This window comes from Bradyrhizobium sp. 956_D2_N1_4 (genome assembly GCF_052076025.1).
In the GTDB taxonomy this organism is placed as follows: domain Bacteria; phylum Pseudomonadota; class Alphaproteobacteria; order Rhizobiales; family Xanthobacteraceae; genus Bradyrhizobium; species Bradyrhizobium barranii.
Genome location: NZ_CP197237.1, coordinates 635,687 through 861,439, shown reverse-complemented (window position 1 = coordinate 861,439; position 225,753 = coordinate 635,687). Strand labels below are relative to the sequence as shown.

General features: G+C 64.9%; 216 protein-coding genes, 2 tRNA genes, 1 pseudogene and 1 riboswitch (2 of these 220 only partly in view). Of the genes and pseudogenes, 100 read left to right on the top strand and 119 right to left on the bottom strand.

What is annotated here, in order from left to right; translation table 11 throughout:
- The 6 genes from AB7535_RS04120 to AB7535_RS04095 all read right to left on the bottom strand — a co-directional run.
- Positions 1-102: the start of a hypothetical protein gene (locus tag AB7535_RS04120; RefSeq protein WP_135215059.1), read on the bottom strand. It extends 183 nt beyond the left edge of the window; the window shows 102 of its 285 coding nt (coding positions 1-102); the start codon lies at positions 100-102; its stop codon lies off the left edge, out of view.
- A gap of 198 nt (positions 103-300) precedes the next feature.
- Positions 301-2,802: a two-component system VirA-like sensor kinase gene (locus AB7535_RS04115; protein WP_085404533.1), complete on the bottom strand. Its 2,502-nt coding sequence runs from the start codon at positions 2,800-2,802 to the stop codon at positions 301-303.
- Positions 2,799-3,707 (bottom strand): cytochrome-c peroxidase, encoded by a 909-nt coding sequence (locus AB7535_RS04110; RefSeq protein WP_234678505.1) that lies wholly within the window; start codon positions 3,705-3,707, stop codon positions 2,799-2,801. The genes AB7535_RS04115 and AB7535_RS04110 overlap by 4 nt, the downstream gene beginning before the upstream one ends.
- Positions 3,708-3,893: 186 nt before the next feature.
- On the bottom strand, positions 3,894-4,529 hold the full coding sequence (locus tag AB7535_RS04105; protein WP_085404534.1) for a DUF1127 domain-containing protein: 636 nt from the start codon (positions 4,527-4,529) through the stop codon (positions 3,894-3,896).
- A gap of 107 nt (positions 4,530-4,636) precedes the next feature.
- Entirely contained in the window at positions 4,637-5,362 is a 726-nt protein-coding gene (locus AB7535_RS04100) for a response regulator (protein WP_085404535.1), read from the bottom strand.
- A 365-nt stretch (positions 5,363-5,727) separates the two neighbouring features.
- Complete coding sequence (locus AB7535_RS04095) at positions 5,728-6,678, bottom strand: c-type cytochrome (RefSeq protein WP_085404536.1); 951 nt, start codon at positions 6,676-6,678, stop codon at positions 5,728-5,730.
- A 391-nt stretch (positions 6,679-7,069) separates the two neighbouring features.
- Here AB7535_RS04095 and AB7535_RS04090 point away from each other — a divergent pair, with 391 nt between their 5' ends.
- The 3 genes from AB7535_RS04090 (at position 7,070) to AB7535_RS04080 (ending at position 11,009) form a co-directional block, all read left to right on the top strand.
- On the top strand, positions 7,070-8,416 hold the full coding sequence (locus AB7535_RS04090) for a glycosyltransferase (RefSeq protein ID WP_085404537.1): 1,347 nt from the start codon (positions 7,070-7,072) through the stop codon (positions 8,414-8,416).
- An 84-nt stretch (positions 8,417-8,500) separates the two neighbouring features.
- Entirely contained in the window at positions 8,501-9,751 is a 1,251-nt protein-coding gene (locus tag AB7535_RS04085) for a multidrug effflux MFS transporter (protein ID WP_085404538.1), read from the top strand.
- A gap of 235 nt (positions 9,752-9,986) precedes the next feature.
- Positions 9,987-11,009 (top strand): alpha/beta hydrolase, encoded by a 1,023-nt coding sequence (locus AB7535_RS04080; protein ID WP_085404539.1) that lies wholly within the window; start codon positions 9,987-9,989, stop codon positions 11,007-11,009.
- Positions 11,010-11,056: 47 nt separating this feature from the next.
- Here AB7535_RS04080 and AB7535_RS04075 read toward each other — a convergent pair whose 3' ends face one another.
- Positions 11,057-11,524 carry a hypothetical protein gene (locus AB7535_RS04075; RefSeq protein ID WP_085404540.1) on the bottom strand — a complete coding sequence of 156 codons (468 nt, stop codon included), beginning with the start codon at positions 11,522-11,524 and terminating at the stop codon, positions 11,057-11,059.
- A 256-nt stretch (positions 11,525-11,780) separates the two neighbouring features.
- Between AB7535_RS04075 and AB7535_RS04070 the strand changes: the two genes are divergently transcribed.
- Positions 11,781-12,737 (top strand): hypothetical protein, encoded by a 957-nt coding sequence (locus AB7535_RS04070; RefSeq protein ID WP_085404541.1) that lies wholly within the window; start codon positions 11,781-11,783, stop codon positions 12,735-12,737.
- A gap of 382 nt (positions 12,738-13,119) precedes the next feature.
- The gene (locus tag AB7535_RS04065) at positions 13,120-13,518 is read left to right on the top strand and encodes a hypothetical protein (RefSeq protein ID WP_144030843.1); all 399 of its coding nucleotides are present in this window, start codon (positions 13,120-13,122) and stop codon (positions 13,516-13,518) included.
- A gap of 63 nt (positions 13,519-13,581) precedes the next feature.
- Here the strand turns inward: AB7535_RS04065 and AB7535_RS04060 are convergent, their stop codons facing one another.
- From AB7535_RS04060 to AB7535_RS04035, 6 genes are all read right to left on the bottom strand, one after another.
- Positions 13,582-14,256 carry a Crp/Fnr family transcriptional regulator gene (locus tag AB7535_RS04060; RefSeq protein ID WP_063984903.1) on the bottom strand — a complete coding sequence of 225 codons (675 nt, stop codon included), beginning with the start codon at positions 14,254-14,256 and terminating at the stop codon, positions 13,582-13,584.
- Positions 14,257-14,577: 321 nt separating this feature from the next.
- Positions 14,578-14,961, bottom strand: coding sequence for a hypothetical protein (locus tag AB7535_RS04055; RefSeq protein ID WP_135215055.1), 384 nt, complete (start codon positions 14,959-14,961; stop codon positions 14,578-14,580).
- Positions 14,962-15,544: 583 nt separating this feature from the next.
- On the bottom strand, positions 15,545-17,194 hold the full coding sequence (groL, locus tag AB7535_RS04050; protein WP_071917644.1) for a chaperonin GroEL: 1,650 nt from the start codon (positions 17,192-17,194) through the stop codon (positions 15,545-15,547).
- Positions 17,195-17,335: 141 nt separating this feature from the next.
- A complete protein-coding gene (locus AB7535_RS04045; RefSeq protein WP_063984905.1) occupies positions 17,336-17,653 on the bottom strand; it encodes a co-chaperone GroES in 318 nt (105 codons plus the stop codon).
- 102 nt (positions 17,654-17,755) lie between these two features.
- A complete protein-coding gene (locus AB7535_RS04040; RefSeq protein ID WP_063984906.1) occupies positions 17,756-18,019 on the bottom strand; it encodes a DUF1488 domain-containing protein in 264 nt (87 codons plus the stop codon).
- Between the two features lie 515 nt (positions 18,020-18,534).
- A tRNA-Gln gene (locus AB7535_RS04035) sits at positions 18,535-18,609 on the bottom strand.
- Between the two features lie 269 nt (positions 18,610-18,878).
- Here AB7535_RS04035 and AB7535_RS04030 point away from each other — a divergent pair.
- The gene (locus tag AB7535_RS04030; protein WP_085401271.1) at positions 18,879-20,657 is read left to right on the top strand and encodes an acyl-CoA dehydrogenase; all 1,779 of its coding nucleotides are present in this window, start codon (positions 18,879-18,881) and stop codon (positions 20,655-20,657) included.
- Positions 20,658-20,663: 6 nt separating this feature from the next.
- Here AB7535_RS04030 and AB7535_RS04025 read toward each other — a convergent pair whose 3' ends face one another.
- Entirely contained in the window at positions 20,664-21,899 is a 1,236-nt protein-coding gene (locus AB7535_RS04025; protein ID WP_085401272.1) for an MFS transporter, read from the bottom strand.
- 302 nt (positions 21,900-22,201) lie between these two features.
- On the opposite strand from AB7535_RS04025, the gene AB7535_RS04020 reads away from it, so the two are divergent.
- The 8 genes from AB7535_RS04020 (at position 22,202) to AB7535_RS03985 (ending at position 31,295) form a co-directional block, all read left to right on the top strand.
- A complete protein-coding gene (locus AB7535_RS04020) occupies positions 22,202-22,957 on the top strand; it encodes an enoyl-CoA hydratase-related protein (RefSeq protein ID WP_028148179.1) in 756 nt (251 codons plus the stop codon).
- Between the two features lie 178 nt (positions 22,958-23,135).
- Positions 23,136-24,791 carry a bifunctional metallophosphatase/5'-nucleotidase gene (locus AB7535_RS04015; RefSeq protein ID WP_085401273.1) on the top strand — a complete coding sequence of 552 codons (1,656 nt, stop codon included), beginning with the start codon at positions 23,136-23,138 and terminating at the stop codon, positions 24,789-24,791.
- 135 nt (positions 24,792-24,926) lie between these two features.
- Positions 24,927-25,856, top strand: coding sequence for a histone deacetylase family protein (locus AB7535_RS04010; protein ID WP_085401274.1), 930 nt, complete (start codon positions 24,927-24,929; stop codon positions 25,854-25,856).
- A gap of 68 nt (positions 25,857-25,924) precedes the next feature.
- Positions 25,925-26,176, top strand: a complete 252-nt coding sequence (locus tag AB7535_RS04005) for an exodeoxyribonuclease VII small subunit (protein WP_008132970.1) — start codon at positions 25,925-25,927, stop codon at positions 26,174-26,176.
- Between the two features lie 589 nt (positions 26,177-26,765).
- Complete coding sequence (dxs, locus tag AB7535_RS04000) at positions 26,766-28,694, top strand: 1-deoxy-D-xylulose-5-phosphate synthase (protein ID WP_028148183.1); 1,929 nt, start codon at positions 26,766-26,768, stop codon at positions 28,692-28,694.
- A gap of 37 nt (positions 28,695-28,731) precedes the next feature.
- A complete protein-coding gene (locus AB7535_RS03995; RefSeq protein WP_085401275.1) occupies positions 28,732-29,286 on the top strand; it encodes a nucleoside 2-deoxyribosyltransferase in 555 nt (184 codons plus the stop codon).
- Between the two features lie 34 nt (positions 29,287-29,320).
- A complete protein-coding gene (locus AB7535_RS03990) occupies positions 29,321-30,055 on the top strand; it encodes a TlyA family RNA methyltransferase (RefSeq protein ID WP_085401276.1) in 735 nt (244 codons plus the stop codon).
- Positions 30,048-31,295, top strand: a complete 1,248-nt coding sequence (locus tag AB7535_RS03985) for a class I SAM-dependent RNA methyltransferase (RefSeq protein ID WP_085401277.1) — start codon at positions 30,048-30,050, stop codon at positions 31,293-31,295. The genes AB7535_RS03990 and AB7535_RS03985 overlap by 8 nt, the downstream gene beginning before the upstream one ends.
- A gap of 40 nt (positions 31,296-31,335) precedes the next feature.
- Here AB7535_RS03985 and AB7535_RS03980 read toward each other — a convergent pair whose 3' ends face one another.
- From AB7535_RS03980 to AB7535_RS03960, 5 genes are read right to left on the bottom strand one after another with little or no spacing between them, the layout of a single operon-like run.
- A complete protein-coding gene (locus tag AB7535_RS03980; RefSeq protein ID WP_166353707.1) occupies positions 31,336-32,187 on the bottom strand; it encodes an ABC transporter permease in 852 nt (283 codons plus the stop codon).
- Between the two features lie 2 nt (positions 32,188-32,189).
- Positions 32,190-33,038 (bottom strand): ABC transporter ATP-binding protein, encoded by an 849-nt coding sequence (locus AB7535_RS03975; protein WP_085401279.1) that lies wholly within the window; start codon positions 33,036-33,038, stop codon positions 32,190-32,192.
- Positions 33,035-34,081 (bottom strand): ABC transporter substrate-binding protein, encoded by a 1,047-nt coding sequence (locus AB7535_RS03970; RefSeq protein ID WP_085401280.1) that lies wholly within the window; start codon positions 34,079-34,081, stop codon positions 33,035-33,037. The genes AB7535_RS03975 and AB7535_RS03970 overlap by 4 nt, the downstream gene beginning before the upstream one ends.
- Before the next feature lie 39 nt (positions 34,082-34,120).
- Complete coding sequence (locus AB7535_RS03965; protein ID WP_085401281.1) at positions 34,121-35,341, bottom strand: CaiB/BaiF CoA transferase family protein; 1,221 nt, start codon at positions 35,339-35,341, stop codon at positions 34,121-34,123.
- Positions 35,338-36,402 (bottom strand): hydroxymethylglutaryl-CoA lyase, encoded by a 1,065-nt coding sequence (locus tag AB7535_RS03960; RefSeq protein WP_135216535.1) that lies wholly within the window; start codon positions 36,400-36,402, stop codon positions 35,338-35,340. The genes AB7535_RS03965 and AB7535_RS03960 overlap by 4 nt, the downstream gene beginning before the upstream one ends.
- A gap of 40 nt (positions 36,403-36,442) precedes the next feature.
- Between AB7535_RS03960 and AB7535_RS03955 the strand changes: the two genes are divergently transcribed.
- Positions 36,443-37,273 (top strand): GntR family transcriptional regulator, encoded by an 831-nt coding sequence (locus tag AB7535_RS03955; protein WP_071917648.1) that lies wholly within the window; start codon positions 36,443-36,445, stop codon positions 37,271-37,273.
- Between the two features lie 48 nt (positions 37,274-37,321).
- Here the strand turns inward: AB7535_RS03955 and AB7535_RS03950 are convergent, their stop codons facing one another.
- Complete coding sequence (locus tag AB7535_RS03950; RefSeq protein WP_085401282.1) at positions 37,322-37,924, bottom strand: hypothetical protein; 603 nt, start codon at positions 37,922-37,924, stop codon at positions 37,322-37,324.
- A 255-nt stretch (positions 37,925-38,179) separates the two neighbouring features.
- On the opposite strand from AB7535_RS03950, the gene AB7535_RS03945 reads away from it, so the two are divergent.
- Positions 38,180-39,238 carry a class I SAM-dependent methyltransferase gene (locus AB7535_RS03945; protein ID WP_085401328.1) on the top strand — a complete coding sequence of 353 codons (1,059 nt, stop codon included), beginning with the start codon at positions 38,180-38,182 and terminating at the stop codon, positions 39,236-39,238.
- A 30-nt stretch (positions 39,239-39,268) separates the two neighbouring features.
- Here the strand turns inward: AB7535_RS03945 and AB7535_RS03940 are convergent, their stop codons facing one another.
- Positions 39,269-39,652: a bleomycin resistance protein gene (locus AB7535_RS03940; protein WP_085401283.1), complete on the bottom strand. Its 384-nt coding sequence runs from the start codon at positions 39,650-39,652 to the stop codon at positions 39,269-39,271.
- 208 nt (positions 39,653-39,860) lie between these two features.
- On the opposite strand from AB7535_RS03940, the gene AB7535_RS03935 reads away from it, so the two are divergent.
- Positions 39,861-40,634: an enoyl-CoA hydratase/isomerase family protein gene (locus AB7535_RS03935; protein WP_085401329.1), complete on the top strand. Its 774-nt coding sequence runs from the start codon at positions 39,861-39,863 to the stop codon at positions 40,632-40,634.
- Positions 40,635-40,666: 32 nt separating this feature from the next.
- Here the strand turns inward: AB7535_RS03935 and AB7535_RS03930 are convergent, their stop codons facing one another.
- On the bottom strand, positions 40,667-41,299 hold the full coding sequence (locus AB7535_RS03930) for a hypothetical protein (protein WP_071916058.1): 633 nt from the start codon (positions 41,297-41,299) through the stop codon (positions 40,667-40,669).
- A 180-nt stretch (positions 41,300-41,479) separates the two neighbouring features.
- Complete coding sequence (locus AB7535_RS03925) at positions 41,480-42,343, bottom strand: DUF1194 domain-containing protein (RefSeq protein WP_063984919.1); 864 nt, start codon at positions 42,341-42,343, stop codon at positions 41,480-41,482.
- Positions 42,344-42,606: 263 nt separating this feature from the next.
- A riboswitch (Fluoride riboswitch) is annotated at positions 42,607-42,684 on the top strand.
- A gap of 53 nt (positions 42,685-42,737) precedes the next feature.
- Here AB7535_RS03925 and AB7535_RS03920 point away from each other — a divergent pair.
- The 5 genes from AB7535_RS03920 to clpS are packed head-to-tail and all read left to right on the top strand — an operon-like array spanning position 42,738 to position 45,520.
- Positions 42,738-43,985, top strand: a complete 1,248-nt coding sequence (locus tag AB7535_RS03920) for an MFS transporter (protein WP_244623381.1) — start codon at positions 42,738-42,740, stop codon at positions 43,983-43,985.
- A complete protein-coding gene (crcB, locus tag AB7535_RS03915; RefSeq protein WP_085401285.1) occupies positions 43,960-44,394 on the top strand; it encodes a fluoride efflux transporter CrcB in 435 nt (144 codons plus the stop codon). Before AB7535_RS03920 ends, crcB (AB7535_RS03915) begins: the two co-directional genes overlap by 26 nt.
- A 6-nt stretch (positions 44,395-44,400) precedes the next feature.
- Entirely contained in the window at positions 44,401-44,829 is a 429-nt protein-coding gene (gene crcB / locus AB7535_RS03910; protein WP_085401286.1) for a fluoride efflux transporter CrcB, read from the top strand.
- Between the two features lie 2 nt (positions 44,830-44,831).
- Positions 44,832-45,173 carry a DUF190 domain-containing protein gene (locus AB7535_RS03905; RefSeq protein WP_085401287.1) on the top strand — a complete coding sequence of 114 codons (342 nt, stop codon included), beginning with the start codon at positions 44,832-44,834 and terminating at the stop codon, positions 45,171-45,173.
- Between the two features lie 41 nt (positions 45,174-45,214).
- Positions 45,215-45,520: an ATP-dependent Clp protease adapter ClpS gene (clpS, locus tag AB7535_RS03900; RefSeq protein WP_014497217.1), complete on the top strand. Its 306-nt coding sequence runs from the start codon at positions 45,215-45,217 to the stop codon at positions 45,518-45,520.
- A 54-nt stretch (positions 45,521-45,574) separates the two neighbouring features.
- Here clpS and AB7535_RS03895 read toward each other — a convergent pair whose 3' ends face one another.
- From AB7535_RS03895 to fabI, 5 genes are all read right to left on the bottom strand, one after another.
- Positions 45,575-45,973 carry a hypothetical protein gene (locus AB7535_RS03895; RefSeq protein ID WP_085401288.1) on the bottom strand — a complete coding sequence of 133 codons (399 nt, stop codon included), beginning with the start codon at positions 45,971-45,973 and terminating at the stop codon, positions 45,575-45,577.
- 40 nt (positions 45,974-46,013) lie between these two features.
- The gene (locus AB7535_RS03890; protein WP_085401289.1) at positions 46,014-47,204 is read right to left on the bottom strand and encodes an adenylate/guanylate cyclase domain-containing protein; all 1,191 of its coding nucleotides are present in this window, start codon (positions 47,202-47,204) and stop codon (positions 46,014-46,016) included.
- A gap of 70 nt (positions 47,205-47,274) precedes the next feature.
- Positions 47,275-48,363, bottom strand: coding sequence for a chorismate synthase (gene aroC, locus AB7535_RS03885; protein ID WP_071916063.1), 1,089 nt, complete (start codon positions 48,361-48,363; stop codon positions 47,275-47,277).
- An 89-nt stretch (positions 48,364-48,452) separates the two neighbouring features.
- Positions 48,453-49,052 (bottom strand): histidine phosphatase family protein, encoded by a 600-nt coding sequence (locus AB7535_RS03880; protein ID WP_028148204.1) that lies wholly within the window; start codon positions 49,050-49,052, stop codon positions 48,453-48,455.
- A 14-nt stretch (positions 49,053-49,066) separates the two neighbouring features.
- Positions 49,067-49,894, bottom strand: coding sequence for an enoyl-ACP reductase FabI (fabI, locus tag AB7535_RS03875; RefSeq protein WP_085401290.1), 828 nt, complete (start codon positions 49,892-49,894; stop codon positions 49,067-49,069).
- Between the two features lie 171 nt (positions 49,895-50,065).
- On the opposite strand from fabI, the gene AB7535_RS03870 reads away from it, so the two are divergent.
- A complete protein-coding gene (locus AB7535_RS03870) occupies positions 50,066-50,554 on the top strand; it encodes a sigma-70 family RNA polymerase sigma factor (protein WP_014497222.1) in 489 nt (162 codons plus the stop codon).
- Between the two features lie 106 nt (positions 50,555-50,660).
- Positions 50,661-51,431 carry an anti-sigma factor family protein gene (locus AB7535_RS03865; RefSeq protein ID WP_085401291.1) on the top strand — a complete coding sequence of 257 codons (771 nt, stop codon included), beginning with the start codon at positions 50,661-50,663 and terminating at the stop codon, positions 51,429-51,431.
- Between the two features lie 443 nt (positions 51,432-51,874).
- On the opposite strand, the gene AB7535_RS03860 is transcribed toward AB7535_RS03865, so the two are convergent.
- Complete coding sequence (locus AB7535_RS03860; protein WP_085401292.1) at positions 51,875-52,837, bottom strand: DnaJ C-terminal domain-containing protein; 963 nt, start codon at positions 52,835-52,837, stop codon at positions 51,875-51,877.
- Positions 52,838-52,947: 110 nt separating this feature from the next.
- On the bottom strand, positions 52,948-53,355 hold the full coding sequence (locus tag AB7535_RS03855) for an RT0821/Lpp0805 family surface protein (RefSeq protein ID WP_028158074.1): 408 nt from the start codon (positions 53,353-53,355) through the stop codon (positions 52,948-52,950).
- Between the two features lie 113 nt (positions 53,356-53,468).
- Between AB7535_RS03855 and pdxH the strand changes: the two genes are divergently transcribed.
- Genes pdxH through AB7535_RS03840 form a run of 3 tightly spaced genes read left to right on the top strand, consistent with a single transcriptional unit; the run spans position 53,469 to position 55,676 of the window.
- Positions 53,469-54,110 (top strand): pyridoxamine 5'-phosphate oxidase, encoded by a 642-nt coding sequence (gene pdxH / locus AB7535_RS03850; RefSeq protein WP_085401293.1) that lies wholly within the window; start codon positions 53,469-53,471, stop codon positions 54,108-54,110.
- A 25-nt stretch (positions 54,111-54,135) separates the two neighbouring features.
- The gene (locus AB7535_RS03845) at positions 54,136-54,888 is read left to right on the top strand and encodes an SDR family NAD(P)-dependent oxidoreductase (RefSeq protein ID WP_063984930.1); all 753 of its coding nucleotides are present in this window, start codon (positions 54,136-54,138) and stop codon (positions 54,886-54,888) included.
- A 17-nt stretch (positions 54,889-54,905) separates the two neighbouring features.
- Positions 54,906-55,676, top strand: a complete 771-nt coding sequence (locus tag AB7535_RS03840) for a class I SAM-dependent methyltransferase (RefSeq protein WP_085401294.1) — start codon at positions 54,906-54,908, stop codon at positions 55,674-55,676.
- Between the two features lie 490 nt (positions 55,677-56,166).
- Here the strand turns inward: AB7535_RS03840 and AB7535_RS03835 are convergent, their stop codons facing one another.
- Positions 56,167-57,144 carry a magnesium transporter CorA family protein gene (locus AB7535_RS03835; RefSeq protein ID WP_085401296.1) on the bottom strand — a complete coding sequence of 326 codons (978 nt, stop codon included), beginning with the start codon at positions 57,142-57,144 and terminating at the stop codon, positions 56,167-56,169.
- 337 nt (positions 57,145-57,481) lie between these two features.
- Here AB7535_RS03835 and AB7535_RS03830 point away from each other — a divergent pair, with 337 nt between their 5' ends.
- Positions 57,482-58,168, top strand: a complete 687-nt coding sequence (locus AB7535_RS03830) for a L,D-transpeptidase (protein WP_063984933.1) — start codon at positions 57,482-57,484, stop codon at positions 58,166-58,168.
- A gap of 36 nt (positions 58,169-58,204) precedes the next feature.
- Here AB7535_RS03830 and AB7535_RS03825 read toward each other — a convergent pair whose 3' ends face one another.
- Positions 58,205-59,302 carry an extensin family protein gene (locus tag AB7535_RS03825; RefSeq protein WP_085401297.1) on the bottom strand — a complete coding sequence of 366 codons (1,098 nt, stop codon included), beginning with the start codon at positions 59,300-59,302 and terminating at the stop codon, positions 58,205-58,207.
- Between the two features lie 64 nt (positions 59,303-59,366).
- Here AB7535_RS03825 and AB7535_RS03820 point away from each other — a divergent pair, with 64 nt between their 5' ends.
- The gene (locus AB7535_RS03820; RefSeq protein WP_063984935.1) at positions 59,367-60,995 is read left to right on the top strand and encodes a fatty-acid--CoA ligase; all 1,629 of its coding nucleotides are present in this window, start codon (positions 59,367-59,369) and stop codon (positions 60,993-60,995) included.
- 291 nt (positions 60,996-61,286) lie between these two features.
- Positions 61,287-62,141, top strand: a complete 855-nt coding sequence (locus AB7535_RS03815) for a DUF1499 domain-containing protein (RefSeq protein WP_028148216.1) — start codon at positions 61,287-61,289, stop codon at positions 62,139-62,141.
- A 53-nt stretch (positions 62,142-62,194) separates the two neighbouring features.
- Here AB7535_RS03815 and AB7535_RS03810 read toward each other — a convergent pair whose 3' ends face one another.
- From AB7535_RS03810 to AB7535_RS03795, 4 genes are all read right to left on the bottom strand, one after another.
- Positions 62,195-63,118 (bottom strand): MBL fold metallo-hydrolase, encoded by a 924-nt coding sequence (locus AB7535_RS03810; protein ID WP_354113190.1) that lies wholly within the window; start codon positions 63,116-63,118, stop codon positions 62,195-62,197.
- Between the two features lie 171 nt (positions 63,119-63,289).
- Complete coding sequence (locus AB7535_RS03805; RefSeq protein ID WP_028148218.1) at positions 63,290-64,504, bottom strand: acyl-CoA dehydrogenase; 1,215 nt, start codon at positions 64,502-64,504, stop codon at positions 63,290-63,292.
- A 138-nt stretch (positions 64,505-64,642) separates the two neighbouring features.
- On the bottom strand, positions 64,643-65,719 hold the full coding sequence (gene ribB / locus AB7535_RS03800) for a 3,4-dihydroxy-2-butanone-4-phosphate synthase (protein ID WP_028148219.1): 1,077 nt from the start codon (positions 65,717-65,719) through the stop codon (positions 64,643-64,645).
- 190 nt (positions 65,720-65,909) lie between these two features.
- Positions 65,910-67,640 carry a cation:proton antiporter gene (locus AB7535_RS03795; protein ID WP_085401300.1) on the bottom strand — a complete coding sequence of 577 codons (1,731 nt, stop codon included), beginning with the start codon at positions 67,638-67,640 and terminating at the stop codon, positions 65,910-65,912.
- Between the two features lie 67 nt (positions 67,641-67,707).
- Between AB7535_RS03795 and AB7535_RS03790 the strand changes: the two genes are divergently transcribed.
- Together AB7535_RS03790 and AB7535_RS03785 are read left to right on the top strand one after the other, a co-directional pair.
- The gene (locus AB7535_RS03790; protein WP_085401301.1) at positions 67,708-68,235 is read left to right on the top strand and encodes a DUF3124 domain-containing protein; all 528 of its coding nucleotides are present in this window, start codon (positions 67,708-67,710) and stop codon (positions 68,233-68,235) included.
- Between the two features lie 88 nt (positions 68,236-68,323).
- Positions 68,324-69,556, top strand: coding sequence for an aminotransferase-like domain-containing protein (locus AB7535_RS03785; protein ID WP_028158083.1), 1,233 nt, complete (start codon positions 68,324-68,326; stop codon positions 69,554-69,556).
- Between the two features lie 8 nt (positions 69,557-69,564).
- On the opposite strand, the gene AB7535_RS03780 is transcribed toward AB7535_RS03785, so the two are convergent.
- Complete coding sequence (locus AB7535_RS03780) at positions 69,565-69,837, bottom strand: helix-turn-helix domain-containing protein (protein ID WP_135216540.1); 273 nt, start codon at positions 69,835-69,837, stop codon at positions 69,565-69,567.
- Between the two features lie 156 nt (positions 69,838-69,993).
- On the opposite strand from AB7535_RS03780, the gene AB7535_RS03775 reads away from it, so the two are divergent.
- On the top strand, positions 69,994-70,446 hold the full coding sequence (locus tag AB7535_RS03775; protein WP_085401302.1) for a hypothetical protein: 453 nt from the start codon (positions 69,994-69,996) through the stop codon (positions 70,444-70,446).
- 153 nt (positions 70,447-70,599) lie between these two features.
- Positions 70,600-70,821, top strand: coding sequence for a hypothetical protein (locus AB7535_RS03770; RefSeq protein WP_071917652.1), 222 nt, complete (start codon positions 70,600-70,602; stop codon positions 70,819-70,821).
- Positions 70,822-71,052: 231 nt separating this feature from the next.
- Here AB7535_RS03770 and AB7535_RS03765 read toward each other — a convergent pair whose 3' ends face one another.
- The 5 genes from AB7535_RS03765 to AB7535_RS03745 all read right to left on the bottom strand — a co-directional run bounded on the left by AB7535_RS03765 (position 71,053) and on the right by AB7535_RS03745 (position 76,199).
- Positions 71,053-71,871 carry an aldo/keto reductase gene (locus AB7535_RS03765; RefSeq protein ID WP_085401303.1) on the bottom strand — a complete coding sequence of 273 codons (819 nt, stop codon included), beginning with the start codon at positions 71,869-71,871 and terminating at the stop codon, positions 71,053-71,055.
- 304 nt (positions 71,872-72,175) lie between these two features.
- Complete coding sequence (locus AB7535_RS03760; protein WP_085401304.1) at positions 72,176-73,750, bottom strand: alkaline phosphatase D family protein; 1,575 nt, start codon at positions 73,748-73,750, stop codon at positions 72,176-72,178.
- 118 nt (positions 73,751-73,868) lie between these two features.
- A complete protein-coding gene (locus AB7535_RS03755) occupies positions 73,869-74,288 on the bottom strand; it encodes a hypothetical protein (protein WP_085401305.1) in 420 nt (139 codons plus the stop codon).
- Positions 74,289-74,397: 109 nt separating this feature from the next.
- On the bottom strand, positions 74,398-75,399 hold the full coding sequence (locus AB7535_RS03750; protein WP_085401306.1) for an NAD(P)H-dependent flavin oxidoreductase: 1,002 nt from the start codon (positions 75,397-75,399) through the stop codon (positions 74,398-74,400).
- A gap of 62 nt (positions 75,400-75,461) precedes the next feature.
- Positions 75,462-76,199 (bottom strand): SDR family oxidoreductase, encoded by a 738-nt coding sequence (locus AB7535_RS03745; protein ID WP_085401331.1) that lies wholly within the window; start codon positions 76,197-76,199, stop codon positions 75,462-75,464.
- Positions 76,200-76,364: 165 nt separating this feature from the next.
- On the opposite strand from AB7535_RS03745, the gene AB7535_RS03740 reads away from it, so the two are divergent.
- Positions 76,365-76,829 carry a winged helix-turn-helix transcriptional regulator gene (locus AB7535_RS03740; RefSeq protein WP_085401307.1) on the top strand — a complete coding sequence of 155 codons (465 nt, stop codon included), beginning with the start codon at positions 76,365-76,367 and terminating at the stop codon, positions 76,827-76,829.
- A 96-nt stretch (positions 76,830-76,925) separates the two neighbouring features.
- Here AB7535_RS03740 and AB7535_RS03735 read toward each other — a convergent pair whose 3' ends face one another.
- Both AB7535_RS03735 and AB7535_RS03730 read right to left on the bottom strand, forming a co-directional pair.
- Positions 76,926-77,300 carry a PRC-barrel domain-containing protein gene (locus AB7535_RS03735; RefSeq protein WP_085401308.1) on the bottom strand — a complete coding sequence of 125 codons (375 nt, stop codon included), beginning with the start codon at positions 77,298-77,300 and terminating at the stop codon, positions 76,926-76,928.
- Between the two features lie 283 nt (positions 77,301-77,583).
- Positions 77,584-77,742, bottom strand: a complete 159-nt coding sequence (locus AB7535_RS03730) for a hypothetical protein (protein WP_166350489.1) — start codon at positions 77,740-77,742, stop codon at positions 77,584-77,586.
- A 177-nt stretch (positions 77,743-77,919) separates the two neighbouring features.
- On the opposite strand from AB7535_RS03730, the gene AB7535_RS03725 reads away from it, so the two are divergent.
- On the top strand, positions 77,920-78,180 hold the full coding sequence (locus AB7535_RS03725; protein ID WP_028148230.1) for a hypothetical protein: 261 nt from the start codon (positions 77,920-77,922) through the stop codon (positions 78,178-78,180).
- Positions 78,181-78,317: 137 nt separating this feature from the next.
- Here the strand turns inward: AB7535_RS03725 and AB7535_RS03720 are convergent, their stop codons facing one another.
- The 3 genes from AB7535_RS03720 to AB7535_RS03710 form a co-directional block, all read right to left on the bottom strand.
- Positions 78,318-78,524 carry a hypothetical protein gene (locus AB7535_RS03720; RefSeq protein ID WP_028148231.1) on the bottom strand — a complete coding sequence of 69 codons (207 nt, stop codon included), beginning with the start codon at positions 78,522-78,524 and terminating at the stop codon, positions 78,318-78,320.
- Between the two features lie 81 nt (positions 78,525-78,605).
- Positions 78,606-78,737 carry a hypothetical protein gene (locus AB7535_RS03715; RefSeq protein ID WP_256376429.1) on the bottom strand — a complete coding sequence of 44 codons (132 nt, stop codon included), beginning with the start codon at positions 78,735-78,737 and terminating at the stop codon, positions 78,606-78,608.
- Between the two features lie 117 nt (positions 78,738-78,854).
- Complete coding sequence (locus AB7535_RS03710) at positions 78,855-79,049, bottom strand: hypothetical protein (protein ID WP_085401310.1); 195 nt, start codon at positions 79,047-79,049, stop codon at positions 78,855-78,857.
- A 95-nt stretch (positions 79,050-79,144) separates the two neighbouring features.
- Here AB7535_RS03710 and AB7535_RS03705 point away from each other — a divergent pair, with 95 nt between their 5' ends.
- The 3 genes from AB7535_RS03705 (at position 79,145) to AB7535_RS03695 (ending at position 87,823) form a co-directional block, all read left to right on the top strand.
- Positions 79,145-79,657 carry a DUF4142 domain-containing protein gene (locus AB7535_RS03705; protein WP_085401311.1) on the top strand — a complete coding sequence of 171 codons (513 nt, stop codon included), beginning with the start codon at positions 79,145-79,147 and terminating at the stop codon, positions 79,655-79,657.
- A gap of 367 nt (positions 79,658-80,024) precedes the next feature.
- Positions 80,025-86,318, top strand: coding sequence for a HAMP domain-containing protein (locus AB7535_RS03700; protein ID WP_085401312.1), 6,294 nt, complete (start codon positions 80,025-80,027; stop codon positions 86,316-86,318).
- 14 nt (positions 86,319-86,332) lie between these two features.
- On the top strand, positions 86,333-87,823 hold the full coding sequence (locus AB7535_RS03695) for an HWE histidine kinase domain-containing protein (protein WP_085401332.1): 1,491 nt from the start codon (positions 86,333-86,335) through the stop codon (positions 87,821-87,823).
- An 88-nt stretch (positions 87,824-87,911) separates the two neighbouring features.
- Here AB7535_RS03695 and AB7535_RS03690 read toward each other — a convergent pair whose 3' ends face one another.
- Positions 87,912-88,217, bottom strand: a complete 306-nt coding sequence (locus AB7535_RS03690; protein WP_245344073.1) for a hypothetical protein — start codon at positions 88,215-88,217, stop codon at positions 87,912-87,914.
- 56 nt (positions 88,218-88,273) lie between these two features.
- On the opposite strand from AB7535_RS03690, the gene AB7535_RS03685 reads away from it, so the two are divergent.
- Both AB7535_RS03685 and AB7535_RS03680 read left to right on the top strand, forming a co-directional pair.
- Entirely contained in the window at positions 88,274-88,531 is a 258-nt protein-coding gene (locus tag AB7535_RS03685; RefSeq protein WP_085401313.1) for a hypothetical protein, read from the top strand.
- A 96-nt stretch (positions 88,532-88,627) separates the two neighbouring features.
- Complete coding sequence (locus tag AB7535_RS03680) at positions 88,628-88,873, top strand: hypothetical protein (protein ID WP_063984953.1); 246 nt, start codon at positions 88,628-88,630, stop codon at positions 88,871-88,873.
- Positions 88,874-88,971: 98 nt separating this feature from the next.
- On the opposite strand, the gene AB7535_RS03675 is transcribed toward AB7535_RS03680, so the two are convergent.
- Both AB7535_RS03675 and AB7535_RS03670 read right to left on the bottom strand, forming a co-directional pair.
- Entirely contained in the window at positions 88,972-89,157 is a 186-nt protein-coding gene (locus AB7535_RS03675; RefSeq protein WP_085401314.1) for a hypothetical protein, read from the bottom strand.
- An 18-nt stretch (positions 89,158-89,175) separates the two neighbouring features.
- Positions 89,176-89,397 (bottom strand): hypothetical protein, encoded by a 222-nt coding sequence (locus AB7535_RS03670; protein WP_038958668.1) that lies wholly within the window; start codon positions 89,395-89,397, stop codon positions 89,176-89,178.
- 115 nt (positions 89,398-89,512) lie between these two features.
- On the opposite strand from AB7535_RS03670, the gene AB7535_RS03665 reads away from it, so the two are divergent.
- The gene (locus AB7535_RS03665) at positions 89,513-89,707 is read left to right on the top strand and encodes a DUF3072 domain-containing protein (protein ID WP_028148240.1); all 195 of its coding nucleotides are present in this window, start codon (positions 89,513-89,515) and stop codon (positions 89,705-89,707) included.
- Between the two features lie 71 nt (positions 89,708-89,778).
- Positions 89,779-90,078: a DUF6496 domain-containing protein gene (locus AB7535_RS03660; protein ID WP_085401315.1), complete on the top strand. Its 300-nt coding sequence runs from the start codon at positions 89,779-89,781 to the stop codon at positions 90,076-90,078.
- A gap of 12 nt (positions 90,079-90,090) precedes the next feature.
- Here AB7535_RS03660 and AB7535_RS03655 read toward each other — a convergent pair whose 3' ends face one another.
- Positions 90,091-90,453 (bottom strand): hypothetical protein, encoded by a 363-nt coding sequence (locus AB7535_RS03655; protein ID WP_028148242.1) that lies wholly within the window; start codon positions 90,451-90,453, stop codon positions 90,091-90,093.
- A 271-nt stretch (positions 90,454-90,724) separates the two neighbouring features.
- Positions 90,725-92,260, bottom strand: coding sequence for a Do family serine endopeptidase (locus tag AB7535_RS03650; RefSeq protein WP_439037226.1), 1,536 nt, complete (start codon positions 92,258-92,260; stop codon positions 90,725-90,727).
- A gap of 194 nt (positions 92,261-92,454) precedes the next feature.
- Here AB7535_RS03650 and AB7535_RS03645 point away from each other — a divergent pair, with 194 nt between their 5' ends.
- Positions 92,455-93,291, top strand: a complete 837-nt coding sequence (locus AB7535_RS03645; RefSeq protein WP_439037225.1) for a universal stress protein — start codon at positions 92,455-92,457, stop codon at positions 93,289-93,291.
- Between the two features lie 31 nt (positions 93,292-93,322).
- Here AB7535_RS03645 and AB7535_RS03640 read toward each other — a convergent pair whose 3' ends face one another.
- From AB7535_RS03640 to AB7535_RS03600, 9 genes are all read right to left on the bottom strand, one after another.
- Positions 93,323-93,535 (bottom strand): hypothetical protein, encoded by a 213-nt coding sequence (locus AB7535_RS03640; RefSeq protein ID WP_028148245.1) that lies wholly within the window; start codon positions 93,533-93,535, stop codon positions 93,323-93,325.
- 392 nt (positions 93,536-93,927) lie between these two features.
- Positions 93,928-94,665, bottom strand: coding sequence for a ribulose-phosphate 3-epimerase (gene rpe / locus AB7535_RS03635; protein ID WP_085401317.1), 738 nt, complete (start codon positions 94,663-94,665; stop codon positions 93,928-93,930).
- Complete coding sequence (gene cbbX / locus AB7535_RS03630) at positions 94,662-95,597, bottom strand: CbbX protein (RefSeq protein WP_085401318.1); 936 nt, start codon at positions 95,595-95,597, stop codon at positions 94,662-94,664. Before cbbX ends, rpe begins: the two co-directional genes overlap by 4 nt.
- 98 nt (positions 95,598-95,695) lie before the next feature.
- Entirely contained in the window at positions 95,696-96,103 is a 408-nt protein-coding gene (locus AB7535_RS03625; RefSeq protein WP_085401319.1) for a ribulose bisphosphate carboxylase small subunit, read from the bottom strand.
- Positions 96,104-96,114: 11 nt separating this feature from the next.
- The gene (locus AB7535_RS03620) at positions 96,115-97,575 is read right to left on the bottom strand and encodes a form I ribulose bisphosphate carboxylase large subunit (protein WP_085401320.1); all 1,461 of its coding nucleotides are present in this window, start codon (positions 97,573-97,575) and stop codon (positions 96,115-96,117) included.
- Positions 97,576-97,606: 31 nt separating this feature from the next.
- Complete coding sequence (fba, locus tag AB7535_RS03615; RefSeq protein ID WP_063984963.1) at positions 97,607-98,692, bottom strand: class II fructose-bisphosphate aldolase; 1,086 nt, start codon at positions 98,690-98,692, stop codon at positions 97,607-97,609.
- Between the two features lie 14 nt (positions 98,693-98,706).
- On the bottom strand, positions 98,707-100,728 hold the full coding sequence (gene tkt / locus AB7535_RS03610) for a transketolase (protein WP_354113192.1): 2,022 nt from the start codon (positions 100,726-100,728) through the stop codon (positions 98,707-98,709).
- A gap of 16 nt (positions 100,729-100,744) precedes the next feature.
- Positions 100,745-101,620, bottom strand: coding sequence for a phosphoribulokinase (locus AB7535_RS03605; RefSeq protein WP_063984965.1), 876 nt, complete (start codon positions 101,618-101,620; stop codon positions 100,745-100,747).
- 12 nt (positions 101,621-101,632) lie between these two features.
- Positions 101,633-102,670 (bottom strand): class 1 fructose-bisphosphatase, encoded by a 1,038-nt coding sequence (locus tag AB7535_RS03600; protein ID WP_085401322.1) that lies wholly within the window; start codon positions 102,668-102,670, stop codon positions 101,633-101,635.
- Positions 102,671-102,789: 119 nt separating this feature from the next.
- On the opposite strand from AB7535_RS03600, the gene AB7535_RS03595 reads away from it, so the two are divergent.
- Positions 102,790-103,767, top strand: a complete 978-nt coding sequence (locus AB7535_RS03595) for a LysR family transcriptional regulator (protein ID WP_028148254.1) — start codon at positions 102,790-102,792, stop codon at positions 103,765-103,767.
- A 386-nt stretch (positions 103,768-104,153) separates the two neighbouring features.
- Positions 104,154-106,544 carry a TonB-dependent receptor gene (locus tag AB7535_RS03590; RefSeq protein WP_085401323.1) on the top strand — a complete coding sequence of 797 codons (2,391 nt, stop codon included), beginning with the start codon at positions 104,154-104,156 and terminating at the stop codon, positions 106,542-106,544.
- An 83-nt stretch (positions 106,545-106,627) separates the two neighbouring features.
- On the opposite strand, the gene AB7535_RS03585 is transcribed toward AB7535_RS03590, so the two are convergent.
- The 6 genes and pseudogenes from AB7535_RS03585 to AB7535_RS03560 all read right to left on the bottom strand — a co-directional run bounded on the left by AB7535_RS03585 (position 106,628) and on the right by AB7535_RS03560 (position 111,837).
- Positions 106,628-106,828 carry a hypothetical protein gene (locus AB7535_RS03585; RefSeq protein ID WP_244623442.1) on the bottom strand — a complete coding sequence of 67 codons (201 nt, stop codon included), beginning with the start codon at positions 106,826-106,828 and terminating at the stop codon, positions 106,628-106,630.
- Positions 106,829-106,967: 139 nt separating this feature from the next.
- Positions 106,968-107,387 carry a DUF4118 domain-containing protein gene (locus AB7535_RS03580; RefSeq protein ID WP_085401324.1) on the bottom strand — a complete coding sequence of 140 codons (420 nt, stop codon included), beginning with the start codon at positions 107,385-107,387 and terminating at the stop codon, positions 106,968-106,970.
- A gap of 140 nt (positions 107,388-107,527) precedes the next feature.
- Positions 107,528-108,721 carry an MFS transporter gene (locus tag AB7535_RS03575; RefSeq protein ID WP_085401325.1) on the bottom strand — a complete coding sequence of 398 codons (1,194 nt, stop codon included), beginning with the start codon at positions 108,719-108,721 and terminating at the stop codon, positions 107,528-107,530.
- A gap of 51 nt (positions 108,722-108,772) precedes the next feature.
- Positions 108,773-109,393 (bottom strand): TetR/AcrR family transcriptional regulator, encoded by a 621-nt coding sequence (locus tag AB7535_RS03570; protein WP_439037224.1) that lies wholly within the window; start codon positions 109,391-109,393, stop codon positions 108,773-108,775.
- A gap of 1,102 nt (positions 109,394-110,495) precedes the next feature.
- Positions 110,496-110,700 (bottom strand): annotated as a pseudogene (locus tag AB7535_RS03565) (SOS response-associated peptidase); the annotation flags it as partial.
- A 975-nt stretch (positions 110,701-111,675) separates the two neighbouring features.
- A complete protein-coding gene (locus AB7535_RS03560; RefSeq protein ID WP_161495712.1) occupies positions 111,676-111,837 on the bottom strand; it encodes a hypothetical protein in 162 nt (53 codons plus the stop codon).
- 984 nt (positions 111,838-112,821) lie between these two features.
- On the opposite strand from AB7535_RS03560, the gene AB7535_RS03555 reads away from it, so the two are divergent.
- Together AB7535_RS03555 and AB7535_RS03550 are read left to right on the top strand one after the other, a co-directional pair.
- Positions 112,822-113,256: a YybH family protein gene (locus tag AB7535_RS03555; RefSeq protein WP_085398213.1), complete on the top strand. Its 435-nt coding sequence runs from the start codon at positions 112,822-112,824 to the stop codon at positions 113,254-113,256.
- A gap of 464 nt (positions 113,257-113,720) precedes the next feature.
- A complete protein-coding gene (locus tag AB7535_RS03550; RefSeq protein ID WP_409363863.1) occupies positions 113,721-113,900 on the top strand; it encodes a hypothetical protein in 180 nt (59 codons plus the stop codon).
- A gap of 300 nt (positions 113,901-114,200) precedes the next feature.
- Here the strand turns inward: AB7535_RS03550 and AB7535_RS03545 are convergent, their stop codons facing one another.
- On the bottom strand, positions 114,201-114,416 hold the full coding sequence (locus AB7535_RS03545) for a hypothetical protein (RefSeq protein WP_038945415.1): 216 nt from the start codon (positions 114,414-114,416) through the stop codon (positions 114,201-114,203).
- Between the two features lie 122 nt (positions 114,417-114,538).
- Between AB7535_RS03545 and AB7535_RS03540 the strand changes: the two genes are divergently transcribed.
- Complete coding sequence (locus AB7535_RS03540; protein ID WP_028154397.1) at positions 114,539-114,865, top strand: hypothetical protein; 327 nt, start codon at positions 114,539-114,541, stop codon at positions 114,863-114,865.
- Between the two features lie 185 nt (positions 114,866-115,050).
- On the opposite strand, the gene AB7535_RS03535 is transcribed toward AB7535_RS03540, so the two are convergent.
- A tRNA-Pro gene (locus AB7535_RS03535) sits at positions 115,051-115,127 on the bottom strand.
- A gap of 68 nt (positions 115,128-115,195) precedes the next feature.
- Here AB7535_RS03535 and AB7535_RS03530 point away from each other — a divergent pair.
- The 6 genes from AB7535_RS03530 (at position 115,196) to AB7535_RS03505 (ending at position 121,163) form a co-directional block, all read left to right on the top strand.
- Entirely contained in the window at positions 115,196-116,185 is a 990-nt protein-coding gene (locus tag AB7535_RS03530) for an L-threonylcarbamoyladenylate synthase (RefSeq protein ID WP_161495726.1), read from the top strand.
- A 78-nt stretch (positions 116,186-116,263) separates the two neighbouring features.
- Positions 116,264-117,691 (top strand): FAD-binding oxidoreductase, encoded by a 1,428-nt coding sequence (locus tag AB7535_RS03525; protein ID WP_085398459.1) that lies wholly within the window; start codon positions 116,264-116,266, stop codon positions 117,689-117,691.
- The gene (locus AB7535_RS03520; RefSeq protein ID WP_085398460.1) at positions 117,688-118,128 is read left to right on the top strand and encodes a GNAT family acetyltransferase; all 441 of its coding nucleotides are present in this window, start codon (positions 117,688-117,690) and stop codon (positions 118,126-118,128) included. The genes AB7535_RS03525 and AB7535_RS03520 overlap by 4 nt, the downstream gene beginning before the upstream one ends.
- Positions 118,129-118,141: 13 nt before the next feature.
- Positions 118,142-118,723, top strand: a complete 582-nt coding sequence (locus AB7535_RS03515; protein ID WP_085398461.1) for an NUDIX domain-containing protein — start codon at positions 118,142-118,144, stop codon at positions 118,721-118,723.
- A 280-nt stretch (positions 118,724-119,003) separates the two neighbouring features.
- On the top strand, positions 119,004-119,933 hold the full coding sequence (locus tag AB7535_RS03510) for a glycine reductase (protein WP_439037223.1): 930 nt from the start codon (positions 119,004-119,006) through the stop codon (positions 119,931-119,933).
- Positions 119,934-119,969: 36 nt separating this feature from the next.
- On the top strand, positions 119,970-121,163 hold the full coding sequence (locus AB7535_RS03505; RefSeq protein ID WP_085402581.1) for a CaiB/BaiF CoA transferase family protein: 1,194 nt from the start codon (positions 119,970-119,972) through the stop codon (positions 121,161-121,163).
- A gap of 108 nt (positions 121,164-121,271) precedes the next feature.
- Here the strand turns inward: AB7535_RS03505 and AB7535_RS03500 are convergent, their stop codons facing one another.
- On the bottom strand, positions 121,272-122,042 hold the full coding sequence (locus tag AB7535_RS03500) for an SOS response-associated peptidase (RefSeq protein ID WP_135215924.1): 771 nt from the start codon (positions 122,040-122,042) through the stop codon (positions 121,272-121,274).
- A 63-nt stretch (positions 122,043-122,105) separates the two neighbouring features.
- On the opposite strand from AB7535_RS03500, the gene AB7535_RS03495 reads away from it, so the two are divergent.
- From AB7535_RS03495 to AB7535_RS03480, 4 genes are all read left to right on the top strand, one after another.
- Positions 122,106-122,606 carry a hypothetical protein gene (locus AB7535_RS03495; protein ID WP_028152167.1) on the top strand — a complete coding sequence of 167 codons (501 nt, stop codon included), beginning with the start codon at positions 122,106-122,108 and terminating at the stop codon, positions 122,604-122,606.
- A gap of 30 nt (positions 122,607-122,636) precedes the next feature.
- Positions 122,637-123,071: an NUDIX hydrolase gene (locus AB7535_RS03490; RefSeq protein WP_085402579.1), complete on the top strand. Its 435-nt coding sequence runs from the start codon at positions 122,637-122,639 to the stop codon at positions 123,069-123,071.
- 47 nt (positions 123,072-123,118) lie between these two features.
- Complete coding sequence (locus tag AB7535_RS03485; RefSeq protein WP_011085347.1) at positions 123,119-123,496, top strand: TIGR02301 family protein; 378 nt, start codon at positions 123,119-123,121, stop codon at positions 123,494-123,496.
- Between the two features lie 294 nt (positions 123,497-123,790).
- The gene (locus AB7535_RS03480; RefSeq protein WP_014497305.1) at positions 123,791-124,057 is read left to right on the top strand and encodes a hypothetical protein; all 267 of its coding nucleotides are present in this window, start codon (positions 123,791-123,793) and stop codon (positions 124,055-124,057) included.
- Positions 124,058-124,253: 196 nt separating this feature from the next.
- Here AB7535_RS03480 and AB7535_RS03475 read toward each other — a convergent pair whose 3' ends face one another.
- The 5 genes from AB7535_RS03475 to AB7535_RS03455 form a co-directional block, all read right to left on the bottom strand.
- Complete coding sequence (locus tag AB7535_RS03475) at positions 124,254-124,574, bottom strand: cupredoxin domain-containing protein (protein ID WP_085402578.1); 321 nt, start codon at positions 124,572-124,574, stop codon at positions 124,254-124,256.
- A 10-nt stretch (positions 124,575-124,584) separates the two neighbouring features.
- Positions 124,585-125,118, bottom strand: coding sequence for a DUF4142 domain-containing protein (locus AB7535_RS03470; protein ID WP_085402577.1), 534 nt, complete (start codon positions 125,116-125,118; stop codon positions 124,585-124,587).
- 88 nt (positions 125,119-125,206) lie between these two features.
- The gene (locus tag AB7535_RS03465; RefSeq protein WP_085402576.1) at positions 125,207-125,896 is read right to left on the bottom strand and encodes an RNA polymerase sigma factor; all 690 of its coding nucleotides are present in this window, start codon (positions 125,894-125,896) and stop codon (positions 125,207-125,209) included.
- Between the two features lie 127 nt (positions 125,897-126,023).
- A complete protein-coding gene (locus AB7535_RS03460) occupies positions 126,024-126,887 on the bottom strand; it encodes a sulfurtransferase (protein WP_439037222.1) in 864 nt (287 codons plus the stop codon).
- Between the two features lie 143 nt (positions 126,888-127,030).
- Complete coding sequence (locus AB7535_RS03455; protein WP_085402574.1) at positions 127,031-128,365, bottom strand: dihydroorotase; 1,335 nt, start codon at positions 128,363-128,365, stop codon at positions 127,031-127,033.
- 101 nt (positions 128,366-128,466) lie between these two features.
- On the opposite strand from AB7535_RS03455, the gene ygfZ reads away from it, so the two are divergent.
- From ygfZ to AB7535_RS03425, 6 genes are all read left to right on the top strand, one after another.
- Positions 128,467-129,342 (top strand): CAF17-like 4Fe-4S cluster assembly/insertion protein YgfZ, encoded by an 876-nt coding sequence (ygfZ, locus tag AB7535_RS03450; protein WP_085402573.1) that lies wholly within the window; start codon positions 128,467-128,469, stop codon positions 129,340-129,342.
- Positions 129,339-129,965 (top strand): DNA-3-methyladenine glycosylase I, encoded by a 627-nt coding sequence (locus tag AB7535_RS03445; protein ID WP_063985089.1) that lies wholly within the window; start codon positions 129,339-129,341, stop codon positions 129,963-129,965. The genes ygfZ and AB7535_RS03445 overlap by 4 nt, the downstream gene beginning before the upstream one ends.
- A complete protein-coding gene (locus AB7535_RS03440; protein WP_085402572.1) occupies positions 129,962-130,576 on the top strand; it encodes a YfbR-like 5'-deoxynucleotidase in 615 nt (204 codons plus the stop codon). The genes AB7535_RS03445 and AB7535_RS03440 overlap by 4 nt, the downstream gene beginning before the upstream one ends.
- 144 nt (positions 130,577-130,720) lie before the next feature.
- Positions 130,721-131,227: a tyrosine phosphatase family protein gene (locus tag AB7535_RS03435; RefSeq protein WP_028152156.1), complete on the top strand. Its 507-nt coding sequence runs from the start codon at positions 130,721-130,723 to the stop codon at positions 131,225-131,227.
- 19 nt (positions 131,228-131,246) lie between these two features.
- Positions 131,247-132,215 carry an NUDIX hydrolase gene (locus AB7535_RS03430; protein ID WP_085402571.1) on the top strand — a complete coding sequence of 323 codons (969 nt, stop codon included), beginning with the start codon at positions 131,247-131,249 and terminating at the stop codon, positions 132,213-132,215.
- 51 nt (positions 132,216-132,266) lie between these two features.
- Positions 132,267-135,008 carry a DUF2339 domain-containing protein gene (locus AB7535_RS03425; RefSeq protein WP_085402570.1) on the top strand — a complete coding sequence of 914 codons (2,742 nt, stop codon included), beginning with the start codon at positions 132,267-132,269 and terminating at the stop codon, positions 135,006-135,008.
- Positions 135,009-135,011: 3 nt separating this feature from the next.
- Here the strand turns inward: AB7535_RS03425 and AB7535_RS03420 are convergent, their stop codons facing one another.
- The 8 genes from AB7535_RS03420 to AB7535_RS03385 all read right to left on the bottom strand — a co-directional run bounded on the left by AB7535_RS03420 (position 135,012) and on the right by AB7535_RS03385 (position 146,396).
- On the bottom strand, positions 135,012-136,700 hold the full coding sequence (locus AB7535_RS03420; RefSeq protein WP_085402569.1) for a methyl-accepting chemotaxis protein: 1,689 nt from the start codon (positions 136,698-136,700) through the stop codon (positions 135,012-135,014).
- Positions 136,701-136,984: 284 nt separating this feature from the next.
- A complete protein-coding gene (locus AB7535_RS03415) occupies positions 136,985-138,955 on the bottom strand; it encodes a methyl-accepting chemotaxis protein (RefSeq protein ID WP_085402568.1) in 1,971 nt (656 codons plus the stop codon).
- A gap of 205 nt (positions 138,956-139,160) precedes the next feature.
- Entirely contained in the window at positions 139,161-140,867 is a 1,707-nt protein-coding gene (locus AB7535_RS03410; RefSeq protein WP_439037221.1) for a methyl-accepting chemotaxis protein, read from the bottom strand.
- 180 nt (positions 140,868-141,047) lie between these two features.
- Complete coding sequence (locus tag AB7535_RS03405) at positions 141,048-142,790, bottom strand: methyl-accepting chemotaxis protein (protein ID WP_085402595.1); 1,743 nt, start codon at positions 142,788-142,790, stop codon at positions 141,048-141,050.
- A gap of 224 nt (positions 142,791-143,014) precedes the next feature.
- Positions 143,015-143,248, bottom strand: a complete 234-nt coding sequence (locus tag AB7535_RS03400) for a DUF6894 family protein (RefSeq protein WP_028152150.1) — start codon at positions 143,246-143,248, stop codon at positions 143,015-143,017.
- Positions 143,249-143,402: 154 nt separating this feature from the next.
- Positions 143,403-144,002: a hypothetical protein gene (locus tag AB7535_RS03395; RefSeq protein WP_085402565.1), complete on the bottom strand. Its 600-nt coding sequence runs from the start codon at positions 144,000-144,002 to the stop codon at positions 143,403-143,405.
- 112 nt (positions 144,003-144,114) lie between these two features.
- On the bottom strand, positions 144,115-145,101 hold the full coding sequence (gene acuI / locus AB7535_RS03390; protein WP_085402564.1) for an acrylyl-CoA reductase (NADPH): 987 nt from the start codon (positions 145,099-145,101) through the stop codon (positions 144,115-144,117).
- 41 nt (positions 145,102-145,142) lie between these two features.
- The gene (locus AB7535_RS03385; RefSeq protein ID WP_135215921.1) at positions 145,143-146,396 is read right to left on the bottom strand and encodes an MFS transporter; all 1,254 of its coding nucleotides are present in this window, start codon (positions 146,394-146,396) and stop codon (positions 145,143-145,145) included.
- Positions 146,397-146,733: 337 nt separating this feature from the next.
- On the opposite strand from AB7535_RS03385, the gene nadA reads away from it, so the two are divergent.
- The 3 genes from nadA to nadC are packed head-to-tail and all read left to right on the top strand — an operon-like array spanning position 146,734 to position 150,347.
- On the top strand, positions 146,734-147,840 hold the full coding sequence (gene nadA / locus AB7535_RS03380; RefSeq protein WP_085402562.1) for a quinolinate synthase NadA: 1,107 nt from the start codon (positions 146,734-146,736) through the stop codon (positions 147,838-147,840).
- 9 nt (positions 147,841-147,849) lie between these two features.
- Complete coding sequence (locus AB7535_RS03375) at positions 147,850-149,457, top strand: L-aspartate oxidase (protein WP_135215920.1); 1,608 nt, start codon at positions 147,850-147,852, stop codon at positions 149,455-149,457.
- A gap of 11 nt (positions 149,458-149,468) precedes the next feature.
- A complete protein-coding gene (nadC, locus tag AB7535_RS03370; protein ID WP_085402560.1) occupies positions 149,469-150,347 on the top strand; it encodes a carboxylating nicotinate-nucleotide diphosphorylase in 879 nt (292 codons plus the stop codon).
- A 108-nt stretch (positions 150,348-150,455) separates the two neighbouring features.
- On the opposite strand, the gene AB7535_RS03365 is transcribed toward nadC, so the two are convergent.
- The 3 genes from AB7535_RS03365 to AB7535_RS03355 all read right to left on the bottom strand — a co-directional run bounded on the left by AB7535_RS03365 (position 150,456) and on the right by AB7535_RS03355 (position 155,631).
- A complete protein-coding gene (locus tag AB7535_RS03365) occupies positions 150,456-151,910 on the bottom strand; it encodes a cell wall hydrolase (protein ID WP_085402559.1) in 1,455 nt (484 codons plus the stop codon).
- Positions 151,911-152,415: 505 nt separating this feature from the next.
- A complete protein-coding gene (gene ppdK, locus AB7535_RS03360; RefSeq protein WP_085402557.1) occupies positions 152,416-155,379 on the bottom strand; it encodes a pyruvate, phosphate dikinase in 2,964 nt (987 codons plus the stop codon).
- A 96-nt stretch (positions 155,380-155,475) separates the two neighbouring features.
- Positions 155,476-155,631, bottom strand: coding sequence for a DUF3096 domain-containing protein (locus tag AB7535_RS03355; protein WP_014497329.1), 156 nt, complete (start codon positions 155,629-155,631; stop codon positions 155,476-155,478).
- 223 nt (positions 155,632-155,854) lie between these two features.
- On the opposite strand from AB7535_RS03355, the gene AB7535_RS03350 reads away from it, so the two are divergent.
- Complete coding sequence (locus tag AB7535_RS03350; protein WP_038944551.1) at positions 155,855-156,208, top strand: DUF1236 domain-containing protein; 354 nt, start codon at positions 155,855-155,857, stop codon at positions 156,206-156,208.
- A gap of 299 nt (positions 156,209-156,507) precedes the next feature.
- Here AB7535_RS03350 and glyS read toward each other — a convergent pair whose 3' ends face one another.
- The 6 genes from glyS to AB7535_RS03320 all read right to left on the bottom strand — a co-directional run bounded on the left by glyS (position 156,508) and on the right by AB7535_RS03320 (position 162,198).
- Entirely contained in the window at positions 156,508-158,607 is a 2,100-nt protein-coding gene (glyS, locus tag AB7535_RS03345; RefSeq protein ID WP_085402556.1) for a glycine--tRNA ligase subunit beta, read from the bottom strand.
- Entirely contained in the window at positions 158,607-159,554 is a 948-nt protein-coding gene (locus tag AB7535_RS03340; RefSeq protein WP_028153882.1) for a glycine--tRNA ligase subunit alpha, read from the bottom strand. Before AB7535_RS03340 ends, glyS begins: the two co-directional genes overlap by 1 nt.
- A gap of 237 nt (positions 159,555-159,791) precedes the next feature.
- A complete protein-coding gene (locus AB7535_RS03335; RefSeq protein WP_071916131.1) occupies positions 159,792-159,983 on the bottom strand; it encodes a hypothetical protein in 192 nt (63 codons plus the stop codon).
- Between the two features lie 104 nt (positions 159,984-160,087).
- Positions 160,088-160,996 carry a S49 family peptidase gene (locus tag AB7535_RS03330; protein WP_085402555.1) on the bottom strand — a complete coding sequence of 303 codons (909 nt, stop codon included), beginning with the start codon at positions 160,994-160,996 and terminating at the stop codon, positions 160,088-160,090.
- Between the two features lie 151 nt (positions 160,997-161,147).
- Complete coding sequence (locus AB7535_RS03325) at positions 161,148-161,978, bottom strand: tRNA1(Val) (adenine(37)-N6)-methyltransferase (protein ID WP_135215919.1); 831 nt, start codon at positions 161,976-161,978, stop codon at positions 161,148-161,150.
- Complete coding sequence (locus AB7535_RS03320) at positions 161,971-162,198, bottom strand: putative signal transducing protein (RefSeq protein WP_014497336.1); 228 nt, start codon at positions 162,196-162,198, stop codon at positions 161,971-161,973. The genes AB7535_RS03325 and AB7535_RS03320 overlap by 8 nt, the downstream gene beginning before the upstream one ends.
- A 133-nt stretch (positions 162,199-162,331) precedes the next feature.
- Here AB7535_RS03320 and AB7535_RS03315 point away from each other — a divergent pair, with 133 nt between their 5' ends.
- The 4 genes from AB7535_RS03315 (at position 162,332) to AB7535_RS03300 (ending at position 166,240) form a co-directional block, all read left to right on the top strand.
- Complete coding sequence (locus AB7535_RS03315; RefSeq protein ID WP_085402593.1) at positions 162,332-163,339, top strand: polyprenyl synthetase family protein; 1,008 nt, start codon at positions 162,332-162,334, stop codon at positions 163,337-163,339.
- A gap of 444 nt (positions 163,340-163,783) precedes the next feature.
- Entirely contained in the window at positions 163,784-164,299 is a 516-nt protein-coding gene (locus AB7535_RS03310) for a winged helix-turn-helix transcriptional regulator (RefSeq protein ID WP_085402554.1), read from the top strand.
- A gap of 1 nt (position 164,300) precedes the next feature.
- On the top strand, positions 164,301-165,563 hold the full coding sequence (fabF, locus tag AB7535_RS03305; protein WP_135215918.1) for a beta-ketoacyl-ACP synthase II: 1,263 nt from the start codon (positions 164,301-164,303) through the stop codon (positions 165,561-165,563).
- 44 nt (positions 165,564-165,607) lie between these two features.
- Positions 165,608-166,240: a LysE family translocator gene (locus AB7535_RS03300; RefSeq protein ID WP_135215917.1), complete on the top strand. Its 633-nt coding sequence runs from the start codon at positions 165,608-165,610 to the stop codon at positions 166,238-166,240.
- A gap of 64 nt (positions 166,241-166,304) precedes the next feature.
- On the opposite strand, the gene AB7535_RS03295 is transcribed toward AB7535_RS03300, so the two are convergent.
- Positions 166,305-166,568, bottom strand: a complete 264-nt coding sequence (locus AB7535_RS03295; RefSeq protein WP_085402592.1) for a hypothetical protein — start codon at positions 166,566-166,568, stop codon at positions 166,305-166,307.
- Positions 166,569-167,051: 483 nt separating this feature from the next.
- On the opposite strand from AB7535_RS03295, the gene AB7535_RS03290 reads away from it, so the two are divergent.
- Positions 167,052-167,924, top strand: a complete 873-nt coding sequence (locus AB7535_RS03290) for an alpha/beta fold hydrolase (RefSeq protein WP_085402550.1) — start codon at positions 167,052-167,054, stop codon at positions 167,922-167,924.
- 127 nt (positions 167,925-168,051) lie between these two features.
- Here AB7535_RS03290 and AB7535_RS03285 read toward each other — a convergent pair whose 3' ends face one another.
- The 3 genes from AB7535_RS03285 to AB7535_RS03275 form a co-directional block, all read right to left on the bottom strand.
- Positions 168,052-168,936, bottom strand: a complete 885-nt coding sequence (locus AB7535_RS03285; RefSeq protein ID WP_085402549.1) for a 4-(cytidine 5'-diphospho)-2-C-methyl-D-erythritol kinase — start codon at positions 168,934-168,936, stop codon at positions 168,052-168,054.
- Between the two features lie 25 nt (positions 168,937-168,961).
- The gene (locus tag AB7535_RS03280; RefSeq protein WP_094184200.1) at positions 168,962-170,755 is read right to left on the bottom strand and encodes a tetratricopeptide repeat protein; all 1,794 of its coding nucleotides are present in this window, start codon (positions 170,753-170,755) and stop codon (positions 168,962-168,964) included.
- Positions 170,756-171,084: 329 nt separating this feature from the next.
- On the bottom strand, positions 171,085-172,746 hold the full coding sequence (locus AB7535_RS03275; protein ID WP_085402548.1) for an electron transfer flavoprotein-ubiquinone oxidoreductase: 1,662 nt from the start codon (positions 172,744-172,746) through the stop codon (positions 171,085-171,087).
- A 139-nt stretch (positions 172,747-172,885) separates the two neighbouring features.
- Here AB7535_RS03275 and AB7535_RS03270 point away from each other — a divergent pair, with 139 nt between their 5' ends.
- Complete coding sequence (locus tag AB7535_RS03270; protein WP_071916142.1) at positions 172,886-173,692, top strand: uracil-DNA glycosylase; 807 nt, start codon at positions 172,886-172,888, stop codon at positions 173,690-173,692.
- A 122-nt stretch (positions 173,693-173,814) separates the two neighbouring features.
- Here AB7535_RS03270 and AB7535_RS03265 read toward each other — a convergent pair whose 3' ends face one another.
- The 4 genes from AB7535_RS03265 to AB7535_RS03250 form a co-directional block, all read right to left on the bottom strand.
- Complete coding sequence (locus AB7535_RS03265) at positions 173,815-175,323, bottom strand: glycosyltransferase family 39 protein (RefSeq protein ID WP_085402547.1); 1,509 nt, start codon at positions 175,321-175,323, stop codon at positions 173,815-173,817.
- A 99-nt stretch (positions 175,324-175,422) separates the two neighbouring features.
- Positions 175,423-176,274, bottom strand: a complete 852-nt coding sequence (locus tag AB7535_RS03260) for a ribonuclease HII (protein WP_085402590.1) — start codon at positions 176,272-176,274, stop codon at positions 175,423-175,425.
- A 76-nt stretch (positions 176,275-176,350) separates the two neighbouring features.
- Positions 176,351-176,806 (bottom strand): VOC family protein, encoded by a 456-nt coding sequence (locus AB7535_RS03255; protein ID WP_085402546.1) that lies wholly within the window; start codon positions 176,804-176,806, stop codon positions 176,351-176,353.
- Between the two features lie 23 nt (positions 176,807-176,829).
- Positions 176,830-177,993, bottom strand: coding sequence for a PA0069 family radical SAM protein (locus AB7535_RS03250; protein ID WP_085402545.1), 1,164 nt, complete (start codon positions 177,991-177,993; stop codon positions 176,830-176,832).
- A 210-nt stretch (positions 177,994-178,203) separates the two neighbouring features.
- Between AB7535_RS03250 and AB7535_RS03245 the strand changes: the two genes are divergently transcribed.
- Together AB7535_RS03245 and AB7535_RS03240 are read left to right on the top strand one after the other, a co-directional pair.
- Positions 178,204-180,591: a phosphoketolase family protein gene (locus AB7535_RS03245; protein WP_167768195.1), complete on the top strand. Its 2,388-nt coding sequence runs from the start codon at positions 178,204-178,206 to the stop codon at positions 180,589-180,591.
- A 4-nt stretch (positions 180,592-180,595) separates the two neighbouring features.
- On the top strand, positions 180,596-181,777 hold the full coding sequence (locus AB7535_RS03240; RefSeq protein ID WP_135215914.1) for an acetate/propionate family kinase: 1,182 nt from the start codon (positions 180,596-180,598) through the stop codon (positions 181,775-181,777).
- 194 nt (positions 181,778-181,971) lie between these two features.
- Here the strand turns inward: AB7535_RS03240 and AB7535_RS03235 are convergent, their stop codons facing one another.
- Complete coding sequence (locus AB7535_RS03235) at positions 181,972-182,355, bottom strand: hypothetical protein (RefSeq protein WP_071916148.1); 384 nt, start codon at positions 182,353-182,355, stop codon at positions 181,972-181,974.
- 176 nt (positions 182,356-182,531) lie between these two features.
- Positions 182,532-183,371 (bottom strand): RMD1 family protein, encoded by an 840-nt coding sequence (locus AB7535_RS03230; RefSeq protein WP_085402542.1) that lies wholly within the window; start codon positions 183,369-183,371, stop codon positions 182,532-182,534.
- 335 nt (positions 183,372-183,706) lie between these two features.
- On the opposite strand from AB7535_RS03230, the gene AB7535_RS03225 reads away from it, so the two are divergent.
- The 3 genes from AB7535_RS03225 to AB7535_RS03215 all read left to right on the top strand — a co-directional run bounded on the left by AB7535_RS03225 (position 183,707) and on the right by AB7535_RS03215 (position 185,454).
- Complete coding sequence (locus tag AB7535_RS03225) at positions 183,707-184,282, top strand: glycosyl transferase (protein ID WP_085402541.1); 576 nt, start codon at positions 183,707-183,709, stop codon at positions 184,280-184,282.
- Between the two features lie 66 nt (positions 184,283-184,348).
- Positions 184,349-185,326 carry a bifunctional helix-turn-helix transcriptional regulator/GNAT family N-acetyltransferase gene (locus tag AB7535_RS03220; protein ID WP_085402540.1) on the top strand — a complete coding sequence of 326 codons (978 nt, stop codon included), beginning with the start codon at positions 184,349-184,351 and terminating at the stop codon, positions 185,324-185,326.
- Positions 185,326-185,454: a hypothetical protein gene (locus AB7535_RS03215; protein WP_275552127.1), complete on the top strand. Its 129-nt coding sequence runs from the start codon at positions 185,326-185,328 to the stop codon at positions 185,452-185,454. The genes AB7535_RS03220 and AB7535_RS03215 overlap by 1 nt, the downstream gene beginning before the upstream one ends.
- A 238-nt stretch (positions 185,455-185,692) precedes the next feature.
- On the opposite strand, the gene moaB is transcribed toward AB7535_RS03215, so the two are convergent.
- Entirely contained in the window at positions 185,693-186,256 is a 564-nt protein-coding gene (gene moaB, locus AB7535_RS03210; protein ID WP_085402539.1) for a molybdenum cofactor biosynthesis protein B, read from the bottom strand.
- A 156-nt stretch (positions 186,257-186,412) separates the two neighbouring features.
- Positions 186,413-187,348 carry a KPN_02809 family neutral zinc metallopeptidase gene (gene ypfJ, locus AB7535_RS03205; protein ID WP_063985124.1) on the bottom strand — a complete coding sequence of 312 codons (936 nt, stop codon included), beginning with the start codon at positions 187,346-187,348 and terminating at the stop codon, positions 186,413-186,415.
- 401 nt (positions 187,349-187,749) lie between these two features.
- On the opposite strand from ypfJ, the gene AB7535_RS03200 reads away from it, so the two are divergent.
- Positions 187,750-188,880, top strand: coding sequence for a site-specific DNA-methyltransferase (locus AB7535_RS03200; RefSeq protein ID WP_071916153.1), 1,131 nt, complete (start codon positions 187,750-187,752; stop codon positions 188,878-188,880).
- A gap of 179 nt (positions 188,881-189,059) precedes the next feature.
- The gene (locus AB7535_RS03195) at positions 189,060-189,386 is read left to right on the top strand and encodes a hypothetical protein (protein WP_028158214.1); all 327 of its coding nucleotides are present in this window, start codon (positions 189,060-189,062) and stop codon (positions 189,384-189,386) included.
- Between the two features lie 16 nt (positions 189,387-189,402).
- Here the strand turns inward: AB7535_RS03195 and AB7535_RS03190 are convergent, their stop codons facing one another.
- Entirely contained in the window at positions 189,403-190,293 is an 891-nt protein-coding gene (locus tag AB7535_RS03190) for an SDR family NAD(P)-dependent oxidoreductase (protein ID WP_085402538.1), read from the bottom strand.
- Between the two features lie 103 nt (positions 190,294-190,396).
- Here AB7535_RS03190 and AB7535_RS03185 point away from each other — a divergent pair, with 103 nt between their 5' ends.
- Together AB7535_RS03185 and AB7535_RS03180 are read left to right on the top strand one after the other, a co-directional pair.
- Positions 190,397-191,272, top strand: coding sequence for a LysR family transcriptional regulator (locus tag AB7535_RS03185; RefSeq protein WP_085402537.1), 876 nt, complete (start codon positions 190,397-190,399; stop codon positions 191,270-191,272).
- A gap of 161 nt (positions 191,273-191,433) precedes the next feature.
- The gene (locus tag AB7535_RS03180) at positions 191,434-192,120 is read left to right on the top strand and encodes a glutathione S-transferase family protein (protein ID WP_085402536.1); all 687 of its coding nucleotides are present in this window, start codon (positions 191,434-191,436) and stop codon (positions 192,118-192,120) included.
- Positions 192,121-192,178: 58 nt separating this feature from the next.
- Here the strand turns inward: AB7535_RS03180 and AB7535_RS03175 are convergent, their stop codons facing one another.
- The 6 genes from AB7535_RS03175 to AB7535_RS03150 form a co-directional block, all read right to left on the bottom strand.
- Positions 192,179-194,188 (bottom strand): methyl-accepting chemotaxis protein, encoded by a 2,010-nt coding sequence (locus AB7535_RS03175; protein WP_071916158.1) that lies wholly within the window; start codon positions 194,186-194,188, stop codon positions 192,179-192,181.
- A 297-nt stretch (positions 194,189-194,485) separates the two neighbouring features.
- Complete coding sequence (locus tag AB7535_RS03170) at positions 194,486-196,495, bottom strand: HAMP domain-containing methyl-accepting chemotaxis protein (RefSeq protein WP_085402535.1); 2,010 nt, start codon at positions 196,493-196,495, stop codon at positions 194,486-194,488.
- 270 nt (positions 196,496-196,765) lie between these two features.
- Complete coding sequence (locus tag AB7535_RS03165) at positions 196,766-199,312, bottom strand: HWE histidine kinase domain-containing protein (RefSeq protein WP_135216715.1); 2,547 nt, start codon at positions 199,310-199,312, stop codon at positions 196,766-196,768.
- Entirely contained in the window at positions 199,309-199,893 is a 585-nt protein-coding gene (locus tag AB7535_RS03160) for a biliverdin-producing heme oxygenase (RefSeq protein ID WP_085402533.1), read from the bottom strand. Before AB7535_RS03160 ends, AB7535_RS03165 begins: the two co-directional genes overlap by 4 nt.
- Before the next feature lie 131 nt (positions 199,894-200,024).
- Positions 200,025-200,192 carry a DUF1127 domain-containing protein gene (locus tag AB7535_RS03155; protein WP_085402532.1) on the bottom strand — a complete coding sequence of 56 codons (168 nt, stop codon included), beginning with the start codon at positions 200,190-200,192 and terminating at the stop codon, positions 200,025-200,027.
- A 53-nt stretch (positions 200,193-200,245) separates the two neighbouring features.
- On the bottom strand, positions 200,246-200,689 hold the full coding sequence (locus tag AB7535_RS03150; protein WP_085402589.1) for a nuclear transport factor 2 family protein: 444 nt from the start codon (positions 200,687-200,689) through the stop codon (positions 200,246-200,248).
- A 91-nt stretch (positions 200,690-200,780) separates the two neighbouring features.
- On the opposite strand from AB7535_RS03150, the gene AB7535_RS03145 reads away from it, so the two are divergent.
- Complete coding sequence (locus AB7535_RS03145) at positions 200,781-201,704, top strand: LysR family transcriptional regulator (protein WP_085402531.1); 924 nt, start codon at positions 200,781-200,783, stop codon at positions 201,702-201,704.
- A 125-nt stretch (positions 201,705-201,829) separates the two neighbouring features.
- On the opposite strand, the gene AB7535_RS03140 is transcribed toward AB7535_RS03145, so the two are convergent.
- Positions 201,830-202,450, bottom strand: a complete 621-nt coding sequence (locus tag AB7535_RS03140) for a glutathione S-transferase family protein (protein WP_085402530.1) — start codon at positions 202,448-202,450, stop codon at positions 201,830-201,832.
- A 141-nt stretch (positions 202,451-202,591) separates the two neighbouring features.
- Between AB7535_RS03140 and AB7535_RS03135 the strand changes: the two genes are divergently transcribed.
- Positions 202,592-203,872 carry a flavin-dependent oxidoreductase gene (locus AB7535_RS03135; RefSeq protein ID WP_085402529.1) on the top strand — a complete coding sequence of 427 codons (1,281 nt, stop codon included), beginning with the start codon at positions 202,592-202,594 and terminating at the stop codon, positions 203,870-203,872.
- Between the two features lie 261 nt (positions 203,873-204,133).
- On the opposite strand, the gene AB7535_RS03130 is transcribed toward AB7535_RS03135, so the two are convergent.
- Complete coding sequence (locus tag AB7535_RS03130) at positions 204,134-204,556, bottom strand: PaaI family thioesterase (RefSeq protein WP_085402528.1); 423 nt, start codon at positions 204,554-204,556, stop codon at positions 204,134-204,136.
- Positions 204,557-204,608: 52 nt separating this feature from the next.
- Positions 204,609-205,748 carry an A/G-specific adenine glycosylase gene (mutY, locus tag AB7535_RS03125; protein WP_085402588.1) on the bottom strand — a complete coding sequence of 380 codons (1,140 nt, stop codon included), beginning with the start codon at positions 205,746-205,748 and terminating at the stop codon, positions 204,609-204,611.
- 128 nt (positions 205,749-205,876) lie between these two features.
- Here mutY and AB7535_RS03120 point away from each other — a divergent pair, with 128 nt between their 5' ends.
- From AB7535_RS03120 to AB7535_RS03080, 9 genes are all read left to right on the top strand, one after another.
- Positions 205,877-206,368: a DUF721 domain-containing protein gene (locus AB7535_RS03120; protein WP_028150718.1), complete on the top strand. Its 492-nt coding sequence runs from the start codon at positions 205,877-205,879 to the stop codon at positions 206,366-206,368.
- A 140-nt stretch (positions 206,369-206,508) separates the two neighbouring features.
- Positions 206,509-207,165 (top strand): DsbA family protein, encoded by a 657-nt coding sequence (locus AB7535_RS03115; protein WP_085402527.1) that lies wholly within the window; start codon positions 206,509-206,511, stop codon positions 207,163-207,165.
- 218 nt (positions 207,166-207,383) lie between these two features.
- A complete protein-coding gene (smc, locus tag AB7535_RS03110) occupies positions 207,384-210,848 on the top strand; it encodes a chromosome segregation protein SMC (protein ID WP_085402526.1) in 3,465 nt (1,154 codons plus the stop codon).
- A gap of 134 nt (positions 210,849-210,982) precedes the next feature.
- Positions 210,983-211,960 (top strand): small ribosomal subunit Rsm22 family protein, encoded by a 978-nt coding sequence (locus AB7535_RS03105; RefSeq protein ID WP_085402525.1) that lies wholly within the window; start codon positions 210,983-210,985, stop codon positions 211,958-211,960.
- Between the two features lie 136 nt (positions 211,961-212,096).
- Positions 212,097-212,657, top strand: coding sequence for a LemA family protein (locus tag AB7535_RS03100; protein ID WP_014497379.1), 561 nt, complete (start codon positions 212,097-212,099; stop codon positions 212,655-212,657).
- 32 nt (positions 212,658-212,689) lie between these two features.
- Positions 212,690-213,892, top strand: coding sequence for a M48 family metalloprotease (locus AB7535_RS03095; protein ID WP_085402524.1), 1,203 nt, complete (start codon positions 212,690-212,692; stop codon positions 213,890-213,892).
- A gap of 194 nt (positions 213,893-214,086) precedes the next feature.
- A complete protein-coding gene (locus AB7535_RS03090; protein ID WP_085402523.1) occupies positions 214,087-214,839 on the top strand; it encodes a hypothetical protein in 753 nt (250 codons plus the stop codon).
- 60 nt (positions 214,840-214,899) lie between these two features.
- Positions 214,900-215,568: a hypothetical protein gene (locus tag AB7535_RS03085; RefSeq protein ID WP_085402522.1), complete on the top strand. Its 669-nt coding sequence runs from the start codon at positions 214,900-214,902 to the stop codon at positions 215,566-215,568.
- 92 nt (positions 215,569-215,660) lie between these two features.
- Positions 215,661-215,993 (top strand): GIY-YIG nuclease family protein, encoded by a 333-nt coding sequence (locus tag AB7535_RS03080; RefSeq protein ID WP_085402521.1) that lies wholly within the window; start codon positions 215,661-215,663, stop codon positions 215,991-215,993.
- A gap of 24 nt (positions 215,994-216,017) precedes the next feature.
- On the opposite strand, the gene AB7535_RS03075 is transcribed toward AB7535_RS03080, so the two are convergent.
- The 5 genes from AB7535_RS03075 to petA form a co-directional block, all read right to left on the bottom strand.
- Positions 216,018-216,557 carry an adenine phosphoribosyltransferase gene (locus AB7535_RS03075; RefSeq protein ID WP_038943444.1) on the bottom strand — a complete coding sequence of 180 codons (540 nt, stop codon included), beginning with the start codon at positions 216,555-216,557 and terminating at the stop codon, positions 216,018-216,020.
- A gap of 9 nt (positions 216,558-216,566) precedes the next feature.
- Positions 216,567-218,732, bottom strand: coding sequence for an anthranilate synthase component I (locus AB7535_RS03070; protein WP_085402520.1), 2,166 nt, complete (start codon positions 218,730-218,732; stop codon positions 216,567-216,569).
- Positions 218,733-218,964: 232 nt separating this feature from the next.
- Positions 218,965-219,639, bottom strand: a complete 675-nt coding sequence (locus AB7535_RS03065) for a dienelactone hydrolase family protein (protein ID WP_085402587.1) — start codon at positions 219,637-219,639, stop codon at positions 218,965-218,967.
- Positions 219,640-219,784: 145 nt separating this feature from the next.
- Entirely contained in the window at positions 219,785-221,848 is a 2,064-nt protein-coding gene (gene fbcH, locus AB7535_RS03060) for a cytochrome b/c1 (protein ID WP_071916174.1), read from the bottom strand.
- A 62-nt stretch (positions 221,849-221,910) separates the two neighbouring features.
- Positions 221,911-222,441 (bottom strand): ubiquinol-cytochrome c reductase iron-sulfur subunit, encoded by a 531-nt coding sequence (gene petA / locus AB7535_RS03055; RefSeq protein ID WP_063985148.1) that lies wholly within the window; start codon positions 222,439-222,441, stop codon positions 221,911-221,913.
- A 278-nt stretch (positions 222,442-222,719) separates the two neighbouring features.
- Here petA and AB7535_RS03050 point away from each other — a divergent pair, with 278 nt between their 5' ends.
- The 5 genes from AB7535_RS03050 to AB7535_RS03030 form a co-directional block, all read left to right on the top strand.
- Complete coding sequence (locus AB7535_RS03050; RefSeq protein WP_439037220.1) at positions 222,720-223,172, top strand: tRNA (cytidine(34)-2'-O)-methyltransferase; 453 nt, start codon at positions 222,720-222,722, stop codon at positions 223,170-223,172.
- Positions 223,173-223,196: 24 nt separating this feature from the next.
- Positions 223,197-223,832 (top strand): 7-carboxy-7-deazaguanine synthase, encoded by a 636-nt coding sequence (gene queE, locus AB7535_RS03045; RefSeq protein WP_085402518.1) that lies wholly within the window; start codon positions 223,197-223,199, stop codon positions 223,830-223,832.
- Between the two features lie 17 nt (positions 223,833-223,849).
- The gene (locus AB7535_RS03040; protein ID WP_028153666.1) at positions 223,850-224,215 is read left to right on the top strand and encodes a 6-pyruvoyl trahydropterin synthase family protein; all 366 of its coding nucleotides are present in this window, start codon (positions 223,850-223,852) and stop codon (positions 224,213-224,215) included.
- Between the two features lie 115 nt (positions 224,216-224,330).
- Positions 224,331-225,218 (top strand): oxygen-dependent coproporphyrinogen oxidase, encoded by an 888-nt coding sequence (gene hemF, locus AB7535_RS03035; protein ID WP_085402517.1) that lies wholly within the window; start codon positions 224,331-224,333, stop codon positions 225,216-225,218.
- Positions 225,209-225,753: the 5' portion of an HAD family hydrolase gene (locus AB7535_RS03030; protein ID WP_094184197.1), read on the top strand. It continues 205 nt past the right edge of the window; 545 of the gene's 750 nt are visible here — the first part of the coding sequence; its start codon is at positions 225,209-225,211; the stop codon falls past the right edge of the window. Before hemF ends, AB7535_RS03030 begins: the two co-directional genes overlap by 10 nt.

Genomic DNA, 225,753 nt, shown 5'->3' with positions numbered 1-225,753 from the left:
CATGGTCACAGGCGCGCTTGCGCCTCCGGCAGCCCTGAGGCTGGAAACCGATCCGAACAGAAACGTAGCTGCGACGACGGTCACGCCAAGTCTGATTGACATCATCATTCTCCTATCGCGGTGACGTTGCGACGATGCGCATGCGATGGATAGGAGGTCCCGGCTACTCGACCATTTCGCCCGCGGCGACATCGCGTTACCATTGCAACCGCGATCGCCGATTGTCGTGCGCCAGCTCTGGATTCCTGTTTTGACGCGCTTTCTTCGCGCGCGCCGGTATCCGCTTCGCTCGAAAACGCTCTACCGCGCCGCGGCGGACCGCCTCACGCGTCGTCGTGCGGCCGACGAGGCGACGCTCCGCGCCAGGACGCCGGCGAGCTCCGCCGATATCAGCGGGTGATGAACGAGCTCGGTGATCCCTGACGTCTCCAGCGACGGCACCGCCAGCTCGCGCGTCGATGGGCTCGCCAGAATCATCGGCAAGGCCGGCGCTGCCGCGTGCAATGCCGCAGCCAGCTCGATCGAGGAGCCTCCGGGCATGTGACACACCAGCGCCGCATCGAAGCGCGTTTGCGCGGTGCGGCAGGCAGTGATCGCCTCCGCCAGCCTGGTGAACCCGACCGGCTCATAACCCAGCGCCGCGAGGATTTCCTCATGGCGCAACAGGCGACGGCGATCGGTGTCGAGCACCAGCACCGTCTCGCCCGCGCCACGGAACGCAAGATCGGGGCTGTGCTGAACCGGCACCGCCTCGTCGGGATCGCCGGATGGCAGCCAGACGTCGAAGCGCGTGCCCGCATCCGGCTCGCTCTGCACGGCGACGGCGCCGCCATATTGCTCCGCGATCTCGCGAACGGTTGCGAGCCCGATGCCGTTGCCGTCCGGACGCGTCGTGAAGAAGGGCTCGAATATCCGTTCCAGCGTCGCCTCGTCCATTCCCGGCCCCGGATCGGTGACCGAAATCACGGTGAAGCGGCCGGGGCCGACCTCACTGCGTCCGATCGACAATGGCTGTTGAAGATCGCGCACCTTGATGCCGAGTTCGATGCAACCCGGCTCCGTCATCGCCTGTGCCGCATTGTTGCAAAGATTCAGGATCACCTGCTGCAACTGGGCGGGCTCGCCCATCACGGTGGCCTCTTCGGCCGACTCATTCACCTCGAACTGGACGTGCGAAGGCAACGAAGCCGCCAGCAGCGATCTGGTTTCGTCGATCAGGGTCCTGACACAGACACGCTCCCGCCTGCCCTCGCCGCGGCGGCCGAAGCCGAGAATCTGTTCGACCAGTTCGCGCGCCCGCTCGCCGGCACGGCGAATCTCCGCAAGGCTGCCGGCCGGCCGGCCTCCCGACCGGATTCGCGCTTCGGCGATCTCGGCATAGCCGAGGATCGCGCCGACGATATTGTTGAAGTTATGGGCGATACCGCTGGCAAAGGTGCCGAGGGTTTCCATGCGGCGTGCCTGTTGCAGGCTCGCCTGCAAGCGCTCCTTCTCGCCTTCGAGCCGGACCCGGCGGATCGCGTTGCCGATGGCGTCGAACGCCATGCGAAACAACGAGACTTCGGACCAGTATGCGAGCGCCCCGGCCGGCACGGTATCGAAGCCGAGGATTTCATCGCGATGTCCCCTGACCGCCGTCACGCACAGCCAGCCGCCGACGCCAGCGTCCTCGAGCAGGTTCATCGTGTCGTCGGGATGGGCGGCCTTGACCTTGGGAATATAAACGATACCGCCTTCGCCACTGTCGAAGCGTGGCGCGAGGCTCAGCGCGCGATCCGGCCAACCCGGCTCGAATGCGATCCCGTCGCGGGACCACCGATAGGTGCTTGTCGTCGTCCCGGTCGCGCCGACGAAATAGGCGCGATCCGCACCGATGCATCCGGCGAGCTGTTGCAGCGCGGTCTCGACGTCAGCGGTGATCCTCTCGCGGCTCGAATCGATGAACCGCATCGAGATGCCGGCCATGACGTGCTCGAACGCCGCTCGGCGGCGCAGCGTGACCGCGCGCCGGTGCAATAGCAATCCGAAATAGACCACGCCGCAGAGCAGCAGCAGCGACGTCATGAACTGCAACAGGCGTACCCGGCGCGCCGACGCCCGCGAGGCGAGCTGACGCCTGGTGATCAATGCCAATACGGCATCCTGCTCGCGGTTGTTCGATTCGGCGACGAGCGTCTTCACGATCGTGTCGATGTCGGGCAGAAGGTCATGCAGCATCTCCCCGTGCATCAGCAACGCGCGGACCGAATCCATGTCCTGCGGCGGCGTTTGCACGAGCGCCAGCTCTTCCAATCGACCCTGGACCTGACGCGCCACGACGTCCGACGTATCGAGCGTCAGGCGCAGCATCGCCGCCGCCAATGCGGAGGCGGCGGTGACCAGCGCCCGCTGATCCGACTCGGCCAACTTGTCGCTGAACAGACCGAAATAGGCAAAGGAGTTCTGGAGCAGCGCGTTGCGGCTCTTGAACCGTTCGACCAGATCCTCCTGCCGGAGGGCGCGTGCCGACAGCACATCGATGGCCCTGGTCTCTTCGGCATTGAGACCCGGCGTTTCGCGCAGCCGCGTCAGGGCGTCGTCATAGGCATCGGTCATCTGCACCAGCTTGTCATAGTTGCGCGACAGGCCGACGCGCGCGGTCAGCACTTCCCTGGTCATCGCGCGTTCGAACCGGGTGAAGTCGCCAAGCGCCTGGAGCTGACGGTCGTAACGCACCGAATTGAAGTTCAGCCCGTTCAACAACAGCCAGGTCAGCAGGGCGAGCACGCAGGTTACGCCGATCACGGCGGGGGCAAATTTCATGGGGAGCCTCCGACAGTCGCGCCGCGATAGGTGCCGGTCAGACTGTTCAGAAAGGCGACGAGCGCCTTGACCTGCTTCTCCGTCAACGTGGCGTTCAATTGGGCAAAGGCCATCTTGCGAACCGCGTCATCGAGCGTCGGCGCGCTGCCGTCATGGAAATACGGCGGCGTGGTCGCGACGTTGCGCAGGCTCGGCACGCGCAGAATTTTCGGCTCGGGCGATGCGAGCGGGTGGAATATGCCGTGGCGCTGGAACAGATTGCCGCCGACATTGACGCCCTGATGGCAGGACGCGCAGCCCAGCGATTTGAACAATTGGTAGCCGCCCAGCTCGTCCTCCGACAGCGCCGCGGCGTCACCCGCCAGCCAGCGATCGAACTTGCCGCCCGGCGTGACCAGCGTGCGCTGGAAGTTCGCGAGCGCGTCGACGACATCGCCGCGCTCCGGGCGGTGGCCGTAAGCCGCGAAGAAGCTCTCGCGCATGTCGGGATCGGCATTGAGCTTCTCTGCGATCTCGACCGAGCTGCTCGCCATGGTGCGCGGGCTTTCCAGCGACGCCCTGGTATCGGCTTCGATGTTGCGTAATTTTCCTTCCCAGCCGAAGCGAAAGCTGAGCGCCGCATTGAAGACGGTGAGCGTGTTGAGCGCGATCGCCGCCCCGTCGGGGCCGACATCGTGCTGCCTCGGGCTCGCGCCGTTCGTCGCGATATCGTGACACGATGCGCAACTGCGTGAATTGTCGTGCGACAGCCTGCGATCGGAGAACAGTCGTTCGCCGAGCTTGACCTTCAGCGGATTGATTGCCGGCGGTGCCGGAATGGGCGTGATGGGCTCATCCTTGCGGACCGACACGAAGGCAGACGGCGACTGCGACGGTGCCGGAGAGACCTTCAGAGAGCACGGCACCAGTGCGCAAATCACGATCGCGCAACGTCGAAGGCCGGCACCTCGTCCGGCCCCGAGAAATCTGGCGAACTGCTGCACGCCCAGCAATGTGGGGGTGAAGCGAGAATTGTCGCGGCTGCTCAAGGAATTTTGATCGAAGCTGGATGATTTCGCGAAGGTGGCCGCCACATGCTCCGGGCGATGGTGTCAGCAATCACGGCAGTACCTCACCACCCGCTCGATGTCCGACCTGCCGGAAATCCCGAGGTCCCGCAAGGTCCGGTCATCGAACTCCATCAACGCAGCGACGGCCTTCCTGATCTCACGTTCCCGACGCCAGTGCGCAGGCAGGTCCATCAGAGTCCCGAGGGTCGCGCCGAGCGACCCCAGCCGATTCCAGCTCCGCTCCAGTCGCGCATCGCGTGGCTCGGCGCGATCGAGCCTGACGATATTCCCATTATTGTCATTCCCATTGTTGTCGGCTCCATCGTTGCCGCGCTTCTCCGCGGGCTCGCGACCCGCCGAGGGCGACCGGCAATCTCTCGTGGCCTCCAGCATCGCCTGAACCGGCGCGGCTGCTGTCGGATGCAAGGCCGCCCCGTAAAGGGCAAAGCCTTCCATCAAGGAGGCGAAGACCGCCCACCAGAATGTGGTGACGGGCTGATCCTGCCCGGCAGGCGGCACGTCCGGTGGCGAAGCGATGTCCGGCGCGCGATGCCTCGCGGCAATCGCACCGAGACGGACCATGCCACGACCGTCAGATCGTGCGACCCAGTTCGCCCTGTCGAGTTCCATGTGACCCGGCAAGGCAACGCGGCTCACACTGTGAGAATACTTCTCCATCGTAAATCTCCCACACGCTGTTGGTGGGAGGCAATCTGACGGCCCGCTGTTACGCCAAGGTCACCGCCATCGGCAAATTGGCTACAATTGCAATCCGCCAATTGCTTCTAGAACGGATCGACCGGCACCGCGAAGACATAGCCGACGCCGCGCTCGGTCTGAATGACGCGCGGCGCGCTCGGATCGGTCTCCAGCTTGCGCCGCAGCCGCAGCACCTGGACGTCGATGCTGCGATCGAAAATATCCTCATGGATGCGGGTCGCCTGCAGCAGATGCTCGCGGGTCAGGGCACGCTGCGGCGCCTCGAGAAAGGCCAGCAGCAGCGCATATTCTCCCTTGCTCAACGGCACCGGCGCTTCGTCGGGATCGGTCAGCTTTCGGCTGCGGCGTTCGAGCTTCCAGCCGCTGAAGCGATAGCCCCCGCGCTCGGGATCGCGGGCGCGCGCGGCCCGTCCCATCTCCTGCCGCCGCAACACCGCGCGGACGCGCGCCAGCAGCTCACGCAACGAGAACGGCTTGATGATGTAGTCGTCGGCGCCAAGCTCGAGCCCGACGATGCGATCGATCTCGTCGGGGCGATGGCCCGTCGTGATGATGACCGGCACGTCGGAATGCGACCGGATTTCCCTCAACAGGTCCAAACCGTCATCCTGACCAAGCCGAAGGTCGAGGATGATCAGGCTCGGCTGGCTGCCATCGAGATAGTGGTTCAATTCCGATCTGTTGGAGGCCGCCCTTGTCGGGATATTGTGCTCCTCGAGATATTTGATCACCATTTGCCTTAACGTCGGATCGTCATCGACGACGACGATGTGGCCAATATCTGCAAGCATTCCATACTCTCAAAATTCGCCGTCCGCCGAGTGAGCTGTACTTAAAAATTGCGAACGTCAACGTCCGGCTGTGGTGAAATGATATTGATGTCGTCCGAATTGGAATCGCTCAAAATAGAACGGGATATCCGCGGTCATCGGCACACACTGAACCTATCTATGATGCCGTGATGACGCCGCAACAGGGTAATTCTGCGGCTAATTCCACCGGATGTCGCATACGTGAATAATTGTGATCCCAACGCTTACTACTTTGGGGCGATAGGAAGCCTGCGGCCTGCGCTGTCGTTCAGCGACTGCGATGTGCTGCGCAGGCTGTTGCCCGGCCCCGCAGGGCGCGGGCGTTTGCGGGCTTCACGGACTCATCAGGAGCCCGGCAGAGCCAACAGGTACTGGTAGATCGCGGCGAGATCGTCGTCATCCATCCGCCCGATCGGCCGCCACGGCATCTGCTCGCCGAGCCGATGCCCGTTCGGATCAACGCCTGTGCGCATGGTGTCGACGAATTGCGCAAGGCTCCAGTTCTTGACGATACCGAGGTCCGGTCCGAGCGGCGGCAATTGTCCCGGCACGCCGCCGCCGAGATCCCTGCCGTGGCATTCGCGGCAATCCTGATAGGACAGCAGGTACTTGCCATAGAGCGCCGTCGGCGCCTTCGGCGGCGCGGTGATCACGCCGGTGAAGACGGGCTTCGCATCCGGCAACAGTCCGGCGCCCAGCATCACGATGCCCAGCAGGCTGAAGCGATCCGGCGGATCCGGGGTCTGCGCACCGCTCGCGGGCAGGCTGCGGATGTAGGCGATCACGGCCTTGGTGTCGTCGTCACTGAGCCGGCCGGCATTGGTGAAGGACATGATCGCCAGCCAGCGCCCCCTCGCGTCGATCCCGTTGCGAATGGCTCGAAAGATCTCGGCATCGGACCAATTCTTCAAGACGCCGGCGGGCGTGAGATTGGCCGGCACGAACGCGCCGATGGGAATCGGGAGATCCTTGGCCACATCGCCGCCGCCGGTCAGCGTCCCGGTCTGCGAGTGACATGCGGCACAAAAGCCGTCGGCCACGGCCATGCCTCGGGCAATCTGGTCCGGTGTCGCCTCGATCTTCACATCCGGGACCGGTGCAGAACGGGCGTGTTGCCGGACGATACCGACCGCGGTCAAAGCGGCGACGCCGAACACTGAGACGGCCAGCACGGCCGTCAGCACCATGCCGCTCCACTTCGCCAGAGCAGATTTCGTCCGGGCGGCGCGAACGCCCAGCCAGGCCAGAAACGCGATGAACGCAACCATCGCAATCAGGGCGACAATATTTTCCATGCCAGTCCTCAATGAATTGGGTGCGACCGATGCCGCGCGACATCCGGATCGTCAAAAATGAATTTCGGCCGACGCCAACGCGCCAATATCTGCGAAGGTGTGCCATGCGGAGGTCTGCCGGATTAACAGCGCGGTGTTTCCGTGCCGTTTCATCGCCCGCCGCTCGCGTTACAATTGTAATCCTGTGCCAGCATTATCGCTGCTGGCAGGATGTCACCGGTTTCGCACCGAACTTTTTTTGCCCGGCCTTGGCAGCGCCACGATGCGTTGCCGCCGTAACCATTTTCGCTGCCGCCGGAAGTCTTGGCGTAACGGCGATCGCTTCAATTGCCTCTTACTCGACCGGACGCTCTGGGGCGACCGTGCATCGATCATCAAGAGGTCAACTCACATGAAGATTCTTATCGCTTCGACACCTGCGACGGGTCATCTCAATCCGATGCTGGCGATCACGCAAATCCTGCGTGGAGATGGTCACGAGATCGCTTTCCTGACGGGCACCGCCTTTCGTGCCCGCGTCGAAGCCAGCGGCGTGAAGTTCTTTCCCCTTCCCGAGGACGCGGACTTCGATCCGAACGACGTCTTCTCGCGATTCCCCGAACTCAAGACCATTCCGCCGGGACTGGAGTGGTTCCGTGTTGCTTGCGAGCGCATCTTCGTCGACGCCATTCCGGCCCAGCACCAGGGGCTGCTGCAAATCCTGCGGCAATTCCCCGCCGACATCATTGTCGCCGACGACATGCTGTTCGGTGTGCTGCCGATGCTGCTCGGACCGCGCTCGCAGCGGCCTCCCATCGCGCTCTGCGGGACCTCGTTTCTGCATTGGGCGCGCGAGGACGGCGGGCCCAATTTCCTCGGTCTGCCGCCGGCAAAGACCGACGAGGAGCGCGATCGCTACGCGGCCATGGCGCGGGAATTTGATGCGGCAGTCGATCAGCCGGTGTCGATGCGCCTGAACCGGGCGTTGAAGTCTCTCGGGGTCGGGCCGATCGCGATGCCGATGTTCCATTCCGTGGTCGCTCTCGGGGATGCCTATCTGCAACTGTCGGTGCCAAGCTTCGAATTTCCTCGCGAGATTCCGCCCTCAGTGCATTTCGTCGGCACCCCGCCGATCATCGCCAACCAGGTTCCGCCGCCGTCCTGGGCCGAAGAGCTCGGCGGATCGCGCAAGATCGTTCTGGTGACGCAGGGAACGGTGGCCAATCACAATTTCAATCTGCTGGTTGCCCCGACGCTGGCGGCCCTCGCGGACGAGGAAGACATCCTGGTGATCGTGACGGCAGGCGGCCGCCCGATTGACGCCATCCCCGGCAAGATCCCGTCGAACGCGCGCATCGCCAGCTATCTGCCGTTCGAATGGCTGCTGCCGAACGTCGACGTGCTCGTCACCAACGGCGGCTATGGCAGCGTCAACCAGGCCATGAGCTTCGGCATCCCGCTGGTCACCGCGGGGCTGACCGAAGACAAGGCCGACGTCAACGCGCGGGTCGCATGGTCCGGGGTCGGCATCAACCTCGCGACCAACGAGCCAACACCGAAGGCATTGCGCGACGCGGTGCGGACGGTGCTCGATCAATCCCGCTTCCAGTCGCGTGCCTCGCAGATCGCCGACGAATTCGCCGGGATCGACACGCGGGCCGAAATCCTCCGGGTCATCGGCGAGCTCGTGGCCGACGAGAGCTCGCACACCGGCGCGATGGCGGCAAGCCGGGGGCGGCGCGCCGAACGGCGCGCGTAATCGCCGAACGCGACGATGGAGGGCGGGCGACCGCACCTCCATCACCTCATGCACATCGAACAAGCCGGAACCGGATAACCGTCCATGCAAATCGACCCCGCATCCTTCGCCTTCACGTTGCTGCTCGGTTTTCTGGCGGCCGTGCCCTATTCCGGCATCGACATCAATCTGCCGGCGCTGGCAGCGACCGGCGCGACGCTCGACGCGAGCGCGTCGGATGTCGGGCTGACCATGAGCGCCTTCATGCTCAGCCTCGCCACCGCGCCGCTGATCTACGGACCAATCTCCGACCGCCTGGGCCGCAAGCCGATTCTGGCATTCGGCCTCGTACTGTTCGTCGCCGCAAGCCTTGCCTGCGCGAAAGCGTCCTCGCTGCCGGTTCTATTGCTGGGCCGCTTCGTCCAGGGCATCGGCGCCGCCGCCACCGCAACGACCTTTGCCATCATTCGCGATCTCTTCGACGGCAACGCCGCGCGAGGCAAGATCGCCAACGTCATGGTCACGGTCAATGTCGCGACCGTGATCGCACCGACGGCCGGAGCCGCCCTGCTGGCGATCGCCGGCTGGCGATCAATCTATGCCGTCCAGGCGGGGATCGGTCTCATGCTGCTGGTCGTGGTGATGTTTCGCTTCGCGGAGACTGCGACGACCGACCGCGCCGGCCGCCTGGGGCTTTCGGCCGTCATCGACAGCTACCGCCAGGTGCTGACGCATCCGGTGTCGTTGCCTTTCATCCTGGTCGGCGCCGCGGGCGGCGCGACCGTGTTTGCCTACGTCACCGGCGCCTCGCTGTTCTTCGTCGGCGCCATCGGACTGCGCCCGGAGCAATATGGCCTGATCTTCAGCGCATGCTCGGGGGCCGTCATGGTCGGCGCCTTTCTCGACGGCCAGCTCGGCCGGCGCGGCGTAGAGTCCGCCCGCATGCTCGCAACCGGGCTGACGCTGTCGGCCGCCGCCAGCACCGCCCTGCTCGCGATGACGTTGGCCGGGTGGATGCCCACGTCACTCGTGGTTGCGCTGCTGATGGCGGTCGCACTCGGCTTCGGGTTCAGCGTGCCGAACGTGATGAGCGCGACGATGCAGCGTCTCCCGGAGATCGCGGGCGCCGTCAGCGCTGCCGCCGGAAGCATTCAGCTGACCGCCGGCGCAATATCGAGCGGATTGGTCGCACTTCGCTTCGACGGGCGGACCGCGTTGTCGATGACGGCGGTGATGGCGGCAACGTCGCTGCTCGCTCTGGTTCTCTATCTGCTGGTCGCGCGCCCCGCCGAACGCCGCCTACCGTCGCAGACGATCGATCCCGGCGTGGCGGTCCGCAGCCCCACGAAGTCCTGAGTTGGCCGAATCCAGCTGGCAGCCCGGCGCATCCGTCGGGTTGCCAGCTGACTAGGCCTGTGAGGGATCGAACCTCCGCATGGCGGAACCAAAACCTGTTTGATTATTCGACGATTTCAATCCGCATTTGGAACAAGCGGCGTGGCGCGCCCCGCCCTTATTCTCGCCGCCATCATCATTCAGGAACGCGCGCAGGGGGCGGGCTCCTCCAGGGGGCAGTTCCCAAAGGTTCTGCGTGATCATCCGACGTCTAGTGCAACACGAAGTGACTGCGTCCCGCCGTGCGCTCCTTGGCGGGCTTGCGTCCTCAGCCTGCGTCGTCGCGTTGGGCGGATGCGCCAGCCTGGGTGCTACCGGCGCACGGTACGACGCTTCGTCGCTCTCGGTCGACCCTACGTTGCTCGTCGTAACCACGCGCAAGCCAGTGAACGGCGGCCGGTCGAAGCCGTGGTTTGGGCCGGAGCGGGCTTCTACGATGACCGTCGCACGAGCGAAGCTTGTGGCGCCTGGTGACAGCCGTTTTTCTCTGGCTGCAGCCGGACTTGACGATTGGCGTCTTGATGGGATCGAGCCGGTATCGGGCGATGTCGGCAGTCTTGTCGCGCAGGCCGGCGGCGGACCAGACGTCCTGATCTACGTGCACGGCTTCAAGCAGACGTTCGAGACAGCGGCGCTCGATGCCGCGCATCTCTCCGATGGCATCAGGTTCCGCGGCCAGACGATGGTATTCTCCTGGCCCTCGAAGGCTGGACTGTTCGACTACGCCTATGACCGCGACAGCGCAATGTGGTCCCGCGATGGCTTCGAACGCGTGCTGCAATCCGTCGTGACGAGTTCAAGCGCCGGCCGCGTCCACATCGTCGCGCACAGCATGGGAACCATGCTGACGCTCGAAAGCCTGCGCCAGCTCTATGCGCGATCCGGTGACGCCGTTGCGGGCAGGATCGGGGCCGTGGTGTTCGCCGCGCCGGACATCGACATGGACGTGTTCTCGTCGTCGATCAACCGCATCGGTCCGCTTTCGCGCAAGATCACCGTCATCGCCGCAACGAACGACCGCGCGCTGGCGTTGTCGGGGCAACTCGCTGGTGGGATGACACGGGTCGGCGCTGCCGAGAAGACCGCCATCGAAGGGCTCGGGGTGCGCGTGGTCGATGCGTCCGAGGCAGGCTGGGGCGTTATCAACCACGACCTGTTCCTGTCGAATGCAGAGGTGCGCCAGGTGATACGCCGCTCGATTGATACCGTGGCCGCGTGAACCCGGCGTGGCGGAAACGATATCGCTGATAGAGAGGTATCTTAGGGCTAGCTCTGACATCCCGTTGACAGGTTCAATGCCTTGAACAGGCCATCGAAGACACCTGACCGGCAGGGCTTGACCTCCGCGACTGGCTTGGCGCGCTTGGCATTCGCAAATGCCTTGGACGTTTCCTGCACGGGCCGAGGTCTGGGCAGCATGACCGCGAATTTTCTCCCGCTTGCGGTGCGCTGGTGTGGCGCGATGATCTTCAAAGGCTCTGGCGCAACATTCGCCGTTTGATCCGGCGGAGGCATCGGTTCGCTCAAGGAGACCAGCTGCGGAGGCGCTTCAAATTGCATGTGCATGTGCGGGGTCCCGAGCCGGTCTGCCGTCGTCAGCGTATCGGCTGAGACGCGTAACCCGACGGTCGCCTGAACAGGCGGCGCGTTCACGGGCTTGGTCATGCGGGGCGCCGTCTCAAGCTCCATCACCGCGAGTGTACTGAAGCCAACGAGGATGAGAGCCGCCTTCATCTGATTTCACGCTTCCCGAACGAGACGCCTCGTTCAAAGCCGGAGACCAATTGCAGACATCCAATAAGGCGGCTTGGCGGCAGAACTAAACCAGCCGGCGCGGCGACCGGACAAGATCAGAGACAGGGTTAACGCGGGTCATGCGAACTGGTCCCTTATGCGGAGTGCTCGGTGTCGCCTAACGACCGGCACCTGAGGCCCCCCTCGAGCGCGCAATGTGCTAGTCTGAGCCGGCACTCAGCCCGGACGGTGCACCGTGACCGATGGTCGTCACCCGGCATGGACCGAGGAAAGCCGCTTTCGCGGTGCGCTCGACGATGTGATTATCATCCCACTTGTTGTTGTCGCGCTCGTCACGAACAAGATCCTGCGTTTCGTTCTTTCGATCTTGATGCGGATGCTCGACTACGCCTTCCCCTTTGCGATGCAGATTGTCTGGCTGCCGCTCTTCGCGGCCAGACTTGTCGGCGATGTCATCTTGACCGTCATCGATGGCGCGGTGCGCTTCCTTCCCCTGTCCGCCGCGAAGCGTCGACAGTGGGGTAGATCGATTCGGCGCAACTGGTTGTGGTTCCGGCGGAAGATCAGCTATCGGGCGTTCGAACACGCTGTGCATGATGCCTTTGAAGGCGGCATGGCATGGGTGTTCAGAACATGCCGGCATCTCACGCCGAACGCCGCATTGCTCGTGATCCTGTGCGCGGTCCTTTGGCTGCCGATCTCTTTCGGTGCGGCAACGGCGATGCACGCGGTATTGTTTGCCAAGGTCACATCCTGGCCAGCCTGGATGCAACTCCTGCATCCGCTCGCAACGGTCATCGCGAAGAGCAAGCTTCTGGTGCTACCGGTCTATCCGGCAGCCTGGCCGCAGGCCAGAAAGCATCCACTCGTTCAGCTCGTCTTCAAGGGCTACGACATCATCAAGCGCGTGCATGTGATCAGAAAATTCGGCCTTCGCTATCGGCAGGCAGAGATCGCCGGGACCGCGGCGGTTGAGAGGCTCGAGCGCATCGCCGGTCTCACATCGGCGGTGCGATGGTTGCGCGAGGCGCATGTCGCAGAGCATTTGGGCGTCGAGAAGCCCACTCAGGAATTGCGTTCGTTCTTCGCGCGATGGTCCATCAAGTTCTCGGCCGAATATTACGAAGCGAAGGAACGGCAAGCATCAGGCGGCCCATCATCAAACAGCAGCAAGCCGCGAACGCCGAGTTGATCATCAATCGCCAACGGCCCCACCGTGCCGCCGTCGCTGCCCGATCTCTCTTCAACGGGCAGCGGACTGCGCCATTTCCAAATGAAGCAAGGACAGCTTGTCTTACCATCCGGCAGCGAATCCCACTGGTCGATAGATCAGAAGCTTGGGTGCGAACCAGCGCCGGGACGCGATTACGGTGTTTCTGTCTGTCAGCATCATTGCCGCGCCTGAGGGATTGGTCGGACGCTGCCGGGCGCGTGCTCCTCGCCGCCAATTGCTGCCGACTCCATCGCTCGCAACTACGATGTCGTCGAAGATGGCAGTGAATTGTTTCTGACTACAATCCGCTACAGCGGCTCTTTTGCCGCGCGGCACGATTGGACGCACGGCAAAGCGATCCGTGCGCTCCTTTGGCAATCTTATTTATGCCGAGGGCTCGCTATTCATCGCTTCGATCCCCACATTCAAGTCCACCTTGGTCAACCGTCGAGATTGGCCGGAGTGCGCGGAGACTTCCAACGAAAGGGCTCTGCATATGTCCAAATCTCAGCAGCATCGCGCAAGAGCGACCGCGTCCGGCGAGCTCGTTAAGGATTCGGCCAGCGCTGAGGGAAGCTGTAAATTCAACACCTGGCGGGCCGGCTTCGTCTTTTTGACGGATCACAGGCGCAACAATGAAATCGGTCGCAACAAGCTGCCTTTGAAAAAGGACACGCCTGGCGATGCGAGATCGAGCGCAACCGCTCTGTCACGATGGGAGAACGAGGGAGGCTCGGTCCGCGACGAACTGCCGCCCTGATCCGCTATTCGAGTGGGCTAATGTCCCGCGTTTGGCCCGGCGCTCGGTTTGGCCGCGCGGCGGTCAGTTCTTCCGGTCTATCTCGGGTTTGTCGCGCAGAACCGCGTTCAGAAGCGAGCTATGGACCTCGATCTTTCCATTGTAGCTGATGAAGCCAAGCTTCCGGAACTTGTTCATGAAGAAGCTGACCCGTGACCGGGTCGTACCGATCATTTCGGCCAGCGTTTCCTGGCTGATATTGACGCCAATGGGCTGCGAGCTGGCTTCCTTGCCGAAGTTCGCCAGCAGAAGCAGCAGGCGCGCCAAGCGTTTCTCGCTCGAATTGAAGAGTTGGTCGATCAGGTCTTCTTCAATCCGGCTATTGCGCGCGAGCAAATACGCCATGAACAATTGAGAGAACTTCGGCTTGCCTTCGAGCGCCGTAGTCATCGCCGTCTTCGATATTCTCGTGATGACACAGGACTCCATTGCCGTAGTCGTGGCAAGACGCAATGGATGACCATTGAGGCAGCCCTCGCCAAAGAATTGTCCGGGCTCCAAAATCCCAACGACGGCTTCCTTGCCTTGGTCCGAAACGACCGTGAGCTTGATCTTTCCCTCTTGAATGTAGAATACCGCGTCCGCGGCATCTCCCTGCACGAACACGCTCCGACCTTTGCCAACTTTCGAGATCGATTTCCCGGCCCCGACCTTGGCAAGGAATGCTCTGGGATCAAAGTCCTTCGCCGCTTTCACCAAGGCAGGACTCTCGTTCGCTGGACCATTAACACGCAATCATACTACCACAATTGAAAGGATGTTCACCCGTTGGAAGGCCGCGTGGCGTGCGGCAAATCGGGAACTGAAATGACGAGGGGAAGCGCTCGGCTCGACCTGGGCTTCAGGGATTTCGTCCCATCGAGTTCTCCGTTCAAAGTAGATACGACGAATTTGATGCTTGACCATCTGGCGACGACTGCCTGGTCTGCTTTGCAGGAGCCCCCTTCCACTGCGCAAGATGCAGACGTGTCGAGGGGCCGGCGCGTCTATGCGCAGATTTCCGCCGCGCGACTTGCCTGACTATCCGCGCAGCTCCACAGCTTTCTTGCTACCAAGCGATTCGGCACAAGCTTTCGCAACGGCTGAATTTGGCTCAGTGCTTCCCGGCATCGTGGCCCAACCGCCTTTTTCGACGAACTTGCTCTGATCCCACGCATAGGTCGTCTTCTTCATTGCGACCAGGTTTTCCGAGGCATCAGCGGCTTGTTGAAACTTCTCAACGCAGATGGGTGTGAGAGCTGCGACGACAGCCGTCGCAGCACTATTCCTCGCGAGCGTCTCGGCGGCCCCACCCGTCACCCAGCCGCCCCAGCTGAAACCCACGATTGCCAGAGCAATTGCTCCGGCCGCGGCTCCCCACAGTGCCGGCCGCACGGCAGCTTTCGTCTCGCTGGAGATTTCCATGATTTTCGCCTTGATTTGGAGGTATGTTGAGCTTCACCGGTTAAGGAGGCTAGACACGTCGAGGGATCGGCGTCTGTACCAAATTGCTCACTACACTCGCGTAGGGATACCTTCGGGATGGCTTGATGCGCCGGCTCGCTGCAGTCTGATGCCAGCGCGCCACGGCGAGTATCTGCACCCTTGATGCTCCTGGAAATGCAGGGCCTTTGTGAGATTCTCCGCCTTTCGCAGTTGAGCGCGGGCGGTACCAATAATCGGTTCAGGTGTTCCTTTTCGAACAGACGGCGACGCCTCTCCCCGCTTTATTCCTGCATTGCCTGACTTGAATATATTACCGATCAGCCCGGCCCTCGCGGCCGGGCTTTTCGCTTGGGAAGGCCGTTCGCAGTCGAGGGCGATAGAACAGCAGTCTCACCTCGGCGTCTCGGCAAACGAGGAGAAGCTTCCCTGGAAGGGTTTGCCGGACTGCGGAGTGCGCATGCGGTTCTCAACTGACCCTTTCCTGTGAGCAGATCGTCGCTTCTGCCTCCTGGAAATCGGCCATCCCTTCCCTTGTCTGCCGTTCGGCCATGAGCGGTTTGACCTAGAAATCCATACCGCCCATGCCTCCCATGCCGCCGCCACCCGCAGGCGCGCCGCCGCCGGCGTTCCTCTTCGGCACCTCGGCCACCATGGCTTCGGTGGTGATCAGGAGAGCCGCAACCGAGGCCGCGTTCTGGATCGCCACGCGAACCACCTTGGTCGGGTCGATGATGCCCTTGGCGACCAAGTTGCCATACTCACCGGTCTGCGAGTCGAAGCCGTAGGCGTACTGTTCCTTTTCCAGGATCTTGCCGACGATCACCGAGCCGTCTTCACCGGCGTTGATCGCGATCTGGCGAGCCGGCGCGGACAGCGCCTTGCGCACGATCTCGACGCCGGTCTTCTGGTCGTCGTTCTTGGTGCGCAGCCCCTTGAGATGCTCGGAGGCACGGAGCAGGGCGACGCCGCCGCCCGGGACGATGCCTTCCTCGACCGCCGCGCGGGTCGCATGCATCGCGTCATCAACGCGATCCTTGCGCTCCTTCACCTCGACCTCGGTCGCGCCGCCGACGCGGATCACCGCGACGCCGCCTGCGAGCTTGGCGAGACGCTCCTGGAGTTTCTCACGGTCGTAGTCCGAGGTGGTCTCCTCGATCTGCGCCTTGATCTGGGCCACGCGCGCCTCGATGTCGGCCTTCTTGCCGGCGCCGTTGACGATCGTGGTGTTCTCCTTGTCGATCATCACCTTCTTGGCGCGACCGAGCATGTTGAGCGTGACGTTCTCGAGCTTGATGCCGAGATCTTCCGAGATCGCCTGGCCGCCGGCCAGGATCGCGATGTCCTGCAGCATGGCCTTGCGGCGATCGCCGAAGCCCGGAGCCTTGACGGCCGCGACCTTCAGGCCGCCGCGCAGACGGTTGACGACCAGGGTCGCAAGCGCCTCGCCTTCCACGTCTTCGGCGATGATAACGAGCGGCTTGCCGCTCTGCACGACTGCTTCCAGGAGCGGCAGCAGTTCGTTCAGGCTGGAGAGCTTTTTCTCGTAGATCAGGATATAGGCGTCGTCCATTTCAACGCGCATCTTGTCGGCGTTGGTGACGAAGTAGGGCGAGATGTAGCCGCGGTCGAACTGCATGCCTTCGACGACTTCGAGCTCGGTCTCGAGCGATTTGGCTTCTTCAACCGTAATGACGCCCTCGTTGCCGACCTTCTTCATGGCGTCGGAGAGGAACTTGCCAATCTCCGCATCGCCGTTGGCCGAGATGGTGCCGACCTGGGCGATCTCCTCGTTCGAGGTGACCTTCTTGGAGTTCTTGACGAGGTCGGCGACGACGGCGTCCACTGCCAAGTCGATGCCGCGCTTGAGGTCCATCGGGTTCATGCCGGCGGCAACCGCCTTGGCGCCTTCCTTCACGATCGCAGCCGCGAGCACGGTGGCGGTGGTGGTGCCATCGCCGGCCGCGTCAGCTGACTTGGAGGCGACTTCGCGCACCATCTGTGCGCCCATGTTCTCGAACTTCTCTTCGAGCTCGATCTCCTTGGCGACGGTGACGCCATCCTTGGTGATGCGGGGAGCGCCGAACGACTTGTCGAGCACGACGTTGCGGCCCTTCGGACCGAGCGTGACCTTCACCGCGTTATTGAGAATTTCGACGCCGCGCAACATGCGGTCGCGGGCATCGACGCCGAATTTGACTTCTTTGGCTGACATGGCGATCTCCGTTTTCAACTGGTCAGATCCCAAAGGCCGCGCAACTGGCGAGCTCTTGAGGGATGAGATTTGAATTGCGGGCCTCATCCTTCGAGAACCCGGCTACGCCGAATCCTCAGGGTAAGGAAAACCGGCTGGCGCTTACGCGGCCTTCTTCTTGGCGGCCGGCAGATCAGTGAGGACGCCCATGATGTCGCTTTCCTTCACGATCAGCAGGTCGACGCCGTCGATCTTGACTTCAGTGCCGGACCACTTGCCGAACAGCACGCGGTCGCCGACCTTCAGGTCGATCGGGATCAGCTTGCCGGCTTCGTCGCGGCCACCGGGGCCGACGGCGATGACTTCGCCCTGGGAGGGCTTCTCCTTGGCGGTGTCCGGAATGATGATGCCACCGGCTGTCTTGTCGTCGGCCTCTATGCGCTTGACCACGACGCGGTCATGGAGCGGACGGAATTTCATGCGATCCTCCCTGGCTTTTGTGATTATTCTGGATTGGCAGTCGTAATGAAGCACGTGCCGTAAACGAAGTCTTCCGCGTCCATCAAGACGTGAGGCTTCGTCTCAAAAATTGGCGGCGACCAGATCGTAAGAGCCCCTGCTGCCGCGGACGTACACCCTGGCAGCGGCGGCACATATCACATCACGATTGGAATCGAATGCGCTCAGGAAATCCGATTCATTGTTGGAGTGAGCGCCCGGTTCAAGTCGCCTCAGCGCGTCTTCCTCTATGAAGAACGATGCCTCTAACGCGCTATCGTATCCCCAAAAACGCACGGCGTGCCGCGTTCGGTCATATGAACGACTGAAATTCGGAAACTCGATCATGGTTGGGTCCGATCAAGTTTGCGCAACGGGAATAGGTTCTGAGAGCGATCCGGCTGCGCTAAACCATAAATGGCTACTCTGGAATCGGATTACAACTGCCCACGAAAATTAAGTGCGACCAGCCTCGTGATCTTCTTCGGGCTGTTGATCGTCGCTGCAATAAATTTTCAGTGGTAGTCCTCTCGGCTCACCCGCGCTATCGGCTCAAGCCAACAGCTAGTTGGCTCCGCTGAAATGACTCACGAGCTCAGCCCGGCGGCAGTTGATACGATCCTTTCACAAGGTACGACCGTCACTCGTACTGCGCTCAGTCCTACAGGTGGTCAGCTTATCTTCAGCGACCCGCGCGATCGTTGTGCGGAATTCGCGAACACCGTCCGGGTAACTGATCTCGAGTTTCTGGAAGATGTTCTGAGTGAATGGTGGCGAACAAAAACAGCAACGTCTCCAGCGGACAGCGCCATCCGCTCTCCAAATGGGGCAACGATGACGTCGATTTGGTAAGCAATATCAATTGGCTGGGGCGGGAGGGATCGAACCTCCGAATGGCGGAATCAAAATCCGCTGCCTTACCGCTTGGCTACGCCCCAACAGGCGACCAGGGAATGGGCGGAAGAACCGGCTACCGCAGATTCCCGCTGGTCGCAGCCGGTCTATAGGGAGCGGCGCGGCATTTCAACCGCCTGGAAGGGCAAAATACCTGAGGTCCAGGACCGGGGCCGGCGCTGGCCGTGCCACCCTTTATTATTAGCCCGGCGGCGGCGCCGTTCCGGGCCGGCGCAGTCCCGGCGTTCGGGCAGTTGAGACCTCCCCCGTTTCATGGGAATACGGCGCCAATACCTGTCCACGGGAGTGAGCCATGACCTACCGCGCGCCGATCTCAGACATGCTGCTGTCGCTCAACCATGGCGCCGGCCTCAAGGCTGCCGTGGAGGCCGGCCATTACGGCGATTTCGACGGCGACATCGTGAGCGCCGTGCTGGAGGAAGCCGGCAAGTTCGCAACCGACGTGCTGGCGCCGCTCAACCAGGTCGGCGACGAGCACGGCATCAAGCTCAGCGATGGCAAGGTCACGACTGCGCCGGGCTGGCCGGACGCCTACAAGCGCTGGACCGAGGGCGGCTGGAACGCGGTCTCCGGCCCCGAGGATTTCGGCGGCCAGGGCCTGCCGATCGCGATCAACGCCGCCTGTACCGAGATCTGGAGCGCCTCCAACGTCGCCTTCGGCCTCTGCCCGCTGCTCACGGCGTCAGCAATGGAGGCGCTGGATGCGCATGGCAGCGACGAGCTGAAAAAGATCTATCTGGAAAAGCTCGTCTCCGGCGAATGGACCGGCACGATGCAGCTGACCGAGTCGCAGGCCGGCTCCGACGTCGGCGCGCTGCGTACCCGCGCCGAGCGGCAGGCCGACGGCACCTATCGCATTAAGGGGACGAAGATATTCATCACCTATGGCGAGCACGACATGACCGACAATATCGTGCATTTCGTGCTGGCGCGCCTGCCCGATGCGCCCGCCGGCACCAAGGGGATCTCGCTGTTCCTTGTGCCGAAGTTCATGGTCAATGCCGACGGCTCGCTCGGCGCGCGCAATGACATCTATGCGTCGGGCGTCGAGCACAAGCTCGGCATGCATGCTTCCCCGACCTGTACCATGACCATGGGCGATCATGGCGGCGCGATCGGCTTCCTCGTCGGCGAAGAGAACCAGGGCATGCGCTGCATGTTCACGATGATGAACCAGGCCCGCCTCGGCGTCGGGCTGGAGGGCGTCGGCGTCGCCGATCGCGCCTACCAGCAGGCGCTGGCCTATGCGCAGGAGCGCAAGCAGGGCCGCGCCATCGGCAAGACGGGTGACGGTTCGGACGCGATCTTCGTGCATCCCGACGTCAAGCGCATGCTGATGCGGATGCGGGCGCAGACCGCGGCCGCACGCACCATCTGCTATGCGACCGCGGTCGCGATCGACGTCTCCACGCGCGCCAGGGATCCGAAGGTCCGCGCGGACGCCGCCGCACGCGCGGCGCTGCTGACGCCGATGGCCAAGGGCTATTCCACCGATATCGGCAACGAGGTCGCCTATCTCGGCGTGCAGGTGCACGGCGGCATGGGCTTCATTGAGGAGACCGGCGCCGCGCAGCACTACCGCGATGCGCGCATCACCGCGATCTACGAGGGCACCAACGGCATCCAGGCGATCGATCTCGTCACCCGCAAGCTCGCGGCCAATGGCGGCGCTGCGGTGTGGGCGCTGCTCGACGAGCTCTCGGCAACCGTGAAGCAGGTCGAAGCCTCCAACGATCCCGCTTTCGGCACCACAGGTATCAAGCTGCGCGAGGCGCTGGAGGCGCTGACGCGCACCAGCAAGTGGCTGCTGGAGCGCGTGACCTCCGCGCCGAACGAGGCGCTCGCCGGCGCGACGCCGTACCTCCAGCAGTTCGGCTCGACGCTCGGCGGTTGCATGCTGGCCTCCGAGGCGCTCGCCGCCAAGTCCGACGGCAACACCGACGCCGCGCGCTACGTCTCGCTCGCGCGCTTCTTCGCCGAGAACATCACGGTGCAGGCCGGCGCGCTGGAGCGCACGGTGACGGAGAGCGCGGAGTCGGTCGCGGCGGCGGATGCGGTGTTGTTGGGGTAAGGGTGGCTACGACGCCGCAAGCTTCGCGCGTCGGCCCGGCCGCCACAGCACGATTCCAGCCGCCACGAGATCGAGCATCACACAGATCGCAAACGCGCTCGTGTAGTTGCCGGTGAAACTCCGCACGAGGCCGATGATGCCGGGGCCGAAGGCGCTGACGACGCCGCTGATCGACGTGCCCAATCCCATTGCGGCGGCAAAGGCGGCAGCACCGATCTCGCGCTGGATGATCAAGGGTGGGAACGTGATCATGTTGCCGATCGAGAAGCCGTAGACGGCGCAGCAGACGAGCAGCACGGTCGGGTTCGTGCTTTGGAGAAGCACGAACAGCGCCACCGCCTGGCTCGTCATCGACGCCGCACAGGCGAGCCGCGGATCGAGCCGGTCGACGAACAGGCCGAGCGACAGGCGGCCGACCACCGCCATCGCCGCCATGATGGTGACCGCAAGGCCTGCGGCATAACGCCCGATCAGCGGCTCGAGGAACGTCACCTGGTGGATGATGAATCCCATCTGTGCCAGCAGCGCGATCGCGATCGGCAGCACCATGGTCCAGAACGCCGCGTTGGCGAGCAGCGTCTTGCGGGAATGGGCCGGCGCGGCCATGCCAGCGGACGAGCGGCCGCCCGATGCCGGCGATATCTGCGTCGGCCAGCCGATGAAGATGACGACCACCGGCAGCACCAGCACCACCATCGCCATCGTGGCGGCAAGCATGGCGGACTGGAAGCCGATGCTGCCGGTCAGCGACAACAACAGCGGAACGAGGACGATGCCGCCGCAGGTCGCGCCGTTGAAGGCGAGGCTGAGCGCGAGCCCGCGGCGCCGTTCGAACCAGGCGTTCAGCACGGTGGCGATCACCACGGTGCCCATGCCGGTCCAGCCGACCGACATCAGCGCATAGGCGAGATAAAGCTGCCAGGGCGTCTGCATCAGCGCCAGCAGCACGGTCGAAGCGCCGAGCGCCGACAGGCCGCTCAGGATCAGCGCGCGCAGCCCGATGCGGGCGAGCAGATCGTCGGTGAAGATGACGAGCACGGAGGTGAGGAGAAACGAGAAGGTGCTCGCCGCGGAGACCAGCGTGCCCGGCCAGCCATGGGCGCGCTGGAGCTCGGCGAGATAGACGCCCTGGCCATAGAGGCCGAAGCCGAACATGAAGAAGGCCATCAGGAAACAGGCCAGCACGACGCGCCAGCCGCGATAACGCAGCGAGGATTCGTCAACGCCCGTTGCGGCAATCATCAAACGAACAATCGGCCAAAGGAACCGGCATTGGGCAATCGTGCCCTACAACCCCCGGTTTTTCAAATGAAACATTGTAGCCATTTGTTGCAATGCGCAACTGCATGTGCGAAGCAATACAACCGGCATGATCCGGTGCGGTGCGGTTCCCGATCAGAAAAACGACAGCGCGCCATGCGGCGAACTCACGGGGACGTTCTCGAAAAGGTCGAGCGGGCGGATTGGCACGCCTGCAAGATGATGTAGGCTGAGGCTTGCGAGACTCGCCAAGGCAAGCGTCGCGGCGACCGCAGGGGGCTCTCATGCCGAATGGCAACATCGTCGTCACCGAAGAGCGCGGAACACGCGTCATCACCCTGCGCCGCCCGAGCAAGAAGAACGCGATCACGCAGGACATGTATCGCGAGATGAGCCGCGCGATCGACACCGCGCAGAACAATCCCGACATCCGCTGCATGATCATCACCGGCGGCTCCGGCGTATTCACCGCCGGCGACGACATCGACGACTTCATGCAGGCCGAACCGAATTCCGAGACGCTGTCGGACGGCGCAAAATTTCTCTATTCGCTCGCCCTCAACGTCAAGCCGATCATCGCGGCCGTCGATGGCGCCTCGATCGGCATGGGCACCGTGATGCTGTTTCATTGCGACTATGTGCTCGCCTCGAACGCCGCGACCTTCTCCGCGCCCTATATCCATCTCGGGCTCGTTCCGGTCGGCGCGGCCAGCCTCCTGATGCCGAACACGATGGGCTACCAGCGCGCCTTCGCGATGCTGGTGATGGGGCGGACTTTCACCGCCGCGGAGGCGCACGCGGCAGGCTTCGTCAACACCGTGGTCTCGCCGGGACATACCGAGGTCGAGGCGCGCAAGGTGGCGCGCGATATCTGCCGGCTGCCGGCCGAGGCGGTCGCGGCCTCGCGCAAGCTGCTGCGCGCCGCGCCCGAGGAGCTCACCCGCCGCATCGACCAGGAGGCCCATCTGTTCGGCGAGCGGTTGAAGTCGGACGAGGCGATTGCCGCGTTCAAGGCGTTTGCAAACCGGAAGAAGAGGTAGGGGGCGGCCGGCGCCCAGCCAATGGTCGTCATTCCGGGGCGCGACGAAGTCGCGAGCCCGGAATCCATCGTGCGGCAGAGTTGGTGGATGAATGGATTTCGGGCTCGCGCTACGCGCGCCCCGGAATGACAGCGAGAACGTTCGTGAAATCTTCGCGGGGAACGACTAAACTTGTTCCATGCGATACGCCTTCCTATTCCTCCTTGCCGCCCTCGCCATCGCCCTCCCCGCCTCGGCCCAAACCGCGGCGCCGGTCGAGCTGCGCATTCTCGCCATCAACGATTTCCACGGCAATCTGCGTCCGCCGCCGGGCGGCATCCGGATCAATGATCCCGAAGACAAAAGCAAGAAGGTCATGGTCGTGGCCGGCGGCGCGGAGTACATGGCGACGCTGGTCAAGCAGCTGCGCGAGGGGCATACAAACACGATCTTCGTTGCCGCCGGCGACCTGATCGGCGCGAGCCCGTTCCTGTCGGCAATGTTTCACGACGAGCCCTCGGTCGAGGCGCTCTCGATGATGGGGCTTGCGATCACCTCGGTCGGCAATCACGAGTTCGACGAGGGCAAGACCGAGCTCTTGCGGATGCAGAACGGCGGCTGTCATCCGGTCGACGGCTGCCAGGGGCCGCATCCCTTCACGGGCGCCAAGTTCCATTATCTCGCGGCTTCCACCATCGAGACCGCGACCGGCAAGAGCGTACTGCCGCCCTACGAGATCAGGGAGTTCGAGGGCATCCCCGTCGCCTTCATCGGACTGACCTTGAAGGAGACCGCGGGCATCGTCTCGCCCTCAGGCATTGCCGGGCTCGAATTCCGCGACGAGGCCGAGACGGTGAACGCGCTGGTGCCGCAGCTGAAGGCGCGCGGCGTCGAGGCAATCGTGGTGCTGATCCACCAGGGCGGTGAGCCCTCAGGCGACTACAATGAATGCCCCGCCATTACGGGGCCGATCGTCGACATCGTCAAGAAATTCGACCGCGCCGTCGACGTCGTCGTCAGCGGCCACACCCACCGCGCCTATGTCTGCGACATCGACGGGCGGCTCGTCACCAGCGGCGACAAATACGGCACGCTGGTCACCGCGATAGACCTCAAGCTCGATCCTGTAACCCGCGACATCGTCAGCGCCAAAGCCGAGAACGTCATCGTCGCCAATGCCTCGCTGGCGAAGGATCCCGAACAGACCGCGTTGATCGAAGCCTATGACAAGCTGTCGGCACCGATTGCGAATCGCCCGGCCGGATCGGTGACGCAGACGCTGTCGCGCGTGCCGAACGAGGCCGGCGAGAGCGCGCTCGGCGACGTCATCGCGGACGCGCAGCTCGCCGCGACGAAGGACGCCAAGGATGGCAGCGCTGTCATCGCGCTCACCAATCCCGGCGGCATCCGCACCGACATTGTTCCGAAGGAGAACGGCGCTGTGTCGTTCGGCGAACTGTTCGCGAGCCAGCCGTTCCGCAATCGCCTCGTTACGATGACGCTCACGGGCAGCCAGCTCAAGGACATGCTGGAGCAGCAATGGCTCGATCCGAAGCGCCCGCGGATTCTCCAGGTCTCGAACGGGTTCAGCTACACTTGGGATGCGACGAAACCGTTCGGCGAGCGAATCAGCCTTGAGAAGATGACGCTCAACGGCAAGCCGATCGAGCCTGGAAGCGGCTACCGCGTCACCGTCAACGATTACCTCGCCGTCGGCGGCGACGGTTTTACGGCCGCCAAACAAGGCACAGCACAGCAATATGGCGGCTACGACGCGGACGCGCTGTTCGCCTTCTTCAGGGCACACGGACCGATCGGTCCGCTGCCGCCCACCCGCATCCTGCGCGTGAATTGATCCGGATCAAACGGACTTGTCCGGAACCACCCTTTGCCATTCCCGCCCAAGCGCTTAGATTGCTTTTTGCATTTGCGTTTTGGCTCGGGATGCGCCAAGCGACGTCAAGAGCCCGTTCCCTGTGAGGCCGACCTGATGAGCACGCTTCTCCTCTCCCACAAGGCCTGCCTCGACCACGTCACGCCCCCGGGACATCCTGAAAGGCCCGACCGCCTGCGGGCGGTGGAGGAAGCGCTGTCGCAGGAGCGCTTCCAGTTCCTGGCGCGCGACCTGGCACCGGAAGGCGATCTCGATCTCGTGACGCTCTGCCACAACGAGCACTACGTCACCGAGCTGCGCCACATCGCGCCGACCAGCGGTCAGGTCTATATCGACGGCGACACCTCGATGTCACCAGGCACGTGGGAAGCGGTGATGCGCGGCGTCGGCGGCGCGGTGGCTGCGACCGAAGCGGTGATGAATGGCGAGCATCGCAACGCCTTCGTCGCGGTGCGCCCGCCCGGACATCACGCCGAGATCGGCAAGCCGATGGGCTTCTGCTTCTTCGACAATGCCGCGATCGCGGCGCGTCATGCGCAGCGCAAATACGGCATCCAGCGCGCCGCCATCGTCGATTTCGACGTGCATCACGGCAACGGCACGCAGGACATCTTCTGGTCCGATCAGACCGTGATGTACTGCTCGACGCATCAGATGCCGCTGTTTCCGGGTACCGGCGCGAAGGGCGAGCGCGGCGACCACGACACCATCGTCAATGCGCCGCTCGCTTCCGAAGACGGCGGACCAGAATTCCGCGCCGCGTTCGAGCAACTGATCCTGCCGCGCCTCGAAAAATTCAGCCCCGAGCTTCTCGTCATCTCCGCGGGCTTCGATGCGCATTACCGCGATCCGCTGGCCTCGCTGAATTTGCGCGCGGAGGACTACACGTGGGTCACGCGCAAGCTGATGGACCTTGCCGACAAGTCCGCAGGGGGCCGCATTGTTTCGGTGCTCGAGGGCGGCTATGACCTGCAAGGATTGAAAGAATCTGTTACGGCGCATGTCGGCGCCCTGATGGGCGCTTGACGCACCCGCCACATTACGCCCGCAAAACTGCGCTTTTTCTCACGTGAAGCGGGCAATCGGAAACGGATATGGCCGAAAATACCCAAGTCGACGTCTCCAGGCTCACCTTCGAACGCGCCATCGAGGAGCTCGAAACCATCGTGAAGCGGCTCGAGGACGGCAAGGTGCCGCTCGAGGAATCCGTGACGATCTACGAGCGCGGCGAGGCGCTGAAGCGCCGCTGCGAGGAATTGCTGCGCCAAGCCGAGGCACGCGTCGACAAGATCACCACCGATGCCAGCGGCCAGGCCACCGGCACCGCACCGCTCGACGTGCAGTAAGGTCCCCGTTTCAAGCCGCCCGCCTCAAGCATCGGCCATCTGCAGTTTTTCATGATCGCACGCCGCTGTTTGGGCTTACAGCCCTCGGCGGCCAGGCACTGACATCGAAGAGTTCCCCCGGCCAGGGCCTCTCGGGCTCGCGAATCTGGCCAAAACGGCCTTCCTCTCGCCCAAAATGCAGGCGAGGAACCGGGCAAGACTGGAACCCATCCGCCGGCGCCAAGATTAACCAAGCTGGCCCGCGGGTTGCAGGTGCATACCCCTAAACGACCCTGCGGGTTGGCTTTGGCCCAAGCTTTGGTGTAAAGCTGCGCGGAGTGTGGCTTTTTGCAAGCCTTGCGTGGGCACAAATTACCGACGACAAGCGCTTCAAACTGCTAATGAAATTGGCTGGGACGGACGAAGCCGATCTAAGTGACAGGGATCACAGGGACTGAACCGGAGCGCACCTAGGCTCACCTAAGCTTGAAGACGGGGCCCTGCCCCATGCAGGTGGCTCCGACGGTTTAAGGACTCGCGCTGCGCCGATATTGTGCAAACCCATCGCGCACCGGAACGATCTTCCGGCGCTGACAAATTGGAAATCGCCGTGAACGCATACAGTAAAACGCCGCTTCTCGACACCATCCATACGCCGGATGACCTGCGCAAGCTCAAGATCGAGCAGGTTCGCCAGGTCGCCGACGAGCTGCGGCAAGAGACCATCGATGCCGTCTCGGTGACCGGCGGTCACTTCGGCGCCGGCCTCGGCGTGGTCGAGCTCACCACCGCGATCCATTATGTCTTCGACACGCCGCGCGACCGGCTGATCTGGGACGTCGGCCATCAGGCCTATCCGCACAAGATCCTCACCGGCCGGCGCGACCGCATCCGCACGCTGCGCACCGGCGGCGGCCTGTCCGGCTTCACCAAGCGCAGCGAGAGCGATTACGATCCGTTCGGCGCGGCGCATTCCTCGACCTCGATTTCCGCCGGCCTCGGCATGGCGGTCGCGCGCGACCTTTCCGGCGGCAAGAACAACGTTATCGCCGTCATCGGTGACGGCGCGATGTCAGCCGGCATGGCCTATGAAGCCATGAACAACGCCGGCGCCATGAACTCGCGCCTGATCGTGATCCTCAACGACAACGACATGTCGATCGCGCCGCCGGTCGGCGCCATGAGCGCCTATCTGTCGCGCCTCTACTCCGGCAAGACCTATCGCACGCTGCGCGATGCGGCCAAGCAGATCAACAAGCGCCTGCCCAAGATCATCGCCAACCGCGCCAACCGCGTCGAGGAATATTCGCGCGGCTTCATGATGGACGGCGGCACGCTGTTCGAGGAGCTCGGCTTCTATTACGTCGGCCCGATCGACGGTCATAACCTCGACCATCTGCTGCCCGTGCTGAAGAACGTGCGCGACATGGAGACCGGCCCGATCTTGGTCCACGTCGTGACCCAGAAGGGCAAGGGCTACGGCCCGGCGGAAGCTTCCGCCGACAAGTATCACGCGGTCGTCAAGTTCGACGTCGCGACCGGCACCCAGGCCAAGGCCAAGCCGAATGCGCCGGCCTACCAGAACGTGTTCGGCCAGAGCCTCGTCAAGGAAGCGCAGAAGGACGACAAGATCGTCGCCATCACCGCGGCGATGCCGTCGGGCACCGGCGTCGACATCTTCAACAAGGCCTTCCCCGACCGCACCTTCGACGTCGGCATCGCCGAGCAGCACGCGGTGACGTTCGCCGCCGGTCTTGCGAGCGAGGGCTACAAGCCGTTCTGCGCGATCTACTCGACCTTCCTGCAGCGCGGCTACGACCAGATCGTGCATGACGTCGCGATCCAGAACCTGCCCGTCCGCTTCGCCATCGACCGCGCCGGCCTCGTCGGCGCCGACGGCGCGACGCATGCTGGCTCGTTCGACAACGCCTATCTCGGCTGCCTGCCGAACATGGTGATCATGGCCGCAGCCGACGAAGCCGAGCTCGTGCACATGGTGGCGACCCAGGTCGCGATCGACGACCGTCCGAGCTCGCTGCGCTATCCGCGCGGCGAAGGCCGCGGCATCGAGATGCCCGAAGTCGGCGTTCCGCTCGAGGTCGGCAAGGGCCGCATGATTCGCCAAGGCAGCAAGATCGCCTTGCTCTCCTTCGGTACGCGCCTCGCCGAATGCGAGAAGGCGGCCGACGAACTCGCCGCCCACGGCCTCTCCACCTCGATCGCCGATGCGCGCTTCATGAAGCCGCTCGACACCGAGCTGGTTCTCAAGCTCGCCCGCGACCACGAGATCCTGATCACGATCGAGGAAGGCTCGGTCGGCGGCTTCGGCTCGCATGTCGCGCAGTACCTGACCGATCAGGGCGCGCTCGACGGCGGCATGGTCAAGTTCCGCTCGATGGTGCTGCCCGACGTGTTCCAGGACCACGACACGCCGGCCGCGATGTACGGCCGTGCCGGTCTCGACGCCAAGGGCATCGTCGCCAAGGTGTTCGAGGCGCTGGGCAAGGACGTCAAGACCGAGACGGTCAAGCTCGCCTGACGGCGAGCTTCGACCTTCGCGAACCAGCGCGACCTTCATGAAAATCTATCTGGCAGGGCCCGACGTGTTCCTGCCGGATGCGGTTGAGATCGGCCGGCAAAAGGCTGCGATCTGCGCGGCGCACGGGCTCACCGGCCTCTATCCCCTCGACAACGCCATCGATCTCACCTCGCCCGACGCCTCGCGGCAGATCTTTTGCGGCAACGAGGCGATGATGGACGAAGCCGATGCCATCATCGCCAACCTCACCCCGTTCCGCGGTGCCGGCGCCGACCCCGGCACCGTCTATGAGCTCGGCTACATGGCCGGCCGCCGCAAGTTTTGCCTGGCCTATTCCAACGACGGCGCCGTCTATGCCGACCGCGTCGGCCGCTTCATGGACGTGACCTCCGAGGACGGACGGCTGGTCGATGCACAGGGGCTGACGGTCGAGGATTTTGGCCTCGTCGACAACCTCATGATGATCCATGCGCTGGAGCTGCACGGCTGCCCGCTGGTGACGCCGGCGCAGATGCCGATCGACGTCTGGCACGATCTGGCCGCGTTCGAGGCTTGCGTCCGGATGGCGGCCGCGCGATTGATCGCTACATAGACGCTTCGACGCTTCAGTCGCCTCCGGAGATCCGATGTCCCCTGCCCGCAAGCGTGCGGATGTTCTGCTGGTCGAGCGCGGCCTGTTCGAGAGCCGGGCGCGGGCGCGCGCGGCGATCGAGGCCGGGCTCGTCACCGCCGACGACAAGCAGGTCGCCAAACCCTCGGAGACGATCGCCGAGGACGCGGTGATCGTGGCCGAGCCTGCGCATCCTTATGTGTCGCGCGGCGGCGTCAAGCTGGCCGGCGCGCTGGAGCGCTACCCCATCGAGATCGAGGACCATGTCTGCCTCGATGTCGGCGCCTCCACCGGCGGTTTCACCGAGGTGCTGCTGGCGAACGGCGCCAGCCTGGTGTTCGCCATCGATGTCGGCACCAGCCAGCTGCATCCCTCGCTGCGCGACCATCCCAAAATCGTGTCGATGGAGGAGACCGACATCCGCAGCTATGACGGCAAACGGCTGCCGGCGCGGCCCGACGTCGTCGTCATCGACGTCAGCTTCATCTCGCTCAAGACGGTGCTGCCCGTGGCGCTGTCACTGGCAGCCGCGCCGATGAGCCTACTGGCACTGATCAAGCCGCAATTCGAGGCTGACAGGAAGCACAACAAGAAGGGCATCATCCGCGACGCCGCCGTGCATCAGGAGATCTGCGACGACATCGCGGTCTTTGCCGCTTCGCTCGGTTGCACCGACATCGAGGTGTTCCCCTCCCAGATCACCGGCGGTGACGGCAATATCGAATTCTTCCTGGGCGCGCGCCGTGGTTGAGCGCGTGAGGATCGATCACGTCGGCCATCGCGGCGACGGCGTCTCGCTCGCAGCGGGCGATGCCGTCTATGTGCCCTACACGCTTGGCGGCGAGACCGTCGAGGTCGACCACGTCGCCGGCAGCCATCCCGACCGCCGCAAGCTGCTCGCGGTCGATGTCGCCAGCCCCGATCGCATCGAGCCGTTCTGTCCGCATTTCGGCGTCTGCGGCGGCTGCGCCATCCAGCACTGGGCGGCTGAGCCCTATCACGCGTGGAAGCGCGGCATCGTGGTCGAGACGCTGGCGCAGGCCGGCATCGATTGCGAGGTGGCGCCGCTGGTCGATGCCCATGGCGCGGGGCGCCGGCGCGTCACGCTGCACGGCCGGTTCGGCACGCATGACGTCCTCAAGGTCGGCTTCTCGGCGGCGAGCTCGCACGACGTCATCCCGATCCATCGCTGCCCGATCCTCGATCCCGGGCTCGAGGGTGCGCTCGATGCCGCCTGGGCGCTTGCCGAATCCCTGATGTCCAGAATGGCGGCGACGAAGCCGCTGGACATCCAGGTCACCGCGACCGCCAACGGCCTCGATGTCGACGTGCGCGGCTCCGGCCCGCTGCCGACGGCGCTGGTCACGGCGCTCTCGCGCGTTGCGGAGCTGCATCGGCTGGCGCGGCTGACGCGGCACGGCGAACTGGTGCTGCAACGCTTGCCGCCGACGGTACGGATGGGCCGCGCCGAGGTGACGCTGCCGCCGGGCTCGTTCCTGCAGGCAACGGTCGCGGGCGAGGAGACGCTGGCGTCGCTCGTCGCCGAGCGTGTCGGCAAGGCCAAGGAGGTTCTCGACCTCTTCTGCGGCGTCGGCCCGTTTGCCTTGAGGCTCGCCGAGAAGGCGCGCGTCACCGCCTATGACAACGACGCCGGCGCCGTCGCCGCGCTCGTGAAGGCTGCGCGCACACCAGGGCTGAAACCGATCAAGGCCGAACCGCGCGACCTGTTCCGCCGCCCGCTGGTGCCGCCGGAGCTGCGCGACTTCGACGCCGTGGTGTTCGACCCGCCGCGCCAGGGCGCGCAGGCGCAGGCGCTGAAACTCGCTGCGAGCAAGGTACCCGTCGTGATCGCGGTGTCGTGCAACGCCGCAACCTTCACTCGCGACGCCCGGCTCCTCATCGACGGCGGCTACAGGATCGAGACCGTTGTCCCGGTCGATCAGTTCCGCCACACGCCGCATGTGGAATTGGTGGCGCGGTTCACGCGCTGACGCGCTACCTGCCGCTCACCGTCCGAACCCTTCCAGACTGCTATGCCGACGGTTCGAATTGCGGCTGCCATCGCAGCAAGTAGGACTGCAGCGAGCGCACCGCGATCGCCAACAGGATTCCGACGAACATCATGACGAAGATGGCGACCATCATCTCGCTGGCATTGGCGCGCGCCTCGGCTTCGATGATGAGCTTGCCGAGCCCGCGCTCGGCGCCGATGAACTCACCAACGATGACGCCGATCAGCGCAAAAGACACCGCCGGCAACAGCGACGCGAACACCCAGGCCAGTGCGGAAGGGATCACGACCGTGCGCAGCACGATGAATTCGCTGGCGCCGAGCAGACGGGCAGCGGCGATCTGGTCGCGGTCGACCGCACGCGTTCCCTCGAAGGTGTTGAAGAACACCACGAAGAACACGACGAGCCAGGCAGTGGCGATCTTGGAGAGATCGCCGAGGCCGAAGATCAGGATGACGAGCGGTACCAGCGCGATGCGCGGTATCGAGTTGAGCGCCACGACATAGGGCCCGAACACGCGGGCCAGGAAGTCCGAACGGCCGAGGACCAGGCCGGCCGCGATTCCGCTCGCGGACCCGAAAAGAAAACCCCACCAGGTGTTCTTCAGCGTGACGAGCGTGGCGAGCCACAGATTGTTGTCGTTGCCGTTGATGCAGGCGGCGAAGCCGGCGGGATCGGCAAAGCAGCCGAGCCGCAGGAAGCTCTGCCAGATCAACGACGGCTTGGCGACGAAATACGGATCGAGGATTTTCGGCACATAGGCCTTCGGCAACAGCGCCTTGCTCCATTCGAAGCCCCACTGCCAGACGACGAGAACCACCACGAGAATGGCCACTTGCCAGAACAGGACGGCGCTACGGCTGTTGGACATGATCATTCGGCCCTGGTGCGGCGGAATTCTTCGCCGAGGGAATGCCAGATGTGAGAGTAGAGGCGGCCGAATTCGGCGGTCTCGCGGACGTCCACGGGATCGCGCGGCCGCGGGATCGCGACGTCGAAATCTTCCTTGAGCCTCCCGGGCCGCGCCGAGAGCAGGATGATGCGGCTCGCCAAGGTCAAGGCCTCGCCGAGATCGTGGGTCACGAACAGCACGGTCTGCCGCTCGCGTTCCCATATCTCCAGCAGCGTCTTGTGCATCTCGAGCTTGGTGTGGGTGTCGAGCGCGCCGAACGGCTCGTCCATCAGCAGGATCTCGGGCTCCATGATCAGCGTGCGCATCAAGGCGACGCGCTGGCGCATGCCGCCGGACAGCGTGCTGGGGAAGCTTTGTGCAAAGCTGGAGAGCCCGGCCTTCTCGACGGCCGAAGCGACGCGCCCGGCGCGCTCGGTCCTTCGCAGCCCCGCGATCTCCAGCCCATAGCCGATGTTCTGCTCCACGGTTCGCCAGGGAAACAGTGTGTCGCGCTGGAAGACATAGCCGACCCTGGGGTTGACCTTACCGGTCTCAACCATGTCCTCATCGATCAGGATGCGTCCGCCTGAGCGCGGCAATAGCCCCGCGACCATGTTGAGAATGGTGCTCTTGCCGCAGCCGGACGGACCGAGCAGCGCGACGAACTCGCCCTGCTTGACCTCGAAGGAAACGTCATCGACCGCCACGAACTCGCGGCCCGACGCGTTGAAGCGCTTGGCGAGACCTCGCACCGCGATGCGGGTTCGCGTCTCCGCTCTCTCAACCTCGTCTCGCGCGAGCGCGAATCCCGGGCTTGGCGCGGCGATCATTTGTATTTCGCTCTGGCCGCCTGGAGGAAGCTCATGTCGACGACATCCTCGTATTTCGTCTCGGGAATATCCGTTCCCTTGCGGTACCAGGGCTTGGCTCCGCGTTCGAACGAGGACTTGTCGATGACGCCGTCATAGGCCCAGGTCGATTTGTCGAAGCCGAGCTCGGCGCTGACCGCATCGGGGTCGATGCCCGAGAAATATTTCGGCGTGACCAGTGCCTGCACGTCCGCGAGCGGCGTCGCCTTCACGAAAGCCATCGCGCGGTGGATCGCATTCACATAGGCCTGCACCGTCGCCTTGTCCTGCTCGATCGTGTCCTGGAGCGTGTAGATCACCAGCACGGGCAGCGTTCCGCCGAAATCCTTCTCGAATACGCCGGGCTTGGAGGTGTCGTAGATCGTCCTGCCAAAGCCCTTCTTCTCGACCTCGACGATCCAGCTTGGCGGCGCCATGATTGCGTCGAACTGCTTGGTCTGCAGCGACGGAAACATCGTGTTGGGCCCGCCGCCGGCGACCCAGTTCACCCTGTCGCCGAGCCCGCGCGTTTCGAACACATAGGTGCCGAACACCCAGGTGCCCGACCCGATCGCGGTGGCCGCGACGATCGGCTTGGCGCCGTCAGGCCGTTTGTGCTCCGCGAGCTTCTCGACCGAATTGATACCGCCGTCGTAAAGGTCCTGCCGGACCACGATGTTGGCGTAGGAGCACACCATCTCCGTCGCGAGCAGGATCTTGCAGGGCTTGCCGCGCGCACTGAGCTGGAGCGGGTGGCTGGCATCGCCATGCGCGAACACGGCTTGTCCCGCCGCCAGCGTCTGACGGCCGAACGTGCCGGCGTTACCGGTGACGAGCTTGGAGTCGAGACCTTCGTCCCTGAAGTAACCCTTCAGCTCGGCAATCATGCCGATGGCGTAGACCGGCGACACCGGCCCGAAGGCGAGCGATACCTGCTTGGTCTCGGCGCGGAGCTGCCCGGGCAGCATCGACGCGCCGGCCAATGTGGAGCCCGCGATCAGCGCCTGGCGCCTGGTGATGTTCATGTGCCTCCTCCGTTGATTCTTGTTTGATCGATCCGTTCGTCAGGACGGCCCAGGCGCGATCCGAATGGTTCCTGCCTTTCGCAGCGTTTCGATTTCGCTCGACGAAACGCCGATCTCACCCAGGATCTCGCGCGTCTGCTCGCCGATCTGCGGCGGATCGTAGCGGTTGGGCAGCCGGCGGCCGTCCATGGAGATCGGCAACAGCGGCGTTTTTGCCTCGCCGCCGTCAGGCAGGTGAATGTTGGTCAGCCCGCCCGACTGGTTCAGATGCGGGTCGTCGAAGAGATCGCCGGGCTTGTTCACCGGCGCGTAGGGCAGATCGAGCTGCTCGAGGCGCGCCGCGAGATCGGCCTTGTCCCATTGCTTGAAGATCTTCGCGATCTCCGGAATCAGCCAGCCGCGATGGTCGACGCGGTCGTTGCTCGTCGCAAAGCGCGGATCGGCAAGCCAGGATTCGCGATCGAAGGCGCGGCAGAACGCCTCCCACTGCTCTTCACCGACGATGGTGACGAACAGCTTCGAGCCGTCCCTGGTGTCGAAGAGATCGTAGACCGGCCAGGGGCTGTCCTTGATCGAATAGGGGATCGAGGGCTGGCCGCTGACCACCTCGCACATCATGGCCTGCGCCATCAGGAACACGTTGTTCTCGTAGAGCGCGCTCTGGATGTAGCGACCGCGGCCGGTGCGCTGCCGCTCGGCCAGCGCAGCCTGGATCGCGATCACGCCGAACATGCCACCCATGATGTCGTTGACCGAGGCGCCGGCGCGCATCGGCCGGTCCGGCAGGCCCGTCATGTAGGCAAGGCCGCCCATCATCTGCACGACCTCGTCGAGCGCGAGGCGATTCTCGTAGGGGCCGGGCAAATAGCCTTTGAGCGAGCAGTAGATCAGGCGTGGCGCAAAAGCGGCAACCGACTCGTAGTCGAGACCGATCCGCTTCAGCAGGCCGGGTCGGAAATTCTCGATCAGGACGTCGCTGCTCTCGATCAGCCGCCGCGCGATGGTCTGGCCTTCCGCGGTCGACGTATCCAGCGCGATGCTGCGCTTGTTGCGGCTGTAGGTGGCGAAGAAGCCGGCAGCCGGTCCCTTGAAGTAGCGGGTGCGGTCGCCCTTGGGCGGCTCGACCTTGATCACGTCGGCGCCGAGATCGGCGAGGATCAAGCCGCAGCTCGGCCCCATCACCATCTGGCTGAACTCGATGACCCGAAGGCCGGCGAGCGGACGGAGCTCCGTTGCCGCCTCGGGCGCCGCCGCCGTCATGCCGCCCTCCGCAGCACCTTGGGAATTCCGGCCTCGTGCAGGTGCCCGGTCAGATGTTTTGCCGGGATATGGCGGGCCAGAATCTCGCGCGTCTGCATCAGGCGATCGAGGTCGATGCCGGTCGAAAGTCCCATGCGTTCCAGCATGAACACGAGATCCTCGGTGACGATGTTGCCACGGGCACCAGGCGCGAACGGACAGCCGCCAAGTCCTGATACCGCGGCGTCGAAACGCCGGATCCCGGCGTCGAGGCCGGCGACGGCATTGGCGAGGCCAGCACCGAGCGTGTCGTGCAGATGCAGCCGCAGCGTCATCTGCAATCCGACTTCACGCCTGACGGCTTCGACGATCTGCCTGACCAGTTTCGGGGTGGCGTAGCCGACGGTGTCGGCGAGCCCGATCTCGTCGGCACCGGCCTCGGCAAAGGCGCGCGCGACCCGGCACACCGCCGCTTCGCTCACCTCGCCCTCCAGCGAGCAGCCGAAGGAGGTGGCGATCGCGCCCATCAGGTGCGGCCGCCGGCCCGCCGGAGAGGCGTCGATCGCGGCGCGGACCGCGCGAAACCCGTCGAGCTGCTCTTCGATCGAGCGGCGCACATTGGCGCGGTTGTGCGTCTCGCTGGCGGAGATGACGAAGTAGACGGCGTCGACACCGGCGGCGATGGCGCGCTCGGCGCCCTTCACGTTCGGCACAAGTGCACCGATGGTCGCGGTCCTGTGCGCGAGCGCGTGCGCCATCACCGCATCGACATCGGCGAATTGCGGCACGACCTTCGGCGGCACGAAGGATCCCGCGTCGATCTCGCGCATGCCGGCGGCGGCGATCGTATCAATCAGCGCGCATTTGGCTTCGGTGGGAACGAACACGTCCAGGTTTTGCAGTCCATCGCGGGGGCCGACCTCGCAAATCAGGACATCCGGCGCATGCGCCATCAGGCTCTCCCTGGTTCGATTGTATATTATTGCGTAAAAGAACAATCCGTGGGACAATCTGTCAAGCTCAAAATCCGCGTGCACTGCAATGACCGCCTCCGACAATTCCCGACCGCCCGCTTCAAGCAAAGGCGGTTCCGAGCGCGCTGAGCACCTCGCCGGGCTGATCATGGCGCTCGCCCGACGCGAAGGCATGAAGGCTGGCGATCGCTTGATCGAACAGCGGCTTGCCGATGCGCTCGATCTTTCACGCGCGCCGATCCGGCTCGGCCTCAAGGCTCTGGAAGCGGCAGGGCTCGCGCGCGGCGAGCCACATCGCGGGTTCGTGCTGGCCAAGCATCCGACCAGCGGCGCAGCCCAGCCAGCCCTCGCGGCGGTCAGGCGCAGCGAACAGGTTTATACGTCCATCGCAGGCGACGTGCTCGCAAGCCGACTGCCGGCTGACGTCACCGAGGCGGAGCTGATGCGCCGCTATGGCCTCAGCCGGGCCGAGTTGCAGCGGCTGCTTGACCGGATCGCTGCCGAGGGCTGGATTGCACGCCTGCCGGGCTATGGCTGGCGCTTCGCGGAGACGGTCTCGAACCCCGAAGCTCACGCCAAGGCCATGGCGTTTCGCGCGGTGATCGAACCTGCGGCAATCGCCCAGCCCGGCTTTGCGCTGCCGCAGGAGGTGATTGCACGCTTGCGCGAGCGCCAGCTGCGCGTGTTCGAAGGCGAGCTCGAGAAGATGACGATCGGCGAGGTCTTTCTTTCCGGTTGCGAATTCCATGAGGAGATCATTCGCGGCGCCGGCAATCCCTTCTTTCTTGAATCGCTCCGGCGCGTGAATTCAATCAGACGCCTGTTCGCCTATCGCAGCTTCGCCGACCGCGACGGTATGCGGCGGCACGTGCGCGAGCATTTGCGCCTGCTCGAGGTTCTGGAAACGCGGCGTTACGCCGAGGCGGCAGAGCTGATGGCGAAGCACCTGCAACGCCCGCTGGTGGCCGGCTTGTCGTAGGCCAACGCGGCCGCGGTCAAGCGGGCGGCGAAACGGACGTGTGAGCGCTCAACGCCGCAAGCCGCCCAACGCCGGTGACTCGCCGGGCAGCATTGACGAATTGATGTCGCTGTCCATGCGTCCCGATTGCTGCTGGGTGAAACCGGCGCCGAACGACAGGCTGAGGTTGGGGGTCGGCTTGAACTCGACACCCGCGAAAGCGCCGTAGCCGGGCGAGGCGCCGGAGGTGAGCGGGGCGAGCGAGCTGCCGATGCCGCCATTGTATTTCAGCGTGTCGAACCCGGCAAAGAACGTGACGGGCATGCCGCCCGCGGTCTTGTAGTTGTAACCGAACTGCGTGCCATCGTAGGAGAGCGCGCTGAAATTGCCGGCCGGCGCAGGCTGGCTGAGTCCGCCCAGGCCTAGGTTGCCGCGTTCGCTTCCGACGAAGAAACCGGGACGAAAATCATAGCCCGCGTTGGCATCGCCACCCTTGAAGCTCGGAAAATTGCCGTAGCCATCGGAGCTCTGGCCGGCGCTGCCGCCAAAGCCGAAAGGCCCGCCCGGGATCCAATATTGCAGCGGCGCGACTTGCGCATGAGCCGGCGCTCCGCCGAGGCAGAGCACCACGAAGAGAGTTGCGAGACCGCAGGAACGTGCAAGGCTGAACATTCAGGTGACCGTCAAAAAAGTGCGGAAATTATACGCCGGGGACCACGCGAATACCAGTGACGCGATGCCGGTGGTCGCGCCATCGAGTTCCAAAATTACGTTATCCCGACGTGTTGAACCTCCTGCGCGACGGATTGACCCACATAGAGGACGCGCGAACGCGAGCCGTCGCCTCGATCCTGATCGGCCGGGGCAGTCCGGCAAGACGCAATTGCGCAGACCTTTGAAAATGCCAGACACAACATGGAGGCTGTCATGGAGGTCGATTCCGACAGGTTGAATGCCTTTATGGGCAAGATGATCACCGAGGTCGGTGCGGCGATGAACGCATCGCTGGTCCTGCTGGGCGACAAGCTCGGCCTCTACCGCGCCCTCGCCGCCAAGGGACCCATGAACTCTGCCGAACTCGCAAGCGCCACCGGAACGAACGAACGCTACGTCCGCGAGTGGCTGGCGAGCCAGGCGGCTTCTGGTTACGTCGAATACGACTCCACTTCCGGCAAGTTCTCGATGCTGCCGGAGCAGGCGTTGGCGCTCGCCGATGAGGACAGCCCGGTCTTCCTCGGCGCGGTCGGCAATGTCATTGCCGCGGCGTTCCTCGACGAGCCGAAAATTACGGACGCATTCAAGTCCGGCAAGGGCGTCGGCTGGAATCGTCGCAGCGAGTGCCTGTTCTGCGGCACCGCCCGGTTCTTCCGCACCGGCTACATGCATCATCTGGTGCAGGAGTGGCTGCCCGCGCTCGAAGGCGTCGTAGACAAGCTGAAGCGCGGCGCCAAGGTCGCCGATGTCGGCTGCGGGCACGGCGTCTCGACCCGGCTGATGGCGGAGGCCTTCCCGAACTCCCGCTTCTACGGCTTCGACTATCACGAGGGCTCGATCGCGGCCGCACGAAAGGCGGCCACTGAGGCGAAGCTGGGCGATCGTGTCAGCTTCGCGGTTCACTCGGCGAAGACCTATCCGGCCGAGGGCTACGATCTCGTCTGCTTCTTCGATTGCCTGCACGACATGGGCGATCCCGTCGGCGCCATCAGCCACGTGCGCGAGACCATGGCCAAGGACGGCACCTGCATGCTGGTCGAGCCGTTCGCAGGCGACCGCCTCGAAGACAATCTCAATCCTGTCGGGCGGGTCTACTATGCGGCATCGACCATGATCTGCACGCCGGCCTCGCTCGATCAGGAGGTCGGCCTCGCGCTCGGCGCTCAAGCCGGCGAGGCAAGGCTGCGCAAGGTCGCCAGCGAAGGCGGCCTGTCGCGCTTCCGCCGCGCCGCCGAAACACCCTTCAACCTGATCCTGGAGGCCCGGATCTGATGCAACGGCGGACGCGCGCGGCCGGCGATGTCAGGCCGCGTCGTCCGTTCCCATACCGAACGTGAGCTGATTGCCGTCGGCGTCGACGACGTCGAAATCGCGCATACGATAGTCGCGGTCCTCCGGCCGGTTGAGCAGCCTGGCACCGCGTCCCGATAGTTCGGCATAGACCTGATCGACGTCCCTGACGAAGATGCAGATGCCGCCGTGCCCGGGCAACCGCTTCGTTACCCCCGCCGCAAGCAGATGCAGGCCGACCTCGTCGCGGCAGAGGCAGGCGTAGGACGGAGGCTGACCGTATTCGAAGGTGACCTCGAAGCCGAGCACATCGCGGTAATAGGCGAGGCTGGCTGTGATGTCGGACACGACGAAGACGGTGGCGGAGCCGGCCATCATCGGGTGTTCGTCGGTCATTGGTCCCTCCATCCGGCAAGCAATCTCATGCACGCAGTCTAACATGCGCGCTGGAGGTCTTGCACGGCCCAAGCCGCACCGTAAGCTGTCGCCGAACAAGGCGGAAGCGCCGAACGACAGCGTCCCGCCGCTGCCGCCGCTCGACGCGAAATAACCGCGCCACCACCGCGATCGATGCCGCACGTTTCCCGAAAGCATGGAGAACCCGGTGACATCTGACAATCCAGTCGCCTACGAACGCGCAGGCAACATCGCCCGCATCACGCTGCGCCGCCCGCCTGTCAATGCACTGAGCCTCGAAGTCATCCGTGCGGTGGTCGCGGCCCTGCGTCGCGCGGCGAACGATCCGGAAGCACGCGTTGTCGTGCTGGCGAGCGCGATCGCCAAGCGCTTTTCGGCCGGCCTCGACCTCGACATCCTGCTGGGGAAATCCGGCGCCGAGATCCGCGAATTCCTCCAGGCGCTCTATATCGACCTTTACGACGCCCAGTATGGGCTCGGAAAGCCATCGATCGCCGCGGTCGGAGGCGCGGCGCGCGGCGGCGGCATGACCATGGCGGTGTCCTGCGACGTGGTGCTGGCAACCGAGAGCGCGACGTTCGGCTATCCCGAGATCGACGTCGGCGTCATTCCCGCGATCCACTACGCGCATCTGCCGCGCATCGTCGGACGTCATCGCGCTTTCGAGCTGCTGTTCACCGGCCGCGTCTTCACCGCCGCGGAGGCGCGCGAGCTCGGCGTGGTGAACCGCGTCGTTGCCGATGCCGAGCTCGACGCCGAGGTGATCAAGCTCGCGGCGCAATTCGCCGGCAAGTCGGCCGCCGTGCTGCGGATGGGCCGCGCCGCCTTCATGCGCCAGATCGATCTCGACTACCGGCGCAGCATCGCAAGTGCAGTGGACGATTTCTGCAATGTCGCGACGTCGGACGAAGCGCAGGAGGGTTTGAGGGCGTTCGTGGAGAAGCGGGCGCCGAAATGGTGAGGGGGCCGCCGGCCGCCCAGGGAGGCTGACGTTCAGGCCGTCCTGTCCACCGAGGACGACGAATCCGCAGGCGGATATTTCGTCACCGGCACAGTGAAGGATTTGGAGCCGACCTGATAGATGATCTTGCCGTTTTGTCCGTTGTCGGTCGATATCTGCGACTGCCCGAACATGATGACGTTCCTGTAGACGTAGCCGGTGCCCTGGCGGGTGATACCGTCGGTGGTGACGCTGACCGTCGCCTCCTTGCCGTTGATGGCCAGCACGCGAAAGCTCGCGCTCTTGCCGATGTCGGCGGAATAGCCGCCCCAGCTTCCCATGAGGATGCTGTCGGAACCTGCCGGCGCCTGTTTCTGCAAAGTCGCGCTCTGCTTGCCAACGCCCGAGGAGAACAGGAGCACCAGGTTCTTGCCGTCCTTGGTGCCGACCGTGACGTTGCCGTAGCTTATCGTTGCACCATTGACCTCGCCGATACCGCGCTCGGTGTGCCCGTTATGGGTGTACTCGATCTGGGCCCTGGCCCCGCGGATGTTCACGACCTTGAAGCCGACGGCCTGGTTGTTGCCTGCCCAATTGCCCTTCCAGTCACCCACCAGACTGCTCTGGTGATACACCCGCTCGTTGGCGGGCGAAATCTGGCTGGTGCTCGATGTGACGATGGCCATTGGATTGCTCGGCGGATTTGTCTGACAGACCCGCTTCTGTTCGCGCGCCGGACGGCGAAGTCAGAACTTTATCCGGAAACAACCGGAAGCAGGCCGATTAGGGCCACGCAGCAGTTAACGCGTGGTTAAATTCGACCGCGGGCGGGACAGGGCAAAAGGTCTCATTCGGGGTGGTGCGGATCAGCGCCCCCAGCGGTCCGACCAGATCTTCTCGCCGATCAAGCAGCTGACCCGTGGCTCCTTGTCGGCAACGCGCCTCACGGGGCGCTCCGGCATGCGGCCCGCGACCTCCATCAGGAGCTTGGTGCGGATCGCTTCCTTGAACTTGTCGCGATCCTTGATCGTGATGACGAAGGAGCCGGGACCGCCGATGACGCAGTCCTCGTAATAGTAGTCGAGATTGTCGATATCCATGGTCGAATAGGACGGCTCCTTGACCATGATCGGCAGGCCGTTGATGACGATGCCCTTCTCGAGCGCGGCGTCGCGCGCCGCCGTGACCGGGCCGCCATTGTTGTTGGGGCCGTCACCGGAAATGTCGATCACGCGGCGCAAGCCGCGATAGGGATCCTCGTCGAACAACGGCATCGCGAACGTGATCGCCCCGGAGATCGAGGTGCGCGAGGCGCGCCGGATCGGCGTCTTCAAGATCTCGGCGGCGACCGCGTCCGCCGTCTCCGGTCCGTCGACCAGCCGCCACGGGATGATGATCTTCTGATCGCTGGAAGCGGCCCATTCGAAGTAAGTCACCGCGATCCGGCCATTCGGCCCGAGCTTCAGCGCCTGGAGGAATTCCTTCGACTGGATCGCCTGCGCATAGCCTTCGCGCTGGATCGCGAGTTCATCCATGTCCATGGAGTAGGAGACGTCGACCGCGAGGACCAGCTCGACATCGACCGTCTGCGCGTCCCGATCGGCCGCTAGCCGTTGTGGCGAACTCTTGCTCGGTTCAAATTTGGGCCCTGGTGCCGCGATGCCCGCGACATCCCCTCCGGCGAGTACGCCGGCCACCAGCACAGCCCCGATCGAGAACAGCATGCGCATCGCAGTCTCCCGTCGTATGACGCGATGGTGACATGCAATCGCCTTGCCGCAAAGTCCGAAGATCGCTTGCGCTTCACATTCCAGTTAGGAATTCGCGAGTTGGGAATGCGCACGTCACGCAAAGCTGCCGCCGTGTTGCCGCGCTTGCGCCACGGGGACATGCGCGATCGCTCACGCCATCATTCCGGAGCGTCCAGCAGCATCGAGCCGAAGACAGACGTTCCCCGCCCACTTGTCCGGTGCGATTTCCATGCTAGGTTGGATGTACAGATGGGGATGGAGTCCCCCGACAACCGCCCGTCGGCCTGCGACCGTAGTGGGCTGATGACTCCTGCTCGAGGAGGGGCAATCTCAAAAGCCTCGGCCTTTGGCGGGAGCATGGACAAACCCGCCGATGGCGGGTTTTTTGTTGCCTGAAGGCGAAGGTCAGGGCGTGACGACGACGACACCGAATGCTGCGCGTGCGGGGCTGCCCAGGGGGATCTGGGTGCTCGGCTTCGTCTCGATGCTGATGGACGTCTCCTCCGAGATGATCCACGCGCTGCTGCCGGTCTATCTCGTCACTGTGCTCGGGGCCTCCACGCTGACGGTCGGCTTCATCGAGGGCATTGCGGAGGCGACCGCCTCGATCACGAAGATCTTCTCCGGCGCATTGTCCGACTGGCTCGGCCGGCGCAAGCTCCTCGCGGCGCTCGGCTACGGCCTAGCCGCGCTGACAAAACCGCTGTTCCCGCTTGCCCCCAGCGTCGGTTGGCTGATTGCCGCGCGCTTCATCGACCGCGTCGGCAAGGGTATTCGCGGCGCACCGCGCGATGCGCTGATCGCCGATATCGCACCTGCGGGTCTGCGCGGCGCGAGCTTCGGCCTGCGGCAGTCGCTCGACACCATCGGCGCATTCGTCGGACCGCTCGTGGCGATCGGCCTGATGTGGTGGACGGCAGATAATTTTGCCCTTGTCTTCTGGGTGGCGGTGCTGCCGGCCTTCCTGTCTTTCGGCCTGATCGCATTCGCGGTGAGCGAGCCGGAGCCGGACCCAAGCCGGGAGACTACGAAGAATCCGCTGAACACCTCCGCCATGCGGCAGCTCGGATCCGTGTACTGGCGCGTCGTCTCGGTCGGCGTGGTGTTCACGCTCGCGCGTTTCAGCGAGGCCTTCTTGATCCTGCGCGCGCAGAACATCGGTCTCTCGGCGATGTGGGTGCCGGCGGTGCTGGTGCTGATGAACGTGGTCTATGCGCTGTCGGCCTATCCCGCCGGCGTGCTGTCGGACCGGATCAACCGGACCGGCCTGCTCGCGCTCGGCCTCGTCTTCCTCGCGGCCGCCGACCTCGCGCTCGCGCTGCTGCCTAGCCTCGCGGGCCTCGCGCTCGGCGTCGTGCTGTGGGGGCTGCACATGGGATTGACCCAAGGCCTGCTGTCGGCCCTCGTCGCCGACGCCGCGCCGCCGAGCCTGCGCGGCACCGCATTCGGCTATTTCAACCTGTTCACCGGACTGGCCTTGCTGGCAGCAAGCGTGATCGCCGGCGCGCTGTGGGATGCCTACGGTCCGGCAGGCACGTTTTTGGCCGGGCTCGGCTTCGCGCTGGTCGCGCTCGCAGGGCTGCTCGCCGTCGGCAATGGTCTGGCAGCGGAGGACAAATGATGATGGAGGGGCGTTCGTCGTGTTGAGCGGAGTGATCGCAATCGTGATCGGCAGCGTTCTCGGCGGCTGCGCGCGCTATTTCGTCTCGGGCGCGATCGCGCGGCGGCTGGGCGAGACCTTTCCCTGGGGCACCATGACCATCAACATCACCGGCGCCTTCCTGATCGGCATTTTCGGCGCGCTGGCAACCCATCCCGGCTCGATCTTCGCCTCCCCCAATCCCTGGCTGTTCGCGGTGACCGGGTTCCTCGGCTGCTACACCACGGTATCCTCGTTCAGCCTGCAAACGCTGACCTTGGCGCGCAACGGCGAGCCGATGCATGCGCTCGGCAATGTCGCGCTCTCGGTCGGGCTTTGCCTTGCCGCCGTCAGTTTCGGCTTTGTCCTCGCTGACGGTCTTGGAGGCTAGAGGCGGATGACCGTTCCCTCCTCCACCGACCGCTGGCGCAGCACGATGCTCTATGCCTGGGTTTCCTTCGGCAGCGTCCTTGGCGGCCTCGCGCGCTACTTCGTCTCCCTCGTGCTCGACACCGGCCCGGGCTTCCCCGTCGCGACGCTGTTCATCAATGCCACGGGATCGCTCATCATCGGCTTCTACGCAACGCTGACCGGCCCCGACGGCCGCATGCTGGCGCGGCCCGAGCACCGGCAATTCGTCATGACCGGGTTTTGCGGCGGCTACACCACCTTCTCGGCCTTCAGCCTGGAGACCTTCCGCCTGTTCCACGGCGGCATGAAATACACGGCACTCGCCTATATCGCGGCATCCGTCATCTGCTGGCTGGTCTCCGTGTGGCTCGGCCATATGATGGCAAGCCGCTACAACCGCTTGACGAGGAGCTGACCATGCAAATCCCCAATCAGGCTGTTTCGCTCCGGATCTTCATCGGCGAGAGCGACCATTTCGACGGCAAGCCGCTTTACGAAGCGATCGTGATGACGGCGCGCGAGCGGCATCTCGCGGGCGCCACCGTGCTGCGCGGCCCGATGGGGTTCGGCAAGTCGAGCCGGCTACACACCTCGAAGATCCTACGGCTGTCGGAAGACCTGCCGCTGCTGATCGAGATCGTCGACAGCGAGGACAGCATCAACGCATTCCTGCCCATCCTGGATGGCATGATGTCGAGCGGCCTGATCACCTTGGAGAAGGTGCAGGTCCTACAATATGGTGAGAGGACCGCACACTGAGCACCGCGGCTGAACCGAGCCCGCCGTTTCCGGGAGGCGGAATGAACGACACCGTTACCAAGCCTAAAACCAGGACGAAGACCAAGGTCGAGCGGCCCAAGCTGCACAAGGTCATCCTGATCAACGACGACTTCACGCCACGCGAATTCGTCACGATGATCCTCAAGGCCGAGTTCCGCATGACCGAGGATCAGGCCTACAAGGTCATGATCACCGCGCACAAGCTGGGCGCCTGCGTGGTCGCCGTGTTCACCAGGGACGTCGCCGAAACCAAGGCCACCCGCGCCACCGACGCCGGCCGCGCCAAGGGCTATCCGCTGCTGTTCACGACGGAGCCCGAGGAATAGGGCTTCGCTGCTCGCGAGCCACGCCTGAGGCTGCTGTGATGATCTGGTCGCAAGCTACTTCAACCTGGCAAAGACCTTGCTGAACTCCGGAAGCTGCAGCCTCCGCTTCTCCTCCAGGTATTCAGATTCAGTGAAGGGGCCGCTCACGAAAACCCGCACCGCAACGTCCCATTCGTTTGCTTTTCGCGAGATGTAGTAAAACTCCGTGACGGAGCGGTCCGGTCGCTTTCCCGATGTCCATGGATGGCGAGCGAACACGATGTACTGGGCGTTCGCGCCGGCCTGAAAGACCGTAGGCTCCGGGAGGCCGTCGCCAACGCAAGTTCCATCCGTGCCGACGGAGCGGCAAAGCGTCATGTCGTCATCCGTGTCGACGGCGACGAGACGATAGGGACCGTCAATCGCGTCGTCCTGAACGAACCCGCAGGCTGCCAGAAACAGGAAGAGTGCCAAGCATACCCATCGTCTCACATGCGGGATCATGCATCGACTTTCAGGCCATCACCACCGGCGTCTCTTCGGCAAGCCCATACACGCGCTGCGCCTTGGAAAATCCCGCGATCGGAAATTCGCCGAGCTCGCGCCAGTCATGGCGGCAGGCGTTCGCGAAGACTTCCGAGACCACGACGGTCCGCCCCAGCCGGCCCGTGATCTTCTCCAGCCTTGCCGCGAGATTGACGGCGGGGCCGATGCAGGTGAAGTCGAGCCGGTTGCCGCCGCCGATATTGCCGTAGAGGATGTTGCCGACGTGCAGCGCGACGCCGAAGCGGAAGCGCTCGACGATGTCGCCGACCGGGAAAGCGAGCGCCTCGACGCTGGCGCGGGATTCGCGCGCGGCCTCCAGCACGCGGGTGCAGACATGGGCGGCATCGCCGACATATTCGTCGATCGGGAACACCGCGAGCAGGCCGTCGCCCATGAATTTCAGCACCTCGCCGCCATGGCCCCGGATCGCGGTGACCTGGCAGTCGAAATACTGGTTGAGGATCTCGACCACGGTCTCGGCCGGCAGCCGGTCCGACAGCGCAGTGAACCCGCGCAGATCCGAGAGCCAGATCGCGGCCTGCATGGTGTCGTTGTGGCCGCGGCGGATCTGGCCGCCGAGGATGCGCGCGCCGGCACGGTTGCCGACATAGGTGTCGAGCAGCATCTCGGCGGTGCGGCGCAGGCTGATGATCTCGCTGACGCGCGCAAGCGGTGCCCCGAGGGTCCGGATCGCCGCGATGTCGTCGTCGCTGAAGCCGCCGGGCTGCCGCGTGACCCAGCTCGTCGCATGGATCGAGCCGTCGAGATAGTGCATCGGCATCGCGAGGTAGTCGGTCACGCCTTCGGCGCGCATGTCGTCGAGGAACGGAAACCGCTTGCTGTCCGGATCGTCCATCCGTCCCCGGACCTCCAGCCCCTCCTCGAACACGATCCGGAGCGGGCTCCGGGCGAACTCGGGCGTCTCCAGGATCTCGAAATCGACGGTGCCGATCTCGACCTTCTGGCCCTGCCGCCAGATGAAGTTGCGGCCGAAGATTTCCGGATGCAGCGTGCGAATGAAGATGCCGAACCGCGACAGCGGCAGGCCGGCCGCGACCAGATGCTCGCAGACCTCGGCGATCATCTCGGAAGGGGTCCCGGACGACCTCGCACCGTCGATCAGCCAGTTGGTGATGCGCTGGATCTCGGAGTTTTGCATGTCCGCATTTGCGGACGAAGTTGTGGGGACGTCAAGCTGCGCGGTGGGCTAGTACCGCGACACGAATGCCCTACCGGCCGACCTGCCCGCGATCCCGAATGAAATGATCGGCGAGCACGCAGGCCATCATCGCCTCGCCGACGGGCACGGCGCGGATGCCGACGCAGGGGTCGTGGCGGCCCTTGGTGAAGATCTCGGTGTCGGCGCCCTTGCGATCGACAGTGAGGCGCGGCTGGAGGATCGACGAGGTCGGCTTCACCGCGAAGCGCACCACCACCGGCTGTCCGGTGGAGATGCCGCCCAGAACGCCGCCGGCATGGTTGGAGAGGAAGCGCGTGCCATCATTGCCTGTGCGCATCTCGTCGGCGTTCTCTTCGCCGGTGAGCTCCGCCGCGCCAAAGCCGGCGCCGATCTCGACGCCCTTCACCGCGTTGATGGTCATCATCGCGCCCGCGAGATCAGAATCGAGTTTTGCGTAGATCGGGGCACCAAGGCCTGCCGGCACGCCTTCGGCGACGACCTCGATCACCGCGCCGATCGACGAGCCGCTCTTGCGGATGCCGTCGAGATAGGTCTCGAAGAACGCGGCCTTGTCCTTGTCCGGACAGAAGAACGGATTTTTCGCAATCTCGTCCCAGTCCCATTTGTCGCGGTCGATCTTGTGCGGGCCGATTTGCACCAGCGCGCCGCGGACCTTGACGTCGGGCAGCACCTTTCGCGCGATCGCACCCGCAGCGACGCGCATTGCCGTCTCGCGCGCCGAGGAGCGGCCGCCACCGCGATAGTCGCGCAGGCCGTATTTGGCCTCGTAGGTGAAGTCGGCGTGGCCGGGACGAAACTTGTCCTTGATCTCGGAATAGTCCTTCGAGCGCTGATCGGTGTTCTCGATCAGCAGGCCGATCGGGGTGCCCGTCGTCACCTGCACGCCGGTCTCCGGATGCGCCATCACGCCGGACAGGATTTTGACCTGGTCCGGCTCCTGGCGCTGGGTGGTGAAGCGCGATTGGCCGGGCCGGCGGCGGTCGAGATCCTGCTGGATATCGGCCTCGGTGAGCGGGATCATGGGCGGACAGCCGTCGACCACGCAACCGATCGCTACCCCATGGCTCTCGCCGAAGGTGGTGACGCGGAACATGTGGCCGAAAGTGTTGAAGGACATCGCTGCTCGCTGGGTCGGGTCCGGCGTGTGGTAACGCGCGGGGGGCCGGGGGTCAAACCCATAGCCACCGTGGATGACGGCGAACCGGCCTAACTAAACTTCTCCAGCCGCCCGTCGCGGAAGACGTAGACGGCGCCCTGCTCGATATAGAGCTCGGCGGCGCTGGCCGGCGTCTCAAGGCCGAGCGAAACCATCAGGGCCCGGCAAGTCCCGCCATGGGCGACCGCAACGGTATCGGTCCGGAGCTCGTCGTACCAGGCCCGCACGCGGACCTGCACATCGGCGTAGGTCTCCCCGTCCGCGGGGCCGACCGTCCATTTGTCGGCGAGGCGCCGGGCGTAGACGTCCGGATCGGCCGCCTCGCTCTCGGCCAGCGTCAGCCCTTCCCAGCTGCCGTAGCCGATCTCGCGCAGGCGATCGTCGAGCGCGTAGTCGGCCTGCGGCAGTTCGAGCTTGCCGCGCGCGAGTTCCATGGTCTGGCGTGCACGCCCGAGCGGGCTCGACACATAGGGTAACGCCGCCTTGTCCTTGCCGTCGCGCTTGAAAAGATCCGCCAGCACGCCGCCGGCCTGCACGGCCTGACCGCGTCCACGCGCGTTCAGCGGAACGTCCTTGGTGCCCTGAAGCCTCCCGAGCGCGTTCCACTCGGTCTCACCGTGGCGAAGATAATAGATCGTGGGCACGGGCATTCCAGATTTATAAGCTAGTCCTTGCCGCCGAACGAGATGTCCGGCGCGTCCGGGCGCTTCATGCCGAGCACGTGATAGCCGGAATCGACGTGATGCACCTCGCCGGTGACGCCGCGCGCGAGATCGGAGAGGAAATACAGCGCGCTGCCGCCGACGTCTTCGATCGAGACGTTGCGCCGCATTGGCGCGTTGTTCTCGTTCCACTTCAGGATATAGCGGAAGTCGCCGATGCCGGATGCCGCGAGCGTCTTGATCGGGCCGGCCGAGATCGCGTTGACGCGGATGTTCTTCTCGCCGAGATCGGCCGCGAGATAGCGCACGCTGGCCTCCAGCGCAGCCTTCGCCACGCCCATCACGTTGTAGTGCGGCATCCACTTCTCGGCGCCGTAATAGCTGAGCGTGATGAGCGAGCCGCCATCGGTCATCAGCTTCTCGGCGCGCTGCGCCACGGCGGTGAACGAGTAGCAGGAGATCAGCATCGACTTGGAGAAATTCTCCGGCGTGGTGTCGACGTAGCGGCCATCAAGCTGCTCGCCATAGGCGATCGCGTGCACCAGGAAGTCGATCTTGCCCCACTTCTCCTTCAGCACTGCGAAGGCGGCGTCGATGGTGGCAGCATCGGTGACGTCGCAATGGCCGAGCACGAGACCGCCGATCTCGGCGGCGAGCGGCTCGACGCGCTTCTTGAGCGCATCGCCCTGATAGGTGAAGGCAAGCTCGGCGCCGGCTGCGTGGCATGCCTTGGCGATGCCCCAGGCGATCGAGCGGTTGTTGGCAAGGCCGAGGATCACCCCGCGCTTGCCTTGCATCAGTCCCTGTATCAGACCTGAATCCTGCGACATTTTTGAGCGTCCCGTCGAGCTCTCGTTGAGGTCTGGAGGTACACCAGCCCTCCTTCGCGGTACAGTCCTAATACGCGGCGTTAACGCTGTTTCAAGCGCCGGAATAGCCGTTCCGTTCGGGTGTTATGATGATTGAGGCGCTCGCGCCGGACACCAGGACGTCAAGACGGCATGAGTGCGTTTCGCCAGAGTGTGGAAGCCATGATCCCGGCGTTGCGCCGCTACGCCCGCGCGCTCACGCGCGATGCGGATGCGGCCGACGACCTGGTGCAGGATACGCTGGTGCGGGCGCTGCGTTCGGAGCGCCTGTTCCTCGGAGGCGATGTCAGGAGCTGGCTCTATACGATCCTGACCAACCTCAACAAGAACCGGCGGCGCTCGCTGGCAAGGCGCCCGCAATTCACGCAGCTGACGGAGAACAATCCGGATGCCAGCGGGACCGAGGCCGAAGGGCGCGACATCGAGAAGGCGCTGGCGACGCTGGTCGAGGAGCAGCGCTCGGTGCTTCTGCTGGTGATGCTGGAGGGCATGAGCTACCGCGAGGTCGCCGACATCCAGGGCGTGCCGATCGGCACCGTGATGTCGCGCCTGGCGCGGGCGAGAGCCCACGTTAAAGCATCGCTGGAAGGTGAGCGCCCGGCGCTCAAGCGGGTGAAGTGATGGCAGTGTTGATGCATCGCGCGGGTCGCTTCGCCTGCATGGAGCGGGAAGCAGCGCAGTTGAACCGCGAAAGACATTTTGGGCCGCAGAGCCAGAGACGATCGATATGAACGACCATAATATTCCCATTACCGAAGACGAGCTGCACGCCTATGTCGACGGCGAGCTGCCGGCCGAGCGCCGCGCCGACGTCGAGGCCTGGCTTGCCGCACACCCTGACGATGCCGGACGCGTGCAGTCCTGGCGCGCCATGGCCGAGATGCTGCACGCGCGTTACGACTCTGTCGTCCAGGAGCCGGTGCCGGCCCGGCTGGAGCTCGAGCGGCTGGAGCGCCGTCCCCGGCAATGGTTCTATGGCGCCGCGGCGGCTGTGCTGGTCGCCTTCGTGGCCGGCGGCACCGCCGGCTGGGTGGCGCACGGCGCCGCCAACGCCCCCTCGACCTTCCAGAGCTTTACAGCGGACGCGCTCGACGCCCACCGCCTCTATGTCGTCGAGGTTCGCCACCCGGTCGAGGTCGGCGGCAACGAGCGAGACCATCTCCAGGCCTGGCTGACCAGGCGCTGCGGCTGGACCGTGTTCGCGCCGAACCTGGAGGCGAGCGGGTTGAAGCTCGTCGGCGGCCGGCTCTTGCCGGGGCCGAACGGTCCGGCGTCGTTCCTGATGTATGAGGGCGCCTCGGGCGAGCGGTACACGATCTACACCGCCAAGACCGAGACCGGCGCGACTCAGATGCGCTACGCCAAAGCCGACAAGGACGGCGCACTGTTCTGGGCCGAGCGCGGCGTCGGCTACGTCGTCAGCGGCGGCAGCGATCGCGATCGCCTGACCAAGGTCGCGCAGGCGGTCTACGACCAAGCCGAGAAAAACGGTACCTGAGCAACCGCTTGAAGGCGGTGCCTCGATTCCGACATTGAAAATTTGGAATCAAGACATGGGTGCGTCTCATTATCGCACCGGATGCTCACGAGAAAATGAGTAGCGTTCGATCCGCCGATCGACGCGGGCGGCCTCGATTGGGGTTTTTGGTACCGCGCTGGTCCCCCTCTCGAGGCCGCACCTATTATCGACTGCCCCGCCGGACAGCCGACACGTCGAACCACATGGGCCGAGAGGCGCTCTCACGCCTCAGGCATATGACGAGCATCATCTGTCGAGAGATGCTCTGGACTTCTGGGAGAACCCCCTTCAGTTGCGACTTCGCCCTAAAGCGCGATGGCTCACGCTTCAGCAGTTTTCTCTGCGCATGATCTTTTCGGAAAGCCGCTGAACGCCAAATGAACGCCTCGCGCTCACGCGGCCCCCCGGGTCCGGATCATGCCTTAGCCAAGCCCGCTACGTGGATTGTAGGGGTGTTGGTCCCGCCACTTCTCCATCAATGCCTCAAGCTCGGCGTCGTTCCCGTCCGGTAGCATAATCCTGATGGTAACGAAGAGATCCCCGGTTCCGCCGGCTTTTGGCAATCCCTTGCCCTTGAGGCGGAAGGTCCGGCCGCTGGAGGTGTTTTTCGGGACCGACAGTTCCACGGCATTGCCGAGGGTCGGCACGCGGACCTTGCCGCCGAGCACCGCCTCGTAGAGCGTGACCGGCAGGTCGATCCTGAGGTCGGCGCCCTCGATCTTGAAGTACGGGTGCGGCGCGATGCTGATCGTGATCAGGAGATCGCCCGGCGGATGGCCCTGAGCGCTCTCGCCCTGCCCCCGCAACCGGATCTGCTGGCCCTCGGTGACGCCGGCCGGAATCTTGACGTTGAGCTCCTTGCCCGTCGGCAACCGGACGCGCTTCTCGCCACCCTTGACCGATTCTTCCAGCGAGACTGACATCGCGACATTGACGTCGAGATCGAGGCCGATCCCGCCGGTGTCGAATTCGAACTGCCCGGCGCCGCCGGCCCCGGGCCGCGCACCACGCGTCCCGCCGAACATGCTGTTGAGGATGTCCTCGAACGCGCCGCCGCCCTGGCCCGGGCCCGCGCCGCCACTGCGGAACGTATAGCTTTCGAACCCGCCGGGACCCGCACGGCCGCGCGGCCCGCCGCCGCCCGGAAAACCCTGGAAGCGCGGCTTGCCGTCGGCGTCGATCTCGCCGCGGTCGAACTGCTTGCGCTTGTCCTCGTCGCCGATGATCTCGTTCGCCGAATTGATCTCGGAGAAGCGCTCGGCGGCCTTGGGGTCATCCTTGTTGCTGTCGGGATGGTGCTTCTTGGCAAGCTTGCGATAGGCGCTCTTGATCGCGGCAGCGTTGGCGCTCCGCGGCACCCCCAAGACCTCATAGGGGTCGCGCATCCGTCACGTCTCCTTCAAGAGAAATCGAATTGTTCAAAGGGCTCCCCGCCCCATCTGCTGGTCATGTGGGAGGCGAGTGGCATTTTTGCAACTAGCCGCAGAGCCGATTCCTAGCTCCGCCACGGCTTTAGCGTATGAATCTCCCAACGGCCACGGCTGCTTTGGCAGCCGGCGCCCTGGAGCCAGCTTTCGGTGCTGCCATTGACGTAGCTCGCCAGGAAGTCCCGGCACTTGCGGCCGTCCTCGGCGGCGTAGGACTGCGCGATCGGCGTCACCGAGCCACGCGCTCCGGTTTCCGGATTCTCCCAGTGCTGGCTGGAATCCTTGTCGCCCTTGCTCAGGACGTCGGAGGCGGCGTTACGGGCGAAGGCAAGATCGGTGTCGGTCGGCGGGGCGTCCTTTGCCGGCCGCGCGATCGAGCCGGTCAGGTCGCTGTCGTCGGCCTTGGCGTAGGCACTGGTGTCGTTGCGGGAAAAGCTGCAGCCGCCGGAGCCGAGCCCGATCAGAATCATTGTCATGACAAAGCCGGACGGCCGGATCGCCGATAGGCCAACGCGTCCCCATGCCCTATATAGGGCGGTAGCGGACAACAACGCGTTTTGGGCCGCGGGACGCAATTCGGACTCCGGACATGACCGACACGACCTCGATGAAACACCAGACACCCTTAACATCCGGTGATTTCACCGCCGCCGACGAACCGTTTGCGCTGTTCGAGGCCTGGCTGAACGAGGCGATCAAGAGCGAGCCGAACGATCCGAACGCCATGGCGCTCGCAACCGTCGACCCCGACGGGCTGCCAGACGTGCGCATGGTGCTGATGAAGGGCTTCGATGCCGACGGTTTCGTCTTCTACAGCCACATCGCGAGCCAGAAGGGCCGCGAACTCGCCGCAAATCCTAAGGCGGCGTTACTTTTTCACTGGAAGTCGCTGCGCCGTCAGGTCCGCATCCGCGGCAACGTGACGCCAGTGACCGACGCCGAGGCAGACGCTTACTTCGCCACCCGTCCCAAGCAGGCGCAGATCGGCGCCTGGGCGAGCAAGCAGTCCGAGGCGCTGGAAAGCCGCTTCGCCTTCGAACAGGCCATCGCAAAGGTCGCGGCCAAGCACATCATCGGCGAGGTGCCGCGGCCGCCGGGCTGGAGCGGCTGGCGCATCACGCCCTCGCGTATCGAGTTCTGGCACGACCGCCCGTTCCGCCTGCACGACCGTATCGAATTTCGCCGTGACGCGGCCGGCCAGCCATGGTCCAAGACGCGGATGTATCCCTGAGCTTAGGCCGACCTGAAAGATGTCCATGCCGCATTCGTCCAATGCGCCGCGCCGCACGCTGCTCCTGACCGGAGCGAGCCGCGGCATCGGCCACGCCACCGTGATCCGGTTCTCGTCGGCGGGCTGGCGCGTCATCACCTGCTCGCGGCATCCCTTCCCCGAGGACTGTCCGTGGGACGCCGGCCCCGAGGACCACATCCAGGTCGACCTCGGCAACCCCCTGGACACCGCGCGCGCGATCACCGACATCCGCAACCGGCTCGAAGGCGGCATGCTGCATGCGCTCGTCAACAACGCCGCGATCTCGCCGAAGGGTCCGGGCGGCTCGCGGCTTGGCTCGGTCGACACCGACCTCGACACCTGGACGCACGTCTTCCACGTCAATTTCTTTGCGCCGATCATGATCGCGCGGGGATTGATCGAGGAGTTGAAGGCGGCCAGGGGCTCGGTCGTGAACGTCACCTCGATCGCGGGCTCGCGCGTGCACCCCTTTGCGGGCGCCGCCTATGCCACATCGAAAGCCGCGCTTGCATCCCTGACGCGCGAAATGGCCTCCGATTTCGGCCGCGTCGGCGTCCGCGTCAACGCTATCGCGCCGGGCGAGATCGACACCTCGATCCTGTCGCCGGGCACCGAGAAGATCGTCGACCAGCAGATCCCGATGCACCGGCTCGGCACGCCCGACGAGGTCGCCAAGATCATCTACGTGCTGTGCACGGACACCAGCTCTTACGTCAACGGCGCCGAGATCCACATCAACGGCGGCCAGCACGTGTAAGGCCAGGCAGGCGAAGCATGGGCCGGTTCGCGAGCACTGCGTCACTCTACGAGCATTTGCGGCCGCCCTACCCGAGCGAATTCTTTCGCAGCGTCGCGCATAAGCTTGGTCTTACCAAACAGAGCAGCCTGATAGACCTCGGCACCGGACCCGGACTCCTGGCGCTCGGCTTCGGCCCCTATGTCGGCCGCATCGTCGGCGTCGACCCTGAACCTGCCATGCTCGATGCGGCGCGACGCGCGGCTGCGAGCGCAGGCCACGCACTCACGCTGATCGAAGGCAAGGTCGAGACGCTTAGCCCCGACATCGGCGCATTCGACGTCGCGACCATCGGCCGCGCGCTGCATTGGATGGATCGTGAGCCGACGCTTGCGCGGCTCGATCGACTGGTCGCGCGCGATGGGGCAATTCTGATCTGCGCCTCGTTCTCGGCCACCGACGGCAGCAACCCGTGGCTCGATGGCTACAACGACGTCCGCCGCCGCTGGTCACCGGCCAAGCTCTGGGAGGAGGCAGGCATGGGCACGCGCACCCATCGCGACTTGCCGGCGTTCTTTCGCGGCAGCGCCTTTCAGCCCACCGAGCTCGTCACGGTTGAGACCAGCCACACAATCAGTGTGCAGGACCTGACACGCCGCACCCTCACCTACTCGTCGTCATCGCCGGAAGCGCTTGGCGAAAATGCCGACGCGATGCTGCGCGACGTCGGGCAGCATCTCGCTCCCTTCAGTCGCGACGGCGCCATCGCCGAGACCGTCGTCTCGACGGCCCAGATCGTGAAGCGCTAGATGATTTTCCCGCTCGAAGGGCGGGAAGCAAGGCGATCCAGACAACGCCGCCGCAGGACCTGGATCGCCTTTACCCTTCCGTTCCTCAATCGACTCGAATCCGACGCGACCGATCGCGCAGCCGCGGAGCGGCCGTGCTGAACGCAGTCGAGCAGTCGTCGTCGTTCTCACCGTCGAGCAGCGGAGCACCACAGTGCCGGCACATGCGCGCCGACATCGACAACGCCTTGCCGCTCGCCAGGACCTGACGATAATTCGCCAGATCGATGACGTTGCGGGGCGACGTTATGTGTTTTTCAACCATGGCTGTTCCTCGCGGCTAACATGCTGCTTATCGCAGACAAGTTTCGCGCAAACGTTCAGCCCACCGCTCAAATTTTACCGGAGGAATTGGGGCGGCGGGCACACATCACGGCGCGGCCTCAATCCCGCTCTATTCTGCGACACCAACCACCGTGTCTCGTTGAACGGCGTAAGGTCTCGGTAGGTATCAAAGCCACTTCTTCCACTTGAAGAGCCAGTACGGGACGATCGCGGCGGCGAGCATCATCACCAGCGCCATCGGATAGCCGTGGACCCATTCGAGTTCCGGCATCGCCTTGAAATTCATGCCGTAGATCGAGGCGATCAGCGTCGGCGGCATCAGGACAACGGCCATGACCGAAAACAGCTTGATGATGTTGTTCTGCTCGAGATTGACGACGCCGAGCATGGCGTCGAGCACGAAGGTGATCTTGCTGGAGAGATAGGAGGCGTGGTCGGTCAGCGAGGCGACGTCGCGCTGCATGGTCTTGAGCTGCTCGCGCATGTCCTTCGACCATTTCACGCCCTCCACCACCGCGGAGAGGAAGGTGACGACGCGGCCGATCGACACCAGGCTTTCGCGAACCTTCGAGGTCAGATCGCCCTTGCGGCCGATCGAGATCAGGATCTGGGAATATTGCTTGGCGTGGCCGTGGCGCTCGCTCTCCGGCTCGAAGATGTCGTGCGAGACCTGGTCGATCTCGGCGCCGCAGCGCTCCAGGATGTCGGCGCAGCGGTCGATCACGGCGTCCAGCAGTTCCATCAGCACCATCTCGCCGGTGATCGCGGGCGTGCAGGACCGGGCCAGCTTGGCCTCGACCAGCGCAAACGGCTTGGGCTGGTCGTAGCGCACCGTCACCAGGCGATGATCGCCGAGAATGAAAGTCACAGCCGTGGTCCGGGGCATGTCGGTGTCGGACTGGCACATCAGCGTCGCCGTCATGTAGCGCGCGCTGTTCTCGATATAGAGCCGGCTGGAGATCTCGATCTCCTGCATGTCCTCCCGGGTCGGGATCGCAATACCGGAGAGCCGCTCCACCGCCTTGTCCTCAGCCGCGGTCGGGTTGACCAGGTCGATCCACACCGCATGCTCCGGAACCGCCGCGAGGTCTTCGACAACCGCTTTCTTGAGGGAGGAGTCGGAGGGAACGAACACAGAAAACATGCACAACTCCAGCAGGGGCCTGCGACAGACTGACAGCCCTTAGCGCGATTCTGACAAGTTCATGATGACAAGCACATTAACGGAGCGTTTGCATTTGTGGCGGCGCCGTGGCCCAACCGTGGCACGGAATCGACAGTCGGGCGTGCTTTGCCTAAAAACCAGCACAGGAGCGCAAAACTTGCGGCAAAAAAGCCACAGCTCGGCTCTTGCAGCGCGGGAAAAGGTCCGAAACGCTGGAATTGTGGCAGATTTCAACGATAATAGGGCCCAACGGAGTCGTGGTTTGGGCGCGTCTCAAGCCCCGCGAAAGCTAGTTGTTGTCGATTGGAATCAAATCATGTCGTCGCTGAAAGTTATGCTGGGTATTTTGGCCGCTGGCCTGATGCTGTCGGGCTGCATGCAGGCCACACATTTTGAAGCGACCGACACCAAGGCCTTCAAGCCGAAGGACAAGGAACTCCTCGCCAAGGTCCGGTACGAGAACACCCCCGTCGCCGAGCCGTTCCGCCGCGCCATCGTCGATTACCACCGCAAGGAATCGCCGGGCTCGATCGTGGTCGATTCCGACAACCATTACCTCTACTGGGTCATGGATGGCGGCAAGGCGATCCGCTACGGCATCACCGTCGGCGAAGAAGCCATGGCCTGGTCGGGCATTGCCAAGGTTGGCAGCATGACCGAGTGGCCGGCCTGGCATCCGACCCCGGGCGAGATTTCGCGACTGGGCGTGCCGACCTACGTTGCACCGGGTCCGGACAATCCGATGGGCTCCCGCGCGATGTATCTCTACTCCGGCGGCAAGGACACGCTGTTCCGCATTCACGGCACCAACCAGCCGGAATATATCGGCGCCTCGATCTCGTCGGGCTGCATCCGCCTAACCAACGAAGACGCGATCGACCTCTATGGCCGCGTCAAGGTCGGCACCATCGTCGTGGTGCTCGAGCCGAAGCATGGCGACTCGCCCTACAATTCGCGCCTCGCGCTCGGCGGCAGCCAGACGGGCCAGGCGGGCAGCTACTGATCGCCTCCTGCTCTCGGACATTCAAAAGCGCCGGTTTTACCGGCGCTTTTTTGTTGCCGGCTTGTGCGGCTCGGCTTTGGTGCCATCGGCGGCCGACTTGTCCGCCGGCGCAGGGGATTTCTGCGCCGGCTCGTCATCAGCTCCGTCCTTGGCCCCATCCTTGGCCTCAGGCCTGGCCGCGACCTCGCGCGGCGGCGCCTCCTCGGGCCGTCCCGCCGGCAGCAACGGGGCGACCTGCGGCAGGGGATCCCAGACGTTCCACTGACAGATCCGGTAGTCGTTGCGCCGCTGCGCCAGGTCGAGATGGATGTGGTCCTCGTGATACCAGTCCGAGCCCGGACCGAGCACGGTGGAAAAGCGCGCGCAGACTGAATGCAGCACGCGCTCGCGCACATCGCGCGGCATGCCGCGGTCGGTCAGGCCGATCGACCGCCCGTTGGCGAGCTTGATGGCGCGGACGTCGAGCGCGTTGGCCTTGCCGTGCTCGGACAGCATCGCGCCGGCGATGCGGTTACGGCCTCGGCATTCGAAACTGTCGAAATTGTCGAGATCGCTGATGGTCGAGCCGAGGCTCGCCGCCAGCGGCACCATGTCCTTGCGCACCCAATCGGCGATCGCGGAGGCCATGGTGCAGCGGAGGATCGCCGCCGGCTTGACCGCCACCTTGCGCTTGTCCGGCAGCACGATCGCCTCCAGCCGCACCAGATCCTCGCCGCCGCAGGCGCCGGGGCCGCGAATATCGGGAATGGACGGCGCGACGGCGATCTCCTCGGTCAAGGCGAGCCGGCAGACCGAGAGCTGCTTCTCGGGCGGCGGCGCGGCCTCGACGGGCTTGGTCGCGCTCGGCTTGTCTGCGGAAGGCTTCCCCTCTGCCTCCGGCGCGGCCTCGTCCGTTGCTTGGGGGGCCTCCTCCGGGCGGGGCTTTGGTAGCGGTATCCTGGCGGAGTGCACCTTCGCGCGCGGCCGTGGTGTACCAAGACCGAAGATATCCAGCGGCGTAGCATATTTTCGCGCTTCTGCCCGCTCCGCCAGCACAAGCGACAGCCCGAGCGCAGCGGTAACCATTGCCGCGCCTGCGGACATATAGCCGCGACAAGACCATTTGCGGCGAAAGTCCGGCAGGCTAAAACTCATGACAATTCTTTGGCCCAGCGCTGAGAGCTATAAAAAGTCCAGCCCACCTCGGAGGAATGTCTGAATGCTTGGTTTGATGCAAGATTGGCCCCTGCTCTGCCACCGGATCATCGAACACGCCGCCAAGATTCATGGCAAGCAGGAGGTCGTTACGCGATCGGTCGAGGGACCGATCCATCGCACCACCTACGGCGAAATCCACAAGCGGGCGCTCAAGGTCTCGCAGGTGCTGGAGCGAGACGGCATCAAGCTCGGCGACCGTGTCGCAACGATCGCCTGGAACACCTGGCGCCATCTCGAGGTCTGGTACGGCATCATGGGGATCGGCGCCATCTGCCATACCGTCAATCCCCGCCTTTTCCCCGAGCAGATCGCCTGGATCATCAACCATGCGCAGGACCGCATCGTGATGACCGACCTCACCTTCGTTCCGGTCCTGGAGAAGATCGCCGACAAGCTGCCAAGCGTGGAACGCTACGTCGTGCTCACCGACAAGGCGCATCTGCCTGAGACCACGCTGAAGAACGTGGTCGCCTACGAGGACTGGATCGCGGAGGCCGACGGCAAGTTCGAATGGAAGGACTTTGACGAGAACACGGCCGCCGCGATGTGCTACACATCCGGCACCACGGGCGATCCGAAGGGTGTCCTGTATTCGCATCGCTCCAACGTGCTGCACGCGCTGATGGCGAACAATGTCGATGCGCTCGGCACCAGCGCGTCCGAGACAATGCTGCCGGTGGTGCCGCTGTTCCATGCCAATAGCTGGGGCATCGCCTTCTCGGCCCCCTCGCAAGGCACCAAGCTGGTCATGCCCGGCGCCAAGCTCGACGGCGCCTCCGTCTACGAGCTGCTCTCGACCGAGAAGGTGACGCACACGGCGGGCGTGCCCACGGTGTGGCTGATGCTGCTGCAGCACATGGCCGCCAACAATCTGAAGCTGCCGGCTTTGAAGATGGTGATCTGCGGCGGCTCGGCGATGCCGCGCTCGATGATCAAGGCCTTCCTCGACATGGGCTCGAACGTGCGCCACGCCTGGGGCATGACCGAGATGAGCCCGATCGGCAGCGTCGCGGCGCTGAAGCCGCCGTTCCAGAATGCGACCGGTGAGGCGCGGCTCGACGTGCTTCAGATGCAGGGCTATGCGCCCTTTGCGGTGGAGATGAAGATCACCGACGATGCCGGCAAGGAGCTGCCCTGGGACGGCAAGACCTTCGGCCGTCTCAAGGTCTCCGGCCCCGCCGTTGCCAAGGCCTATTACCGTGTCGACAGCAACATCCTCGACGAGGAAGGCTTCTTCGACACCGGTGACGTCGCGACCATCGACGAGGCCGGCTACATGCGGATCACCGACCGCTCCAAGGACGTGATCAAGTCCGGCGGCGAGTGGATCTCCTCGATCGACCTCGAAAACCTCGCGGTCGGCCATCCCGCCGTGGCGGAGGCCGCCGTCATCGGCATCTATCATCCCAAATGGGACGAGCGGCCGCTGCTGATCGTGCAGCTCAAGCAGGGCCAGCAGGCCAGCCGCGAGGACATCCTGAAGTTCATGGACGGCAAGATCGCCAAATGGTGGATGCCCGACGACGTCGCCTTCGTCGAAGGCATTCCGCACACCGCGACCGGCAAGATCCTGAAGACCGCACTACGCGACCAGTTCAAGGATTACCGTTTCCCGAACGCGGCGGCGTAACCCTCGGTACCGCCCTCCCCTGGAGGGCGTGAGCGCTCGACGCATTGAAGCCTCCATAACGACATGGCCGGGCCTGTCCCGGCCATCCACGCCTTGCCCCGCGGCACGGAGAACGTGGATGCCCGGGCATAGGCGAGTGGAAGCGACGCCGTCCTTCGGACGGCTATGCCCGGGCATGACGGTCTGGGCGCATGCGGAACCCTTGAATTTGCCCCCGGGCCGTGGTCTCAACGGCCCATCGTCGCGCCAAATCGGCCGACATCGCCCAAAACCCCGGCAGAGCTTCACCCGATGGCCCGCAGGTTTTCCGCTCCCTATCAGTCGGAGCCCGTGTCCAGCCTCGCGAGCTGGGCGCGTAATCTGGCCGTGTTCGCGGTGGTGGCGGTGGTGGTCTCGATCATCATCGTCCGCTTCGACTTCCTGGAGATGAAACCGGCGCTGATGACGTTCTTCGGCGGGCTCGCGATCGCCGGCCTCTCGATCCTGTTTGGGCTCGCGGGCTTTGCCGCGATCTGGCAGAACGGCTCGCGCGGCATGGGGCGCATCCTGCTCGCCTTCCTCATCAACGGCGCGATCCTCGCTTATCCCGCTTATCTCGCCCTGCAATACCGCAAGCTGCCGCCGATCTACGACATCACCACCAACCCGATCGACCCGCCGCGCTTCGACGCGCTCGCGCACCTGCGCACCGGCGATGGCACCAACACCGCGGTCTATGCCGGCCTCTATTCGGCCGAGCAGCAGCGCCAGTTCTACCCGGACATCGAGCCGATCGAGCTGGAGATCCCGGTCGATCGGGCCTATGCGATCGCGCGCCAGCTCGTCATCAAGCGCAAATGGCTCGTCATCGACGAGCGCGAGCCGCAGCCACCGCGCCGTATCGGCCGCATCGAGGCGGTGGCACGGACGCCGATCATGGGGTTCCGCGAGGACATCTCGATCCGGGTCGTGCCCGATGGTGACGATTCCCGCGTCGATATCCGCTCGGCGTCGCGCTATTTCGACAGTGATCTCGGCAGCAACGCCGCGCGCGTCAAAAAATTCATCGACGATCTCAACACCGCCGCCGACGCCGACGCGCTGAAACCGGTGAAGAAGACGCCGGTCGCGCCACCGAAGGCACCGGCGAAGACGGTGAAGAAGTAGCCCCGCTGTCATTCCAGGACGATGCGCAGCATCCAGCCCGGAATGACGAGAAGCTAGGCCCCCGCCATTCGATACGTACCGCCGATCACGGGATCGCCATCCGTCGCCACCACGCCGCGCGCGACCAGATCTTCCAGATGCGCCAGGACCGAATAGCCGGCGGCCGTCGTCAGCCTGGGATCGATGCCGATATAGATCGCGCGCACCATGGTCGGGATATCGGCCTCGCCCTTGGCCAGGCGGTGCAGGATCGAGGCTTCGCGCGCCTTGCGGTGGCGGATCAGGAAGCGCACGAAGCGCTGGCCGTCCGGGATCTCCGGGCCGTGGCCGGAGAAATACAGATCCTCCTCGCGCGCGGCGAGGCGGTCGAGCGACTCCATGTAGTCGATCATCGAGCCGTCGGGTGGCGCCACGATCGACGTCGACCAGCCCATCACGTGATCGCCGACGAATTTGAATTTCCGTTCGGGCCAGGCGAAGGCGAGATGATTGGCGGTGTGGCCGGGCGTCGCCACGGCCTCCAGACGCCAGCCGGCACCCTCGACGACGTCGCCATGGGCGATCCTGATATCGGGCGCGAAATCGCGGTCGGCGCCGGACTCCGGATTGTGCTTCTCGCTCTCGAAGCGCGGGCGCGAGGCACGGTGCGGGCCCTCGGCATAGACGGGCGCGCCGGTCGCCTGCTTGATCCGCGCGGTGTTCGGCGAATGGTCGCGATGGGTGTGGGTGACGAAGATATGGCTCACCGTCTCGCCCCTGACGGCATCGAGCAGCGCCGCCGCGTGCGCCTCGTCGTTCGGACCGGGATCGATGATCGCGACGTTGCCTTGGCCTACGATGTAGCTGACCGTGCCGGTGAAGGTGAACGGGCTCGGATTGTTACAGAGCACGCGCCGCACGCCGGGACGGACTTCCTCGACGACACCGGCCCTGAGCGGAAAGTTGCGGTTGAACGGGATGTCGTCGTTGTCGGACATGGGACTTCCTGTGCACTGCAGCCCCAACCCTCGCCGTCATACCCCGCGAAAGCGGGGTATCCAGTACGCCGCGGCGCCTGAGGCGAAGGCGAGGTCTCTGGGATACTGGATCGCCCGCCTTCGCGGGCGATGACAGCGGAGCAAACTAGCCGCGGCCGAAGAACGCTGCGACTAGAAAAACGCCTGGATGCCCGTGATCGCACGTCCCAGGATCAGGGCGTGGACGTCGTGAGTCCCCTCGTAGGTGTTGACGGTCTCGAGGTTATGGACGTGGCGCATCACGTGGTACTCGGCCGAGATGCCGTTGCCACCGTGCATGTCTCGCGCGACGCGGGCGATATCGAGGGCCTTGCCGCAATTGTTGCGCTTCATGATCGAGATCATCTCGGGGGCAAACTTGCCCTCGTCCATCAGACGGCCGACGCGAAGCGAACCCTGGAGGCCCAGCGCGATCTCGGTTTCCATGTCCGCCAGCTTCTTCTGCACGAGCTGGGTCGCGGCGAGCGGCTTGCCGAACTGCTTGCGGTCGAGCGTGTACTGGCGGGCGCGGTGCATGCAGTCCTCGGCGGCGCCGAGCGCGCCCCAGGAGATGCCGTAGCGGGCGCGGTTGAGGCAGCCGAACGGGCCCTTGAGGCCGGACACGTTGGGCAGCAGCGCGTCCTCGGGAACCACGACGCCGTCCATCACGACCTCACCGGTGATCGAGGCGCGCAGGGACAGCTTGCCGCCGATCTTCGGCGCGGAGAGGCCCTTCATGCCCTTTTCCAGCACGAAGCCGCGGATCTGGTTGTCGTGCTCGGCCGACTTGGCCCAGACCACGAACACGTCGGCGATCGGCGCGTTCGAGATCCACATCTTGCTGCCGGTCAGGCGATAGCCATCCGAGACCTTCTCGGCGCGGGTCTTCATGCCGGCCGGATCGGAGCCGGCGTCGGGCTCGGTGAGACCGAAGCAGCCGACCCACTCGCCGCTGGCGAGCTTCGGCAGGTACTTCTTGCGCTGGTTCTCGTCGCCATAGGCGTAGATCGGGTACATCACCAGCGAGGACTGCACCGAGTTCATCGAACGATAGCCGGAATCGACCCGCTCGATCTCGCGCGCGACGAGGCCGTAGGCGACGTAGCTCGCATTGGCACAGCCATATTCCTCAGGCAGCGTAATGCCGATCAGGCCGAGCTCGCCCATCTCGTTGAAGATCTCGCGGTCGGTCTTCTCCTCGAGATACGCCTTGGTGACGCGCGGCAGCAGCTTGTCCTGAGCATAGGCGCGCGCGGTGTCGCGCACCATCCGCTCGTCTTCGGTGAGCTGCTCGTCGAGCAGGAACGGATCGTCCCATTGGAAAGAAGCCGCAGCCGGCTTGTCCTTGGTCTGAGGGCGCACGCTCATGAAACGTCCTTTCGTCTGGTTCCGTCAAAATTTGCCCGACAAAGTAAAGCGCCGCGGCAACAAGTGCAATTGCGTTGCAGATGGATGGCTCTGCGTGGACCCCGGGGATGCGCAGCGCGCGCCCCCGGAATGACAGCGCTAGCTTTCAAGCTGCTCGTTGGCAACGATCTCGATGCCGAAGCCTGACAGGCCCTTGTAGTCGTGCACCGACGAGGTGAGGTGGCGGATCGAGGTGACGCCGAGATCGCGCAGGATCTGCGCGCCGACACCGACCTCGCGCCACTGGCGGTTGCGGTCCGCCTCGCTCGCGCTCTCATCGGGTAGCGGGGCAACGGGGACACCGGCGGCTCCGTCACGCAGGTAAACCAAGACGCCACGGCCGGACTTCTTGAAGTGCTCGAGCACTGCCGCCATGCGCTTATGGCCGGTGAAGATGTCCTTGACGATGTTGGGCTTGTGGAAGCGCGTCAGCACGTTCTTGCCGTCGCCGACGCCGTTATAGACGAACGCGACGTGGGCGATGGAATCGAACGGCGAGCGGTAGGCATAGCCCTGAAGCGGCCCGATCGGGCTGTCGGTGACGAAGGTCGAGACCCGCTCGATCAGCTTCTCGCGCACCTGGCGGTAGGCGATCATGTCGGCGATGGTGACATGCTTGAGCTTGTGCTGGGCCGCAAAGCGGGCGACCTGCTCGCCCTTCATCACGCTGCCGTCGTCGTTCATGAGTTCGCTGATGACGCCGACCGGCGGCAGGCCGGAGAGCTTGCACAGGTCGACCGCGGCCTCGGTATGGCCGGAGCGCAAGAGCACGCCGCCGTCCTTGGCAATCAGCGGGAAGATGTGGCCCGGGCGGGCAAAATCGTTGGCGCCGACATTGGGATTGGACAGCGCGCGGCAGCACGAGGCGCGCTCTTCGGCCGAGATGCCGGTGCCGCCGTCGGGCTTGTAGTCGATCGAGACCGTGAATGCGGTGGTGTGCGCGGAATCGTTGTGGGCCACCATCGGATCGAGCCGGAGGCGGCGCGCGTCCTCGGTGGTCACCGGCGCGCAGACGATGCCGGAGGTATGGCGGATGATGAACGCCATCTTCTCGGCGGTACAGAGCGAGGCGGCGACGATCAGATCGCCCTCGCCCTCGCGGTCCTCGTCGTCGGTGACGACCACGAGCTCACCCCGGGCAAAGGCCTGCAAGACTTCCTGAACGTTATCGGGCATTTCCCAATCTCTATCGGTTATGGCCGGGAGGCTTCGCCGGACGCCTTAGCCGGACTTGGCCCCAAGCGCTAGTGTCCTGGACGCAACCGCATATGCCTGATGGCGGGCCGGCCCGCGGGTCTAAGGCTTGCACCGAAGATACCAGGGATATAGGCGCACACGGCCCGGACGGAAAGCGGCCGCGCCGCCTTCAGGGCAGCACTTCGCGCCGCTCGCCGAGCCGGACATCGAGCTCGGCCCGCTTGTCGGCCAGCAGGCCAGCCTGGGCCGCTTCGATCACGGTAAACAGCTCATGAGCGTCGCTGAGCCGGGTCACCGTGACGTAGCTGGCGCCGGCCGCGTAGAGCTCGCTCACATCCGACAAAAGATCGGCCGTGGCCACGATCATGGCGGTCGGGTTGAGGGTACGGACGTGGCGGACCAGCTTCTCGTTGCTGGCGCCCTTGAGAAGGGCGTCCGGCACGCTGAGGATGATCATCTCGGACTTGCCGACGCCGGCATGGAGCAGCGTGTCGGCGCTGCTGATGTCACCATAGATCACGTGCAGGCCGCGCGACAGCAGCGTCTTGTACACATTGGGATTGAAGTCGATCACGGTGATCTGCTCGAGCAGCACCGGCGCCTGCCGTTCGATCTCGGCCAGCAGCGCGCTCGCCGCACGGAAAAAGCCGAGGATGACGATGCGGCGGGCCTCGCCGTGGCCGCCCTCGTGCCCCTCCTCGGCGTGGCCGTTGCCATGGTCGAGGTCGCGCAGGCCGATCCGCTTCAGGGGGCCGATCGCCCAGCGGGTGATCTCGTCGCTGCGGGTCATCACGAAGGTCGAGAGCACCGCCAGCACCACGAAGGCAAAGGAGGCCGCATTCGCCGTTTCGGCCGCGATATGATGGTCGGCGACGCCGGTCTGGATCACCACCAGCGAGAACTCGGAGATCTGCGCGAGGTTAAGGGCCGGCAACAGGCTGGCGCGCAGGCCCTGCTTCATCAGGTAGAGCGGGGCGAAGGTGGTGACGAGGCGGCTCACCACCGTGAACGCCGCGATCATCAAGGCAAGCCCGATCACGGAGAGGCCCGGCACGGGAATGGTCATGCCGAGCGCGACAAAGAACAGCGTGATGAAGAAGTCGCGGAGCGTGGTGACCTTGGCGGTGACGTCGAGGGCGTAAGGGAAGGTCGACAGCGAGACGCCGGCGATCAGCGCACCCATCTCGCGCGACAGTGAGAGCCGCTCCGCGGTCTCGGCGACGAGGAAGCACCAGGCGAGCGCGCCAAGCAGGATCAACTCGGGGCGACGGGCAATCTGATGGAATAGGCGCGGCAGCACATAGCGGCTGACCAGCAGTGCGGCAGCGACCAGCACCGCGACACGGCCGATCGACAGCAGGATGACGCTGACCTCGAGATTGGCGAGGCTCGGCTGCACCGCCAGGAACAGGATGGCGAAGATGTCCTGGAGCACCAGCACACCGAGCGTGATGCGGCCGGGCAGCGTGTCGAGCTCGCGCTTCTCGTAGAGCACCTTGACGATGATCACGGTGCTCGACAGCGCGCAGGCGACGCAGAGATAGACCGCATCGAAATGCCCACCGCCGAGCGACAAGCCGATGCCGACGAAGAACAGCACCCCGAGCAGGCAGCCGCCGATGAGCTGGCCGCCCGCCGCGAACAGGATCACCTTTCCCGCCCGCACGATTTTCTTCAGGTCGATCTCGAGCCCGATCATGAACAGCATGAAGATCAGGCCGAGCTCGGAGATGACGCTGATCGATTCCTGCGATTTGACCCAGCCGGCACCGAATGGACCTATGCAGAAGCCGGCGATAAGGTAGGCCAGGATCAGCGGCTGCCGGGAGAAATGGGCGAGCAGGCCCAGCATCCAGGCAAACAGAATACAGAGAGTGATGTCGCGAATGAGTTCGTGCATACCAAATTGGTCCGTTTTGCCGCACCCTAGGGCCAGGTTGCGGCGCGGCAAGCGAGCAATTCGTCACATGCGAGCAGGGCTTTTCGCAGCAATGCTGCTATGTCCCCTCGCCTCTGCCGCGCCCGCAGCCGCGCAATCCAAGGTCAATATCGAACAAAACTTTGCCGATTCGCTCACCACACTGCCGAAGGAGGAACTCGCCGTCTCCGGCGGGTTCTATGTGCCCGCCTATTCCAGCGTTGCGATGAGCCAGGGCAAACTACGTGTCGACTTCTCGGTGACGCTGAGCGTTCACAACGCCTCCGAGACCCAGCCGCTGATCGTCAAACGCATCGCCTATTTCGACACCGCAGGCAAGCAGGTCGAGACCTACCTGAAGGGCCAGGTGGCGCTGAAGCCTCTGGCCACCGTCTCGATCTTCATTCCGACCGACGATGTGCGCGGGGGGACCGGGGCCAATTTCCTTGTCGACTGGGCCGCAACAGGCGAGATCGCCGAGCCCGTGGTCGAGGCCTTGATGGTTGGCGGCGTCGCCAATGCGCATTACGCTTTCATCAGCCAGGGCCGTCCGACCCGGACGGCCACAAAGAAGTAGAGGCCGTCCGACGAGGACGGCCGGCAAGAAGTAAGGCACGCCGGCGCAAGGCCGGTCGCTCAACAAGAACAAAACGAGGAACGCTCCCATGACGTCCAGCTTCGATTTCGCGCCCCTGTTTCCCGCAGGGCTGCCGGCCCCTTCCGCGCGCTGGACGGGCCTCGCCAAGTACAGTTTTGTCGGTGGCAACAACGACTCCGAGCAGTTGCCGCTCGACGGCCTGATCGAGGCGACCAATTCCGCCTTGCAAAAGGAAGGCCGCTCGCTCGCGACCTACGGCCTGGCGCACGGGCCGCAGGGCTATTTGCCCTTGCGCGAATTCCTGGTGACAAAACTGAAGCGCGACGCCGGCATCAACTGCACCGTCGACGACCTCCTGATCGTCTCCGGCTCGCTCCAGGCGCTCGACCTCGTCAACGCAACGCTGCTGACACGCGGCGATACCGTGATCTTCGAGCAGGACAGCTATCAGGGCTCGTTGACCCGCCTGGCGCGGCTCGGGGTCAACGTCGTCGGCATCCCCCTCGACAAGGACGGCATGCGTATGGATGTGCTGGCCTCGACGCTGGCCGATTTGAAGAGCCGCGGCATCCGGCCCAAGTACATTTACACCATCCCGACCGTGCAGAATCCCACCGGCAGCATCATGCCGGAGAGCCGCCGCGCTGAACTGGTACGGCTCGCGGCCGAATATGGCGTGCCCATCTTCGAGGACGATTGCTACGCCGATCTCGTCTGGTCGGGACAGCGACCGCCGGCGATCCACGCGATGAGCCCGAACGGCGGCGTGATCCATATCGGCTCGTTCTCGAAATCGATCGCACCGGCGCTGCGCGTCGGCTTCATCGTCGCGCCCTGGGATGTGATGTCGCGGATGCTGGCGCTGAAGACGGATGCAGGCTCAGGCGCGCTGGAGCAGATGGTGCTGGCCGCCTATTGCAAGCCGCACTTTTCGACCCACGTACCGGCACTGACGAAGGCGCTGCGCACCAAGCTCGATACGCTGATGGAGGCGCTGAACGAGCAGTTCGGGACGGCGGCCGAGTTCGAGGAGCCCAAGGGCGGCATCTTCCTGTGGGTCAAGCTGCCCGACCAGGTCGATACGCTGAAACTCTATCAGGCCGCGCTCGCCGCCGGAGTCTCGATCAATCCGGGGCCGGAATGGTCGACCAACAAGCCCCATTCCTCCTCGCGGCTCAGGCTGTGCTTTGCGAGCCCCTCGCATCAGCAGATCCGTGAGGGCGTCGCCGTGCTGGCCGAGGTCTGCCGCAAGGAGTTCGGCGTGCCGGCCCGCAGCGCCAACGTGGAGAAGCGCGCCTAAGGCTCGCTCTAGGCCACCTGAGGCTGGCTGCCGTGGATCGCGGAGGCCAGCCGCAGCAGCAGCACGATCGAGACGTTGCCCTTGCCGGCCTCGATCTGGGCGATGTAGCGCTCGGAAATCCCGGAGCGGCGGGCCAGCTCCCGGCGCGACATCTCGCACCGCGCGCGCGAGGACCTCAAGCGCTCGCCCAGCTCGGCCAGGAACGCGGTCTCGGAATAAGGCGGCACGGCACAGCTCCCCGGCAGTACCTCGCCCGCGAAATCCACGACTTGATTCAGCATCGGTCTCACCAACTTCGCCTTCGGGAGCGCCATCCTACCCTTGATACGACCGGCCTCATTGACGCGGATCAAATTCGCGCGCGATTGCCAGCTCGCGTGGACGATCGCGCGCGGGATGCTACACTTGGACTTGTTCGAGGCGGGGTTTTTCAGGACATGACGCGTTGTCTGGGCTGCTGGATCGCGGCGGCGATGCTGTGGATTGCGTTCACGCCAGCGGCCGGCGCCGAGACGCTTGCGGCGACGGTCGAGCAATGGGGCCTGCTGGGCTCGTGGGCAGTCGATTGCGCGGCCCGGCCGGACCGCGACAAGGGCTCGCTGTTGACTTACGAGATCAGGAAGGACGGCCGGGTGATGTACCGGCGCGATTTCGGCGAGGCCAGGGACGAGAACGAAGTGGTGTCCGCCACGGTCGAAGCCGAGGGCCTGCTCAATGTGATGGTTTACTTCCCCTCGCTGCACCAGGCGCGTGAATTCGGGCTGCTGCTGGCGAAGGATGGCAGCCTGCGCGCGATCTACAATCGCAGCGAGCGCGGTGTGTACACGATCAGGGACGGCAAATACGTCGCGACAGGCGCGCCGACACCTTCACAGCAACGCTGCGATTGAGCATCACGTTTGAGCATGATCGCTCGGAAAGCCGCTTCGCACTTTTCCGAATCGTGCTCTGTCTGAACATCCATTCAGAATTCTCTTCCAGTTCCTCCGGAACGTTCGCACACATGCGCCGTTCTCATGTGCATTGCATTGGAGGAGGACATCTTGAAGAAGCTTGGTTATGTGGTTGCGGCTCTCGGCGCGCTCGCGATCGTTGCACCGACGATGGCGAATGCCGAAACGGTGGTGATCAAGAACGGCTACCATCATGGCTACGGCGCCCGCGCCGAAATGCGCGAGCATCGCGACCACGGCTGGCATCGCGGCTGGCACCATCACGACCGGGTCGTCGTGGTCAAGCGCGGTCACCGTCACCATTGGGATTGATGCGTAACACATCATGGAAATGGCCCCTCGCGGGGCCATTTCTTTGCGCTCTTTCTTCCTTCTCCCCTTGTGGGAGAAGGTGGCGCGAAGCGCCGGATGAGGGGTTGCTTCAGCGCATTCAATGAGAATTGGACTCGCGGATGGAGACCCCTCACCCGTCTCGCCGCTACGCGGCGAGCCACCCTCTCCCGCAAGGGGAGAGGGTAAGGGCGGTGCGTTCAGCGTCGAGTTTTAATCCCACACCGGCGCAAAGCCTGGATTGACGCAACGCCTGTCCTTGGGCAACGCCGCGATCTTCTTGCGGTCGGCATCGTCGAGCGTGATCTTCAGCGCATCGAGATTGGCCTGCTGGCTCTCGCGGCGCGAGGCCTTCGGGATCGCAGCGACACCGTTCTGGTCGAGCAGCCACTTCAGCGCGACCTGCGCGGCGGTCGCGTTGTGCCTGGCGCCGATCTCGGCCAACGCCGGATCTGACGCGATGCGTCCTTGCGCGAGCGGGCAATAGGCGACCAGCGGGATCGATTTGGCGTTGAGATAGGCCAGCACCTTCGATTGATCGAGCATGGCGTGATATTCGATCTGGTTGCAGGCGATCGGCGCCTTGATGTCCTCGACCGCGATCTTGAGCAGCGCCGTGGTGAAATTGGCAACGCCGATCGCCCGCGTACGCCCTTCCTCCTTCAGCTTCATCAGGGTCTCGAACACCGCGCCCCAGTTCGCGGATTTCGACGGCCAGTGCACGAGGTAGAGATCGACATGGTCGAGCCGGAGCTTGGTCAGGCTGGCGTCGAAGGCGCGGCGGATCGCATCGGGGCTGAGATTCTCGTGCCAGACCTTGGTCGTGACATGCAGCTCGCCGCGCGGCAGCCGGGCCGCGGCGAGCGCGGCACCGATCGGCTCTTCATTGGCGTACATCTCGGCGGTGTCGATGTGGCGATAGCCGATCGACAGCGCGCTCTCCACCGCCGCGCGGCAGGCATCGCCCTGCATGCGGAAAGTGCCGAGGCCGAGCTTGGGCATGCTGATGCCCTGTGTCTTCAGATGATCCATGAGCTAACTCCTGACGTATTTCAGCCGCCGAACACGCGGTGGGGCCGCAAGGGCAGACTCTTCGGTGATGGAAAAGAAGTGGCGGGAATGGAGACTATAGCGCAGGAGACGCGAGGCGGCCAATCAAGATCGGGTTAGTGCTGGGATGCGCGATCCGTCCCCACCGTCATGCCCGGGCATAGCCGTCCGAAGGACGGCGTCGCTTCCGCTCGCCTATGCCCGGGCATCGACGTTCTCAGGGCCGAGCAGCAGGGCGTGGATGGCCGGGTCAAGCCCGGCCATGACGACGGAGAGAGTTGCCCACTCACGAATGCTGCGCGACCACGGCCGGGCGCGCCTGCGGCTGCGGCACGATGTCGACCGACCAGAGGTCGCGGTTGTCGACGTCTTTCAAGGTCACGGTCATCACGCCGCTCGCACCGTCGATATCGACCCTGCCGAAGAACTGCAGGCCGAAGCACGGCGCGAGGTTCTCCCCCTGCGCCTCGCTGCAGCCGTTCTGGTACATCGCGACCGGGCCAAACGTATTGTCGAGCTCGCCCGGACCCCAGGTGCCGGCATGGAGCGGGCCGGAGACGAACTCCCAGAACGGCTCAAAATCCTGGAATTGCGCCTTGTTCGGATCGTAATAATGCGCGGCGGTGTAGTGCATGTCGGCGGTGAGCCAGACGATGTTGCGGATGCCGGCGCGCTTGATGGAGCTGAGGAGGTCGGCAATTTCATGCTCACGCCGATCGGGCGCTCCATTGCCGAGCGCGACGGCATCGAGACTGACGAGGCCGATCGGCAGGTCGGCCGCGATCACCTTCCAGGTCGCACGCGAAGCGGCAAGCTCCCGCTTCAGCCAGGCGAGCTGCTCGGCACCGAGAATCCAGCCGCGATGGTCCTCGCCCTTGTTCCAACTGTCGTCACGGTAGCTGCGCATGTCGATCATGAAGACGTCGAGCAGCGGACCGTAAGCGATCTTGCGATAGACGCGGCCCTGTCGCGCGCCGACGTCGCGGATCGGCATGAAATCGAAGAAGGCACGGCGGGCGCGCGCGACCAGGCGCGGCGTGCCGTCGTCCTCATAGCCGGCGTCGTCATAGCTGCCGGTCGGCGACCAGTCGTTGGTGACCTCGTGGTCGTCCCACTGTGCGAACATCGGCACCTCCGCATGGAACGCGCGAAAATGCTCGTCGAGATGGTTGTATTTGTAGTTGCCGCGGAATTGCGCCAGCGTGTGCGCGGCCTCGGCTTTTTCCTCGGTCACCAGATTGCGCCAGGTCTCGCCGTTCGGCAGCTTCTGCTCAGAGGGAATCGTGCAGTCGGCGTAGATGTGATCGCCGGAGTGGATGAAGAAGTCCGGGCGATTGTCGAGCATGGTGCGATAGCTGCGATAGCCGCCGCGCGAGATGTCGATGCCCCAGCCCTGCCCCGCGACGTCGCCTGACCACACGAACGAGATCGATTGCCCTGCGGCCGGCGCTGTGCGGAAATGGCCGACGCGGCTTTCGCCGGCAATGCCGGTGGCGATGTCGTCGAAGCGCACGCGATAGAAGATGTCCTGCCCGGACGGCAGATCGTTCAGCAGCAGTTTTGCGGTGAAGTCGGCATCGGGCAGCGCGTCGCGCGAAGCTGACGCCATGATCGTCTTGAAACTCTCGACGGTCGCGCATTCCACCTGCATCCGCGCGGGCCGGTCGGCGCGCGCCCAGATCACGGCGGAGCCATCCGAGACATCGCCGGACTGAATGCCACCCGCGATCTGCGGGCGATCGGCGGCGCGGCTGATGGATGGCTTTGCGAGTGTGCCGAGCGCGGCAACGGCGAGGCTTGAAGTCGAGCGGACCAGGAACTGCCGCCGGGTCCATGCGCGCGAGGCGCGGAGCGTTGCCATTCAGGAAACCTTCGTCGAATCACGACGGAAGGTGCCTGCGCTCCTTGACTCCTATCCTGACGGTTTCTTGACTCCGCGCCTACGGTTTTGCGACGCCCGGATGACGCGAGAGATCCGGCTAGTGCTTCCAGTTGCAGATGCCGCCGGTGCGGCACGGCCAGGTCTGGATGCGGGTGTCCATCGCCTGCGCGTCCAGCGGATTGCCGCGACGATGTGCAAGCTTGGTGCGCGCTGCGCCGCGCGGCTGGGCGCTCCTGGCATGAACAACCTTCGGCCCGGTCACGTGCACGCGCTCGGCGGCAACTTTCTTCGGCACGTCGATGGGTTCGCCGCGCGCCTGCGCCTCGTTGCCACCCTTCGCCTCCAACGCGACCGGGGCGAACTGCGTCTCGGGCCCAAGCCGCTTCGGCGACAGCACCGCCTTGGAGAGATCGAGACCGAGATATTCGTCGGGCTTGTAGTCGTCAGCGCGCGCAATGCCGCCCCATGCGAGCACGAGGGCAACGGCAACTGCAAAAGAAACGCTCTTCAGGACCACGGACGCCTCCTGAAATCACTTATTTCAAGGGGTAATTTACCTCTATTTAGGAGGCGTCACGCGCAATTCCAGCGGCCAAGTGCCGCCGTGGTTAAGAAGTTTGGCGGTGTCAGGCGACCTTTCGCGCCGCACCCGTCCCGTCCAGGAACCCCATCAGGCGGCTGCGGATGATCTCTTCCGCCTCATCCATGATGCGATCGACGAGCTCCTTGCAGGAGGGGATGTCGTGGATCAGCCCTGCGACCATGCCGCAGCTCCAGGCACCCGCGTCCATCTGGCCGTCCAGCATGATCTTCGGATAGACGCCCGCGACCTGGTCGTGGATGTCGTCGATGCTCAGCTTGGCGCCCTTCTCGCGCTCGATCTCGAGCAGACGATCGACGTTGGCGTTCTTGAGCACGCGCTCGGTGTTGCGCAGAGCGCGCATGATCAGGCGGGTGTCGAGCTCGGTTGCCGCAACAAGCGCGTTCTTCACGTTCTGATGCACCGGTGCTTCCCTGGTGGCGATGAAGCGCGTGCCCATGTTCATGCCGGCCGCACCCAGCGACAGCGCTGCGACGAGGCTGCGCCCGTCCGCCATCCCGCCGGAGGCGACGAACGGGATCTTCAATTCCTCCGCCGCGCGCGGCAGCAGGATCATGTTGGGAATGTCGTCCTCGCCGGGATGGCCGCCGCACTCAAAGCCGTCGACGCTGACGGCGTCGCAGCCGATGCGCTCGGCCTTCAGGGAGTGGCGCACGGACGTGCATTTGTGGATCACCTTGATGCCGGCGGCCTTCAGCGCAGGCATGTATTGTTCGGGGCTGCGCCCCGCCGTCTCCACCGCCTTGATGCCGCCTTCGACGATGGCCGCGATGTATTCCGGATAAGGCGGCGCCGCGAAGGTCGGCAGGAAGGTGAGGTTCACGCCGAACGGCTTGTCCGTCATGTCGCGGCAGCGCGCGATTTCCTTCGCGAGCAATTCCGGCGTCTTCTGCGTGAGACCCGTGATGATGCCGAGCCCTCCGGCATTGGAGACGGCAGCGGCGAGTTCGGCAAAGCCGACGAAATGCATGCCACCCTGAATGATCGGGTGCTCGATGCCGAACAGTTCGGTGATCGCGGTCTTCACGTAGGGGCCTCCCGGATTTCAGTTTGTATTGGGATCAGTCTAGCCGCAGTCTTGCTCCGCGGTCACCATTTCTCTCCGAAGGGACGGATCTCCATCTCGAAGGTCCAGGCGCTCTTCGGCTGCTGATAGAGCTGCCAATAGGCATCCGCGACAGATGACGGCGGCATCAGAAGATCGGGATTATCAATCGCATTCGCCCCGAGCGCTTCGAGCCGGCGCTGCCGCACCCACTCGGTGTCGACGCCGGAATCGATGATGAGATGGGCGACGTGGATGTTGTTCGGCCCGAGCTCGCGCGCCATCGCCTGCGCCACTGCGCGCAGTCCGAATTTTGCGCTGGCAAAGGCAGCAAAGCCGCTGCCGCCGCGCAAGCTCGCCGTCGCACCGGTGAAGAAGATGTTGCCGCCACCGCGCGGCAGCATCAGCCGCGCCGCTTCTCTGCCGGCCAGGAAGCCGGAATAGCAGGCCATCTCCCACACCTTCCGGAACACGCGCTCGGTGGTGTCGAGGATCGGGAAATTGACGTTGGCACCGACGTTGAAGATGCAGACTTCGAGCGGCGCATGCTGGTCGGCGTCATTGAGGAAGGAGATGACCTCCTCCTCTTTGCGTGCATCGAGCGAGCGCGCGTGAATCTCGCCGCCGGCGGCCTCGATGTCCTTCACCAGCGGCGCCAGCTTGTCGCCGTTGCGGCGCCCGGCAAAGACCGTGAAACCTTCCGCGGCAAATTTCTTGGCGATCTCGGAGCCGATGAAATCGCCGGCCCCGATCACGGCGGCTGTCGCGTTTCGCTTGGGCAAGGTCACCTCCTCCTGTGGGAACGGCATGTGATTGAGCCGGAGGCTATAGTTCTAAAATAGAACTGTCAAACTACAGGGGTGAATGGTAGCCTGCAGCGAGAATAGCGCTGATCATTCAAGTCAGTTCCTTTTTCTGACTTACTACCCTTTGCCGGAGATCGCTACATGAAGTGGGACACGCTGGATGAAGAGCCCTGCTCGCTCTCCCGCACCATCGCCGTGGTCGGCGACCGCTGGACGCTGCTGATCCTGCGCGAATGTTTTTTACGCGTGCGCCGGTTCGAGGGATTTCAGTCCTCGCTCCAGATCACGCGGCACCTGCTCTCGGAGCGTCTGAAGAAGCTGGTGCGGTTCGGCATCCTGCGCCGCGTCCCCTATTCCGAGGCGCCCAAGCGCTACGAATACATCCTGACGCAGAAGGGCCTCGACCTCTACCCGATCATCATGGCGATGGTGCATTGGGGCGACACCCACATGGGCGACGAGCGCGGCCGCCCGCTGCTGCACCAGCACAAGACTTGCGGCAAGGAGTTCGACCCCGTGATGGTCTGCTCGGAATGCGGTGAGCCACTGCATGCGAAACAGGTGCATGTGCATGCGGGGCCGGGGCGGAAGGAAGCGGTGGGGTAGAGTGGCGCCAAGCAAAAGGTGTCGTGCCCCGCCTCGACCGGGGCATCCAGTCGGTGGGCCGTTCCTTGCTCATCGGAGCTCGCTTTCCATGGGAGCTTACGCGAAGGGAACGCCGTAATACGAGTTGATGCCGCGGACTGCCGCGTCGTCACCCCAGTTCCAGTCGCTTCGTTCGTCGTATTTCGGCGCGCCTTCGAGCGTCTTGGCGGTAATCCCGGTGACATAGCCGCCGAGCTCCGTATCGTATTTCAGCGACTGCCAAGGCAGCGGATAGTGGTCGTTGCCGAGGCCCAAGAAACCGCCGAAGCCGAGCACGACGTAGGAGACCTTTCCGCTGACCTTGTCGATCATCACGCGTTCGATCGAACCGATCTTGTTGCGATCGGCGCCATAGACCGATGTTCCCTCGACCTTGTCGCTGCCGATCAACCTGCCCATCTCGCTGCGGTCCAACTCGTCTTGCATCAGCATCCCAATTCTCCACTCAGCCAACGTGTGAACCAACCGGGTCTGCGAGCGAACGTTCCGGCGCATGTTCTGGTGGTCGCATCAGACACGGAGCACGGTCGCCAGGGGCGATCAGCGAGCGGCCGCGGCCTCCGGTAGCATCAGGAAATCATGCATCGCGGCAGCAGTCTGAAGCTGATCGATGCGCGCCATAACAGAATCGCGCTGCTGTCCATCCGGCAAGCACGACAGTTCGTGCTCGAGCCGCAGCTGCTCTGCCTTGAGACGTTGTTCGAACGTGTGGGGCTCAGATCGTCTTCGCATCTTCCGTCCTCGGTGGTTGCAGCCCCGAGCTGTTGGCCCAGCGCTCGACTTGCTCGATGACCTTCTGATGGCTCGGACGCACCGGTTTGGGCGCCTCGGGCTCTTCGGAAAGCTTACGGGGTAACCTGACTTCCTCCGTCATGGCCTGTTCTCCCTCTCTTCCGAAAGAATGCGCCACCGCCAGAGTTGTTTCAATAATAACTTATTGATTTCACTGATTATTTTTACTAATCTGACGATTTTTCCGACTCTTGTGGAACTCGCGCCAAACTCGTTCGTTGAGCAAACTACTCAACTTACTCACTTTGCGTGATCGACCATGAATGACCTTCGCGCCGAGCGCCTCCAGGTTATGCTCTCGCCGGAAGAGCTGGCCGCCGTCGATGATTTCCGATTCAAGCACCGCATGCCGACGCGCGCTGCGGCGGTCCGAGAGCTTCTCAAGTTCGGGCTCGCAGCCGCGGGCATCGAGACGAGCATCGACCCGTCGGCAGGCATCAAATCAAGCGAGTTTGGTGTCTTTGGTCGCGGTCCCGAAGGACACGCGCCGGCGAAGCCCGAGGGCGACACCGAGGATTGAGTCTCTCCCAAGCAAAAACGACCCCGGCACAGTGGCGTGCCAGGGCCGTCCTTGGAGATTGCTTCCGGCGCACCGGGGGCATGACAGCCGGAAGCAATCCGTCGACTCGTCGCGAAGGGATTCGTTCCTCGCGAGAACTAGCCGGTCGGCGCGTCGCCGGAATCGTCCGGCATCACGCCGGAGCCCGGTGTCTTGGTGTTGTCGTTGAGCTTGGGATCGCGCGTTGCTTCGCGCGACGGCGAGCCCTTCGAATCCGTCTTGTGCACGGCTTGCGCGCGCTGCTTGTCGCGCGGTTGATCTTCCGCCCGCTTGTCCTTGACGATGCCGTGGTCGGAATGCGCCATGATGTCCTCTCGCCTCTCCAGATGTCCTGAAGCGCTTACGCGCCGGCACAACGAATGTTCCGGCGCGCGAGGCCCGCAGCGCTAACTATGCGTGGCGTGGATCGCCGCCGATGCATTCTCCAGATGCACCTGCCGCACCGTCGTCACTGTCGCGAACGCGACCGAGACGCCAAAGGCGAGAATGAGCGAGAGAAGAGCCAGACGTGGAGCCATCGCAAAACCTCCTTCTGGAATCGAAATCAACGCGATCGACCGTTCGTGGATGATCCTGGATTGGTTGCTTGCATTCCGTGAGCGGTCTCACACGCAGATTCACAGAGATGAGAGCGCTCACGCATCCTGCGTTCGGAGGACGCGGACCTTTACGGGCGGGATTTCACCGTCCAGCCAGTCCTGCTCGTTCGCCAATGCCGTCCAGGCAGCCGCCATGCGCAAATAGCGTTTGTGGGTGGGCTGCCCTTCCGCGCGCTCGGCGAGCTGAAGGCAGTTGTCGGCGTTATCCCTGAAGATGTCAGACTGTTTCATACAGAAGATGTGGGAACGGAACTCTCGCTCCGCAATCGCCCTTACCGGATCGTAACGCCGGGGGAACTTCGCACGCCATCGGTCATTGGAGATGCATGAGGATTCTCGTCGCGATCATCCTGGCTTTCATCAGCACCTCGGCGTTCGCCGACAATATGGGTGAGCGAACGGCCGGCGACCGCGTGCCGACCGCAACCGATGTCATCACCGGCCTCTATAGCTTCAGCCGTTTCCAGCAGGGCCTGCTGGAAAGCACCGACCTGAAAGGCAATGCGGAGGTGAAGAATCTCGCGGCCCTGCGCGCCGAGGAGGCGGGCAAGCGCGACAAAACCCTGAAGCAGATTCAGGACGCGATCGGTGCGGAGCCGCACGCCGGCAAGACGACGTCAGTGAGCGCAAGCCTCGTCGAGCCCGAAAATGCGGATGGACCGACTTACGTCAGAAGCTTCTATGCCGCGCAAATCCCCGAATATGACTCCGCCATCAACCTGCTCGAGCGCTATCTGAAAGCGCCCGACAATCCTGCGCTCGCCGCCTTCGCGCGCGAGCAATTGCCGATGCTGCGCACGCAGGTGAAAGATGCGGAGCGCACCATGGCGGATAAATAGCAGCCCTATTTGTCTTCCGGATGATGCTGCTGGCTCTCCGGCCGCTGGTCGCGGTCCCCGTGGTCAGCGAATCAGCGCGTGACGTGGCGGAGCTTGCGGCAGGGTCGCCAGTCACAGCCCCGCGCCCGCTGGGCGCGCCAGCCCCCTCTCCTAGGACGGCTCGGAGCTCTGGTGCAGCGGCCGGCCGGCTTTTTCCTGAACGGGATGGAACCATCGTCACTCCTCACCGTTATTTTGGCCGGGCTGAGCACGGCAGGTTCCAATTCCAAGCGCTGCAACGTTGGCGCTTGATTTCGAATTTGGCTGACGGTCTATTTTGACAACTGCGTCACGCCTTGGATTCGGCCGACGCCGCGGGGGAATCAGTATGAGCGACCTCGATCCCGGAACTGCATCACGCTCCGGTCGTCGCGTCCCAAAGCCAAAAACCAATGGTATGTCGGACCCGGATTCGCGGCCGGAATTGCTGCTCGCCTTGCAGGCGATGCGCAGCGGCGATTTTTCGGTGCGGATGAGCGGGGACTATCTCGGCATCGACGGCAAGATCGCCGACACTTTTAATGAAATCATCGCCGCCAACCAGCGCATGGCGCAGCAGCTCGAGCTGGTCGGTCAGGTCGTGGGGCGCGAGGGCAAGACCCGCCAGCGCGTGAAGTTCGGCCTCGCCAGCGGCTCCTGGGCCGACATGGAAGGCTCCGTCAACACGCTGATCGACGACCTCCTGTGGCCGACGCGCGAAGTGACGCGCGCGGTCGCTGCGGTGGCGCAAGGCGACCTGCTCCAGACTGTCAAGCTGGACGTCGACGGCCGCCCGCTGCGCGGTGAATTCCTGCAGTCGGCGACCATCGTCAACACCATGATCAAGCAGCTCGGCGTGTTCACCTCCGAGGTGACGCGCGTGGCGCGCGAGGTCGGCACCGAAGGCAAACTCGGCGGCCAGGCCCAGGTGCCGGAAGTGACCGGCGTCTGGAAGGATCTGACCGAGAGCGTCAACTCGATGGCGAACAACCTGACCAACCAGGTTCGTAACATCGCCGAGGTGACGATCGCGGTCGCCAACGGCGACTTGTCCAAGAAGATCACCGTCGACGTCCGCGGCGAGATCCTTCAGCTCAAGGAAGCCATCAACACGATGGTGGACCAGCTGCGCTCCTTCGCCTCCGAAGTGACGCGCGTGGCGCGCGAGGTCGGCACCGACGGCAAGCTCGGCGGACAGGCGATCGTGCCCGGCGTCGCCGGCACCTGGAAGGACCTGACCGACTCCGTGAACGCGATGTGCGGCAACCTCACCGCCCAGGTCCGCAACATCGCCAACGTGACGACCGCCGTGGCGCGCGGCGACCTGTCGCGCAAGATCACGGTGGACGTGCGCGGCGAGATCCTGGAGCTGAAGGACACCATCAACACGATGGTGGACCAGCTCAACTCTTTTGCCTCCGAAGTGACGCGCGTGGCGCGCGAGGTCGGCACCGAGGGCAAGCTCGGCGGCCAGGCCCAGGTGCCCGGTGTGGCCGGCACCTGGAAGGACCTCACCGACAACGTCAACTTCATGGCGTCGAACCTGACCGCGCAGGTCCGCAACATCGCCGACGTCGCGACCGCGATCGCCGGCGGCGACCTGTCGAAGAAGATCACGGTGAACGTCTCGGGCGAGATCCTTCAGTTGAAGGAAACGCTCAACACCTGCGTGGACCAGCTCAATGCCTTCGCCGGCGAAGTCACGCGCGTGGCGCGCGAAGTCGGCACCGAGGGACGGCTCGGCGGCCAGGCCAACGTGCTCGGCGTCGCCGGCACCTGGAAGGACCTGACGGAAAGCGTCAACTCGATGGCGTCGAACCTGACCGCGCAGGTCCGCAATATCGCCGAGGTGACCACGGCGGTCGCCGGCGGCGACTTGTCGAAGAAGATCACCGTGGACGTGCGCGGCGAAATTCTGGAGCTGAAGGACACCATCAACACCATGGTGGACCAGCTCAACGCCTTCGCCGGCGAAGTCACGCGCGTCGCGCGCGAGGTCGGCACCGAAGGCAAGCTCGGCGGTCAGGCCGTCGTGCGCGGCGTCGGCGGCACCTGGAAAGACCTGACCGATTCCGTCAACTCGATGGCCTCGAACCTCACCGGTCAGGTCCGCAACATCGCCGAAGTCGCGACCGCGGTCGCCAAGGGCGACCTGTCCAAGAAGATCACCGTGAATGTGTCGGGCGAAATCCTTCAGCTGAAGGAAACGCTCAACACCATGGTGGACCAGCTCAACGCCTTCGCCGGCGAAGTCACGCGCGTCGCGCGCGAGGTCGGCACCGACGGCAAGCTCGGCGGCCAGGCCGACGTGCCCGGCGTCGCCGGCACCTGGAAGGACTTGACCGACTCCGTGAACTCGATGGCGGGCAACCTCACCGCACAGGTTCGTAACATCGCCGAGGTCGCGACCGCCATCGCCGGCGGTGACCTGTCACGCAAGATCACGGTGGACGTCCGCGGCGAGATCCTTCAGCTCAAGGACACGCTGAACACGATGGTCGACCAGCTCAACCGCTTCGCGGGCGAGGTGACGCGCGTGGCGCGCGAGGTCGGCACCGAAGGCCGCCTCGGCGGCCAGGCCAACGTGCCCGGCGTCGCCGGCACCTGGAAGGATTTGACCGACAGCGTGAACTCGATGGCGGGCAACCTCACCGCCCAGGTCCGAAACATCGCCGAAGTGACCACCGCCGTGGCGCGCGGCGACTTGTCCCGCAAGATCACCGTGGACGTGAAGGGCGAAATCCTCGAGCTCAAGAACACCATCAACACCATGGTCGACCAGCTCAACGCCTTCGCCGGCGAGGTCACGCGTGTGGCGCGCGAGGTCGGCACCGAAGGCAAGCTCGGCGGTCAGGCCGAGGTGTCCGGCGTCGCCGGCACCTGGAAGGACCTCACCGACAACGTCAACTTCATGGCCTCGAACCTGACGGCCCAGGTCCGCAACATCGCCGAGGTCGCGACCGCGATCGCCGGCGGCGACCTGTCGAAGAAGATCACGGTGGACGTGCGCGGCGAGATCTTGCTGCTCAAGGACACCTTGAACACGATGGTGGAGCAGCTGCGCTCCTTCGCCGCCGAAGTGACGCGCGTCGCGCGCGAGGTCGGCACCGAGGGCCGGCTCGGCGGTCAAGCCGTCGTGCCCGGCGTCGGCGGCACCTGGAAGGATCTCACCGACAACGTCAACCTGCTGGCCGCGAACCTCACGACGCAGGTCCGCAACATCGCCGAGGTCACCACCGCCGTCGCGCGCGGCGACTTGTCCCGCAAGATCACCGTGGACGTGAAGGGCGAAATCCTCGAGCTGAAGAACACCATCAACACCATGGTGGACCAGCTCAACGCGTTTGCCGGCGAAGTCACCCGCGTCGCGCGTGAAGTCGGCACTGAAGGCGAACTCGGCGGCCAGGCCCAGGTGCCCGGTGTGGCCGGCACCTGGAAGGACCTCACCGACACCGTCAACTTCATGGCGGCGAACCTGACCGAGCAGGTCCGCGGCATCGTCAAGGTGGTGACCGCAGTTGCGAACGGTGATTTGAAGCAAAATCTCACTGTGAAATCCAAGGGCGAGGTCGCGGCGCTCGCCGACACCATCAACAACATGACCGAGACGCTCGCGACCTTCGCCGATCAGGTGACGTCGGTGGCGCGCGAGGTAGGCGTCGAGGGACGGCTCGGCGGCCAGGCCGACGTGCCGGGTGCAGCCGGCACCTGGAAGGACCTCACCGGCAACGTCAACCTGCTCGCAGCCAACCTCACCTCGCAGGTGCGCGCGATCGCGGAAGTCGCGACCGCCGTGACCAAGGGCGACCTGACGCGGTCGATCCAGGTCGACGCCCGCGGCGAAGTCGCCGAGCTGAAAGACAACATCAACACGATGATCACGAACCTCCGTCTCACGACGGACGTGAACACAGAGCAGGACTGGCTCAAGACCAACCTCGCCAAATTCACCAACATGCTCCAGGGTCAGCGCGATCTCACCACCGTCGGCCGGCTGCTGCTGACCGAATTGTCACCCCTGGTGAACGCCCATACCGGCGTGATCTACCAGGTCGAGAACGAGGATAGTCCGCGGCTCCTGTTGCTCGCCTCCTATGCCGGCGACGGCGTCTATCCCTATCAGCGCGTGCTCCCGCTCGGCGACGGCCTGATCGGCCAATGCGCCCTCGACAGACGGCCGCGCGTCATTGCCGACATTCCACCCGACGTGGTGCCGATCAACTCGGCGCTGTTCCGCGTCGCGCCAAAGAACCTCGTCGTGCTGCCGGTGCTGTTCGAAGGCCAGGTCAAGGCGGTGATCGAGCTCGCCTCGCTGACCTCGTTCACGACCTCGCAGATGACATTCCTCGAGCAGCTTACCGACTCCATCGGCATCGTGCTCAACTCGATCGAGGCGACGATGCAGACCGAAGGCCTGCTCAAGCAGTCGCAGCAGCTTGCCGGCGAGCTTCAGACCCAGCAGCGCGAATTGCAGCAGACCAACGACCAGCTCGAGCAGAAGGCGCAGCAGCTCGCCGAGCGCAACGTCGAGGTCGAGCGCAAGAACCAGGAAATCGAGCAGGCCCGCCGCGCACTGGAGGAAAAGGCGACCGAGCTCGCGCTGACCTCGAAGTACAAGTCCGAATTCCTCGCCAATATGAGCCACGAGCTGCGCACACCGCTGAACTCGATCCTGATCCTGGGACAGCAGCTCACCGACAATCCGGATGGCAACCTCTCGGCCAAGCAGGTCGAGTTCGCCCGCACCATCCATGGCGCCGGCACCGACCTGCTCAACCTCATCAGCGACATCCTGGATCTCTCCAAGATCGAATCCGGCACGGTGACGGTCGACGCCGAGGAGATTCTGACTGCAAACCTGCTCGAGACCGTCGGGCGGCCGTTCCGGCACGAGGCGGAAAACCGCAACCTGTCGTTCAAGATCGACGTCGACCCGAACCTGGCCCGCAGCATCGTCACCGACTCCAAGCGCCTGCAGCAGGTTCTCAAGAACCTGCTTTCCAACGCCTTCAAGTTCACCGCCGAAGGCGAGGTGCGCCTGAAGGTCGTCGCCGCGGTCGGCGGCTGGGGCACGGATCATCCGGTGCTGAACTCAGCGCCGGCGGTGATCGCGTTCGAAGTGACGGACACCGGCATCGGCATTCCCCTCGAGAAGCAGAAGCTGATCTTCGAGGCGTTCCAGCAGGCGGACGCCGGCACCAGCCGCAAATACGGCGGCACCGGTCTCGGACTTGCGATCAGCCGCGAGCTCGCGAGCCTGCTCGGCGGCGAGATCCATCTGCGCAGCGCGCCCGGCAAGGGCTCGTCCTTCACGCTCTATCTGCCGCTGAAATATTCCGGCCCGACGCTCGCGCCGCGTGCACCCGCGCCGCAGCAGTACAGTCAGCCACCGGCGTTGCAAGCGGCTGCGCCCGAACAGCAGCGCGTCATCGAGCAGATTGCCGACGACCGCCTCAACCTCGCGCCCGGCGATACCATCCTGCTCATCGTCGAGGACGATCCGCATTATGCCCGCGTGCTGGTCGATCTCGCCCGTGACAAGGGCTTCAAGGTTCTGGTCGCCGCGCGCGGCGCGGAGGCGCTGGAGCTCGCCAAGCAGTATCAGCCGCGGGCCGTTTCGCTCGACGTGTTCCTGCCTGATATGCTGGGCTGGACGGTGCTGAGCCAGCTCAAGCACAATCCGCTGACCCGCCACATCCCCGTGCAGATCATCACGCTCGACGAGGACCGCCAGCATGCGCTGGCCCGCGGTGCCTTCTCCTTCGTCAACAAGCCGACCACGACCGAGGGCGTCTCAGCCGCGCTGACGCAGATCAAGGAATATGCGCGGCCGCGGCGCAAGCGGCTCCTGATCGTCGAGGACAACGAGGCCGAGCAGCTCTCGATCCGCGAGTTGCTGCATCACGACGACATCGAGATCGTGACGACGGATACCGGCGCCGGCGCGCTCTCGACACTGCGCGAGGCACCCTGCGATTGCGTGGTGCTCGACCTGCGGCTGCCCGACATGAGCGGCTTCGAGGTGCTGGACCAGATCCGCAACGACGAGGCGCTGTCGAACGTTCCGGTGGTGGTCTTCACCGGCCGCGAGCTCTCGGCGGAGGAAGATGCGGAACTCCACACCATGGCGCGCAGCATCGTGGTCAAGGGCGTGGAATCGCCGGAGCGCCTGCTCGACGAGACCGCCTTGTTCCTGCATCGCGTCATCACGGAACTGCCGGTCGAGAAGCAGCGCATGCTGGAGAAGCTGAACAGTTCCGACGAAGACCTGATCGGCAAGACCGCCCTGCTCGTCGACGACGACGCCCGCAACATCTTCGCGCTGTCGAGCGTCTTGGAACGTCGGGGCATGAAGGTGCTGACGGCCACGACCGGCCGCGAGGCGGTAACGCTGGTCGAATCCAATCCGGAGATCGCCATCGTGCTGATGGACATCATGATGCCGCAGATGGATGGCTATCAGACCATCGGCGTCATTCGCGAAAATCCGGCCTTCGCCCGCCTTCCGATCATCGCGCTGACAGCCAAGGCGATGAAGGGCGACCGTGAGAAATGCCTGGAAGCCGGTGCGTCCGACTACCTCGCCAAACCCGTCAACACCGATCAATTGCTGCTTGCAATCCGCATGTGGCTGCACCGCTGAGTTTGGATCCGCGAATGGACCACGAAAAGGTCAACATCCTCCTCGTCGACGACCAGCCGGCCAAGCTGCTCGCCTACGAGGTGATCCTGAAGGAACTCGGCGAGAACCTCGTGATCGCATCATCGGGCCGCGAGGCGCTGGAGGTGCTGCTCAAGACCGAGATCGCGGTGATCCTGGTCGACGTCTGCATGCCCGAGCTCGACGGATTCGAGCTGGCCGCGATGATCCGCGAGCATCCGCGCTTCCAGAAGACCGCGATGATCTTCATCTCGGCCATTCAGGTCAGCGATATCGACCGCTTACGCGGCTACGAGATGGGTGCCGTCGACTACGTCCCGGTGCCGGTCGTGCCGGAGGTGCTGCGCGCCAAGATCAAGGTGTTCGCCGAACTCTACCGCAAGACACGCGAGCTCGAACGGCTGAACCAGGAGCTCGAAGACCGCGTTCGCGCACGCACGGCCGAGCTGGAGAATTCCACCGCAAAGCTGCGCGAGAGCGAAGAGCGGCGCAGCATGGCGATCGCCGCCGGCAAGATGGGATCGTGGGACTGGGACTGGGTCAACGGCGACTGGATGTGGGACGAAGGCCAGTACCGCATCTTCGGCGTGACGCCGGAGACCTTCAACGTCACCTCAGCCAACATCCAGGCGCTGCTGCACCCTGATGACGTCGACCAGTTCGGCCAGGCGATTGCCGCGTTCAACACCGGCGCGCACGCCTATGAAGGCGAGTTTCGCGTCAGCCGGCCCGATGGCGAGGTGCGCTGGTGCGTCGGCACGGCAGCCGCGACGGTGGACCAGGGCGGCCGCGTGGTGCGCGTGAGCGGCGTCACCGTGGACATCACCGAACGCAAACGCGCGGAAGAGAGACAAAACCTGCTGGCGCGCGAGGTGGATCATCGAGCCAAGAACGCGCTGGCGCTGGCGCAATCGATCGTGCGCCTCACCCGCGCCGACGAGGTCAAGGCTTACGTCAACGCCGTCGAGGGGCGCATCAACGCGCTGGCGCGCGTGCACACGATCCTGTCGCTGTCGAGCTGGCAGGGCGCCGAACTCTCAAGGCTGATCGACGAGGAGCTCGCGCCCTACTCGCTCGGCGGCCAGATCAAGCTGGCCGGTCCGGAAGTTCAGCTGGCGCCGGCGACAGCGCAGACGCTGGCGCTGGCGCTGCATGAGCTTTTCACCAACTCGGCGAAATATGGCGCGCTCTCGACGCGGTCTGGGCGGCTTGCGATCGGCTGGCAGGTCGAGGACGACCACCTCACACTGACCTGGGACGAAACCGGCGGTCCGCTGGTGAGGACGCCGAAATCCCGTGGCTTCGGCACGCGGAGCCTGCTTGCCAGTGTGGAATCGCAACTCGGCGGACAGGCGGAATTCAACTGGCGTGCCGAAGGCCTGTTGTGCCGCCTTGAGGTGCCGCTGACGCGGAAGACCGTAGCGCCGCCGGCCGCGAGCAAGTTCGACGTGGCTCCGTCCGAACCCCTTCAGCGGGCCTCAGGCTAGCGCGTTTGCGAGCGAAGTGGGCTCCGGTTCGCGCGTAAAGATAGGAATCTGGAGCTTCGGCCCTGATTCACTCAGAACCGATCATGATCTAGCGCGTCGCGGCGACCCTCATGCTCTGCATCGCCTGCGGTTCGTCAGCGACACGTCCTTCCAGCCAGGCTTCCGTTTGCGAAAGCTCGCGCAGCGCCCGCGCGTAACGGCGGGCTGCGCTCCGCTCGGCGCCGCGCGGCAGCCTGCGCGCCTTGCGCAGCATGTCCGCAGCCGCGTTGCGATAGGCCAGCGAGCGATAGAGAAAGACGACCTTACCCATATCGAATGTTCCCGTGTTGATGGCATTCATCCTCGCAAGACCGCCATGAACGTCGGATGAAGCGGGGAATGACAAAATCGTCATGACAATGGAACCCGCAATCGTCGCATGCGTTTTATGCCACACCGCGAGGCGGTTCCATGCGCGGGAAAAAGTCGCCGAGCCTCATCTCTCCGACCGGCGTCATCAAGCTGATGACGCATGCGATGATGGGCGCAGCCCTCGGCCTTGTCTTCGGTCTCGCCCTCGTCCTGTTCAATCCGGCCGTCGCAAATTTGTTGAACCACGGCGGACATTCGGCCGGCATGGTCTTCATCATCACACTGGTGACGACGTTCGCGATCGGCGCAACGCTCACGGGCCTCGTGTTCATCCTCGCCGAGGACAAGGAATTTTGAAGCGCGCGTGACGCGCACCGGGCGATTTCGTTCGGAACTCCTGCAGCAAATGGCGGTTGGCTGCCTGCGTCAATTCAACTCAGGGAGTTCCCGCGCATGAAAACCACCAAGCTCGCTCTTACCGTGATGTTGGCAACCGGCCTCGCCGCCGCTCCGTTCGCCGTGCAGGCCAAGTCGCATAAGGCCAAGCATGGATCCGCTATGTCCTCGTCGCAGACCACGGGTGCCAACACCAAGTCCTCCAAGGGCGCTGATCCCTCCGGTCAAGGTGGTTCTGGCCCCGGCTCCGACCAAGGCGGCACCATGACGAACAACAAGGGCGGCATGAGCAACACCAAGTGAGCTCCGGCCGACAATCAAAGGCCTCGCGGCGACGCGGGGCCTTTCGCTTTGGAGCTGGAGTTTGGAGCTAGATTGGGAATCCTTCCAGCGTCGCATCGCTAAAGCGGCCGTCCCGTGGCATTCGCCTTCACGAGATGCTCCAGCCGTGCACGTTTGCGTGCGATCAGGAGCTGCGCTGCGGCATCGTCGAGACCCTCGCGCTGCAATTGCCGGATGGCGGAGCCGAGTTCGAGAATTTCGGCGCGCAGTTTTAGAATCCGGTACGTGTCCGGGTCTTCTTCCACCGCACGCTCCCAAAATTCTCAGCGGCGCGCGATCACGCGCAGCGGACTACCGGATGTCGTTGCAGGACGAAGGCGGACCCGCTCGCGGACGTCAGGCAAGACATCGCCGCCACCGGCCGCCTTCCATTCGCCGATCAGCAGGTTGATTTTCCGGCGCAGATCCATCTGCGCCAGGGCCTTTTCTGTGCAGTCGCGGTCGCGATCGACGAGGTCGCGCACAGACACCTCGATGTCGGCCATCTCGAGCCTCAAGGCGCTGATTTTGCGTCGAATTTCATTAATTCTGTTGTCCATGGCTTGTTAGAACAAAATAAGAACATATAGTCAAGTGACGATTTGAGAACGGAGAGGCCAGATGCAGGTTCAGGGTAAATACGACGCCAGGGTTTTCCTCACGGAGCAGATGACGAGAGCGCAGGGGCTGAGGCTGAAGCGTCTGAGCGAGGAAGCCTATCAGCCCACTCAATACGATCGGGCTCTGTCCTCCACTGAGGCTGCGCGCCGCATTCGAGCGCTGGAAGACGAGATCGAGTTGGCGAACTCCTTCTGAGGAACGCGGCCAGCGCATTTGGAACGTAGGGTCAGTGATGCGGTTCTTTCCCGGGCCAAGGGAGAGAGTTGATGGCACGCAAGGCAAAGAAACGCCGCTACTCACGCAGCGCCAGCAGTGATGTCGAGCGCGAGATGCGCGGTTATAAGAAGGGCACCGCGAAAAGCGGCCCCGGCGGTCGTGGCGGACGCGTGAAGAGTCGCAAGCAGGCGATCGCAATCGGCCTGTCGGAAGCGCGCGCGAAGGGCAAGAAAGTCCCGAAGAAGGCGTCGAAGCGGAAAACGTCCAAGAAGAAGACAGCCAAGAAGACGGCCAGGAAGACGACCAAGACAACGAAGAAGACCTCGAAGCGCAAATCCAGCAAGCGGTAACGCCCACCCGCGTCAGATCATGCTGCCCGGCATGAAGCAGCGGATCGAAATCCCGAACGCAGTCTTCACCGGCCATACCATGGTGTGGCCAGCCCGGTTTGGCTCGGTGATGACGGCCTCATCAGGCACATCCACCCACTGCCCGTCGAGCCGCACGCGATAGTGCCCATCGTGCGATTCCCAATCGGGGTCGGATACAGCAAAGCCATCTGCATCCGAGCAGCAGGGCCCAAGATGGCTGCGCAAGCTGTCGAACCAGGGTTTCAGGGGCGAGTTGGCGTAGCGGCCATCGTCGCGCCCCAGGGCGCTTCCGGTCGTCAGGACAAGCGGCGCCACAAGCAGCGCACACCTCAGCGAGAGCTTCAATCGATCCATGTCGGCACCGATCAAATGCGAACCACCGGTTCCACAAGAAGGCCGGGCGTTCGAAGTTCCACTCCTGCAATTCGCCTGGGCGTCTTCATTGACGCCAAAGCCCAACACGTGATTCCGAACTGTGACGAGCGAACGCGGCTTTTTCGGACGAACCCGTCATCAACGCTGCCGTTAACGAGAATGTTATCGGCACCTGTGGGAATCTTCCAGACGCGCACGAAAAAGGCGGCCCGCAGGCCGCCTTTTGAGTTTGCCGCGGGAAGCGCGAGGCTTAGGCCAGCGGCACCGCGACGAACCGCGTCGCTTCCTGGCTCTTCACCTGCAACAGCACGCTGTTCTTGCCGGACGATTTGGCCTGCGCCAGCTCGGAGCGGACGTCACCGACATTGGCAACGGCCTTGCCACCGACATTGAGAATGACGTCGCCGGTCTGGATGCCGCGCTGCGCGGCGGGTCCCTGCGGATCGACCTCGGTCACGACCACGCCCTTTTGGCCCGCGCCCTGGACGTCGCCTGCCGGCGCCAGGCTGAGACCGAGGCGCGGCGTGCCGGTGTTCGGCTGCGCCTTGCCCTCGCCGGCCTTGACCTGCCGCTCGTTCGGCAACTCGCCGAGGGCGAGTGTCACCGTCTTGCTCGCGCCTTTGTGGAAGACGTCGAGCTTCACGGACGTGCCCGGCGCCAGGGTGGCAATGGTGCGGGCGAGATCGCGGGAGTCCTTGATCGCGGTACCGTTGACGGCGGTGATGACGTCGCCCGCCTCGATGCCGGCCTTCGCCGCGGGGCTGCCGTCCTGCGGATTGTCCACGATCGCGCCGCGCGCCTCCTTGAGGCCGAGGCTGTCGGCGATCTCGGCGCTCACCGGTTGCACCTGCACACCGAGCCAGCCGCGGGTGACCGAGCCCTTGTCCTTCAGCTGCGCGACGACGAGCTTCGCGGTCGAAGCCGGAATGTCGAAGCCGATACCGACCGAACCGCCGGAGGGTGAGAAGATCGCGGTGTTCACGCCGATCACGTTGCCGTTCATGTCGAAGGCCGGACCGCCGGAATTACCCTTGTTGATCGGCGCGTCGATCTGGATGAAGTCGTCATAGGGACCGTTGCCGATGTCGCGACCATTGGCCGAGACGATGCCGGCGGTCACGGTGCCACCGAGGCCGAAGGGGTTGCCGACCGCGACCACCCAGTCGCCGATGCGCGGCTTCTGGTCGGAGAATTTGACGAACGGAAAGTCCCTCTTGCCATCGACCTTGATCAGCGCGAGATCGGTCTTCGGATCGGTGCCTACCACCTTCGCGGTGTAGCTCGTGCCGTCATCCATGGTCACCTGTACCGACTCGGCGTGATCGACGACGTGGTTGTTGGTCACGGCATAGCCGTCGGCGGAGATGAAGAAGCCGGAACCCTCGCCCGTGATCATCTGGTGGCGCTGGCGCGGCATGCCGTTCATGCCACCCGGGCCGCGGAAGCCGAACTGCCGCGAAAACTGGTCGAACGGCGAATCCTCGTCCGAATCCATCCGGTTCTGTTGCAGCATCGCGCTCTTGTCATTGTCCTGGTCGATCCTGACCCGCACCGAGATGACGGCGGGTTTGACCTTGCTGACGAGATCGCCGAAGCCCGGCGGCGTCGCGGCGGCTTCCGCCGCCTGGGCCGGCCCGATGAAGGAATTCAGACCGAACTGCGAAGAGGCGGGAGAGGCAGCGAGCACGGCCACGCCAAGCGCGGCCACGGTGCCCAGCAGCGCAAGCCGGCGCGGCTTCAAGATCTTGCGGGACGTGGTGGTGTCGGAATTGACGTGATCGTTCATGTCGAAATGTCCATGTTGGGTAAGTCGCCTTGCAACCAACATGGACATCGTCACCTTACGGCGTCCCGTCCGTCCGATTAAATCTTGGCAAAGGTGCCGCGAAAATCAGGGCTGCACATTTGATGCGGCTCAACGCAGGCCCCGTGCGCCGTGATAGACTGCGGCCACTGGATGATGTCCACCGGAGGCGCGCCATGTACAAAGACATTCTCGTCCACATCCCGACCGAGCGCCCGATGAGCGCGGTGATCGACGGCTCGATCTCGCTCGCGGCGAGACTCAACGCACACGTCGACGCGGTCGCCGTCGGGTACGTCGCGAGCAGCACTGCCTATGTCCTGGATGGCGGTGCCGCCGTAGCGGCGGTGTTCGAGATGGAGCGCGAGCGCGCGGTGGAGCGTGCCGAGGCCGCGTTGGCGATATTTCGGAGCGAAGCCACGAACGCCGGCATCTCCTGCACCTGCCACCCGCTCGGCGCAATCCCCGCGGACGCAGCCGGCTCGCTCGGCGAGATGGCGCGGCTCCACGATCTCAGCATCGTGCTGCAGCCCGATCCGGCGCAAGGCTCATTCGACAATGATATGCCCGGCGAGATCCTGTTCCAGGCGGGCGGACCGGCGCTGTTCCTGCCCTACACCTTTCGTGGGTCATTCAGGGCGAACCGGATCGGCATCTGCTGGGATGGCAGCCGCCTCGCCGCTCGCGCGATGCGCGACGCCGCTCCCTTCCTGGCCCGCGCCGAGGAGATCGTGATCATCACGATCAACGAAGCCGACGCGGTTCCCGACGAGGTCTCAGCAAGCCATCTGGCAAGACACCTCGGCCGGCGCGGATTGTCGACCCGCACCGTCAGCCTGTCGGCGGCGCGCTCCGACATCCAGCCGACCATCCTGTCGCTGGCCGCCGACGAGAGCCTCGATCTCCTGGTCATGGGCGGCTACGGCCACTCGCGGTTGCAGGAACGCTTCCTCGGCGGCGTCACCCGCGCCATGCTGGAAGCCATGACGGTCCCGACGCTGATGTCGCATTGATCGAGAGATGATCCGCAACGGACCGACGCGCTCACGCCGCGGCGGGGGTCTCAAATGGCGCGGTGGCGATGGCGTCGTCCTCGGGTTGCGCATTGCACGCGTCGAAATGCGCCTTCAGCGCAATCTCGGCGAGGTATTCGAAATGTTCGGCTTGCCCAAGGAGTTGCCAGTTCTGGAGCGGCCGATAGGCCGCCTGCTGACGACAGAGAGACGCCAGCGCCCGGTAGCGACGTACGTTCTCCATGAGACCCTCCCTCGCATTCACTGAGCTTATTGCCCTGATTTACGTCAGGCCGATGGCGGTTATGCAAAACATTTACTGCGTGCGAGGCGCCCCGCGCAACCTGGGTTAACGTCTGGGAAACGCGCAGGCCTCCATTGGTTCCTATCGGAGAACCCCACGTGGAACTCATTGGCCAGGCGTAGCGCTGGCGCGCGACGGAGATGCCGATCAGATCAAGATACCGTTCGATCGATTCCGGCCACCCGATGAGATTGCCCTGCATTTCTGCGCAGAACTCTAGCGCGAGGAAGGCCCGCTGCGCCGTGCAGCGTGCCCTGTAGAACCTCGGACGGAATGGCACGCCATGGTACAACCAGTGCGACGCCGGCTCTGCCACGCCGGTATGCCGTATTCTACCGGGTGAGCGCGGTCTCGCCGGCCCGGATCGTCTGCGCCGAACCATGTTGCAGCTTCGGAACCCTGCCGGCCTCCGCAGCAGCGCGGATGGCGGCGATGTTGCCCGCATAATCGGCGCTGCTCTTGCCGCGGAACACGGCCGATCCTGCCACGAGGGTGTCGGCGCCCGCGGCAGCCACAGCGGCGGCATTGTCGCGCGTGATGCCGCCATCGACCTCGAGCCGGATCGGCCGGTCGCCGATCATGCTTCGAATGCGCCTGATCTTCTCGATCTGGGAGTCGAGGAAGGACTGGCCGCCGAAGCCGGGATTGACCGTCATCACCAGCACGAGGTCGAGACGATCAAGCACGTATTCGATCGCGGCTTCCGGTGTAGCCGGACACAGGCTGACGCCAGCCTTCTTGCCGAGCGCACGGATGGCCTGGAGCGAGCGGTCCAGATGCGGGCCGGCTTCGGCATGAACCGTGATGACGTCGGCGCCTGCCTTTGCGAACGCCTCCAGATAGGGATCAACAGGCGCGATCATCAGATGCACGTCAAAGATCTTCGCCGTCGCCGGCCGGATCGCCTTGATGACGTCGGCGCCATAGCTGATGTTCGGCACGAAATGTCCGTCCATGACGTCGCAGTGGATCCAGTCGGCGCCGGCAGCATCAATAGCCCTGATCTCCTCGCCGAGGCGCGCGAAATCGGCGGCCAGGATCGAAGGCGCGATGAGGATTTCTCCCGTCATGACTTCGCACTCCTCTGCGCGTCCGCACCACCGCTGAAAACGCGGCTCGCAAGGACATCCGTCGGATCGATCGTTTCGAGATCGGCGACATCGAGCATGCGGTCGAGATCGGAGACGAGGCGATCGGCCTGGCGGAGGCGGATACGATCGACCGCGTTGCGGATCGAGCGCGCGTTGGAGAAGAAGGGCTGGGTCCGGCGCAGTGCGATGTATTTTTCGAAGGCCCCGCGCGCCGCCGCCGAGAAGCGGTATCCACGCTCCTTCAGCATCAGCTCGGCGATGACGAGAAGCTCGGCTTCCGCATAGTCCGGGAAGTCGATGTGATGGGCGATGCGCGAACGGAAGCCCGGGTTGGAGGCGAAGAAGCTCGTCATCCGCTCGCCATAGCCGGCGAGGATCACGACGAGGTCCTCGCGCTGGTTCTCCATCACCTGGAGCAGGATCTCGATCGCCTCCTGGCCGTAATCGCGCTCGTTGTCAGGCCGGTGCAGATAATAGGCCTCGTCGATGAACAACACGCCGCCCATCGCCTTCTTCAATATCTCCTTCGTCTTCGGCGCGGTATGGCCGATATACTGGCCAACGAGATCGTCGCGCGTCACCGAGATCACCTGCCCGCGCCGCACGAAACCGAGGCCGTGCAGGATCTTTGCCATGCGCAGCGCCACCGTGGTCTTGCCCGTGCCCGGATTACCGGTGAACGACATGTGCAGTGTCGGGGGCGACGATGCCAGTCCCGCACGCTGGCGGATGCGCTCGATCAGCAGCAGTGACGCGATCTGACGCACGCGGTTCTTGACCGGCCGGAGGCCGATCAGCTCCTGCTCGAGCTGTTGCAGCGTGTCAGTGATTCCGGCCGCCTCGGCCTCCTTGCGGAGATCGAAGCTGGTCTCGCTGGTTTCAGCGGTCGTCGCATGAGGGACATCAAGCATCGGCACCTCGAAGAAAAGAGCTTCGCCGCGGGGGGAGCGGCGAAGCAGTGGTCCGCCAAGGAAACGGAGCAGGGAGTGCTCCGCGCGGAGAGGAATGACTAGGTCGACGCGTGCGCGGCCGGCCGGCGCACGGTGGTGTAGCGGATCGCACGTCCGCCGACCTCCTGCCGCACCAGGTCGAACTCGGCTTCCTGCGGCGGGCGGTTGACGAGGAACGAGATCCGCACCGATTCCCAGCCATGGCTGGAGTCGAATCCACTGATGCGGATGTAGCGGTCGCCGTAGACCCTGCGGCACTCGGCGAGCTCCATCATCACGCCGGCGGCGTCCTGGAGGTCGAACATCGGCAGGCCCCACATCTCCCAATAGGTGTTGCGGGGATGCGGATCGTCGGTGAACTCGATATTCACCGCCCAGCCATTGGCGAGGCAATATTGCAACTGCTTCGTGATCTGGTCGTCGGTCAGATCAGGCAGGAACGAGAAGCAGCCCTGGGTCAGTTTCATATCTCATCTCCTCAAACGGTTTCCAACGCGGTCGGCACGAAGTCCGGCGTGTCGGTGGATTGATAGTTGAAGCTGACGTCCTTCCAGACCTCGAGCGCAGCCTTCAGCGGCGTGCAGGTCTCTGCCGCCCTGGCCAGGATCTCTGGACCTTCATGGACGTAGTCGCGCCCCTCGTTGCGGGCGAGGATCATCGCTTCGAGCGCCACGCGGTTGGCGATCGCGCCAGCCGCAATGCCCATGGGATGGCCGATGGTGCCGCCGCCGAATTGCAGCACGACGTCCTCGCCAAGGAGATCGAGCAGCTGGTGCATCTGGCCGGCATGGATGCCGCCGGAGGCGACTGGCATCATCTTGTTCAGGCTCGCCCAGTGCTGGTCGAAGAACAGGCCGTGCTCGAGCTTGGTCGGGTTGAAGTCTTCGCGGCAGACGTCGTAATAGCCGCGCGTGGTATTGGGATCGCCCTCGAGCTTGCCGACCACCGTGCCGGCGTGGATGTGGTCGACGCCGGCGAGCCGCATCCACTTCGCGATGACGCGGAACGACACGCCGTGGCTCTTCTGCCGCGTATAGGTCGAGTGACCGGCGCGATGCAGATGCAGGATCATGTCGTTGCGCCGTGCCCATTTCGCCATGGACTGGATCGCGGTGTAGCCGATCACGAGATCGATCATGACGATGCACGACCCGAGCTCTTTCGCGAACTCTGCGCGCTCGTACATGTCCTCCATCGTCCCCGCGGTGATGTTTAGGTAGGTGCCCTTCACCTCGCCGGACGCCGCCTGCGCGCGATTCACGGCCTCCATGCAATAGAGGAAGCGGTCACGCCAATGCATGAAGGGCTGCGAGTTGATGTTCTCGTCGTCCTTGGTGAAGTCGAGCCCGCCCTTGAGCGCCTCGTAAACCACGCGGCCATAGTTGCGCCCGGACAAGCCGAGCTTCGGCTTCACCGTCGCGCCCAGCAACGGCCGGCCGAACTTGTCGAGCCGCTCACGCTCGACCACGATGCCGGTCGCCGGCCCCTGGAACGTCTTCACATAGGCGACCGGGAAGCGCATGTCCTCCAGACGCAGCGCCTTCAGCGGCTTGAAGCCGAACACGTTGCCGATGATCGAGGCCGACAGGTTGGCGATCGAGCCGGGCTCGAACAGGTCGAGGTCATAGGCGATGTAGGCGAAGTACGAGCCCGGCGTGCCGGGCACCGGATCGACACGGTAGCACTTGGCGCGATACTTCTCCGCAGCGGTCAGGCGATCGGTCCACACCACCGTCCAGGTCGCGGTCGAGGATTCGCCGGCAACCGCCGCTGACGCCTCGATGGGGTCCACGCCCTCCTGCGGCGTCACGCGGAACAGCGCGATGACATCGGTGTCCTTCGGCGTGTAGTCGGGCTCCCAATAGCCCATGCGCGCGTATTCCATCGTGCCCGATCGATAGCGCTCTTTGCCCCGGACGGTTCCTGCGTGTGCATTCATGGCTCTCTCCTGCTCTTCTCTCTCTGAATGATTAGGCGGCGACCGACTCGCGGGCGCCGATGCGCGGATCGAGCTCGCCGGCGCGATAGCGCCGCGCCATCTCGCTCAAGGGAATGACCTTGATCTTGCTGGCGTGGCCCGCGGTGCCGAACTGCTCGAAGCGATCGCGGCAGAGCTCGCGCATCGCATCCATCGCAGGCTTGAGGAATTTGCGCGGATCGAACTCGGAGCGCGTTTGCGCGGCGACCTTGCGGAACACCGCGGTCATCGCCAGGCGACAGTCGGTGTCGATGTTGACCTTTCGTACGCCGCTCTTGATGCCGCGGACGATCTCCTCGACCGGCACGCCCCAGGTCTGCGGCATCTCGCCGCCGAACTGGTTGAACATGTCCTGGAGCGGCTGCGGCACCGAAGAGGAGCCGTGCATCACGAGATGCGTGTTCGGCAGGCGGCGGTGAATCTCCTCGACAACCCGCATCGCCAGGATGTCGCCATCAGGCTTGCGGCTGAACTTGTAGGCGCCGTGAGACGTGCCCATCGCGATCGCGAGCGCATCGACCTTGGTGGCGCGGACGAAGTCGACGGCCTGGTCGGGATCGGTGAGGAGCTGGTCGTGGCTGACCTTGCCCTCGACGCCGTGGCCGTCCTCCTGCTCGCCGCCACCATGCTCGAGCGAGCCGAGCACGCCGAGCTCGCCTTCGACGGAGGCGCCCACCCAATGCGCGAGATCGACGACGCGGCGGGTGATGTCGACATTGTAGTCGTAATCGGCGGCGGTCTTGGCGTCGGCCTTGAGCGAGCCGTCCATCATGACCGAGGTGAAGCCGTGGGCGATGGCGGAGGCGCAGGTCGCCTCGTCATTGCCGTGGTCCTGGTGCATGCAGAGCGGAATGTCCGGATAGGTCCGCTCCAGCGCGTCGATCATGTGCGAGAGCATGAGATCGCCGGCATAGCTGCGCGCGCCGCGCGAGGCCTGGATGATCACGGGCGCATCGACCTCGGCCGCGGCCTGCATGATCGCAATACCCTGCTCCATGTTGTTGATGTTGAACGCCGGCACCGCGTAGCCGTGGTTGGCGGCGTGATCGAGCAGCTGACGAAGGGTGATACGGGCCACGAAGATTCCTCCTGTTATGGCTTGCCGGCGCGGGTGATCGCCCGCCGGGCGGCTTCGGCAATGCTTTGCGGCGTGATGCCGAATTCGCGGTAGAGCACGGGCGCCGGCGCAGAGGCGCCGAAGCCCCGCATGCCGACGAACTCGCCGTCAGTGCCGATCCAGCGATGCCAATCGCCGACTACGGCGGCCTCGATGCCGACGCGCGGGGCGGTGCCGAGCACACAGGCGCGGTAGTCCTCCGGCTGTTCCTCGAACAGCGCGAAGCAGGGCGCGGAGACCACGGCGGCGCGGATGTGTTCCGTCGCGAGCAGGCGAGCGGCTTCCAGCGCGATCGAGACTTCGGAGCCGGTCGCCATCAACGTGACGTCGCGACCGCCGTCCGGCGAGACGATGAGGTAGGCGCCGCGCGCGACACGGTTCCTGCCGCGCACGTCGCTGCGGAATGTCGGCAGCGCCTGACGCGACAGACACAGCACGGAGGGGCGATCTTCCGCCTCAAGCGCGCAGTCCCAGGCTTCGAGCGTCTCGACCGCGTCGGCGGGGCGGAACACCAGAAGATTCGGGATGACGCGCAGCGCCGCGAGATGCTCGACGGGCTGATGCGTGGGACCGTCCTCGCCAAGACCGATGGAGTCGTGGGTCATCACATGGATGACGCGCAGCCGCATCAACGCCGCAAGACGGATCGCCGGCCGGCTGTAGTCGGAGAAGGCGAGAAAGGTGCCGCCATAGGGGATGAATCCGCCATGCAACGCGAGGCCATTCATCGCGGCGGCCATGCCGTGCTCGCGAATTCCGTAGTGGATGTAGCCGCCGGCGAACGCACCACGCGCCACCGGAGTCTGCGCTTTGGCATGCGTGAGGTTCGAATGCGTCAGGTCCGCCGAGCCGCCGACCAGTCCGGGAATTGTCCCGGCAATGCCGTCGAGCACCTGTTGCGAGGCTTGCCGCGTCGCCAGCTTCGGACGCTCGCTGGCAAAGCGCTCGCGCAATTTCGCCGAGGCCTGGGCATAGGCCTCCGGCAGGGCAACGGCCTTGCCCTCGATGAACAGCTCACGCTGCGCGGCCGTCGCGCCTTCGTAGCGGTCGAGCCAGGCAAGACGCTCGACCTGCCCGCGCTGTCCGATCATCCGCCATGCCTTGAGGATCGGGATCGGTACCACGAAGGGCTGGTAGTCCCAGCCGAGCGTCCGGCGCGCCGCTGCCGTCTGCTCAGTGCCGAGCGGCGCGCCATGCGCCTTCTCGGTGCCCTGGCGGTCCGGCGCGCCATAACCGATGATGGTGCGGCAGGCGATCAGCGACGGTTTTGTGCTCTCACGCTCTTCGGCAATCGCTTGCGCAACCGCTTCGGAGTCGTGGCCGTCGACATGGCGGACCGACCAGCCGGACGCCGCAAAGCGCGCGAGCTGATCATCGGAAGTGGCCAGCGAGGTCGGCCCGTCGATGGAGATGCCGTTGTCGTCGAACAGCACGATCAACCGGCCGAGCTGGAGATGACCGGCGAGCGAGATCGCCTCCTGGCTGATGCCTTCCATCAGGCAGCCGTCGCCCGCGATCACATAGGTGAAGTGATCGACCAGGCCGTCGCCGTGCCGTGCATTGGCCATGCGCTCGGCGAGCGCCATGCCGACCGCGGTCGCGATCCCCTGCCCCAGCGGGCCGGTCGTGGTCTCGACACCCGGCGTGTGGCCGTATTCCGGATGGCCCGGCGTCTTCGAGCCCCACTGCCGGAACGCCTTGATGTCGTCCAGGCTGACGTCGCCGCCGGTGAGATGCAGCAGCGCATAGAGCAGCATTGAACCGTGCCCCGCCGACAGCACGAAGCGGTCGCGATCCGGCCAGTTGGGGTGCGCGGAGTCGAACTTGAGGAACCGCGAGAACAGCACGGTCGCGACATCGGCCATGCCCATGGGCAGACCGGGATGGCCGGACTGCGAGGTCTCGATCGCGTCGACCGCGAGGAAGCGGACGGCATTGGCGAGATCGTTGTGTGTGACTGCCGTGATGTCGGCTTCAGCGTGGACGGAGATGTTCATCGAATTCTCTCCCTGTTCACTTCAGATTTCGCTTGCGCTCGATCAACTGCATGATCAGCGGCGTCAGGATCAGCTGCATCGCCAGATCGAGCTTCGCGCCGGGACACACGATGGAGTTCGCGCGGGACATCCAGCTGTGGGGAAGCATCGACAGCAGATAGGGAAAGTCGATGCCGCGCGGATTCTTGAAGCGGATCACGACCATCGATTCGTCCGGCGTCGGGATCCAGCGCGCGATGAACGGATTGGAGGTGTCCACCGTCGGCACGCGCTGGAAGTTGATGTCGGTCTCGGTGAATTGCGGGCAGATGTAGTGGATGTAGTCGGGCATCCGCCGCAGGATGGTGTCGGTGACGGCCTCGGTCGAATAGCCGCGGGCGCTGCGGTCGCGGTGCAGCTTCTGGATCCATTCGAGATTGATGACCGGCACGACGCCGATCTTGAGATCGGCGTAGCGCGCGACATTGACCTTGTCGGTGACGACGGCGCCGTGCAGGCCCTCGTAGAACAACAGGTCCGAGTTTTCCGGCAGCCGCTCCCACTCGGTGAAGGTCCCGGGCGCCGTACCGTGCAGTGCGGACTCCTCGGCATCATGGACATAGTGCCGCGTCGTCGCGGTGCCGGTCTCGCCATAGTCGCGGAAGGCACGCTCCAGCTCCTCGAACAGGTTGGTCTCGGGGCTGAAATGGCTGAAATGCTTGTTGCCGCGTTCGGCCTCCTGCGCCATCTGCGTGCGCATCTCGGCACGATCATAGCGATGGAAGGCGTCGCCCTCGATGTAGACGGCGTTGACCTTCTCGCGGAAGAAGATCTGCTCGAACGTCTTCTTGACCGAGGTGGTGCCGGCGCCGGAGGAGCCGGTGATGGAGATGATCGGATGCTTCCTGGACATGGGTCGCCTCGCTCACAGCCGGAAGAAGCCGCGCCGCGCGAACAGCGGTGCGGAGATGCTGGCGACCAGCAGCGGATCGCAATGCAGTTCCTCGACGCGCTGCACCTCGTTGCTCGAGCCCATGATCAGCGGCACGCGCTGGTGCAGGCTCTGCGCCGATAGCTCGAGGATGCGCTCGCGCCCGGTCGTGGCGGAGCCGCCGGCCTGTTCGATGATCATGGCCATCGGGTGCGCCTCGTAGGTGAGGCGCAGGCGGCCGTCGCCATAGCCGGGGCGCGCGTCCGAGGGATAGAGGAACACGCCGCCGCGGGTGAGGATTCGGTAGGCCTCCGCAACCAGCGAACCGATCCAGCGCATGTTGAAATTGTGGTTGGCGGGCCCTTCGACGCCGGCAAGACATTCGTCGACGAAGGCGCGGACCGGCGTATCCCAGTGGCGGCGGTTCGACGCATTGATCGCGAATTCTTCGCACGTCTCGGAGATCTGCACGGCGTTGCGCGCGAGGCGGAAGCAGCCCGCCCTGCGGTCGAGCGTGAAGATGTCGACGCCGTCGCCGAGCGTGAGCACCAGTGAGGTCTGCGGCCCATAGGTGACGAACCCCGCAGCAAGCTGCGCCGAGCCGCGCTGATGGAAGGCGAGAGCCAGGTCATCCGGGGCAGGCAGGATCGAGAAGATCGTGCCGACGGTCATGTTGATGTCGATGTTGGAGGAGCCGTCGAGCGGATCGATCGCGACGCAGATTTTTGCCTCGCGGTCGCCGATTTGCGGCTCGCGCATCTCCTCCGACGCGAGCGCTGCGATCGGCAGTCTGCTGAGACAGCGGCGCAGGATCGCATCCGCCTGGACGTCGAGATCGCGCTGGAGATCGCCGTCGCTGTTGCGGCCCGTGGTCAGGCCCGATGCGTCCGCGAGATCGCCGGTGGCAATGAGGTCGGCGATCTCGATCGCCGCCGCTGCGATGGCGTCGACTGCGGCTGCCACTGCCAGCGCATGCGGCGCCGTCTCGGAATACCGTTGAAGGTGGTCGTCCAACCTGAGTTGCCCGGTCATCTGCGTCCATCCCCTTGCGGGCGCCGCATCCAGTTCCCTCCCCGCTGGAGGTCGGTGCGGTCGGTCCTAACGCGAGGAGATTGACAGGGGCGGCTTAATAAGGAAAATTTCTATTCATAATGAGCGCCAAAGAATTTTCTTATAATGGCCCCGGCCATGCGGCGGCCCAGCTCCGGCATCTGACGATCCGGCAGCTGCGCTCGCTTGCGGCGCTCTCGGCGAAGGGCAGCGTCACCGCGGCCTCGAGCCAGCTCGGCCTGACCCAGCCTGCCGTCACCCAGCAGCTCCGGCAGCTCCAGGACCTCGCCGGCCTGCCGCTGGTGCAGCGGACCGGCGACGGCATGCTGCTGACGGAGGCAGGCAAGGAGGTGCTGGCGCTCGCCGAACGCGTCGAGGCCGCGATCATGGACTGCCAGGGCGCGCTCGATCTGCTCGCTGGACGGACCGGCGGCACGGTGCATCTCGGCGCGGTCTCGACCGCGAAATATTTCGTGCCGCATGCGATCGCGGCGTTCTCGAAGCGGCATCCGAAGATCGAGATCAAGCTCACGATCGGCAATCGCGAGGAGATCCGCGAGGCCATGCACGGCTACGATCTCGATTTCGCCGTGATGGGTCGGCCACCGGCCGACGTCAGCGTCGACGTGCGTCAGCTCGGGCGCAATCCGCACATCATCGTCGCGCGCAAGGGACACTGGCTGGGGAAGGATTCCGGCCTCAACCTGACCGACCTCGTGCACGAGACCTTCCTCACCCGCGAGCCGGGATCAGGGACGCGCACGCTGATGGAAGGCATGTTCCAGAGATCGGATCTCGAGCCGATCATCGGCATGGAGATGAGCAGCAACGAGACCATCAAGCAGGCCGTCATCGCCGGGCTCGGCATCGCCTTCATCTCGGCCCACACGGTGGCGCATGAGCTCGCCGAAGGTCGTCTCATCGTGCTCGATGTCGCGGGCCTTCCGATCGTCCGGCAATGGTACGTGATCCGCCGCAGCGACAAGGTGCTGCTGCCACCGGCGCAGGCGATGTTCGATTTCCTCGGCTCCGAGGGCTCGAACTATTTGCCCGACGTGCCCGAGTTCGGCGGACAATAGCCCGCCGATACTCACCCCATCAGCTTCATCGCGATCGTCGCGGCCAGAACGACGATGATCTGGAGCAGACGCTCCGTCGTGAAGATGCGGTTGAAGGTGGTCATCGCTTGGCCCGGCCGACGCAGGAGATCTCGATCGGCCTGTTGCTAGCACACGCGGGCGCCGAGATAACTCCGTAGTCGCCACGGATCCTGCCGGCGCGCCGAAACATGTGACCGCCTGGAACCCGACAAGTTTCGAACGATTCAAATCATCCTGCGCGGAATGGCCGCACGGTCACTTTGTTCATGCACACAGTGACTTCGCGTGCACGGATGCTCCTTGCCCCGCATCCGGCCGTGCAATGGGGAATCCGGGCGAGTTTTGAAAGAGTCAGGGAGGGCGCGATGAGCCACATCGCCGCCGCGGGAGAGCTTTTGTCTGCCGCAAGCTACATGTCCAAGCGCAATTTTTCGGGTATCGGAGGCGTGTTGACCGCGCTGATGACGTCAGCTGCGTTCTTCGCAAGTCCGCAGGCCTTTGCGCAATCCACGCCCGCACAAGGCGTGACGATTCCATCCGTCACCGTGACCGCGCCGGAAGCACAGCGCCGTACCAATCCCGCTTCGGCCGTACGCCGGTCGAGCGGCACGCGGAGCCGCCGGACGCAAACGGCACGGCGGCCGGGGACGACCGCCGCGCCACAGCCCTTCATGCCATCGCAGGACGCGCGCACCGGCACCGTCGGCTATTTCGCCAACAGCACCTCCGTCGCCACCAAGTCGAACACGCCGATCGTCAACATCCCGCAATCGCTTTCCGTCATCACCCAGCAGCAGATCCGCGACCAGAATTATCAGGGCTTGACCGATGTCACGCGCTACGTCCCGAGCGTCGCCGTCCACCAGGGCGAAGGCAATCGCGACGAGCTCGTCATCCGCGGCGTCGATTCCAGCGCCAACTTCTTCGTCAACGGCTTTCGTGACGACGTGCAATATTTCCGCGACCTGTACAACGCGCAAAGCATCGAGGTGCTGAAGGGCCCGAGCGCCCTGACCTTCGGCCGCGGCGCCGGCGGCGGCGTGCTCAACCGCACCCTCAAGGAGGCCGATGGCACCCGCATCTACCAGGCGACGGGGCAGACGGGCTCGTGGGGCGACCGGCGCGTCACGCTCGACGCGGGCCAAGCCGTCAACGACAACGTGGCAGCCCGGCTGAACGTGTTCTACGAGGGCAGCGATGCGTTCCGCGACTTCAACCATCTCGAACGCTACGGCATCAACCCGACCGTTACGCTGAAGCCCGACGACTTCACCAAGATCAAGCTGTCCTACGAATATTACCACGACGGCCGCACCGCCGATCGCGGCAATCCCTCGCAGGGCCTTCCCGGCGGCGTCACGCGCTTCAATCCGACGACGCCGTTCGCGCCGAACGGCAATCTCCAGACGTTCTTCGGCAGCCCCAGCCTCAATACCGCGCAAGCCACGGTGCAGACCGGCATGGCGATCATCGAGCACGACTTCCAGAACGGACTGTCGGTGCGCAACGGCACGATGGCGGCCGACTACCAGAAGTTCTACCAGAATGTCTATCCCACCGGCGGGCCGCTCGCCGGTGCCGTCAACGCAGCCGACACCGCGGTCAACCTTGGCGCCTATCAGCACACGACCAACCGCGACAATTTCTTCAACCAGACCGACTTCACCTACAAGGGCTGGACCGGGCCGATCGCGCACACCGTGGGCTTCGGCACCGAGTTCGGCCGCCAAACCGGTGTCGACATCCGCAACACCGGCGTCTTTCCGAACGGTACCAACACGATCGTGCAGAACCCGTTCGCTCCGACCTATTTCGGACCGGTCACCTTCGTCCACCACTTCACCGGCACCAACACCGATGGCGTCACGACACCGGATTCGAACAGTAAATATGCGCTGAACGTCGAGTCCGGCTACCTGCGCGACACCATCGAATTCTCACGCGCGCTCCAGCTCATCGTGGGCACGCGGTTCGACCGCTTCGAGATGTCGGCGCTGGACATGAACACCAACCTCAACCGCAACCGCACCGACAATCTGGTCTCGCCGCAAGCGGCCGTCCTCCTCAAGCCGATGGAGACGATGTCGGTCTACACCGCCTACAGCATCTCCTATTTGCCCGCCTCCGGCGACCAGTTCTCCTCGCTCAACGACGGCACGCTGATCCTGCAGCCGCAGAAGTTCGAGAACACCGAGGTCGGCATGAAGTGGAACATCAATCCGAGGCTGCTGTTCTCGACCGCGATCTACAACCTCAACCGCACCAACCAACCGATCGCGGATGGCAACAATCCCGGCTTCTTCCTGCCCTCCGGCAGCACGCTGACGCGCGGCTTCGAGGCGAGCCTCGTCGGCTACGTCACCGAGCAATGGCAGTCCACGCTCGGTTATGCCTATACCGATGCGAAGATCACCAGCGCGACGTCGGCGACCGTGGTGCCGGGCAATCGCGTGCAGCTCGTGCCGTACAATCAGTTCGCCTGGTGGAACAAGTACCAGTTCACGCCGATGTGGGCGGCCGCGCTCGGCATCATCTATTTCGGCGATTCCTTTGCATCGTCGGATGACACGGTGAGACTGCCGAGCTTCGTGCGCTTCGATGCCGGCGTCTACGCCACGATCGATGCCAACTGGCGGGCGCAGCTCACGGTCGAGAACATCTTCAACCGCGGCTATTGGGCGTCCGCCGACGGCAACAACAACATCTCGCCCGGCCAGGGCCGCACCGTGAGGGTTCAGGCGAGCTACCGGTTCTGACGGCTATGGCGCGAACGTCTGCGTCCCATCGCGTGTCGTTCGCGCCGTTCGTCATGGATACAAAAACCTGTGATGGTTAACGATCAGGCAGCGCGCTGGACGGCGGCGTAATCCGTGCGCGCGGCGAAATAGGCTTCCAGCTCCGACAGCGCCCGCGCTTCCCATTCGCTCGCCTGCTCCAGAAGCGACCAGCTCTGGCCCGGGCGGAATGCAGCGGTCTGGCGATAGAGCGATGCGATGCCGCGATAGCGGCGCACATTCTCAAAGATGGCGTGACCGTTCATGTTCAAAAACTCCCTCGTCATTCCCGGGGGAGAAATTGCGGCCAAATCTTTTTCGAAAAGTTAGCGGCGCGCGCCAAGCTCGCGGATGGTTGCCGGACTGTTGCGCCGGCGCAACGCGCCGCTTCCGCGCGAAGCGGATTTATTGCGAATTCGTTGCCGTGCTCTCGCCCGAGGGCTTCAGTCCACCGCGGCTGATCATTGCCATCGTCTCGCGGCAGAGATCGGCAAGGCCGATCAAGAGCACCGCGAGCAGGCAGAACAGGTTGATGGAATCCGCGCCCGCGCTGGAGAGCGGCATGAACTGGAAGAACGGCGGGATGAACGCCCACCACACCAGCGGAACGGTGAGCAGCGCGGCGAACGCCGCTGCCGGCGCGCCCGCGACGATTCCGAGCACGAACAGGCTGGGCAGGAACGCCGCGAAATAGAGCTTTGCGCCGAGTGCGACGCAGACGCCTTGAAGCGCGGCCGACACGGCGACGACGACAAATCCGAGCAGAAACGCCTGCCACGACCATGGCCGTACTCGCGGTACGCCAACCAGTCCCGCACGCCTCATCAGCCTCCCCCTGCCGCCCGTTAACCGGGCTCGCTTGCGACCAAAGTACTACAGCCGCAGGGAAACCGCGAGACGGAAATCGCACGGTGCTAGGCTACGTATCCAGGGCTTGGTAAACGGCCGCGGGCACGATCGTACCGCTACTCTGTCGCCGCATAGAGCAAGCCGGCGACGGGCAGAGCAAGGCCAATGGCCGACGCCAGCGTCCAGCCGCCTTGCGCGAAGGCCCAGGCGCCGACCGCAGAGCCGGCAGCGCCGGCGGCGAAGAACGTCGCCATATAGAGGCCGTTGAGGCGGCTGCGGTGCTCATGCCCGAGCGCGAAGATGGCGCGGAAGCCGAGCACGACGTTCCCCTGGACACCGATATCGATGGCGATCGCGGCCACGACCAGGCAGGCGAGATTCAGCATCGAGCCGGCCGCGCCGATATAAGTCACCAGGAAGCCGGCGGCCGCGAGCAGCATGGCGACCAGCGTCGCGATGCGGCTATGGCCGCGATCGGCGAGCCGTCCCGCGATCGGGGCGGCGAACACGCCGGCGACGCCGGCCAGCGCGAACAGCGCGATGCCGCGCTGGGAGAAGCCGAATTCGCTGGCGAGTTGGAGTGGCGCCACCGTCCAGAACAGGGTGAAGGCACCGAACAGGCTCGCCTGATAGAGCGCGCGGCGCCGGAGCAGCGGCGTGGTCCGGGCCAGATGCGGCATCGACAGCAGCAGCGTGCCGTAATGCATGCGCGCAACCGGCTTGCGCTTCGGCAGCGTCGTCCACAGCGCCGCCGCGAGCACGATCATCAGCGCGGCGGACATGAAGAACACCGCGTGCCATGACAGTGCTGCCGTGACGAAGCTCGACACCGGTCGCGCCAGCATGATGCCCAGCATCAATCCGGTCGAGACATTGCCGACGACGCGGCCGCGAATGGCTTCCGGCGCAAGGTGTGCCGCGTAGGGAATGATGATCTGCACGGCGACCGAGCCGAGGCCGATAAACAGCGCGGCGATCAGGAACGGCAGCGCGTGGGTGGCGAACGCGGCGGCCAGCAGCGCCGCGGCGCCGAGCGTGATGACGGAGCAGATCAGCGCGCGGTTCTCGACGAGGTCGCCGAGCGGCACGATGAAGAGAAGCCCCACGCCGTAGCCGATCTGCGTCATGGTGACGATCAGCCCGGCCGCCGCATGCGAGAGGCCGAGCGCGGCGCTGATCGGCGCGATCAGCGGCTGGGCGTAGTAGATGTTGGCGGCGACCATGCCACAGGCCGCGGCAAGCACGAAGGTCAGTCGTTGCGACACCGCATCCGGCCCGGGTGCGGTCTCGATCGTGGCATTCATCGTCATTCCAACAGACTCCAGATATCGGGAATGATCATTCCCTAATATGACACAAATTCAGGCGAGCAGTTTCATCGCGACGCCGACCAGGCGCTCGCCGTCGAGCGGCAGGCGCGCCTTGCCGACGACGCGCATTCCCTGCGTGATGCAGATCATCAGCCGCGCGGTGTCGTCGGTCGCGACATGGGCGGGAATCGAGCCATCGGCCTGGCCCTCGCGAATGAGGCCGGCGATGAAGGCCTCGTTGGTCTCGAGCTGGGCGTTGACGCGGGCGCGGACGTCCGGATCGAGCGCGGCGAGCTCGACCGCGCCGCCGACCACGATGCAGCCGCGACGGCCCTCGATCCCCTGGGAGTGCTCGACATAGGACAGCAACATATGGCGCAGTCGCTCGCGACCGTCGGCGCCGCGCGCGGCCGCGCTGCGGGTCTGCTCCCGGCGCACCACGGCATAGCGCTCGAAAGCGGCCAGGAACACGGCCTGCTTGTCGCGAAACGCCTTGTAGACGCTGCCGGTGGCAAGCCGCATGGCGGCGGTCAGGTCGCCGATCGAGGTGGCATGATAACCCCGCTCGCAAAATACGCGTACGGCGCGGTCGAGCGCAGTGTCCATGTCGAATTCCCGGGGACGGCCGGGTGGACGAGCAGCAGGCTGGGGACGGCGCGCGGCTTTTTGCATTGCGGGATAATAGGGAATGATTGTTCCCGAATCAAGGCACGTGGCTGTGAATGGGGGTGGATGGAGGGCACGCTCTCTCCCCATCGTCATTGCGAGCGTAGCGACTTGTCCGCCGAAGCTTCAGCGAAGGCGGAAGCAATCCAGAATCCCTCCGCGGAAAGGCTCTGGATTGCTTCGCTGCGCTCGCAATGACGGAGCAAGGGGCATCGGCGTCGTCCTCCAAATACCACTGTCATTCCCCGCGACCCGGCTACGCCAAGGCTTCGCCGGGGCTGAGGTCCAGGGCCGCCGAAGCTTTAGCGTAGGCGGCAAGCGGGGAATCCAGTACGCCGCGGCCTCTCGGCTCAATCACAGCCGTCTCTGGAATGCTGGATCGCCCGGTCAAGCCGGGCGACGACAGCGAGTGCTGCAGACGCACCATCGCCTTCTCGCGGCGCATCTCGCCCGAGCTTTGCTTCGTCGTTCCACCCTCGAAGCCAAGAGGGCGCAGGGAAGGCCGGGTGCTGACCTCGCACCCGCGGTCCGCTGCGCGAAAGGTAGCGCAAGGAAACCGCACAGCAGCATACAGGTGGTGCCGATCACTCGGCCTTCCCTGCGCGATGGTCGGACGGCTTATGCCGTGCTCTCCCGGGAGCCGAGTTCCTTCTGGCCTCCCTCACGCTTGCGAAAGTCACCGACACCGCGCCGGTTGACGCGACTGCCGCATTCGCAAAGCACTTGACCGTAGCAACGACGGCCAGGACCACACGGTTTTGCCGTACGCACGGCCCGCCATTTTGCCGCAGTTTTTCCAGCCCTGTCGACGGAGCCGGAAACTTACAGACGAGACGAACCTGACAGCGCCGCTCATCCGGCACGAAGCTTTGGGCTCACGGAGAGCAATCCGCCCTGCCCGCACTTTTCGCGCCCAACGCTGCCGCGTCCACCGCAACCCGGCTCGCGACAGTGACGACACAAGATCGCCCCTCTTGGTGAGCCGGGATGGGCAGCACATACGCCAATTCCGAATTTCGGTAAAGTGGAATATTCTTGCAAGCGCAGCTTGACACCGGCGCAGATCGGAATGACCCGGTGTTTTGCCCGACGGCCGGGGTCAGCGGGGCGTGACTGGCAGCACGCCTGTGCGAAGTGGCGGCGGCATGCCCCACCGCATCAACACCATCCTGCGTCTGTGTTGCGGACGACCGGCGCAGGATAGTCGGGAAACACGCCGGGCATCGGTGCGAGGTTGCCGACGTATCGGTTGGCGACGCGAAACAGTGCGGCGACGCAGCTTGGTTCGTCGCGATGCTGTAGAGGTTGCACATGCGGTTCGCGGGCTAACGCTTTTTAAAGTCCGTTAGCTTGCGCAGGTAGTAGCCTTGTCGCTGAACGGCGAGCTTAATGTTCTCACTGACGCTCGCTACTTTTTTCTTCTTATGCCATCTGCCTGACGCGTCGGGAAGCGGAATTGGCAAACCATTTCGCACAACCAACAGATCTCGCCTGGTGTTAAGATACACATCGAACATTCTAAGGCCCCCAGCCGATTGTCAGAGTATCGCGGGGAGCAGAAATAGCAAACAACTCCGCCCGGCCTACGATGGACAAGCACGCCGCTACAGATTGCGGTGGATGGCGTGCCGGCACGCCGGCACAACGGAGGCGACGTAGGACCTGTGTCGCGACTTGAGCGGCGGTCATCATGTGTCGTCATCCAGTGGCGGCTCACCTCACTTGTCGGCCATCTCCTGTTAGACCTTGGCAATCTCTGTGCGCACCTCGAACACACACGCTCGATGGCGCGCCGGGTCGCAAGATCGCTACGTCGCGCACCATGCAGGATAGATGCCATCAAAACGGTGCCAGCAATGCCGCTTTTGCCACACTTACCGGTGAGGACCTGATCTTGAAACGTAGGAGAGTACGTCATTCCGCTGACCGATCAGTCGCGAAATTATGTTGGCGAACTGAACGAGAGAAAAAATTGCGAGGAATTCCAAAATCATTTCGAAAAGCCTCCGGGTTCGAAAATTCGCTGTCGTAAAACACGCCCCAGCCCGGAGACCGCAAATCTAAAACTGTTTGTTGCGGCGTAAACGCAAAATGGAACAGTTCAACGAAGAAACAATAAATCAGTTGCCTTTCGGCAACAGCATGAGGAGATTGCAGCGTTCTCGAAAACACGCTGTCATTGCCGCGCCGTGCGCAGCATCGGCTTCACTGCGCGACGATTGCCGCCGCTCGCGCCGCAGGTATCGCAGATAAGCGACGCGGCTCTGATCGAGCGGGAAGCCGTCACCTTACCGCTGGATTACGCCTTCGGCTTCGAGCTTGCCGATGTAGGTCCGGCTGCAATCGAGGTGCTGCGCCAGCGCCGACGCGCTGACGGTCTCGGCGCTTCTGGATCGCGGTCGAGGAACAGGCTTGGCGACGGGCGCGACGGTTTCGGTCATCAGCGTCATTCCTGCTGCATCGCGGCGGGATAGCTCACTTTCGCTTCCGGCGGCAGAGCGGACCATATCCAGATTTGCTGCTGGTCGACCTTGGGCGCGATTGCGCCTAACCGGACCTTGCCATGCGGTCTTGAACTCATTCGTTGACGAGGGCGTGTATTGCCCCGTGACCCAAATCCCTTATGTTTATTCGTAGCAGTGATCGGAGCCGGCCCATGTTTCCGTTAATTGTTGCTGCAATCCTTTATCTCAGCCTCATCTCTGCGTGCGGGCACTATACTGCGAACTATGCCGAACAGAGGGGACGCTCTAGGGCCGCCTGGTTCATCTGGGGCGGATTGTTTTATCCACTCCCCTACATTGCGTTGGCACTCTTACCGCCAGTCCGCCGGGAGACGCCGGTCTAAGTCCGCCTCGCTTGGCGGCTTTTCTTGAGTGTCGCCTTTGGGCCCATCGCGTCATTTCGCTGCAAAGCGCTCGCTGCTCGCTATCGGCGCATAGCGAACGTTCCGGCGTCCCCTGCAACTGCAACCACGCATTTTCTCGCACCAGATATTCTCAATAGGTGCGGTGGCGCGGTCCCCGCGTTTCTTTTTGCCCTCTGAAGAACCCTGACGACCGATTGCGGAGGGACCGCCCATCCTTCGACGGTCGCCGCCAGCCATTGCGGACATCACGTCATCACCACGACACGGTGCGAGCCATCGACGATGCCGCGTTCGGGGCCGACATTCGCTGGCTTTCTGACCCAAAACAACCGTAGGCATGATTCCGAGAACCGTGTAACCTCCCCGCACCGTCACGCTCTTTGCTTGCCGGAAGCTGCTGCCCACAAAACGGAGAAACGCCGAACTCTCCGCTTCTCTTCAAATTGCAGCCTTGGTGCCATTGGCAGGCGCGATCTTCAGAACCAGCCATTCACAGATCACCAGCGTGCGCGTCGCATAGGCGCGCCCGACTGGCGGACACGATCAGATCAAAGAGGGCAAAGTCATGAGCAAAAGCTTATCGCTGCTGCTGGTGCTGTTGTTCGTCACTATCGGCCATGCGCGGGCGGACCCGCTCACTGAGGACATGACGAAACTCAATGCGCAATGGGATGCAGCGATCAACGATCCAAATTTCGATGCCTTGCTGCCAATGTATGCCACCGATGCCAGTCTAATCCCGCCCGGCGCACCGCCCGTTTCGGGTGCGACTGCGATACGCGACTTCTTTGCCAAAAGGGGAACGAGCGTCAGAAATCACAAGCTTGAACTTGTTGAGGTTTTGCCAATGGGGAACTACACATACGTGACCTCCCGCTTCAAAGCTTCCTTGGTCAAAGGCGAGGAAACGACCAAGCTGTCCGGAAGCACCGTTAAGCTTTACGAACACCAGTCCAACGGCGAATGGAAGGTTAAGTCCCACATTTTCGTTCGGGAATAGCCAGCCAAACATTACGAGCCGAATGAGCCGGGATGGGCTACACATACGCCATTTCCGAATTTCGGTAAAGTGGAATATTTGGCGCGATTGGGTTGACAGCAAAGCGAAACACCCGGGCATGCCACCGTCATTCCGGAGCGCGGCGAAGCGGCGAGCTATGATGCGCAATTGCGCATCTGAGATCCCATGTCGCCGCGCAACTGCGGCCCGATGGATTCCGGGCTCGATGCTGCGCATCGCCCCGGAATGACGAAGGGGAGAGTGTCACCCCTTCGGCCGCCCGGCAGGCCTTCGCCCTCAGCCGGCGCGCTGGCACTCTCCTTGCTGCTCGTCCGCCAATCCCTCAGACCCGCAGTGGGTCTGTTTCATAGTGAGGCGATCCTATGCAATCGACGTCCCGTTTCGAAGCGACCATCCCAACACAGCTCCACGTCCTGATCTCCGATCTGCGTTGGCGCACGCAGATGCTCGACGCCGACATTCTGGAGGAAGAGCGGAGGGCCGGGATCTCCGATCCAAACAATCTCGCCTACCCGATGCTCGCGCAGAACCTGAGAGCCCGGCGCGACAATCTCCAGGTGAGCATCGCGATCCTGGAAAGCCGCATTGAAAAGCGATCAACCGGGTGGCCGAGCGCCGCCTGACGCGGATCGTGCCGGGCCCGACTAGGCAACGCGACGGCATCTACAGAAGGGCGCGGGCGATGGGCGATAGCTCTGTCCGCGCCGGTCAACGCGCGGGAACCCGCGTTGCCCTTTTGCAACGGTTCCCCACCGTCTGAAGCCGGACAAAAGAAACTCCCATTCCAGCCACGAACCCCGCTCACAACGCCGTGAGACTAGCAGGGGAACTACGATGCGTGCACAGCGCGTTTGGAAAGTGAATGGGGCCGCCAGCATCGGGCAGCTCCAATCGAGACTGGATGACCTGAACAAACGTCTCGGTCAGCTCGAAAGCCAACATCCGGCGAGCTGGAGGCTCGAAGAACTGAGATCCAGCGCGCTCAGCCTGTCGCGCGAGATCGACGACATCCGCTGCGCCGAGGCGACGGCGGCCTTGAGCGAGCTCTTGCGGAAGTAGAGCGTCGGGCGATTCGAGCGACGCGCGAGGAACCAACCTTCCTCGCCGCTATTGCCATGCAGAGCATGGAGCAAGATCATGACCAGGCACCTGACGCGAGCCCATCTCGCGCGCGGGGTGGCCGGCGCGGTATCCACGCTGGTCCTGTGCGCGACGGCGGCATTCACCATCGCGCACCACTTCGCGCTGTGAGGGATTTTGCATGACATCCGATCCCGAGGAATCGGTGAGGCTGCAAGGTTTTGGTGAGATGACGTTGCGCACTGCTGTCGCGACGCTGATGGCGCTCGCGCCGCGCGAGCGATCCGACGCCGCCATCTTCCGCGTCCGCGACGGCGTGCGTTTGGCCTCGAGCGAGATCGCCGAACTTGCCTCGGACTGGGGCATGACACCGATGGCTGAAGTCAGGTCTCCAAGCCTCGTCCCGGACCAGCACTGGCCGGACATCGTCCGCGGCATGGTGCGCGAGGCGCCACTGCCGGCACTGATGGTGGCGTTCTTGGTGGGCGTGCTGGTGGCGCGGCGGTAGGCTACTGACCTACTGTCCAGCATTGGACCATCGGCCGGCGAATGTAGAGCCATGCCGCCGCGGCAGATGCCCCTGCCCGGCCAAATCGGCCGTGGACCCGCTCCGAAAATCGTTGCAAAAAGGCGCTCCCGAGGCGCTGGCGGCCGGTCCGCCAAGCCTCTGGAAAACGTCGACTTTTGGAAGAATGGTCGGAGTGGCAGGATTCGAACCTGCGACCCCTGCGTCCCGAACGCAGTGCTCTACCGGGCTGAGCCACACTCCGACAAGAAGGCGGCTTATAGCGTCGGGTTTGACGCACCGCAAGCGGCCGGCATGAGGAATTTTGTCCCTGTGAAAACGGGTCTTGAAACGCTGATTTTACCGGCCGGCGCGGCCGGCGCGGAAGCTGCCGCCCGGATTTTGGCCGCCGGCGGGCTGGTCGCGTTTCCGACCGAGACGGTCTACGGGCTCGGGGCGGACGCCGCCAATGCCACCGCGATCACCCATCTTTACGCCGCCAAGGGGCGGCCGGCCTTCAACCCGCTGATCGCCCATGTCGCCGATCTCGCCGCCGCGCGCCGGATCGGGCGTTTCGACGCGCGTGCGTTGAGGCTTGCGGAAGCGTTCTGGCCGGGGCCCCTGACGCTGGTGGTGCCGAAGACGGATGACTGTCCGGTGGCTGAGTTGGCCACCGCCGGGCTCGACACGGTCGCGATCCGCATTCCTGCCCATCCGGTGGCGGAGGCGATCCTGCGCGCCTTCGGCGGGGCCGTGGTGGCGCCGTCCGCCAACATCTCCGGCCATGTCTCGCCGACGCTGGCAGCCCATGTCGAAAGCGACCTTGCCGGGCGGATCGACCTGATCGTGGACGGCGGGCCTGTTACGGTCGGCGTCGAATCGACCATTGTCGGCTGTTTCGACGTCCCGATGCTGCTCCGCCCCGGCGGGCTGTCGCGCGAGCGGATCGAGGCCGTGCTCGGCGCGCCGCTGGCGCGGCCACCCGTAGAGGCCGAGAGCGACGACAGCCAGCCGCTGGCGCCGGGCATGCTGGCCTCGCATTACGCGCCGCGCGCCAGCGTGCGGCTCAATGCGCGCGATGTGGCAGCTGGCGAAGCGCTGCTGGCGTTCGGCCCCGATCGCCTGCCGGGCCTGGAGGCCGCCGCCGCCGTCATGAATTTGTCGCCCGCGGCTGATCTCGATGAAGCCGCCACCAATCTGTTCGGCTATCTTCGCGCCCTCGATGCGAAGAGCCCGCGAGCGATCGCGGTGATGGCGGTGCCGGAAGAAGGACTTGGCGAGGCCATCAACGACCGGCTGCGCCGGGCCGCGGTCGCCCGATAGCGCATGATCCGGAAAAGTATGCAGCGGTTTTCCGATAAGATCATGCGCAAGAGATAAGAGCGAACAAGAGACAAGAGCATGAACGTCAATAAATCTGCCACCCCGCCGCTTGCGCCAGAGCTGATCGAACAATTCCGCAAGATCGTCGGCGACCGACATGCCATCACCGACGCGGCCGACATCGAGGCCTACGTTACCGAGGAGCGCAACCTGTTTCACGGCCGCTCGCCGCTGGTCCTGCGCCCGGGCTCGACGGCGGAGGTCTCGGCGATCTGCAAGCTCGCCTCCGCGCACGGAATCGCGCTGGTGCCGCAGGGCGGCAACACTGGGCTCGTCGGCGGCCAGACGCCGCACAACGGCGAAGTGGTGGTGTCGCTGCGCCGGCTCGACAAGATCCGCGAGGTCGACACTGCCTCCAACACCATGACCTGCGAGGCCGGCGTCGTGCTCCAGGTCGCGCAGCAGAAGGCGGCCGACGTGGACCGGCTGTTTCCGCTCTCGCTCGGCGCCGAAGGAAGCTGCACCATCGGCGGCAATCTCTCGACCAATGCCGGCGGCACCGCCGCGCTCGCCTATGGTGTTGCGCGCGAGATGGCGCTGGGGCTCGAGGTGGTGCTCGCCGACGGTCGCGTGCTCAACGTGTTGTCGAAGCTGAAGAAGGACAACACCGGCTACAATCTGCACAACCTCTTCATCGGCGCGGAAGGCACGCTCGGCATCATCACCGCGACCACGCTCAAGCTGTTTCCGAAGCCGCGGGCGATCGAGACCGCCTTCGTCGGGTTGAAATCGCCGGCGGCGGCGCTGAAGCTGCTGACCATCGCGCAAGGCGAAGCCGCGAACGCGCTGACGAGCTTCGAGCTGCTGTCGGAGATGGCGGTCGACTTCTCGGTCCGCCACGGCATCGACGTGCGCGACCCGCTCGAAGCAAAACATCCCTGGTACGTGCTGATGGAATTGTCCTCGCCCGGCGACGATGCCCGCACGCCGCTGGAGACGATCCTGACCCGCGCCATGGAAGACGAGATCGTCGACGACGCCGTGATCGCGGCCAACCTCACCCAGCGCAACGGCTTCTGGAAGCTGCGCGAGGAGATGTCGTCGGCGCAGAAGCCGGAGGGCGGCTCGATCAAGCATGACATCTCCGTTCCGGTCGCCGCCGTGCCCGCCTTCATCGACGAAGCCAATGCCGCCGTCGTGAAACTGATCCCCGGCGCACGGCCGGTGCCGTTCGGCCATCTCGGCGACGGCAATCTGCACTACAATGTCAGCGAGCCCATCGGCGCCAACACCGCGGATTACCTGGCGCGCTGGCACGAGATGAACGCGGTCGTGTTCGAGATCGTGCTGCGCATGGGCGGCTCGATCTCGGCCGAGCACGGCATCGGCGTGCTCAAGCGCGACGAGTTGCCCGAGGTGAAGGACAAGACCGCGATCGAGCTGATGCGGTCGATCAAGGCGATGCTCGACCCGCTCGGCATCATGAATCCGGGGAAGGTGCTGTGAGCGTCTCACTTACGATCGATGCGATCACCGACGCCGATGTCGAGCCCCTCGTCGCGCTGTGGCAGCGCTGCGGCCTGACGCGCCCTTGGAACGATCCGCATGCCGACATCGCGCTGGCGCGGCGGCGCGACAATTCCACCGTGCTGATCGGCCGCGATGGCGGCGCGATCGTCGCCACCGCCATGGTCGGCCATGACGGCCATCGCGGCTGGGTCTATTACGTCGCGGTCGATCCCGATGGGCGCAAACGCGGTTATGGCCGCGTCATCATGGTCGCGGCCGAGGACTGGCTGCGGCAGGCCGGCATTTTGAAGCTGCAACTGCTGGTCCGCCGCGAGAACGCGCAAGCCAATGCGTTCTACCAGTCGCTGGGTTTCGAGGAATCGACCTCGGTGATGTTCCAGAAGTGGCTCGACGGCCGCGCTTCCACAACGTAGCTGGAAAACAGCAATGACCATTTCCGACCGCGTCCGCATCAAGGACGTCCGCGTGCTCTCGGACGGCTGGACCACGCTGAAGACCACGACGTTCGAGTACCAGCGCGCCAATGGCGAGTGGCAGACGCAGCACCGGGAAACCTATGAGCGCGACAACGCCGCCGCCGTGCTGCCGTATAACCGCGCACGGCGTACGGTGATCCTGGTGCGCCAGTTCCGCCTGCCGGCCTTTATCCGCGGCTACGACGATCTCCTGATCGAAGCGGCCGCCGGCGTGCTGGACGATGCCTCCCCCGAGGTGCGCATCCGCGCCGAGGCCGAGGAGGAGACCGGCTATCGCCTGCACCACGTCCACAAGGTGTTCGAGGCCTTCATGAGCCCCGGCGCCATCACCGAGAAGCTGCATTTCTTCGTCGCCGAATACGAGCCGGAGATGCGGGTCAGCGACGGCGGCGGCCTCGAGCACGAGGGCGAGGACATCGAGGTGCTGGAGCTCTCGATCGACGAGGCCTTGGCGATGATCGCGGATGGACGCATCATCGACGCCAAGGCGATCATGCTGCTGCAATACGCGGCGCTGCATATTTTCAGGTGAGTTACGCTTTCTTCCTTCTCCCCCTGTGGGAGAAGGTGGCGCGAAGCGCCGGATGAGGGGTATGCGTCCGCAAATTCAGAAAAAGCGGGCTCGCGGAAAGATACCCCTCACCCGTCTCGCCGCTCCGCGGCGAGCCACCCTCTCCCACAAGGGGAGAGGGGAAGACAGCGCAATCGGCTCCACTAAGCCTGCAATTCTGCCCTGCGCCGCCCCGCCCCGGTTGAGCTACCCCAAAACTATCTCTAGTCTGGTCCCAACCAAGAACCAGGAGACGCGCCCCATGTCCGCTTCGCGCGACGACGAATTCGGCTTTGCGCCCGACTATGACTCCCCCGTCCCCTATATGCAGCGCACGCGCGAATATTACACCGCGATCGGCTACACCACGCCATATCGCTGGGCGCATTACACCGAGGCGCCGTTCCAGCCGCTGAAAAAACCGCTGGCGCAATCGCGCGTGACGATCATCACCACGGCCGCGCCTTACGATCCCACCAAGGGCGACCAGGGCCCGGGCGCGGCGTATAATGGCGGGGCGAAATTCTACCAGGTCTATGACGGCGACACCTCGAAGCAGCACGATCTGCGCATCTCGCACATCGGCTACGACCGCAAGCACACCACGGCGACCGACAACGGCACCTGGTTTCCGTTGCCGCAGCTCTTGAAGGCATCTGCCGCAGGCCGCATCGGCGAGGTGAGCCAGCGTTTCTTCGGCGCGCCGACCAACCGGAGCCATCGCGTCACGCTCGACACCGACGCGCCGGAAATCCTGGCGCGCTGCCTCGCTGACAAGGTCGATGTCGCCGTGCTGGTGCCGAACTGCCCGGTCTGCCATCAGACCACCGCACTGGTGGCGCGGCATCTCGAGGCCAACGGCATTCCGACCGTGGTGATGGGCTGCGCCAAGGACATCATCGAGCATGCCGCCGTGCCGCGCTTCTTGTTCTCGGACTTCCCGCTCGGCAATCCGGCGGGCAAGCCGCACGACGTCGCCTCGCAGGCGCAAACACTCGAGCTCGCGCTGACGCTGCTGGAAAGCGCGAGCGGGCCGCAGACCACGATGCAGTCGCCGCTGCGCTGGAGCGAGGACGCGTCCTGGAAGCTCGACTACAACAATGTCGCGCAGCTCTCGCCCGAAGAGCTGGCGCGCCGCCGCGCCGAATTCGACAAGCAGAAGGAGATCGCGCGCGGCAACCGCGCCGCCTGACGTCCTCCGACAACAACAAACAATGGGGAGAGCGACGTGACGCGACCGTTCGAGGGCGTGAAGATTCTCGACTTCACGCAAGTGCTGGCCGGCCCCTATGCGAGCTACCAGCTCGCGCTGCTGGGGGCAGATGTCATCAAGGTCGAGCGGCGCGAGGGCGAGGACATGCGCCGCACGCCGCTCAGCCGCGAATGGGCCGAGCGCGGACTGGCGCCGGCGTTCCAGGCCATCAACGGCAACAAGCGCAGCCTGACGCTCGATTTGCAAAAGCCCGATGCGATCGCGATCGTGAAGAAGCTCGTGATGCAAGTCGACGTCGTCATGGAGAACTTTCGCCCGGGCGTGATGGACAAGCTCGGGATCGGCTATGAGGCGCTGTCGGCGATCAATCCAAAACTGATCTATTGCGCCGTGTCCGGCTTCGGCCAGACCGGCCCGGACCGCCTGCGGCCCGGCTATGACGGCAAGATGCAGGCGCTGTCGGGCATCATGGCGATCACGGGCCATCCCGAGACGGGGCCGACGCGCGCGGGCTTTGCGGTGTGCGACGTGCTCTCGGGCGCCACGGCCGCATTCGGCGTGTCGAGCGCGCTGTATCAGCGCGACCGCACCGGCAAGGGACAGCTCATTGACGTCTCGATGCTGGAGGCAACGATGGCGTTTCTCTCGGGGCAGATCGCGGACTGGTCGGTCGCCGGCCATCGCCAGCAGCTGTCGGGTAACCAGGCGGTGAGCCGTCGGACCACGGCAAATCTGTTCAAATGCGGCGACGGCCACATCCTGCTCGCCGTCAACAACGAGAAGCAGTACCGCGCGCTGATGTCCGCGCTCGGCCGCGAGGACACGCTGTCGGACCCGCGCTTCACCGACTGGTTCGCGCGCAACGAGAACGAGAGCGCATTGCGCGCCATCATCGAGGAGGCGCTGGCGGCCAGGCCTGCGCGCGAGTGGGAGACAATCCTGGAAGATGCCGGCGCGCCCTGCGCCAGCATCTGGAAGGTCGAGGAGGTCATCGATCATCCGCAAATCCAGGCCCGCGGCGCGATCCAGGAGCTGGATACGCCCTACGGCCGCCTGCGCTTTGCCGGCAGCGGCTTCAAGCTCGCCCATGGCGGCGGCCGGCTGGACCGGATGGCGCCGGAATTGGGTGCGGATACGGATGCTGTGCTGGGCGAGCTGGGATTTGATGCAGCGGAGATCGCGGCGCTCAGGGCAAAAGAGATCGTGTAGATCGCGTAGGGTGGGCAAAGGCGCAACGCGCCGTGCCCACCGTCTATCCACTTGCTTGAAACACGATGGTGGGCACGCTTCGCTTTGCCCACCCTACGGCACCGCCGCCTAGAACAACGACCCCTGCCCGTCATCTGACGAGCTAGCAGCAACCTTCCGCGCGACCTTCTTCGGCTTCGCAGCCTCTGCCTCTGCCTCGGCCTCCATCTCCTCCGCGCTGATCGGCAACACGAGCTGATCGTCGTCATTGGCGACGCGGTTGACGCGGGTGGAGACCGGGTGCCAGGCGAATTCACCGATGCGCGGGGTGGACATCAGCGGCAACACCGCATCGACATCGTCGCCGCGGCTGTCGAGCCAGCGCTCGAAATCGCGCGGGCTGATGGTGACGGGCACGCGGTCATGCAGCGCGGCGAGATCCTCGCCCGCCGCCGCCGTGACGATCGCGACGGTGTCGAGCTCCTCACCGTTCGGCCCGACCCAGGTCTCGAATACCGCAGCGAAGCCGAGCGGCTCGCCATCGGCGCGGTGGATGAAGAAGGGTTGCTTGCGGCCGCCCTCCGTCTTCCATTCATAATAGCCGTCGGCGGGAATCAGGCCGCGGCGCCTCCGAATCGCGTTCTTGAAGGCGGGCTTTTCCAGCACCGTCTCGGAGCGCGCGTTGATCAGGAGCGTAAATCCCTTGGGATCCTTGACCCAGCTGGGCAACAATCCCCAGCGCATCAAGCGGAAATGGCGCGCGCCGTTCTCGAGCAGCACGACTGGAATCGGTTGTGTCGGCGCGACGTTGTACCGTGACGGGAAATTCGGCTGCTCGATGTAGCCGAACAGTTGCCGTAAAGCCGCGGGGGCCGAAGTTATGACGAAGCGTCCACACATCCTTGGCGATCTATATAGGGTCCGTTCAGGTCGTTTTAACCCCGAACGCTAACACTGCGGCAGATGAGCTCAAAGGCCTCCCAACCCGCGCGGACGCATGTACAGACGGGCCCCGAGGCCGCCGCCTGGGCCGAGCGGCTGCGCGTGGCCAACATCAACCCGCGAACCGGGCTTGCCACCGACTATCTCAACCATTTCAATGAAGCCGTGATGCTGCTGGAAATGGTCCCGGACATGCCGGAATGCGCCGAAGATTTTTTGACCTGGTCGCCGCTGTCCTATGCCGAGCATTTCACCGCGTCGAATTTCAAGGCACGGGATCTGGCCATCGAAGCCTATGAGAAGGCCGATCCGAACGTGCGCGCCCAGTTCGACCACATCACTGATACCATGACCTCGATCCTGACAGCGGTCGGCTCGGCCATGCGCGAGGTCGAGAAGGATACGACCCGCGTCCGCCTCGCCGAGCAGGCCACGCTCTGGGTCAAGCCGCTGATCGCGGCCTGCGGCGGCATCATCAATGGCGGCGCGGAAGCCGACGTCGACACCATCATGGCGAATTGAGCCAAGGGCTGTTGAAGGGTCGTTGAAGATATGCCTGCGGTCATCCAGCCCACCCACCCCCAGATCGCGGTCAGCGCCGCCATCTTCCGCGACGGCAAGGTGCTTCTGACCCGCCGCGCCCGCTCGCCCGCCAAGGGGTTCTATTCGCTGCCCGGCGGCCGGGTCGAGTTCGGCGAATCGCTGCACCAGGCGCTGGCGCGCGAGGTCGACGAGGAGACCGGGCTCGCCATCGAAATCATCGGCCTCGCCGGCTGGCGCGAGGTGCTGCCGACCGCCCCCGGCGCCGGCCATTACCTGATCATGTCCTTTGCCGCCCGCTGGGTGGCCAAGGAGCCGGCTCTCAACGACGAGCTCGACGATTACCGCTGGATCGCCCCCGGCGCCCTGGCGAGCCTCGGCGACCTCAAGCTGACCGGGGGGCTGGAGGAGGTCATCCTGTCGGCCGCCCGGCTGATCGGGCCCTGACTGCCCCGTCTTGCGTCCTCCGCCCCGAGGGGGCATACACCCCGCCGATGTCCACGCGATTTCTGGCCATTTTTGCCCTGATTCTCGCCTGCGCCTCCGTGCCCACGAGGGCCCAGGACGTGGCGGCGCCGTTTGACGCCGATTTGCAGCGGCTGGCGGAGATTTTGGGCGGCCTGCACTATCTGCGCGGCATCTGCGGGTCCAACGAGGGCAACAAATGGCGCAGCGAGATGCAGGCGCTGATCGATGCCGAAACCCCCTCGGGCGAGCGCCGCACCCGCATGATCGCCGGCTTCAACCGCGGCTATAACGGCTTCCAGCAGACCTATCGGAGCTGCACGCCGGCCGCGACGGTGGCGATCCGCCGCTATATCGAGGAAGGCTCGAAGATCTCGCGTGATCTCACCGCGCGTTACGCGAACTGATTTCTCTTTCCGTCATTCCGGGGCGCGCGAAGCGCGAGCTACGATGCGCAATTGCGCATCTGAGAATCCATCGGGCCACCAACTCTGACGCACGATGGATTCCGGGCCCGCGCCTGTCGGCGCGTCCCGGAATGACGAGAGATGAACGCGAACGCGCATCTGGAACCCTGTCATCGACTTTGTTCACAGCCGTTAACCGTTCCTAAAGATGTGGCCTAGCGGGCGTTAATACGCGTGCTACACCTTTCGTACAGCGCATCGCCGTGGATCGCGCCCCAGCCCTGATCGAGTTTCATGAGCCATTCAGTGTCCTACGCCCCCGCCCGCGCGCCGCTGCCCGATCACGAGCAGAAACAGGCCGCGCTGAGCTATCTCAACGAGGCCTGGGCCGAAGCGCGCCATGATGGCGTCGACGGCGACTGCCTGGCGCAGGCGAGCCTGTTTGCGGCATTCGCCGAGCTCGTCGGCACCTACGGCGAGGATGCGGTGGCGAAATTCGTCGAGGGCTTTCCGGGCCGCATCCGCAACGGCGAATTCTCGGTCACTCTCGCAAGGCAGTAAGCTGCTTGCGAAAAATGACCCCGCCACACGGGCGGGGCCAGTCTACGGATGAATGACCTGGCGAACGGGATCTGGCGAACAGGTTCGCGAAGTCTGCTGCGTTTATCGCACGGAAGCCGCCTCCCCCGGACTAGCATTAGTCTCGCGATGACCGGGAGATATTCCCACTACGATCGGGAATGCACTCCCTCCTCCCTCACGGCGCGACCTTGAGCGTCGCTTTCATGTTGGGATGATAGCGGCAGTAATAATCGACTGTTCCCGCCTTATTCAGAACAAACGTTGCCGACTTCTTCGGTGGCAGCATTACGTCGAAATCGCCGTTCTTCGCCGTGGCGGTGTGCGCGAACACGTCCTTGTTGATCCATTCGATGGTATCACCGACCTTCGCGGACGTTTCGGCCGGTGAAACCACGAGATTTTCCATTGTGATCTGAATGGTCGCGGCGCGCGCCGGGACGACGATCGACAGCAAGACGACCGCAAGCGCGATCGAAGCGAGGTGTCCCGGCTTCATCCCACACCCCCTATTTCAGCTCGGCCGCGACATGCTCGGCGTGCTGCTGATGGCCCTGAAAAATCTTCAGGCCGGTCTGCAACAGGCTCTTGAGCTCGGCATTGCCGGCGGACGGGATGAGCTGGGTTTCCAGCGCGCCGTTGACCGCCTTGTGGTAGGCGACCTCGTTCGCGACATAGGCCTTGTCGAAGGCCGCGCCGCTCAGCTTGTCGAACTCAGCCAGCTTGTCGCTCGCCTGCTTCGACAGCGCCTTGCTGGTATCGTTGTCTTCAGGCGTAACGTTCAGCTTCTTGACCAGCGCCAGCGCCTGCTTGTTGACCGCCTCGTGGTCGCGCAGCATGTCCTCGGCAAACGCCTTGACGTCCTTGTTCTTGGCCTTTTTCTGCGCCTGCTTGGCCGCGTTGATGTCGATCACGCCCGCTGTGTAGGCGATGTGAGCGATCTGCGGATCGGTGGGCTTGTCGGCTGCGCCGGCGCCCCGAAGCAGCGCGGGGCTCGACAACAGAATTGCCGCGGCGATCGCCGCGCTCCATCGGGTGGACATGTTTGAAACTCCTGTGCTGCCGGACGGTTTGCCGGCGTTGCTTCACAGGCATTGGATGGGATTTTCGCGCAAACGTTCCCGAAAAACTTCAGCCGCCGCTGCCGAGCCGCTTCAGCACCGATACGGTCAGCCGCTCGCAGCGCCACCCGGCGAACGGGAAGGCATCCATCACCACCGGACCGATCTCCTTCTCGACGTTCTCGCGCAGCATGGTGCGCGCACGGTGCAGCCGCGTCTTCACGGTCTCGGGCTTGACGCCGAGCAGATCGGCGGTCTCCTCGATGTTCATCCCCTCCATGACGCGCGCGACGAAGACCATGCGGAAGACATCCGGCAGTTCGTCGATTGCGCGTTCGACGACGCGCTGGATTTCACGTTGGGCCATGGTCCTTTCCGGATCGCCTGCGGGAGAAACGGGAAATTTTATGATCTGCGCGTCGAGCGCCTCTTCCGGCAGAGCGCTGAGCTCGACATGCGGCTTGCGGCTTCGCGCCCGGCCAAGCGCCTCGTTGATGGCAATGCGCGACAGCCAGGTCGACAGCCCGGACTCGCCGCGAAAGTCGTCCAGATGGGTAAAGGCCCGGACATAGGTTTCCTGCACCACGTCCTCGGCTTCGCTGTCGCTGCGCAGGATACCGCGCGCAAGACGGTAGAGCCTGCGGTTGTTGGCCTGCATGATCTCGCGCAACGCGGCCTCGTCACGGCCCCGCGCGCGGTCGATCAGTTCGGCTTCCGATGCTCTGGCGCCGGCGGACAGGCCGGCTGCGGTCCGCTGCATGGTGGTCACCTGTTTCCATTCGTTCCGGACATTGGATGCGGGCCCGCGATAAAGGTTCCCGACTTTCTTCCTTACACTCCCCCTCCTTCCTTACCCTCCCCTGGAGGGGGGAGGGTAAGAGAGTCCTCTAGTCCGTCTCGATCGGCAGTGCCGGATCCCTCGCCCATTCGCCCATGGAGGCATCGTACAGCGTCAGCTTGTCGTAGCCGAGTTGTGTCAGCATGAGCAGGTCGATCGTCGCCGAGATGCCGCCGCCGCAATAGCAGATCACATTCTTGTCGCGCGTAACGCCCTGGGCCGCGAATTTCGCTTCGGCATCGGCGAGCGTCGTCAGTGTCTTGTCGGCCTGGGCGAGCGTGGCCGCGGGCACGTTGACGCTGCCGGGCACGCGGCCGGGCCGGCCGTAGCGGCTCGGCTCGAGGCCTTGATGAAATTGCGGCCCGAGCGCGTTGACGATCACGGTCGAGGGATCGCCGATCCGCGCCTTCACGGTGGTCTTGTCGACGAAGAAGCCCGCGCGCGGCACGGCCTTGAAGGTGGTGGCGGGATAGCCCTTCGGCGCGCCCGTCTCGACCGGCCGCCCCTCGTCCTTCCATTTGTCAAACCCGCCGTCGAGCACCTGTGCATCGACACCGAGCGAGCGCAGCATCCACCAGAATCGCGTCGACCACATCATGGTGCCGATGCTGTAGAGCACGATGGTCTTGGATGCGTCAGCGCCGTGGCGACCGAAGGCGGCCCCTAGCTGGGGCACGCCAGCCATCATGAAGAGCTGTTGCGCGGAGGTGTCGGAGAACTCGCCCTGCAGGTCGAAGAAATCCGCGCCGGGGATGTGGCCGGCCGCGAACGTCTTGTCGCCCGGGACAGCGCGATACGGCACGTCGCTGCCGGGCGGGACAGGCTCGTTGTAGGTCGTGCAGTCGTAGAGGCGGAGGTTGGGATCGCCGAGAATCGCGGCGAGTTGCACAGTGGTGATGAGGGGTTGGGTCATGGACTACTCTCCCTGTCGAGGGATTGTAGCTCTCTCCCCTCGTCATTGCGAGCGCAGCGAAGCAATCCAGACTGCCTCCGCGGAGAGATTCTGGATTGCTTCGTCGCTGCGCTCCTCGCAATGACGAGGCTAAAGAATGCCCCTTACTGCTTCAGCGTCTCCAGGAACCGCACCGGCTCGCCCTGCGAGGCCGTCACCAGTTCGCCCTGCCACATCACGCGGCGGCCGCGGATGAAGGTGCCGACGGGCCAGCCCGTGACGCGAACGCCGTCATAGGGGGTCCAGCCGGCCTTCGACGCCACCCATTTGTTGGTAATGGTCTCGCTGCGCTTGAGATCGACGATCGTGAAATCGGCGTCGTAGCCCGCGGCAATGCGGCCCTTGCAGGCCATGTTGTAGAGACGCGCGGGGCCGGCGCTGGTGAGATCGACGAAGCGCGCCAGCGACAGGCGGCCGGCGTTGACGTGGTCGAGCATGAGCGGCACCAGCGTCTGCACTCCGGTCATGCCGGAGGGCGAGGCCGGATAGGTCTTCGACTTCTCTTCCAGCGTATGCGGGGCATGGTCGGAGCCAAGCACGTCGATGATGCCCTGCTCGATGCCGCGCCAGATGCCGGCGCGGTGATCGGCCCCGCGCACCGGCGGGTTCATCTGCGCCAGCGTGCCGAGCCGCTCGTAGCATTCGGGTGCGACCAGCGTCAGATGATGCGGCGTCGCCTCGCAGGACGCGACATCCTTGTGGTCGCGCAGGAACTCGATCTCTTCCTTGGTCGAGATGTGCAGCACGTGGATGCGCTTGCCGGTCTCGTGCGCGAGCTTGACCAGCCGCTGCGTCGCCATCAGCGCCGCGGTCTCGTCGCGCCAGACCGGATGCGAACGCGGATCGCCCTCGATGCGCAACGACTTGCGGTCGTTGAGGCGGTATTCGTCTTCGGCGTGGAAGGCGGCGCGGCGGCGGATCACCTGGAAGATGCGGCGCAGGCTCTCGTCGTCCTCCACCAGCAGCGCGCCGGTCGACGAGCCGATGAACACCTTGACGCCCGCGCAGCCGGGCGCGCGCTCCAGCACCGGCAGATCCTGCACGTTCTCGCGGGTGCCGCCGATGAAGAAGGCGAAATCGCAATGCATGCGATGATGGGCACGCTTCACCTTGTCGGTGAAGGTGGCCTCCGTCACGGTCAACGGCGACGTGTTCGGCATCTCGAACACGGCGGTGACGCCGCCCATCACGGCGCTGCGCGACCCTGTCTCGAGGTCTTCCTTCTGCTCCAGCCCGGGCTCGCGGAAATGCACCTGGGTGTCCATCACGCCGGGCAGGATGTGGAGGCCCTTGCAGTCGATCACCTCAGCGGCGGAGGCCTGCGACAGCGGGCCCAGCTCCGCGATGCGGCCGTTGGTGATGCCGATATCGCGAACACCCTCGCCGTCCTGGTTGACGACGGTGCCGCCTTTGAGGATCACATCGAAGCGCTGGGTCATGGCTGAAGGCCTCTCTCATCCCCAAGCGCGGGGCTTGAGGTCTTGTCGTTTATGCCTTGCGGGCTTACGTTCCGGAGCAACATGTCGCAAGAGATTTTCACATGAAATCAGCGTTTCTTCCCGACCGGAGCGTGGTCAAGGTCGCGGGCGAGGATGCGCGCAACTTCCTCAACGGCCTGATCACGACCGATCTCGACAGGCTGAAGCCGGGCCTGGGGCGATTCGGTGCGCTGCTGACGCCGCAGGGCAAGATCATCGTGGATTTCCTGATCACAGAGGTGCCCGCAGGCCATGGCGGCGGGTTCCTGATCGACTGTCCGAAGGCGCTGGCCGAGGGCCTCGCCACCAAGCTGAAATTCTACAAGCTGCGCGCCAAGGTCACGGTGGAAAACCTCGATCTCGGTGTGCTCGCGGCCTGGGACGGCCAGCTTGCGGCGCAGCCGGACCTTGCATTCGCCGATCCGCGCAATGATGCGCTCGGCACTCGCATCCTGATCCCCGAAGATCTCAAGCAGAAGCTGTCCGATCTCATCGGCGCCGAGCTGGTCGATGCCTCCGCCTATGAGGCGCATCGTATTGCGCTTGGCGTGCCGCGCGGCGGGCTCGATTTCATGTACAGCGATGCGTTCCCGCACGAGACCAACATGGACCGCCTCGCCGGCGTCGATTTCGACAAGGGCTGCTATGTCGGCCAGGAGGTCGTCTCGCGTATGCAGCATCGCGGCACCGCGCGCACCCGCAGCGTCAAGGTGCTGCTCGATGACCTCTCGCCGGAGGCCGGCGTCAGTGTTATGGCCGGCGACAAGCCGGTCGGCACGATGGGCTCGTCCGCCCAGGGCAAGGGCATCGCGCTGGTGCGCATCGACCGCGTTGCGGACGCGCTCGATGCCGGCCAGCCGCTCACCGCCGGCGGCCTCGCCGTGCGGCTCGCCGAACCCGACGTCGTCCGCATTCCCCTGAAGCAGCCCATCGCATGAGCCGAGCCCCCCGCCTGCATCCCGACGGAAAGACCCGCTGCCCCTGGCCCGGCGAAGACCCGCTCTATGTCGCCTATCACGACACCGAATGGGGCGTGCCGGAATATGACGACCGTGCGCTCTACGAAAAGCTGATCCTCGACGGCTTCCAGGCCGGCCTCTCCTGGATCACGATCCTGCGCAAGCGGGACAATTTCCGCAAAGCCTTCGATGATTTTCAGCCGGAGAAGATCGCGCGCTACAACGACAAGAAGGTGCACGCGCTGATGAACGATGCCGGCATCGTGCGCAACCGCGCCAAGATCGACGGCGCGATCCTGAGCGCGAAATCGTATCTCGACATCATGGAGAAGGGCCCGGGCTTCTCGAAGCTGTTGTGGGACTTCATGGACGGCCGGCCCAAGGTCAACAATTTCAAGACCACTGCGAGCGTGCCGGCCTCGACGCCGCTGTCGACGCAGATCTCCAAGGAACTGTCCTCGCGCGGTTTCAAATTCGTCGGTCCGACCATCGTCTACGCCTTCATGGAGGCGACCGGCATGGTCAACGACCATCTCGTCGACTGCCATTGTCACGCGAGCTGCGGCAAGACGCAGCGCAAGCCGCGCCTCAAGGCCAAATGACCGCGAAGAAAACGGCACGCGACGTGGCATCCCGCGCCTGGCAACGCATGTTGTCGGGCCGGCGGCTCGATCTGCTCGATCCCTCTCCGCTCGATGTCGAGATCGCCGACATCGCGCATGGGCTCGCGCGCGTGGCGCGCTGGAACGGGCAGACCACCGGCGCGCACATCTTCTCGGTCGCGCAGCATACGCTTCTGGTGGAGACCGTGATGCGGCACGAGATGCCGCGCGTCGACGAGCGCATGCGGCTGGCCGCGCTGCTGCACGATGCGCCCGAATACGTGATCGGCGACATGATCTCGCCGTTCAAGGCCGTGCTCGACGGCCATTACAAGGCGGTGGAGAAGCGCCTGCTCGGCGCCATCCACATCCGCTTCGGCCTGCCGCCGGCGCTGCCCGAGGAGATCACGCAAGCCATCAAGGCCGCCGATCGCGGGGCGGCCTATCTGGAGGCAACCGAGCTCGCCGGCTTCAGCGAAAGCGAGGCGAAGCGCCTGTTCGGCAGGGACCCCGGCCTCTCCGACAGCGTCCGGCGCGACTACCTCACGCCCTGGACCGCGGCGCGGGCCGAGAAGCAGTTTCTGGAGCGGTTCAACGCGGTGTTCGCGTAGCATCATCCCTTCGTAGGGTGGGCAAAGCGAAGCGCGCCCACCAAACTAGCCGCAATGTGCGCGGTGCGAAACGGTGGGCACGGCGCGATGCGCCTTTGCCCACCGTACGAGCGCTCGCTATAATCAGCGGCAAAAAGGTCCGCCATGATCCACGTCTGTTCCCTCGCCGCCCTTCCCGAAACCGTCCGCCTCACCAGGGCCAGCCATGTGCTGACCGTCATGGCCAATGTCGAGCAGGTGGCACGTCCGGTGTCGGTGCTGCCGGCCAACCATCTCAAAGTGTCGATGGACGACATCACCGAGGAGATGGACGGCTTCACCGCACCATCCGAAGCTCATATCGACCAGGTGCTGAATTTCGTGCGCGGCTGGGACCGCAGCGCGCCGCTGGTGGTGCATTGCTATGCCGGCATCAGCCGCTCCACTGCGAGCGCGTTCGCGGCCGTCTGCGCCCTCAATCCGGATCGCGACGAGATCGAGATCGCCAAGAAGATCCGCGCGGCCTCGCCGATAGCCTCGCCGAACCGCCGCATCGTCGGCCTTGCCGACCGCGCGCTTGGGCGCAACGGCCGCATGCTGCGCGCGCTCGACGAGATGGGCCCGGGCGCGATGATGGTCGAGGGCCGCCCCTTCGTGATCGAGCTCGAATGACAACTGCGACATCAGCCGCATGAGCGACACGCAGCTGACGCCGATCGAGATCGGCCTGACCGCGGCGATCGTCGCGATCGAGGATCATGAGCCGCTGATCCTCACCGCGCACAGCAGTGATGGGCTGGCGGGCCTGCCGTTCGGGCCGTTCGATGCGCCGAGCCATCGCACGTTCGAGATCGGCCTGCGCGCCTGGGTCGAGGCACAGGCGGGCTTGCGGCTCGGCTATGTCGAGCAGCTCTACACGTTCGGCGATCGTGGTCGTCATGCCGAGGCCGGCGACACCGGTGCGCATATGGTGTCGATCGGCTATCTCGCGCTGACGCGCGCGGTGGGCGGCGAGCTCGCAGCGACCGGCGCGAGCTTCGAACCATGGTATCGCTTCCTCCCCTGGGAAGACTGGCGCGAGGAGCCGCCCGCGATCATCGCCCGTGACATCATCCCGGCGCTGACGCTATGGGCCGAGGAGGAGACGCCGGAGACCACACGCGCATTGCCGCGCCGGGATCGCGTGCGGTTCTATTTCGGTCTCGACGGCGCGCCCTGGGACGAGGAGCGCGTGCTCGACCGCTACGAGCTCTTGTACGAGGCCGGGCTGATCGAGGAGGCGCGGCGCGACGGCCGCCCTGCGGCATTGGCGCGCAAGGAGCTTCCCGCGCTCGGCACCTCGATGCGATTCGATCACCGCCGGATTCTCGCGACCGCGATCGCGCGGCTGCGTGCGAAACTGAAGTATCGTCCTGTGGTGTTTGAACTTTTGACCGCGGAGTTCACACTCACTGAACTGCAGTACACGGTGGAGGCGATCTCCGGCCGGCACCTGCACAAGCAAAATTTCCGCCGCCTGGTCGAAACCGAAGCCCTGGTCGAACCGACCGGGGTGATGTCGACACAGACCGGCGGACGGCCGGCGGCGCTCTACCGCTTCCGCCGCGACGTGCTCCAGGAACGACCCGCGCCGGGCTTGCGCGTACGCTCCCGGCGCTAGATCCTAGGATTTGCGTGACCGGCCCCTGCCCGCCGGTTGCCTGGAGGCTTTATGTTCGACGGCCCGTTTGACGTCTTTGCGCTGATCATTGCGATCATCGCTGTCCTGATCGCGATCAAGGCCTCCAGCCAGGCGACCGAGCTGCGCCGCCGGCTCGCCTCGCTCGAAGAGATGTTTTACGCGCAGCGGCAGGTGCAGCCACCGCCGCTGATGCCCACGCAGGTGCAGGCCGAGGCGCCCGCGACGACGGCCGCCGAGCCGCCGCCGCTCGCGCCCGAAGTCGAGGCAGCACCGCCTCCGCTCGTCACCGAAGAGGTTTCACCGCGGCCGCTCGCAGCGAGCACTGAAGCCGATGCACCGCCGCCGCTTGCGGCGAGCACCGAGGCCTACGCACCGCCGCCTTTGCCCGCGCCGGCGCCCGGCTTCGAGGAACGGCTCGGCACGCGCTGGGTGGTCTGGATCGGCGGCCTCGCGCTCGCGCTCGGCGGCTTCTTCATGGTGCGCTATTCGATCGAGGCGGGCCTCGTCGGCCCCGGCGTGCGCGTGTTCCTCGGCGGGCTGTTCGCAGCCGCGCTGCTGGGCGCCGGCGAATGGTCGCGACGCAAGGAGAGCATCTCCAACATCGCGGCGCTGCCGATCGCCAACATCCCCGCGATCCTCACCGCGGCCGGAACGGCCGTGGCGTTCGCGACCATCTACGCCGCCTATGCGCTCTATGGCTTCCTCGTGCCCGCCACCGCTTTCGTGCTGCTCGGCATCGTCGCGATGGGCACGCTCGCCGCGGCACTGTTGCATGGGCCCGCACTCGCGGGCCTCGGCGTGGTCGGCGCGTTCGTGACGCCGATCCTCGTCTCCAGCGGCAAGCCGGATTATTGGGCGCTCTATGTTTATCTTGCGATCGTCACCGCCGCGAGCTTCGGCCTCGCGCACATCCGGCTGTGGCGCTGGCTCGCGGTGACGACCATCGCCTTCGCCGTGCTCTGGATCTTCCCGGGTCTCGATACCAGCGAACTGCAGGTCGCGCCGCACGCCTTCCATGCGATCGCGGGCTTCGTGCTCGCCGCTTTGCTCGTGGTCTGCGGCTTCATGTTCGGCCCGACCATCGAGGACGGCGAGATCGAGCCGGTGTCGTCGAGCTCCCTCGGCGCCTATCTGTTCGGCGCGATGCTGATCGTGCTGTCGAGCGCGCATGCGGACCTTGCGCTGATCGCCTTCACGCTTCTGGTTGGTGCGACGCTGTTCGTCGCCTGGCGCGCGCCGGCGGCGACCGGCGCGCTGGGCGCGGCCGCAGCGACCGTCTTCATCGTGTTCGCCGAATGGGCGGTGCGCGCCAATCCCGACATGCTGGTGCTGCCGGGCGGCCCCATGCCCGGCGTCGGACCGACAGCGATCGACGGCGCGGTGACGCTGCATCTGGTGATGGCCGCAATCTTCGCTGCCGGCTTCGGCATCGCGGGCTTTCTCGCGCAGGGCCGCTCGAGCTCGGCGGTCATTCCGGTGGTGTGGTCGGCGGCAGCCGTTGCGACGCCGACCGCGATCCTCGTTGCGCTCTACGCGCGCATCGCCCATCTCGACCGCTCGATCCCGTTCGCGATCCTCGCGGTGCTGCTCGCCGCGGCCTTCGGCGCTGCGACCGAAGCGCTGGCACGCCGCGAAGATCGGCCGGGCGCTGCGACCTCCGTCGCGCTGTTCGCGACCGGCACGCTCGGCGCATTGGCACTGGCGCTGACCTTCGCCCTCGAAAAGGGCTGGCTCACCATCGCGCTGGCCCTGATGTCGCTCGGCACGGCCTGGATCTCGCTGCAGCGGCCGATCCCGGTCCTGCGCCGGCTCGCCGCCATCTTTGCCGCGATCGTTACCGCGCGCATCGGCTATGATCCACGCATCGTCGGCGATGCCGTCGGCACCACGCCGATCTTCAACTGGCTGTTGTGGGGCTACGGCCTGCCGGCGGCCTCGTTCTGGGGCGCGAGCATCTTCCTGCGCCGCCGCGGCGACGATCCGCCGCTGCGCATCGTGGAGGCCGCCGCGATCCTGTTCACCGCGCTGCTCGCCTTCATGGAGATCCGGCATCTTGCCACCGGCGGCCGCATGACGTCGCCGCCCTCACTGCTCGAATTTGCCCTGCAAGTCTGCGTCGCGCTCGCCATGGCGATCGGGCTGGAGCGGCTGCGGCTGAGGAGCCACAGCATCGTTCACAATGTCGGCGCAATCGCGCTCACCGCGATCGCCGGGCTCATCAGCGTGTTCGGCCTGCTGATCCTGGAGAATCCGTGGCTGCTCTCCAGCGTCGATGTCGGCGGTCTCGTCTTCAACCTGCTGCTGCTCGGCTACGCTCTCCCGGCGGTGCTGATGCTGCTGCTGTCCTATGCGGTGGCCGGACATCGCCCCGTCGCCTATGCGAACACGATTGCCGGCGCTGCGCTGGTGTTCGCGCTGACCTATTTGACGCTGGAGATCCGCCGCTTCTATCACGGCCCGGTCCTGCTCTACGGCGCCACCACGGGCGCGGAGCAATACACCTATTCGATCGGCTGGCTCGGCTTCGGCGTGGTGCTGCTCGGCGTCGGCATTCTCGTCAACTCCGAGCGGGCACGGCTGGCGTCGGCCGCGGTGATCGCGCTGACGATCCTGAAGGCCTTCGTGATCGACATGTCGACGCTGACAGGCGTCTACCGCGCGCTGTCGTTCATGTGCCTCGGCATCGTGCTGGTCGCGATCGGCTGGCTCTACCAGCGCATCCTGTTCCGGCGGCAGGTCGCACCGCCGCCGGCTCCGCAGGCGAGCACTTGAGGATCAAGCCGCGCGGACCGACTCCAGGAACTGCGCGACCTCGACTTTGAGCCGCGTGCTGTCGGTCGCCAGCGATTTCGCCGCCGACAGCACCTCCGTCGACGCCGAGCCGGTCTCGATCGCACCACGCTGCACGTCCGTGATGTTCATCGAGACCTCCTGCGTACCGACCGAAGCCTGCTGCACGTTGCGCGAGATCTCCTGCGTGGCCGCGCCCTGTTCCTCGACGGCGGCTGCGATGGCCGCCGCCACCTCGGACAGCCGCTCGATGGTGCCGCCGATCTCCTGGATGGCGCTGACGGACTCCTGCGTCGCGGCCTGGATCCCGGAGACCTGCGCCCCGATCTCGCCGGTCGCTTTCGCGGTCTGCTCGGCCAGCGCCTTGACCTCGGAGGCGACGACCGCGAAGCCGCGGCCGGCTTCACCGGCACGCGCCGCCTCGATGGTGGCGTTGAGCGCCAGCAGGTTGGTCTGACCGGCGATGGTGTTGATCAGCTCGACCACGTCGCCGATGCGGGATGCCGCCTGCGACAGCGCGTTGACGCGGTCGTTGGTCCGCGTGGCCTGCTCGACGGCCTCCGCGGCCATCCGCGCCGAATCCTGCACGCGGCGGCTGATCTCGGTGATGGAGGACGACAGCTCCTCCGAGGCGGACGCAACCGCCTGGACGTTGGTCGAGGCTTCCTCGGACGCCGCAGCGACCACGGTCGCAAGCTCCTGCCCGCGCTGCGCGGTGCTGCTCAGCGTGGTCGCGGAGGCCTCGAGCTCGGTCGAGGCCGACGACACGGTGCCGACGACCTCGCCGATCATGGCCTCGAACTTGCGGGTGATGGCGTCGACGCGGCGGCCGCGTTCGATCTTGGCCTCGGCGTCGGCAGCAGCGACTTCGTCGGCGGCCTTCTTGGCGATCAACGCCTCCTTGAAGATCTGGAGCGCATCCGCCATCGAGCCGATCTCGGTCTTCTCGCCGCGATGCGGCACCTCGGCGGAGAGGTCGCCTTCGCCAAGCGACTGCATCGGATGGATGATCGAGGCAATGCCGCGAGAAACGTCACGCACGAGATAATAGGCGGCACCGATCGCGATCACGACCGAGAACACGATGATGCCGACCAGCACGCGGAAGATCGTGGCGTAGCTGTCGGCTGCCTGCTTCGTCTCCAGCTCGGCGCCCCGGTTGTTCATCTCGATGCCCTTCTGGAGCAGCGGGTCGGCGGCCTGGGCCATCTTCGCGACCTTGGTCTGCAACAGCTCGTTGGCATCGGTCGGGAAGCGACCGACGCCCTTGCGCGACAGCGCCATGACGTCCTGCACCCCGTTCAGGTACTCGGCCCACGCCTTGCTCCACTGCTCATAGAGCGAACGCTCCTCGGCCGAGGTGATCAGCGGCTCGTAGACCTTGCGGGTCTGGTCGATGCGCGCCTGCAGCGAGGCGAGGCGCTTCTCGGCGGCTTCCTTGCCCTCGGCGGTGTCCTGCATCAGGTGCAGGCGCAGCGCGACGCGCAGCTCGTTGATGTCGGCGCGAAGCGAGCCGAGCGCACGCACGCTCGGCAGCCAGCTCTCCGCGATCTCGACGGTGTGGGAATTGATACTCTGCATGGTGCCGATCGCCATCACGCCGACGCCGGCGAGCGACAGCACGAGGACCGACAACACGGTCAGAAGCTTGAACACGATCGACAACTTCGACATCACAGCAAATCCCGATGAGACCTAGCAACGCGCAAATCACCTGCGCCGCCATCGTCACGACGGACGACAGGGCGGAAGTCAGTTCAACAATGCTGGCTGATTTTTATCCCGTAAGATTGCGCTCATAGTTGCAAACAGGCGTTAACAGGAACCTACGTGAAACTACGGAATTCGCTGTCGCCGCCGTTATATGTTCCGCAATTATTAGTTGCAGTGCAGCAGACATCGCGCGACGCCACACCGGCGCACCGCGATGCGCGGCTCGAACGGAGCAACTGACGACCTCAGGCCGCCCGGACCGACTCCAGGAAGCGCGCGACCTCGCTCTTCAGCCGGTTGCTCTCCTGAGACAGCGATTGTGCTGCCGAATGCACCTGGGCCGACGCAGCCCCGGTCTCGCCTGCACCGCGCTGAACGTTGCCGATATTGGCGGAGACCTCCGAGGTGCCGTGCGCGGCATGCTGGATGTTGCGGGAGATCTCCTGCGTCGCGGCGCCCTGCTCCTCCACCGCTGCGGCGATGGCCGAGGAAATTTCCGACATCCGCGCGATGGTGTCGCCGATCTCCTTGATCGCACCGACCGAATCCTGCGTCGCGGTCTGGATCGCGCCGATGTGCTGGCTGATCTCGCCGGTGGCCTTCGCGGTCTGCTCGGCGAGCGCCTTCACTTCGGTCGCAACCACCGCAAAGCCCTTGCCGGCCTCGCCCGCCCGTGCCGCCTCGATCGTGGCATTGAGCGCCAGCAGATTGGTCTGGCTGGCGATCGTGTTGATCAGCTCGACCACGTCGCCGATACGCCCTGCCGCCTTGGTCAGCTCCGCGACGCGCGCGTTGGTGCGCTGGGCCTGCTCCACCGCGACGTCGGCGACGCGGGCCGATTCCTGCACCTGGCGGCTGATCTCCGAGATCGATGTGGTCATCTCCTCGCTCGCGGACGACACCGACTGCACGTTCGCGGACGCCTCCTCCGAGGCCGCCGCCACCGCCGTGGCGAGCCCGTTGCCGCGCTCGGCGGCCTGGGTCAGCGTATTGGAGGACGCCTCGAGCTCGGTTGCCGCCGACGACACCGTGTCGATGATCTCGCCGACCGCGCCTTCAAACCCGTCGGCGAGGCGGTGCATGTCCGCCTTGCGCCGTTCGCGCCCGCGCGCGTCAGCCTCGGCCTGCTCCGCACGCAGCCGCTCGGCCTCCGCCATGTTGGTCCTGAACACCTCGACCGCACCGGCCATCTCGCCGATCTCGTCCTTGCGCCCGACGCCGGGGACGGAGATCGAAAGCTCGCCGCGCGCCAGCCGCGTCATCGCACCGACCATGCCGGACAGCGCCTTCGAGATCGAGCGCCCGAGGACAAAGCCGACCACGGCGAGCACGACGACGGTGAGCGCGAAGGCGATCATCATCCACATGCGCACGGCATCGCGCGTTGCGGCCTCCGCGGCGTCCGCCTGCTTGTACATGGCGTCGACGGCGGTCCGCACCTCGACCATGGAGGGTTCGAGCTCGCGGAATGTCTTCATCATGCTAGCGTCCAGCGTAGCGCTCTGCTGCGCGGTCTCGGCCCAGGCCGCGAGCTCGGACTGGTATTTCTGGAGCTTGGCCGTGATGTCGTTCATCACTGCCATCGGGACTGCGACCACCTCGATCGCCTTGGAGAATTCGACCGCGGCCTTCTTCACTTCGGCAATGTATTTGGGGTCGCGCCGCAGCATGAAGTCCTTCTCGTGCCGGCGCATCATCAGCATCCAGCTCGTCGTCCTGGGATCGTCGATCTCCTTGAGTTTCACCTCGATGTCGTGCACGGCGGCGCGGAGCGAGCCGGACAGGCCAAGCGTCTCGTTCAGCCCGAGTCTGGTCTCGGCCACGACGAGCGCCTTGAAATCCTCGGCATAGCGTTTGAAGCCGTCATGCGCCTGCCTGGTCTTGTCGGACAGCGCGCTCATACCGCCGGCCGCCATCAACCGCTCGACCTCGTCGAAATCGCGGTTGATCGGTCCCATCAGCTCGGCATGGGCCTTGGCGTAGCTTTCGTTGCGGCGCTGCTGAAAATTCTTCTCGTTGCGGCGCGCCTCCAGCATCTCGATCGTGAGCTGCTTGTTCAGGTCAGCGATCGCGCGGGCGCGGTTGGCAACGGTGCGGGAGGCGTCCTGAGAGAGGCTGCCGATCTCGTAGATCGCGCCGAAGACGACGAGACCGACAAGGCCGAAGAGTCCGATCGCCATGACCTTGTGGGTGAGGCGAATGGAGAAGCCGCTCATTGAATGTGCTCCGATACGTTCGATACGCAATACAGGGAGGGCGACTCGGCACCCGAATATTGCGAGATCATGACTGCATCGGTTTTCCGGAAGGTTAACCGTGCAGACCTTCTCACCGCGGCATCGGCTGCGGACGCATGCGAACCGCCACGCGTCCTCGCGCGGCGGTTGCAATCGGCGGACGATGGGGTGAGGACGGCCGCCCTCAGGCGGCGCGCACCGTGGTGAGGAACTTGCCGACCTCGAGCTTGAGGCGGTTGCTGTCGCCGGACAGCGACTGCGCAGCCGAAAGCACCTGCGACGACGCCGAGCCGGTCTCGCTCGCACCGCGCTGCACGTCGGTGATGTTGGACGACACTTGATGGGTGCCTTCCGCCGCCTGCTGCACGTTGCGGGAGATCTCCTGCGTCGCCGCGCCCTGCTCCTCCACCGCCGCCGCGATCGCCGAAGAGATCTCCGACAGCCGTTCGATGGTGTCGCTGATGTCCTTGATGGCGCCGACCGACTCCTGGGTAGCAGACTGGATGCCGGAAATCTGCTGGCCGATCTCGCCGGTGGCCTTCGCGGTCTGCTCGGCAAGCGCCTTCACTTCGGAAGCGACGACGGCGAAGCCACGGCCAGCTTCGCCTGCACGCGCAGCCTCGATCGTGGCGTTGAGCGCCAGCAGGTTAGTCTGGCCGGCGATGGCGTTGATCAGCTCGACGACGTCGCCAATCCGCGTTGCCGCCTTCGACAGTTCGCTGACACGTTCGGTGGTGGTGCGGGCCTGGCCGACGGCTTCGCTCGCCACGCGCGCGGATTCCTGCACCTGGCGGCTGATCTCGGTGATCGAGGACGACAGCTCCTCGGTCGCCGAGGCCACCGACTGCACGTTGGTGGAGGCTTCCTCAGAGGCCGAAGCGACCACCGTCGCAAGCTGCTGCGCGTGCTCCGCGGTCGAGGTCAGCGTCGTCGCGGAAGCCTCGAGCTCGGTCGAGGCCGAGCTCACGGTCTCGATCACCTCGCCGACGGCGGTTTCAAACTGGTCGGCAAGCCGGAGCATGTCCTGGCGACGCTGCGCCGCGCTGCGCTGCTCCATCTCCTTCTGCTCGGCTTCCATCCGGATCTTGGCAAGGCCGTTCTCCCGGAACACTTCCGCGGTCTTGGCGACTTCGCCGACTTCGTCCTTGCGATCAAGGCCGGCGATCTCGACCTGATAGCGGCCGGAGGCAAGCTCCTGGAGCACACCGACGATCATGCGGATCGGCCGCGCGATGCCGTACTGACCGATGATGAAGCCCAACGCGCCGCCGATGATGACACCGAGGCCTGCGAGGATGATCAGGAAGCGTGACGTCGATTCATACTGCTCGCGCGCTTCCTTGCTCTTCTCCTCGACACGCGTATTCAGCCGATCGGCGAGTTCGCGGATCTTGCCTTGAAGGTTCTCCGCAGCGGTCCTGCTCTTCATCGCGATGTCGCGCAGCTTGTCTGCGCTGTCGCTGAGCTTCGCCGACTTCTCGGCATCGACGGCCGCGAGCGTCGTGTCCATCTGGCTCTTGTAGGCCGAGAACGCCTCACACACGCCCGGGAGCAGCGTCTTGGCCTTCTCGTCCGGGGTCTGGCTGACCTCGTCGAAACGCTCCTGATACTGCTTGAGCTGGGCGTTGATGACATCACGCGCGGCGAGGCGATTGTCGTCACGCGGATCAAGCGCACTGCGGAATTCAGCGCGGTTCAGCGCGATGACGTTCTGGTTGGCGCGCGCGGCGAGCAGGGCCCGCTTGGCCGCGGTCGACATCACGTCGGCCTTTTCGCTGAGATCGCTGAGGGCGGAGACGCCGATCCAGGCGATCGCGGCGCCGATCCCGCACAGCAGGAGGACGATCCCGAGGATCTTGCTCAGGATGCGGAAGCGGCCGAGAAAATGCATGACTGGAATCCTTCATGGACGTTGCCGCTCAAGCGGCTGAATTCCCATGAACTTCGTCCAAAAACCATTCCGCTTCCCTTAACCACGTTTGCCGTAGAAACACGGAGTTTTCACCGCGATCGACGCCGCTCTTGCGTTCCGAGAGTTGCGCAGGGAGCAAGGCTCTCCCTGCGGTTTTGGTCAGGCCGCGCGAACGGTACCCAGGAACTTGCCGACCTCGAGCTTGAGGCGATTGCTGTCGCCGGACAGCGACTGCGCCGCCGCCAACACCTGCGAGGACGCCGAGCCGGTCTCGCTCGCGCCGCGCTGCACGTCGGTGATGTTGGACGACACTTGATGGGTGCCTTCCGCCGCCTGCTGCACGTTGCGGGAGATTTCCTGCGTCGCGGCGCCCTGCTCTTCGACCGCAGCGGCGATCGCCGAGGAGATCTCCGACAGCTTCTCGATGGTGTCGCTGATGTCCCTGATGGCGCCGACCGAATGCTCGGTCGCGGCCTGAATGCTGGCGATCTGCTGGCCGATCTCGCCGGTCGCCTTCGCGGTCTGCTCGGCGAGCGCCTTGACTTCGGAGGCGACCACGGCAAAACCGCGGCCCGCTTCGCCGGCGCGCGCGGCCTCGATCGTGGCGTTGAGCGCCAGCAGGTTGGTCTGGCCGGCGATGGTGTTGATCAGCTCCACGACGTCGCCGATCCGCGTCGCCGCCTTCGACAGCTCGCTGACACGGTCGGTCGTGGTGCGGGCCTGGCCGACCGCCTCGCTGGCGACGCGCGCAGATTCCTGCACCTGGCGGCTGATCTCGGTGATCGACGACGACAGCTCCTCCGTTGCCGACGCCACCGACTGCACGTTGGTGGAGGCCTCTTCGGAGGCCGCCGCGACCACGGTGGTGAGCTGCTGCGTGCGCTCCGCGGTCGAGGTGAGCGTGGTGGCGGATGCTTCAAGCTCCGTGGAAGCCGACGACACCGTACCGACGATCTCGCCGACGGCGCCTTCGAAGCTGTCGGCGAGCCTGCGCATCTCGGACTTGCGCTGCTCGGCCGCGAGCTGATCCTGCCGCGACTTGGCTTCCGCGTCCTCTCGCGCCTTCTGTTCGGACACGATCTTGAATTTCTCGACGGCACCGGCGACTTCGCCGACCTCGTCCTTGCGGCCGAGGCCCGGCAGCACCACGGAGAAATCGCCGCCGGCGAGCTTCTCCATCGCCGCCGTCAATGCGCGCATGGGCCGCGCAATGCTGAAGACGGAGAAGATGCACGCCCCGATCAAAACCAGCGCGACCAGCACGCCGGCGACGAACGAGGTCCGCGCGACGGACGCGGCCTCAGCTTCGGCTTCGGCGCGGGCTTCGGAACTCTTCTGCTTGGCAAAGTTGATGATCTCGTTGGTCAGCTCCGAGATCTCTTCGTTGATCGGCGCCAGCATCTCCTTGCGGATGCGGTCGACCTCGGCCACGAGCTTTGCGAGCGGCGCTGCGGCTTCACCGTCCTTCTTCGCGCTCAGGGCGAGCTCCTGCTTGCGGATCGCTTCGATCTGCTGTTGCCCCTTGCTGAAATTGCCGACCAACACGATCAGGCGGTCGATCCGCTTGTGATTCTCCGGCGAGCGCGACAGCTTCGCCATCTCGTCCGCGAATTTCAGGGCCGCGGTCTGCCGATCGTTGAAATAGGTGACGGCCTTCTGCAACTCGGCCGGCGACGTGGAGCTCAGGATGTCACGAATGCCGATCTGCATCCCGCGGACCGACGCCTTGGCTTCCGCGGCGCTTTGCGCGATCGACTGCTGCCCCGATGCCCCATTGCTGAGCTTCTGAACCGCAGCGTCGCCGTTCATCTGGAGGACGATCATCAGCGCGACGAGCGCGATGGTGAGTGCCGAGGTCACAGCGAGCTTGGTGCCAATTCGCAGGTTCTGAATGAACATCATCGACATAATCCCCGGATACGCATTGCCGCGCCGACGCGCGTGAACAGTCCGGGAAGGCTAACCGCGAGGTTACTCATTAACGTTAAGGGTGGCCGCGGCAGCCTGGGTAGAAATACTGAAATCGTGCTTAAACTACTGCAGTTGCACACTTTTCACGTGCAATGAAATGGAACTCGCGGATTTGCACGCGCTGGCGTCCGTTAACGGTTGCCCGTTCGCGGTCATCAGCACACGGTCTCACCGACCAGGCTGACGCGGAAGACCGGCTTCTTGTTCTCGTCGAGCAGCTCCATGCTCCACTTCGCGTTCGGCTTCAGGTTGCGCGCGATGCTGCCGAGCAGGTTGGCGCAGACCTCGCTCATCTCGGCCCAAGCGGCGGCGCGATCCTCGAACTCGTACGGCTGGTCGGCGGCGCCGGAATAACGACCGGTGCTGATGCGAAAGAAATACAGCGACATCGTAGTACCCTTGCACCCCCCGGCCCTGCGCAAACTGGGACGCGAGTCGCTACCAAGGCATGAAAGCCGCCGTCCGTATGACTACGGCGCGGCGGCTTGGTGACCGATGAATATTTTCAACGACAAAATGCGCGGGCGGTCCCGCGCAGCCAGCTCACTGGGTCGAGCGGCGCAATTCCAGCGGAGCGTCGTTCCTGGCGGGCTCCGATCTGGCTTCGGACTTCACCGGCTCGAGCCGGCTGCTCTCGACACGCGGCGTCTCGACGCGCGCGGCGACTTCAGTATTGGACGCAGCGACCGAACCGGTGCGCTCCGAAGAGCGCAGCGAACGCGGACGCGCCACGGCGCGCGCCATCAGCATCTGATTGCCGCCCTGGTGGTGGAAGTCGCAATAGGCGAAGCCCATGCCCGACACCGAGCCGCGGAAGCTGCGATCGTCGGTCTTTTCCAGGTTGAAGCAGGGCTCGAACGGAATGCCCTTGATCGAGGCGCAGACGTTCTGCCCGCGGATCTGGAGCGTGTTGCCGGGCAGGCGGAGATGCTTCACCGGGCCTGCGCCCGAGAACTGCACCGCGCCGGCGGCGCCAAGGTCGTCGAGGATGCGGCCTGCGCCGCGGGTACCGTCGAAGCAGGTGAACGCGAACACCTTGCCGGCAACGAAGCGGCGCGCCTCGTCGGCGTTCATGCTTCCTGCAATGGCCGGCACAAACGTCGCTGCCGCCGTGACAGCCCCCAACACAATACGCGCAAGCATGCTCAACTCCGAACCAACCCCAGCGCGGGCGATGCCTTATCTCTTTACCCGCTGCTTACCATACTAACCAAGGCAACATTGAAGCAGCTTGGTTGGTAAAGTCTGAACGCCGTTAGACAATTTTTACCACGATGCGGCCGCGGACCTGGCCGGCGAGTATTTTCGCGCCCCATTCCGAAACTTCCTCGATCGGAATTTCATGAGTAATTTCAGATAGTTTTGTCCGATCCAGATCCGAGGCCAGACGCTGCCAGGCGGCTTTCCGCGGCTCGATCGGGCACATCACGGAATCGATGCCGAGAAGGCACACCCCGCGCAAAATGAAGGGTGCGACAGAAGACGGCAGGTCCATGCCGGCCGCCAGGCCGCACGCCGCGATTGCGCCGCCATACTTCGTCATCGACAGGAGATTCGCGAGCGTGGTCGAGCCGACGCTGTCCACGCCGCCCGCCCAGCGCTCCTTGGCGAGGGGCTTGGCCGCCGCCGACAATTCATTGCGGTCGATGATCTCGGCCGCACCGATCTCTTTCAAATAGTCGGCTTCCGAGGCGCGGCCGGTCGAGGCGATGACGTGATAACCGAGCTTCGAGAGCACGGCGGTGGCGACCGAGCCGACGCCGCCGGCCGCGCCCGTCACCACCACAGGGCCGCTCTTCGGCGACAGGCCGTGCTTCTCCAGCGCCAGCACCGACAGCATCGCGGTGAAGCCGGCCGTGCCGATCGCCATGGCGTCGCGCGCCGACAGGCCCTGCGGCAAGGCGACCAGCCAGTCGCCCTTGACCCGCGCCTTCTCGGCATAGGCACCGAGATGGGTCTCGCCCACGCCCCAGCCGGTGCAGACGACCTTGTCGCCCGCCTTCCATTGCGGATGGGAGGAGGTTTCAACCGTGCCGGCGAAATCGATGCCGGCGATCATCGGGAAGCGACGCACCACCGGCGCCTTGCCGGTGAGCGCGAGGCCATCCTTGTAGTTCAGCGTCGACCATTCCACGCCGACCGTGACATCACCGTCCATCAGTTCGGCGTCGTCGAACTGCGTGAGTGCGGCGGTGGTGCCCTTGTCCGCCTTGTCGATCCGGATCGCCTTGAATGTGGCCACGACTGAACTCCCTGGACTTGTTTCAGGGGATGTTTAGCCGATCAGGCAGGCTGCGCAACCGCTCGCTGAACCGGTTTCTCGACGATCGGAAGATTGATCAGCGCGGACAGCACGCCGAACAGGATCGAGAGCCACCAGATCGGCGTATAGGAACCGAACTTTTCGAACACGATGCCGCCGAGCCAGACGCCGAGGAAGCCGCCGACCTGATGGCTGACGAAGGCGAAGCCATAGAGCGTGGCGAGCCAGCGCGTGCCGAACATCAGCGCCACCAGCGCCGAGGTCGGCGGCACCGTCGACAGCCAGGTCAGACCGGAGACCGCACCGAATGCGATCGCCGAGAACGGCGTGATCGGGAACGAGATGAAGGCGAGCGTCGCAAGCGCGCGCGTGAAATAAATCGCGGAGAGGATGTAGCGCTTCGGCAGCGAGTTCTGGAGATAGCCGACGCTCAGCGATCCCATGATGTTGAACAGGCCGATCGCCGCGATCACCCAGCCGCCGGTTTGCGTCGAGATGCCGCGATCGACCAGGAACGCCGGCAGATGCACGGTGATGAAGGCGAGCTGGAAGCCGCAGGTGAAGAAGCCGAGCACCAGCAACACATAGGAGCGATGGCCGAAGGCTTCGGCGAGCGCTTTCGTAAAGGTCTGCTCATCCGCCGGCGCCGTGTTGGCCGTGGTTGCCACCGGCGGCGTCGAGAGCGCCAGCGACAGCGGGATGATCAGCAGCATCAGGAAGCCGAACACGGTGAGCGCCTGCTGCCAGCCGAAATTGTCGATCAGCGCGACGCCAATGGGCGCGAACAGGAACTGCCCGAACGAGCCCGCCGCGGTGCCGGCACCGAGCGCGAGGCCGCGCTTCTCGGCCGGCAACAGCTTGGTGAAGGCCGACAGCACCAGGTTGAACGAGCAGCCGGCGAGACCAAAGCCAACCATCACGCCCGCGCCGAGATTCAGCGACAGCGGCGTCGAGGAATAGCGCATCAGCAGCAGGCCGCCGGCGTAAAGCAGCGCGCCGACACACATCACCCGGAACAGGCCGAAGCGATCGGCGACCGCGCCGGCAAGGGGCTGGCCCAATCCCCACAGCAAATTCTGGAAAGCGATCGCGAGGCCGAACACGTCGCGACCCCAGGCGAATTCGTGGCTCATCGGCTGCACGAAGAACCCGAGCGCCGAGCGCGGGCCGAAGCCGAGCATGCCAATGGCACAACCGCAGAGAATGATGATCGCCGGGGTGCGCCAGGTGGAGGAACGCGAGACCGGACCGAGTTCGCCCGCTTGAGTGGACATGGGTTCCTCATCAGTCGCTGGCGGATCCGGAATAGGCAACCGCGAGTCAGGCGTTTAATGCAAATGCATGAAGATCCCAAGTCAAAAATGATTGCGTTCCACGAAGGGCTGCCGCCGGAGCATTGCGTTTCATCGCGGCCCTCCCCGACGCGCCGGGCGCGATTTGACGGGAATGTGTGCGGCTGGGGCTAGCGGCCTGCTCAGGCGCGTGTTATCTTTGATTTACTCAGATTGAGTATATGTGAGCTCTAGCGAAACCCACCGGCCCTCTCGGCCGGATTTCTCAGACCCTATATATACTCACATGGAGCATAATTAGCATTCACGGGAGGCTTCGATGCCCATCACTGGAATTTACGGCCCCGACGACTTTGCCAACCGGCCGCAGGGCCAAGTCCCCGCCCCTCCGCGCGCCATAGCAGCGCGAACCGGCCCCGCGCTGCCGAAGCCCTCACTGGAATGGACTGCGGACGTCGAGCGGGCCACTGCACCGCTCTATGAGCGCGTGAAGCACGTGATCCCCCCGATCGAGTGGCCGCTGATGGCGCCGACGATCAAGGCGATCAACGAGCTGAAGCAGGCCCGGGGCGCGGTCATCCTCGCGCACAACTATCAGGCGCCGGAGATCTTTCATTGCGTCGCCGACATCGGCGGCGACTCGCTGCAGCTCGCGGTCGAAGCGACCAAGGTGAAGGCCGACATCATCGTGCAATGCGGCGTGCACTTCATGGCGGAGACGTCAAAGCTGCTCAACCCGGACAAGACGGTGCTGATCCCAGATAGCCGCGCCGGCTGCTCGCTCGCGGACAGCATCACGGGCGCGGACGTTCGCCTGCTCCGCGAAAAATTTCCCGGCGTGCCTGTCGTCGCCTATGTCAACACCTCCGCAGAGGTGAAGGCCGAGGTCGACATCTGCTGCACCTCGTCGAACGCGGTGCAAGTGGTCGAGAGCCTGAACGCACCGACCGTGATCTTCCTGCCCGATCGCTACCTTGCAACGTATGTCGCCTCGAAGACCGACGTGAAGATCATCGCCTGGAAGGGCGCCTGCGAGGTGCACGAGCGCTTTACGGGCGAGGAGCTGCGCGCCTATCGCGACGCCGACCCGTCCGTGCAGATCATCGCGCATCCCGAATGTCCGCCTGACGTGCTGGCGGAAGCCGATTTCACCGGCTCGACCGCGCACATGATCAACTGGGTGCGCGAGCGGCGGCCACGGCGGCTAGTCATGATCACGGAATGCTCGATGGCCGACAATGTCCGCGCCGAGCTGCCTGACGTGGAGATGCTCCGCCCCTGCAATCTCTGCCCGCACATGAAGCGTATCACGCTCGCCAACATTCTGGACAGCCTGCTCACGCTTGGCGAGCAGGTCACGATCGATCCCGCGCTCGCGAAACGCGCGCGGCGTTCGGTCGAGCGGATGATCAATCTGAAGAATTGAGCGCAGAACATGCAAGACAACATCCACAATCTCACCCGCAGCACCGATGACGTCGTCATCGTCGGCGGTGGCCTCGCCGGACTCTTTTGTGCACTGAAGCTCGCGCCGCGGCCGGTAACGCTGATCTCGGCCGCCCCGCTCGGACAAGGGGCGTCGTCCGCATGGGCGCAGGGCGGCATCGCTGCGGCCGTGGCCGAAGGCGATAGCCCGGAGGCGCACGCCGCTGACACCATCGCCGTCGGCGGCGGTCTTGTCGATGAAGCGGTCGCACTCGGCATCGCGCGCGAGGCGGCGCCACGCATTCATGACCTACTCGCCTATGGCGTGCCGTTCGACCGCGACCTCGAAGGCAAGCTCGCTGTCGGCCGCGAGGCCGCGCATTCGGCGCGGCGCATCGTGCATGTGCGCGGCGACGGGGCCGGAGCCGCGATCATCGCGGCACTGAGCGAGGCCGTACGCCGCACGCCGTCGATCCGACTGATCGAAGGGCTCGTCGCCGAAGCGCTGTTGACCGAGGACGGCGCCGTCACCGGCCTTAAATTGCGCGAGGCCGGCAATCCCGCTGCACGTCCGCTCCTGCTGGCCTCTCGCGCGGTGGTGCTGGCGACCGGCGGCCTCGGCCATCTCTATGCCGTCACCACCAACCCGCCTGAGGCCAGCGGCTCCGGCCTTGCGATCGCCGCGCGCGCCGGCGCAGTCATCGCCGACCCTGAATTCGTGCAGTTCCACCCGACCGCCATCATGGTCGGCCGCGATCCGGCGCCGCTCGCAACCGAAGCGCTGCGCGGCGAAGGGGCAACGCTGATCAACGGCGATGGCGAGCGTTTCATGACGGCGCTCCATCCGCTCGCAGAGCTCGCTCCGCGCGACATCGTGGCCCGCGGCGTATTCGCCGAAATCGCGGCCGGGCGCGGTGCCTTTCTCGATGCCCGGCAGGCGCTCGGTGCGCGCTTCGCCGACAAATTCCCGACCGTGCATGCAAGCTGCATCGCGGCCGGCATCGATCCCGCCACGCAGGCCATCCCGATCGCGCCGGCGGCGCATTACCACATGGGCGGCATCGCAGTGGACGAGCGCGGCCGCAGCTCGATCGACGGGCTCTGGGCCGGCGGCGAAGTGTCGTCCACCGGCGCGCACGGCGCCAACCGGCTCGCCTCGAATTCGCTGCTGGAGGCCGTGGTCTACGCCGCCCGCATCGCCGACGACATCGCCGGCCGCGCGATCCCCTCGCCTGCCCGCCTTCCCGATGCGTTGGTGACATCGCGTGGCGGCACGCCGGACGCTGCCACCGTGAAGCGGTTGCGAACGATGATGAGCGCGCATGTCGGCGTGATCCGCAACAGTGACGGGCTTGCGGAGGCCGTGCGCAGCTTCGCCGCAGTCGAACGCGGGCCCGCAAGCATCGCACTCCGCAACATGGCGGCGTCAGCCCTGCTCGTCGCAGCTTCCGCCTGGAGCCGGCGCGAGAGCCGCGGCGCGCATTTCCGCTCCGACCATCCGGCCGATGTCCCGGCGCTGGCACAGAGAACGACGACGACGCTCACGGAGGCACGTGAGATCGCGGAGAGCCTGAGCGAGCGTCCGCTGCCACGCACCGCCCGACCGATGACCGCCTGATGGAGTCCCCCATGATCACCCCGACGTCACTGCTCTATCCCGACGCCTTCCTGTCGCCGCTTGCGATCGACGAGGCCGTGCATCGCGCACTCGACGAGGATCTCGGCCGCGCCGGCGACATCACCTCGCTTGCAACGATCCCGGAGACGACCAAGGCGCAGGCGATCCTGGTCGCCCGCCAGTCTGGCGTGATCGCCGGCTTGCCGCTGGCGCTGGCGACGCTGCAAAAGCTCTCACCCGACATCGAGGTGCGCGCACATGTCCGCGACGCCGCACGGATTGCCCGCGGCCAGCACGTGCTGACGATCACGGGCCCGGCGCGCGCCATCCTCACGGCGGAGCGGACCGCGCTGAATTTCGTCGGCCGCCTCTCGGGCGTCGCGACGCTCACGGCGGACTATGTCGCGCGCACCGAAGGCACCAAAATGCGCATCTGCTGCACGCGAAAAACCACGCCGGGATTGCGGGCGCTGGAGAAATACGCCGTGCGCTGCGGCGGCGGCTTCAACCACCGCTTCGGGCTCGACGATGCGATCCTGATCAAGGACAACCACATCGCGGTCGCCGGCGGCATCCGCCCGGTTCTGGAGCGCGCTCGTGCCCATGCCGGTCATCTCGTCAAGATCGAGATCGAGGTCGATACGCTCGCGCAACTCCGCGAGGTGCTCGGCACCGGGCTCGCCGATGCCGTGCTGCTCGACAACATGGACCTCGCGACGCTGCGCGAGGCCGTCAGGCTCAACGAGGGATGCCTCCAGCTGGAGGCATCCGGCGGCGTCACGCTGGACTCGATCGCGGCCATCGCGGCGACCGGCGTCGACTACGCCTCATCCGGCGCGCTGACGCATTCAGCGCCGAACTTCGACTGCGCGCTGGATATCGAGGCGTGAGCCACACCGTCATGGCCGGGCTTGTCCCGGCCGTCCACGCCTCGCCTCGCAACACAAAGAACGTGGATGCCCGGGACAAGCCCGGGCATGACGAACTTCCGTGAATGATTACCTTCGCTCGCTCACACCCATCTCGGCGGAGCTCTTGGCTTCCTGGGCGAGCTCGGCGGAGAGCGCGGCGGTCTGGGCCGGGGTGCCCCAGCTCGGTTCTTCGCTGCCGTCGCCCCAGGCGCGCGGGCGATAGAAGGTGTGGACGCCGGTCTTGTACATCTTCTTCATCTCGGCGACCCAGGACGGACGCACCCAGTAGGCGTGGTAGTGCGTGGACTTGCCCACTTCGGGCAGCCAGATCTGGCCGTCGAGCATCGCCTTCGAAATCTTTTTCGCGCGCTCCCACATCTCGGGCTCGCGGATCACATCGGCATTGTTGTCGCAGGCGAATGTGAACTGACACGCCAAATGGCGGTGCTTGTTCTGATAGACCGCGCCGCACACGGTGTCCGGATATTTGCCGGAGAAGACGCGGTTCATCACGACTTGCGCAACCGCCATCTGGCCACGCACGGCCTCGCCGCGCGATTCGAAATAGACGGCTTCGGCGAGACACTTCTCGGCCTTTGCGCGCGACTTGTCGTCGAGCGCGAGCCGCTCCGCCGGCGATCTGGCGCGCTGGTTGTCGGCGTTGACCTCGCCCTTCGGCGCGACGCTCTCGCCGCTTTCGATGTCCCTGGCGATCTCGGCCGACGGCGGCGACAGCGCGGCCGTCACCTTCATATCAGGATCGGGCATCACGATCAGCGGCTCGGCGCCGGGCTGCCAGCTCTCGATGCTCTCGAGATTGCCGCCGAGCGAGGAGCTCCCGAAAAACAGGTTCGAGGTCTTGACGCGGAAGGGATCGCGCGGCGCTGCGTCCGGAAGGGTCGCCCGCTTCAGCGCCTCGAGCGGCTGGACCGCGAACGCGCGCGCTGCGTCGCTGGCTTGTGGCGGATTGGCATATTGCGGCAGCGGCGGCGCACGCAGCGCTTCCTGAAGCTCGGGATCGAGCGCCGCCGCGGACTCCGGCGACATGATTTGCGGCAACGCGGCGGTCTTGGCGCCGAACACCGAGCTGTTCGATGTCGCGGGATCTTGCTGTGCCGGCGCGGCCGATGGTGCGGTCGTCTCGGGAGCCTGCGTGGGTGTGACGCTTGCGAGGCGATCCCCCTTCATGGAGCGATCGACCTTGGGAAAATCGGCGGCCTGGTAGCGCGGCGGCGTCTGAAGCGCAGGATTGCGGCCGATCGCGCCGGTGACGTCGCGACCATCGAGGCTCGCGAGGCGAACCATCGCGCTCTGCGGAAGCGACGTGCCGATCGGACGGGAAAAGCTGTAGGTGGCGAGCTGGATCGAGGACGCGGCGGAAAACACCTGCTTCTGCCAGCGCTCGGCGACGCCGGGCTGACGCGCCAGCAACGACGCGATATCCTGATAGCCGGTCTCTCTCGGCATCAATGCGAAGATGCAGAGACCGATTCCGAAGGACGCGAACCGCGCGCCCTTCGGATGGTTACGCAACACTGACATCGACACGCTCACGCTACGCTTACGCCAGAAAAATCGAACCGCAGTACGTCCGTACAATTCGATCTTTATCGTCAATATCCAATTTAGGTTGCCGGGGCGTTAATCGGCGTTGCGCGTGCGGCACACTCAAGCGATTGCAGGTGTTTTCACGGGCAATGATGCACGTTGGTAAACGCCGCCTCTCGTAAAGCGGTAAACATTCGGTCAACGCGAATGGTGAAGGAACTCTTGCGCGCGCGTATCATTACGGGACGCGTGACGAGTTCCGTTGTTTTTGCGCAGTGTGTCCGCTTCATCGGTGTCATGCCCCGGCTTGACCGGGGCATCCAGTACGCCGCGGCCTGTCCGCTCAACCACAACGGCCTCGGCGTACTGGATCGCCCGGTCAAGCCGGGCGATGACAGTGAGTGTGGGCGCTCGCAAATGAAGTGTGGGTGGAGTGTCGCCTCAAATGAAAGAGGCGGGGCCTAGCCCCGCCTCTTCGCATTCAACATTTCAAATCGGCTTACGCCTGGCTCGCGATCGCCTTGCCGAGCGCCGCCTGCGCCGCGGCGAGACGGGCGATCGGCACGCGGTAGGGTGAGCAGGAGACGTAGTCGAGGCCGATATCGTGGCAGAAGGCGACGGAGGCGGGATCGCCGCCGTGCTCGCCGCAGATGCCGACCTTGAGCTTCGGGCGCGTCTTGCGGCCGCGCGCGACGCCGATCTTGACGAGCTCGCCGACGCCTTCCTGGTCGAGCGCGACGAAGGGATCGACCGGGAGGATGCCCTTGGACACGTAGGTCCCGAGGAAGCTCGCGGCATCGTCGCGGCTGATGCCGTAGGTGGTCTGCGTGAGGTCGTTGGTGCCGAACGAGAAGAACTCCGCGCTCTCGGCGATCTCGGCCGCGAGCAGGCAGGCGCGCGGCAGCTCGATCATGGTGCCGACCTGGTAGGCGATCTTGGTGTTGGTGTCGCGCATCACGGCTTTCGCGGTGGCATCGATGCGCGCCTTGACGAGGTCGAGCTCGGCCTTGGTGGCGATCAGCGGCACCATCACCTCGAGGCCGACGGCCTTGCCGGTGCGCTTCTCGGCCTCGACTGCGGCTTCGAAGATCGCACGCGCCTGCATCTCGGCGATTTCAGGATAGGCGATTGCGATGCGGCAGCCGCGGAAGCCGAGCATCGGATTGAACTCCGAGAGCTCGCGCGCACGGTCGGCCAGGCGCCGCGGGTCGGTGTTCATGGCGCGCGCCACTTCCTCGACCTCGGCATGGGTGTGCGGCAGGAATTCATGGAGGGGAGGATCCAGAAGTCGGATCGTGACGGGCAGGCCCTTCATGATCTCGAACAGCTCGACGAAGTCGGCGCGCTGCATCGGCAGCAGCTTGGCCAGCGCGGCGCGGCGCGACTGCTCGTCCTCGGAGAGGATCATCTCGCGCACCGTGCGGATGCGCGTCTCCTCGAAGAACATGTGCTCGGTGCGGCACAGGCCGATGCCTTCCGCGCCGAACTTGATCGCGGTGCGCGCATCCTCCGGCGTGTCGCCGTTGACGCGCACGCCGATCTTGCGGACCTGGTCGGCCCATTTCATCAGCGTGCCGAACTCGCCGGACAGCTCCGGCTCGATCATCGGCATGCGGCCGGCGAGCACCTGGCCGAGCGAGCCGTCGATGGTGATGACGTCGCCGGTCTTGAAGGTGCGGGAGCCGATGCTCATGGTGCCGCGGCCGTAATCGACGCGGATGGTGCCGCAGCCGGAGACGCAGGGCTTGCCCATGCCGCGCGCGACCACCGCCGCGTGCGAGGTCATGCCGCCGCGGGTGGTCAGGATGCCTTCGGCGGCGTGCATGCCGTGGATGTCTTCCGGGCTGGTCTCGATGCGGACCAGGATCACCTTGCGCCCGTCGGCCTGGAGCTTGGCCGCCTCGTCCGAGGAGAACACGATCTCGCCGGAGGCAGCACCGGGCGAGGCCGGCAGGCCGGTCGCGATCACGTCGCGCTTGGCGTCGGGATCGATGGTCGGATGCAGCAGCTGGTCGAGCGAGGCGGGATCGATCCGCGTCACCGCTTCCTTCTTCGAGATCAGCCCTTCATTGGCGAGCTCGACCGCGATGCGCAGCGCCGCCTTGGCGGTGCGCTTGCCGCCGCGGGTCTGGAGCATCCACAGCTTGCCCTGCTCGACCGTGAACTCCATGTCCTGCATGTCGCGGTAGTGCTTCTCGAGCAGCGTGTAGATCCGCGTCAGCTCCTTGAAGGCTTCCGGCATCGCCGCTTCCATCGACGCCTTGTCGGAACCGGATTCCTTGCGCGCTTCCTCGGTGATGTCCTGCGGCGTGCGGATGCCGGCCACCACGTCCTCGCCTTGCGCGTTGATCAGGAATTCGCCGTAGAGCTTGCTCTCGCCGGTCGAGGGGTTGCGGGTGAAGGCAACGCCGGTCGCCGACGTCTCGCCCATATTGCCGAACACCATGGCCTGCACGTTGACCGCGGTGCCCCAGGATTCCGGAATGTCGTGCAGCCTGCGATAGGTCACCGCACGCGCGTTCATCCAGGATGAGAACACCGCGCCGATCGCGCCCCAGAGCTGGTCGTGCGGGTCCTGCGGGAAATCCTTGCCGGTCTCGCGCGCGACCGCGTCCTTGTACTTGCCGACCAGCCCGACCCAGTCCTCGGCGCTGAGGTCCGTATCGAGCGAATAGCCCTGGCTGTCTTTGAAGGTGTCGAGGATTTCCTCGAAGTGATGATGCTCGAAGCCGAGCACCACGTCCGAATACATCGTGATGAAGCGGCGATAGCTGTCATAGGCGAAGCGACGGTCGCCCGACAGTTCCGACAGCGCTTCCACGGTCTCGTCGTTGAGGCCGAGATTGAGCACGGTGTCCATCATGCCCGGCATCGAGGCACGCGCGCCGGAGCGCACGGAGACGAGCAGCGGGTTCTTGACGTCGCCGAACACCTTGCCGGTCAACTTGCCGACATGGTCGAGCGCCTTCTCAACCTGCGACTGCAATTCCTTCGGATAGGACTTGTCGTGTGCGTAGAAGTAGGTGCAGACCGAGGTCGGGAGGGTGAAGCCGGGAGGCACGGGAAGGCCGAGATTGGCCATCTCGGCGAGGTTGGCGCCCTTGCCGCCAAGCAGGTCGCGCATCTCCGTCCGGCCCTCGGCTTTGCCGTCGCCGAACGTGAACACCCATTTGCCGGCCTTGGCCGCGGCTGGCGCCGCCTTGGCGGGCGCGGCCTTTTTGGGGGCGGGCTTCACGGCAACCTTCGGCGCAGCCGACTTGGTCGCAGCCTTCGCCGCGGGCTTCGGAGCGGGCTTTGCAGCCGACTTTACAGCCGCCTTGGCGACCGGCTTCGGGGCGCTCTTCAAGGTGCTCTTGGCGAGCGCCTTGCGAGCCGCCGGCGCGGCTTTCGCCGCGGCGGAGGACTTTGATTTCGCTGGCGTTTTCGCTGGAGTTTTATTGGGCTTCGAGGCGGCTTTGGCCATAGCTTGCACACAACCTGCGAGAGGAAAGGGAAATCGCGCGCCTTACACCACTTTGGGCAGGCCCGCGCAAGTCGAAGAGTTCCGGAAAATGAAGGCCTAGAGATGGAGCCACTTCAACAATCCGAGCCCGATCGCACCATTTATGATGAGAAAGATCGCGACGATCAGGTTGAGAAGGCGCGGCATGATCAGGATGAGCACGCCCGCAAGCAGCGACAGAAGCGGCGAGATGTGGGCGACGGTGATGTGCATGAATTGTCTTTCCGTGACGTGAGGCGAATCGCGGCTGGATCATACCGGACCGGGTTCCGCGGGTAGAGACGCACAAGGCGCGAACAGGTTCCCGGCTTCGCGAAAACTGCCCGAAATTGCCGCTGATGCGGCAGGGCTTTTCCCGGAACATTGCGAAGGGGACATGCATTGGCAACCGGTCGCGCCAGTAGCGCCGGCTGAAATCAGTTCGAAGGAGTTGCCCATGCGGAACAGGATTCTCGCCCTCGCTGCGCTTGGCGCCGCGCTCGGCTCGCCGATCGCAGCGTCTGCGCAATCCGGTCTCACCGTTGGCCGCGCGCCTGTTGTCGTCGACAGCGGCCCGACGATTGCGGTCGAACAGAGGCCGGCATTCCGCGAATATGTCGTCGAGCAACGTGTGCCGGCCTTCCGTGTCCCGGATCGCGTGGTGGTCGGCGCCACCTTACCTGAAAGCGGCGTCACTTATTATGACGTGCCGCAACGTTTCGGCGCCACCACCTACCGCTACACCGTCGTAAACGGCGCAACCGTGCTGGTCGAGCCGCGCTCGCGGCGCGTCGTCGAGGTGATGGATTAGATTCTCGTCTGAACGCGTTTTCTTCACGCGAACCGGTATCCACTTCGCTTGAAAACGCTTCCGATCAACTCGATGTCCGGCGTGTCACTTCAATCAGGCTGGCGCGCATCGCGAAGTACGGACATCAGGCCCCGCCCGGTTCTCCCCCCGCCGGGCGGGGCTTTTTTGTGTGGTCGTCATTCCGGGGCGCGCCACTTCGCGCGAGCCCGGAATCCATTTCTCTACGTCACGCGCGGCTCAATGGATTCCGGGCTCGTGCTTCGCACGCCCCGGAATGACACCGTTGTTGTGGCCCCGCCTCAATCCTGGATCTTCGAGAAATCCGCGACCGCACGCGTGGCGCTGCGGATCTCGTTGAGCAGCTTCAGCCTGTTTTCACGCACCTTCGGATCGTCGTCGTTGACGCGAACCTTCTCGAAGAACGCATCGACCGGCGGACGCAGCTTTGCCATCGCGCTCATCGCGGCGGCAAAGTCTTCCCTGGCGACGGCAGCGCTTGCTTCCGCCTGCACCTCGCCGATCGCCTTCGCCAGCGCCTTCTCCTCATCGAGGCCATAGAGCGCAGCATCCGGCGCACCGTCGAACGCGCGCTTGTCCTTCTTCTCCTCGATGCCGAGGATGTTGCTGGCGCGCTTGATACCAGCGAGCAAGTTCTTGCCGTCATCGCTCTCGAGGAACTTGCCGAGCGCCTCGACGCGGCGGACGATCATCAGGAGATCGTCCTGGCCGCCGAGGGCGAACACGGCGTCGACGAGATCGTGCCGTGCGCCCTGCTCGCGCAGCTGGACCTTCAGGCGATCGGCGAAGAAGGCGAGGAGATCGCTTGGAAGCTTCTCCGTATCGGCCGACTTCACCGACAGGCCCGCGAGTGCAGATGCTGCCACCTTCATGAGCGACAGACGCAGGTTGTTCTCAGCGATCAGCCTGATCACGCCCAGCGCCGCGCGCCGCAGCGCATACGGGTCCTTGCTGCCGGTCGGCTTCTCGTCGATCGCCCAGAAGCCGACGAGCGTGTCGATCTTGTCTGCAAGTGCGACCGCAACGCTGACCGGATCGGTGGGTACGCGATCCGCGGGGCCCTGCGGCTTGTAGTGCTCCTCGCACGCGGCGGCGACAGAGGCATCCTCGCCCTGGGCCAGCGCGTAGTACTTGCCCATCAAGCCCTGCACTTCCGGGAATTCACCGACGACTTCGGTCAGCAAATCGGCCTTGGCGAGATGCGCGGCACGCGTGGCCTTCGCGACATCGGCACCGACCAAAGGCGCGATCTCGGCGGCGAGACGTTCGATGCGTTTGATGCGCGCAGCCTGAGTCCCGAGCTTCTCGTGGAACACGATCTGCTCGAACTTCGGCAGCCGATCCTCGAGCTTCGTCTTCAGGTCCGTCTCATAGAAGAACTTCGCATCCGACAGGCGCGGACGGATCACGCGCTCGTTGCCTGATACGATAGTCTTGCCGCCGTCGGCCGCCTCGATATTGGCGGTGAGGACGAACTTGTTGGTCAGCTTGCCCGTCTTGGAATCCCTGACGACGAAGCACTTCTGGTTGTTGCGGATGGTGGCGCGGATCACCTCTTCCGGGATCGCGAGATATTCCGGCTCGAACGATCCCATCATGACGACGGGCCATTCGACGAGGCCCGAAACCTCGTCGAGCAGCACCTGATCCTCGACCAGCTCAAACCCTTGCGCGAACGTCAGCTCCTTGGCGTCAGCGAAGATGATGTCCTTGCGCGCCTGCGGATCGAGGATGACTTTGGCGGCCTTCAGCTTCGCTTCGTAGTCCTCGAAGCGGCGTACGTTGATCGCCGCCGGCGCCATGAAGCGATGACCGTAGGTGGTCTGGCCTGTCTCGATGCCGTCGATCGAGAATTTGACGACATCGGGATCTTCCGTTTCGGGCCCGAACGTCGCGGTGATCGCGTGCAGCGGACGCACCCAGCTCAGCGATCCCGGTTTTCCGGAGCGCGCGCCCCAGCGCATCGATTTCGGCCAGGGGAAGGTGCGGATGATGACCGGCAGAATCTCGGCGAGCACGTCGATCGCGTCGCGGCCGGGCTTTTCGATCAGCGCGATGTAGAAGTCGCCCTTCGGGTCGCGCTGGATCTTGGCTTCGTCGAGCGAGTTTAGACCCGTCGCCTTCAGAAAACCCTGCACGGCCGCATCGGGCGCGCCCATTTTCGGACCGCGGCGTTCGGTCTTCAGGTCAGGCTGACGCGCGGGGATGCCATGCACGGTCAGTGCAAGGCGGCGCGGCGTCGCGAACGCTTTCGCACCCTCGTAGACGAGGCCCTCGGCGACCAGCTTGTCGGTGACCATGCGGCGCAGATCGTCGGCCGCCTTGGCCTGCATGCGCGCGGGGATTTCTTCCGAGAACAGTTCAAGCAAAAGATCGGGCATCAGGCCGCTCCGCCCGCTTCAGTATGGATCCAGGCCTCGCCGCAGGCCTTTGCCAGCTCGCGCACGCGAAGAATGTAGCTCTGCCGCTCGGTCACGGAGATCACGCCGCGCGCGTCGAGCAGGTTGAAGACATGGCTCGCCTTGATGCACTGGTCATAGGCCGGCAGCGCCATCAGGTGCGCCTCGCGCTTGCCGGACTCTGAGTTTTTTTGCCAGCCGGCGTCGAGGTACTTCCGGCAGGCGGCTTCCGCCATCTTGAACTGCTCGAACAGCATCGCGGTGTCGGCGACTTCGAAATTGTGCTTCGAATATTCACGCTCGGCCTGCAGGAACACGTCGCCATAGGTCACCTTGGCGTCGCCCTCGCGGCCGTTGAAGTTGAGGTCGTAGACGCGATCAACGCCCTGTACATACATCGCGAGGCGCTCGAGCCCATAGGTGAGCTCGCCGGCAACAGGCGCGCACTCAAATCCCGCGACCTGCTGGAAATAGGTGAACTGGCTGACTTCCATGCCGTCGCACCAGCATTCCCACCCTAAGCCCCAGGCACCCAGCGTCGGGCTCTCCCAATCGTCCTCGACGAAGCGGATGTCGTGCACGGCGGAATCGATGCCGATCGCGGCGAGCGACTTCAGGTACAGCTCCTGAAGATTCGGCGGCGACGGCTTCATGATCACCTGGAACTGGTAGTAGTGCTGCATCCGGTTCGGATTCTCGCCGTAGCGGCCGTCCTTGGGCCGGCGCGAGGGCTGCACATAGGCGGCGTTCCAGGGCTTCGGCCCGAGCGCGCGCAGCGTGGTCGCCGGATGGAAGGTGCCCGCGCCCATTTCCATGTCGTAGGGCTGCAGGATCACGCAGCCCTGCTCGGCCCAGAACCGCTGGAGCGCGAGGATAAAGCCCTGGAACGAGCGTTCCGGGCGCATATGGGCGGGCAATGAGGCGTCCATCGTCAGATCAGGCTCTCGCGGGGGGTTGAATCGCGCGGGACCGTATCGACGGCGGGGATGGGAATCAAGGCAAAGGGGGCCTGGAAAGCGGCCCTGTGCTCCGTCATGGCCGGGCATAGCCGTCCGAAGGACGGCGTCACTTCCGCTCGCCTATGTCCCGGCCATCCACGACCTTGGTCGCGGTACGAAGAACGTGGATGCCCGGGACAAGCCCGGGCATGACGCGAGTGGCGCTACCTAGCCGGGCCGATACGCTCCGGTCACGGGGTCACGTTTCAGCTTCTGAATATCCCCGGCATGGGCGGCTTCAGCGACGCGCGACAGGCGCATCTCCTCCAGCTCATGGTTGATCCGGACAGCGGTCTTGTAGGCCCAGCGGACCACGGCAAGCCCGCCCAGGACGCCCGCGAAAGCGACAAACGGCGGCATCGGTCGATCCTTGTCTAGTGCTCAGCCCCCACAGACATTCTTGCGCAGACCGGGCCGCGCCGCAATTGGCTCGGCCCGGACCAAATGGCGCGGGAGGGTGTCGCCTAGAACCCGAATTTCGCCCAAATCGCCCGCGTCTCGACCGCCGAGATCAACTCGTCCGGCAGGCCGGCCATTGATTCCATGGCCGAAAGCTGGCCCGCACCGGGCGATTTCCGCCCCAAAAGGCCCGAGAGCAGACCGGTCGGCGGCGCAATCACAGGGGTGAGAACCTTCTCGCCATAGCGGGCACGAAGAGTTGAGCGGAGATCGCCGATGCCGTCAGCGAGCCCCAGCGCGATCGAACTCTCGCCGGCCCAGTATTCGCCGGTGAACAGGGTGTCGTCGGCGCCTTTCAGCCGCGCGCCGCGGCTCTCCTTCACCAGCGCGATGAAGATCTGGTGGATCTCGCGCTGGAGCGCCTTCAGCTTCGCCACGTCGTCGGGGTTTTCCGGGAGGAACGGATCGAGCATCGCCTTGTGCGCGCCGGCCGTGTAGAGCCGCCGCTCGATGCCGAGCCGCCTGATCGCCTCCTGGAAACCAAAACTGCCGCCGACCACGCCGATCGAGCCCAGGATGGAAGACGGATCGCAGATGATCTCGTCGCCGGCGCAGGCGATCATGTAGCCGCCGGACGCCGCGACGTCCTCGACGAACACCAGCACGGGCAGCTTCTTCTCCGCCGCGAGCTGCTTGATGCGCAGATAGATCTGGCGCGACTGCACCGGCGAGCCGCCGGGCGAATTGATCACCAGCGCCACCGCCTTGGCGTTCCGGTACGAAAACGCCCGCTCCAGCACCCGCGCGACGCCCGCAAGCGTCATGCCCGGGCGCAGCGGCGTCACCGCACCGATCACACCGGACAGCCGCACCACCGGCACCACCGCCGTGCCGGGACGGAAGCGCGCCGGCAGATATTGCATGAGCTTGTCGGCCAGGCCGGAACCCTCACGATCGTTCAATTGTTCGGCCATGCCGTTACCTCTGCTTAACCATTTCTTATCACGCGACTGTCATTGGAAGTGCCCGGAACGTGTTTTGCAGATTCCCCGTTAGGAAGCTGCAATGAGGCAGCGGAGAACACCATGAAAATCTATCTGCTGTTGCTGCTGGTCGGTGCGCTGTTCATGGCGATCCGTCTGACGACCCCGCAAGAGCAGCAGTCGGAATCGCTTCCGCAGTAGGCCGTCGCGGCTCCGCCAGCGGCAAGAACGCCCTCCCTTCCAGAATCTCCCTCACCTGATTTTTAGGCACGCCTGACTCGTCGTTGAGCATGAGGCCCGGCAGCAGCCGCGTCGGAGCCCGGCCGCCTTTGATTGCGCGCACCAGCACGCGGATCGCGGGCCGTCCTGCCTCGCCGTGAACCGGCAGGATCGACAGGCTTCCAAAACCACGTGACAGCGCTGCCAAAACCTCCTCGATTCCATCGGCGCGCCAGATCAAGGTCAGCGCGCCACCCGATCGGAGGATGCGCCGCGCCGCATGCACCCATGCATTCAGCGTCTCCTCGCTCGCAACATGCGCGGTGCGGCGCGTCTGATCGGACGAACCGCGATGGCGTGCGGGATCGTTGAAGGGTGGGTTCATCAGCACCACGTCGACGCTGTCGGGCGCGAGGCCATTAGCCGCAAACGCCTGTGCGTCGGCCGTAACGTCGAGCACGATCGTCTCCGCGGCGATCGCATTCGCCGCCGCATTGGCGCGCGCGAGTTCCGCCAGTTCCGGATCGATCTCGACCTGGCTGAGGCTGATTCCCGCGACGCGCCGGCCAAGCGCCAGCCCGGCGGTGCCGATGCCGGCGCCCAGATCGACGACACGGTCGCCCGCCTGCGCTTCCGTCGCCGCCGCGAGCAGGATGGCGTCATGCCCGGCGCGGTGGCCGGACCGCTTCTGCTTCAAGCGCAATTGCCCGCCGAGAAAGGCGTCCTCGGTGAAGTCTGTGACGACGTCAATCATCGCCGCGCAGTTCATGACTGAGGCCGGCCTCGGTGAGGAGCTCCCTGGCCTCCTGGGCGTCATCCTCATGGACCAGGATCCGCCGCGGCAGGATACCCAGCGAGCCCTCGATAATGCTCATGTTCTGGTCCAGCACCAGATGATGGATGTTGGCGCCGTCGAGCAGCGCGCCGATCGCCGACACCAGCACCATGTCGTTGGTCCGAACCAGTTCACGCAAAACGCAGGTCTCCTGCCTGAAAGGGGCTAAAGCGGCAAATGTCAATGGTTCCGCGGCACTTGCCGCATCCGCTGCCAGTTTCTATTGTATTTGCATCAGAATAGCCCCTCCGGGGCAAATATTGGAGACCGGCGTGGCCGTCATCGTACCTTTCGAAACTCCCGGCGCGTCGATCGAACAGCTGGTTGCCCTTGTCGCTGGTGACATGGAGCGCGTCAACGCCACGATCCTGTCGCGGACCGGGTCGGATGTCACCATGATCCCGGAGGTCGCCAACCACCTCATCTCCTCCGGCGGCAAGCGCCTGCGGCCCATGCTGACGCTCGCCATGGCCAACCTCGCCGGCTACGCCGGCGACGGTCACATCAAGCTCGCTGCAAGCGTCGAGTTCATGCATACCGCGACGCTCCTTCACGACGACGTGGTCGACGAGAGCGAGATGCGCCGCGGCAAGCTGTCGGCGCGCATGCTCTGGGGCAATGAGGCGAGCGTGCTGGTCGGCGACTTCCTGCTCGGCCAGGCGTTCCGCATGATGGTCGAGGTCGGCTCGCTCCGCGCGCTCGACATCCTCTCCGCGGCCGCCGCCACCATCGCCGAGGGCGAGGTGATGCAGCTTGCCGCCGCCAAGAACACCGCGACCACCGAGGACGAATATCTCGCCGTGATCCGCGGCAAGACCGCCGAGCTGTTTGCGGCCGCCTGCGAGGTCGGCCCCGTGATCGCCAACCGCCCGAAGGCGGAGCAGACCGCGTGCCGCTCGGTCGGCATGAATCTCGGCATCGCCTTCCAGCTCGTCGACGACGTGCTCGACTATGGCGGCAAGAGCGCCAAGCTCGGCAAGAACACCGGCGACGATTTCCGCGAGGGCAAGATCACGCTGCCGGTCGTGCTCGCCTTCCGCCGCGGCAACGACACCGAGCGCGCCTTCTGGATCCGCGCGCTGGAGCGCGGCGAGATCGGCGACACCGACCTCGACCACGCCCTGGGCCTGATGAACAAGCATCGCGCGCTCGAGGACACGCTCAGCCGCGCTCAGCACTACGGCGCCATGGCCGTCGACGCGCTGGCGCTGTTCCCGTCCTCACCGATGAAGAGCGCGCTGGAGCAGGTGGTCGCGTTCTGTCTGGCCCGGTCGCACTAGGCGACAAAGGCTGACGCTCTTTCCACGTCGTCATTGCGAGCGCAGCGAAGCAATCCAGAATCCCTCCGCGGGAACAGTCTGGATTACTTCGCTGCGCTCGCAACGACGGAGAGCTAGGCAACGGCGCATTCCCTCTCTTGTCCCGGACGCGCTGCAGCGGGAAACGCTGCTGCGCGGAGCCGGGAAGCGACACGCAAGGCTCTCCGCAACATGGGCCCCGGCTCTGCAGCGCACCGCCAAGAGGCGCTGCGCTGCGTCCGGGGCACGATAGCGGCTATCCGGCGGCTACCTTAAATCCCACCACCAGCCTGCTTTCACATACTCACCGCTCGCCCGCTGCGCACCTCACCGCCAGCCCCGCCTCCGCATCCTCACCGCTCACTCTACCTGCCGCCGCCTGCCCAGTGACTTGCATTTTGCAAGCCACTCTCCTACGCTCCCGCCATGCAGCCGAAATCCCCCTCCATCCTGGAATGCCCGGTCGGCCGCGCCGTGGAGACGGTCGGCGAATGGTGGAGCATCCTGATCTTGCGGGATGCCTTCCAGGGCGCGACGAAGTTCGACGAATTTTCGCAAAGCCTCGGCATCGCGCCGAACATCCTGTCGCGGCGCCTTGCCCATCTCACCGAGAGCGGCATGTTCATCCGCCGCCGCTATCACGAACGGCCGCCGCGGTACGAATATGTGCTGACGGAGAAGGCGCGGGATTTCTTCCCTGTGGTCGTGGCACTGCTGGCCTGGGGCAACAGGCATCTCGCGCCCAAGGGCGAATCCATCATGCTGGCGAATCGGAGCGACGCTCGCCCGTTCGATCCGATCGTGGTCGATGCCGCCGACATGCGTCCGATCACCCTCGCCAATGCGGTCGTCGTCCCGGGTCCCCGCGCCAGCCGCGGGATGCGCAAGCGGCTCGGCTCGCTCAAAGCCATGAACCCGGCCGTTGCGCCGGCTGGAGACTGACATGCGTCGTATCGTCGTGACGGGAATGGGAGCGGTGTCGCCGCTCGGCTGCGGTGTTGAACTGTCCTGGCGCCGGCTGCTCGCCGGCCAGAGTGGGCTGCGCCCTCTGCCGGAATGGTCGCAGGCACTGCCCGCGCGCATTGCCGGTCTCGTGCCCGACAAGGCCGACGATGCCGAAGGCGGCTTCGACCCCGCGCAAGCTGCCGCGCCAAAAGACCAGCGCAAGATGGACCGCTTCATCCTGTTCGCCCTGCTCGCCACCGCAGAAGCGGTCGCGCAGGCCAGATGGACGCCGCAGGACGCGGCGACATTGGAGAGAACCGCGACGATCATCGCTTCCGGCGTCGGCGGCTTCCCGGCAATGGCGGAGGCGGTGCGCATCACCGAGCAGCGCGGCGCGCGCCGGCTCTCGCCCTTCACCATCCCCTCGTTTCTCGCCAATCTCGCCGCCGGCCACGTCTCGATCAAATACGGCTACAAGGGCGCGCTGGGCACACCGGTCACGGCCTGTGCCGCCGGCGTCCAGGCGATCGGCGATGCCGCGCGCATGATCCGTGCAGGCGAAGCCGATGTCGCGATCTGCGGCGGCGCGGAGGCCTGCATCGATATCGTCAGCATCGGCGGCTTTGCCGCGGCCCGCGCACTGTCGAGCGGATTCAACGACGAGCCCGCGCGCGCCTCGCGCCCGTTCGATCGCGACCGCGACGGCTTTGTCATGGGCGAAGGCGCGGGCATCCTGGTGATCGAGGAGCTGGAGCATGCACTGGCGCGCGGCGCCTCCCCGATTGCGGAAATCGTGGGCTACGGCACGACGGCGGACGCCTATCACATGACGTCGGGCCCGCCCGATGGCGACGGCGCCCGCCGTGCCATGGAGATCGCGCTCCGCCAGGCGAAGCTTGCGCCCGCGGATTTGCAACATTTGAACGCGCATGCGACGTCGACGCCGGCCGGCGACGAAAGCGAGCTCGGCGCGATCGCCGCGCTGTTCGGCCGCAACCGGAACATCGCGGTGAGCGCGACGAAATCGGCCACCGGCCATCTGCTCGGCGCTGCCGGCGGACTCGAGGCGATCTTCACCGTCCTCGCCTTGCGCGACCAGGTCGCGCCGCCGACGCGCAATTTCGAAAACGCAGATCCCGGCGCTGATGGCATCGACATCGTCGCAGGCAGCGCGCGGCCGATGCCGATGCTCAACGCCATCTCCAACGGATTTGGCTTCGGCGGGGTGAATGCCAGCGTGATCTTCCGCCGGATGGGCTGAACGAGAGGCCTTGTAATCGCGGCACGCTTCGTTACCAAACCGGGATGATCGAAACGAATTTCTGGCTGTTCCTGGCCGCAGCGTGTCTCATTGCCGCCGTTCCCGGCCCCGGCATCTTCTACGTCGCGGCACGGACCTTGTCCGAAGGACGCGCCAGCGGCTTTGCGTCAACCGCGGGCACCGCGCTGGGCGGGCTGGTTCATGTCGTCGCGGGCAGCCTCGGCGTCTCCGCGATCATCCTTGCCAGTGCGGAGCTGTTTGCCGTCGTGAAATTCATCGGCGCGCTCTATCTGGTCTGGCTCGGCATCAAGACCTTCCGCAGCGCCGGCCGCGCGCTCTCGCTGGAGAACGAGCCCGTCGGCGACAGGCGCGCGTTCCGCGACGGCGTGCTGGTCGAGGCGCTGAACCCGAAGACCGCCGCATTCTTCCTCGCCTTCATTCCGCAGTTCCTCGATCCCGCGGGATCGAGCCCCACGCTGCAATTCATCGTGCTCGGCGCGATCTCGGTGATCCTGAACACGCTCGCCGATGTCGTCGTCGTGCTGATGGCAACTGCAACGCGCACGCAGCTGATTGGCAGGCCACATCTGATGCGGCGTCTCACGCAGGGCTCGGGCGTCTTCATCGCCGGCCTTGGCCTCTCGCTCGCGCTGGCGCGGCGGCCGGTGCAGGGCTAGCTCGCGTCATTCCCGACGGGCATCCACCGAAAAAAGAAAGGGGCCGCAGCCCCTTTCTCAGATTTCACCAGTGGTGCCAATGATGCCAGCGGTGCCAGCGAGCCCAATGATGCCAGCGCCAGCCGTCACCCCAATGATGGTGCCAGCCGTAACCACCCCAGTAGTGCGGATGGTAGTAGCCTCCATGGTAGTGGCGTTGCCAGCAATGGCCCCATTCATTGCAGACATAGCCGGTCGGCACCTCGATCGGTGCTGCTGACGCAGCCCCGCTCGACAGCGTGACCCCGCCAAGTGCGGCAAGGCCGACAAACGCAGATACAAGTTTCATGATGTTCACCTCCTAACATCCGTTGGAGGCGATGAGTGCGTCCTGCGTTCGGCGCCTTACGCAGGTTTAATACCGATGAACGATTTCGATGAAGCGATCGGCTCGCGATGACGGCGTGCGCGCAACATTGTCGCCATCGCCCCGAAACACTTTCCAACCCGTAATGACCAAGATGTAACGCGTGGAATTCGAACGACCCATCGCTCGCGGCTCACCCATGGTTGTTGCGATGGAGAGTTCGATGAGGATGATGTCCTGGTCGCGTTATCGCCTCCTGACAAGGTCGTTGTCGCGCACCGCGCGTCGCTGTCACGACGCGAAGATGCGCAAGACCCGGCAGCGCCGACGCGCCATGCGCCGCCTAGGCGGCACGAGCTCGCCGCCGAAGCGCCCGTGACCTGCGGCTTGCTTGTGGAATGGGCGGCAGCAGGCTACTCCAGTCGTGCTGCTATCTCGTCCGGCATTTCGAAGGATCGGCGCCCGATGCTTGCCCCGCAAAGTCGCACATACGAGTCCCACGGCCTGCGGCTGCACTATGCCGATTGGGGCAATCACGGCGCGCCCGTCGCCATCCTGGTCCATGGCGGCCGCGATCATTGCCGGAGCTGGGACGCCATCGCCCGCTCGCTTCAGCCGCACTTTCACGTGCTCGCGCCCGATCTGCGCGGCCATGGCGATTCCGACTGGACCAAGGGCGGCAGCTACGCGCTGACCGAGTATGTCTACGACCTCGCCCAGCTCATTCGCAGCATCGCAGCGCCTCAAGTGACTCTCATTGGTCATTCCATGGGCGGCATGGTGAGCCTGATCTTTTCGGGGTCGTTCCCAGAGCTGGTCACGAAGCTCGTCGTCCTCGACGGCGTCACCATGTTGCCGGACACCCCCAAAGCGCCGACGCATGAGCGCATCAGCAAATGGGTCAGCCAGCTCGACAGGCTGCACGACCGCACGCCGCGCCGCTATGCGACCCTCGAAGACGCCGCCGCGCAGATGGTGCTTCACAACAAGCGCCTCGCCCGCGACCTCGCGCTGCATCTTGCAACGCACGGCTCGCGGCGGAATGAGGACGGCACCTATAGCTGGAAGTTCGATCCCTACCAGCGCGCCTCTGCGCCGCACCGGCTCTGGCCGGACGATCACGTCGCGCTGTGGTCGCGCATCACAAGTCCGACGCTGCTGCTGAATGCCGGAGAAAGTTTTCTCGCGGGTGCCAGGGCCGCAGGCCTGGAGCGCTATTTCCCGCAGGCACGCATCGAGACCATCGCCGGCGCGGGGCACTGGCTACAGCATGACAAGCCGCAAGAGGTGTTGAGTGAGATCCGGCGGTTTCTCGGGCTCGCCGAAGACGGCGGCTAGCTCCACTGCCGTAGCGTGGGCAAAGGCGCAAGGCGCCGTGCCCACCACGCAGCCAGATTGCGAGAATAAGTTTGGTGGGCACGCTTCGCATTGCCCACCCTACGGCAGAATCGTAGCCCGGAAAAACCTAGCTCAACGTCCCCGCATGCACCCACCAACCGGGGTGGGTGCGCCGGATCTTTTCCGCGCCGGCATGCGCATCGCTCGCTGCGCCATAGATCGCAAAGCAAGTCGCGCCGGAGCCGGACATGCGGGCCAGCTTGACGCCGGCGGAGTCACGCAAGGCTTCCAGCACCTCGCCGATCACAGGCTCGATGCGCAGCGCAGGGGCTTCGAGATCGTTGGCCACGGTTTCGAGAACGTCGACCCAATCGGCGATCGACTCACCCTCTTCGGGCCACGCCGGAGCGTCGAGAACGGACGTTGCGCCGACCAAGAGTTCGCCGTTGCGCAGGCCCAGCGCCTGGAACACGTCCTTGGTGGCAACAGGCACGCGCGGATTGACCATCACGCAGGGCATGCTCGGCAGCGCCAGCGGCAGGAGCTGCTCGCCGACGCCGGTCATGTCGCAGGCGCGCGAGAACAGGCACACCGGCACGTCGGCGCCGGTGGCGAGCGCAACCTTCTGCAGGCGCGGATCGTCGAGCGAGAGATTGTTGAGACGTGCGAGCAGCCGCAGTGCCGCCGCGGCATCGGCCGAGCCGCCGCCGATGCCGGCCGCGACGGGAAGCACCTTGTCGAGCGCGAAGGCCCCGAGCTTCAGGTTCGGCACGGCCTCGGCCAGGAGCCTGGCCGCCTTGACCACGAGATTGTCCGCGGTATCGCCGCAGGCCGCGGCCAGCGGCCCGGTGGTGACGAGCTTCAGCTCGCCGCCCGGCTCCAGCGTCAGCTGGTCCGCGCAGTCGGCAAACGCGACCACGCTTTCGAGATCATGATAGCCGTCGGCACGACGGCCGACGACGCGAAGGCTCAGATTGACCTTCGCGCGCCCTTCTTCAATCAACGCCGACATTGGCGATCAGCCCCCAAACGCGCTCTTAGCCGCCCTTGCCGTCGTCCTTCTTCTTGTCCGCCTGCGCGGCCGAAGAGTTCGAATCGTCGGTCATACCGTTGGCGATCTTGGCCTCGATCTTCGGAAGCTCCTCCGGCTCGGGCTTGAGATCGCGGGCGTGGGCCCACTGGAATTTCGCTTCCAGCGTACGGCCGACGCGCCAATAGGCATCACCAAGGTGATCGTTGATGGTGGGATCCTCGGGCTTGAGGTCGATCGCGCGCTCGAGGTTCTTCACCGCCTCTTCGTAATTGCCGATGCGGTAATAGGCCCAGCCGAGGGAGTCGACGATGTAGCCGTCGTCGGGACGCTGCTCGACGGCACGCTTGATCATCTTCATGCCTTCGTCGAGATTCACGCCCTGGTCGATCCAGGAATAGCCGAGATAGTTGAGGACATGCGGCTGGTCGGGCTGGAGCTCGAGCGCCTTCTTCATGTCGGCTTCGGCCTTGCTCCACTCCTTGGAGCGCTCCTCGCAAATGCCGCGATAATAATACCAGACGCTGTTGGCCTTGTCGTTGCCGGCCGGCAGCACGTCGATGCCCCGCGAATAGGTCGCGCCGCAATCGCCGAACTTCTTGCGGCCGCGCTCGATATTGCCGAGCGCCATGATGGCTTCGAGATCCTTGGAATCGTCCGATGTGACGCCCTTGAGGATCTTGATCGCCTCGTCGGTGCGGTCGGCGGAATCCAGATCGATGGCGAGCTGGATCTGCGCGTTGCGCTTCAACGGCGAGGTCGCGGGCACCCGCTCATAAACCTTGATCGCCATCTGCGGCCGCTTCACCGATTCATAGAGATCGGCGAGCGAGAGCAGCGCCAGCGGATGGGTCGGCTGGAGATAGAGCGCGAGCTGAAGATAGACCAGCGCCAGATCCTCGCCGCCGCGGCGGGTCAGCGTGGCACCGATGCCGTAGAGCGCTTCGGCGGCACCAGCTTGCGCGGAGTCGGCCAGCGGCGGCATCTTCTTGCCGGCCTTGGTGTCGCGCAGACCTTCCACGATCAGCGGATGGCGGGCGAGCTTCTTGTCGAAAGCCAGGTAGACGGTGGTCGCGGCCGCGGAATCCTTGTTGCGCGACAGCCAGCGGGCATAGGCCTCGGTGACGCGCAGCATGGAATCGTCGAGCTTGTAGGCGCGCTCGAAGCGGACGCCGGCGTCCTTCTCCTTGCCGGAGAGCTCGAGGATCATGCCGGCATGGAGGTCCTTGAACAGCGGATACCATTCCGGACCGGCGAGCTTGTCGATGGTGGCGACGCCGCCCTTGGCATCGCCCGCGCCATAGGCGGCCCAGCCCGACAGCAGCGTGGCGACGAGATCGGTGATCGGACCGCGGATCGACTGGTTGATGTTGGTTTGCGCGGTCGCGTATTTCTTCATCTTGAGATCGTGCACCCCGACGACGAGACGCGCGACGCGGTTGGTCTTGTCGATGGTCAGGACGCGCTCGGCGAGCTTGACCGCCTCGTCGATGTCACCGTCGGCAACCGACGAGATGAAGGCGCGATCGAGCAGCTCGTTGTTCTTGGGATCGGTGCGGAGCGCCGAGCGGTAGAATGCGGCGGCCGAGGCCGCGTCGCGCTCGACGCTGGCGTGGCGGGCGGCGAGATAGCTGCCGGAGGTCGTCAGCGACTTCAGATCGTTCCGGGTCGGGAATTGCGCCGCCGTGTCGGACGGATGGTCCGGCGTCTGCGCCAGGACCGCGCCGGGGACCGTCGCGATCGCTGTGCCCATGAGGGCGATGGCGGCAACAGTCCAGCGGTTGAAACGATTTGAGAACATCAGGGGCTCGCCTTGAGTTGTAGTGCCTGGGTTTGCAGCGGTAGGCCGTATCGCATGCGAACGCGGCCGGTGGCATGGGGACCCGGAACCGTCGGGCCGACAATGCCGCTTTTGGCGCTTCACCGCAAGGATTCGGGCATGCGATCCCCTCCGCACGCCCCAAATCGGCCGACTACGCCCCAAGACGCTGCCAGTATGGCCTTATCGTGGCCGCGGACCGCTACCCCGGGCCGGTTCTCACGCGAACGTGCGTCACAATGCCGGGGGCACGTCACATTGGCCCCGGCTCGATCGCTTTGGTCCAATGATCCCGGCTTGCATGGCCTAGCTTACATGGCCTCGTAGTTCGGACCGCCGCCGCCCTCCGGGGGAACCCAGGTGATGTTGCCGTTGGGGTCCTTCACGTCGCAGGTTTTGCAGTGGACGCAGTTCTGGGCATTGATCTGGAAGCGCGGGCTCGCGCCTTCCTCGACCCACTCATAGACCCCGGCCGGGCAATAGCGATTCGAGGGACCGGCGAAGACGTCGTGCTCCGAGGTCTTCTGCAGGTTCATGTCGGCGACCTTGAGATGGACCGGCTGGTCCTCCTCATGATTGGTGTTGGACAGGAACACCGACGAGAGCTTGTCGAACGAGATCTTGCCGTCCGGCTTCGGGTAGTTCTTCGGCGCGTGGCTCTTCGCCGGATCAAGCGTGGCGCGATCGGGCTTCGCATGCGACTGCGTGCCGAACAGCGAGCCACCGAACAGCGTGTTGCACCACATGTCGAAGCCACCGAGCGCGACGCCGAGCACGGTGCCGAACTTCGACCATAGCGGCTTGACGTTGCGGACCAGGAACAGGTCCTTGCCGACCGCCGAGGACCGCCAGGCGTTCTCGTAGTCGACGATCTCGTCATTGGCGCGATCGGCAGCGAGCGCGGCCGCGACATGCTCTGCGGCGAGCATGCCGGTGCCCATCGCATTGTGCACGCCCTTGATGCGAGGCACGTTGACGAAGCCCGCCGCACAACCGACCAGCGCGCCGCCGGGGAAGCTCAGCTTCGGCACCGACTGATAGCCACCTTCGGTGATGGCGCGCGCGCCATAGGCGAGCCGCTTGGCGCCCTCGAAGGTGCCGCGGATCGAGGGATGGGTTTTGAAGCGCTGGAACTCGTCGAACGGCGACAGATACGGATCGTCGTAGTTGAGATGCACGACGAAGCCGACGGCGACGAGATTGTCGTCATAGTGATAAAGGAACGAGCCGCCGCCGGTCTTCAGGTCGAGCGGCCAGCCGAACGAATGCTGGATCATGCCCTTCTGGTGCTTGGCGGGATCGATCTGCCAGACTTCCTTGAGGCCGATGCCGAACTTCGCCGGCTCGCTCTTGGAATCCAGTGCAAACTTCGCGATCAGCTGCTTGGTCAGGCTGCCGCGCGCGCCCTCGGCGAACAGAGTGTACTTGCCGAGCAGTTCCATGCCGCGGGTAAAGGAGTCCTTCGGCTTGCCATCGCGGCCGATGCCCATGTCGCCTGTGGCGATGCCCTTCACCGCGCCCTGCTCGTCATAGAGCACCTCAGCGGCGGCAAAGCCCGGATAGATCTCGACGCCAAGCGCCTCGGCCTTGCGCGCCAGCCAGCGGCAGACATTGCCGAGCGAGCCGATATAGCAGTGATGATTGTCCATCAGCGGCGGCATGATGAAGTTCGGCAGCTTGATCGCGCCGCCTCCCGTCATCCAGTAGAAGCGGTCGTCCTTCACCTGCGTCTTCAGCGGACAGTCGGAATCCTCGCGCCAGTCCGGGATCAGCTTGTCGAGCCCGGCCGGATCGATCACGGCGCCGGAGAGAATGTGCGCACCGACCTCGGAGCCCTTCTCCACCACGACGACGTTGAGATCGGCATTGAGCTGCTTCAGCCGGATCGCGGCCGCCAGGCCAGACGGGCCGGCGCCGACGATGACGACGTCGAATTCCATGGATTCGCGCGGGGGAAGTTCTTCGGTGCTCATCTGATCTCAGCCCTTGAGACGGTTCCTCGTCATTTGCGCCCCCTTGTTTCCGATTTTTCCGGGTAGGACAACCACGGAAATGCGTTCCACTGGGATGCAAGGCACCCCAAACTGATATAGTAAAAGTCTGACTTTCCAAATGATCCCCGAGCCCGCACCCACCGTCCGAGAGCTTCTCGCCTTCTATCTGGAGGCCGGGGTCGATTGCGCGCTCGCGGAGGAACCTGTCGACCGCCTGGCGGAATTGGATGCTCCGCCGCCGGCCCCGCGCGCCGCACCTCCGGTCGAGGCACCACGGCCTGTTGCCGCGCCCGCGGTGATGCGCGGCGAGGCCGCACCTGCGCCGGACATTGCGATCGCCTCCGCACGCGAGGCCGCGCGTACCGCGCCGACGCTCGAGGCACTGCGCGAGCTGATGCAGAATTTTGAAGGCTGCGCGCTGAAGCATACCGCGACGCGGCTGGTGTTCGCCGACGGCAATCCGCAGGCGCGCATCATGTTCGTCGGCGAGGCGCCGGGCCGCGACGAGGACATCGAGGGGCTGCCCTTCGTCGGGCGGAGCGGCAAGCTGCTCGACCTCATGATCGGCGCGATCGGGCTCAACCGCACCACCGCCTACATCGCCAACGTGATTCCCTGGCGGCCGCCCGGCAACCGCACGCCGACGCCGCAGGAAACGCAGATCTGCCTGCCCTTCATCCAGCGCCAGATCGAGCTGGTGAATCCCGACGTGCTGGTGACGCTCGGCAATCCCTCAACGCAGACGCTGCTGTCGACGCGCGAGGGCATCATGCGCACCCGCGGCCGCTGGTTCGACTACGAGACGGGTGGGCGCACCATCCGCGCGCTGCCGACGTTCCACCCGGCCTATCTCTTGCGCTCACCGTCGTACAAGCGGCTGGCCTGGCAGGATCTGCGCGCGATCGCGAAGGTGCTGGCGGGATAGCGAGCTGTCGTAGGGTGGGCAAAGCGAAGCGTGCCCACCATCACTAGGTCGACGACGGATAGACTTGATGGTGGGCACGGCGCTTTGCGCCTTTGCCCACCCTACGATTTCAGCGTTTGTCGCTACGTCCCCTTCGGCCGTACGATGGCCCAGCCGATGCGCAGCAACTGCTGGCGGCCAGTCACCAGCCATTCGAACGCGCGCGGCACTTCCGGAACGATGCCGGGAAAGCGCGCGAGGATTTCCGGCGGCGGGGTGCCGGCGGTGTCGGAGGCGCGCCAGACCACGACGCCGCCGGTCTCGCTGAATTTGGCCTGATTGATCCACGGCGTGCGCGCGGGCTGAGCATCGATGAAGAGATGCGGCCGGCCGGAATGCAGCGTGATCAGGCTCGCGAGCTGGGTCTCGCCGGCGACCGCGCGCAGGCGATGATTGGTGCGGCGGGCAAAGCTCTCGTCGAAGAAATCCGAGATCGCGCGCGCCGGCATCGAGGTCGCAATCTCGTTGGCGCCGGTCAAGGGCAGAAACAGCACGGCGAGCACGACGCCGGCTGCGGGCGCCAGGACGGCGGCAGCCCACACCGTCCGCAGCACCCGCGCGCGGCGCATCGCGATGAGGTCCCCGGCCGTCACGACCACGGCAAGTCCCGACATGACCAGTACGACACCGGCACCGCCGACGACGGCATCGAGCCCGAGCAGCCCGGAGATCAGGACCGCGCCGAGCGCAGGCGCCAGCGCGAAGAAATAGACGAAGTTGTGCGCGAGCGGCTCGACCGGCGGCCGGTAGATGATCGGCGCTTCCTCGCCCTTGGCGACGAACAGGCCGCTATTGAGAAAGGTCAGCGCCGGGATCGCCGCCGCGCCAAGCACGAGCCCGCCGAGCAGCCAGGCCGCGTGCAGCGCGCGGGCGTTCAGCGCGGCGACTTCAGGCAGGGTCGGCATGACAAGCGTCTCGGCGCGCATCAGCCAGACCGCATAGGGCAGCGCCAGCACGGCGACGACGATCAGCGCGAACAGCGGATCGAGCGCGCGTAGCGTCCGGCGTCCGCCGGCGGTCGAGATCGCGAAGACGACGAGCAGGAGGAGAAGGAAGATCGCCGCGGGCGTCGTCAGCAGCAAGAGGCCCGCCTCGATCGACCAGGCGAACCAGGCATTGCCGCGGCGCTGGCCGATGATCTGCCAGGAATGCAACAGCAGCAGCGCCCAGAGCGGCCGCGCCAGCACCAGCGGGCCAAAGTCGAGCGCCGGCGAGGAGAAGGCCAGCACCGTCATGGTCAGCAGCACGGCGAGCACCGCCTGCTGTGAGCCGACCACGGCGCGGGAGAGATGATAGAGCGCGATGAAGGTCGCGACCTCGCAGAGCTGGGCGAGGACATAGACGCCGAACATGTGGCCGCCGGCGGCGCGATAGGCGATGTCGGCGAGCCAGACCGGGAGCGGCGGGCCCAGATCAGTACCGACCTGGTACTCGCGCCCGAAGGCGAGCAGGGTCGCGAGGGTGCCGGGCGGGCTGCGATAGAACACCAGCGCCACGAACAGCCACATCGCGGCCTGGAGCAGCACGGCGATCCACACGATCAGCCGCGGCCGGGCGCGAATGAGCTCGATGACCAGGGAGGTAAACCGCATACAACGTCCGAAAGATGCAGCCAACCCGTCCAGCCGGCCCTATTCGCTCACATCTGTTTTGATAAAGGGCGCTGCGCGTTGTGGCAACGACCGTCTGCCCTAGAGGCCCGCTGGCGCATCAATTTCAACGCTTGCTTCCACCTGCACGTCCATCTCGGTCACCGCAAACAAGTCCCGCACCGGCTCGACCGTCCAGGGCATGTGCTTGGCGCGGGCGGCGGCGACGGGGGCGAAGAAGCTGCGGTGGTGGACGGTGGGGCCGAGGCGGTCGAGCGCGTCGAGGTGCTCGGGAACGGCGTAGCCCTTGTGCTGCTCGAAACCGTAGCCGGGGCAGTCCTGCGCCAGCGCGCACATCAGCCGGTCGCGCGTTACCTTGGCGATGATCGAGGCGGCGGCGATCGACAGGACGATGCCGTCGCCGCCGATCACGGCCTCGCAGTCGCAGGCGGTGTCGAGCCGATCGCGGCCGTCGACAAACACATGACGCGGCGTGTCGGGCAGCGCCACCACGGCGCGCTTCAACGCCCACAGCGAGGCACGCAGGATGTTGTCGCGGTCGATCCGGGAGCGCGAGGCGACGGCGACCGACACCTGCGCGGTGGCGCAGATCTTGTCGAACAGTCTTTCCCGTTCCTCGGCCGTCAGGCGCTTGGAATCGTCAATGCCGCGCGGAATGCGGTCGGGATCGAGAATCACGGCGGCCGCCACCACGGGACCAGCCAGAGGCCCGCGGCCGGCCTCGTCGCAGCCGGCAACCGGCCAGATGCCACGCTTGATCAGCGCGCGCTCGCGGCGGAAGCTCGGCGAGGCGACGGCGATGATGGCGCGCTGCCTACCGGCCGCCCCCTTGGCCGCCTTCGCAAGCGCTGCCTTCTTGGCGGCATTCTTCTTCGACGCGCCCTTCTCTGGCGCGTCTTTGGTCGGCTTCCTGGTCGACTTGTCCCGAATCATGGCCGGGATCGTGCGCAAGCGGCCCGGCCGGCGCAACCGGGAACCCCGGACAATTCCCGTTATTCAGACCAGCCGCCTACTCTGCCAGATGCACCCGCCGGTCCTCACCGACCTCGATGCCCGGCGCGACCACGACCTCCCAGGGATGGCTGTCGGGGTCGGCGAAATAGCCGGAATAACCGCCGTAGTCGGTCTCATGCGCCGCTTTCAGCAGTGCCGCGCCCTTGCCGACGGCGAAGGCCAGAACCGCATCGACCTCGCCGCGCGTGGCGCAGTTCCAGGCGAGCGTGATGCCGCGGAAGGTCGCGGGCCTCGGATTGTCCGGCAACTTGGCATCGGCCGCGAGCTTATCCCAGTGAAACAGGGCCAGCACCGGACCACCGGTATCATAGAAGGCGACGGCCTCGCCGGTCCCCTTCAGCCGACGCGAGAAGCCGAGCGCGTCATAGAAGGCGATGCTGGCGCGAATGTCGCTCACACCCAGTGTGATGACGGTGAGCCGCGGCACCGGCGCGGCAAGTTCCTGGCTCATGCTACGCCTCTTTCGCTTCCCGGTCAGAACAGGCTGAGCTGATCGCCGTTCCGCTTCGGCCTCGCAAAGTGATCCGTCGTCAGCTTGGAGCGCCGCTTGTTCAGCCCAAGCCTGTCGCAGGCGATCTCGAAGCGGCGGCCGATGGTCCAGGCCATCGGTCCGGTGCCCTTCATCCGCTCACCCCATTTCGCGTCGTAATCGCGGCCGCCGCGCATGTCGCGGATCAGGGTGAAGACGTGGCGGTAGCGGTCCGGATAGTTGGCCATCAGCCATTCGCGGAAGAGATCACGCACCTCCAGCGGCAGCCGCAGCAGCACATAGGAGGCTTCCTTGACGCCGGCATGGGCGGCGGCATCGAGAATGCGCTCGATCTCGGAATCGTTCAGCGCGGGGATCACGGGCGCGACCATCACGGTGGTCGGAATGCCGGCCTCCGAGAGCTGCTTCAGCGCCTCCAGCCGCTTCGGCGGCGTCGCCGCGCGCGGCTCCATGGTCCGCGCGAGTTTTGGATCGAGCGAGGTGACCGAGATCGCGACCTTGGCGAGGTTGCGCTTGGCCATCCGCGCGAGAATGTCGATGTCGCGCACGACCAGCGCCGACTTGGTGACGATGCCGACCGGATGGCCGGCGCGCTCCAGCACTTCGAGAATGCCGCGCATGATCTTACGCTCGCGCTCGATCGGCTGATACGGATCGGTATTGGTCCCGATCGCGATCATCCGCGGCTCGTAGCCGGTCGCGGCCAGCTCCTTCTCGAGCAGCGAAGGCGCCTCGGGCTTGGCAAACAGCTTTGACTCGAAGTCGAGCCCCGGCGACAGGCCGAGATAGGCGTGCGTCGGCCGCGCGAAGCAATAGACACAGCCGTGCTCGCAGCCGCGATAGGGATTGATCGAGCGGTCGAAGCCGATATCGGGGGATTCGTTGCGGGTGATCACCTTGCGCGAGGTGTCGACGCCAACGGTGGTCTTGAACGGCGGCAGCTCCTCCAGGCTCTGCCAGCCATCGTCGAAGGCGACGCGGGCCTCGGCCTCGAAGCGGCCGCTGGCATTGGACTGGGCGCCCCGCCCTCGCCTGCGCTGTTTGTCGATGGCGACCGCCAGTTCGGGAAAATCAGAGTCCGCACCCGCCGGCTCGGAGGGCGCCGTGACCGGCGGGTGCTTGAGAGCATGAGAGGATGCTGGACTCATGAAGCCAAGATAGCACGCCAAAGGAACAAATCAAGAACACAAACAAAAAACTGAAAAACAACCCCATGCACAGTAGCCGCCCAAATTTCGGGCGCGGTCCTTTGACCTCACGCAACACACCGGTCGCGGCGATCCTGTTCGATGCCGGACAGGGATCAATCGCACCGGAACAAAGTTGGTGACGATCGCTGGGTGAAAGTCAGCAGGAACATGACAAATCAACGACAATCGGCCTCAGGGAGCAGCGAGCTCGATCTGCTCGATCGCTATTGGCGCGCCGCGAACTACCTCTCCGTCGGGCAAATCTATCTGCTCGACAATCCGCTGCTGCGCGAGCCGTTGCGGCCGGAGCACATCAAGCCGCGCTTGCTCGGACATTGGGGCACGACGCCCGGTTTGAACTTCATCTACGCCCATCTCAACCGCGTCATCCGCGCGCTCGATGTCAGCGTGCTCTATATCTGCGGTCCCGGCCACGGCGGCCCGGGCATGGTGGCCAACACCTATCTCGAAGGCAGCTACAGCGAGATCTATCCTGACGTCGCGCGCGATACGGACGGATTGCGAAAACTTTTCAGGCAGTTCTCCTTCCCCGGCGGCATTCCGAGCCACGCGGCGCCGGAAACGCCGGGCTCGATCCACGAAGGCGGCGAGCTCGGCTACGCGCTGGTGCATGCCTATGGCGCCGCATTCGACAATCCCGACCTGATCGTCGCCTGCGTCGTCGGCGATGGCGAGGCGGAAACCGGCCCGCTCGCGGCGTCCTGGCACTCAAACAAGTTCCTGAATCCCGCCCATGACGGCGCCGTGCTGCCGATCCTGCACCTCAACGGTTACAAGATCGCGAACCCGTCCGTGCTCGGACGGATGCGCGACGCGGAGATCCGCGACCTGTTCCGCGGGTTCGGCCACGAGCCGCTGTTCGTCGAGGGCGACGATCCCGAATTGATGCACCAGGCCATGGCGGATGCGCTCGACGTCGCGCTCGCCAGCATCCGCTCGATCCAGCAGCATGCCCGCGACGGCCGCAAGAGCGTCGAGCGGCCGCGCTGGCCGATGATCGTGCTGCGCAGCCCGAAGGGCTGGACCGGCCCGAAGGAGGTCGACGGCAAGAAGGTCGAGGGCTTTTGGCGCGCACATCAGGTTCCCGTTGCGGGCTGTCGCGAGAACCCGGCGCATCTGAAAATCCTCGAAGACTGGATGCGCAGCTACGAGCCCGAGAAGCTGTTCGACGGCAGCGGCGCGCTTATTCCCGAGCTCCAGGCTCTGGCGCCCGAAGGTAACAGGCGCATGGGCGCCAATCCGCACGCCAATGGCGGCCTGTTGAAGAAGGAGTTGAAGCTGCCGGACTTCCGCAGTTTTGCGTTGGACGTGCCGCAGCCCGGCGGCGTCACCGGCGAAGCGACGCGTGAGCTCGGCAAATTTTTGCGCGACGTCATCCGCCTCAACGCCGAGGCGCGCAACTTCCGCATCATGGGTCCGGACGAGACCGCGTCAAACCGGCTCGACGCCGTGTTCGAGGCGACCGAACGGGTCTGGATGGAGCCGACGGAGCCTTACGACGTGCATCTCGCCCAAGACGGCCGCGTGATGGAGGTTTTGAGCGAGCATCTCTGCCAGGGCTGGCTCGAGGGTTATCTGCTCACCGGCCGCCACGGCTTGTTCTCCTGCTACGAGGCCTTCATCCACATCGTCGATTCCATGTTCAACCAGCACGCCAAATGGCTGAAGGTGACGCGGCATCTGCCCTGGCGGCGACCGATCGCCTCGCTGAACTATCTCCTGACCTCGCATGTCTGGCGGCAGGACCATAACGGCTTCAGCCATCAGGATCCCGGCTTCGTCGATCTCGTCGCCAACAAGAAGGCCGACATCGTCCGCATCTACTTCCCGCCCGATGCCAACACGCTGTTGTGGATCGCCGATCACTGCCTGCGCACCTATGACCGCATCAACGTGATCGTTGCCGGCAAGCAGCCAGCCCCGCAATGGCTATCGATGCAGGACGCCGCCACGCATTGCGATGCCGGCATCGGCATCTGGACCTGGGCCGGCACGGAGGATGCGGATGGCGAGCCCGACGTCGTGATGGCCTGCGCCGGCGACGTGCCGACACTGGAGACGCTCGCCGCCGTCGATCTGCTGCGCAAGGCGCTGCCCGACCTGAAGATCCGCGTCGTCAACGTCGTCGACCTCATGACGCTGCAGCCGAAAGACCAGCACCCGCACGGCCTGTCCGACCGCGATTTCGACAGCCTGTTCACATCAGACAAGCCCGTGGTCTTCGCCTATCACGGCTATCCCTATCTCATCCACCGTCTCACCTATAACCGCACCAACCATGCCGGAATGCATGTGCGCGGCTTTGCCGAGGAAGGCACCACGACGACGCCGTTCGACATGGTCGTGCTCAACGGGCTCGACCGCTATCACCTCGCGATCGAGGCGATCGCGCGCGTGCCGGGTCTGGCGACCAGGGCCGCGCAGGTGCAACAGCAGTTCCGCGACAAACTGATCGAACATTCGCACTATGTGCGCGAACACGGCGAGGACATGCCTGAAATCCGCGACTGGGTCTGGCCGGGCAAGACGGGTTGACGTCATGACGGTGTCGGTCCTCGTCCTCAACTCGGGCTCGTCGAGCATCAAGTTCGGCCTGTTCGACATCGCGGCGGCCGAGCCTGCCCTGCTCTGCAAGGGCCTGCTCGACGAGCAAGAGGCGAAGCCGCGGCTCGTGGTGAAAAGCCCCGCGGGCGGAGACCTTTTCGAGACGCAGAGGGAAGCATCCGATGCGGACAGCGGCCATCTGTTCGCGGACGTGCTCGGCTTCATCGAGGAGCGTTTTGCCGACCACCGCCTGCGCGCCGTCGGTCACCGCATCGTTCATGGCGGGCCGGATTATTCGGGCCCGGTTGAGCTGACTGACGACGTCTACGCAAAGCTGGACGCACTGACGCCACTGGCGCCGCTGCACCAGCCGCGCTGCCTTGAACCTGTCGGCATCATCAGCACGATCCGGCCTGAACTGACGCAGATCGCCTGTTTCGATACGGCCTTCCATCACAGCATGGCTCCACCCGCGAGCCGCTTCGCCATCCCGCGGCGCTATGAAGAGCGCGGTATCCGGCGCTACGGCTTTCACGGCCTCTCGTTCGAATATGTCGCGGGGCGCCTCGCGAAAATCGCGCCGCAGTTCATTGCCAAGCGCACCATCATCGCGCATCTCGGCAATGGCGCCAGCCTGTGCGCCTTGCGCGATGGCCGCAGCGTCGACACCACGATGGGGCTGACGCCGCTCGATGGCCTCGTGATGGGCACCCGGAGCGGCACGATCGATCCCGGCGTGCTGCTCTATCTGCAACAGCACGAGAGGATGCCGGTCGAGGATGTCCAGCACCTGCTCTATCACGAGTCAGGCCTGCTCGGCGTCTCCGGCATCTCTGCCGACATGCGCACGCTGCTGGCGAGCCGTGAGGCGGCGGCGCGGCAGGCGGTCGAGCTCTTCACCTTCCGTGCGGCGCAGCAGGTCGCGGTGATGGCGACCACGCTGGGCGGGCTGGACTGTCTGGTCTTCACCGGCGGCATCGGCGAGCATGCGAAGGAAATCCGCACCGCGATTGGTGAGCGGCTCGGGTGGCTCGGCGTGCATATTGACGCGGGTGCGAATGACGCGGCACGCGAGCGGATCAGCAGCAGTGGCAGCACCGTCAATGTGTTCGTCATTCCGACGAATGAGGAGCTGACGATCGCTCGGCATTGCGCGGCTGTGCTGCGAGTGAAATGAAAGCCCGGTCGACCGCTGCATCTTTCCCTTCTCCCCCGTGGGAGAATTTCAGCGGGCCATGACTTCTCGGGCCATGACTTGTCGGGCCATGACTTGTCGCAGCGCTGCTGCGCCACTGTCGAAATGACCATGGTGCGCAAAGCAAACGATTTCGCCAGCGCTTCGAGCACCATGGGCCAACTACGTCGCTCCGCTCAGTACGGAGAGTACCCGCCCGGGCAAACATAGTTTCCGTAAGCGTCATAGCCGCAGCCGCTGCGGTAGTAGGCCCCCGTCGCAGCTGCGCCGATCGCCGCGGCCCCCACTGCCGCCGCACCGACGCCGTAACGATATCCGCGATACCCTGCATAAGCGCCCCGATAGCCGTAACGCCCGCCGCGCACGGCGACAGCACCGCCCCGATATCCACGCGCCGCGACCGCGCCCCCGCGGTAGCCTCCTGCCCGCACGGCACCGCCGTGGAAACCTCCTGCGCGCATGGCGCCGCCGCGACCGCCGCGGGCAGATGCGTCATCGGGAGTGAAGGCGACAAGCAGCATAGCTGCGGCTGCCGAAGCGATGAGAGCTTGACGCAACATCAGCGTACTCCTTCTTCGAGGGAGGAAGCCGCGGACAGCTGCACATCGCGTTGACCGCGGGTCCGATCGAAGTCTCGTGCGCTGGAGCTTCGTGCCTTTGATTTGGATCAACGTTCATCTACATGAACGACGGTTCCCCGCCCGCACAGTGGCGTGCAGGCCGATCTCAGGCCGGTCTAATGCGTGCCCGACAGGATCTGGATGCACCCGATCACGACCTCGATCACGATCAGCACCACGACTGCGATTTCCAGACGCAGCGAGCGCTGGGTGTCGATGATGTCGGTCAGCGCGTTGGCGGTTTCCGAGACCGCGGTGAGCTTGCGCTCAAGCGTGTCAAGGCGCTCCTTCAATTCGTACTCGTCTTCGAGACGGGCATAGAGGCGGTCGAGCTCGGGCTTCTCCCAGAGCACGTCCGGTTTCTCGGCCACCGCGACACGGCCGGCGACGCGCTGCTGGACCAGAAGCGCATTGCCGATCAGTTGCAGGATGCCCTTGCGCCGGGGCGGCGTGCGGCCCTGCTCGGCGAGCCCCCGCGCGAAGGGCTCGATCACGTCGAAAACCGCGGCGACGCGGCGCTCGTCGCGGGCGAGCGAGGTGCTCTTGGCGAGCGCGTCCGCAACGATCAGCAGCCGATCGTCGGAGAATTTGGCGAGGCAGATCGGCCCGCCGGGCTGGATCGCCTCGGCGTTCTCATCCTTGCAGAGCTGCGCCTGTGCGATCTCCTCTTCAAAAGGGCTGAGCTCGCCGGTCACCCGCGGTTTCAGGCTGTCGATCAGCACCTTCTCCTCCGAAGGGAGGAGGCCGATCAGCACCACGACGCCGTAGCGGAAGATCACGACGAGCCCGGCATGGACGCGGAAGGCAGCAGGCGTCGAGGAGACAGGTGCGCCAAGCTCGAGCCCGGACGGATTGATGCGTTCGCCCAGCATCACGGCGCGGATCCGCAGGGTCGGCGCGGCCTCCGGCTTCGGCGATGTTGGCGTGGTGCCAACGGGAAGTTGATCGGCGTTCACTGGACTATCTCACTTTGCGCGGCGAGCGTTGCACGTTTTTCCCGTCACAAGGTTTGTGTCAGACTGCCGGTGCAGCCTTGCGGAACGTGCCGTCCTCGCCCCGATCATATCGGCAGAGAAAGCCCCCGTTTGAAGCTCACGGAAACGACATTCGCGGAAACATTCGGCAACAGGGCCACCCCGCGCACGACATATTCGGCTGCGATAGACCGGCGGCGATCTACCATCGCATGCCGGAACACCGGCGAAAAGTTGCACTCGGCGACGCCGCGTGTTTATGACACATTCATAACAAGCTACGCTTCTCCCGAAGTGCAGACATCGAAGCCTCAATCATGCTGAGCGTCATCATACCGACCGAAGGCGTCGAGCAGACGGCGGTCGCAACCCTCGCCGCGCTGGTGCCCGGCGCCGCCGCGGGCGTCATCCGCGAAGTGCTGCTGGTCGACGGCACCCGCAACGGCGTCATCGAGCGCGTGGCGGACGTTGCAGGCTGCCGTTTCATCGGCTTCGAGGGATCCTCGCAGGGCGCCGCGCTTGCCGCCGGCGCGCTCCAGGCCCGTTCGCCCTGGCTGATGTTCCTCCCGGCCGGCGCCGTGCTGGAGACCGGCTGGATCGAGGAAACCACCCAGTTCATCCAGGCTGTCTCGACCAGCGGCAGGGATCGCGCGGCGGTGTTCCGCTACACACGGTCGCCTTATGCCGATACCGGGTTTCGCGACGTCCTCTGGGCCGTGGTGCGCAAACTGGTCGGCCCCCTCGGCGATCAGGGACTCTTGATCGCGCGCGATCATTACGACCGGATCGGCGGCTACCCGCCCCAGGCCCGCCGTTCCGAGGCGCGGCTGCTCCGGCGGCTCGGCCGCTCGTCCCGGACCATGCTGCGCAGCCGGATCGTCATGGTCGGCTGACGTCACCGATCTAATACTTGCCAAAGTCAAATAATTGTTTGACAATGGCAATTATCGAGGTGACCCATGCCATCTGCCCTTTCGTCATCCAGCCCGTCGCCATCCTGCCCCGCTTCGACCGAACAGGTCGCTGACGACCAGGTCCAGGCGGTTCGCGCCTTCAACCGCTTCTACACCCAGAAGCTCGGCGTGCTCGACCAGCAGCTCCTGAAGAGCCCGTTCTCGCTGAGCGAGGCGCGCGTGCTCTACGAGCTGGCCCATGGTGGCGAGCAGTCGGCCAAGGAGATCGGCATCGCGCTCGGGCTCGACGCCGGCTATCTCAGTCGCATCGTGCAGAACTTCGACGAGAGCGGCCTGATCGCGCGCAAGCCGCTTCCGAGCGACCGCCGGCAGGTTCAGTTGAGCCTGACCGCGAAGGGCCGCCAGGCGTTCGCCAGGCTCGAACGCTCGTCCCAGGACGACGTCGCCGCGATGCTGCGGCCGCTGCCGGATGAGGAGCGCAGCAAGCTCACCGGTGCGATGGAGACGATCGAGCGGCTGCTCGCTATGCCGCGGACGCCATCCCCGCGCGCGACCCTGCGCGAGCCCCGCCCGGGCGACATGGGCTGGGTGGTGCAGAGCCACGGCGCGCTCTACGCCAGCGAATACGGTTTCGACTCCGGCTTCGAGGCGCTGGTGGCCGAGATCGTCGCCAAATACATGACCTCCTACGATGCCTCGCGCGAGCGCTGCTGGATCGCCGACATCGAGGGCCGGCCGGTCGGCTCGGTATTTCTGGTCAAGGCCAGCGACGACGTCGCCAAGCTGCGCCTGTTGCTGCTCGATCCGGCCGCACGCGGACAGGGGCTAGGCCAACGGCTGGTCGCCGAATGCGTCTCCTTTGCCCGCGCCTGCGGCTATCGGCGGATGACGCTGTGGACGCAGAGCAATTTGGTCGCCGCGCGAAAAATCTATCAGGATGCCGGCTTCAAGCTGACCGCCACCGAGCCGCATCGCAGCTTTGGCCAGAACCTCACCGGCGAAACCTGGGAGCGCGATCTCTGATGCGGCGGCACGCGCTCATCACGGGAGAGCTCGTCGATCTCTACAAGCGCCGCGCACGACGGCTGCACGCGGAAGCGTGCCGGACTATGTGGCGCGTGGTGTGGGGCTCGCTGCGGCGGAAGAGCTAGTCGCTATCGCTGTCGCAGCGGGCGCGATGCGCATGATTGTGCCCTCGCCCCTTGCGGGAGAGGGCAGCGACGCCAGTAGATACGAACTCGCTTGGGTGAGGGGTATGTCTCCGAGCGGTCCGTGCGGATGGAGACCCCTCACCCGTCTCGCCGCTCCGCGGCGAGCCACCCTCTCCCACAAGGGGAGAAGGGAAGAGGTCCGCGCCTAGCTCAGCAAAGCAGCGTCAAAGCAACGCACTCACACCGTCGCGCCCTGCGCCTTTGCCCTTCGCAGATGCTCGTCCAGGCGCGGCATGATCTCGACGAAATTGCAGGGACGCGTGCGGTAGTCGAGCTGGGCCGCGAGGATGCCGTCCCAGCCGTCGCGACAGGCGCCGGGTGAGCCCGGCAGGCAGAAGATGTAGGTGGCGCCGGCGACGCCGGCGGTGGCGCGGCTCTGGATCGTCGACGTGCCGATCTTGGCGTGGCTGAGCATGTGGAAGGCGATCGAGAAGCCGTCCATGCGCTTCTCGAACAGTGGCTCGATCGCCTCCGGCGTGACGTCGCGTCCGGTAAAACCGGTGCCGCCGGTGGTGATGACGACGTCGATGCCGGCATCGGCAATCCAGCGGCGGACGACGGCGCGGATCGCCTCGACGTCGTCGGTGACGATCTCGCGCGCGGCGAGATGATGGCCCGCCGCGGTGAGGCGGTCGGCCAGCGTCTGGCCGGACTTGTCGTCGGCGAGCGCGCGCGTGTCAGAGACGGTGAGCACCGCGATGTTGAGCGGGATGAATTGTTTTGACTCGTCGATCGAGGCCATTGGTCCTTCCTCTCGTGTCCCGGACGCGATGCAGCGCGTCAGCGGTGCGTCGCAGAGCCGGGACCCAGAGCTGAGAGACCGGCATTGTGGGCCCCGGCTCTGCAGCGCACCGCTGAAGAAGCGCTGCGCTGCGTCTGGGGCACGAAGTCCTGGCGACTACGACCCGCTGCCGAACGTGTTGCAGGCCTGGACGGTCCCTTGCTGGTAGCCGGTCATGAACCACTGCTTGCGTTGCGCCGCCGAGCCGTGCGTGAAGGAATCGGGCACGACGCGTCCCGTGGCCTGGCGTTGCAGCGTGTCATCACCGATCGCGCTCGCCGTGGTCAACGCGGCGTCGATGTCGCCGGGCTCGAGGAAGTTCGGACGCTTTTTCGACTCGCGATTGACCCAGACGCCGGACAGGCAATCGGCCTGCAATTCGACCTTCACCTGGAGCGCATTGGCCTCGGCCTTGCTGCCGGCCTGCTGCTGCAGCCGCGTCACGCGCGGAATGATGCCGAGCAGGTTCTGGATGTGATGGCCGGCCTCATGCGCGATGATGTAGGCGGTGGTGAAGTTGCAGGCGGACTTGCCGGAGCAGCCGCGGAAGCGCGTCTCGACCTCGCGGAAGAAACTGGTGTCTAGGAAGATGGTACGATCCGGCGGACAGTAGAACGGCCCCATCGCCGACTCTGCCCGGCCGCAGCGGCCGCCATTGGTGACGTTGCGGAACAGCACGACCTTCGGACCGGTGTAGGACTGGCCGCTGGCCTGGAAGATTTCGCTCCAGCGGTCGTCGATCTCGCCGAGGATGCCGGAGATCATGCTGCCCATCTCGTCGGTCGGCGCGCCGCGCTTGGCGGAGGTCGACTGACGATCGGTCTGGTAGGAAGGCGCCTGGCCGCCGCCGGTGAGGATCTCGGCGCCGCCGATCAGGATGCGCGGATCGATGCCGAAGGCATAACCGACCAGGCCGAGCACGATGATGGTGCCGATGCCCAGACCGCCGCCGCCCATCGGCAGGCCGAACCCGCCTCCGCCGCCGCCCATGCCGCCACCGCCGTCGCGGCGATCCTCAATGTCGTCGCTGCGGCGGAAATCATCATAACGCATGGCGGGTTTCCCTCAGTCCTCAATTGGCGTCATTTGGGCGCATAAGCGCGAAAGCTCAACGCGCCACACACGTAAAATTTCCAATGCGTTAATCAATATCCCGCTCGGCAATTATTGCCTAGTGCGACAGCATGCCGATGCCAGCAATTTTTTCCGGGGTCGTGCAATTTTTTCCGAGAGAAATTTGGCGACCTGACTGCTCCCGCAACGCGAAGAAATACGAAATACACTGGAAAACACGACGAATGCGCAGAGCGAAACGCGCACAATGCGTGATGCGAGGGCTGCTCACCAAAGCGGCGGGTTAAGTCGATTTTTACTTTGCCGCTCCATTGTAACGGTCAGTCGGTTGTTTGGTCCCGCGTCGCCGACAGCGTCGCCTGAGTCAGAGTTCTTGAGTCATGGTAGTGTCGCGTCGCGGGGCGTCTGCAAGGGCGCCCCGCACAAATTTTGAGTCCGCTTCGCACAGCATCATCCTCGGTGATTGCGTCGCCGAGATGTCGAAGCTTCAGGCCGGTTCGGTCGACCTCGTGTTCGCCGATCCGCCCTACAATCTCCAGCTCAAGGGCGATCTGAAGCGCCCCGACGAATCCCATGTCGATGCCGTCAACGACGACTGGGACAAGTTCGATTCGTTCTCCGCCTATGACGATTTCACCCGCGCCTGGCTGCTTGCCGCCCGCCGCGCGATGAAGCCGTCGGCGACGATCTGGGTGATCGGCTCCTATCACAACATCTTCCGCGTCGGCGCGATCATGCAGGACCTCGGCTTCTGGCTCCTGAACGACATCGTCTGGCGCAAGTCGAACCCGATGCCGAATTTCCGCGGCCGCCGCTTCACCAACGCGCACGAGACCATGATCTGGGCCGCGCGCGACGAGAAGGCCAAGGGCTACACGTTCAACTACGAGGCACTGAAGGCCGCCAACGAGGACGTGCAGGCACGGTCCGATTGGCTGATCCCGCTCTGCACCGGCGAGGAGCGCCTCAAGGGCGCCGACGGCAAGAAAGTGCATCCGACGCAGAAGCCGGAAGGCCTGCTCGCGCGCGTGCTGCTGTCGTCGTCGAAACCCGGCGATCTCGTGATCGATCCCTTCAACGGCACCGGCACCACCGGCGCGGTCGCAAAACGTCTCGGCCGCTCCTATATCGGCTTCGAGCGCGACAAGACCTACGCGAAGGCCGCCGAAGCGCGCATCGCCGCGGTCGAGCCGCTGCCGGAGGAAAGCCTCGCTCCGTTCATGACCGCGCGCGAAGCGCCGCGGGTCGCGTTCTCCGAGCTGATCGAGCGCGGCATGATCATGCCCGGCACGAAGCTGTTCGACGCCAAGAAGAAGCTCGGCGCACTCGTGCGCGCCGACGGCGCCATCATGCTGGGCGACAAGGTCGGCTCGATCCACCGCATCGGCGCCGTGGCGCAAGGGGCGCAAGCCTGCAACGGCTGGACCTTCTGGCATGTCGAGACCAAGAAGGGTCTCAAGCTGATCGACGAGTTCCGCGCCGAGATCCGTGCGGGGATCGGGGCGGAGTAGTTTTCTCCGCGGTCCCGTAGGGTGGGCAAAGCGAAGCGTGCCCACCACCTTGGAATATGCCGCAAGCGACGCGGTGGGCACGGCGCTTCGCGCCTTTGCCCACCCTACGGCTCCTTGAATGCCGCCACAGCCAGGACTAGATTTCACCGATCAGCCCCGTCCTGACCGGTCCGGCTCCCATGCGACGACAGTCCGAGACATTGCTGCTGGTGCCGCTGCTGCCGATCTTCCTGCTCGGCATGTTTCCGATGTTCCTGATCGCCCTGCTCGGCTTTTTCGGCCTCGCCATCTTCGGCGTGCTGGTGGTCTGCGTCGGGCTGGCCAGCAGCAACGAGGCCCACGACAATTTCAATCACGACGTCATCGTGCACGGCTACGCGCGCGGATCGGAGCGCAAGGCGCGGGCCTCCAGCATGCACGCCGCAACGCGGCTCGCGATGCGGCTGGACGCTGTCGGCGCCGGGATGATCGTCATCGCCGTCGTCGGCCTGCTCTATTCCAGTTGAGCGTCGAGGCGCGGCCTCACGGCGCCAGACGGGCGATCAATCGATCGGAGGCATCCATGAGCGCCGTCGCATAGGATCGCTCCGCAGACGAAGGGCTCGGCAGGATCGCCTCAGCCTTGTTGTTGAGCATGACACCGCTGCGGCCGTTGAGATCAGGCGACACCAGGAGCGGCACCAGTCGCTCGGCATAGGCGTCCGGCTCGACCATCATGAAGCTGGTCAGCCAGTTGATCAGCGAGACGAGCGCACGCGACCCGAACAGATTGGCGCGAATATCGGTCTTCACGAAGCCGGGATTAAGGCCGAACACATCGACATCGGCAAAGCGCCTGGCGGCCTCGAGGACGAGCACTTCGTTGCCCGCCACGGTGTTCGAGTGGGCTGCGAACCGCTTGTAGCGCCGCTCCGAATTCAGATCGGCGACATCGGCCCTCTGCTCCGTCCCGGGGAATCCCATGACGAATATCCGAGACTTGAATGTGGCCGTGGCCCTGTCCCTTCCAAGACGAGAGGCGATCGCGTTCAGGATGACGAAGCGGCTCAGATAGCTGACGGCAAGATCGCGTTCGATGCCTTCCGCCGTCACCTCACGCCTGGGCCCCGCCATGATGCCGGTCGTGAAGACGACGATGTCGAGCGTCTCGGCGGGAAGCTCACGGCCGATCCGCCTGGCTTCTCGCATCAGGCTCAGATCGGCCTGCATGAATGCGATGCCCGGCACGTTCTGATCGCGGAACGTCTGGCCGACGACGAGGACACGCGCCCCCTTGGCCGCCAATTGGCGGCTGAACGCCCGGCCAATGCCGCCGGTGCCGCCGATCACCGCCACATTCAATCCAGCGAGCCTGAGGCCTTCGAGCGCCGGCGGATTCACCTTCAGGTTCTTGTCGAGTTCTACGCGTTTCATGGATGGCTTGCCCTGCAATGTCAGCAAAGGGCAGATGGACCTTCCACTCAATGGAATAAATGCCGTAAAATGGAACTGATTGATCCACTGATGGAATAATGAAATGGCGTTGTTGAACGATATGGCGCTGTTCGTGGAGGTCGCGAAGGCCCGCAGCTTCCGTCGCGCCGCCAAGACCCTCGACATGCCCAATTCGACGCTGTCGCGCCGGATCGATCTGTTGGAGAAGGAGATCGGGCTTCGCCTGTTGAACCGGACGACCCGCAAGATCGAATTGACCGAAGCCGGCCAGATCTACTTCGAGCGCTGCAAGCGCATCGTGGACGAGGCGCGCCTGGCGCATGAGCAACTGGACGGGATGCTGGCGCAGCCGAGCGGCATGCTCCGCGTCTCGCTGCCGGTGGATTTCGCGAACACCTACCTCGCACCGTTGATCGCCGAATTCGCGCGGCAATATCCCGACATCGATTTCGAATTCGACCTGACGCCGCGACGTGTCGATCTCGTATCGGAGCCGTTCGATCTGGCGATCCGCGTCGGAGAATCAGAGCCATCCCACATGATCGCGCGGCCGCTCGCCCGTATGCCGGGATATCTCTACGCCTCGCCGCGCTATCTCGAGACCAACGGCGAGCCGCATGAACCGGCGGACCTCACCCGTCATCAATGCTTGTGCATGACGAAGGTGAGTGCGTGGACGTTACACAGGGGCACGCAGATGGAGCAGACCGACGTCGGCGGCCGTTTTCGGCTCAACAACGTGGGACTGATCCGCCGCCTCGCAACGCTCGACACGGGCATCGCCTTTCTTCCGCAAGAGATCGTGGCCGACGAAGTGGCGGATGGCCGGCTGCGTCGCATCATGCCGCAATGGCAGGGCTCGCCCGTCACCGTCTACGCAGTCACCGAGACGCGCCTGCTGCCAGCCAAGACGCAGCGCTTCATTGAATTCCTGCGGGAACGGCTCAGCCGGACTTGAATCGTCATTACGGCGGCGATCGGCCTTTGTTACGCAGGCTGATCTGCGTACCGCGCAGACACCGCCCGGCAAACTCGCCGGTTGCTCTCCCCGGCCATGTTCAGGCACAGAAGGCCGCGACGCTGCATTCATTCTCTAAAAAGGGAATTGGGGAGACAAACATGCTCAAGTTCTATTTCAACGGTTCGCCGAACCCGACCAAGGTCGCGCTTTATCTGGAAGAGGCCGGCCTGGCGTTCGAGCCGGTCAAGATCGACACCCGCACGGGCGAGCAGTTCGCGCCGGACTATCTGAAGATCAATCCGAACGGCAAGGTGCCGGCGATCGACGACAACGGCACCATCGTGTTCGACTCGAACGCCATCCTGCTCTACCTCGCCGAGAAGACCGGCAAGTTCCTTCCCGCCGCCAACGTCCGCGGCGAGACGCTGTCATGGCTGATGTTCATTGCCACCGGCGTCGGGCCGTATTCGGGCCAGGCCGTGCACTTCAAGCATTTTGCGCCGAAGGACCAGAACCACGACTACGCCCATAACCGCTACCAGTACGAGACCGATCGCCACTACAAGATTCTCGACGGTCACCTTGAAGGCCGCTGCTACATGGTCGGCGACAGCTATTCGATCGTCGACATGGCGCTGTGGGGCTGGGCGCGGATGGTGCCGTTCAAGCTCGGCGACGATGCCTTTGCGCGCTATCCGAACGTGAAGCGGCTGGTGGACGAGATCTCGGCGCGGCCGGCGGCGGCGCGCGCGATCGCGCTGAAGGACAAGTTCACCTTCAAGGCCGAGATGGACGACGAGGCGCGCGCCAACATGTTCAAGCACATGACGACGAAGGTCGCCTGATCGCGCGACGCAGCTTTTGGAGGCCACGCGCATGCGCGTGGCCTTTTGCGTTTGCGGCTCAGGCGGCGTGGACCGAGCTCAGGAATTTTGCGACTTCCTGCTTCAGCCGATTGCTGTCTGAAGACAGCGAGCGCGCCGCCGAGAGCACCTGCGAGGAGGCCGAGCCGGTCTCGGAGGCTCCGCGCTGCACGTCGCCGATATTGGTCGATACGCGCTGCGTGCCGTGAGCGGCCTGCTGGACGTTGCGGGAGATTTCCTGTGTGGCAGCGCCCTGCTCTTCCACGGCCGCCGCAACCGTCGACGAGATCTCCGACAGCCGCTCGATGGTGCCGCTGATCTCCCGGATCGAGCCGACCGACTCCTCCGTCGCGGCCTGGATGCCGGAGACCTGCTGGGCGATCTCGCCCGTGGCCTTCGCGGTCTGCTCGGCCAGCGCCTTGACCTCGGAGGCGACCACGGCAAAGCCGCGACCGGCCTCGCCCGCACGCGCCGCCTCGATCGTCGCGTTCAGTGCCAGCAGATTGGTCTGGCCGGCAATCGTGCTGATCAGCTCGACCACGTCGCCGATACGGGCGGCGGCCTTGGACAGTTCACCGACCCGTTCGTTGGTCCGCGTTGCCTGACCCACAGCCTCGCTGGCGATGCGGGCGGATTCCTGCACCTGGCGGGCGATCTCCGAGACCGAGGAGGACAGTTCCTCGGTCGCCGAGGCAACGGCCTGCACATTGGCCGAGGCTTCCTGGGAGGCGCTGGCGACTTCCGTCGACAGATCCTGGGCGCGGCTGGCCGTCGTGGTCAGGGTGCCCGCGGAAGCCTCGAGCTCGTTTGATGCCGACGACACGGTGTCGACGATCTCGCCCACCGCTCGTTCGAACTGATTGGCCAGGTTTCGCATGTCGGCCTTGCGGCTCTCCGCCTGCCGCGCCTCGACCTCGACCTGCTCGTGGCGCAGGCGGTCGGTCTCGACCATGCTCTCCTTGAACACCTGGATCGCCTTGGCCATCTCGCCGATCTCGTCGCGATTTCCGCGGCCGGGGATCTCAACCTTGAGATCGCCACCGGCGAGGGCTCCCATCGCCCGGGTCATCGTGGTCAGCGGTCCGACGATGCTGCGCGCGATCAGGAAGGCGACGAGGCCGCCGAACAGGACCGCAAGGCCGCCGGCGACTTCCTGAATCCAGGTCGTGCTGGCAATGACGCCATCGGCGGCCGCGCGCGACTTCTGGTAGTCGGCCTTCAATCCGGTCTCCGCCACCTTGAGCCTGTCGACGCTATCGCTGATCAAGGGGGCGATCTCATTGCGGTAGATTTCATCGGCCTGGAGGATTGCGGCGGATGTCGTCTCGAAAGCCCCCTTGTAGGTCGAAAGTGAACTCTTGATCGGCCCGAACGCGGCCTTGACCTCGTCCGGGAGACCGGCCCCCTCAAGTGACTTGAGTGCTTGCTGCGCCCGATCGACATTGGTCCTGAAGGTCGCCGGCCCCTTCGCGTCCCGGACGGCGAGGAAGCGCCAGTTTGAGACACGAACAAGGAGGATCTTGGATTCGAGATCGGCGACGGGGGCGGTCACGCTGGTGTCGCCGGTTGCACCCGCGGCCTCGACCAGCTTGCCGGTGTTGGCGGTGAGCTCGTCGCCGCCGGCGAGCAAAGTGGCCTTGCCTTTCGTCGTCTCGTTGACGGCAGCGCCCATGCGCTCGCGCAGGGACTTCATCTTGTCGACGTCGCCGACGAGGCCATTGTAGATCTTGAGCCGCTCCTCGGAGACCGTCGACTTGGCCGCGGCCCTCAACAGCTCGGCCGTCGCCGCCTCCCGCTCCGCAGCCTCCTTGAAGGCCGGCTCGTTGGCGTCATAGATGTAACGCAGATTGGCACGCCGCAGCGCCTGGAGGTTGATCGAGATTTCCTGCACGCGGGCGGTGTTGTCCGAGAGCGCGGAGAGCCGCGCCATCTGGCCCTGGACGGCCCACAAATTCCAGACCGCAACCGCGGCCATGATCAAACCAACGACCACGAGAACCGAAAATCCGGCGTAGAGACGCCCCCGAATTCTCAAACGCAAGCTCGGCATCACTGTCCACCCATTGCAGCAGAAAAGCAGAAGCAGCCGACGACCTTGGCGCGATTGCAACGACTGATCATTGCAGCCACGCCTGCGAGAATCGCGCTGCGCTGCCGTACAATGCGGAACAATTGTTAATTGCGGCTGTATTTTACCGGTGTCGAATACGGAGAAGCCGACGAAGACACCACCGTATTCCGGACATCAAGCGGTGGCGCGCGCGAGCGATGTCCTCATCCCACCACGCCGCCATGGCAGGTCCACGCGCATGCGCGTGGACCTTTTGCTTTTGCGGGTCGGCGCCGATCAGGCAGCGTGGACCGAGTCCAGGAACTTCGCGACTTCCTGTTTCAGCCGGTTGCTGTCTGAAGACAGCGAGCGCGCCGCCGAGAGCACCTGCGAGGAGGCCGAGCCGGTCTCGGAGGCGCCGCGCTGGACGTCGCCGATATTGATCGAGACGCGCTGCGTGCCATGGGCGGCCTGCTGGACGTTGCGGGAGATGTCCTTCGTCGCCGCGCCCTGCTCTTCCACGGCGGCGGCCACCGCCGACGAGATTTCCGACAGCCGCTCGATCGTGCCGCTGATCTCCCGGATGGAGCCGACCGACTGCTCGGTCGCGGCCTGGATGCTCGAAATCTGCTGGCCGATCTCGCCGGTCGCCTTCGCGGTCTGCTCGGCCAGCGCCTTGACCTCGGAGGCGACCACCGCAAAGCCGCGGCCGGCCTCGCCGGCGCGCGCGGCCTCGATGGTGGCGTTCAGCGCCAGGAGGTTGGTCTGGCCGGCAATCGTGCTGATCAGCTCGACCACGTCGCCGATGCGGGCGGCCGCCTTGGACAGCTCGCCGACGCGCTCATTGGTCCTGCTTGCCTGCCCGACCGCCTCGTTGGCGATCCGGGCCGATTCCTGCACCTGGCGGGCGATCTCGGTGACCGAGGAGGACAGCTGCTCGGTCGCGGACGCCACCGCCTGCACATTGGCCGTGGCCTCCTGTGACGCCGACGCCACCTCGGTCGACAGATTCTGCGCGCGCGTCGCGGTCGTCGTCAGGGTGCCCGCCGACGCCTCCAACTCGTTCGATGCCGACGACACGGTGTCGACGATCTCGCCGACCGCCTGCTCGAACTGGTCGGCGAGCCGGACCATGTCGGCCTTGCGGCTCTCCGCCTGCCGCGCCTCGGTCTCGGTCTGCTCCGTGCGCAGCCGTTCGGTGTCGATCATGTTGGTCTTGAACACCTCGATCGCCTTGGCCATGTCGCCGATCTCGTCGGCCTTGCCGCGCCCGGGAATCCCGACCTCGAGATTGCCGCCGGCCAGCAGCCCCATCGCTCGCGTCATCGACGTCAGGGGACCGACGATGCTGCGGGCGATCAGGAAGGCGACGATCAATCCGAACAGGGTGGCAAGGCCGCCCGCGATCGCCTGCACGGTGGTCGTGCCGTCAATCACGGCTTCGGCCTGGCTGCGCGACTCCTTGTAGTCCTTCTTCAAGGCGGCTTCCGCGACCTTGAGCTTGGCGATGCTGTCGACGATGAGGGGCGCGAGGCTCTTGTGGTAGATCTCGTCGGCCTGCAGCATCGCGGCCGACGTCGTCTCGAACGCGGATTTGTAGATTCCGAGCGAGGTCTTCACCGGCGCGAGCGTCGTACGCAGTTCGGTCGCCTGCGGGCTCTTTTCGAGCGCCGAGAGGCGCTGCGACGCCCTGTCCACATTGGTTCTGAAGTTGGCGGGCCCCTTGCTGTCGCGCAGGGCCAGGAAACGCCAGTTCGCGATCTGGACGAGCAGGAGTCTGGATTCGAGGTCCGCAACGAGGGCCCCGGTGTCTTCGTCGACGGCTGCGCGCGCCACATCGACCAGCTTGCCCATCTTGACAGTCAGCTCGTCACCGCTCGGCAGCAGCGTCGCCTTGCCGGTCCGCGCCTCGTTGACGGCGTCGCCGAGATTGTCACGCAGGCTTCGCATTTTCGCGATGTCGGCGATCAGATCGTTGTAGAGCTTCCGCCGCTCCTCGGAGAGCGTTCCCTGCGCCCCGACCTTCAACAGCTCGGTCGCCGCGGTTTCACGCTCTGCGGCCTCCTTCATTGCGGGCTCGCTGGCGTCGTAGATGTAGCGCAGATTGGCGCGCTGGATCGCCTGAAGATGGGTCGAGACCTCCAGGACCCGCGCCGTGCTGTCCGAAAATGCCGAAGCCTTTGCGACCTGGTCCTGCACGGACCGCAAATTCCAGATGGCGACCACCGCCATCACGAGACCAACCGCCACCAAGGCCATGAAACCCGCGTACAGGCGTCCCCTGATCCGCAAACGAAAGTTCGGCATTCCCACTGTCCACCCAGGTGCATGTGAATTCGGGCGGACGAACGACCCCGGCAATCGTCACGGCCACCCCCGGCAGCCGCGAGTCGCTTTTCGGCACCCACGCTGCACCGCGGTACAATGAGGGACACTCGTTAATTGAACCTTCCGATTTTTCGCGCATGTGTGTGCCGGCCCGCACAGGACCTGCTGATTTTATCGGCAGTTGCGCAGGTTTCGGTGCAAAGCCCGCAGCCGCTTGCAGAGCGCTGCACGCGTCGCCGGGATGGATGTCTATTGAGCGACCGTCCCCTGCAATTTGCCGAGCGCGTTCTCGACGACTTCCAGCGTGTAGGGCTTCTGGACCACCGGCGCGAACGCCAGCTCTTCCGGGATCGGCGCGCGCTCGCCATAGCCGGTCGCGAACATGAAGGGCACGCCGATCTCCTTCAGCTTCTCGGCCACCTTGATGCTGCTCTCGTTGCCGAGGTTGAGATCGAGCAGCGCAAAGCCCGGACGCGTGCGCTCGATCGCGCGCAACGCCTGGTCGACGCTCGCCGCAGTGTCGACATGGCGGGCACCGAGATCGAGCAGGATGACTTCGGCCGCCATGGCGATGATCAGATTGTCCTCGACGATCAGCGCGGTCTCGGAAATTCGCGGACGGGCGGGTTGCTGCTCCTCGACGCGCATGGCGGCTCCTCCGATTGATGGCACCAGTTCGACAAAATTGGGCGGGATGATGAACTTGGCCTGCACCCCGAGCAGGTCGAACCGGATTTCGGCTTCGCCCTTAAGGTCGAAGGGGACGGAACGCTCGATGATGGTGGTCCCGAAGCCGCGGCGCGACGGCGGCTGCACCGGCGGCCCGCCGCTCTCCTTCCATTCGATGACAAGGCTGGAAGATGGATCGAGGCGCCACACCACCTCGACGCTGCCGGTGGAATCGGCCAGCGCGCCATATTTGGCGGAATTGGTCATCATCTCGTGCACGACCAGCGCCAGCGTCGCGAACGCCTTGGGATCGAGCGCGACGTCGGGCCCGCCCATCTTCACGCGGCCGGCGCGCGCGCCGAGATAGGCGCCGGCCTCGGACTCGACCAGCGAGCGCAGCGCAACCGGCGCCCAGTTCAAATTGGTGATCTGGTCGTGGGCGCGGGCCAAAGCCTGGATGCGGCCACCGAGCACGCCGGCAAACTCCTCAACCGAAGTTGCAGTGTCCTTGCTCTGCGCGACCAGCGCGCGGACAAGGCTCAAAATGTTGCGGACGCGGTGATTAAGCTCGGCGATCATCAACTCCTGCCGCTCCTGCGCGCCGCGACGCTCGCGGGCGGCAAGGTCGGACAGTTGCAGGATCACTTCGAGCAGCGTGACGCGCAGGCTCTCGGCGATGCGGATGTCGGCCGTGGACCAAGGTTTCGACTGGCCCGCCACCGTTTCCTGCCAGAGCTCAAAGCTCTTGCGCGGCGTCAGGCGCGGTCCGTTCGGTCCCTCGTCATAGACCTTGTCGGGCGCGCCGGCCCAGTTCACTGAGCGCACGACCTCGCGCCGGAAGAAGATCAGGCAATCGCGCGGAGTCCGCGAGATCGGAATGGCGAGAAATCCGGCTGCGCGGTCGCGAAAGGACTGCCCGGCAGCATAGACCTTGGCAATCTCGGCACTGGCGAAAATCCGTCCCGGCGAGGTCCGGTTGATGAAGGCGACCAGCTCCTTCACCTCGTCCTCGGTCGGCGTCTGGCCCTGAAGCGTGATCTTGTTGTCGGACCATACCGCCACGCCGTCGCAATCGATCATCCCGCGATAGTCGCCGAGGAAGTCGACGATCGCGCGCCGGCTGTGCTCGTGCGAGGCCGCGGTCTCGATCAACCGCTCCTGCACCTGGTGAGCGCGCATCTCATAGGCGACATTGCCCTCGCGCTCGCGCCCCTCCACGATCCAGGAGAACATCTGCCCGAACAGCTCGGACGCGGTGCGCTTCTCGAACGAGATGTAGCGCGGCGAATAATGATGGCAGGCGAACAGGCCCCACAGCTTGCCGTCGCGCAGGATCGACACCGACATCGAGGCCCCGACGCCCATGTTGCGCAAATATTCGATGTGAATCGGCGAGACCGAGCGCAGCACGCTCATGGAGAGATCGAGCAGCCCCGCATTGTGCGTTGCCGTCGAAAACAACGCGGCTGGTTTCGAATTGATATCGGCGATGATGCGCAGCCAGTTGCGCTGATAAAGGATGCGGGCCTGCTTGGGGATGTCGGAGGCCGGATAGTGCAGGCCGAGAAACCGTTCGAGGCCGGCTTCCGCAGCTTCAGCGATCACCTCGCCCGATCCGTCCGGATGAAATTGATAGACCATGACGCGGTCGAAGCCGGTCAGGACCTTGAGCTGGCGCGCCGCCTCGCGGGCGAGCTCGGTCATGCCGCGCGTCTTGCGGATTCGCTCCAGCATCAGGCGGACGAGCTCGCCGGAATTGACGCCGGGCTCGTTGACGCTGGGCTCTGCCTCGATGACCAGATAGGCGCCGGAGAAGTGGATGGAGAGATCGTAAGGCGGCTTGCCCGCCTGGAGCTCGACACCGAACAGGCGCTCGGTCGTATCCGGGCCGGTGAGATGATCGACGCGGCCGCGAATGGTCTCGACGGCGGCTTCCGAGATGACGCGCGACAGCGGCTGCTGCAGCAGGTCGGCGACGTCAGTCCCAAGAAAGCTGCCGACATTGTCGGAGGCCATGCAGATCGTGAAATCCGACAGCACCGTGAGCAGGAAGCCGAACGGCTGGACGCTGCCGGGAATGTGGATCGGCTCGCGATCGCAATTGGTGAGATTGACCGCCTCGTTCATGCGCGGTCCGCCGCCTGCTCGAAGGCCGCGAAAGCGACACGTGCCGATTCGATCGTCTCGTCCGCGTCGCAATCCTCTTCGTTTTGAAGCTGCGCCAGAAAGCTCTGCCAGAGCCGCTTGCCCGCGCCATGACTGAGATACGCGGTGGCCTCGCCGATGCGCGGATCGCCCGCATCCGCGACCGCCTTCAGCAGAAACTTTGCGCCGAGACGGGAGCCCTCCAGAACATACAACGTGCCGAGCATGCCACTGCGCGTCAGCGGCGGCACGGATACGGTGGATTGCGCGGCGCTGCCGAGCTGCCCGAGATCGGCCGCGATTGCGGCGCTACGCGCCCGCTCCAGCCAATCCGGAAACATCGTGGCGACGCCAGCCTGCACAAGCGCAGCTTCGAGCGGAAGAAGTGCGCCGGCGCTGGCTTGCAGGAAACGGCGGTAACCGGACAAGACCGTGAGGTCGAACGACGAAAGCTGCGCATCGAGCTCGCGGTGCGCATTCGCAGTCGCATCTCTCAATCGTTCGCGGAGTCCGGGAAAGCTGCGGCCCACCTGTGTTGAAACGTCCGAAACCCCAGCCAGCATGAATTTCCCAAACGCGTGCAATGCCGGGGGCGCGATTGCCCCCGAACCGAGCAAACGCCCGGCGGAACCCGAAGGTTCCGCCGGCTCCGATAAAATGGGAGGCAGGCGGCGGCTGGATCTCGTCCGTTCGTCTAACTCCGTCGCACCGGTCTCCTCAGTTCGTACGCGATCTCCGCCCAGGTCATGCCGCAGTCCTGAAGCTCCCGTTCGCTCATGGCGGCGAGCTGGTACCGGGCCTGGGACCGCTCGCGCCTGACAACGACGATCGCTATCAGCCTGCGCCAGATCGACACGACCATCGCCGAACGGGGCCGACGGCACCGGTCGGCGGACGAGATGGTCCTCAATCCGGTCAGCTCGCGGCCCTCACGGGCGTCTGCGGAAACGGACCAAGCGCCCTCTCGGTCAGGGTCGAGTCGCAATATTCCCGGATCTCCTTGATCTTCCCGTCCTCGAGGCGAAACACCAGGCAGTAGTCGTTGTCATAACGAACGCCCTCGGGCGTGACGTTGTCGCCCTTGGCTTCCACCACGACCACGTCGCCATCGGCGATGAAACGGTGAGCTACGGTGCGGGTCCGGTTGCGCAAGCGGGTGCGCACATAACCGTGCAGATCGTTGAGGATCGCCTCCTTGCCGGTGAAGGTGCGGGACCAGGAATACTGGCCGGTCACGACCCATCTGGCATCGTCGGCAAGGCTTGCGGTGAACAGGGCCCGGTCGCGTGCGGCCGGATCGGGGCTGGCGGCGGCGGCAAAGATATCCTGCATCAGTTTCTTGTTGGCGCTCGCGCTCATGGCGGCATCTCCGTTTGGTGGCAACACGGAGATCATCCCTGCCGGATAAGAATTCTTCAAATCGATAGTGGATATGATATCTATTCGCCTCATGAATTTGAATTCGCTTGACCTCAATCTCCTGACCGCGCTCGACGCGCTGCTGCGCGAGGCCAATGTCAGCCGGGCCGCGCTTCGGATCGGGCTGTCGCAGCCGGCCACGAGCCATGCGTTGCAACGCCTGCGCGACATCTTCGGCGATCCGTTGCTGGTGCGCACCGGCGCGCGCATGGAGCTGACGCCGCGGGCGCAAGCGCTCCGCGCGCCGCTGGCCCAGGCGCTCGACCAGGTGCGCGGGCTGTTCATACCTGACGACTTCGACGCCGCGCGCAGCGAGCGGCAATTCCGCCTGATGATGCCTGATCTCGCGGTCGAGCTGCTGATGCCGCCCCTGATGGAGAAAGTCACCCAGGCCGCCCCCAACGTCCGCATCGACGTCGTGCCTTGGCGAGGGTCGACGATCTTCCACGCAGAATTCGCCCGCACCATCGATCTCGTGATCTCGATCGGCAACGCCTTCAAGGGTTTTCACCGCCAGCTGCTCTACACCGACAGCGACGCGCTGGCGGTGCGGCGCGGCCATCCCATGGCTGCGAAGCTGAAGCGGCGCGAGACGTTCCTGGCCGCACGCCATGTCGGCGTGATCATCCGCGGCAGCAGCGAGGATTTGATCGACACCTGGCTGCGCACCAAGGGCATCGAGCGACACATTTCGCTGGTGGTGTCAGGCTATCTCGAAGCGCTGCACGTCGCCGCCCGCACCGACCTCGTCGCCTTCGTGCCGCGCCGGCTGATCGCCGCGCTGTCGAAGCAGCTCGGCCTCGTCACGGTGACGCCGCCGCTCGACCCCGGGATCGACGAGCAGTTCATGTTCCATCCGACCCGCGCGCAGATGGACCCCGGCTCGATCTGGCTGCGGCGACTGATGCTGGAGACGGGACGTGAATTGGAGCAAGCCAAGCGCAAGCTATCGTAGGGTGGATTAGCCGAAGGCGTAATCCACTAACTTTTGCATCTGCGGAGACAAACAGAGGTGGGTTACGCCGAGCAGATACGCTTCGCGCATCTGCTCGTCTAACCCACCCTACGAGAGCTACGTTCCTACGCCTTCTGCGCGTCCATCACCTTGCGCACGGCGGGACGGTCGGACATGCGCTTGAAGTGGTCGGCGATCTTCGGCGTGGCGTTGATGTCGACGCTGTCGCCTTCGAGCCAGGTCGACAGGGTATAGAGATAGGGGTCGCAGATTGTGTACTGCTCGCCCATCACCCACGGTCCCTTGAACATCTTCTGTTCGATCAGGGAGAAGCAGGCGCCCATGGTCTTCGGAATCATCGCCTTCATGTCGGCGAACGAGCTCTCCTCGGCAGCCCAGCGCGCGCCGCGCATCTTGTGGGCATGGTTGATGTGCACGGTCGAGCAGAGATAGGAGTTGAACGACTGCACCCGGGCGAAATCGAAGGGATCGTCGAGCGGCGCGAGCTTCGCCTTGGGGAAGGTCTGCGCGACATAGGCCAGCATCGCGGGCGTCTCGGTCAGCACGCCGCGATCGGTCACCAGCGCGGGCACGCGGCCCTTCGGGTTGATCGCGAGGTAATCCGGGCTGTTCTGCTGGTTGGTCTTGAAGCTCAGCCGCTCGGCCGTGTAGTCGGCACCGGCCTCTTCCAGGGTGATGTAAGTGGCGAGCGCGCAGGTGCCGGTGGCGTAGTAGAGCTTGAACATGTCGGACCTCATGGGAAAGCTGGAAGTTAACGGCTGTCGTCCCCAAGGTCCATAGCACGACGTTCTCCGTGCTTTTGCTCTTCGCAGTTGCCCACCGCCGCCCGCCTGTGCCAAGACGCCCGCAATCGGAGGGGTTTTGTCATGACGGTACTCATCGCCGGTGGCGGCATCGGCGGGCTGACGCTTGCGCTCAGCCTGCACGGAATCGGCGTTCCCGTAAAAGTGTTCGAGAGCGTCGCCGAGCTGAAGCCACTCGGCGTCGGCATCAACGTGCTGCCGCATGCCGTGCGCGAGCTGATCGAGCTCGGGCTGATGGACAGACTGGACGCCAGCGGCGTGCGGACCTGCGAACTCGCCTATTTCTCCAAGCACGGCAAGCCGATCTGGAGCGAGCCGCGCGGGCTGGAAGCCGGCTACAAATGGCCGCAATTCTCGATCCATCGCGGCACCCTCCAGCAGCTCCTGCTCGACACCGCGATCGAGCGGCTCGGCCGCGAGAATATCTTGACCGGCCACCATCTGACCGGCTGGACCGAGACGGAAAACGGCGTGCGCGCCGACTTCATCGACAGGGCGACCGGCAAGGCTGCCGGCAGTTACGACGGCGCGATCCTGATCGCCGCCGACGGTATCCATTCCGCCGTGCGAGAAAAGCTCTATCCGCAGGAGGGACCACCGATCTGGAATGGCCGCATCCTCTGGCGCGGCGTCACGCCGTCAAAAGCCTTCCTCACCGGCCGCACCATGATCATGGCCGGGCACGAGATCCTGAAATTCGTCTGCTATCCGATTTCGAAGGCGCCCGATGCGGCGGGCAACCATCTGATCAACTGGGTTGCCGAGCGCCACATGCCGCCGACCTATCAGTGGCGGCGCGAGGACTATAACCGCACGGCGCGCCTGGAGGAGTTTCTGCCCTGGTTCGAGAGCTGGCAGTTCGACTGGCTGGACGTGCCCGGCCTGATCAAGAACTGCCCGCACGCCTACGAATATCCGCTGGTCGACCGCGATCCGGTGTCGCAATGGACCTTCGGCCGCGTCACGCTGATGGGCGACGCCGCGCATCCGATGTACCCGATCGGCTCGAACGGCGCCTCGCAGGCGATCCTCGATGCCCGCACCATCACCCGCGAGATCCTGGCGCATGGCCCGACGACCGCGGCGCTGCTCGCCTATGAGGCCGAGCGGAGGCCTGCGACCACCGACCTCGTCCTGCTCAACCGCAAGAACGGCCCCGAGCAGGTGATGCAGCTCGTCGAGGAGCGCGCGCCCGACGGCTACGACATCGTCACCGACGTGCTGTCGCAGCAGGAGTTGGAAGACATCGCCGCAAACTACAAGCGCGTCGCCGGCTTCCAGGTCGAGGCGCTGAATGCGAAGCCGCCGATCGTGAGCGCGGATGCAAAGCGGATGGGAGCGTGAGCTCGCGCAAGAAGCGAGATGCGCATTAATGTGCCCTCGCCCCTTGCGGGAGAGGGCAGCACCACTGGCAAACATACACTCGCTTGGGTGAGGGGTCCGTCTCCGCGAGTCCAACTCGCATTTGAGTTCGCGGAGAGAAACCCCTCATCCGGCGCCATAGCCGAAGCTTCGCTTCGGCGTTCTCTTAAGAACGGCGGCCCGAAGGCCGCCTATGCCACCTTCTCCCGCAAGGGGAGAAGGGAAGAGGAATGCGCGGCTCGACTATTTCCCCACCACCCTCGCCGCCTCCAGCAGCCGCTCGCTGGCGCTCGCCGTCGCCAGCACCGTGCCGTCTTCCGCCATCAGCTTCGCCTCGACGAACGCAATCGTCTTGCCGAGTTGCGTCACCCTGGCCTCACCGATGATCGGGCCGGGCCTTGCGGGGCTGAGGAAATTCACGGTCATGCTGATCGTGGTGGTGTAGAGCCGGCCCTCGCTCATCACCAGCACGGCCGGCCCCATGGTGTCGTCGAGCATGGCAGAGAGCATGCCGCCCTGGATGAAGCCCGCCGGATTGCAGAACTCGGGCTTGCCCTCGAAGGCGAGCCTGATCCAGCCCTCCTCCGGACGGGCATCGAGCAGGCGCCATCCGAGCAGCTCGGCGCAGGGCGGCCTTGGAAAGTTGTTGAGTGCGGTCTTGACCATTGGCAGCCTCCGTATCGGGCGCTGATAGCGTAGCGCTGCTGCCAGCGTGCTGTCAGGAAGGTGGGGCCCTTGAAGGGTCCAGCGCGTGTGCGATCACCTTGCGCATGACGTTGGGCAGCGCTTCACCGGCGAGGGTCGCGATCGGCACCCAGCGCATGCCCTCGGGCGCGCGCGTACGCGCTTCGGCCTTCGCCGTGTAGACCACCAGCTCCAGCGGAAAATGCGTGAAGACGTGGGTGACGACGCCCACCTTGCGCTGCCAGCGCGACAGCCCCTTCAGGTCCGGTGCCTGCTGCTTCGCCGTCGCGTCCTCCTGGCCGGCCAGCCAGTCCGAGCCCGGCACCTCGGTCATGCCGCCAAGGAGGCCTTTTTCGGGCCTCGAGCGGACCAGCAGCTCGCCGCCGCGCGTCACGACGAAGGCAGCCCCGCGCCGCAACGTTCCGCTCTTCTTCGGCGCCTTGCGCGGAAACGTTTCCTGCGTCGCCAGCGCACGCGCGGTGCAATCCTCATTGAGCGGACAGAGCGAGCAGGCCGGCTTCTTCGGCGTGCAGATCGAGGCGCCCAGATCCATCAGCGCCTGCGCGCTGTCGCCAGCACGAGACGTCTCGTCGCCGGCGCGAGCGTCCGCAAGCAGCGTCGCCGCCAGTTGCTGGATCAGCGGCTTGGCCTGCGGCAGCTCCTCCTCGACGGCGAACAGGCGCGACACCACGCGCTCGATGTTGCCGTCAACAGGCATGGTGCGGCGGTCGAACGCGATCGCGGCGATCGCGGCCGCCGTATAGGGCCCGATGCCCGGCAGCGCGCGCAGCCCCTCTTCCGTGTCCGGAAACACACCGCCGTGCTCGCGCGTCACGGCCACCGCGCAGGCATGGAGATTGCGCGCGCGGGAGTAATAGCCGAGCCCGGCCCACATCCGCAGCACGTCATCCTGCGACGCCCGGCCCAGCGCCGTGACATCCGGCCAGCGCGCGACGAACTTTTCGAAATAGGGGCCGACGGCTTTCACGGTGGTCTGCTGGAGCATGATCTCCGATAGCCAGACGCGGTAAGGGTCCGAGGTCTCGCCGGGCATCGCGCGCCATGGCAGACGGCGGCGATGGCGGTCGTACCAGGCGAGCAACAGCGTTGGGCGAGCCGATGCCTCCGACTGAATTGGTTCCGACTTGGCCATTAGTGCCGATTTGGGGCTCATGCCCTCACTGTAGCGGCAACGCGCCGGCCTCTCCACGTCATGGCCGCGCTCGTCGCGGGCATCCACGTCTTTCTTCGCGGAACGCTCCCCAATGGTGAGGCCTGCGCTCCAAGGTGCTATAAGGGTCCATGTCCAAATTCCCTCCCAGACCCGGTCCCATCAGCGCCAAGCCGCTGTCGCTGCTGCTCAACGACGTCTTTGCCGAGGCCTATGCCAAGCAGGGTTTTGCGGCGCGCGAGCTGGTGACCCGATGGGCGCAGATTGCCGGGCCGGAGATTGCGGCCCATGCCGAGCCTTTGAAGATGCAATGGCCGCGGCCGGTCGAGGGCCAGCCGCAGGAGCCGGCGACCCTGGTGCTGCGGGTCGAGGGGCCGATGGCGCTGGAGATCCAGCACTCCGCCGACGTGATCCTGGAGCGGGTCAATCGCTTCTTCGGCTGGAGCGCGGTCGGCAAGCTCGCCTTCCGCCAGGCCCCCCTGTCGCGCGCCCGGCCGCCGGTCCGGCCCGGTCCGCCGGATCCCAAATCGGTGGCCAAGGTGGCGGAGAGCCTGGGGGACATCGAAGATGAAGAATTGAAGACAGCGCTGGCGCGGCTCGGGGCCGCCATCAAGCGAAATTGAGCCTCATTCCGCCGGTAATCTGAACCCGTCCCTGTCGCTCGCCATTGCCTCGAACTACGTTTCAAGCTAGCGACAGGCCGCCTGAACGGGAACTTTGATAAGAACCTTGGGGCGAGACCACACCAATCCGGGAGCCGACCTTGATCATCACCCGCCGCGCCTTCAACACGATGCTGTCGCTGACCGGTCTTGCCGCGCTCGCCGGGCTGTCGCCGCTGCGGTTCATCTCCGAGGCGATGGCGCAGTCGGCCGCCGATGTGGCCAAGCCCGTGTCGCTGCCCGACATGGCACTCGGCGCCAAGGACGCCCCCGTCACCATCACCGAATATGCCTCGATGACCTGCCCGCATTGTGCGGCGTTCAACGAGCAGGTGTTCCCCAAGATCAAGTCGGAATACATCGACACCGGCAAGGTGCGTTACATCTTCCGCGAGTTCCCGCTCGACATCAAGGCCGCCGCCGGCTCGATGCTGTCGCGCTGCATCGCCAAGGACGACGCGTCGAAATATTTCGCGGTCACCGACATGCTGTTCCGCCAGCAGAACGATTGGGTGCTGAAGAACACCACCGAGACCCTGACGCGGATCGGCAAGCAGGCCGGCCTCACCCAGCAGCAGGTCGAGGCCTGCCTGAAGGACCAGGCGCTGCTCGACAAGATCGCCGCCGACCAGAAGTACGCCAGCGACGTTCTGAAGGTGGATTCGACGCCGACGTTCTTCATCAACGGCGAGAAGATCAAGGGCGAAGCCTCGTTCGATGAATTCGCCAAGAAGATCAATCCGCTGCTGAAGAGCTGATTTTCCCCGCTCAACGCCTGATTCGCATCTCGAAAGCCGTATCTTTCCCGGCATAAATCCCTTGGGAAAAGCGGTTTTCGCCGGTTGCCCTCGCGGCGCACCGCGGCCATTGTCCGACCGCATGAGGCGCCTCGCGCGACTCACCCAGAGAGTGACATTGCCTTCCATGGTATTGTCCCGGCAGGGGGATTCGCGCCTGCCAACAGAGATGCGTGCTTATGAAAATCACCCGCCTGCGCCTTCACGGCTTCAAGTCCTTCGTTGAGGCCACCGACTTCGTCATCGAGCCCGGCCTGACCGGCGTGGTCGGACCCAACGGCTGCGGCAAGTCGAATCTCGTCGAGGCGCTGCGCTGGGCGATGGGCGAAACCTCGTACAAGTCGCTGCGCGCGGCCGACATGGACGCGGTGATCTTCGCCGGCTCCGGCAACCGTCCTGCGCGCAACCACGCCGAAGTGACGATGACGATCGACAACACCGATCGCACCGCGCCGGCGGCGATGAACGACAGCCAGCTGCTCGAAATCTCCCGCCGCATCGAGCGCGAGGCGGGCTCGGTCTATCGCATCAACGGCCGCGACGTGCGTGCGCGCGACGTGCAGATCCTGTTCGCGGACGCCGCCACCGGTGCGCGCTCGCCCGCCCTCGTCCACCAGGGCAAGATCGGCGAGATCATCCAGGCCAAGCCCGAGCAGCGCCGCCGCGTGCTGGAAGACGCTGCCGGCGTCGCCGGCCTGCACGCCCGCCGCCACGAGGCCGAGTTGCGGCTGAAAGCCGCCGAAACCAACCTCACCCGCGTCGAGGACGTGATCGGCCAGCTCGCCGGCCAGATGGAAGGCCTGAAGAAGCAGGCCCGCCAGGCCGTGCGCTATCGCGAGGTCGCGGCCAAGGTCCGCAAGGCGGAAGCCACGCTGTTCCACCTGCGCTGGATCGGCGCGCATGCCGACGTCAACGAATCCGGCCAGACCCATGATCTCGCGGTTCGCGAAATGGCCGAGCGCACCCAGCACCAGGCCGAAGCCGCCCGCATCCAGGCGATCCGCGCCACCGAAATGCCGGCGCTGCGCGATGCCGAAGCGCGCGCCGCGGCCGGGCTGCAGCGCCTGACCAATGCACGCGAACTGCTCGACCGCGAGGAAGAGCGCGCCAAGGAGCGCGTCGCCGAGCTAGAGCGGCGCCTCGCCCAGTTCGAGGGCGACATCTCGCGCGCCCAGCAGCAGACCATGGACGCCGACGTCGCGCTCCAGCGGCTCGACACCGAAGACGCCGAGCTGAAGGAAGAGATCAAGTCGCGGGTCGAGAAGCGCTCCGGCGTCGACGAGCGCGTCGGCGAAGCCGAGGCGGTGCTGACCGAAACCGAGCACCAGTTCGCCGAGCTCACCACGGCGCTTGCCGACCTCACCGCCAAGCGCAACCAGCTCGAAGCCAATGTCCGCACCCACCGCGACAAGCTCGCCCGGCTCGACCAGGAGATTTCGAACGTCGCGGCCGAGGAGCAGAAGCTTGCCGACGAGACCGGCGGCTTCGGCGATCTCGACGAGCTGACCGCAACGGTCGAGAACGCGGAGCAGACCCTTGCCGCTTCGGAAGCCGCGGCCCAGGCCAGCGAAGCTGCGCATGTTGCCGCGCGCCAGACGCTGGAATCCTCACGCTCGCCGCTCGTCGAAGCCGACAAGCGCGTGCAGCGCCTCGATACCGAGGCGCGCACGATCTCCAAGATCGTCAACGGCGAGACCAAGAATCTGTGGCCGCCGATCATCGACGGCATCACCGTCGACAAGGGCTTTGAGAAGGCGATCGGTGCCGCGCTCGGCGACGATCTCGACGCGCCGGTCGATCCGTCCGCGCCGATGCGCTGGACCAATGCCGGCGTGACCGACGGCGATCCGGAGCTGCCCGAGGGCGTCGTGCCGCTCGCGAGCCACGTTCAGGCGCCCGCCGAGCTGGCGCGCCGCCTGGCGCAGATCGGCGTGGTGCCGCGCGAGCGGGGCGCCGAACTGGTCTCGCAGCTCAAGACCGGCCAGCGGCTGGTCTCGCCCGAAGGCGACGTCTGGCGCTGGGACGGCTTTGTCGCCGCGGCCCACGCCCCGACCGGTGCGGCACGGCGCCTCGCCGAGCGCGCCCGCCTCGTCGACATCGAGAACGAGCTGGAGCAGGCCCGCATCGACGCGCAGATCAAGCGTCAGGCGCTGGAGAACGCCGAGTCCGAGCTGCAGATGGCCGCCAGCACCGAAGGTGCGAGCCGCGAGGCCTGGCGCGCCGCCCAGCGCGAGCTCAACGTCGCGCGTGAGCGCCATGCGACGGCCGAACGCGAGATCAGCCGCCGCGCCGCGCGCAAGGCGACGCTGTCGGAAGCCCATAGCCGCCTCGCCGCCGACCGCGCCGAGGCCGAGGCCGCGTACGAATATGCCGAGGCCGGCATCACCGAGCTGCCGTCGAGCGAGGACACGGAGACCCGTCTCGCCGCCGTCCGCAGCGACATCGAAGGCCATCGCCGCATGGCCGCCCAGGTCCGCGCCGAGGCGCAGGCGCTGGCGCGCGAAGCGGAGCTCGCCGACCGCCGCGTGCAGGCGATCCTCGCCGAGCGCACCGAGTGGCAGAACCGCAAGGAGAGTGCGGCCTCACACATCGACACCATCCAGACCCGCATCACCGAGGTCTCGATCGAGCGCAGCGATCTCGAAAACGCGCCCGCCGTGTTCGCCGAGAAGCGCAGCGCGCTGATCACCGAGATCGAATACGCGGAAAACGACCGCCGCATGGCCGCCGACGCGCTCGCCTCGGCCGAGACCGCGATGGCCGAAACCGATCGCGTCGCCAAGCTGACACTCGAAGCGCTGTCGAGCTCCCGCGAAGCAACCGCCCGCGCCGAGGAGCGCATGGAAGGCGCACGGCGCCGGCTCGAGGACATCGAGCGCGAGATCCGCGACATGCTGGAGGTCGAGCCGCAGGCCGTTGCCGGCCTCGCCGAGATCGAGCCCGGCGCCGAGCTGCCGCCGCTGCACGACATCGAGGAAGACCTCGAAAAGATGCGCCGCGACCGCGAGCGCCTGGGTGCGGTGAACCTGCGCGCCGAGGAAGAGCTGCGCGAGGTCGAGACCCAGCACACCGGCCTCGTCACCGAGCGCGATGACCTCGTCGAAGCCATCAAGCGGCTGCGCCAGGGCATCCAGAGCCTCAACAAGGAAGCGCGCGAGCGGCTCCTGACCTCGTTCGAGGTCGTCAACAACCACTTCAAGCGCCTGTTCGTCGAGCTGTTCGGCGGCGGCGAGGCCGCGCTGCACCTGATCGAGAGCGACGACCCGCTCGAAGCCGGTCTCGAGATCATCGCAAAGCCGCCGGGCAAGAAGCCGCAGACGCTGTCGCTGCTTTCGGGCGGCGAGCAGGCGCTGACCGCGATGGCGCTGATCTTCGCGGTGTTCCTCACCAACCCCTCGCCGATCTGCGTGCTGGACGAAGTCGACGCACCGCTCGACGACCACAACGTCGAGCGCTACTGCAACCTGCTGCACGAGATGACCAGCTCGACCGACACCCGCTTCATCATCATCACACACAACCCGATCACGATGGCGCGGATGAACCGGCTGTTCGGCGTCACCATGGCCGAGCGCGGCGTCTCGCAACTGGTGTCGGTGAGCCTGTCAGAGGCGGTGGACATTCTCGACCAGAACGTGGCGTGAGCCTCCGGTCGTTCCACACCTATTGACGTCATCATCCGCGAAAGCGGATGATCCAGTACGCCGCGGCCTCTCGGTTCACGGCGCCGTCTCGGAATACTGGATGCCCCGCCTACGCGGGGCATGACGATGAGAAAATGATCTCACCCACCCTCCCCGCCGAACTGAAAGCCGCCCTCGACGGCAAGCTTCAGGGCTTCTCCCGCACCGACGCCGCACAGCGCTCGCAAAAAATCTCGACCGCCTATCGCGCAGGCGGCACCTCCGGCACCATCAAGTCGGAGGCCGATGCGCTCGCCTACGCGCTGGCGCGGATGCCAGCGACCTATGCGGCCGTGGCCGCCAGCCTGAATGCGCTGACCGAGATGGCGCCGGACCTCGCCCCGGAAACCCTGCTCGACGTCGGCGCAGGCCCGGGCACCGCGAGCTGGGCCGCTGCTGAGGCCTTTCCGTCGCTGCAGGATTTTACCCTGCTCGACGCCAACGCCACCCTCAGCCGTCTCGCGCTCGAACTGGCGCATGACAGCACACGTCTCGCCGATTGCCGCTATCTGCCGGGCGACGCCGGTGCCAATCTCGCCGAGGTCTCGCAAGCCGATCTCGTCGTCGCGAGCTACGTCATCGGCGAGCTCAGCGAGACCGATCAGCGCAAGCTTTCGGAAACGATGTGGGCGAAAGCACGCCACGCGCTGGTCGTGATCGAGCCCGGCACACCGGCCGGCTACGCGCGCATCCTCGCGCTGCGCCAGCAGCTGATCGCGCTAGGTGCCTACGTCGCCGCGCCCTGCCCGCACGAAAAACCCTGCCCCCTCGTAGCGCCCGACTGGTGCCATTTCAGCCAACGCCTGCCGCGCTCGCAGGCGCACCGGCAGATCAAGGGCGCCGACGTGCCGTTCGAGGACGAGCGCTTCATCTACACCGCCCTGACCCGGACAGCGCCCGCAACACGTGCCGCGCGCGTGCTGGCGCCGCCGGATGTCGGCAAAGCCGAGATCACCGCAAAGCTCTGCACGGAGGGCGGCCTCGCTATCACCAAGGTCCCGCGGCGCGACAAGGCCGGCTATGCAAGCGCCCGGCGCTGGCGCTGGGGCGACGCGGTCATTGCCGAAAGTTAACTTCGTCGGACGCTTTTGCCTTGAACTCGGATGGTTCCCCATTCGACCAAGTCTTACCTTCCTCTGCGCCGGGCTCTCGTCCTGTGCCAATTTGGTCTAGGCTGCGCCCGCCTGCTTCCCCCTTCAGGAGTTCTCCATGTCGACCGGCTGGATCGTTCTCGGCGTCATCGTCGTCCTCGTGTTCCTGGCGTTCAGCGCCTACAACCGGCTGGTGGCGCTGGGCCAGCGCGTCGGCCAGGCCTTTGCCGACATCGACGTGCAGCTCAAGCAGCGCCACGATCTGATCCCGAACCTGGTCGAGACGGTGAAGGGCTATGCTTCGCATGAGCGTGGCACGCTCGACGACGTCATCAAGGCGCGCAACTCGGCGATGTCGGCGCAGGGACCGGCACAGGTATCCGCCGCCGAGAACCAGCTCTCCGGCGCGCTCGGCCGGCTGATCGCGCTGTCGGAGGCCTATCCGGACCTCAAGGCCAACGCCAACTTCCAGCAGCTCGCCAGTGAGCTCTCCGACCTCGAGAACAAGATCGCGGCGAGCCGCCGCTTCTTCAACAACGCGGTCCAGGAGTACAACACCGGCATCCAGCAGATGCCCGCCGCCCTGTTCGCCGGCATGTTCGGCTTCACCAAGAAGGACTTCTTCGATCTCGGCGCCAGCCGCACCGAAGTCGAGGCCACTCCGCAGGTGAAGTTCTGAGTTGAGCCGATAGGCCGGCAGGGCATCGCGTCATGGCCGCGTATGGTCTCTACACGCACATCGCCTCGAACAAGTTTCGTTCGATGCTGCTGCTCGCCGGCCTGTTCATGCTGGTCTACGTGCTGGTCTATGCCGGCGCGCTGGTCGCGGAAGTCGTCATCAACAGCAATGGCACTGTCGCCTACTATCTGAGCCGCGCTTTCCACGACCTCATCGTCGCCGCGCCGTTCGCGACGATCGCGGCGGCGGTCTGGATCGTCATCGCCTATTTCTTCCACCAGTCAATGATCGATGCCGTGACCGGCGGCCACGACGTCACCCGGCAGGAAGAGCCGCGACTCTACAATCTGCTCGAAAACCTCTGCATCTCGCGCGGCATCACCATGCCGAAGCTGAAGATCATGGAGAGCCCGGCGCTGAACGCGTTCGCGACCGGCCTCAATCCGCGGCAATATTCGATCACCGTGACCACGGGTCTCCTCAATGCGCTTGATGACAAGGAGATCGAGGCGGTGCTGGGCCACGAGCTGACCCACATCAAGAACGGCGACGTCCAGCTCATGGTCGTCGCCGTCATCATCGCCGGCGTGGTCGGCTTCTTCGGCGAGTTGTTCTTCCGCCTGTTCACGAGCTTCAACTGGAGCTCCGGCTCCGGCGGCTCGTGGTCGTCGGGCTCGTCCTCATCGTCGCGATCGTCCTCGTCGTCGAGCGACAGCAAGAGCTCCGGCGGCGGCGCGGTGATCGTGATCATCATCGCGGTCGTGCTGATCGTGGTGGCGTGGCTGTTGTCGCAGGTGGTGAAGCTCGCGCTGTCGCGTTCGCGCGAATATCTCGCCGACGCAGGCTCCGTCGAGCTGACGAAAGATCCGGACGCCATGATCTCGGCGCTGCGCAAGATCGAGAACCGCGGCGAGCTGCCGGGCGCGACTTCGGCGGTGATGGAGCTCTGCGTCGACAATCCGCGCGAGGGCTTTGCCGATTTGTTCGCGACCCATCCCTCGGTGCAGTCCCGGGTCGACGCGCTGGTCAAGTTCGCCGGCGGCCATGATCCCGGCCCGCTGCCGCCGCCCGACGAGGCGGACGAGCCTGAGGCACAGGTGAAGCGGCAGGACGGCCCGCCGCCGTTGCGCCAGGGGCCTTGGGACGATGCAGGCAGCTCGGCCGGTCCACCGCCCGTGCCCGCCCCCTCCGGAACTGCAGCCGGCAATCCGATGGGTCCATGGGGCCGTCGTTAAGGGCGGGATTTTAAGCGACTTGCGAAGGGTTGCGTTGCGATTGGGAAAAACCTCGGAAATTGCCACAACCAGAGGCCGAGGATTTGAATTCTCCCTTGTTTCTGCCATGTTCGCGCCCAACAGCAGACTTGGGACATCGATTTGGGGCCCGACCGATTGCAAGGCGCAATCGGAGGGCGCGTTAGGGGACAGCAATGGCAAAGCCGGCAGTGGTTGTGGTGGGCGCGGACAAGGGCGGGGTGGGCAAGACCACGGTGTCGCGCACCTTGCTCGATTATTTTTCCGCCAACAACGTACCGACGCGCGCCTTCGACACGGAGTCGCCGCGCGGAACCCTGAAGCGCTTTCACCCCGAGATCACCGAGATCGTCGACATGATGACGACCTCGGACCAGATGAAGATCTTCGACACGCTCAACGCGGCGAGCCCGTCGGTGACCGTGATCGACGTCCGCGCCGGCCTGCTCTCGCCGGCGCTGGCCTCGCTGCGCGACATCGGCTTCCTCGACGCAGCCAAGGCCGGCCAGATCACCTTCGCGGTGTTCCACATCCTGGGCCCCTCGATCGCGTCGCTCGACGAAATCGCCGAGACCGCAGGCTTCATGGGCGGCGCAAAATATTTCCTGGTGAAGAACTTCATCAACGACACCCAGTTCTTCCAGTGGGACCAGGCGACCTACAATTCCTACTTCCACCGCATCAAGGACGCGACCGAGCTGACCATCCCCAAGCTCAACGAAATGGCCTATGAGCAGGTCGAAGTGTCCTCCGTCCCGTTCCTGAAATTCGTCGCCAACAAGGGCATCAACGACGAAGCCGCGAACTATTCCTTCGTGCTGCGCGGCTATGTCCGCCACTGGCTGGCGAATGTCTGGAGCGAGTTCGACCGGATCCGGCTGACCGACATCGTCGGTTCGAAGCCCGCCACCCGCAACAGCGAAAAATAGTTGCAGAGCCCGGGCGGATACGGCTGGATTGGACGGTGAGTTCGCCTGATATAGCTGTCGATGCCCGCGACGCCCCTTTACATCATCTGCTCGCCCCGCCCGCAGGTCGGCAAGACGCTGCTGGCGCGGCTATTGAGCGAATTTTTGCTGCTCAAGAACGGCGACGTCGCGGCCTTCGACGTCAACCTGAAGGAACCGTCGCTGCTCGACTATCTGCCGAAGGTCACCGAAACGGCTGATGTGATCGACACCTACGGCAAGATGCAGCTGATGGACCGCGTCATCGTCGATGACGGCCTAGCCAAGGTGATCGACCTCGGCTTCCACGCCTTCGACGAGTTCTTCAAGATGACCGACGAGATCGGCCTGTTGAAGGAGGCCGCACGCCGGCACGTCGCGCCGATGATCCTGTTCGTCGCCGACACCGACCGCGTCTCGGCCCGCGCCCACGAGATGCTGCGCGGACAGATCCCGCGGATGAACCTGATCACGGTGGACAATGAGCACATCGTGCGCGGCGAGCTGCCGGCCGCGATGGCGACCGGGCGGCTGTTCCGCCTGCCCGCGCTACCCGGCTTCCTCAAGACCTATATCGACCGGCTCAACTTCTCCTTCACCGGCTATCTGCGCCAGGAGAAGGACGCCTCCACCGAGCTGCACCAGTGGACCCGGCGGAACTACCTCGCCTTCCGCGAGCTCGAGCTCAGCCTGATCCTGCAAAGCTCCTGAGGCGATAATTTTACCCGGATAATATTGACTGCGGGGCTGACCGCGCCTATTGAGGCGGAGATCGGTATCCCTCTCAGCAAGGTCCCACCCCCGTGAGCATCGACCGGAAGGCAGCCATCGCCGCCTACAAGGAGCGCAAGACCATTGCGGGCATCTACGTCGTCCGCTGCGCGGCATCGGGCGAGGCCTGGGTCGGCCAGGCGCCGAACCTGCAGACCATCCAGAACCGCATCTGGTTCTCGCTCCGCCAGGGCAGCCACACCTGCCGTACCCTCCAGGCTGCGTGGAACGCGCATGGCGAGGCGGGCCTGACGTTCGGCGAATGCGAGCGGCTGGAAAATGAGGAGACTGACTACGTCAGGAACGCGCTCCTGAAGGAGCGCATGCTGCATTGGCGGTCCGCATTGAAGGCCGAGGCGATCTGACGATCGCCGGGGTGGCGACGCGGCTCAATGCCCTTCGAACGTCATCAGCGTTCGCACCGGCACGTCCATCGCGCGCAGCTTGGCGGCGCCGCCGAGATCGGGGAGGTCGACAATGAAGCAGGCGGCGACGACATTGGCGCCGATTTGGCGGAGGAGCTTCACCGCGCCTTCCGCGGTGCCGCCGGTGGCGATGAGATCGTCGACCAGGATGACGCGCTCGCCGGGCTGGATCGCGTCGACATGCATCTCCATCTCGTCGATGCCGTATTCGAGCGAGTAGGCAATGCGCACGGTGGTGTGCGGCAGCTTGCCTTTCTTGCGGATCGGCACGAAGCCGGCGGAGAGCTGATGCGCCACCGCGCCGCCGATGATGAAGCCGCGCGCCTCCATGCCGGCGACCTTGTCGATCTTGTTGCCGGCCCAGGGATTGACGAGCTCGTCGACCGCGCGGCGGAACGCGCGCGCATCCGCGAGCAGCGTGGTGATGTCGCGGAACATGATCCCCGGCTTGGGATAGTCGACGATGGTGCGGACGCTCGCCTTCAGATCGTGGTCAAAGGTCATTGGTGCCTCTCAATCAACGCGCGCATCCAGCCGGAACGCATTCTCGACAATCCTCAGGCCCACCTCGCCGCTGAGCGACATCAGCGATTCCGGATGGAACTGCACGCCGGCAACCGGCAGCGTCTTGTGCTCGAGCGCCATGGCGACACCGTCCTCGGTGCTGGCGGTGACATCAAGCACCTCGGGCATGCTGTCGCGCTCGACATAGAGCGAGTGATAGCGGCCGATCACGATCTCGTTCGGCAAATTGCGCATCAGGCGGCCGCCGCGCACCTGCACCCGCGAGGGCCGGCCGTGCGCGGGATGCGTGAGTTGACCGAGCTCCCCGCCGAAATATTCGCCGATCGCCTGCACGCCGAGACAGACGCCGAACACCGGCAGCTTCTTCTCCAGCGCCGCATCGATGGTCTTCTTGATCCCGAAATCTTCGGGCCTGCCTGGTCCGGGTGACAGCACCAGCAAATCCCACCTCTTCCGCTTGAGCATGTCGAGCGCATGCACATGGCGGACCACGGTGACGTCGGCGCCGACCTGGCGGAAATAATCGGCCAGCATGTGCACGAAGCTGTCGTCGTGATCGATCAGCAGCACCTGCTTGCCCGAGCCGGTCGCATCGGGCGCGAAGGCCGACAGCGGCTTTGGCGGATCGCCGCGCAGCGCCTGGAACAGGGCTGCGGCCTTGACCTGGCACTCGCGGTCTTCGGCCGCGGGATCGGAATCGAACAGGCAGGTGGCACCGACGCGCACCTCGGCGAGACCATCCTTCATGCGGATGGTGCGGATGGTGAGGCCGGTGTTGATGCTGCCGTCGAAATTCACCGCGCCGATCGCGCCGGCATACCAGCGCCGCGGCGAACGCTCGTGATCCTCGACGAACTGCATCGCCCAGAGTTTTGGCGCGCCCGTCACCGTCACCGCCCAGGCATGGGTAAGGAAGGCATCGAGCGCGTCGAAGCCGGGACGCAGCATGCCCTCGACGTGATCGACGGTGTGGAACAGTTTTGAGTAGGTCTCGATCTGGCGGCGCGCCAAGACCTTGATCGTGCCCGGCACGCAGACGCGCGCCTTGTCGTTGCGGTCGACGTCGGTGCACATGTTGAGTTCGAACTCGTCCTTCTCCGAGTTCAGGAGCTGGCGGATCTGCTCGGCATCGCCGATCGCATCGGTGCCGCGCGCGATCGTCCCTGATATCGGGCAGGTCTCGACGCGGCGTCCGTCGGAGCGCACGAACATTTCCGGCGAGGCGGAGACGAGGAACTCGCCCTCGCCGAGATTCATCAGCGCGCCGTAGGGCGACGGGTTGATGACGCAGAGGCGCTGGAACACTTCCGCCGGCGAGCGATCGCAGGGCTCGGCGAAGAGTTGTCCGGGCACCGCCTCGAACAGATCGCCGCGCGCGAAAGCCGCGCGCGCGGTCTCGACCGTGGCCTGATATTCACCAGGCGCGTGATCGGCAAAGCCCTGGCGCGGTGTCTTCAGGTACGGGCTCTCGACGGTCTCGCGCGGCAGGCCTTCGGTGGACTTGCCCTTCCACGCAAAATCGTAACTCAGCACCACGCCGCGGCCGGTCGCACGGTCGTAGGCGAGCAGGCGATCGGGGACGTAGAGCACGATATCGCGCTGGTCCTGCTCGCGTGCGCGCTTCTGCACGAGGTCCTCGATCTGGAACACGAGGTCGTAGGCGAAGGCGCCGAACAGGCCGAGCAGCCCGTCATCGTTGGCGGAGAAGGCGGCGACGAGATCGCGCACCAGCGACATCACGCTGGCGCGCCGCGTGCGCTGGTCTTCCTCGACCGGCGCATCGCCGCGGATGATGTGGCCGGCAAGCCGCGTGGCGGTCTTCTCGGAGATCACGACGCAGGGCTCGTGCAGCACGTCTGCGAGGAAGGCGATCAGCACCTGGCCGCGTTCATTGAGCGCTTCCAGCTTGAAATTGACGCCTGTGGTCTCGAGCTTGAGCGGCGGGTCGGAGAAGCCGAGGTCAAAGCTCTCGTAGCGGCCGGGCACGGTCGTGCCCGAGGACAGCACCACGCCGCGGCGGCGGTCGAGCAGGTTGATGAGATCGTCGAGCCTGTTGGCGCCGCCAGTGAACTGCTCCGCCACACGCGTGATCGCGAGACCGCCGCGGGTCACGTAGTCGCTTCGAGCCGGGAGGGCAAAGACTGTCCTGTTCATGTCGTCCTCTTACGAAACTTGCCGAGGAAACGCCACACAGGACAAACGATCAGGCCGCCGCACTGCGTGGCGACCTTCGACGATTTTGAGAAATGAAATCGCACCGGCCACCTCTTTAGGAGGTGCGCCACCAAAGACGGGCTGGGCGGACGGCGGTGCTCATGGGGCGGATACTCACCATGGCGCGGGGACGGCGTCAAGGGTGGGCGGGCGCCGTCCGAGCTCCAGGCGATCAGCCGAGATGCTTCCGGAAAAACTCCGTCGCCCTGCCCCAGGCGAGCTCGGCGGCTTCGCGGTCGTGCACGGCTTGGCGCTGCTCGTTGACGAAAGCGTGCTCGGCATCATAGCGGAACAGCTCGAGCGACTTGCCGGCGGCCTTCATGCCGCTTTCAAAGGCATCGACCAGTTGCGGCGTGCACCAGTCGTCCTTGTTGGCGAAATGGGCCTGGAGCGGGATCTTGACGTCGGCGGGCTTGGCCGCCTGCTCGGGCGGGATGCCGTAGAAGACGACGCCGGCCGCGAGCTCCGGAATCTTGGTCGCGCCGATGATGGTGACGGCGCCGCCGAGGCAGAAGCCTGTTAGCCCGACCTTGGCGCCGTTGCGCGACAGATATTGCGTGGCGCCGCGCACGGTCTGCGTGGTGGCGTCCATGAAATCGAGCGAGTTCATCTCTTTGCCGGCGGCGTCCGTGTCGTGATACGGCACCACCTTGCCCTTGTAGAGATCGGGCGCCAGCGCATCGAAGCCGGCGAGCGCAAAGCGGTCGCACAGGCCCTTGATCTGATCCGACAGGCCCCACCATTCCTGGATCACGACCACGCCCGGCGCGTTGCCGCGCGCGGCGTTGGCGAGATAGCCCGAGGCGTCCTTGCCGTCCGGGCGCTTGAAGGTGATGGTGGTTCCCATGGTGTCCTCCGATGAGTTTCTGGGGGAGCGGTTGGCGGTATTTTGGCGTTTGAGCGAGCGATAGGCAATCGCGCCAAACAACACACGCTCGTGTCCAACAAAAAAGCCCCCTTGCGGGGGCCTCTTCATTTTCGTCTCGATCCGCTCAGTGGGAGTCGGCCCAGACCTTTTTCTTCGTGAAGTACATCAGGCCCGCGAAGATGATCAGGAACACGAACACCTGGAAGCCGAGGCGCTTGCGCGCTTCCATGTGGGGCTCGGCGGTCCACATCAGGAACGTGGTGACGTCCTTGGAATATTGCGCGACCGTGGTCGGCGAGCCGTCGCCATAGGTTACCTGGCCGTCGCTGAGCGGCTTCGGCATCTTGATGGCGTGGCCCGGGAAGTACTTGTTGTAGTAGGAGCCTTCGGGGATGGTGACGCCTTCAGGCACCTTGTCCTCAAAGCCCTGGAGCACCGCCGCGACATAGTCCGGGCCCTGCTCCTGGTACTGGGTGAAGAAGTCGAAGATGAACCAAGGGAAGCCGCGGCCGTAGGAGCGCGCCTTGGTGATCAGCGACAAATCGGGCGGCGCCGCACCGCCGTTCGCCGCACGGGCCGCCTGCTCGTTCGGGAATGGCGAGGGGAAATAGTCCGCCGGCCGGCCCGGGCGCTCGAACATGTCGCCCGCATCGTTCGGGCCGTCCTTGACCTTGTAGTCGGACGCAAACGCCGCTGCCTGCGCCACCGAATAGCCGGGGCCGCCGGCTTCCGCGAGGTTGCGGAAGGCGATGTAGGACAGGCCATGGCAGCTCGAGCAGACCTCCTTGTAGACCTGCAGGCCGCGCTGGAGCGCGCCGCGGTCGTACTTACCGAAAGGGCCGGAGAACGACCATTTGTTGCCCGGCGGCCTGTCGCTGCCTTCGGAGGCGCGAGCGTCCTGAAGGCTGCCGAGGAACAGCGCGCCGGCGGCGACGAGCGCGATGGCGACCGAAGCCACCGCCTTGCCGCCCTTGGCCAGGATCGCCTCCGAGATCGAGTTCGGCACCGGCCGCGGCGTCTCGATGCGCGAGAGCAGCGGCAGCACGATCAGGAAGTAGGCGAAGTAGCAGACCGTCAGGACCCGGCCGGCGATCACGTAGATGCCTTCCGGCGGCTGCGCGCCGAGATAGCCGAGCAGGATGCAGACCGCGACGAAGATCCAGAAGAACTGCTTGGCCAGCGGCCGGTACTTCGACGACCTGGTCTTGGCGGCATCGAGCCAGGGCAGGAAGCACAGGATGATGATCGCCGAGAACATCCCGATCACGCCCGCGAGCTTGTTCGGGATCGAACGCAGGATCGCGTAGAACGGCAGGTAATACCATTCCGGCACGATGTGCGGCGGCGTCACGCCCGGGTTCGCCGGGATGTAGTTGTCGGCGTCGCCGAGATAGTTCGGCATGTAGAAGATGAACCAGGCGTAGAGCAGCAGGAAGCAGGCGACTCCGAACCCGTCCTTGATGGTCGCGTGCGGCGTGAACGGCACCGTGTCCTTTTCCGTCTTCGGCTCGACGCCGTCAGGATTGTTCTGGCCGGCGACATGCAGCGCCCAGACGTGGAGCACGACGACGCCAGCGATCAGGAACGGCAGCAGATAGTGCAGCGAGAAGAAGCGGTTCAGCGTCGGGTTGCCGACCGAATAGCCGCCCCACAACAGTGTCACGATGCTCTCGCCGACATAGGGAATGGCGGAGAACAGATTGGTGATGACGGTGGCGCCCCAGAAGCTCATCTGGCCCCACGGCAGCACGTAGCCCATGAAGCCCGTCGCCATCATCAGGAGGTAGATGATGACGCCGAGGATCCACAACACCTCGCGCGGCTCCTTGTAGGAGCCGTAATAGAGACCGCGCAGCATGTGGACGTAGACCGCGAAGAAGAACATCGACGCGCCGCAGGCATGCATGTTGCGCAGCAGCCAGCCGTAATTGACGTCACGGACGATCAGCTCGACCGACTTGAAGGCGAGATCGGCGTGCGGCGTGTAGTGCATCGCCAGGACCACGCCGGTCAGGATCTGCATCCCCAGCATGAAGGAGAGGATGGCGCCGAAGGTCCACCAGTAATTCAGGTTGCGCGGGGTGGGATAGACGACGAAGGAGGAATGGACGAGACCGATGATCGGCAGACGTCGCTCGATCCATTGCAGGGCCGGATTGCTCGGCTGGTAGTCGGATGGTCCGCTCATGATGCGATCCTGAGGAAATATAACGACGAGACGGCGCGAAGCTTCGGGCGAAGGCCCGAAGCTCAGCCGATCTGGATTTTGGTGTCGGAAACGAACTGGTACGGCGGCACCGGCAGGTTCGCGGGCGCGGGCCCCTGGCGGATGCGGCCGGACGAATCGTACTGCGAACCATGGCAGGGGCAGAAGAACCCGTCGTAATTGCCCTCATGAGCGATCGGGATGCAGCCGAGATGGGTGCAGATGCCGATCACGACCAGCCACTGCTCGTGGCCCGGCTTGACCCGGGCCTCGTCGGACTGCGGATCGGGCAGGCTCGCCACGTTGACGGCGCGCGCCTCGTCGATCTGCTTCTTGGTGCGGTGGCTGACGTAGATCGGCTTGCCGCGCCAGAACACCTTGATGTCCTGCCCCTCGGCGACCGGGCTGAGATCGACCTCGATCGGCGCACCGGCGGCGATGGTCGACGCATCAGGATTCATTTGAGAGATGAAGGGCCAGAGCGCAGCTGCGCCCCCTACTGCTGCAGCTGCCCCCGTTGCAACGAATAAGAAATCACGGCGTGTCGGATGGTCCGCCGAAGACGCTGTCGTCACGATTCCAACCCTTTCTTCTTATGCTGCCGACGGAACCGTTCCGGGAGCCCCCAAGGTCCCCAAAACAGTGTGCCGGCGCCCGCGGCCCCCCGCGGCGGCAGAACTTCACTTGTCCCCACCGAAACAAGGCGAAAACAGCAGTCCAGAATCGTTCTATTGGCACCCTTGCCGGGCGAGCGCAAGCCCGCTAACGGCGTGGGGGCGTGCAATGCACGAATTCCGCAGCCAGCGATGTTTTATTGAGACATTTCCGGCCCGCACCGACCCCGATACAGCCCATGCAGATCGCGCTTTTCCAACCCGACATCGCCCAGACCACCGGCACGATTCTCAGGCTCTGTGCCTGCCTGGGCATGGCCGCCCACATCATCGAGCCGGCGGGCTTCCCGTTCTCCGACCGCTTGTTCCGCCGGGCGGGAATGGACTACCTCGATCATGTCAGCGTGACCCGCCACGACTCCTGGTCGAAATTCGAGGAATGGCGTGCGACACAGGGCTACCGCCTGCTGCTGTTCACCACCAAGGCCGCCACCGATTACCGCGATTTTCATTACCAGACGTCGGACATCCTGCTATTCGGGCGCGAGAGCGCCGGCGTCACCGACGCGGTGGTCGAGGCTGCGGACGCGCGGCTGGTGATCCCGATCACGGCGGGGCTGCGGTCGCTCAATGTCGCCATGACCGCGGCGATGGCCGCAGGCGAGGCGCTGCGGCAGCTCCGGAACCCGTAAGTTTGAGATGTTGAGGAGAGATCATTGAGTTACGCGGTCAAGGAAATCTTCCTGACCCTGCAAGGCGAAGGCGCCCATGCCGGGCGCGCGTCCGTGTTCTGCCGCTTTGCCGGCTGCAACCTCTGGAGCGGCCGCGAGGCCGACCGCGAGGCCGCGACCTGCAAATTCTGCGACACCGACTTCGTCGGCACCGACGGCACGCTCGGCGGCCGCTATGCCTCGGCCGCGGAACTCGCCAACACCGTCGCCGCGCAATGGACGGCTGCCACCGACAGCAACCGTTACGTGGTGCTCACCGGCGGCGAGCCGCTGCTCCAGGTCGATGCCGCCCTGATCGACGCCCTCCACGCCCGCGGCTTCGAGATCGGCGTCGAGACCAACGGCACGATTGTGGCGCCTGAGGGGCTCGACTGGATCTGCGTCAGCCCCAAGGGCGGCAGCGAGCTCGTCCAGCGCCGCGGCCACGAGCTGAAGCTGGTCTATCCGCAGGCCCTCGCCGCGCCCGAGACCTTCGAGGGTCTCGCCTTCGAACGCTTCTCGCTGCAACCGATGGACGGACCCGAGGTTGCCCAAAACACCGTGCGTGCGATCGACTATTGCCTGCGCCATCCGCAATGGCGGCTGAGCGTGCAGACGCATAAATCGCTCGGCATCAGATAGGATTGGTTTTCGAACAGATGTGGGAATTGACGAAATCGTTCCGCTTCGAGGCGGCGCACTCATTGTCGGGGACGACCTTTGGCGCCGCAAGCGAAGAGATCCACGGCCACTCCTTCCGCGCCGAGGTGACGTTGCGCGGCACGCCCGACCCTGCGACCGGCATGGTGGTCGATCTCGGCCTCGTCCAGCGCGCCATCGAGGACGTGCGGCTCACGCTCGACCACAAATACCTCAACAAGATCGAGGCGCTGGGCACACCGACGCTGGAAAACCTCTCGCGCTTCGTCTGGGAGCGGCTCCAGCATATCGGCAAGCTCACCCGCGTCAGCATCCACCGCGACAGTTGCAACGAGAGCTGCACCTATTACGGTCCGCAGGGTTAGACTTCGTAGGGTGGGCAAAGCGAAGCGTGCCCACCAATCAAGACGACAGTGAATATGGTGGGCACGGCGCAAGAGCGCCTTTGCCCACCCTACGAGACCGGTTTTGGAATTGGACATGGACATCTCGACAATCGAAGACCGCAAGACGCGCGCCCGCGCCTGGTTCGAAGCTTTGCGCGACGACATCTGCGCGAGCTTCGAGCGGCTGGAGGATGACGCCCCCCAAAGCCTTTATCCGGGCGATGCCGGCCGCTTCAAACGCACGCCCTGGCAGCGCACCGATCATACCGGCGCGCCCGGCGGTGGCGGCGTGATGTCGATGATGTCCGGCCGCCTGTTCGAGAAGGTCGGCGTGCATTGCTCGACGGTGCACGGCGAATTCGCGCCCGAGTTTCGCGCCCAGATCCCCGGCGCGGCAGACGACCCCAAGTTCTGGGCCTCCGGCATCTCGCTGATCGCGCATCTGCGCAATCCGCACGTGCCCGCCGTGCACATGAACACCCGCTTCGTCGTCACCACAAAAGCCTGGTTCGGCGGCGGCGCCGATCTCACGCCGGTGCTCGACCGCCGGCGCACCCAGGACGATCCCGACACGCTCGCCTTCCACGCCGCGATGAAGGAGGCCTGCACGGGCCCGAACGGCGTTGCCGACTACGACAAGTACAAGAAATGGTGCGACGAGTATTTCTACCTGCCGCACCGCAAAGAGGCGCGCGGCATCGGCGGCATCTTCTACGACTGGCACGACAGCGGCGACTGGGACGCCGACCTCGCTTTCACCCAGGATGTCGGCCGCGCCTTCCAGAAAATCTACCCTGACATCGTCAGGCGCAATTTCGCGAGCGCCTGGACCGCTGAGGATCGCGAGGAGCAATTGATCCGGCGCGGACGCTATGTCGAATTCAACCTGCTCTACGACCGCGGCACCATCTTCGGGCTCAAGACCGGCGGCAACGTGGACTCCATCCTGTCGTCGCTGCCGCCGGAGGTGAAATGGCCATGAGCACCGCGATGCCTCCGCTGCCGCGCGCCATGCTGATCGACATGGACGACACCATCCTTTCGGCCTACGGCCGGCCCGAGATCGCCTGGAATACGATCGCAGAAGAATTTGCCGACGAGCTCGCGCCGCTGCCGCCGCAGCAGGTCGCGACCGCAGTTTTGGCCTTCGCACGAAACTTCTGGGCGAATGCGGAAGCCGCGTGGCGGATGAAGCTTGGCGAGGCACGGCGGCTCACGGTGCGGGGCGGCTTCGCCGCGCTCGCCGCCGACGGCCACCGCGCCCTCTCCGACGATCTCGCCGATCGCCTCGCCAACCGCTTCACGACCTATCGCGAAGAAGCGATCTTCGTGTTCCCCGGTGCGCATGATGCGATCGACTCTTTCAAGGCACGCGGCGTCAAACTCGCGCTGGTCACCAACGGCGCCGCCGACATGCAGCGCGCCAAGGTCGAGCGCTTCGAGCTCACGCATCGCTTCGATCACATCCAGATCGAGGGCGAGCACGGTTTCGGCAAGCCCGAGGAGCGCGCCTATCT

Coding starts and splice junctions, on each gene's coding strand:
- AB7535_RS03765 (WP_085401303.1), bottom strand. CDS start 71,871: ATGGATCATCTGAAGACACAGGGCATCAGCATGCCCAAGCTCGGCCTC.
- AB7535_RS03375 (WP_135215920.1), top strand. CDS start 147,850: ATGCAAGACAACATCCACAATCTCACCCGCAGCACCGATGACGTCGTC.
- AB7535_RS03195 (WP_028158214.1), top strand. CDS start 189,060: ATGCGACGACAGTCCGAGACATTGCTGCTGGTGCCGCTGCTGCCGATC.
- AB7535_RS03950 (WP_085401282.1), bottom strand. CDS start 37,924: ATGTTCAGCCTTGCACGTTCCTGCGGTCTCGCAACTCTCTTCGTGGTG.
- AB7535_RS03600 (WP_085401322.1), bottom strand. CDS start 102,670: ATGACCGGGCAACTCAGGTTGGACGACCACCTTCAACGGTATTCCGAG.
- ribB (WP_028148219.1), bottom strand. CDS start 65,719: ATGCCCGATAACGTTCAGGAAGTCTTGCAGGCCTTTGCCCGGGGTGAG.
- AB7535_RS03295 (WP_085402592.1), bottom strand. CDS start 166,568: ATGAAACTTGTATCTGCGTTTGTCGGCCTTGCCGCACTTGGCGGGGTC.
- AB7535_RS03075 (WP_038943444.1), bottom strand. CDS start 216,557: ATGACCTTTGACCACGATCTGAAGGCGAGCGTCCGCACCATCGTCGAC.
- AB7535_RS03890 (WP_085401289.1), bottom strand. CDS start 47,204: ATGCAAAACTCCGAGATCCAGCGCATCACCAACTGGCTGATCGACGGT.
- AB7535_RS03815 (WP_028148216.1), top strand. CDS start 61,287: ATGGCCCGCAGGTTTTCCGCTCCCTATCAGTCGGAGCCCGTGTCCAGC.
- AB7535_RS04115 (WP_085404533.1), bottom strand. CDS start 2,802: ATGAAATTTGCCCCCGCCGTGATCGGCGTAACCTGCGTGCTCGCCCTG.
- AB7535_RS04010 (WP_085401274.1), top strand. CDS start 24,927: ATGAGCACGCTTCTCCTCTCCCACAAGGCCTGCCTCGACCACGTCACG.
- AB7535_RS03355 (WP_014497329.1), bottom strand. CDS start 155,631: ATGCACATCACCGTCGCCCACATCTCGCCGCTTCTGTCGCTGCTTGCG.
- AB7535_RS03160 (WP_085402533.1), bottom strand. CDS start 199,893: ATGCTGGCTGGGGTTTCGGACGTTTCAACACAGGTGGGCCGCAGCTTT.
- AB7535_RS03490 (WP_085402579.1), top strand. CDS start 122,637: ATGCCTGCGGTCATCCAGCCCACCCACCCCCAGATCGCGGTCAGCGCC.
- AB7535_RS03215 (WP_275552127.1), top strand. CDS start 185,326: ATGCGGCGGCACGCGCTCATCACGGGAGAGCTCGTCGATCTCTACAAG.
- AB7535_RS03740 (WP_085401307.1), top strand. CDS start 76,365: ATGAAGTGGGACACGCTGGATGAAGAGCCCTGCTCGCTCTCCCGCACC.
- AB7535_RS03265 (WP_085402547.1), bottom strand. CDS start 175,323: ATGCGGTTTACCTCCCTGGTCATCGAGCTCATTCGCGCCCGGCCGCGG.
- AB7535_RS03190 (WP_085402538.1), bottom strand. CDS start 190,293: ATGAAACGCGTAGAACTCGACAAGAACCTGAAGGTGAATCCGCCGGCG.
- AB7535_RS03090 (WP_085402523.1), top strand. CDS start 214,087: ATGGCAAAGCCGGCAGTGGTTGTGGTGGGCGCGGACAAGGGCGGGGTG.
- AB7535_RS03400 (WP_028152150.1), bottom strand. CDS start 143,248: ATGTCGCTGTATTTCTTTCGCATCAGCACCGGTCGTTATTCCGGCGCC.
- ppdK (WP_085402557.1), bottom strand. CDS start 155,379: ATGGCCAAAGCCGCCTCGAAGCCCAATAAAACTCCAGCGAAAACGCCA.
- moaB (WP_085402539.1), bottom strand. CDS start 186,256: ATGGCCTCGATCGACGAGTCAAAACAATTCATCCCGCTCAACATCGCG.
- AB7535_RS04085 (WP_085404538.1), top strand. CDS start 8,501: ATGCAAATCGACCCCGCATCCTTCGCCTTCACGTTGCTGCTCGGTTTT.
- groL (WP_071917644.1), bottom strand. CDS start 17,194: ATGTCAGCCAAAGAAGTCAAATTCGGCGTCGATGCCCGCGACCGCATG.
- AB7535_RS03405 (WP_085402595.1), bottom strand. CDS start 142,790: ATGATGTTCATTCAGAACCTGCGAATTGGCACCAAGCTCGCTGTGACC.
- AB7535_RS03255 (WP_085402546.1), bottom strand. CDS start 176,806: ATGAGCCAGGAACTTGCCGCGCCGGTGCCGCGGCTCACCGTCATCACA.
- AB7535_RS03365 (WP_085402559.1), bottom strand. CDS start 151,910: ATGTCAGTGTTGCGTAACCATCCGAAGGGCGCGCGGTTCGCGTCCTTC.
- AB7535_RS03445 (WP_063985089.1), top strand. CDS start 129,339: ATGAGCCGAGCCCCCCGCCTGCATCCCGACGGAAAGACCCGCTGCCCC.
- AB7535_RS03660 (WP_085401315.1), top strand. CDS start 89,779: ATGGCACGCAAGGCAAAGAAACGCCGCTACTCACGCAGCGCCAGCAGT.
- AB7535_RS04055 (WP_135215055.1), bottom strand. CDS start 14,961: ATGGAAATCTCCAGCGAGACGAAAGCTGCCGTGCGGCCGGCACTGTGG.
- AB7535_RS03590 (WP_085401323.1), top strand. CDS start 104,154: ATGAGCCACATCGCCGCCGCGGGAGAGCTTTTGTCTGCCGCAAGCTAC.
- AB7535_RS03310 (WP_085402554.1), top strand. CDS start 163,784: ATGCAGCCGAAATCCCCCTCCATCCTGGAATGCCCGGTCGGCCGCGCC.
- AB7535_RS03245 (WP_167768195.1), top strand. CDS start 178,204: ATGACAAATCAACGACAATCGGCCTCAGGGAGCAGCGAGCTCGATCTG.
- mutY (WP_085402588.1), bottom strand. CDS start 205,748: ATGAGCCCCAAATCGGCACTAATGGCCAAGTCGGAACCAATTCAGTCG.
- AB7535_RS03690 (WP_245344073.1), bottom strand. CDS start 88,217: ATGACGATTTTGTCATTCCCCGCTTCATCCGACGTTCATGGCGGTCTT.
- AB7535_RS03595 (WP_028148254.1), top strand. CDS start 102,790: ATGAGCGCCAAAGAATTTTCTTATAATGGCCCCGGCCATGCGGCGGCC.
- AB7535_RS03775 (WP_085401302.1), top strand. CDS start 69,994: ATGACGCGTTGTCTGGGCTGCTGGATCGCGGCGGCGATGCTGTGGATT.
- AB7535_RS04005 (WP_008132970.1), top strand. CDS start 25,925: ATGGCCGAAAATACCCAAGTCGACGTCTCCAGGCTCACCTTCGAACGC.
- AB7535_RS03340 (WP_028153882.1), bottom strand. CDS start 159,554: ATGGACGCCTCATTGCCCGCCCATATGCGCCCGGAACGCTCGTTCCAG.
- AB7535_RS03655 (WP_028148242.1), bottom strand. CDS start 90,453: ATGGATCGATTGAAGCTCTCGCTGAGGTGTGCGCTGCTTGTGGCGCCG.
- AB7535_RS03485 (WP_011085347.1), top strand. CDS start 123,119: ATGTCCACGCGATTTCTGGCCATTTTTGCCCTGATTCTCGCCTGCGCC.
- AB7535_RS03290 (WP_085402550.1), top strand. CDS start 167,052: ATGCTTGCCCCGCAAAGTCGCACATACGAGTCCCACGGCCTGCGGCTG.
- AB7535_RS03555 (WP_085398213.1), top strand. CDS start 112,822: ATGAGCAAAAGCTTATCGCTGCTGCTGGTGCTGTTGTTCGTCACTATC.
- rpe (WP_085401317.1), bottom strand. CDS start 94,665: ATGACGGGAGAAATCCTCATCGCGCCTTCGATCCTGGCCGCCGATTTC.
- AB7535_RS03760 (WP_085401304.1), bottom strand. CDS start 73,750: ATGGCAACGCTCCGCGCCTCGCGCGCATGGACCCGGCGGCAGTTCCTG.
- AB7535_RS03285 (WP_085402549.1), bottom strand. CDS start 168,936: ATGTCGGCGTTGATTGAAGAAGGGCGCGCGAAGGTCAATCTGAGCCTT.
- nadC (WP_085402560.1), top strand. CDS start 149,469: ATGATCACCCCGACGTCACTGCTCTATCCCGACGCCTTCCTGTCGCCG.
- AB7535_RS03830 (WP_063984933.1), top strand. CDS start 57,482: ATGTCGTCGCTGAAAGTTATGCTGGGTATTTTGGCCGCTGGCCTGATG.
- AB7535_RS04095 (WP_085404536.1), bottom strand. CDS start 6,678: ATGGAAAATATTGTCGCCCTGATTGCGATGGTTGCGTTCATCGCGTTT.
- AB7535_RS03515 (WP_085398461.1), top strand. CDS start 118,142: ATGACCATTTCCGACCGCGTCCGCATCAAGGACGTCCGCGTGCTCTCG.
- AB7535_RS03525 (WP_085398459.1), top strand. CDS start 116,264: ATGAACGTCAATAAATCTGCCACCCCGCCGCTTGCGCCAGAGCTGATC.
- AB7535_RS03175 (WP_071916158.1), bottom strand. CDS start 194,188: ATGCCGAGCTTGCGTTTGAGAATTCGGGGGCGTCTCTACGCCGGATTT.
- AB7535_RS03795 (WP_085401300.1), bottom strand. CDS start 67,640: ATGCACGAACTCATTCGCGACATCACTCTCTGTATTCTGTTTGCCTGG.
- AB7535_RS04045 (WP_063984905.1), bottom strand. CDS start 17,653: ATGAAATTCCGTCCGCTCCATGACCGCGTCGTGGTCAAGCGCATAGAG.
- AB7535_RS03680 (WP_063984953.1), top strand. CDS start 88,628: ATGAAAACCACCAAGCTCGCTCTTACCGTGATGTTGGCAACCGGCCTC.
- AB7535_RS03430 (WP_085402571.1), top strand. CDS start 131,247: ATGAGCGACACGCAGCTGACGCCGATCGAGATCGGCCTGACCGCGGCG.
- AB7535_RS03710 (WP_085401310.1), bottom strand. CDS start 79,049: ATGAAACAGTCTGACATCTTCAGGGATAACGCCGACAACTGCCTTCAG.
- AB7535_RS03350 (WP_038944551.1), top strand. CDS start 155,855: ATGCGGAACAGGATTCTCGCCCTCGCTGCGCTTGGCGCCGCGCTCGGC.
- AB7535_RS03100 (WP_014497379.1), top strand. CDS start 212,097: ATGTCGACCGGCTGGATCGTTCTCGGCGTCATCGTCGTCCTCGTGTTC.
- AB7535_RS03455 (WP_085402574.1), bottom strand. CDS start 128,365: ATGACCCAGCGCTTCGATGTGATCCTCAAAGGCGGCACCGTCGTCAAC.
- cbbX (WP_085401318.1), bottom strand. CDS start 95,597: ATGCTTGATGTCCCTCATGCGACGACCGCTGAAACCAGCGAGACCAGC.
- AB7535_RS03955 (WP_071917648.1), top strand. CDS start 36,443: ATGGCGCTCGCCCGACGCGAAGGCATGAAGGCTGGCGATCGCTTGATC.
- AB7535_RS03650 (WP_439037226.1), bottom strand. CDS start 92,260: ATGAACGATCACGTCAATTCCGACACCACCACGTCCCGCAAGATCTTG.
- AB7535_RS03395 (WP_085402565.1), bottom strand. CDS start 144,002: ATGCTTGCGCGTATTGTGTTGGGGGCTGTCACGGCGGCAGCGACGTTT.
- AB7535_RS03460 (WP_439037222.1), bottom strand. CDS start 126,887: ATGACCCAACCCCTCATCACCACTGTGCAACTCGCCGCGATTCTCGGC.
- AB7535_RS03870 (WP_014497222.1), top strand. CDS start 50,066: ATGAGTGCGTTTCGCCAGAGTGTGGAAGCCATGATCCCGGCGTTGCGC.
- AB7535_RS03415 (WP_085402568.1), bottom strand. CDS start 138,955: ATGAGCGGCTTCTCCATTCGCCTCACCCACAAGGTCATGGCGATCGGA.
- AB7535_RS03780 (WP_135216540.1), bottom strand. CDS start 69,837: ATGCTGAATCAAGTCGTGGATTTCGCGGGCGAGGTACTGCCGGGGAGC.
- AB7535_RS04025 (WP_085401272.1), bottom strand. CDS start 21,899: ATGATTGCCGCAACGGGCGTTGACGAATCCTCGCTGCGTTATCGCGGC.
- AB7535_RS03970 (WP_085401280.1), bottom strand. CDS start 34,081: ATGAACATCACCAGGCGCCAGGCGCTGATCGCGGGCTCCACATTGGCC.
- AB7535_RS03580 (WP_085401324.1), bottom strand. CDS start 107,387: ATGAGGCGTGCGGGACTGGTTGGCGTACCGCGAGTACGGCCATGGTCG.
- AB7535_RS03620 (WP_085401320.1), bottom strand. CDS start 97,575: ATGAATGCACACGCAGGAACCGTCCGGGGCAAAGAGCGCTATCGATCG.
- AB7535_RS03480 (WP_014497305.1), top strand. CDS start 123,791: ATGAGCCATTCAGTGTCCTACGCCCCCGCCCGCGCGCCGCTGCCCGAT.
- AB7535_RS03095 (WP_085402524.1), top strand. CDS start 212,690: ATGGCCGCGTATGGTCTCTACACGCACATCGCCTCGAACAAGTTTCGT.
- AB7535_RS03725 (WP_028148230.1), top strand. CDS start 77,920: ATGAATGACCTTCGCGCCGAGCGCCTCCAGGTTATGCTCTCGCCGGAA.
- AB7535_RS03995 (WP_085401275.1), top strand. CDS start 28,732: ATGAAAATCTATCTGGCAGGGCCCGACGTGTTCCTGCCGGATGCGGTT.
- AB7535_RS03250 (WP_085402545.1), bottom strand. CDS start 177,993: ATGAGTCCAGCATCCTCTCATGCTCTCAAGCACCCGCCGGTCACGGCG.
- fabF (WP_135215918.1), top strand. CDS start 164,301: ATGCGTCGTATCGTCGTGACGGGAATGGGAGCGGTGTCGCCGCTCGGC.
- AB7535_RS03920 (WP_244623381.1), top strand. CDS start 42,738: ATGGCGGGTTTTTTGTTGCCTGAAGGCGAAGGTCAGGGCGTGACGACG.
- AB7535_RS03715 (WP_256376429.1), bottom strand. CDS start 78,737: ATGGCTCCACGTCTGGCTCTTCTCTCGCTCATTCTCGCCTTTGGCGTC.
- hemF (WP_085402517.1), top strand. CDS start 224,331: ATGGACATCTCGACAATCGAAGACCGCAAGACGCGCGCCCGCGCCTGG.
- ypfJ (WP_063985124.1), bottom strand. CDS start 187,348: ATGCGTTATGATGATTTCCGCCGCAGCGACGACATTGAGGATCGCCGC.
- AB7535_RS03845 (WP_063984930.1), top strand. CDS start 54,136: ATGCCGCATTCGTCCAATGCGCCGCGCCGCACGCTGCTCCTGACCGGA.
- AB7535_RS03545 (WP_038945415.1), bottom strand. CDS start 114,416: ATGATCTTGCTCCATGCTCTGCATGGCAATAGCGGCGAGGAAGGTTGG.
- AB7535_RS03510 (WP_439037223.1), top strand. CDS start 119,004: ATGTCCGCTTCGCGCGACGACGAATTCGGCTTTGCGCCCGACTATGAC.
- AB7535_RS03540 (WP_028154397.1), top strand. CDS start 114,539: ATGACATCCGATCCCGAGGAATCGGTGAGGCTGCAAGGTTTTGGTGAG.
- AB7535_RS03980 (WP_166353707.1), bottom strand. CDS start 32,187: ATGTCCAACAGCCGTAGCGCCGTCCTGTTCTGGCAAGTGGCCATTCTC.
- AB7535_RS03575 (WP_085401325.1), bottom strand. CDS start 108,721: ATGACGATGAATGCCACGATCGAGACCGCACCCGGGCCGGATGCGGTG.
- glyS (WP_085402556.1), bottom strand. CDS start 158,607: ATGCCCGATCTTTTGCTTGAACTGTTCTCGGAAGAAATCCCCGCGCGC.
- AB7535_RS03200 (WP_071916153.1), top strand. CDS start 187,750: ATGGTAGTGTCGCGTCGCGGGGCGTCTGCAAGGGCGCCCCGCACAAAT.
- AB7535_RS03695 (WP_085401332.1), top strand. CDS start 86,333: ATGGACCACGAAAAGGTCAACATCCTCCTCGTCGACGACCAGCCGGCC.
- AB7535_RS03805 (WP_028148218.1), bottom strand. CDS start 64,504: ATGAGCGTGCGCCCTCAGACCAAGGACAAGCCGGCTGCGGCTTCTTTC.
- AB7535_RS03975 (WP_085401279.1), bottom strand. CDS start 33,038: ATGATCGCCGCGCCAAGCCCGGGATTCGCGCTCGCGCGAGACGAGGTT.
- AB7535_RS03225 (WP_085402541.1), top strand. CDS start 183,707: ATGCTGAGCGTCATCATACCGACCGAAGGCGTCGAGCAGACGGCGGTC.
- AB7535_RS03185 (WP_085402537.1), top strand. CDS start 190,397: ATGGCGTTGTTGAACGATATGGCGCTGTTCGTGGAGGTCGCGAAGGCC.
- AB7535_RS03640 (WP_028148245.1), bottom strand. CDS start 93,535: ATGGAGAACGTACGTCGCTACCGGGCGCTGGCGTCTCTCTGTCGTCAG.
- AB7535_RS03325 (WP_135215919.1), bottom strand. CDS start 161,978: ATGATTGACGTCGTCACAGACTTCACCGAGGACGCCTTTCTCGGCGGG.
- tkt (WP_354113192.1), bottom strand. CDS start 100,728: ATGAACATCTCCGTCCACGCTGAAGCCGACATCACGGCAGTCACACAC.
- nadA (WP_085402562.1), top strand. CDS start 146,734: ATGCCCATCACTGGAATTTACGGCCCCGACGACTTTGCCAACCGGCCG.
- AB7535_RS03150 (WP_085402589.1), bottom strand. CDS start 200,689: ATGAGCGCGAGCGCCAACAAGAAACTGATGCAGGATATCTTTGCCGCC.
- AB7535_RS03275 (WP_085402548.1), bottom strand. CDS start 172,746: ATGAGCACCGAAGAACTTCCCCCGCGCGAATCCATGGAATTCGACGTC.
- AB7535_RS03385 (WP_135215921.1), bottom strand. CDS start 146,396: ATGTCCACTCAAGCGGGCGAACTCGGTCCGGTCTCGCGTTCCTCCACC.
- smc (WP_085402526.1), top strand. CDS start 207,384: ATGAAAATCACCCGCCTGCGCCTTCACGGCTTCAAGTCCTTCGTTGAG.
- AB7535_RS04105 (WP_085404534.1), bottom strand. CDS start 4,529: ATGGAGAAGTATTCTCACAGTGTGAGCCGCGTTGCCTTGCCGGGTCAC.
- pdxH (WP_085401293.1), top strand. CDS start 53,469: ATGACCGACACGACCTCGATGAAACACCAGACACCCTTAACATCCGGT.
- AB7535_RS04090 (WP_085404537.1), top strand. CDS start 7,070: ATGAAGATTCTTATCGCTTCGACACCTGCGACGGGTCATCTCAATCCG.
- AB7535_RS04040 (WP_063984906.1), bottom strand. CDS start 18,019: ATGATCGAGTTTCCGAATTTCAGTCGTTCATATGACCGAACGCGGCAC.
- AB7535_RS03420 (WP_085402569.1), bottom strand. CDS start 136,700: ATGTCGAAGTTGTCGATCGTGTTCAAGCTTCTGACCGTGTTGTCGGTC.
- AB7535_RS03495 (WP_028152167.1), top strand. CDS start 122,106: ATGAGCTCAAAGGCCTCCCAACCCGCGCGGACGCATGTACAGACGGGC.
- AB7535_RS03820 (WP_063984935.1), top strand. CDS start 59,367: ATGCTTGGTTTGATGCAAGATTGGCCCCTGCTCTGCCACCGGATCATC.
- AB7535_RS04020 (WP_028148179.1), top strand. CDS start 22,202: ATGCCGAATGGCAACATCGTCGTCACCGAAGAGCGCGGAACACGCGTC.
- AB7535_RS03835 (WP_085401296.1), bottom strand. CDS start 57,144: ATGTTTTCTGTGTTCGTTCCCTCCGACTCCTCCCTCAAGAAAGCGGTT.
- AB7535_RS03825 (WP_085401297.1), bottom strand. CDS start 59,302: ATGAGTTTTAGCCTGCCGGACTTTCGCCGCAAATGGTCTTGTCGCGGC.
- AB7535_RS03880 (WP_028148204.1), bottom strand. CDS start 49,052: ATGCCCGTGCCCACGATCTATTATCTTCGCCACGGTGAGACCGAGTGG.
- AB7535_RS03065 (WP_085402587.1), bottom strand. CDS start 219,639: ATGGGAACCACCATCACCTTCAAGCGCCCGGACGGCAAGGACGCCTCG.
- AB7535_RS03965 (WP_085401281.1), bottom strand. CDS start 35,341: ATGACGGCGGCGGCGCCCGAGGCGGCAACGGAGCTCCGTCCGCTCGCC.
- AB7535_RS03040 (WP_028153666.1), top strand. CDS start 223,850: ATGTGGGAATTGACGAAATCGTTCCGCTTCGAGGCGGCGCACTCATTG.
- AB7535_RS03705 (WP_085401311.1), top strand. CDS start 79,145: ATGAGGATTCTCGTCGCGATCATCCTGGCTTTCATCAGCACCTCGGCG.
- AB7535_RS03240 (WP_135215914.1), top strand. CDS start 180,596: ATGACGGTGTCGGTCCTCGTCCTCAACTCGGGCTCGTCGAGCATCAAG.
- AB7535_RS03625 (WP_085401319.1), bottom strand. CDS start 96,103: ATGAAACTGACCCAGGGCTGCTTCTCGTTCCTGCCTGATCTGACCGAC.
- AB7535_RS03085 (WP_085402522.1), top strand. CDS start 214,900: ATGCCCGCGACGCCCCTTTACATCATCTGCTCGCCCCGCCCGCAGGTC.
- AB7535_RS03465 (WP_085402576.1), bottom strand. CDS start 125,896: ATGCAGCGGACCGCAGCCGGCCTGTCCGCCGGCGCCAGAGCATCGGAA.
- AB7535_RS03105 (WP_085402525.1), top strand. CDS start 210,983: ATGATCTCACCCACCCTCCCCGCCGAACTGAAAGCCGCCCTCGACGGC.
- AB7535_RS04100 (WP_085404535.1), bottom strand. CDS start 5,362: ATGCTTGCAGATATTGGCCACATCGTCGTCGTCGATGACGATCCGACG.
- AB7535_RS04030 (WP_085401271.1), top strand. CDS start 18,879: ATGACCTACCGCGCGCCGATCTCAGACATGCTGCTGTCGCTCAACCAT.
- AB7535_RS03605 (WP_063984965.1), bottom strand. CDS start 101,620: ATGTCCAGGAAGCATCCGATCATCTCCATCACCGGCTCCTCCGGCGCC.
- AB7535_RS03925 (WP_063984919.1), bottom strand. CDS start 42,343: ATGCGCATGCTGTTCTCGATCGGGGCTGTGCTGGTGGCCGGCGTACTC.
- AB7535_RS03865 (WP_085401291.1), top strand. CDS start 50,661: ATGAACGACCATAATATTCCCATTACCGAAGACGAGCTGCACGCCTAT.
- AB7535_RS04075 (WP_085404540.1), bottom strand. CDS start 11,524: ATGAAGGCGGCTCTCATCCTCGTTGGCTTCAGTACACTCGCGGTGATG.
- AB7535_RS03570 (WP_439037224.1), bottom strand. CDS start 109,393: ATGCAAAAAGCCGCGCGCCGTCCCCAGCCTGCTGCTCGTCCACCCGGC.
- AB7535_RS03685 (WP_085401313.1), top strand. CDS start 88,274: ATGCGCGGGAAAAAGTCGCCGAGCCTCATCTCTCCGACCGGCGTCATC.
- AB7535_RS03735 (WP_085401308.1), bottom strand. CDS start 77,300: ATGCTGATGCAAGACGAGTTGGACCGCAGCGAGATGGGCAGGTTGATC.
- AB7535_RS03905 (WP_085401287.1), top strand. CDS start 44,832: ATGCAAATCCCCAATCAGGCTGTTTCGCTCCGGATCTTCATCGGCGAG.
- clpS (WP_014497217.1), top strand. CDS start 45,215: ATGAACGACACCGTTACCAAGCCTAAAACCAGGACGAAGACCAAGGTC.
- fbcH (WP_071916174.1), bottom strand. CDS start 221,848: ATGAGCGGACCATCCGACTACCAGCCGAGCAATCCGGCCCTGCAATGG.
- AB7535_RS03260 (WP_085402590.1), bottom strand. CDS start 176,274: ATGATTCGGGACAAGTCGACCAGGAAGCCGACCAAAGACGCGCCAGAG.
- AB7535_RS03155 (WP_085402532.1), bottom strand. CDS start 200,192: ATGGTCGTGTCGATCTGGCGCAGGCTGATAGCGATCGTCGTTGTCAGG.
- AB7535_RS03945 (WP_085401328.1), top strand. CDS start 38,180: ATGGAGGTCGATTCCGACAGGTTGAATGCCTTTATGGGCAAGATGATC.
- AB7535_RS03235 (WP_071916148.1), bottom strand. CDS start 182,355: ATGTTGCGTCAAGCTCTCATCGCTTCGGCAGCCGCAGCTATGCTGCTT.
- AB7535_RS03700 (WP_085401312.1), top strand. CDS start 80,025: ATGAGCGACCTCGATCCCGGAACTGCATCACGCTCCGGTCGTCGCGTC.
- fabI (WP_085401290.1), bottom strand. CDS start 49,894: ATGTCGCAGGATTCAGGTCTGATACAGGGACTGATGCAAGGCAAGCGC.
- AB7535_RS03500 (WP_135215924.1), bottom strand. CDS start 122,042: ATGTGTGGACGCTTCGTCATAACTTCGGCCCCCGCGGCTTTACGGCAA.
- AB7535_RS03145 (WP_085402531.1), top strand. CDS start 200,781: ATGAATTTGAATTCGCTTGACCTCAATCTCCTGACCGCGCTCGACGCG.
- AB7535_RS03410 (WP_439037221.1), bottom strand. CDS start 140,867: ATGCATTTTCTCGGCCGCTTCCGCATCCTGAGCAAGATCCTCGGGATC.
- AB7535_RS03435 (WP_028152156.1), top strand. CDS start 130,721: ATGATCCACGTCTGTTCCCTCGCCGCCCTTCCCGAAACCGTCCGCCTC.
- AB7535_RS03860 (WP_085401292.1), bottom strand. CDS start 52,837: ATGCGCGACCCCTATGAGGTCTTGGGGGTGCCGCGGAGCGCCAACGCT.
- ygfZ (WP_085402573.1), top strand. CDS start 128,467: ATGAAATCAGCGTTTCTTCCCGACCGGAGCGTGGTCAAGGTCGCGGGC.
- AB7535_RS03130 (WP_085402528.1), bottom strand. CDS start 204,556: ATGGTCAAGACCGCACTCAACAACTTTCCAAGGCCGCCCTGCGCCGAG.
- AB7535_RS04015 (WP_085401273.1), top strand. CDS start 23,136: ATGCGATACGCCTTCCTATTCCTCCTTGCCGCCCTCGCCATCGCCCTC.
- AB7535_RS03645 (WP_439037225.1), top strand. CDS start 92,455: ATGTACAAAGACATTCTCGTCCACATCCCGACCGAGCGCCCGATGAGC.
- aroC (WP_071916063.1), bottom strand. CDS start 48,363: ATGTCCTTCAACACTTTCGGCCACATGTTCCGCGTCACCACCTTCGGC.
- AB7535_RS03730 (WP_166350489.1), bottom strand. CDS start 77,742: ATGACGGAGGAAGTCAGGTTACCCCGTAAGCTTTCCGAAGAGCCCGAG.
- AB7535_RS03335 (WP_071916131.1), bottom strand. CDS start 159,983: ATGCCGCCGTTTGTCGCTTTCGCGGGCGTCCTGGGCGGGCTTGCCGTG.
- AB7535_RS03170 (WP_085402535.1), bottom strand. CDS start 196,495: ATGCCGAACTTTCGTTTGCGGATCAGGGGACGCCTGTACGCGGGTTTC.
- AB7535_RS03785 (WP_028158083.1), top strand. CDS start 68,324: ATGACGTCCAGCTTCGATTTCGCGCCCCTGTTTCCCGCAGGGCTGCCG.
- AB7535_RS03220 (WP_085402540.1), top strand. CDS start 184,349: ATGCCATCTGCCCTTTCGTCATCCAGCCCGTCGCCATCCTGCCCCGCT.
- AB7535_RS03550 (WP_409363863.1), top strand. CDS start 113,721: ATGCTCGACGCCGACATTCTGGAGGAAGAGCGGAGGGCCGGGATCTCC.
- AB7535_RS03165 (WP_135216715.1), bottom strand. CDS start 199,312: ATGAACGAGGCGGTCAATCTCACCAATTGCGATCGCGAGCCGATCCAC.
- AB7535_RS03990 (WP_085401276.1), top strand. CDS start 29,321: ATGTCCCCTGCCCGCAAGCGTGCGGATGTTCTGCTGGTCGAGCGCGGC.
- AB7535_RS03720 (WP_028148231.1), bottom strand. CDS start 78,524: ATGGCGCATTCCGACCACGGCATCGTCAAGGACAAGCGGGCGGAAGAT.
- AB7535_RS03140 (WP_085402530.1), bottom strand. CDS start 202,450: ATGTTCAAGCTCTACTACGCCACCGGCACCTGCGCGCTCGCCACTTAC.
- AB7535_RS03930 (WP_071916058.1), bottom strand. CDS start 41,299: ATGGCCATCGTCACATCGAGCACCAGCCAGATTTCGCCCGCCAACGAG.
- AB7535_RS03470 (WP_085402577.1), bottom strand. CDS start 125,118: ATGTCCACCCGATGGAGCGCGGCGATCGCCGCGGCAATTCTGTTGTCG.
- crcB (WP_085401285.1), top strand. CDS start 43,960: ATGGTCTGGCAGCGGAGGACAAATGATGATGGAGGGGCGTTCGTCGTG.
- AB7535_RS03425 (WP_085402570.1), top strand. CDS start 132,267: ATGTTCGACGGCCCGTTTGACGTCTTTGCGCTGATCATTGCGATCATC.
- AB7535_RS03180 (WP_085402536.1), top strand. CDS start 191,434: ATGCTCAAGTTCTATTTCAACGGTTCGCCGAACCCGACCAAGGTCGCG.
- AB7535_RS03475 (WP_085402578.1), bottom strand. CDS start 124,574: ATGAAGCCGGGACACCTCGCTTCGATCGCGCTTGCGGTCGTCTTGCTG.
- AB7535_RS03070 (WP_085402520.1), bottom strand. CDS start 218,732: ATGAACAGGACAGTCTTTGCCCTCCCGGCTCGAAGCGACTACGTGACC.
- AB7535_RS03940 (WP_085401283.1), bottom strand. CDS start 39,652: ATGACCGACGAACACCCGATGATGGCCGGCTCCGCCACCGTCTTCGTC.
- AB7535_RS03790 (WP_085401301.1), top strand. CDS start 67,708: ATGCGAGCAGGGCTTTTCGCAGCAATGCTGCTATGTCCCCTCGCCTCT.
- AB7535_RS03280 (WP_094184200.1), bottom strand. CDS start 170,755: ATGTTCTCAAATCGTTTCAACCGCTGGACTGTTGCCGCCATCGCCCTC.
- AB7535_RS03665 (WP_028148240.1), top strand. CDS start 89,513: ATGCAGGTTCAGGGTAAATACGACGCCAGGGTTTTCCTCACGGAGCAG.
- AB7535_RS03300 (WP_135215917.1), top strand. CDS start 165,608: ATGATCGAAACGAATTTCTGGCTGTTCCTGGCCGCAGCGTGTCTCATT.
- crcB (WP_085401286.1), top strand. CDS start 44,401: ATGACCGTTCCCTCCTCCACCGACCGCTGGCGCAGCACGATGCTCTAT.
- AB7535_RS03270 (WP_071916142.1), top strand. CDS start 172,886: ATGATCCCCGAGCCCGCACCCACCGTCCGAGAGCTTCTCGCCTTCTAT.
- AB7535_RS03560 (WP_161495712.1), bottom strand. CDS start 111,837: ATGACGCTGATGACCGAAACCGTCGCGCCCGTCGCCAAGCCTGTTCCT.
- AB7535_RS03840 (WP_085401294.1), top strand. CDS start 54,906: ATGGGCCGGTTCGCGAGCACTGCGTCACTCTACGAGCATTTGCGGCCG.
- AB7535_RS03050 (WP_439037220.1), top strand. CDS start 222,720: ATGCAGATCGCGCTTTTCCAACCCGACATCGCCCAGACCACCGGCACG.
- AB7535_RS03440 (WP_085402572.1), top strand. CDS start 129,962: ATGACCGCGAAGAAAACGGCACGCGACGTGGCATCCCGCGCCTGGCAA.
- AB7535_RS03135 (WP_085402529.1), top strand. CDS start 202,592: ATGACGGTACTCATCGCCGGTGGCGGCATCGGCGGGCTGACGCTTGCG.
- AB7535_RS03670 (WP_038958668.1), bottom strand. CDS start 89,397: ATGGCCGACATCGAGGTGTCTGTGCGCGACCTCGTCGATCGCGACCGC.
- AB7535_RS03330 (WP_085402555.1), bottom strand. CDS start 160,996: ATGGCCGAACAATTGAACGATCGTGAGGGTTCCGGCCTGGCCGACAAG.
- AB7535_RS03855 (WP_028158074.1), bottom strand. CDS start 53,355: ATGACAATGATTCTGATCGGGCTCGGCTCCGGCGGCTGCAGCTTTTCC.
- AB7535_RS03810 (WP_354113190.1), bottom strand. CDS start 63,118: ATGTCCGACAACGACGACATCCCGTTCAACCGCAACTTTCCGCTCAGG.
- AB7535_RS03585 (WP_244623442.1), bottom strand. CDS start 106,828: ATGAACGGTCACGCCATCTTTGAGAATGTGCGCCGCTATCGCGGCATC.
- AB7535_RS03120 (WP_028150718.1), top strand. CDS start 205,877: ATGTCCAAATTCCCTCCCAGACCCGGTCCCATCAGCGCCAAGCCGCTG.